Origin of the sequence: Enterobacter sp. Acro-832 (assembly GCF_011752745.1) — a bacterium.
Classification (GTDB): Bacteria; Pseudomonadota; Gammaproteobacteria; order Enterobacterales; family Enterobacteriaceae; genus Enterobacter; species Enterobacter quasiroggenkampii.
Genome location: NZ_VWWX01000001.1, coordinates 1 through 230,686 on the forward strand (window position 1 = coordinate 1; position 230,686 = coordinate 230,686).

The following is a 230,686-nucleotide window of genomic DNA, read 5'->3' on the forward strand; positions in this document are numbered from 1 at the left end:
GCTGCTGGTGTGCTTGGGCTTACCGACATGGATTGCCTGCCTCGACCTCTGCAACCATTGTCAGCTGGTGATATCGCGGATATTGCCCATGTGATAAGCATGCTGGAGCTGAAGTGATCTCTCCGCAGGACGGGGTGTCTACCGGTCCTTTTGAAACCTGGTGGGGGATCAATCGTCAGATGTTTGACACAAGTTCTTTAGGTCCGCTCTTCGCTAAAAGCGGACCATACTTTAAAACTTTATTAGTGACGTGACTCTTCCTCTCCTGAGAGCGTATCCGCATCAGGTGAATAATTCCGGTAAACGCATGCCAGTTTATGCCCGTCAGGATCGCGCAGATAGGCAACATAAAAATCGGGGCCGTAGGCGGTTCGTGTACCGGGCACGCCTTCATCCTTTCCTCCCGCAAGAAGGCCCGCTGCATGGAAGCGTCTGACAATTTCCGCGTTATCGGCTCTGAATGCGAACATTGTCCCGTTTCCCGCCGTCGCGGGTTGCTGGTCAAAAGGAGGACAAATGCAGAAGCTAAATTCGTCATCCGGATGATTTTCGTTTCCCCACATCGCCCAGCTATCAGTCCAGGCGGGCAGACGTGAATAGCCCAGCACGTTAAAAATAGCGTCATAAAAGTTCACGGCGCGCTGAAAGTCATTTGTCCCTATCGTGATATAAGCCAGCACCTTATAACATCCTCTATCCACGCAGCCACGGCGTAATCGTCAGACCGGTCAGCAAACCTTCCGGGCTGAGCAGGCGAGTGACGGTCTGCCCCCACGGTTCCGTGCGGTTGGCGACCAATAACCGATAGCCTTTTTCACTCAGAACACGGGTAGCGGAATCGAGATCCTGCACCTCGTATTCAATCCATCCTTGCGGTATCGGATGCTCCACGGGCCACTGCGCTTCACCAAAACAGGACGTTGCCGCCTGTGACAGCGGCCAGACGGCAAAATGCTTCACGCCCGGTAAGTGTCCCTCTTCAGTGAGCAGATAATCGGCATTGCCCTCCATCGGCTTCAGCGGCAGTCCGAGAGTCTGGATATAAAACGCGGTGCTGGACGCTGTATCCTGTGAAATGGGCCCGAACCCGGCGACGAACATGACATCAATTCCCGGTAACGTCTGCGACATATCCACTCCTTAATAGACTGAAATGATGGAATTTAGCGTAGAGCCGTCTTAAATACGACTCTCAATTATGGTATCGCATTCACCGCGCCTGCACGTTCACGGTGGGTCTGAAAGTGAACGCGATAACGATCAACAGCACGACTCCTGCACTCATCACCAGCCATGCGCTGGTGAGCGAGACCGAACTGTCGCGAACGATCCCTGCAACTAGCGGCATGAGCGCGGCGATCATATATCCTCCTCCCTGAACTTTAGACAGTAACTTCCCGGCCTGCGCGGGCGTTCGCGCATGATCGAACGTGACGATAAGCGACAGCGGGAAGAGGGCGCCGATACCGATGCCAAGAAGCAAGGTTGATAAGACCGGCGTGGTACCTGGAGAGAAGACCAGACACAGTAATCCCGCCAGCAGCAGTAACAGTACAGTTATCAGCGGAACACGGCGGTCGGGGAATTTACCGATCAGCGCGGAGACGGCAAACCCGGCGGCCACCTCGGTTAAGGTCAGCCAGGCCAGCATATAGCCGCTGCTGCGTGCGGACCATCCTGCCTGAATATAGAGCGGGGGCAGCCAGGCTAAGACCAGCGTGTAGGCACCCGTCCCCACGCCAAAAAAGAGCAGAAGGAGTCCAGTCCGGGAGGTAGAAAGCGTAACGGGTTCATGTGCTGTTTGTTCCCCTTGAGGCTGTTTAACCAGGGGTAACCACAGCATCAGCGCCAGCAGCGCGAGCACACCTGCCATAGCCAGCGCGGGCTTGAGCGAGAGCCATGAAAACAGCGGCTCGGCGCTGGCGGCGGCGACTGCCGCACCGGCCATAATGCCCGTGCTGAATAGCGACATGATCGTGCTGGCCGTTTGCGTATACGCCTTTTTTATCAGGGCAGGCATTAACGCCTGGATCGTGCCGATGCTGGCCCCGCCCAGTAACGCGGTGCCCATCAAACCCGTCAGCGAGGTGCTAAAACCGCGTAATGAACAGGCTACCAGCAGGATGAACAGCCCGAGCATAATTCCCCTGACGGCACCGATCCTGGCTAAAAGCCAGGGGCCACACAGGGCAGCCAGTCCCATCATCGCCACCGGCAGGGTAGTCAGCAGGCTGAATTGCGTCGCGGTCAGGCCCGCTTCGCGCTGCAGCACGGAGAAAAGAGGGCCGACCGAGGCCAGAATGGGGCGCAGGTTCAGCCCGACGATAAAAGCGATAACGGCGAAGAGTAACGGTGATGTACGTTTCAACATGGCATCCTTTTCGGTTGTGAATGGCCCAGGCAAATTGCCGCGAGCATTTATCTTAACGTTAAGATAAAATCTGTTTTTGTGTAAGATGTACCGCACAACTCGATAAATTCCCACGCTATCCGGGGTGAAGATGAAAGACCATGTAGACTTCGTTGTCGGCCAGTGGAGCAGCGCCATGCCTGAGCTGGACGCCTCGTCGATGAAAATTTTTGGCCGAATGCTCAGGCTGATGAAGCACCTGGGAAAAGAACGCGCGCAGGCCATGGCGCCGTTTGGCTTTCGCGAGGGCGAGTTTGATGTCCTCGCCACGCTGCGTCGCGCCGGGGAGCCGTACTGCCTTTCGCCCACGCAGCTGTATACATCCCTGTTGATCACCTCAGGGGCGATGACGAACCGGCTCAACCATCTTGAACAACAAGGCCTTATCAGGCGGATTGCCGATCCTGATGACAAGCGCAGCTCGCTTGTCAGCCTGACGCCGCACGGGCAGGCTCGTATCGAACAGGCGCTGCTCGTGCACACGGAAACGCAAAATGCGCTGCTGAGAAACCTCTCTGAGGCGCAGCGCGCGCAGCTTGAGTCTCTGCTCAGGATACTGCTGCTGACGTTTCCGGCTGAGGAATGGGGTGAAACGTCACCGAGTGCCGATAATACAAAAACTGCATGATTACACCTGACAAAAAGGGAACGTATGTCTTTACCGCCACTGTATGCGCTGCGCGCGTTCGAAGTTGCCGCACGGCTGAACTCCTTCAGCAAAGCGGCTGAAGTCCTGAATATCACGCCGGGGGCAGTCAGCAGACATGTCCAGACGCTTGAAATGTGGTTCGACTGCGAGCTGTTTAAACGCCAGGGTCCGAAAGTAGAGGTCAGCGATGCCGGGCGTATTCTGGCCGGGCAGCTTAGCGAAAGTTTCTCGACTATTGAGTGGGCCTGTCGCGCATTCAAAAGCGAAAACCACCTTCTGCGCCTCAAAGCGCCCAGCTCGCTGACGATGCGATGGCTTCTGGATGTGCTTAAATCCTTCCGCGAGAACCACGCGAAGCCGAAAATCGAAATTGCCAGCGTCTGGATGGACTTCGACACGGTTGATTTCAGCCGGGAACCTTATGATTGTGCGATCCTCCTCGGTAACGGTTATTTCGGCGAGTCAACGGAGAGTCGGCTGCTGTTCAGCGAATGGCTTATTCCGGTTTGTACGCCGTCTTTACTGGAGTCTGCCCGGCATCAGCTTCCAGAATGCGATCTTATTCATCCGTCACCGGACAGACGGGACTGGAAGCGCTGGCTGAAAAGGACGAGCCTATTCCCCGGCCTCGACATGAGCGGTGGGATCGTGTTCGACACCCTGGAGCAGGCAAGCCTTGCGGCCATGCACGGACACGGCGTGGCGATGGCCGATCTCCGGCTCACGCTCGACGCGTTGAAAAGCGGCCTGCTCGCGCTGCCCTTCAGGGAGGCGATAGCAACAGGAGAAGGTTACTACCTTGTCTGGCCCAAAAATTCGCTCAGAGGACAGAGTATTGAACGGTTGCTGACCTGGCTTAACCTTAATGCGCCAGTGGTGCCCTCTTTGGATATTGTCTGTCTTGATTTCAATGAAAAGCGGATTTAATAAATAGCGGAATATTAACAGGGAGATATTCCGCATAGTGAATGTATTTATGCGTAGGGAATATTTGCCATCTTTTTATATCTTTCCGGCAGGGCGCTGTTCAGATTGAGCAATTTATCCAGTATATAAAGCGCAGGCGTTCCCTTTGCGCGTTCAGCTTCGATCAGCGCAGAACGTAACAGATTGGTAGCCGATGTCATTTCATGGAAGTACTTCTCAGATTCAGGCGTCTGAACTTCACCTGACCCCACGTAACGCACCCTGGGCCAGTCCGCGAAGTCCAGAACCGGAAGGATCCCGTTGTCTTTGGGTAAATGCGCAGAGAGTAACTCTTCGGCGTTACGCGGATTGCTCTGGGCAAAAGAGAGCAGGTGCAGTCGATGAATAAAGGGTGAAAGCACCTCAGTGCTATCGTCTTCTGACGAAAGTAACGTTATTAACGTATGTATATTTTCACCCGCGATGTTTTTTTCAGGTGAGATCATTTTCATTAGATGAAATAAAACATCGAGTGTCATACGTACTCCATAGACATGCAGGTGTATTTATTATTTGAGTTTCGCTCTCTGTTCCAGGTCAGGAAGAGATTGGGAATGAAGGGATGGTATTTCAATGCGATCAGGTTTGAAAAACGAGAAATAGTGGGAATCAATGTGAGTTTTACTCAACGTCAAATGTTGAACAACCACACTATACTTACGCCCTGAAACCGAACGCGTGGCATGAGGATGGTATGACCGCCGAGAATTTATCCAGAATGGGAGCTGCAAAAGTCCGCCAGGTGATGGATCAACATGGCAATACGTTGATAGAAAAATACCCTGTTAGCGATGTTGAATATGGCTTTTATGAGCGTGCTGCGGACCGGCTACGTCGCGTTGTTGAATCCCCGAGACTGTTGCACGCCGATCCGCATCGACGCTACCTGAGGATCGAATATGTTCCTCATAAGCTCTTTCAGGGTGAGATTTCCGGGGATGAGATATTGAGACGCCTTGTCCGCCTTCATGATTATCCTGCCGATCCTGCATGGATTTATCACACCCATACCTGGTCTGAGTCAGCGCTTGAAAAATCCTTGTCTCTTTTGGAATTACCCATGCGTGCTGAGCAGCAGATGCGATGTTTTCAACAAGCGGGCAGCGTTTTGTTTAGTCAGGAATGTTTAATTTCTGGTGATACCAATGCGGGTAACTGGGGCAGAAGAGAAAACGGCGATGTGATCCTTTTCGACTGGGAAAGATTCGGTACTGGCAGTCCGGCTATCGACCTTGCTCCGCTGGTTCAGGGGATGGGCTCAAAACAAAGCATTTTACAACTTGCCGAGCGCTACTGTTTTTTTGCCACGCATTCTGATGCATATCAACTAGCCAGGGAAATCACTATCGCCAAAGCATGGATTGTCACAGAAGTGGTGTTATTACTGCACGAAAGGAAAAAGCCTGATTTGAATCTATACCTTAACTGGTACAGAAAACACCTCCCTGATTGGCTTGAAGAGTCCGTCTCATCTCTTTAATGCCTTATATCAGCCTTCGGGGCGATAACGCAGGCAGCGATTTGTTTCACAAATCCCATCGCTCCTCGACCGTTCAGGATGGTATAACGTCTTGCGGCAATCGGGTTGCCGTAGACAGCCCACATTCCTAAAGGTGTATATGAAACAAATTACTTTCAGTGACCTGCAGCAGCAAAGCGAGCAGGCCGCAAATTCTCCTCGCTTACGCGCCCATCGTAATTTACACCCTGAACTGAGCGACCCGGTGCAGCGCCTGGCCATTGCAATGGAGCCCGGTACCTATGTTCGCCCCCATCGCCATCCTCACACCTTTGAACTGCTGACGGCGCTGAGCGGTCGCTTTCTGGTGCTGAATTTTGACGACAGCGGCAACGTGACCCGGCGTGTGGTGTTAGGTGAAGAGTGTAAAGTGCTGGAGATGGATGCCGGAACCTGGCATGCCGTGCTGTCGCTGGATAAAGGTGGCGTCATTTTTGAGGTTAAACACGGGGGGTATCAGCCCGTGCCCGAGCATGATACCGCCCCATGGTCACCGGCAGAAAACGAGCCCGGCACCGAGAAGCTGATGCAATGGTACGCTCAGGCACAGGTGGGTGACGGTGGTTTTACCCTGTAATTATTCTCTTATGTGCCCGGCGCGCGGAAAGGCGAGCCGGGTAAAGAGATAAGATCTCGCCGATTCAACTTACGCGAGCCGATTTTATTGAAGGTTCCCGATCTCGCTCAGGAATTCTTCTATCTGATCGGGCGTTGCCGTGTCTGCCTGGTAAAGGATATCGAGCTTAACGTTCTTCAACCCGCAGAAGCCAAATACCCCTTCAATTATCTGCGTCTGAATCGCCGTCGAATAGCCGTGTTTATCAAATCCGGTGAGATCGCTACCGCCAGTGGCAATCAGGCGAACGGGAACATCCCGTAAATTGCCCACAATCCGGCCGTCGTCGGCCACCTTATACGCCCAGTTCAGGGTCAATACGCGGTCGAACCAGCCTTTCAACAGCGCGGGAACCGACCACCAGTACACCGGGAAGACAAACACCAGCATATCCGCACGCTCGACGCGCTGCTGCTCGCGCAGAATATCGTCGGGGAGGGCGCTCGGATCCCCGTGATACAAGTCAAGATCGGCGCGAGACATGGCCGGATTAAACCCTTCAGCATGCAGATCGGCGAACTCAACCTGCATACCTTCCTCGCGTAATTTTCCGGCAATGCGGGCGGCCAGTGAATGGGACAAGGACGTGTCGACAGGGTGAGCCGTCACGATCAGCGCGTTACTCATGGCATTTGTAGCAGACATAGCAACCTCAAAATGGGGGAGAAGAGATGCCTATGTTACTATTGGTAACTTAAGTGTCAATCCACCCCCGGCGATCATTTTGTGCTATTCGCGTAGGTCGCAAGCACGCCGGTCATGGCGCCGCTGAGCGTATCTTCCGCCACATTCCGGGCGAGCACGCCGTTGCCGGCCGCGGTGCTGAGCGCCTCCGCCGCCCCAATGATGGCCGTCAGTACCGCTTCCCCCTGAACGCCTTTTAAGACGATAAAAGGCGAAAGCGCGGTGCGCAGGCAGTCGGCACATTCGGCCACGCATGCTTCCCGGAACGTCTGCAGCGCGCGAGAACCGGACAGCGCCGCGGCGATTGGCCCGGTTTCAGGCCCGGCGGCAATGGCACAGTCGATATAGGCCGCGCTGAAAAAGCGGATCGTCTTCTCCAGCGTTTTGCTGTCAACCGCCAGCGTCTCGCGGAATTTCGCCAGTTGCCGATCGCTATAGTCCTGATACAGCGCCATCAGCAGCCCTTCGCGATCGCCAAAGTGGTCGTAGGGGATGGGCTTGGTCACATTGGCCCGTTCTGCCAGATAGCCAAGGGTCAACGCCTCGGTGCCTTGCTGACGCACGATTCCACGCGCAACCTCCAGCAGCTGCACGCGGCGGTCCTCTTTTCTTAAGCGCTTAACAACCATGCTTTCCTCAGATTAGTTATCTACCAATGGTAGTTTACACGTTTTCCGTGCCGTGCTGAACGCGTTGTTCAACCGGGCGGATCCGAAACCAGATCGCATACATCGCGGGCAGGAAGACGAGGGTAATGATCGTCCCGCCCAGCGTACCGCCGATCAGCGTCCAGGCCAGCGTGCCCCAGAACACCGAATGCGTCAGGGGAATGAACGCCAGCACGGCCGCCATGGCGGTGAGTAAGACCGGTCGCGCTCGCTGGACCGTCGCCTCGACCACCGCCTGGAACGGATCGAGGCCGTCCTTCTGGTTATGATCGATTTGACCGATCAGAATCAGCGTATTGCGCATCAGAATGCCGGAGAGGGCGATCAAACCGACCAGCGCGTTGATGCCAAACGGCTGATTAAATATCAGCAGGGTCGGCACGACGCCAATCAGCCCCAGCGGCGCGGTTAAGAACACCATGACCATCGCGGAGAGTGAGCGCACCTGCAAAATGATGATCAGCAGCGTCAGGGCAATCATGATCGGGAACAGCGGTAACATGGCCTGCGTGGCTTTACCCGATTCCTCAATCGAACCCGCCATGTCGATACGGTAGCCGGCCGGTAGCGCATCGGCGATCGGCTTGAGCTGCTTCATGATGGCGACCGACACGTCCGGCGGCTGAAGATTGTCGGCGATATCACCCCGTACGGTAATCGTGGGGGTGCGATCGCGGCGGCGCAGGATCGGGTCTTCCATGCCGATCTCAATCCTGCCGATTTGAGACAGCGGCACGCGCTGTCCCGCATTGCCGACCAGGGTAAAGCCTTCGATTTTTGCCGGGTCAAGGCGGATATCACCCGCCGCGCGGGCAACGACGTCTACCGATCGAATATCTTCCCGCACGGAGGTGACAGGCACGCCTGATAACAGGAACTGAAGCTGCTCGGCAACGGCGCTGGAGGTTAAGCCGGTCGCCTGCAGGCGGTTCTGATCGAGAGTGAAATGCAATACCGGAACGCGTGACCCCCAGTCAGTGTTGACGGTTCGCATCATCGGGCTTGCCTGAAGCACGGCTTTCACCCGCTCGGCGATGTCCTGTACCTGTTTGACGTCCGGCCCCGACACGCGCCAGGCAACCGGGAAGGGCGAGTAGGGGCCAAACACCAGTTGTGTTACCCGCACGCGGGCTTCAGGTGCAAGACCGCTGGCGACGGCCTCCCTGAGCCTGAACTTAAGCGCCTCACGTGACGTCTCGCTGTCCGTCAGGATCACGATTTTCGCAAAAGAGGGATCGGGCAGCTCGGGAGCCATTGCCAGATAGAAACGGGGCGAGCCCTGACCAATATAGGCCGTGACGATTTTGGCTTCCGGCTGCTGGCCCAGCCATGCTTCTATTTTTGCGGTTGCGGCGCTGGTTTGCGCAATCGAGGTGCCATAAGGCATCTGTACTTCAACCAGCACTTCCGGGCGATCGGAGGTCGGGAAGAACTGTTTTTTTACCAGCCCCATGCCAAGCACGGCCAGAATGAAAATGGCGACCACGGACCCGGCCACGCGCCATTTTCTGGCGATAACGCGGCCAAGCAGCTGGCGAAAACGGTTATAGCGAGGCGTGTTATAGATGGCGGCATGACCCCCTTCCACTTTGGGGATCGCCGGCAGGATCTTCACCCCAAGATACGGTGTGAACACCACCGCCACAAACCATGAGGCAATCAGGGCGAGGCCGACAATCCAGAACATATTGCTGGTGTATTCCCCGGCGGTCGACTGGGCAAAACCATTCGGCATAAAGCCAATGGCCGTCACCAGGGTACCGGCCAGCATCGGCGCGGCGGTGTGGCTCCAGGCGTAGGCCGAGGCTTTGATTCTGTCGTAACCTTCCTCCATCTTCACCACCATCATTTCGATGGCGATAATGGCATCGTCAACCAGCAGACCGAGGGCGAGGATCAGGGAGCCCAGCGTGACGCGGTCAAAGTTAATTCCCGCGGCTTCCATCACCACGAAAACGACCGCCAGCGTCAGCGGTACCGCCGCGGCAACCACCACCCCCACGCGCCAGCCCATGCTGACAAAACAGACCACCATGACCACAAGCAGGGCGACGAAGAATTTGATCATAAACTCATCGACCGAGGAGCGGATATTCACGGACTGGTCGGTGACTTTGGTCAGGGTCATGCCAAGCGGCAGGCTATCGTTGATTTTCGCCGTTTCCGCATCCAGCGCTTTACCCAGCGCCAGGCCGTTCCAGCCCTCACGCATGACAATGCCCAGCAGCAGGGCGGGTTCATGCTGATTGCGTATCAGCATCGTCGGGGGATCTTCGTAGCCTCGCTCAACCGTTGCCACATCCGACAGCGTGAGCGTTTTGCCCTTGGCGACTAAAGGCGTATCACGAATTTTCTGCAGTTCATCGAACGCGCCGTCCAGGCGGATAAAAATCTGCGCGCCCCGGGTTTCAATGGCACCCGCCGCGGCCAGGGCGTTCTGGCTATTGAGGGCATTGAAAATATCCTGCGGTGAGAGGCCCATCGTGGCCAGACGGTCATGGGAGAAGGCGATATATATCCGCTCGGCCTGTTCGCCGATAATGTTCACTTTCTTCACGCCGGGAACGTGCAGAAGCTGCTGTCGCAGGCCTTCGGCATCGCGTACCAGCTGCCGCTGCGGTTCGCCTTTTGCTTTCAGGGCAAAGAGGGCAAAGGTGACATCCGAGAATTCATCATTGATCATCGGGCCAATGACGCCCGCCGGAAGACGCAGGGATTCATCACCAAGCTTCTTACGCGCCTGATAGAACTCCTCCTGCACTTCAGAAGGCGGGGTTTTGTCCTGCAGTGACAAGGTGATATACGCCATGCCGGGGCGGGTGTAGGTTTCCGTACGGTCATACCATTTGAGCTCCTGCAGGCGCTTTTCCAGCGGTTCGGCCACCTGATCCTGGATCTCCTGCGCGGTTGCGCCCGGCCAGACGGCGATCGCCGTCATCTGCTTCACGGTGAAGGGCGGATCTTCCGCGCGCCCGAGCCCAAAAAAGGCGTAAATACCGGCAATCGTCACCAGAACGATCAGAAACAGCGTGACGGAACGCTCGCGGACGGCCAGCGCTGACAGATTGAAGCGGCTTCCGCTCATGGTGCATTCTCCGCCGGAGCGGCATGGCGCTGTTCTGCCAGCCTGACAACTTCACCTTCGTGCAGAAGATGGGCGCCTAACGCAACGATCTTCTCCCCAGGCTTCACGCCACCCGTGACCTGGACCGCATCTTCGCCCACGCTCAGCACCTTAACCGGCGTCCATGTGACCTTTGCTGGCTGGGCGGAAATGAGCCAGACGCCGGGCCCTTTACCCGCATCGTAGAGTGAGGCCAGCGGGACCTGCATCGCCTGACCTTCCGTTTTCGCGTCTTCAATGCTGAGCGTGACGGTCGCCCCCAGCGGCGCGTTCGCCAGCTGACCATCCAGCACGTAGCGGGCTTCATACGTGCGGGTTGTGGCATCCGCGGAGTCAGACAGCAGGCGCAACGTCGCGGTGACCGGGTGTTGTTCACTGCCATAAAGCGTGGCCTGTGCTTCGCTGCCCACGGCAGGGCGCAGCGTCTCCGGAAGCTGGACGAGCGCTTCGCGCTGTCCCGCTCTGGCAAGGCGGATGACGACCTGTCCGGCACTAACGACCTGACCGGGTTCGGCGAGCGTCTCCATCACCACGCCGTCTGAATCCGCCAGCAATACGGCATAGCCCGTGGCGTTTTGCGCCACGTTGGCCTGCGCGCGGGCAGCGCTGAGATCCGCCCGGGCCGTATCGGCCGCCGCTTTAATCTGATCGTACTCCGAGGCGGACACTGCGCCGGACGCCACCAGGCCGCGATAACGCGACTCATCGCTGGTGGCTTTTCTCGCCCGTGCCTGGGCAGCATCCACCGCGCGCTGCTGCGCCTGGGCCTGTAATTTCAGGTCAACAGGATCGAGACGCAGCAAAGGCTGTCCCTGTCTGACGGTCTGCCCGGTATCCACCAGGCGTTCGAGGATTTTTCCCTGAACCCTGAAGCCCAGGTCGCTTTGCGTTCTTGCCACCACCACGCCCGTGAAGGCGCGGGCGGCAGGGTTCGCCATCTCGACAGAGGCGGATCTGACAAGCGGTGGCTTAGTGCGCGGATCGTCACTCGCGGAATTATCGCCGCACGCCCCCAGGGCAAACGGCAGAAGACATACGGCAACGCGGGCTGAAGTGAGCCTGAGCATGGGAAACCTTATTGAAGTAACAGGACGGTATCCGCATTCTCTGACTAGTGACCAAAAATGTCAATGGTCACAAATTAGGGGGCCAGGCTTCTTAATATCAATGAGGAGAGAAGCACCGCGGCAGCGGGGGCCATTTCAAGGTTGTACTGCAGCTGAACGGGATTAATAAAAGGACACATCACCATGTGGATGGCCTGCGTGACCTCATCCAGCGGCGTTTTTCTTTCAAACTCTCCGGCCTGCCTGCCCTCAAGAACGATGCTCTCAATCAGCTTCATCAGGCTTTCAGCATACCGTTCAGTCGACGGCCACTGCTCGCGTGCGGCGACGGCGGCGATGTCGTAAAGCTTGCGATCGTGGAAAAACAGCTCGCTTCCTGCCTCGGTAAGCGCTTTGAAAAGCCGGCGTAATTTTTCGCTTGCTGACGGTGCACCCTCAAGGGCGGAAAGCACTGCCGCCATGATCAGCTCCAGGCGGTTAGCGCAGATCACCTCGCCGATAGCCTGCTTGGAATCGAAGAACTTATAAATGTAGGACTTTGAAAAACCGATCGATTTCGCCAGCTCGGCGACGGTGGTTTTTTCATAGCCGTAGTGACCGAAGTGCTCAAAAGCCGCTTCGACGATTTGCTCTCTGACAGAATGGTCAAGTGGACCACGTATTGATGGGGCGTTCATAGTTTTAGTCATTATGTAAGCTTAGCGTGACAGGCGACGATTAACAACGAGTGACCATTTCGTACTTTGGTTACCGTCATTGATCATGAGCCCTTCAGATGGGACGATCAACCCGGTGGGGTAAGTGTATCACTGTTTTTCACGCACGAAGGCATCTATCTGCCGACGATAAGCGAGGGTTTCAGCGCAGTTCCCTTGCGCTGAACAAAGACGTTTTTTGCTTAAGCCGAGAGTGGACGCAATATGATAAGAATGTCCAGGGAAACCGTGTTTTGATCGGCGGGTGAGAGGAGGCCGCAGAACCGATGCGGCCTTATATTTCAGGCAGCCAGTTCAGGCATCTGTTCCTTTACGAAATCCAATACCTTCCTCGCGTCCAGAGAGGCATAGGGAAGACTCTCAACGATGGCGAGTGAACGCGTATTACCCACCGTTTCTTTTATCTCATCGAGTTTGTACTGAATGTGCGGTGCGATGAGAAACCCATCGAACGCGGGAGCGACGCTGGCGAAGTTATCCAGCCCTACAGCGCTAATCATCAGCGGATAGCCTTCGCGTTCTGCCAGAGACTGCATCTTTTTGGCGAGCGAGTTTGCGGTATTACCAAACAAACAACATATCAGAAGCTTTTTCATGTTTTGTTCCTCCTGAAAACCGCTCTCAGGGTAGTCCTGAGGGTGTCACCGAAATGGGCGCTGTCTCTTATTTTGGCGACAAATTAATGTTCTTTTAGCCAGTCGAGAAAAAACTGGCTGAACGCCGTAACCTGAAGCGGCTGCAGCCTGCGCTGCGGATAAACAAACTGCAGCCCGACATCTTTGCGATCGTATCGGCTAAAGCCGGTGAAGCTGTCGGCAAACAGCACCGTGAGTCTTCCGGCCTCAACGTCGTCTTTGACGTCCCACCACGATTTCCCCGCGATGCCGGCCCCGCTGAGCGCCCACTGACGAAGCACTGCGCCGTCGTCGCACACCATGGCGGGCTCGACGCGTACAATGTTTTCCTCTCCCTCTTTTTCAAAACGCCATTCGTTCATCACCACGCCCTGAGACTCTAGCGCCAGGCACCGGTGTCCGGCTAAATCTGCAAACGTGGCGGGGATGCCGTGGTCGTTAAGATACTCCCCGGAGGCAACCAGCACCCGATGGTTCGGGCGGATGTTTCTGACGACAAGGCTGCTGTCCGGCAGGTTACCGAAACGCACGCTCATATCCAGCCGGTTAGCGACCAGATCCTCAACGTGTTCTTTTAGCGAGATGTAAAATTTGACGGCAGGATGGTGACGAGAAAATTCAATGACGGCGGGGCTGAGATACTGTCTGCCAAAGTCCGAGGGAGAGGAAAGGCGAATGTTGCCGCTGAGCACGCCCTCTTTTTGCGTCAGCAGCGACTCGGCGTGATGCACCTCTTCCAGCACGCGCAGCGCGGCGTGGTAAAACTCTTCGCCTGCGCGGGTCAGGGTGAGGGATCGCGTGGAGCGATGAAACAGCCGCGTCTGGTAACGCTCCTCAATCGCCTTCAGCCTGGCCGTCATGGTGGCAGGGGAAAGCGACAGGCGTCGTCCGGCGGCGGAAAGACTTCCGGCCCTGGCGACTTCCACCAGTAAGGCCATGTCTTCGAGTTTACCCATTATTCATTTTTTCCGAAAAGTGCATCTATTTTTAGCGTAATTATCAAAATCAGATGCCGACTGTAAAGTGATTTCATCCAAACCATAAGGGATGAAAACATGAAACCTACCTCACTCTTTGAACGTTACAGGCTGGGTCAGCAAGAGCTGAAAAATCGTATCGTCATGGCACCGATGACCCGCGCGCGCTCCCTTCAGCCGGGCAACATTCCCTCCGCGCTGATGGCCGAGTATTACCGGCAGCGGGCCACCGCCGGATTAATCATCACCGAAGCCACGCAGATCTCGCCTCAGGGCCAGGGATACTCCTGGACGCCCGGTATCCATTCGCAGGAGCAGGTTTCAGGATGGCAGCTCACGACGGGCGCCGTGCATCAGGCGGGCGGGGTGATTTTTTCGCAGCTCTGGCACGTTGGGCGAATGTCGCACGCCAGCTTTCACCCGGACGGTAAGCCTGTCGCCCCGTCTGCCCTTGAGCCAGACGCGCAGGTGTGGGTGGTGAATGAGCGTGGAGAAGGCCAGATGGTTGACTGCCCGCAGCCGAGAACGCTCTCACGCAAGGACATTCAGAACATCGTCGCGGACTACCGCCAGGCCGCTTTAAATGCCGTTCAGGCCGGGTTTGATGGCGTGGAGATCCACGGCGGAAATGGCTATCTGATCGACCAGTTCCTGCGCCAAACCTCCAACAAACGCACGGATGAGTACGGCGGCTCGCTGGCGAACCGGATCCGTTTTGCTCAGGAGGTGTTAAGCGTAATTGCCGAAGCCATAGGTCACGAACGTACGGGCATCCGTCTTTCGCCATTTATTACCCAGCGCGGGATGAACGACCCGCAGGTCTCTGAAGCCATACTCGCGCTTGCGGCCTGGTGCGAACAAAAGGGGATTGCGTTCATCCACCTGGCGGAAGCCGACTGGGACGACGCGCCGCAGATTCCTGAGCATTTCCGTCAATCGCTTCGCGAGACCTTCAGCGGAACCCTGATCGTCGCGGGTAACTATGACCTTGCCAAAGCCGAAGAAATTCTGGTGGCGGGCTATGCCGATTTGATTGCCTTCGGACGACCGTTTATTGCCAACCCGGATTTGCCTCACCGGCTGGCGCACCGCTTGCCGCTGGCCCAGGTGCGCGACCCCGCCACGCTGTTTGGCGGCACCGCCACGGGCTATACCGATTACTCAACGTACACCCAGCAGGAGGAAACATGATGACCCGTAAAACCTTAATTATCGGCGGCGCTTCCGGCATCGGTTTCGCCGTGGGCACCCTGCTTGCCGGGCGCGGTGAGGAGATTATTCTTGCTGGGCGCGACAGCGCGAAACTGGACGCGGCACGGCAACGACTGAGCGCTCATGCCGCGTCTGTTAGCACCCTCGTGCTCGATATCAGCCGTGAGGAAGAGCTTGTTGCGCTCAGTGAAACGCTGGGCGAGGTCAATAATATTGTCGTCACGGCGGGTTCACAGGCGCCGGGCGGGCTGCTTTCCGGACTGGATCTCCGTGCGGCAAGACAGGCCTTTGATACAAAATTCTGGGGAAGTCTGAATGTCGCCCGCTATCTCAGCGGGAACATCGCTCCCCGCGGTACGCTGACCTTTACCAGCGGCTTTGTCGCGCGCCGCACCGTGGCGGGCGCCATCGTAAAAACAACGATGAATGCCGCCATTGAGGCCGCGATAAAAGTGCTGGCGAAGGAGCTTTCCCCGCTGCGCGTCAACGTCGTGAGTCCGGGGCTGACCGACACGGAAGCGTATGCGGGGATGGACGCCGCCGCGCGGGAAAAAATGCTCGCCGGCGCGGCGGATACCCTGCCAGCCAAAGCCTGGGGAAGGGCGGAGGACATCGCGCAAGGATATCTCTTCGCCATGGACAATCCCTTTGTCACGGGGTCGGTCATTGATATTGAGGGCGGGGCGTTAATTAACTGAATCCCCGCCGGTTTGAACCGCAGGAAATCGTCTGCGGGTAACGTAATACTCTGTTGAGAGACATCATGAAATATACGACGTGTTTTCGTCCAGCTGTGGCGATGCTTATTCTTGCCGGTCTGTCCGGCACCACATTTTCGGCGCAGCTGGAATGGCTTCAGCCGAAACAGCTTATTGTTGATAAGAGCTTACCCCAGGCGAAATTAAGGGCGAATGAAGCCGTTGCCAGAGAATATGCAACGTTCTGGAATACGGGAGAAGAATCCCTGGCGCGTGATGCGCTGGCGGTGAATTTCATCGATAAAACGCCCCCGGAAGGTCGTAAGCAAGGGCCTGAAGGCGCTATTTTAGCCTCCCGGGCGTTTCGTGCCGCCGTGCCGGACTTACGCTGTGACGTTGAGCAGATGATTATTTCAGGCACTCGCGTGGTTTCGCATTTGCATTTTTACGGCACATTCACCGGGACATTTGGCACGCTGAAAGGAAAAGGGCAGAAAATAGATTTCATCGCTACGGATATTTATGAAGTCCGCGACGGTAAAATTGCGGCAAACTGGCATATTGAGGACAACCTGACGCTGATGAAACAGCTGGGCGCACTCTAAACCCATCACTCCGGGGCGCCCCGGAGTGATGTAAAAATTCTATAAGCCCAGATCGCTCAGCGACGGGTGATCGTCCGGGCGTCTGCCCAGCGGCCAGTGGAACAGTCGCTCGGATTCTTTTATCGGCATATCGTTTACGCAGGCAAAGCGGCGCTTCATCAAGCCGTCCGGGTCGAATTCCCAGTTTTCGTTGCCGTACGAGCGGAACCAGTTGCCTGAATCATCATGCCATTCATAGGCATAGCGGACCGCGATGCGGTTTTCCGTAAAGGCCCACAGCTCTTTAATCAGACGATAGTCCAGCTCTTTTTTCCATTTCCGCTCCAGAAACGCCCGGGCCTCTTCACGGTTGGTGGCGAACTCTGCGCGGTTGCGCCATTGGGTATCCAGCGTATAGGCCAGCGCGACTTTCGCCGGGTCGCGACTGTTCCAGCCATCTTCTGCCAGCCTGACTTTTTCGATGGCGCTTTCACGGGTGAAGGGCGGTAAAGGAGGACGTGTGTTCATGGCGGTTACCTCAGTGTGATTTTATGTAGACAGATCTGTCTACCTGGGGTAATCTATGCCTGAAAAATAACGCTGTCAACACCCTTTTTGAGGCTGTCGAAAAAATGAAAACTGAACACGCAGGCAACGAAACAAAAATTAGCGTCCGGGATAAAATATTACTGACGGCGCACGATCTGTTTTATTCCACGGGCTTCAGGGCGACGGGGGTGGATACGCTGATTAAAGAGGCGAAAGTGACGAAGGTGACGTTTTATCGCCATTTTCAGAGCAAAAGTTTACTTATTCTCGCCTATTTGCACTATCGGCATGAAATATGGATTAACTGGTTTGAATCCACGCTGCGCCGACATCTCGATGACGGCGAAATACCTGCTGATGCGATTTCTGCAACGCTCTGTGAATGGTTTATTTCGCCGGAGTTCCACGGCTGTGCGTTTATTAATGCCAGCGCCGAAGCCAAATCCGAAGATATTGAAAGCGAAATAAAAGCGATATGCCGCGATCATAAAATCGAAACAAAGAATATTATTGCGTCGCTGACGACCATCGCGGATGAGCGCGTCGTCAATGAAATCATGCTGCTCATTGACGGCGCCATTATTCATGCGCAGATGGGCATGGAGACGGATGAGGTCATCACGTCGTTGAAGAGGGCACTAGAAGCAGCGTTTTTAGGGGGCAAATAATGTTTACACCTGAGACGACTGACAAACGCCAGCAACACAACAACACTAAGCGTTGAATAACCTTCACACCGGAATGAGCAAATGGCCTATAACCGTACTTTCGCTCTCGATATAAGCTGGAAAACGCTGCTGAAAGACGCGGGGCTTGAGCCAGAACGCATCCTCCGCAGGGCAGGATTACCTGACGATCTCTTTTTACAAAAAGCGCGGGGACTCGATACGAATGAATACATTCGCTTCTGGAATGCGCTGGAGGCTGAAACGAACGATCCTGCCTTTCCCGTCCCGCTCATTGAGTTGATCTCTGCGGATGTGTTTGATCCGCCCCTTTTTGCCGCACTGTGTAGCAGCAATATGATGCAGGCTGTCCAGCGTCTGGCCAGATATAAACAGCTTATTGCTCCCATGGTTCTGGAGACAACAGTCGACCAAAACGGCAACCTTACCGTCTCACCGCGCTGGCTTTTTGCGACAATTATTCCGCCGTTTCTCCAGGTGGCAGAGTTGGGCTTCCTGCTCAAGCTTCTGCGGCTGGGAACGCGCGAACCGGTTAACCCCTTACGGATCTGCGTTTCTGCGCTACCGTCATCGGTTCAGAACAGCCACTTTTCGCGTTTCTTTGGTGCTGACGTGCAATACGGAGAACAGCCCGCCATCAGCTTTTCCGCAGCCGATGCGCTTCGACCCTTTTTAACGGTCAATGAGGGAATGTGGCAGGTATTTGAACCGGAACTGCAGCGTCGTCTCGGTCAGTTAAATGAACGGGCTTCAACCGCCGAGCGCGTACGAGCGGTACTCCTGGAGCTAATTCCCGGTAACGAAGCGACTATTGAAAAAGCGGCTGAGCGTCTGGGAATGAGCAAACGCACGCTGCAGCGAAGGCTTGAGCAGGAAGGGGAAAACTTTCGCAACCTTGTCAACGCGTGTCGTGAACACCTGGCCCGTCATTATCTTCGTAATACGCGTCTTTCCGGGTATGAGATCGCGTTTTTGCTGGGTTTCGAAGATCCTAACTCCTTCTATCGCGCATTTATGACCTGGACGGGCCAGACTCCTGAAGCGGCCAGGACAGCCATGCGTCTTGAGTAAACACGTGCGTATTTATCGCTCTGATGGCGCAGTTTGCGAGTCAAATGGCGCGATACGCTAGTTAACATGAGATCGAAGGAGAGCAAACTAGCCACAGTCTACTCACCGAGGTATCTATGTTTACTCAGGACAAAAAAACTGCGCTGGTCACCGGTGCATCGTCAGGTATGGGCAAAGCCATCGCCCGTCGTCTTATTCAGGATGGCTATCAGGTTTACGCTGCTGCCCGTAGCGTTGAGAAAATGCACGATCTCGCCCAGCTTGGCGCGTACCCTCTGCGGATGGATATCTCACGTGATGAAGACATTGTGGTTGCCGTGAATACCATCATGTCGCAGACAGGTGGGGTTGACGTACTGGTCAACAACGCGGGTTTTGGGCTCTATGGACCGGTAGAAGAGATTGGTATTGATGAAGCTCGCTATCAGTTTGAGGTTAACGTGTTTGGTGCGGCCCGCCTTACGCAACTGCTGATCCCGGCCATGCGCGCCAGACGCAGCGGTTACATTATTAATATCACCTCTATGGGGGGTAAGATTTACACCCTTCTGGGAGCCTGGTATCACGCAACGAAACATGCGCTTGAGGGATGGTCTGACTGTCTGCGTCTTGAAGTGGCTGAATTTGGCATTAAGGTTGTGATTGTTGAACCGGGTTTAATCGAGACAGGCTTTGGTGATGTGGTCAGTGGCAATATAGTTAAACGTTCAGCAAATGGCCCTTACGCTCGCCTCGTGGAGAAAGTGGCTAAATCGGTCAAAAATGCATACGGGAATGGCAGAGGCAGCGACCCGAAGGTGATTGCGGACGTGGTTGCCCGCGCCGTTAAAAGCCCTCATCCGCGTACACGTTATGCAGCCGGCAAGTATGCAAAGATGCTCATCCGCATGCGTCTCTGGTTGGGAGACCGTCTGTTCGATCGCGTTATCCTTGGCCAGACGCTATGACCCAAGCGCCGAGGATGAAAAAATCCTCGGTGTCAGTATGTGCCCTTACACAAGGCTGTAAACCCCCCTCCCCAGTAACCGGTTACCGGGGAAGTCTGTTCTTTCCAGCCTGATGCGATCAGTTCCTTCGCAATAAACCGATTGATCATTCCGTGCCCCATGAGCAAGACGGGGCCGTCAGAGTCCTTCGCGACATTCACCAGGATTTCTGCCGCCTTAACGGCACGTTCTTTTGCGACGCTCACGCACTCTGACTCGCCAGACAGGCCGCAGAGCCAAAGAACGCGAAACAGCGCTGCCCAGTTAAAAGGCGATAGCCGTAACCCCGGAATACGGAACACCGGCAGCTCTGCTTCCCGAAAAACCTCATCAATTAAGCCCGGTTCACACCCCAGCGTTTTCAACGATGAAAGGGCTCGCGGGAGAGGGCTGCTGAGAAACGTCAGTGCGCGGTACGCGAGGATTTGAGCCATCTCCGAAGGTCTGTCGCTGCCCGTTGAAGAGCGGTTATAGCTGTCGATCCATCCCGCCATTTCCCTGTACGACACCTTTCCCGCGCCCCTGTATTCGGGTTCGCCGTGGCGCATCAAAATAATTTCCATATGTTTTTTATCACCCATCATCCCTTCTTCAGGGGCAGATTAGCGCGATCGAAAGCGGTCTTTCACCCACCCGTTTTAGTGTGTCTGAGCCTGGAGCGTACGTAGCAGACTGATCAATCTGTAAAATATTTTCACGCGCGCGTATTCTGTGGAAAAGCGCTGAGCATAACCATTTAGAGTAAAGGTAACGGAAATGAGAACACAGAAACGATGCCTCGGCTGCGTGGCTATTGTGGTTGATGACTACGATCGTGCCATTGAATACTACACCGACAAGCTGGGGTTTACCCTCGTAGAAGATACGCCTCAACCCGGTAAACGCTGGGTAGTCGTCTCGCCCAACCCGGAAAGCGACTGCAATATTTTGCTGGCTCGTGCGTCTAACGAGAGGCAGGAAGGTTTTATCGGTAATCAATGCGGTGGCCGAGTTTTCCTGTTCCTTCAGACGGATGATTTTTGGCGCGATTACCATGCCATGAAAGCAAAAGGCGTTCATTTTTGTGAAGAACCTCGTGAGGAAGAGTACGGTATGGTGGTGGTGTTTGAAGATATTTACGGCAACCGCTGGGACCTCTATCAACATGCCCAACGCGGGTGATGACCAGGGATATCTTCCATGACTCTTCGAATTCGACAGGCCAGCGGGGCCGATTCTGCGCTCTTAAGCGAACTTGGATACCGCATATACCCCGCCCATTTTCAGCATCTGTGGGTATCAGACGCCGAGATGAAGGCCTTTCTGGACGGCGAGTATGCCGTTTCTGTACTTGAACAGAGCCTGAAAGATAACGCTGTTTCCTGGTATGTTGCAGAGACCGATCGGCCAGTGGGGTTTATGAAAGTGACCTGGGACGCCATGCTTCCCGAAACGGACAAGAGGGGCGTTCTCCTCAACAAGCTCTACCTCGATCCTGCCGAGACCGGCAAGAACTATGGTCAGGACCTGTTCAATAAAATTATCGACATGGCCCGGAGCAGGGGAAAGGACTATCTCTGGCTGGAAGTGCTTGAGCAGAACGCAGGAGCGTACCGGTTCTACAAGAAGCAGGGCATGCTCTGCATTAAGAACGTCCTTTTTGAAACAGCCTCACAGCAGAGCATACTCAGAATTATGGGGATGTCTCTTTAGGGCCAGGGCTCTCGTCCCGCTGTGCCAGCGACAGCGCGCTGGCGCTGGCGGGATCGAACAGCGAGATGCTCTCAATCTGATTGAGTAAAATCACCTTACGGAATGACATGGCGCTGCGGGGTTCTGAGTCGAGCGTAATGTCATGCTCGGCGTACCACCGGCTGTAATTATTCTCGATGCGCAGGTTCATCGTCTTCTCGTCCCGGTACCCGCTCAACATCGGGATCAGCACGATATTGGCCGTTTTTTCATATTCCAGCGTCGCGGTGTGGATCATACCCACGTATATCCGCCTCGAGCGGAGCGTGACCTGCGCCAGCTCGCCTTGCTCCATACACTGATAGAGCAGTTGCTCGATCCCGCTCGCCTGCGCAAGCCGTTTGTAGAGCTTTTTCCGGCTCTCGCCGTCCAGCCTGGCGCTGCCTGCCCAGTTAGACCGGTAGAGACAAAACAGGATGGCAAACGCCAGCATCACCACCACCGGCGCCTGAATGCCTAAAAAACTCCAGTTCATAAAGTCGATTTGCCAGTCGGTGTATTTCGGTGAGGCAAAGTGAAAAGCGTTGTTGGCGGCGGAAAGGCTAAGCAACAGCAGCCAGAGCAGCCCCGTGGCAATCACCCCTTGCAGAACGAAAATACAGCCGTAAAGCGCAACGAGAAAATAGACATCCCAGCCGAAGGAACGCTTGATTTTAAAGCGGGTCGACAGGTCGCGACTGGTGTACCAGTACCCGCAGACCATCAGCACCATAAATATCGCCGTTCCCATATCAGGCCCTCTTCAGCGCGTTAACGTGACGCAGAAAGTCCTGCCGCACCTCATTGCTCTTGTAGTTCACCGAGGCGTTCCCGTCCTGGTCGATGATGATGCGGTCGCCATCTTCCACGGCTTCAATAATTTCCTGCTGGCTCATCACCTGCAGTAAGGATTCCGGGCTTGAGAATAGGGAGAGAAAGAAACGTTTCATGTCAGGCATCCTTATGAATAAAAAGGATAAGCCTGGAAGATGACCGCTGAATTTGCCTTAAGGATAACCTGAAAGTGAGTGAAAGCCGGGTGGCGGCTATGCCTTACCCGGCCTACAAAACCTTCAAATGAATGATCTTTCAACTAATTGATATTTATGAATAATAAAAAATAAACTTGCACAAACTTGGACAAATAACGTTAATTGTGTAAGTTTTAATTATGCGATTACGCCACGTTGTTTACAGCCAGGATGTGACCCATGAGCACTTTGCCCTCTGTCGTGAGTCGGTTTGTCGAGTACTACGCCGCACTGGATAGCCAGCCGCCGTCCGCGCTGGCTGGGCTTTATGATTCGAATGCCACGCTTATCGATCCCTTCGGTGAGCACAACGGTATCTTTGCGCTTCAGCGCTATTTCACCCATCTGCTGGCCAACGTCGAGAACTGCCGTTTTTCTATCGATCCGCCGCTCTGCAGCGGGAACCGGTTTGTTGTCACCTGGGTGATGCACTGGTCGCATCCGCGCATTGCCGGAGGCGAACCGCTCGATCTGCCGGGGTGCTCGGTGGTGGAGACGGAAAACGATCTCATCACGCGCCAGCGGGACTACTACGATGCGGGAGAGATGATCTACGAACATCTTCCTCTGCTGGGCTGGGCGGTTCGCGGCGTGAAGCGGAGGGTGAAATCATGAAGACGGTGTTGATTACCGGCGCAAGCTCGGGGATTGGCGCCGGGCTGGCGAAATCCTTCTCTGCTGACGGCTACCATGTGATTGCCTGCGGGCGCGATCCGGCGCGTCTGGAAGCGCTGCATCAGACCTGCCCCAATCTCACCGTGCGCCTGTTCGATATGACGGACAGGGATGCCTGTCGCCAGGCGCTGACCGGCAGCTACGCCGACCTGATCATTCTCTGCGCGGGTACCTGCGAATACCTCGACGGTGGCGTGGTGGATGCGGCGCTGGTGGAGCGGGTCATGAACACCAATTTCCTTGGGCCGGTGAACTGCCTTGAGGCGCTACAATCGCAGCTGGTTGCCGGTAACCGTGTGGTGCTGGTGAGTTCGATGGCGCACTGGCTTCCCTTCCCGCGTGCAGAGGCCTACGGCGCGTCCAAAGCGGCGCTGAGCTGGTTTGCCGAGAGCCTGCGCCTGGACTGGGAGCCAAAAGGGATTGCCGTCACGGTTGTCTCTCCGGGCTTTGTCGATACGCCCCTGACGCAAAAAAACGATTTTGCCATGCCGGGCAGGGTGACCGTCGACGAGGCGGTGAAGGCGATCCGTATCGGACTGGCGGCCGGGAAAATGCACATCGCGTTTCCGTCCGGGTTTGGCTTCATTTTGCGGCTGCTCTCCGGGCTGCCTGCGTTTCTTCAGCGCACGCTGCTGCGCAGGATGGTGCGTTCATGAACATTGCGATTATCGGCAGCGGCATTGCCGGGCTGACCTGTGCCTGGCGGCTGGCCGGACACCATCAGGTGACTCTGTTTGAAGCGGGATCCACGCCGGGCGGCCATACCGCAACGGTTGACGTGACGACGCCACAGGGTACATACGCGATCGATACCGGGTTTATCGTCTACAACGACCGTACCTACCCGCGCTTTATGGGCCTGCTCAGCGAGCTGGGCATCAGCGGGCAAAAAACGCAGATGAGCTTTTCGGTGCACGACCCCGCGACGGGGTTTGAGTACAACGGCCACACGCTGACGTCGCTGTTTGCCCAGCGTCGAAACCTGGTGAATCCGGCATTCTGGCGGCTGCTGGGCGAGATCGTACGCTTTAACTGCCTGGCAAAACAGGCGCTGGACGGGGAAGTGGATCCGAACGCCACGCTGCAGACGTTTCTGGACCAGCACGGCTTTACGCCGTTTTTTGCGCGCCACTATATTCTGCCGATGGGGGCCGCCATCTGGTCATCGTCGCTGCAGGAGATGACGCGCTTCCCGCTGCCGCTCTTTTTACGTTTCTTCCAAAACCACGGTCTGCTTGATATCACTCATCGCCCGCAGTGGTACGTGGTGCCGGGCGGCTCGCGGGAGTATATCCGCGCGATGCTGGACAAATTGGGCGATCGGCTGACGCTGCATCTCAATACGCCGGTTCAGCAGGTGAGCCGCCACGAGCGCGGGGTCACGCTCCAGCTCGAAAACGGCAGCCATACCTTCGATCAGGTGATATTTGCCTGCCACTCCGCTCAGGCGCTGGCCATGCTTGACGACCCGACCACCGCAGAGCGCGAGGTGCTGGGCGATATCGGCTGGCAGCGCAACGAGGTTGTGTTGCACAGCGACTCGCGCTGGCTGCCGGTGCGGCCGCGCGCCTGGGCCAGCTGGAACTACCGCCTGAGCGAGCATGCGCAGGCCAGCGCCTGTGTCACCTACAACATGAATATCCTGCAGGGGCTGCCTGCGGGCAGCCCGCTGTTCTGCGTCACCCTGAACCCGGACGCGGCGGTTGATGAGCGCTTCGTTCTGCAACGCTTCGTTTATGAGCATCCGCTGTTTAACCCGCAAAGCTGGCGGGCGCAGGCGCGGCGCGGCGAGATCAACGGCCGCCGGCGGAGCTGGTTCTGCGGAGCCTACTGGTACAACGGTTTTCATGAGGACGGGGTGCGCAGCGCGCTGGACGTGGTCAATGCGATAGCGGCCGGGGAGGGGAACTGAGATGAACAGCTGCCTTTACCACGGCGTATTACGCCACCGCCGCCTGCAGCCGAAAACCCATGAATTTCGCTACAGCGTCTTTATGGCCTGGCTGGATCTCGATGAGCTGCCGCTGCTCGCGTCCGTCGGTGTGCGGCGCAATCGCTTTGCTGCCGCCTCTTTCCATGACGCGGACTATCCGCTCGGCACGCCGCTTAAAGAGAACGTGCTGAGCAGGCTGGAGAGCCTGACCGGGGAACGTCCGGACGGGCGGGTCATGCTCCTGACGCAGCTGCGCTATTTCGGCTTTCATTTCAATCCGGTCAACTTTTACTACTGCTATGACGGGAGGGGAATCCTGCGCTGGCTGCTGGCGGAGGTCCGCAACACGCCGTGGAACGAACGTCATTATTACGCGGTCGACGGGCAACATGCCCAGCCTACGGAAAAAGCGTTTCACGTTTCTCCCTTCAATCCGATGGACATGACCTACCACTGGCGCTTTAACGAGCCGGATAACACGTTGCATATGCACATTGAAAATCATCAGGAGGCGAAGGTGTTCGACGCCACGCTGGCGCTGCGCCGGGAGCCTATGACGCGCCCCGCGCTGCGTTCGCTGCTCCTGCGCATCCCGCTTATGACCCTGAAAACCGTTTTCGCCATTTACTGGCAGGCGCTGCGCCTGTGGCTCAAGCGCGTGCCGCTGTATAACCATCCCGTCAGCAGGAGTGAACGCTCATGACCGATCCCGTCTTTGCGTTAGAACCCGATATCCCGCGCAACGTGCGCCTTGCGCGCTGGCTGCTTTTTCGTCTGTTAAGCGGTATCCGCGGTGGCTCGCTCACGCTGCGAGAGGGGGCGCAGACCTTTCATTTTGGTGAGTCAGCCTCCGCGCTGCATGCCGACGTACAGATCCTGACGCCCGGCGTCTACTGGCGCGTCTTAACGGGCGGGAGCCTTGCCGCGGCAGAAGCCTGGATGGACGGCGAATGGGAAACTACGCACCTTACGCCGCTACTGGAACTTCTGGCGCTCAACGGCGAGGTGCTTGGCCGTCTGGAAAACGGGTTCCGTCTGTTCGGCAGGCCGCTGGAGCGGCTACGCCACTGGACGCGACGAAACTCCCGCGCGCAGGCGCGTGAAAATATTGCCGCCCATTACGATCTGGGTAACACCTTCTATGCCCATTTTCTGGATAAGGAGCTGCTCTATTCCAGCGCCTTGTTTACAGAGGACGAGCAGGATCTCACGGCGGCCCAGCAGGCCAAAATGGCGCGTCTGTGCGAACAGCTGGCGCTGAAACCGGGCGATCATCTGCTGGAAATTGGCACTGGCTGGGGAGCGATGGCGGAATACGCGGCCCGTCATTATGGCTGTCGGGTGACCACCACCACGCTATCGCAGGAGCAATACGTCTGGGCGACCGAACGAATTGCCCGCGCCGGACTGCAGGAGCGGGTCGAGGTGCTGCTCTGCGACTATCGCGACCTCACCGGGCAGTATGACAAGCTGGTCTCGATAGAGATGATTGAAGCTGTCGGGCAGCGCTATCTGCCCACGTTCTTCCGTACCTGCCAGGCGCGGCTGCGCCCGGGAGGACGCATGGCGATTCAGGCCATCACCATTCAGGACCAGCGCTATCGCGACTACAGCAAAAGCGTCGATTTTATCCAGCGCTACATTTTCCCCGGCGGTTTTCTGCCGAGCATCACCGCGATGAACGATCTGATGACGCGCCACACCGATTTCGTGGTGCGCAATCTGTTCGACATGGGGCCGGACTACGCCCGCACGCTGGCGCACTGGCGACAGCGCTTTGTCCACGCCTGGCAGGAGATTGAAAAGCTCGGCTTTGATGAGCGGTTTCGCCGCATGTGGCTGTACTACTTTGGCTACTGCGAAGCCGGGTTTAACGCCCGCACCATCAGCGTGGTGCAGCTGACCGCCGAGCGCGTATGAAACGATATCTTCAGGTCTTTCTGCTGGCTGTCGCGTTCGATCTTTACTGGACGCTGGTGGTGCTCTTTCGCGAAAAGGGCCTGATTATCTGGCTCGCGCTGGCGCTCCTGGCGTGCCTGCTCTTGCCGTCTGTATACCGTTTTTACGCCATCGGGCTGGCCGCGGCGGGCAGTTTGCTGGATACGCTCTGGGCGCTGACGGGACTGATAGCCTTCACGGGCGAGTCTCTGATGCCGCTATGGATGGTGGCATTGTGGCTGATGTTCGCCACCGTCTGGACGCAGCTTACGCGCACCACCACGTTGCCCGGCTGGCTGCTGACCCTGCTGGCCGCCGTGGGTGGCCCGGTGGCGTATCTGATTGGCGAGCGGCTGGATGCCATCACATTTCTGGAGCCGACTTTTATCGTCGTCAGCTGGATGGCGCCGGGTTGGCTGGTGTTGATGCTGTTTTTCCACCTGCTGATGGGGAGACAAAAATGAGAGCTGCGATTTTGCTGCTTTGGCTGATCGCCATGCCTGCGGCCCAGGCCGCCGACTGGCTGGCGTGGCGTAAGGTGGGTGATGCCACGCTCACCTGGGGGCCGTTCACCGTCTACACCTCCCAGCTGCGTACGCCGGACGGGCGTTACGGTCGGGAGAACCAGGATCAGGCGCTGATAATTACCTATGCGCGCGACATCGATCGCGATGAGCTGGTCGAGGCGACCCGCGACCAGTGGCAGGCGCAGGGGATCCTGGCGCAGGAACCGCAAAGCGAAGCCTGGCTGCGGATGCTCCGGTCGCTGTGGCCGGATGTTCGACCGGGCTCACAGCTGGCGTTTGTCCTTGATGACCAGCAGGGGCAGTTCTGGTACCGCGATCCGACCCTTCAGAAAACCTTTATTCCCCTGGGACCACGCCAGTCAGAAGCGTTCAGTACCCGCTTTCTGGCCATCTGGCTGGCTCCCCGTACGCAATATCCTGAGCTGCGTCAGCAGTTAATCGGAGGCCAAAAATGAAACGTTTCCTGATGATGGTGCTGGCATTAACGATGCTGCTGGCGGGCTGTAGCACAGAGGTGACCGAGTACCGCCACCAGCAGCCGCGGCTGGATATCTTCCACTTCTTCCAGGGCAAAACCGAAGCGTGGGGGATGGTGCAGGATCGCAGCGGCAAGCAGATCCGACGTTTTCACGTTGAGATTGCCGGGGACGTTATCGGCGATACGCTGACCCTGAACGAGCACTTCGTTTACGACGACGGCGAGAAGCAGCAGCGGATCTGGCATATCCGGCGCCTGGGGAACGATAGCTACGAGGGCACGGCGGGGGATATCGAAGGGGTAGCGACGGGGCAGGCCGCAGGCAACGCGTTCAACTGGCATTACAGCATGAACGTGAAGGCCAACGGCAGCACCTGGCTACTGAACTTTGACGACTGGATGTACCTGCAGGATGAGAACCATCTGTTTAATAAAACCGAGATGAAGAAACTGGGCGTCACCGTCGCCACGGTGACGCTGTTCTTTACCCGTAAAGAGTGATGATACGAGCAGTGAACAATCCCCTCGCCCCTATGGGGAGAGGGTTAGGGTGAGGGGAACATACGGCTAAGGTGGTATTTCCGTTCACTTTATGTTCCTTGCTACTCTGTAACGACATGACCGGTGAACGTGCCAGGGTGGCTCAGTCGCCACCACCCTGGCGACCCGGGCTCCCGGCGGTAAATCGCCGCTTCGCGGTACCCTCAGCTTATTCCTTCAGGCTATCGGGTCGGGCATGAGCCTGCATCCCTGCAGGCCACGCCCTCTCGGCGCATCCCTGCGCCTCGCCCCGGCCTTACGGAAACGCTTCGGCGATTTACAGCCGGACCAGGGCATGGCTGCAAGTAATTGCTTCACTTTAAAAAAACTTAATCGCTTTCGGTAAAAATTTTCTGGGGAGCCCTCAGTCCGAAAGATGCGATCTCATGTCCTGTCGGTGCGGGTTTTACTACCCGAGTAAATAAAGACAAGCGCAATCCCCAGGCAGACTACCGCCCCCAGACGACTCGTTGAAAACGAAATGGCGGGATTACCCAGCCAGCCAAAGTGATCAATCAACATGCTCATGGCGAGCTGGCCAAAGATGACCGCCACCGTGGCGACGGCGGTGCCGATACGCTGCACCGCCACGACCATAATCACAATATAAGGCACGCCAAACATTGCCCCGAGAAGCTGCCATTTCGGCACGTCCAGCAGGCTGACGGCCTGCTTAGGCTCAAAGAAGAAAATCAGCAGGGCGGTCACCAGCGCGCCGACGGAGAAGGTCAGAAACGCACTTTTAAATACCCCCACGCTGCTGCCGAGCTGGCCGTTAATGGCGGCCTGAATGCTTAGCGTTGCGCCGCCGCAGACGGCCAGAAGAATCATAATCAGTGTCATACGTTACCCCTGCGCGACCAGAACCAGTGCCGCAATAATGAACCCCAGTGCAATAATGCGCTTTGCGTTTATCTTCCTGTGCGGCGAACCCAGCAGACCATAATGATCAATGATCAGGCTTTTAAAGACCTGGCCGGCCAGAATGCCAATCATGGTCATGGCGATGCCGATGGTGGGTGTCGCCACGGTCAGGATGACCACGTATACCGGACCGAGCACGCCGCCGAGCAGCTGCCAGCCAGGCTGTGCGAAAAACGACGGGCTGTTGCGCGGGCTGAAAAACAGCATAAGCAGAAACGTTAGCGCGGCGCCGACGCCAAAAATGCTGAACGTCGCCCATAAATCCCCGACCTTTCCCCCCAGAGGTCCCAGCAGGCCCGCCTCGACGGAGAGGCCCATCCCGCCAGCAATCACCAGTAAAATCAAAACAAACTGCATTCTTCTTCCTCCGTTTTCAGGCGAAGAAGATTACGTGGGTTGTTCAATGAGAAAAATGCCATAATGCAGTAAACACCTTTGCGAGAAATGCATTAATGGTTGACGCCAGCAACATCAACATCCGCGCGCTGCTGATCTTTATCGACGTGTATGAAGCGCAGAACTTCTCCGTCGTGGCGCGGCGGCAGGGGATATCGGCCTCGCAGATATCGCGCGTGATCCACCAGCTTGAGGATGCGCTCGGGCAGCAGCTTTTCTATCGCAATACGCGGGCCGTCATTCCCACGGAAAGCGGTCATCTGTTTATTCGCTACGCCCGGTCAATGGCGGAAAACCTGGAAGAGGCGCGCCGGGAGCTGGACGCGCGGGCGGTGGAACCGTCCGGTGCGATCCGCATTAACGGACCGGTGTTTTTCGGCCAGAAGCATATAGCCCCAGGACTTCCCGGCCTGTCGGAACGCTATCCTCGCCTGAGCGTAGAGCTGACGCTGACCGATGATTTCATTGACCCCCACCGGGATGCGGCAGACCTTATCTTCCGCATTGGCGTACTGACGGACTCCTCGTTTCGGGCGCGGGTGTTCGGGCAGCAGGTGTATCATCTGGCCGCGTCGCCAGATTACGTGCGTAGACACGGTGCGCCTGAAGGGCCGGACGATCTGAATCGGCATCACTGTCTTGTCTATCGCGGATCGTCAGGGCCTAACCGCTGGCTGTTGCGCAGAGCGGGCGAGGCGTGGGTACACTATCCCGTGACGCCATTGATGACCTCGAATAATGCGGAAGCGCTGCTGGCTGCGGCGCGGGGCGGGATGGGGATTGTGCTGTTCCCGGACTGGCTGGTGAGCGAGCCGCTTCAGCGCGGTGAGCTGATTCCGCTCCTGCCCACGCTGGAGTGTGCCATCAATACGGAACAGCAGGCGATCGCGGCGATCTACCCTGATGCCCGACATCCGCCCCTGAACGTCAGGGCGGTGATTGATTATTACGTCGAGCGTTTTGGTACGCCGCTTTACTGGCAAAGGTAAGGGGATTACGCGCCAAGCTCTTTGCGGATAATCTCTGCGCCAGCGCTGAGTGCTCTCAGCTTGCCGTTAGCCACCTGACGGGAGAGGGGAGCCATGCCGCAGTTGGTCGACGGATACAGCTTGTCGGCATCGACAAACTGCAGCGCTTTACGCAGCGTATCGGCCACTTCCTCCGGCGTTTCAACCGTGTTGGTTGCTACGTCAATCGCGCCAACCATCACTTTTTTGCCGCGGATCAGCTCAAGCAGATCCATCGGCACGCGAGAGTTGTGGCACTCCAGGGAGATGATGTCGATGTTAGAGGTCTGCAGCTTAGGGAAGGCCTCTTCGTACTGGCGCCACTCGGATCCGAGCGTCTTTTTCCAGTCGGTATTGGCCTTGATGCCGTAGCCGTAGCAGATGTGGACCGCGGTCTCGCACTTCAGCCCTTCAATGGCGCGCTCCAGCGCGGCGATGCCCCAGTCGTTGACCTCATCAAAAAAGACGTTAAACGCCGGTTCATCGAACTGGATAATATCCACGCCTGCGGCCTCTAACTCTCGCGCTTCCTGGTTGAGGATTTTGGCGAATTCCCAGGCCAGCTTTTCGCGGCTTTTATAGTGCGCATCGTACAGGGTGTCGATCATGGTCATTGGCCCCGGCAGAGCCCATTTGATAGGCTTGTCCGTGAGCTGGCGCAGGTACTTTGCATCGTCGACGAAGACCGGTTTCTGGCGCGCGACGGCGGAGACCACGGTCGGCACGCTCGCGTCATAGCGGTTACGAATGCGCACCGTCTGGCGGTTCTCAAAATCGACGCCGCTCAGGTGTTCAATAAAGGTGGTGACGAAATGCTGGCGGGTCTGTTCCCCGTCGCTGACGATATCGATTCCCGCACGGATCTGCTCATCCAGAGACAGGCGCAGCGCATCCTGCTTGCCTGCCAGCAGTTCCTGATCCTGCAATTTCCAGGGTGACCATAGCGTTTCAGGTTGCGCAAGCCAGGTCGGCTTTGGCAGGCTGCCAGCCGTTGAAGTCGGGAGCAATGTTTTCATAATAAAAGACCTTTTTTGATGTATTAAAGCGTGTAGTTATCAGACCACTGCTCAAGAATTTGTTTGTAAGGCTTAATGAAGTACTCTTCGGTAAATCGACCCTGTTCAATCGCCAGACGGCTTCGCTCTTCCCGGTCATACACAATTTTGGTTAAGGAGTGATCCTGCTGGTTCAGATCCGGTTGGTAGCACAGTCCGGCCGCCGAGTTGGCGTTATAAATTTCCGGGCGATAGATCTTCTGGAACGTCTCCATCGTGCTGATGGTGGCGATCAGTTCGAGATCGGTGTAGTCGCTCAGTAAATCCCCGGTAAAGAAGAACGCGAACGGCGCCACGCTGTGTTCCGGCATGAAGTAGCGCACGTTCAGGCCCATCTTCGCGAAGTACTGCTCCGTAAGCGATTCGCCATCCGGCCGGTACTCAACGCCCAGCACGGGGTGCTGGTTACCGGTGCGGCGATAGGTGTCTTTGCTGGAGACGCTCAGGCAAATCACCGGTCCTTTTGTGAAGTTCTCTTTGTATTCCGGTGAACTCACAAAATGGCGGAAGATATTGCCGTGCAGTTCGCCAAACTTTTCCGGAATGCTGAAGTGCTGCTGGTTCTTGTTGTGCTCCAGCAGCAGGACGCTGAAATCATAATCCCGCACGTAAGACGAGAAGTTATTCCCGACGATGCCAGGGATACGCTGGTTGTTTTTCTTGTCGACAATGGTGGTTTGCAGTATCTCAATGGCCGGGAACGGTTTTTCCGCGCCAATATTCAAATCGACAGAGATGATCTCAAGCTCAACCGCATAGCGATCTGCGTTTGGGTTATCCCAGCGTGCTAAAGCGTTAAAGCGGTTGTTGATCATCACCAGGGTATTGCGCAGGTTCTCCTGACGCTTTTCCCCGCGCGCCAGGTTGGCGAAGTTGGTGGTCGTACGCGTATTTTCTGACGGGTTGTAATTCTCATCGAAGCAACTGCGCTTAAGGGTATATGTGAAAGCTTTGCTCATTGTGGTTATGCATCCTAAGTTCATGTTGCTAAGAAGTTACCAATGCATAATTTATGCCTGAGCCCGTGGCGCAGGGGAAGTGACTTAATTTCAATGCAACATGAGGGAAGTTCATGAACGGACTGCGATGGTTATCTGCTTCGTGATTGTTCGGGCGGCGCTGGGAAGAAATAGGCTGGTTGCAATTACAACCAGCAATGGATGTTGCGGATTTCAGTTCATTATATCAATCAGCGAGGACAACAATTCGCTGAAGTTAACATGTGATTCAATGGCAAATTCGGTCGATGCCTTATCACGGATCTCGAAACAGTCATCTTTGAAGTTGTAGGCAAACACGGACATAGCATCTTCACCAATGAGTACCTTGTCAGTAAGGTTTGGATCAACATAGATGTCGTTGTCACGTATTTCAACGTTTCGAATGTAGATATTCGACCATACGGGTTCACCGTTTTTCGCCTGCGCCAGGCTGTACAGCGTCAAACCGTTATACTCGAGTCCATCCATGATTTCGAACATACCAGAGTAGTCCAGCCGGTTAATCATCAGGCGTTGGATATCCTCGTAAACTGTTCTCCTCTGAGCATCCCATTCAGCAGGGGCGGCGTTGCGCATCAAATCTGCTATTACGTCTGGATCTACTGGGTTGGCTACGGGGAAATTATTGTCAACCAGCAATGTTTTAAGGATATTTGGGGTGAAATAACTCTTCAACTGAGCGGGAAGCAAAGCAGGCATTGCTATTGTTCTTCCTTCTTCGTCGCAAAACTCGACAAGATAGGCCAGCGTCGGGGTATTGAAAACCATAACAATCGTACCAATAGTCCCTTTTACCAGCCCTTCATTCGGTAAATCCTCTCCTAAAACCACAACGTCTAATTCGGCTCTTTTCATTTGTACTTTCTCATTTAACGAATAGGGTTGTCAGGCGAGGAACTAACGCGTCTGTTTCATACATCCAGCCAGTACGCACGATCGCTGTTTCACCGTTGACGCCTAAAATGGGCATTTCGACAGCTATTGTTTGACCGTAACTATTTGCCTGCAAAACTTTTGCTGGGGCCAATAATACGCCGTCCTGAATTCTTGCGGCTAAAACATCTGCATTAGTTGGGTTGTATCCCAGCGCTGACTCAAACACTCGGGCTTTGTGTCCTCCAGTAGGATGTGTTGAATCTAAAGCATAAGCCGCGAGTTTTTTCGGGTCGACAATCGCGTGTTCAGCATTCACTAGTGTGCCGCTCTGAGAGGTGAAACCTTTTACATATGGGCTCTCAAGTGCTGGTATTTTACTGAGCCCCGATATTTCATCTATTTCGCTTAAAGGATTTAACCTGCCCATTGTTAATCCTGCTGCAACGGAGGCGCTCGCAATGATTAACCCTTTGTTGTTCATGACTTGCTCATAACCTGCTGGAGCATCTCCGCCAAGCTGCAGCGCGGTTTCATGAAACCCTGTAATATTGCCGTTATAAATACCACCCGCGGCGAGCAGACGACCCACAGCTTTACTGTTCAGCGTTTTCTCCGACGGTGCAGTGGTTGGCGCGTAATAATCATAATGCATCCGTTGAGTAGGAGCGGGCTTCCTGCCTTGCCGATCGGCAATAACGTGCCGGTAGGCACTCAGGATTTCGTCCTTATACCATGCATGCCACGATGAGGAAGTAGGGGTGAAAATTAGCTCGCCGTTATTGTCGATATAAAACGGGTTCCGGTCACTGCTCCAGCGCCTGGAGGTATCCACACCAACAAGCCAACCAATTTTCAGCTCGTGTTTTACTTCGTCATAAATGGGATCTGCGCCGCTGCGATACCTGCGTTCATACGGTCTTTGATGTGGGGATACGCTATATTTTTTCTTGGGGAGACCAAAAGTAAGACTGTGACCGTTCGCTTCATAAGAGAGATCGTAATAAATACATGCCTCTCTCAGCGAGCCCGCAGGCGTCAGAATATATTGAAAATCTTCAGGGTCTAATCGCCGTGTTAATTCATGTGATCTGTAGAGTCGAAACATCTGAAATCCTTATCCTTTATTTTTTTTGTGGATTCTCCGCCTCGACAGTTTAAAAATCAACCGATGAACACAGTGAATATTTAACAATTCAGTGCTGATCATGAATAGAGGCAGACAAAAAATGTAAATTACAGTCTCCTGAAATGCGCTATGAATATGCCAACGCCTGTAGTGGGTACAGATATAAACCTCACATCATATTTATGAACAGCTCATTTTTTTAAGAAAATGACCTGGTGATTTTTAACCACTATTCACGCATTACCATTCGTAGAAGTTGCATGAAGAATGAACCAGACTCCGGCAGCAAAACGCCATGCCTACTTCTCTGGCACACGCTCCGCAATTCCCGCTATAATCCCCAAAATTTCCAACCGGTTTAGAAACAATCATGACAAAACTCACCTTACAAGAGCAGATGCTGAAAGCGGGCCTCGTCAGCAGCAAGAAAGCGGCGAAAGTGCAGCGTACGGCAAAGAAATCACGCGTTCAGGCGCGTGAGGCTCGGGAAGCGGTAGAAGAGAACAAGAAGGCGCAGATCGAGCGTGATAAGCTGCTGAGCGAGCAGCAGAAGCAGGCCGTACTGGCGAAAGAGTTTAAGGCGCAGGTGAAGCAGCTGATTGAGATGAACCGCATCACCGTGGCGAAAGGCAACATCACCTTTAACTTCACCGACGGCAATGTGATCAAGAAAATCGAGGTGGACAAACAAACCCAGGCTCAGTTGATCAACGGCCGTCTGGCGATTGCGCGCCTGGTGCTCAATGCTAACGGTGACTGCGACTACGCGATCATTCCGGCAGTGGTGGCCGATAAAATTGCCCAGCGCGATGCCGACAGCATCGTGTTAAATAGCGCGCTCAGCCAGGAAGAGCAGGACGAAGACGATCCATACGCGGACTTCAAAATCCCTGACGATTTGATGTGGTAAACCGCGTTCAGAACGGGGCGGCGTGACGGGCGTTAACCGGCTCGCCGCTCACGGGATGAATAAAATTCAGCTCGCAGGCATGCAGCATCAGCCTGGGCGTTTCCTCAGCACCCGGCACGTCAAGACCGCCATACAGATCGCAGCCCAGAATCGGGTGTCCCAGCTGCTGGCAGTGAATACGCAGCTGATGGGTTCGCCCGGTCTCCGGGATCAGTTTCACCCGCGTTAACGGTAATTCCGCCCCCTGATAAAACCGTTCCACAACCTGGTAGCGGGAGCGGGCGGGTTTACCGGTGATGGCGCAAATCGACATCAGCGGGAACAGCGCCGGGTCTTTGGCAATCGGCGCATCAATAACCCCTTCATCATTTTCCACGTGGCCGCAAAGCAGGGCGCAGTAGGCTTTCTCCACGCTGCGCTGGCTAAACTGCTGGCACAGTGCCGCGTTGATGGCCTTATTGCGCGCAACCACCATCAGCCCGGACGTACCAAAATCCAGACGGTGCACCAGCGTGCAGCCCGGGAACGTCTGAACCAGACGATAATGGACGGAATCAAGGTTTTGCGGATTTTTGCCCGAGAGGCTGAGCAGGCCGGAAGGCTTATCGATCAGCAGCAGATGTTCATCCTGCCAGAGGATCTGAATGTCATCGTGACACGGTGGGGCAATAAAAGAATCAATGATCGCAGACATCAGGCCGCCCGGCTGGAGAGTGGGAGCGGATGATAACGAAATGCGGGGGAAAAGAAAAACCCTCCCACCGGGCGGTGAGAGGGTGAAGTCTTACGCTGCAACCAGGCTGTCGATGGCGGCTTTCGCGTCGGTCTGCGCTTTGGTCGCCACTTCAGGACCGTAAGCGATACCTTCCGCGAACACGAAGTTCACGTCATTGATGCCGATGAAGCCCAGGAACAGGCTCAGGTACGGCGCAACCAGGTCGGTTGGGGTGTCTTTATGGATACCGCCACGGCTGGTCAGTACGATCGCACGCTTGCCTTTCACCAGACCTTCCGGGCCGTTCTCGGTGTAACGGAAGGTTACGCCAGCGCGCGCCACCAGGTCGAAGTAGTTCTTCAACTGGGTTGGAATGTTGAAGTTGTACATTGGGGCGTTGATGACGATAACGTCATGCGCCTGCAGCTCAGCAATCAGCTCGTCGGACAGGGCCAGGGCTTCCTGCTGGCGTGGAGACAGCGGTGCATCGCTTGGGCGCAGCGCGCCAACCAGCTCGCCATCCAGCACAGGAATTGGGTTTGCAGCCAGGTCACGCACGGTGATTTCGTCAGCAGAATGCTGTTCACGCCACTGTTCAACGAAGTAATCAGACAGCTGACCAGACTGAGAGTACCCTGCCAGAATGCTGGATTTCAAAACTAATACTTTGCTCATGGGTGATTCCTGTTGTTGCATTTGATTGAAGGGGGTTGCCCCGTTGCTTGTTGACACTCTATTCACAATCCTGCCACAGAGATAGCGCAATATATCGAAGCCTATGTTCGAATTTTTTGAATAAGGCGCGAAAGGCGTCAGTGTGGTACTCTATAGCAATCATTAAAAAGAGAGTTTATCAGGGCGTGTACTGCCCTTTAACGCTATGACAGAACAACAAAAATTCACCTTCCCGATGCTCCTGCAACAGCTCGATTCTCTGACGCTGCGCGACAAACAGCGCTTCGTCCGCCGTCTGCACGGTGTCAAGAAGGTTAAAAATCCTGATGCACAACAGGCCATTTACCAGGAGATGGCGAAAGAGATTGAACAGGCAGCAGGGAAGGTTGTGCTGCGCGAAGCTGCGCGCCCGGCGATTACCTACCCGGAAAACCTGCCCGTCAGCCAGAAGAAACAGGACATTCTTGAGGCCGTCCGCGACCACCAGGTGGTGATTGTCGCGGGTGAAACCGGTTCGGGGAAAACCACCCAGCTGCCGAAAATCTGTATGGAGCTGGGCCGCGGGATCAAAGGCCTGATTGGCCACACCCAGCCGCGTCGTCTGGCGGCGCGCACCGTTGCCAACCGTATTGCCGAAGAGCTGCAGACGGAGCCGGGCGGCTGCATCGGCTACAAGGTCCGTTTCAGCGATCACGTTAGCGACAACACCATGGTCAAACTAATGACCGACGGTATTCTGCTGGCGGAAATCCAGCAGGATCGCCTGCTGATGCAGTATGACACCATCATCATTGACGAAGCGCACGAGCGCAGCCTGAACATCGACTTCCTGCTCGGCTACCTGAAAGAGCTGCTGCCGCGTCGCCCGGATCTGAAAGTGATCATCACCTCCGCGACCATCGATCCGGAGCGCTTCTCGAAGCACTTCAACAATGCGCCGATTATCGAGGTGTCAGGTCGCACGTATCCCGTGGAAGTGCGCTATCGCCCGATTGTGGAAGAGGCGGATGATACCGAGCGCGACCAGCTGCAGGCCATTTTTGATGCCGTTGACGAGCTGGGTAACGAAAGCGCGGGCGACATTCTGATCTTCATGAGCGGCGAACGCGAAATCCGCGATACCGCCGATGCGCTCAGCAAGCGCGACCTGCGCCACACCGAGATCCTGCCGCTGTACGCCCGCCTGTCCAATAGCGAACAGAACCGCGTCTTCCAGCCGCACAGCGGACGCCGCATCGTCCTGGCAACCAACGTGGCGGAAACCTCGCTCACCGTGCCGGGCATTAAATACGTGATCGATCCGGGTACGGCGCGCATCAGCCGCTACAGCTACCGTACCAAGGTTCAGCGGCTGCCGATTGAGCCCGTTTCGCAGGCGTCTGCTAACCAGCGTAAGGGCCGCTGTGGCCGCGTGTCGGAAGGGATCTGTATTCGTCTCTATTCCGAAGACGATTTCCTGTCGCGTCCGGAATTTACCGACCCGGAAATTCTGCGCACCAACCTGGCGTCCGTTATCCTGCAGATGACCGCCCTGGGGCTGGGCGACATCGCGGCGTTTCCGTTCGTCGAGGCGCCGGACAAACGCAACATCCAGGACGGCGTGCGTCTGCTGGAAGAGCTCGGGGCGATCACCACCGACGAGCAGGCGACGGTCTACAAACTGACGCCGCTGGGTCGCCAGCTCAGCCAGCTGCCGGTCGACCCGCGTCTGGCACGCATGGTGCTGGAAGCGCAAAAGCACGGCTGCGTGCGCGAGGCGATGATCATTACCTCGGCGCTCTCCATTCAGGATCCGCGTGAGCGTCCGATGGACAAACAGCAGGCGTCGGACGAAAAGCACCGCCGCTTCCACGACAAAGAGTCCGATTTCCTCGCCTTTGTGAACCTGTGGAACTACCTCGGCGAGCAGCAGAAGGCGCTCTCCTCGAATCAGTTCCGCCGTCAGTGCCGCGTAGATTTCCTCAACTACCTGCGCGTGCGCGAGTGGCAGGATATCTACACCCAGCTTCGCCAGGTGGTGAAAGAGCTGGGCATTCCGGTCAACAGCGAACCGGCGGAGTACCGCGAAATCCATATCGCGCTGCTGACCGGCCTGCTGTCCCACATCGGCATGAAGGACGCGGAGAAGCAGGAATATACCGGCGCACGTAATGCGCGTTTCTCTATCTTCCCCGGTTCCGGCCTGTTCAAGAAGCCGCCAAAGTGGACCATGGTCGCGGAGCTGGTGGAAACCAGCCGCCTGTGGGGACGCATTGCCGCGCGTATCGATCCGGAATGGGTGGAGCCGGTGGCGCAGCATCTGCTTAAGCGCTCGTACAGTGAACCGCACTGGGAGCGCGCGCAGGGCGCGGTGATGGCGACCGAAAAAGTGACCGTTTACGGCCTGCCGGTCGTCGCCGCGCGTAAGGTCAACTACAGTCAGATCGATCCGGCCTTGTGCCGCGAGCTGTTTATCCGCCACGCGCTGGTGGAGGGCGACTGGCAGACGCGGCACGCCTTCTTCCGTGAAAACCTGAAGCTGCGTGCTGAAGTGGAAGAGCTGGAGCATAAATCGCGCCGCCGCGACATTCTGGTGGATGATGAAGCGCTGTTCGAGTTTTATGACCAGCGCATCAGCCACGACGTCATCTCCGCTCGCCATTTCGACAGCTGGTGGAAGAAGGCCAGCAAAGAGACGCCGGACCTGCTCAACTTTGAAAAGAGTATGCTGATTAAAGAGGGCGCGGAGTCGGTCAGCAAGCTCGACTACCCGAACTTCTGGCATCAGGGCAACCTCAAGCTGCGTCTGACCTATCAGTTTGAGCCGGGGGCAGACGCGGACGGCGTGACCGTCCACATTCCGCTGCCGCTGTTAAACCAGGTGGATGAGAGCGGGTTCGAGTGGCAAATCCCCGGCCTGCGCCGCGAGCTGGTGATTGCGCTGATCAAATCCCTGCCGAAACCGGTGCGCCGCAACTTTGTGCCTGCGCCAAACTACGCGGAAGCGTTTTTGGGCCGCGTCACGCCGCTGGAGCTGCCGCTACTGGACGCGCTGGAGCGTGAGTTCCGCCGTATGACCGGAACGACCATCGACCGCGACGACTGGAACTGGGATCAGGTGCCCGATCACCTGAAAATCAGCTTCCGCGTGGTGGACGATAAAAATAAAAAGCTGCTGGAAGGGCGTTCCCTGAGCGAGCTGAAAGAGGCGCTGAAAGGCAAAGTCCAGGAGACGCTGTCTGCGGTGGCCGACGACGGCATCGAGCAGAGCGGGCTGCATATCTGGAGCTTTGGCCAGCTTCCGGAAAGCTACGAGCAGAAGCGCGGCAACTATAAGGTGAAAGCCTGGCCTGCGCTGGTGGACGAGCGCGACAGCGTGGCGATCAAACTGTTTGATAACCCGCAGGAACAGCAGCAGATGATGTGGCGCGGGCTGCGTCGCCTGCTGCTGCTCAACATCCCGTCGCCGATCAAATATCTGCACGAGAAGCTGCCGAACAAGGCCAAGCTGGGGCTCTACTTTAACCCGTACGGCAAAGTGCTGGATCTGATTGACGACTGCATCTCCTGCGGCGTGGACAAACTGATCCACGAGGCGGGCGGCCCGGTCTGGACGGAAGAGGGCTTTGCTCAGCTGCATGAAAAGGTGCGCGCGGAGCTGAACGACACCGTGGTGGAGATTGCCAAACAGGTCGAGCAGATCCTCACCACCGTGTTCAATATCAACAAGCGTCTGAAAGGGCGCGTGGATATGACCATGGCGCTGGGGCTGTCGGACGTGAAGGCGCAGATGGCGGGGCTGGTTTACCGCGGCTTTGTTACCGGCAACGGCTTCAACCGTCTTGGCGATACGCTGCGCTATCTGCAGGCGATTGAAAAACGGCTGGAGAAGATGGCTATCGACCCGCACCGCGACCGCGCGCAGATGCTGAAAGTGGAGAGCGTGCAGCAGGCGTGGCAGCAATGGCTGAACAAGCTGCCGCCAGCGCGCCGCGACGATGAAGACGTGCAGGCGATCCGCTGGATGATCGAGGAGCTGCGCGTCAGCTTCTTTGCCCAGCAGCTCGGTACGCCGTATCCGATTTCGGATAAGCGTATTCTGCAAGCGATGGAGCAGATTTCCGGTTAAACCCTTGCCCGGTGGCGCTGCGCTTACCGGGCCTACGGGAGAACGGGTAGGCCGGGTAAGGCGTAGCCGCCACCCGGCTGGTTATCGTTCTACAATCGCCAGCGTAAACCCATCCCAACCCTTAATCCCCACCGTTTGCAGCGCGGTGGCGGTTAAGCGCGGGTTATCCCTCATCATCTCAATAAAACGCCGCACGCCCAGCACGCGCGCATCGTCGCTTTCCCCGTTGATTACCTCGCCGTCACGCACCACGTTATCGCCGATAATTACCGTGCCGGGGCGGGAGTAGTGCAGCGCCCATTCCAGATAGCCGGGATTGTTTGGCTTATCGGCATCAATAAAGATCAGGTCGAACGGCGGAACCTCACCGAAATTCTCCAGCGAGCTCAGGGCCGGGCCTTCAATTAATTCAATACGTTCGTCTAGCCCCGCGAGGTGAATATTCTGGCGGGCAACCCCGGCATGCGTCGGATCGGCCTCAAGCGTAATCAGCTTACCGTCCGGCGGCAGCGCACGCGCCATCCAGATTGAGCTGTAGGCACCCAGCGTCCCAATCTCAAGAATGCGTCTTGCCTGCGTCATGCGCACGAACAGCGCCAGCAGCTGCCCCTGATTGGCCGCGACATCGTGTTCGGGTAGCCCGGCGCGCTTGTTGTTTTCCAGCACCTGATTCAATACGTCATCGTCAGGAATCAGCGACGAGATCATGAAATTATCAACTGCAGACCACTGTTGTTGCATAGATTGTCTCCTGAGGGGGAATCGCCGGGTGGCGGCTGCGCCTTACCCGGCCTACGTGACGAAATCCAGGCCCGTTAAGCGCCTTCAGACATTGACCCAGCCGCCGCCCAGCGCTTTATACAAATCAATCTGCGCCAGCAGCAGGTTATTTTTCACCTGCACGACGCTGGTCTGGACCGAGAACAGCGTGCGCTGCGCGTCCAGCACGTCAAGATAGGAGGAATAACCGTTGCGATAGCGATTCTGCGCAATGCGCAACGTCTCCTGGGCCACATCCTGCTGGGCAAGCAGCTCCGTCAGCTGTTCCTGATAGCGACTTATCGCATCAAGGCTGTTGTTCACTTCGGCAAACGCGTTACGCACGGTTTTTTCATAGGCGTACAGCGCCTGGTTTCGCTGGGACTGGGAAATATCCACCTGCGCATTCAGCGCCTGGCGGTTCAGCAGCGGGGCGAGAATACTGCCTCCGACGCTCCAGAGCTGAAGCGGGTTGTCCAGCAGGCCGGAGAGGGTGCGATCCTGAACCGATCCGCTGGCGGTCAGGTTGATCGACGGCAGCAGGCTGGCGCGCGACGCCGCGAGCGAGGCGTCAGCCGCCACCAGCTGGCGTTCGGCCTGGACGATATCCGGGCGGCGGTTCAGGAGCGCAGAAGGCAGCTGCGACGGCAGCGTCAGCGGCGTCAGTGCCGCAAAGCTTGCGCTGCGCGCCACGTCGCCGGGGTTGCTTCCCAGCAGCAGGCTCAGGGCATTCTCCTGCTGTGCAATCTGGTGCTGCAGCACGGGCACCTGCGCCCGTGTTGAGCGAAGCTCGGAATCCGACTGCATCAGCTCCAGACGCGAGCTGTAGCCCGTCTCAAACTGACGTTTCGCGAGGTTAAATGCCTCCTCGCGCGATTTCAGCGTGGATTCGGTCACCCGCAGCTGCTCGTCAAGCGAGAGCAGGGTGACATACCCGGATGCCACAGACGAGGCGACGGTCAAATCCGCGGCCGCGGCCGCGGCTTTTTGCGCCGCCAGCGAGGCTTCGGCAGCGCGCGAGGTGCTGCGGTTGACGCCCCAGATATCCACGTCATAGCTCGCCGTCAGGCTCCCTCTGTACAGCGTGCCGTAAACCGGCAGCCCGGTCGCGGCGGATTGTGAACGGGCGCGCGTCCCCGTTACGCCTACGTCGAGGGAGGGAAACAGGCTGCCGTCGGCCGCATAGACCCGCGCCTGATACTCGTTTATCCGTTCGCGGGCGATCAGCACGTCGCTGTTATGCTGTAGCGCCTGGTCCACATAGCGGTTGAGATGGTTGTCATGGAAATTACGCCACCAGAGCTGCTCCGTCGGGCTGGCAGGGCCGGAGACGGTGCGCCACTGGGTGGGGATGTGCAGCGTCGGCTGCGCCGGTTTGACGTCAACGGACTGGCATCCGGCCAGCATGACCGCCGCCACCAGCGCGGCTATCGGGCGAAGGATCATTACTTCGCCTCCCGTGTATCAATGGTCACCTGTACCGACATACCCGGACGCAGCAGCGCGGAATCTTCTGGCTTACCGAGTACCTCAATGCGCACCGGAATACGCTGGGCTATTTTGACAAAGTTGCCGGTGGCGTTGTCCGGCGTGATGGCGCTGAACTCCACGCCGGTTGCCGGGGAGATGCTCTCCACGCGGCCCTGATACGCTTTGTTGTTCAGGGCATCAACGGTGAACTTCACCGGCTGACCGACGCGCAGCTCCGCGAGCTGGGTCTCTTTAATGTTGGCGATGACCCAGTGCTGCGGCGGCACCAGGGTGGTGAGGTGCGTCCCGGCGGTCACATATGCCCCGAGGCGCACGGCGATCTGGCCGAGCTGACCGTCACGCGGTGCCACAATGCGGGTGTTTTGCAGGTCAATCTGTGCCAGCTCCAGCGCCGCTTTGGCGTTTTCAACATCCGCCTCCAGCGCACCGCGATTGACAATCACCGTCTGCAGATCCTGACGCGACATCTCAAGCGCGGCTTTCGCCTGGTCGATATCGGCGCTGCCCTGAGCGGCACTGGCCAGCGCCGCGTCGCGCTCGCGAATGGAAAGCGAGCCGTCAGACGTCAGCTCTTTCACCCGCTTTAAATCCGCCTGGCTTTTCAGGCTCTGGGCGCGGGCATTTTTCAGCGCAGCGTCATTTTTGGCGATCGTTGCTTCGGCGCTTTTACGCTGCTGCAGGTTGTTATTCAGGGCGGCAATTTTCATCGCCAGCTGCGCCTCGGCCTGGTGCACCCGCTGACGGTAGATACGGTCATCAATCTGCAGCAGCAGGTCGCCTTTTTTGACCTGCTCAAAGTCCTGAACCTTCACCTCGGTGATATAGCCGTTCACCTGCGGGCTGATAAACGTCGTCTGGCCGCGCACGTAGGCGTTATCGGTAAACTGCGCGTGACGGGTGAACGGCGGCAGCTGCCACGCATAAAGGATTACCAGCACGCCGACGATACCGATGGCGGCGGCGGTGAAAACGGAAACAATGCGCACATTTTTGCGGGTGTTGGCCTGCTCTTTGGCGGCATCCTGCTGACTCATAAACTCTCCAGAAGTATTTCAATTATTTGTTGCCGGTGGCGTTCTTCAGCGCCAGACGGGCAGTGATGCGCAGGCGCAGCAAGCGCCATAAAATCCAGACCAGCGTGGCGGCAGCGATGCTCGCCGTCAGCAGATAAGTATCGTTATAAGCCAGAATATTCGCCTCCAGCGCGGTCACCGTTTGCAGCTGCGTTATCGCCTGGGTGCCCAGCAGCGCGCTGTCACCAATCAGGCTTTTGTACATTTGGGTATAAAGCTGAATTCGCTCGTTGACCAGCGGGTTGAGCGTGGTGAGCTGGTCCGCCAGCAGGCTGGAGTGGTACTTCTCGCGCCAGGTCTGGAAGGTGCCGAGGATCGCGGAGCCCAGCAGGCCACCGAGGTTCTGGCTCATGCCAAACATCACCGAGAAGCTGACCAGGTTACGCGGGTCGGCGATCACCCCGCCAATGGCGGCCAGCATAGCGGGCGCCAGGAAGAAGGCGCTGCCGAAGCCCAGCAGGAACTGGCTTACCATCAACTGATCCGGACGGGTCAGGTTGTTGGACTGGCTGTCCAGGAGCGAGGCAACAATCATCAGCGCCAGGGAGGTAATGATTGGCCACGCCAGTTTCGTCGGCTTGATGGTGAGACAGCTGGTGACAATCCCGCAGACGATCCCGGCGAAAATAGACCATGCCAGATGCGTCATCTGCTCGTTCTGTAAGCCCACATACTGCAGCCAGCCGATGACGCCGGTGTTTTGCTCGGCCAGCACGATTCGGATCAGCAGCATAATTAGCCCCAGGCGGACGATGCTGCCGCTCGACAGCCAGCGGGTGTTCAGCAGCGGGTTGCTGCGGTTATGTTCAAAGACGATGGCTGCGACAATCAGCACCAGCGATAGGGCCAGCGACCAGCCGATCCACGGCGCTTCGAACCACCAGTCCAGACGGCCTAAAGAGAGCACGGCGCAGAGGAGGGCCATCCCGGGGGCCATTAAAAAGAAGGTGATAAAGTCTTTTTTCTCGAAGACCTTGCGCCGGTCGCCCGGCGGCAGTTTTAAGGCTATCACGCAGGCCAGGGAGATCAGCGCCAGCCCCAGCTCGAAGAAATAGAGCCCGCGCCACTCGTCCAGCTGCAGCAGCTCGGTCGAAAACAGGCGGGCCAGCGGGATGGCGAGCGACGATCCGGTGATGCCGATGGTCAGCGCCTTCAGGCGGTGCTTCGCAGGCCAGGCCTGGATTTGATAGTAAATCCCCAGTGAGCTGAGCGCGGCGGCCACCATGCCGTGCGCGGCGCGAACCATCAGCGCCGAGCTGAGATCGTTTACGAAAAGATGGAAGAAGGTGACCAGCACGTACAGCACCAGAAAACCTTCCGTAAAGGCGCGCAAACCGTACTGCTGGCGGAATTTCACCAGCAGCAGGTTGATGGAGATGTTGGTCATCACATAGACCGCGGGCAGCCAGGCGATTTCGGTGGACCAGGCCCCGAAAGTCCCCTGCAAATTTTGCAGGTTGGCGGTCACCACCGCATTCCCCAGCGCCCCCGTCAGGCAGACCAGCAGACCCACGACGCCGTAGGCAATGCGTTTTGGCGTGCTGTGTTCGGGCGTGGAGGGCGAACCCAACAGGGCGGGTTTCTCATGTGGCTGCCACTCGCGAGGAGCATAAGGGTCGCGTTCGGGCAGGCGCATAACGTCGTTTACCTTAGAAATGATTGAATAATTAGCGGGCTAGCGATTCTACGTCTGCCGCAAATGATAATTCAAGTGAATATGATTTACGCATGTTAATCAAATGGTGAAGGGAAATTTAAGGAAAAAGAGCGGCCCGCAGGACGGGCCGGGAAGGGTCAGAGACGTTCGGGCTGCGCCTGGATGAGAGTGGCGCGCTTAACGCGGCTGGCGCAGAAAATCGCGATTAAAGAAATGGTCACCGTGACGGCAAGATACCAGGCCACCGGCACCCAGTCGCCGTCGTATTTTGCCAGCAGTCCGGTCGCAATCAGCGGCGCGGTACCGCCTGCCAGCGCGGCACCCAATTGATAGCCGAGCGTAATGCCGGTGTAGCGCACGTTTGCACTAAAGATTTCAGAGCACAGCGTGCCGAGTACCGCGGTGACAGGGGCCCACAACACGCCAAAGGCGATGACCGTCGCGAGCACGATACCCCATGTGGTGCCGGTATTGAGCAGCATAAACCACGGTACGATAAACAGGCCCAGCACGAAGACGCTGATCGCGTACATGCGCTGACGGCCTACCTTATCGGAGAGCAGCCCCATTAGCGGGATCATAATGGTCGCCACCAGCGCACCCAGCGTCACGGCTTCCAGCGCCTGCGATTTCTGGTACGTCAGCGTGCTGGTGGCATAGCTCACCACGAAGGTCGAGAAGATGTAGAAGGGGGCGGTTTCAACCACCTTCAGACCGGCGGCAATCAGCACTTCGCGCCAGTGATGCTTCAGCGTATCGCGCAGCGGGGCCTTAGCCACCTGACCGGACGCTTTGACTCGCTGAAAATCGGGCGTTTCATCAATATCTTTGCGGATCCACAGGCCGAGCAACACCAGAACCGAGCTCAGCAGGAACGGGATGCGCCAGCCCCAGGAGAGGAAATCCGCCTCGCTGAACAGGGTCATCAGCGAAACGATAAAAGTTGCCATCAGCATACCGATGGTGACGCCCGCCTGCGGAATACTGCCGAAGAAGCCTTTACGTTTTTCTGGCGCATATTCATAGGCCAGCAGTAGCGCGCCGCCCCATTCACCGCCAATGCCCATCCCCTGAATGATACGCATCAGGATCAGCAGAGCGGGCGCCCACAGGCCAATCATCTCATACGTGGGCAGCAGGCCAATCATGACGGTTGCACCTCCCATCAAAGAGAGGGTCAGCACGAGGGTTTTTTTACGTCCGATGCGGTCGCCAATGTGAGCGAAAAGTACCCCGCCAATGGGGCGAATAAAGAAGGTTAATGAGAAAGAGAGATAAGAGAGGATGAGTCCAATCACCGGATCGACCATCGGGAAAAAGATCTTATTGAAGACCAGCGCGGCCGCCGTACCGTAGAGAAAATAGTCAAACCATTCAATGGCACTCCCGGTAAGGCTGGCGATTAACACCTTTTTATTTTTTCGTAATACCGTCGTCGTACTTTCATGTTCTGTCATGACCTGAAACCCCGCCACGTTGATGATGAGAGAGGTGTCACCTGGCGCGCTTCAGGTGCAACCTGTGATGATGAAAAAGGTTGTGAAATTGTTAAGCAACTTAGGGTTGGATGTTGCGTTTAGCAAGCGCAGGGGGGATAAAACTGGTCAGATCACGGTGAAATAAGTAGCGTTGGGTGCTTTTTCATGACGCCTGTACAATACAATGTTTTGTAAGGCTGGAAATCAAAAGCATAATAAGCAGGTGCAACCCGATGATTTTTGGATGTTTCTGGTTATTTCAGAAAAATGATAAATTCGGTGCTTCAACAACGTGAGGAGTTCACCATGGTTCAGCCCCATTTTCCCGTTCTGGCGAATGCCACGCTGGCGGCCATCAATACTGTCGGTGAATGGCTGGCGCAGGATGACCTGAGCGCGACGCGTCCGCTCCCGGAAGTCGATGCGGTGATTCTGGCAGGAAACGCGGTGATCCCAACCATTGACGCGGCCTGCCGGATGGCCTCTCAGCAAGACGTGCCGCTTCTGATTAGCGGCGGCATCGGGCATTCGACTAGCTTTTTATATACCGCGATTGGCAATCATCCGTGTTACCACACCGTACCGGTCACGGGGCGGCCTGAAGCGAGCATTCTTGCCGACATTGCGCGGGCGTTCTGGCAGATCCCCGAGGCGCAGCTGTGGGTTGAGGATCGCTCCACCAACTGCGGTGAAAACGCGCGCTTTAGCTGGAACATGCTGAAACAGCATCATCGAACGACCGGGCGGGTGCTGGTGGTGCAGGATCCGACGATGCAGCGCCGCACGATGGCGACATTTGCCCGCGTTTGTCGGGATGAGCCCATTTCGCCGCAGTGGGTCAGCCATCCGGGGTTTACGCCGACGCTGCAAAACGGTAACGAGGGCGTGGAATTCAGCGAGGGCAACACCGGCCTGTGGCCCGTTGACCGTTACCTTTCACTGGTTATGGGGGAGCTGCCGCGCCTGTATGATAACGCCAACGGCTATGGCCCGGCCGGGCGGGATTTTATCGCCCACGTTGCCTTTCCGGAGGCGGTGACTGCCGCGTGGAAACAGCTACAGCAGGATCCTGTCCTGAAGGGTGCACGTAATATAATTTAGGCACGGAAAAATCCCCTCGCCCCTTTGGGGAGAGGGTTAGGGGGAGGGGTGGGTGGGAAAAATCACAGCGCCGCAAACTTATCCAGCGTCCGCACCAGCTGCGTCACAAACCCATACTCGTTGTCATACCAGGCAACGGCTTTCACCAGTTGAAGGTCTCCCGCTTCTGACACCTCCGTCTGCGTGGCGTCAAACACTGAACCATAATGTGAACCAATCACATCTGACGACACGATCTCTTCATCGGTATACCCGAACGATTTATTGCCCTGCGTCGCCTTTTTCAGCGCGGCGTTGATCTCCTCAACGGTCACTTTCTTGCCCAGAATGGCCACCAGTTCGGTAACGGAGCCCGTTTTAACCGGCACGCGCTGCGCGTGGCCTTTCAGTTTGCCGCTGAGCGCAGGGATCACCAGACCAATGGCTTTGGCGGCGCCGGTGGTATGCGGAATGATATTCTCTGCCGCCGCCCGCGAGGCGCGAAGATCTTTCCCGCGCGGGCCATCCACCAGCGCCTGGGTACCGGTATAGGCGTGAATGGTGGTCATGGTGCCCACCTTAATTTCAAACGCGTCGTTCAGGGCTTTCGCCAGCGGGGCGAGGCAATTGGTGGTGCAGGAGGCGACGGAGATGATGGTGTCACCGGCGTCAATGGTGTCGTCGTTCACGCTGTAGACGATGGTTTTCATGTCACCCGCAGGCGCAGAGATCAGCACCTTCTTCGCGCCCGCGTCCAGGTGCGCCCGTGATTTTTCTTCAGACGTATAAAAACCGGTGCACTCCACGACGATATCCACACCTGCGGTTTTCCACGGAATATGCTTTGCCTCTTTTTCGGCATAGACCGCTATGGTTTTACCGTCAACAATCAGCGCATCCTCGGTGAAATCCACGCTCCACGGGAAGCCACCGTAGTTGGAATCATGCCTGAGCAGGTAGGCCAGCACTTTGGGGGAGGTGAGGTCGTTGATGGCGACGACGGTATTACTATCCTGGGTTTCAAGAAGGCGACGCAGAACAAGACGTCCGATGCGTCCAAAGCCGTTAATGCCAATTTTACTCATGGTGTTCTCCTGTAAACGTGTCGATGCGACAGTTTGAACTCATCCAGGCTTAGACCATCACGGGCAGGGCGGCAATTGAAGATGCTTCATGCGGGGGGAAGTATTTGAAAAACCATACAGAAAAGTTAATGAATTTTTAAGGAAAGGGGATTATGTTGGCGCGGTAACTGTTTTTAATCGAGAAATCACATGCGCACTAAATATACAAGCCTGCAAATCGGCATCCACTGGCTGGTGTTTCTGTTAATCATCGTCGCTTACTGCGCGATGGAGTTCAGAGGTTTCTTCCCGCGCACCGCGCGTCCGGCGATCAATATGATCCACGTCTCATGCGGGATCGGTATTCTGGTGCTGATGGTGACGCGTCTGCTGGTTCGCCTGAAGTTCCGCGCGCCGCCGATTCAACCGAAGCCAAAAGCGATGGTGACGGGGATGTCTCATCTGGGGCATCTGGTAGTGTATCTGCTGTTTATTGCGCTGCCGCTGATTGGCATTGTGATGATGTATAACCGGGGCAGCGACTGGTTTGCCTTTGGCCTGGCGATGCCGCATGCGGCGGAGTCCAATTTTGACCTGGTGGATACGCTGAAGGCGTGGCACGAGACGCTGGCAAACCTGGGGTATTTTGTGATTGGCCTGCACGCGGCGGCGGCGCTGATGCATCACTATTTCTGGAAAGATAATACTCTTCTGCGCATGATGCCGAAAAAGCGTTCGTAGTCTTCTCGCCCGGCGGCGCTTCGCTTGCACGGGCCTACAAACGGCTCTGAATCGTAGGCCGGGTAAGCGCAGCGCCACCCGGCTTGTTTTTAACCCAACAGAGCACGCTCTTCGGCACTTAACGCCAGCGCCTGGGTTGACCCTGTCTCCGAGGACTTCACCGCCGCTTCCAGCACGGCCATGACTGCCAGTGCCTCAACCGGGTGGACCGGATTGGTGATTTTCCCAAGCAGCGCGTCACGCACATTGATGTAATACTGGCGCTGATCGCCTTTCGGAGTAGGGATCGTCTGCGATGCGCCGTCAGCGCCAAAGAACACCATACTGTCGATGTCTTCGCCCCAGGTTTCACTGCCCGGGATCACCCCGGAGAGCAGCTGTGCTTCCTGCTGATCGATTCTGGCCTTCACCACGCTGCCCTTGTCCCCGTGGACGGCAAAGCGCGCCGTTCCGCCTGCCACCAGCATGCTGGCGTGCAGAATCACCTTATGCTCCGGATAGTTTAAGACCACGTGCGCCCAGTCGTTGATTTCTGCGCCGTCGCGCAGCGTCGCGATATTCCCCTGAACCGACTGCGGCAGACCAAAGAGCTGTAGCGTCTGGTCGATAAGATGAGGCCCCAGGTCAAACCACAGGCCGCTCCCGGGGACATTCTGCTCACGCCAGCGCACGCGCACTTCCGGGCGGAAGCGGTCGATATGCGACTCCAGGTGCTTAACCTTGCCGAGCGTGCCTTGCTCAATGACCTGCTTAATGCCGAGGAAATCGCTGTCCCAGCGGCGGTTGTGGAAGACAGAAAGCAGTAGCTGCTTTTCCTCCGCCAGCGCAATCAGGTCGCGGGCTTCCTGCATGTCGAGGGTGAAAGGCTTATCCACGACCACGTGTTTGCCTGCGTTCAGGGCCAGCGTCGCCAGCGGGGCGTGCGTGGCGTTGGGGGAGGCAATCACCACCAGGTCAACATCAGGATGCTGAATAGCATCTTCCGGTGTTGCCACTACCTGTACGTCCGGCAGATCGCGTTTCACCTTCTCTTCATCACGAGAAGAGACCACGGCCAGCTTAAGCCCGTCCACAGACTGGATTAACGGGGCATGGAAAGTTTTGCCCACAAATCCATACCCGATCAGCGCAATGTTAATTGTTCGAACTGTACTCATGAACTTCTCCACGTTAATTCGCGCACACCGTGACCTGCAATGCGCCAGGGTCCCCAAGCTCAGGCCAGGGACGATCTAAAAAGAGTTGTTGAATGTTAGATAACCCGGAAACCAGATACGGCTCGCAGCGGTTGACTTTCAGGTGGTCGGCAACAATCCAGTGCGCATGGCTTGCGTCAAGCATCGCGCGTTTAACCTCGGCATCCGCTTCTTTACCGGCGCTCAAACCGAGTTCAGCATGAATGGCGCACGCCCCGAGGATGGCGATATCTGCCCGATAGCGGGACAGCAAGGACAAGGTGGCGCTTCCGGCAAACAGGCGCTGCTTATGGTCCCATTTCCCGCCGAGCAGGATCAGCTCAACGTCTTCCCGGTCGCTAAAGTGCTGGGCGATATCTAGCGACGTGGTAATGACGGTGAGCGGCCCGCGAAGAAAGGAGGCGACAGCCATCACCGTGCTGCCCGCATCCAGAAACAGGGTAGAACCCGCAGGAACCTGCTGTGCGACCTGTTTTCCCAGGCGTTGTTTGGTTTCCGGCAGCAGCGTATTGCGGCCCTGGCGATTCATGGCGGAAAGATTCAGCGCGATGGCCCCGCCGTGGTTCTTCTGCGCCAGCCCCTGGTTTTCCAGGTCGGTCAGATCCCGACGGATGGTATCGGCTGAAACCTGCAGCTTTTCTGCCAGCTCGGTGATGCTGGCCTGGCCTTGCTCGCTCAGGATATCCAGAACGTGGCGTTGTCGTGCGGTTTTGTGCATCGGTCTGCGTTCCTGCAAAATGTCGCAATAGTTTGCATAATACAGCATTTTAACGCAGAGAAAAGGGCAACGTCGTTTTGATGTCGTGGAGAGGCGTGATGATTCAGATGCGTGATTATTAAAATTTTATTAAGCAGGTATAGGTAAGCCGTTTTGAATGTTAACCACAATGTTATTGTTATGTTTTATTTAACGATTTGGGTTATGTAACCACTGCATTCCTATTGTCTGGGTTTTTATTCTGAAAAATATTGTTAGTGTGGCTTTTGATTGCTTTAATTAGTTTATTAATGGCATTAAATTCTAATTTGTCTGGTTTAGCTACTTAAATTGACACTTCTTTGAAAATCTTTGTGTCTGACCCGCCCGGAAATTAACGCAAAAATGTGCAGGTGACGAATTAAGAATTTTCCTTAAATAACAGTCGGTTTATATGTTTCATCTGAAAGGTCATTTTAAGAGTTTTGTCCAGAAACCCCATCTTTTTTCTTAATTGTAACACCACATTAACATTGGGGGTGTAGTGGCTTATAACGCATTTTGTTATGCTGCTAACCACTTTAGGAAATAAGTAAATTCTTAATTTAAATAAGACGCAGGCAGATCTCATCTCCAGAGGAAATGGGTATGGGGAGTTTTACCTAAAATTCGGCAAGGATGCGAAATAAGATATTTGTCTAATTATCTATACCTCTTTTTGGGTAATTGCTTCAGTGTCACTCAGAGTCAGGGAGATAAAAATGACGATATTGCGAAAGCCTATGTTACGTCGATTTACAGCAGCACTGGCATTCATTTCATTAGCCATAAATACGGCGTACGCCAATAGTAGTCAGGTGGGTATTGCCCCGGTTGCCACGACAACCTTAAAAGAAAGTATTCTTTTTGCTATCGATCGCGATCCGTCGATTAGTCAGCAGGCCGCGCAACTCGGTATTGGTCAGGCGCAAATAGATGAAGCGCGCAGCGGCTGGATGCCGCAAATATCGCTGAACGGCAGCACGGGCCATAGCCAGACCACCGATTCCAGCGGGTCGCTGAAGAATTCAGCCGCGTGGGGGCTGAGCCTGACGCAGCTGATATATGACTTTGGCAAGACCAATAACAGCATCAGCCAGTCTTCCGCCCAGCGCGATAGCTACCGCTACCAGCTGATGAGCACGCTCTCTGACGTGGCGGAAAAAACGGCGCTGAGCTATGTCGAGGTCAAACGCTATGCCGATCTGCTGCAGGCGGCAAAGGAGAACGTTCAGGCGCTAAAAAATGTTGAGCAGCTGGCAAAGCTGCGCGCCGACGCGGGCGTGAGCTCGACCTCCGATGAGCTCCAGACCCGCACGCGTATTGCCGGCATGGAGGCGACGGTCGCGCAGTATCACGCCGCCTTAAACAGCGCCCGCGCAAGGCTCGCGGTATTAACCGGAATGCAGGCCGATAACTTTTCGCCTGTACCCGCAAATCTCGCTGTTGAGCCTGATTCGCTCAACCGCATTGATTATTCGCTGATACCGGCGGTCATGGCCGCACAAAACATGGAGCGCTCAGCCCAGTATGGCGTGGAAACGGCGAAGTCCCAGCACTGGCCGACCCTAAGCCTGAAGGGCGGACGTACCCGTTACGAGTCGGACAACCGTTCGTACTGGGACGACCAGATCCAGCTCAACATTGACGCACCGCTTTATCAGGGCGGCGCGGTCTCTGCACGCGTGCGGCAGGCTGAAGGAGCACGGGCGATGGCTTCCTCTCAGGTCGATCAGGCGCGTTTCGATGTCCTGCAAAAAGCCTCCGTCGCGCAGGCGGACTGGACCGGTGCACGGGGAAGAATGGAGGCCGGGAAACAGCAGCTGGAAAATGCCCTGCGCGCCCGTGATGTCTATAAAAATGAGTACACCCTGAGCAAGCGGAGCATTAACGATCTGCTCAGCGTTGAGCAGGATGTCTGGCAGGCCACCTCGGCGAAAATAATCGCTGAGTATGATGGCTGGAGTTCGGCAATTAATTATGCTTCCGCGGTTGATAATTTAATGCCGCTTATTGGAATAGAGAAAAACGCTGCCGCAAAACTACCCGATTTGAGTTAAAAAAAGACGCGTATTGTCGCGAAAAATAAGTCTGAAAATAATGGGTGTTTTTTCCCAGGGATAGCTACATCCGTCTGGTGGACATATCCACAGGAATCCGTACACCTGCAAGGAGAGAAATATGAGTAACATAAAGGTTGTTGATGTCATCATTCGCAAAACGGCGGAGAAAACGAAATTAACCGGCGAAGGGAATTTGTCGGTCTCTATTTCATCCCCGAGCGTGATTGAAATCCAGGGTTCTGCTCAGGATGTGGCGCGTTATGTCCGTCAGGGGAAAGACCTCCTCATTTATATGAAAGATGGCAGCGTGATTCGCTGCAATAACTATTTTGTTGAAGATCCTGAAACGCATACTCAGTCAGAGCTGGTATTCAACGATCGTCAGGAACTGACGCATATTTCTTTTGCCGATGCCGGGGAAGCATCAGGCGTGGCGGTGACCGAGTTAACCGCGCAGGCCACACCGATTAGCAGCATTCAACCTTTCCTGGAGCAGGAAAGCGTCTTAAGCGATGCGCCGTGGGGCTGGATTGCGGGAGCTGCATTAGGCGGCGGTGCCATCGGGGCGCTGCTGGCAAACGGCGGCGACGGCGATACTAAAACAAAAGTTATTGATAATACGAAAGAGGTGGAAAGCGCCACACCAACCTTCCTGCTGTCGGATAAAGCGGGCGACAAGCAGGGCGTGCTGACAGCAAACGCGATCACGGACGACAACACGCCAACCTTTAGCGGCACCGGTCAGCCGGGCGCGACGATCCAGATCAAAGACAGCAGCGGCAGCACCATCGCCAGCGCCATGGTGAGTAAAGAGGGCACCTGGACGGTAAAATTACCGACCCAGACGGACGGGGAACACACCTGGTCGGTGGTGCAGATCGACGGCAGTAAGACTACCGATGCGGGCAATATCACCGTAACGGTCTCGACCGCCGAGGCCGCCATTACGCTGGCCACCACGGCGGGCGATAATGTGCTTAACGCCAGCGAGCAATCCGCAGGCTTTACGCTCTCCGGCGCCAGCAAGAATCTGGCGCAGGGCACCGAACTTACCGTGACGCTAAACGGTAAAACCTACGGGGCCGTGGTGGGCGCTGACGGGAAGTGGAGCGTTAACGTACCCGCGGCCGACGCGCAGGCGCTGGGCGATGGCACCTGGACGGTCAACGTCAGCGGCAAAGACGCGGCGGGTAACACCGTGAGCGGCAGCCAGACAATCGGCGTGGATACCGTCGCGCCAACCCTCTCTGTCGATACCCTCGCGCAGGACAACATCATTAATGCCGCCGAGCACAGCCAGCCGCTGACGCTGACCGGCAAAACGAATGCGGAAGCCGGTCAGATCGTCACGGTCACGCTGAACGGTAAAAATTACAACGCCACGGTGGGCAGCGACGGCACCTGGTCCGTCACGCTTGCGGCGGGCGATGTGCAGGCGCTCAGCGAGGGCAATCACACCCTGACGGTGAACGTCAGCGACAAAGCGGGCAACGGCTCGTCTGTCACCGCCGATTTTGCGGTGGATACCACCGCGCCGGTCGTCACCATCGATACCGTGGCGGGCGACGATATTCTCAATACCAGCGAGCAGGGTCAGGCGCAGATTATCTCCGGGCAGGCAAACGGCGCCGCCGCGGGGGATGTGGTCACCGTGACCGTTGGTGGCCAGTCCTTCACCGGCGTGGTGCTGGCGGACGGCAGCTGGAGCGTAGGCGTTCCGGCGTCCGTGCTGGGCGCGCTGGGGGAAGGTAACCATACGATTTCAGTTTCCGTGACCGACGCGGCAGGTAACACCGGCAGCGCCACACACGGCATTACGCTGAGCGGCAACCCGCCAGAATTTACGATTGATACCATCAGCCAGGACAACGTGTTGAATGCTCAGGAGGCAATGCAACCGCTGAGCCTGACCGGCACCAGCAACCTGCCTGACGGCAGCGCCATCACCGTGACGTTGAACAACGTCAGCTATCAGGCCACCGTTGAAAACGGCATCTGGGCGGTCCAGGTGCCTGTTTCCGACGTCCTGAATCTGGCGAACACCCTTTACACCGTCAGCGTCAGCGGTACTGACAGCGTGGGTAACAGCGGCTCTGCCGCGGCGACGCTGCTGGTGGATACCGTGCTGCCGCAGGTGATCATCAACACCTTTGCGGGGGACAACCTGGTCAATAATGCCGAAGCGGGTGTGGATCAAACGCTCAGCGGTCGCGTCACCGGCGCGGCGGCGGGCGATACCATTTCTGTCACCGTGGGCGGCAAGAGCTACACCGCCACGGTGGGCAGTGATCTGACCTGGAGCGTAAAAATCCCGTCAGCGGATCTTCAGGCGTTCGGCGACGGCGATTTAACCTTCACCGCGTCGGTGACCAATTCGCACGGCAATACAGGCACCGGCGAGCGCAATATCAACATCAACGCGCAGCTGCCGGGTCTGCGCGTGAACACCATTTCCGGCGATGACGTGGTCAACGCCATTGAGCAGCAGCAGGATCTGACCGTCACCGGCTCCAGCACCCATCTGGCTGCCGGCACGCAGATTACCGTCACCATCAATAACGTTGAGTACGTTACCGCGGTGAACGCCAGCGGCCACTGGCAGATCGGCGTCCCGACCGCGGACCTGCAGGCCTGGACCGCGGGAGAGGTGACGGTAAGCGTCAGCGCTGAAGATGCCTGGGGCAATACCGTTGCGGCTGAACACCCGATTGAACTCGATCTGAACGCCGTGGCGGTCACCATTGATACCGTCTCCGGCGATGACCTGCTGAATGCGGCAGAAAAAGGCGCCGATTTAACCCTTTCCGGCCAGACGCAGGGCGTGGAGGCGGGGCAGACCGTGGTGGTGAAATTCGCCGACCAGACCTTTACCGCACAGGTGCAGCAGGACGGCTCCTGGAGCCTGACCGTGCCTGCCAGCGCCATGGAAACCCTGATCGACGGGCGCGCGCAGGTGAGCGTCAGCGTCACGAACGTCAATGGCAACAGTGCCGACGCGTCGCGCGTGGTCACGGTGGATACGCTGCCGCCAGCGATTACGCTCGATAATCTGACCGCCGACAACATCATCAACGCGGCTGAGGCGCAGCAGGATTTAGCCTTGAGCGGCACCAGCAGTGCGGAAGCAGGCCAGACGGTCACCGTGACGCTGAACGGTAAAACGTATCAGACCACGGTCCAGACGGACGGTACCTGGCAGCTGATCGTTCCGGCGGCTGATGTCGGCGCCCTCAATGATGGCATCGTGACCGTGACGGCCACCGTGAGCGACGTGGCGGGCAACAGCAGCAGCGCCGACCGCGTGGGTCTGGTGGACGCGACCGTGCCGCAGGTGACCATTAACGACTTTGTCACCGACACTAACACCGTTAACCAGCTCGCCCATTCACAGGCGCAGATCCTGAGCGGCTCCGTCGCCGGTGCGGCAGCGGGCGACCTTGTGACCATTACCATTAACAGCGTCGATTACACCACCGTGGTGGATGCAGCGGGCAACTGGAGCCTTGGCCTGCCGGCGTCTGTCGTACAGGGGCTGACGGACGGCACCTGGACCATCGACGTCTCCGTGACCGACAGGTCCGGTAATACCGGAAGCACTTCGCTGGATGTGGTGGTGAATACCGTGACGCCTGTCATCGGTATCAACACGCTGGCGGCAGACGACGTGATTAACGCGGCTGAGAAAGGCGAAGCTCTGCAGATTTCCGGCACCAGCAACCAGCCGGAAGGCACGACCATTACGGTGACCCTGAACGGCATACACTATACAGCCACCGCTGATGCCAGCGGCAACTGGAGCCTGACCGTTCCAGCGGCAAACGTCTCGGCGCTGGGCGAGGCGAATTACACCGTGACGGCGAGCGTCACCGATAGCGTAGGCAACAGCGCCTCAACCTCGCACGATGTGCTGGTGGACAGCTCGCTGCCGGTGGTAACGATCAACACGCTGGCGGGCGACAATATCGTTAACGCGGCGGAAGTGGCGGCGGGGCAAACCCTGTCCGGTAAGGTGACGAACGCGGCGGCAGGTGACACTGTCACGATTATCCTCGGCGGTCAGACATACACGGCTACCGTGCAGGACGATCTCACCTGGAGCCTGCCGTTAACGGAGAGTCAGTTCACCGCGCTCGGCAACGGCGATCTCACCGTATCGGCCAGCGTGACCAACGGGCACGGCAATACCGGCTCTTCTTCTCTCGACTTCACCATCGACGCCCAGCTTCCGGGGCTGCGTATTGATACGGTCGCAGGCGACGACGTGATTAACGTGATTGAACACGCGCAGAACCTGATTGTGTCCGGCACCAGCACCGATCTGGCGGCGGGCAGCGCCGTGACCGTGACCATCAACGGCAAAGCGTATTCCGCAACGGTACTGGCGGACGGTACCTGGCAGGCGGCGGTACCGGCGGCGGACGTGTCCCAGTGGGCGGATGGCTCGCTGGATATCAAGGCAAGCGCGCAGGATGCCTCCGGCAACCCGGTAACCATCGGGACCGTCGTGGACGTCGATCTCGCGCCGGTCGCCATCACCATCAGCAGCGTGACCGACGACAACGTGCTTAACGCGGCGGAAAAAGGCCAGGATCTGGTGCTGTCCGGTACGACATCCAACGTTGAAGCGGGCCAGACCGTCACCATCACCTTCGCAGGGAAAACGTATACCACGACGGTGGATGGCAACGGCGACTGGACCTGGACCGTTCCGGCTGCCGATCTGAGCGGCCTGAAAGAGGGAGACGCCAGCGCGCAGGTCAGCGTCACCAACGTGAACGGCAACACGGCCTCTTCGGCGCAGGCATTCAGCGTCGACACCACCGCGCCGACGGTGACCATTAACACCATTAGCGGCGATAACATGCTGAATGCGGCTGAGGCGGCGCAGGATCTGACCCTGAGCGGGACGTCTACGGCCGAAGCAGGCCAGACGGTCACCGTGACCTTCAACGGCAATCAGTACACCGCGCAGGTGCAGGCGGACGGCAGCTGGACGCTCGACGTGCCTGCGGCGGATCTGGCAGGCATTACCGACGGCAGCGCGGCGGTCACGGCGACCGTGTCCGATAAAGCTGGTAACCCGGCCAGCGCGGGATCCTCGATGCTGGTGGACACCACCGTGCCGCAGATCACCTTCAACATCGTTGCCGGCGACGACATCGTGAATATTGCCGAGCACGGCCAGGCGCTGATCGTCTCCGGTAAGGTGACGGGCGCGCAGGCGGGCGACGTGATTACCGTGACCCTGAACGGTAAAGACTACACCGCCATGCTGGACGCGTCCGGCAGCTGGAGCGTGGGTGTTCCGGCGGCGGACGTGGGCGCGCTGGCCAATGGTGACCAGACGATCTCCGCGACCCTCACCGACAAAGCCGGTAACAGCGCCACTGCGACGCACGAATTTGACGTCTCCCTGACCGCACCGGTCATTGCCATCAATACCCTGGCGGTTGACGACGTGATCAACGCGACCGAGAAAGGCCAGGATCTGCAGGTATCCGGCACCAGTAACCAGCCGGACGGAACGACCATTACGGTGACCCTGAACGGAATCAGCTATACGGCCACCACCGACGCGAGCGGGAACTGGAGCGTGACCGTTCCGGCGGCAAACGTCTCGGCACTGGGCGAAGCGAGCTACGTCGTGACGGCGAGCGTGACTGACGCCGCGGGCAACAGCGCGAGCACCGGCCACAGCGTGCTGGTCGACAGCGCGCTGCCGCAGGTCACCATCAACCCGGTCGCCACGGACGATGTCATTAACGCAGCGGAAGTGGCTGCCGGACAGACCCTGAGCGGGAAAGTGAGCGGTGCGGCGAGCGGTGACACTGTCACCATTTCCATCGGCGGCAATATCTATACTGCGACGGTTCAGGACGATCTGAGCTGGTCGGTCAACGTGCCGTCCTCGGTCTTAACCGCCATCGGTAACGGCGATCTGACGGTGTCAGCCAGCGTCACCAACGGCCACGGCAACACCGGCACCGGCGAGCGCGACATCAGCATCGACGCAAACCTGCCGGGCCTGCGCGTCGATACCGTGGCAGGCGACGATGTGATCAATAGCATTGAGCACGCTCAAAACCTGGTTATTACCGGCTCCAGCGACGGACTGGCGAGCGGCTCCGCGCTGACGGTCACCGTCAACGGCAAAACCTACGCGGCCACCGTACTGGCGGACGGCACCTGGACGGCGGCCATTCCGGCGGCAGACGTCAGCGCGCTCGGCGCGGGCACGGTTACCGTGACCGTGGAGGGGCAAAGCGCGGCGGGGAATCCGGTGACCATCAGCCATGACGTGAAGGTGGATCTGGCGGCAGTCGCCATCAGCATTAACCCGATTGCCTCTGACGACGTGATTAACGCGGCAGAGAAAGGCGCGGACCTGGTGCTGTCCGGCTCCACCACCAACGTGGAAGAAAACCAGACCGTTACCATCACCTTCGGCGGCAAGTCGTACACCGCGACGGTCGATGCCGACGGCAACTGGACGGCTACCGTACCGTCTGCCGACGTGGGCAGCCTGAAGGACGGCGACGCCAGCGTGCAGGTGAGCGTGACCAACGTGAACGGCAACAGCGCGTCGGCGGGCCGTGAGTACAGCGTGGACGCGACCGCGCCGACGGTGTCTATTGAAATCATCAGCGACAACAACATCATCAATGCGGCCGAAGCGCAGCAGGATCTGGTGATTAACGGCGTCACCAACGCCGAAGCGGGCCAGACCGTCACCGTGACTCTGAACGGTATGGACTATACCACCACCGTGCAGGCTAACGGCAGCTGGAGCGTGACCGTGCCGTCCGCGGATCTGAGCGGTATTACCGACGGGAACTATACCATCAGCGCCGCCGTATCGGACAAAGCGGGCAACCCGGCCTCCGCGGATCGCGACGTGCTGGTGGATACCACCGTTCCACAGTTGACCATTCACACCGTGTCCGACGACGACGTGATCAACAGCGCCGAGCATGCGCAGGCCCTGATTGTCACCGGTTCCGTGACGGGCGCGGCGGCGGGCGACGTGGTCACGGTCACCCTCAACGGCAAATCGTACACCGCAACCCTGGACGCCTCCGGCAACTGGAGCGTGGGCGTGCCGGCGGCGGACGTCACCGCGCTGACCGCCGGGGATTACACCATTACCGCGGCGCTGACCGATAAAGCGGGCAACAGCAACAGCGCCACGCACGGCGTGGCGGTGAACCTGACCGCGCCGGGGCTGACCATTGACACCGTTTCCGGTGACGATGTTATCAACAATACAGAGAAAACCCAGGACCTGACCCTCTCCGGTACGGCTTCCGGCCTGGCGGCAGGCGCGGTGGTGACCGTGGTGCTGAACGGCAAAGCGTACAGTGCGCAGGTGGACGATAACGGAAAATGGACCACCACCGTTCCGGCGAGCGAAGTCGGTCAGTTGGGCGAGGCGCTTTACACCGTCACCGCCTCGGCGACGGACAGCGTCGGTAACAGCACCAGCGCGTCGCACACCGTAAACGTGGAGTCCGTTCTGCCTGGCGTGATCGTCAACACCATTGCGGGCGACGACGTCATTAACGCGGCGGAGCTGGCAGCCGGCCAGACCATCAGCGGTAAGGTGGTGAATGCCGAAGCGGGCAATACCGTGACCGTGACGATTGGCGGTAATATCTACACCGCAACGGTGCAGAGCGATCTCACCTGGTCCGTTAATGTGCCGTCGGACGTGCTGACTGCGCTGGGTAACGGCGATTTAACGGTGTCGGCCAGCGTGACCAACGGCGTCGGCAACAGCGGATCCGCTGAGCGCGATATCACTATCGACGCTAACCTGCCGGGCCTGCGCGTGGATACCGTGGCGGGTGACGACGTGATCAACAGCATCGAACACGGGCAGAACCTGATTATCACCGGCACCAGCGACGGGCTGGCGGCGGGCGCGGCGCTGACCGTGACCGTCAACGGCAAAACCTATCCGGCGACCGTGCTGGCGGACGGCACCTGGCGCGCGGCGATCCCGGCTGCGGACGTGGGTGCGCTGAATGCAGGCACGGTCACCGTGACCGTTGCCGGCCAGAGCAGCGCCGGTAATCCGGTCTCCATCAGCCACGATGTGACGGTGGATCTGGCGACCGTTGCCATCAGCATCGATGCGATTGCCGCCGACGACGTGATTAACGCTGCCGAGAAGGGCGCGGATCTGGTGCTCTCCGGGGCGACCTCGAACGTTGAGGAAAACCAGACGGTTACCATCACCTTCGGCGGCAAGAGCTACACCGCGACCGTAGGCGCCGACGGCAAATGGACGACCACGGTGCCAGCCGCCGACCTGGCGGGTCTGAAAGACGGCGACGCCAGCGTGCAGGTGAGCGTAACCAACGTGAACGGCAACAGCGCCTCGGCGGGCCGCGAGTACAGCGTGGATGCGACCGCGCCGAGCGTGACCATTAACACCCTTGCGACGGACGACATTCTTAATGCCGCCGAAGCGAAGAGCGATCTGACCGTGTCCGGTACCAGTACCGCCGAAGCGGGCCAGACGGTCACCGTATTGTTGAACGGCAAAGACTACACCACAACCGTCAGCGCGGATGGCAGCTGGACGCTGAACGTTCCGGCGGCCGATGTTGCGGCCCTGACGGACGGCAGCGTGACCGTGACCGCAAGCGTCAGCGACAAGGCGGGTAACCCGGCGTCCGTGGACCACAACCTGACGGTGGATGTGACCGTTCCTGCGGTCACTATCAACACCATCGCGGGTGACGATGTGATTAACGTGGCTGAACACAGTCAGGCACACGTTATCAGCGGCACCGCCACCGGCGCGGCAGCGGGCGATAAGGTGACCGTCACCATCGGCGGCCAGACGTACACCACCGTGCTGGACGCGGCGGGGAACTGGAGCGTGGGCGTACCGGCCAGCGTCATTTCCGGCCTCAGCGACGGCACCGTGACCGTGACTGCGTCCGTCACCGACGCGGCGGGCAACACCGGCACCGGCAGCCATAACGTGACCGTCGATACCGGTCTGCCTTCGGTCAGCTTCAACGCCATCAGCGACGATAACGTGCTGAATGCGGTGGAAAAAGGTCAGGACCTGAGCGTCAGCGGCACCAGCGCCAACCTGGCGGAAGGCACCGTGGTGACCGTGACCCTGAACGGCAAAAACTACACGGCGACGACCGCGGCAGACGGCACCTGGAGCCTGACGGTTCCGGCGGCGGATCTGGCCGGTCTGGGTCAGGCCAACTACACCCTGAACGCGACCGCCACCAACGGGGTGGGCAACAGCGTGAGCAACACCGCGAACCTGCTGGTAGACACCGCGCTGCCAACGGTCACCATCAACACCGTGGCGGGCGATAACGTCATTAATGCGGCGGAAGTGGCCGCAGGCCAGACCCTGAGCGGCACCGTGGCGAATGCCGAAGCGGGCAACACCGTGACCGTGACCATTGGTGGCAACAGCTACACCGCAACGGTGCAGAACGACCTGTCCTGGTCCGTGAACGTGCCGTCTGACGTGCTGACCGCGCTGGGCAACGGCAGCCTGAGCGTGACGGCGACCGTTACCAACGGCCACGGCAACACCGGAACCGGCGAGCGCGCGATCGCGATCGACGCTAACCTGCCGGGGCTGCGCGTCGATACCGTCGCGGGTGATGACGTGATCAACAGCATCGAGCACGCGCAGAACCTGATCGTCAGCGGATCCAGCGACGGGCTGGCACCGGGCACGGCGCTGACCGTCACCATCAACGGCAAAGACTATGCGGCCACGGTGCTGGCGGACGGCAGCTGGAGCGCGGCTGTGCCGTCTACCGACGTGAGCGCGTGGCCGGAAGGCACCGTCAAAATCAGCGTCACCGGCGACAGCGCTGCGGGCAATCCGATTACCATCAGCCACGATGTGACGGTAGATCTGGCGACCGTTGCCATCAGCATCAATGCGATTGCCACCGACGACGTGATTAACGCGGCGGAGAAGGGCGCGGATCTGGTGCTGTCCGGTGCGACCATCAACGTGGAAGCCGGGCAGACCGTGACCATCAGCCTGAACGGCAAAATCTATAGTGCGACAGTGGACGACAGCGGCAACTGGACCTGTACCGTACCGTCTGCGGATCTGGCTGGCCTGAAGGACGGCGATGCCAGCGTGCAGGTGAGCGTCACCAACGTGAACGGCAACAGCGCCTCGGCGGGCCGCGAGTACAGCGTGGATGCGACCGCGCCGAGCGTGACCATCAACACCCTGGCGACGGACGACATTCTTAATGCCGCCGAAGCGAAGAGCGAACTGACCGTGTCCGGCAGCAGCTCTGCCGAAGCGGGCCAGACGGTGACCGTGTCGCTGAACAGCAAAGACTACACCACCACCGTCAGCGCGGACGGCAGCTGGACGCTGAACGTTCCGGCGGCCGATGTTGCGGCCCTGACGGACGGCAGTGTGACCGTGACCGCAAGCGTCAGCGACAAGGCGGGTAACCCGGCGTCCGTTGATCACAACCTGACGGTGGACGTCACCGTTCCGGCGGTGACCATCAATACCGTGGCGGGCGACGATGTCATTAACCTCGCAGAACACAGCCAGGCGCACATCATCAGCGGCACCGCCACCGGCGCGGCCGCGGGTGATAAGGTCACCGTCACCATCGGCGGCCAGACGTACACCACCGTGCTGGACGCGGCGGGGAACTGGAGCGTGGGCGTACCGGCGAGCGTGATTTCCGGCCTCAGCGACGGCACTGTGACCGTGACTGCGTCCGTCACCGACGCGGCGGGCAACACCGGCACCGGTACGCATAGCGTGACCGTCGATACCGGTCTGCCATCGGTCAGCTTCAACGCCATCAGCGACGATAACGTGCTGAACGCGGTGGAGAAAGGTCAGGATCTGAGCGTGAGCGGCACCAGTGCCAACCTGGCGGAAGGCACCGTGGTGACCGTGACCCTGAACGGCAAAAACTACACGGCGACGACCGCGGCAGACGGAAGCTGGAGCCTGACGGTCCCGGCGGCGGATCTGGCGAGCCTGGGCGAAGCCAACTACACCCTGAGCGCGGCCGCCACCAACGGCGTGGGCAACAGCGTGAGCAACACCGCGAACCTGCTGGTAGACACCGCGCTGCCGGGCGTCACCATCAACACCGTGGCGGGCGATAACGTCATTAACGCGGCGGAAGTGGCCGCGGGCCAGACCCTCAGCGGCAAGGTAACGAACGCGGAAGCGGGCAATACCGTCACCGTGACCATTGGCGGTAACACCTACACCGCGACGGTGCAGAGCGATCTGACCTGGTCCGTGAACGTGCCGGAGTCCGTCCTGACGGCGCTGGGCAATGGCGATTTGACCGTGTCAGCAACCGTCACCAACGGCCATGGCAACACCGGGACCGGCGAGCGCGACATCGCGATCGACGCTAACCTGCCGGGCCTGCGCGTTGATACCGTGGCGGGCGACGATGTGATCAACAGCATCGAACATACTCAAAACCTGATCGTCTCCGGCACCAGCGACGGGCTGGCGGCAGGCACAACGCTCACCGTGACCGTCAATGGCAAAACTTATGCGGCCTCCGTGCTGGCAGACGGTTCCTGGAGCGCGGCGATCCCGGCGGCAGACGTCGCGGCCTTCGCAGCAGGTACGGTCACCGTGACCGTTGCAGGCCAGAGCGCGGCGGGCAACCCGGTGACCATCAGCCATGACGTGACCGTCGATCTGGCGGCGGTGGCTATCAGCATCGATGCGATTGCCACCGACGACGTGATTAACGTGGCGGAGAAAGGTGCGGATCTGGTGCTCTCCGGCAGCACCTCGAACGTGGAGGAAAACCAGACCGTTACGGTTACCTTCGGCGGCAAGACGTACACCGCGAAGGTGGATGCTGACGGTAACTGGACGGCCACCGTGCCGTCCGCGGATCTCGCGGGCCTGAAAGACGGTGACGTCAGCGTGCAGGTGAGCGTCACCAACGCGCACGGCAACAGCGCCACGGCGGGCCGGGAGTACAGCGTGGACGCGACGGCGCCAACCGTGACCATTGATACGGTCGCAGGCGATAACGTGATTAACGGCAGCGAAGCGGCTGCGGGCGTTGCTATCTCCGGCACCACCACGGCGGAAGCCGGGCAGACGGTCACCGTGATGCTGGGCGGTAAGAGCTATACCGCGCAGGTGCAGCAGGGCGGCGTCTGGAGCGTGAACGTTCCGGGCAGCGATCTGGCCGCACTGGCGGATAGCGGCTACACCGTGCAGGTGAGCGTGAGCGACGCGGCGGGGAACCCGGGCAGCGCGGGTAAGACGATTACGCTTGATACCACGCCGCCGACCGTCAGCTTTAACGTGGTGGCGGGCGATGACGTGATTAACAGCGTGGAGCACGGCCAGGCGCAGATCGTCAGCGGGTCGGCAACCGGCGCGAACGTCGGGGATAAAGTGGTTATCACCCTCGGTTCGCACCAGTACACCACTACCGTTGACGCCAGCGGCAACTGGAGCGTGGGCGTTCCGGCCAGCGTGATTTCCGCGCTGACCGACGGCACCGTGACCCTCAGCGCGACCATTACCGACAGCGCGGGTAACAGCAGCACCCAGACCCATGACGTGGTGGTCAACACCGCCTCCGTGGCGCTGACGGTGAACACCGTTAGCGGTGACGACGTCATCAACGCGGCTGAAGCCGGTTCGTCACTGGTGATTAACGGCTCCAGCGCGCAGTTCGCCAGCGGGACCCAGGTCACCGTGACCCTGAACGGCAAGAGCTATACGGCCACGATTCAGAGCGACGGCACCTGGACGACCACCGTACCGGCCGCAGACGTGGGCGCCCTGGCCGATGGTGCACGCTATCAGGTGTCCGTATCGGCACAGGACAGCGCGGGCAACAGCGCGTCGGCAACGCACGGCATCAGCGTGGATACCACTGCGCCGGTGGTGAGCATTGGGACGCTGTCGGTTGACGACATGCTGAACGCCGCGGAAGCGCAGCAGCCGCTGACCGTGCACGGTTCTTCCAGTGCGGAGGCGGGTCAGACCGTTACCGTGACGCTGGGCGGCAAAACCTACACTGCGCTTGTCGGCAGCGACGGCACCTGGACGCTCGACGTGCCGGCAGCCGACCTGGCCGCCCTGAACCAGGGCGCGCTGACGGTCACTGCCTCGGTCAACGATAAAGCGGGTAATAACGGCCAGACCACGCACACCTTAACAGTGGATACCGTTGCGCCAACCGTAACCATCAGCACTGTGGCCGATGACGATATCGTCAACAACGCGGAGCAGCTGGCGGGCCAGACTATCCGCGGCACCACCACAGCGGAACAGGGCCAGACGGTGACCGTCTCCTTCAACGGGCACAGCTATCAGGCGACCGTCGGGGCAGACGGATCGTGGTCGGTCTTCGTGCCGGGCCGTGATTTCCTCGGCCTGAGCGACGGGGAGTACACCATCACCGCGTCGGTAAGCGACAAGGCGGGCAACCCGGGCAGCGCAACGCACGACGTGACGCTGAACGGCGATGTTCCAACCATCACCATTAACACCTTTGCGCAGGACGACATCGTCAACGCCGCCGAGCACGGCACGCCGCTGGTCATCAGCGGCACCACCGACGCGCCGGCAGGCCAGACGGTGACCATCACGCTGAACGGTAAAACCTATGCGGCTACCGTCCAGAATGACGGTACCTGGAGCTACACGGTGGGAAGCGCTGACGTGGCCGCGCTGGCAGACGGCGGCTCGTACGTGATTAACGCGCAGGTCAGCAATACCATCGGCAACAGCGCCAGCGATAACCATACCGTCACGGTCGATCTGACCGCGCCGTCGATGGGGATCGCTATTGATTCGCTGCAAAACGACACCGGCCTGAGCGCAACGGATTTCATCACCAACGACAGCCAGGTCGTCGTCAACGGCTCGCTGACCGCGCAGCTCGGCAATAACGAGAAGGCGCAGATCAGCCTCGACGGCGGCGTCACCTGGATTGACCTGACCGTGACCGGCACCACCTGGCGCTACGCCGATGGCCGCACCCTGACGGACGGGACGTATCAGTACCAGGTCCGCGTGATTGATAACGCGGGCAACGTGGGGGCCACGGACAGCCAGGACGTGGTGATTGACCTGACGAAGCCTGCGGCAACCACCATTACCGTGGATTCCATTACGCAGGATACCGGCCTGTCCGGCAGCGACTTTATCACCAGCGACAACCAGATCAGCCTGAAAGGGACGCTGGGCGCGGCGCTGGGCAGCGGCGACCACGCGCAGATCAGCCTTGACGGCGGCGTCACCTGGACCGACGTCAGCGTCAGCGGTCTGAGCTGGACGTATGTTGATGGCCGCACGCTGGCCGACGGGGATTACAACTACCAGCTGCGCGTGATTGACGATGCGGGCAACATCAGCGCCACCGCCTCTCAGGTGGTGACCATTGATACCGTTGCGCCGGACGCCAGCAAAACGATCGCCATCGACAGCATCAGCGACGATACTGGCCTGAGCAGCAGCGACTTTATCACTCGCGACACGTCCCTGACGTTGCACGGCTCGCTCGGCGCGACGCTGGCCGACGGCGAATACGCCCAGATCAGCATCGACGGCGGCGTCACCTGGCTGAACGTGATCGTCACCGGCAACAGCTGGTACTACGTCGATAGCCGCACGCTGGGTAACCAGACCTATGACTACTACGTCCGCGTGGTGGATGCCGCCGGTAACGTGGGGGCCAGCGCCCATCAGCAGGTGACCGTGGATACGGTCGCCCCGGATGCGGCGATTACGGTGACCGTGGATAACATTACCGTGGATACCGGCTTCGATAATAACGACTTCCTGACCAGTTCGACCTCGTACACGCTGCACGGAACGCTCGGCGCAGAACTCGGCGCGGGTGAATTCGTGCAGGTGAGCATGGACGGCGGCACGACCTGGGTATACGCCACCGTAAGCGGGACGCAGTGGAGCTACAGCGACACGCGTACCCTGACCGACGGCAGCCATAACTACCAGGTGCGGGTCGTTGACCAGGCGGGTAACGTCGGGGCCACCACCTCGCAGGCGGTGACAGTGGATACGCAGGCGCCGCAGTACGGCGTCACCATCGACAGCATCAGCGAAGATACCGGCCAGTCCGGCAGTGATTTCATCACCATGGACACCACGCTGACCATCAACGGTTCGCTGGGCAGCGCGCTGGCCAGCGACGAGCGCGTACAGATCAGCCTCGACGGCGGGAATACCTGGCTTGATACCACGGTCACCAACCAGCGCTGGAGCTACACCGATACTCGCGATCTGCCTGACGGGGACTACACCTACCAGGTGCGGATTATCGACCAGGCGGGCAACGTGGGTTCCACCGCGTCTCAGGTCGTCACGGTAGACACCACGCCGCCGACCACGGTTGGCACGGTTGTGAGCTACACCGACGGCGAAGGCGAGCGTCAGGGCACCTTTGGCAGCGCGGTGGCAACGGACGATAACTCGCCGCTGATCAACGGGACGCTTAACCGTGCCCCGGACGACGGCGAGATCGTGCAGCTTTACCGTGACGGGGTTCTGCTCGGCCAGGTGACCATGAACGGTAGCGCAAGCTGGTCCTTCCAGGACAACGGCCTGAGCGACGGGAATCACACCTACATCGTGCGCGTCACCGACAGGGCCGGAAACTACACGGAATCCGACGGCTTCGTGCTGAACGTTGATACCAGCATCCCGACCACCACGGCGGCGATTACCGCGCAGACCACGTCTGATACCACGCCGATCGTCACCGGTACCGTCTCCGCTGACCTGGTGAACGGTGAATATCTGGTGGTGACGGTGAACGGCAAAACCTACACCTCCCAGACGGGCGGTGCGGTGGTGGTCGACCCGGATCACAACACCTGGTATCTGCAGATCCCGGACGGCGATGTGCTGAGCGTGGCGAGCTACAGCGTGACCGCGCAGGTGAAGAGCAGCGCGGGTAACGGCAATACCACGGGTACGGCGACCGGTAGCCTGGTGATTGATACCACCTCGGTGAACACCGACTGGGCAACCACGGCGGGGAACAGCAACAACTCCACCATGACACTCGGCATGAACAGCAGCGGTCTGTGGAATATCATCGCTAACGGCCAGTCTTACTCCAGCAGCGATAGCTCGACCTATGCCGGCAATACGCTGACTAACACCCGTAACTACTACGTGGTGAGCCAGACCGCCGCCGACTTTGACCGTAACGGCACGCAGGACATTTTCGCCACGGAGACCACCTACTCAGGATCCACGCAGGTGATGTGGACCTACGATGGCAGCACCTATAACGCCAGTCAGCTGGCAATGGGGACCACCATCTGGTACGGCGGCGTGATTGCGTACGATAAAACAGGTGATGGGTATCTGGATCTGGCGTACGGTGACTCCGGCGCGGACTCCATTACCTATCTGATCAACAACAACGGGGTACTCTCGCCTGACGGCACCTACGGCGGCGCGGGGTTCTGGGGACAGTTCACCACCATGCGTGAAATCTCCGGCGTCGATATTAACAATGACGGCACCGTGGATGTGGTTCAGCACACCAACCGCAGCGGCGCGTACTCGTTAACCGTGATCAACAACAACGGCAACGGGACGTTATCCATCGGTCAGAACCTGACGAACGTGTTTGTGGCAAACGCCTCGAATACCACCACGGCGGCGTCCATGACGTGGGCAGACTTCAACGGCGATGGCTACATGGATCTGTACCTGGGCAGCAGCTACAACAACAACGGCGGGGTGATCTACTACAACGACGGCACCGGGAAGCTCTCGGCCACCAAGAGCGCGGTCGAGGCCTCTAACGCCTCGGCGGGCTATCTGTCGGTGGCGGTGGACTGGAACGGTGACGGGCAGATGGACATCGTCAAGCTCAGCACCTACGGCGGCTCGCAGACGGCGACCCTGTTCACCAACAACGGCTACGGTTCCACCTGGACCGCCAGCCAGCTGGCTTCAGGCATTGCTTACGCCACCGGCGTGGCGGCAGTGGACTACAACTGGGACGGCGCGCAGGATCTGCTGGTCTCTCAGCAGAACGGCAAGGTGGTGCTGGTGCAAAACAGCAAAACCATTGCTGACGGCACCGCGATGCATCTGCACATTGTCGACAGCGAGGGCATCAACGCCTACTACGGCAATACGGTCAACCTGTACAACGCCGCGGGTGTGCTGGTGGCCTCGCAGATCATCAATGCCCAGTCCGGTATCGGGTCGAACGATACGTCCGCGCTGGTGAGCTTCTACGGGCTGGATCCGAATGAAACCTATTCGGCCGAGATCCTGAAGATCACCAACGGCGTGTCGGATAACGTCACCTGGAGCGGCCTGGAGGCGGGCAACGGCAAGGAGGGCTACGTCCTGACGGCCGAAGCGGCCACCGGCGGCCACAGCGGAACCATTACCGGAACCGGGTATAACGACACCTTTATCGCCGAAAATGGCACTTATACCTACAACGGTTCCGGCGGCTGGACTACCCATTCCGACCATGACACCTGGAGCAACACCGGTGGAATGGACGTGGTGGATTACCGCAATGCGACCTCCGGCGTGACCGTGGATCTGCGCCTCTCAACCGCGCAGGACACCGGCTTCGGCACCACGCGTCTGCTGAACATTGAAGGGATTAACGGCTCGGATTACGACGACGTCATCACCGGCAACAGCGGTGATAACCGGTTCGAAGGCCGCGGCGGAAACGACACCTTCAACATCGGCAGCGGCGGTCACGATACGCTGCTCTACAAGCTGATCAACGCCTCGGACGCCACGGGCGGTAACGGTCACGACGTGGTGAACGGCTTTACGGTCGGCACCTGGGAAGGGACGGCGGACACGGATCGTATTGACCTGCGCGATCTGCTTTCCGGCAGCGGCTATACCGGCACGGGCTCGGCGAGCTATGTGAACGGCGTGGCCACGCTGGACAGCAGCGCGGGCAATATCAGCGATTACATCCGCGTGGTGCAGAACGGCAGCAATACCGAGATCCAGGTTGACCTGGACGGTACCGGCGGTCAGTTCTCGCCAACCACCCTGGTGACGCTGAACGGCGTGCAGACGGATCTGGCGACGCTGCTGGCGAACCATCAACTGTTAATTGCGTAAAACAACGCCGCGGGGAGCGATCCCCGCGGCCTTTTGGCGTTTCTTTACACGAATTGCGTTAACCCGGAGATTATGAAGACACATCCACAGTACGAACCCTGGCTGCAGGGCATGCTCATCATCGCGAAGCACTACCGGCTGGACTTTTCGGTGGAGCACGTTCGGGTCACGATTAACCATGAAAGCCAGTCGCCGCGCCAGCTGGTGCTGGAGGAGATGGCGCGCCAGCTTGGGCTGGGGATGCGTGTGGTGGCGGCGGAAGCGGTCTCCCTCGATCCGTGGCGTCTGCCGCTGCTGGCAGAATTCACCGGCGGGCAGATTGCGGTGATCAACCGCATGGACAACGAAGGCAACGTCAGCCTGCAGTTCAGCGGCGACGGCGGCCTGGAGACGACGCTGACGCGCGAGGCGCTCGGGTCGCGATTAAAGGGCCTGATGGTGCTGCGCCCGCTCGAGTCCACGCCGGATGCCCGCGTGGATGACTACATCAAACCGTATGAGAAAAACTGGTTCTGGCAGCTGGCGCTGAAGGACTGGCGACGCTACAGCGACATTATGCTGGTGGCGCTGGTCGCCAACGTGCTGGCGCTTTCCGGCATGGTCTTCTCCATGCAGGTCTACGACAGGGTGGTACCGTCGCAGTCAGAAGCCACGCTGTGGGTGCTGTTTGGCGGCGTGATGATTGCCATCGTGTTCGAATTCATCATGCGCATGCTGCGCGTACACATTTCTGACGTGGTGGGGAAGCGCGCCGATCTGCGTATCTCTGAACGCGTCTTTGCCCACGCGCTGCGGATTAAAAACGGCGCACGCTCGAAATCAACCGGATCGTTTATCGCGCAGATCCGCGAGCTGGAGTCGGTGCGCGAGCTAATCACCTCGACGACCATTGCGGCCCTCTCCGATCTGCCGTTCTTCCTGCTGTTCGTCTTCATTCTGTGGATGATTGGCGGTCCGCTGGTGCTGGTGGTCCTGCTCGCCGTGCCGCTGTTGCTTATTCCGGGCCTGCTGGTGCAGCGCCCGCTGGGGAAACTCTCCAGCGAAGGGATGCGTGAATCCGCCATTCGTAACGCCACGCTGGTGGAAGCGGTGCAGGGCATTGAAGACATCAAGCTGATGCGCGCCGAGCAGCGTTTCCAGAATCAGTGGAATAACACCAACGACGTCGCCGCCAGCGTCGGCATGAAGCAGCGCTGGCTGACGGGCCTGCTGCTTACCTGGACCCAGGAGGTGCAGTCCATTGTTTACGCGGTGGTGCTGCTGGTGGGCTGCTATCTGGTCATCAGCGGTGACATGACCACCGGTGCGCTGGTGGGTACCTCGATTCTGGCGTCGCGGACCATTGCGCCGCTGTCGCAGATCTCAGGCGTGCTCTCACGCTGGCAGTCGGCAAAAGTGGCCCGTAAGGGGCTGGACGACCTGATGCAGCGGCCGATTGACGATCCGCAGCACGGCAAGAAGGTGCACAAAGCCCACCTGCGCGGCGACTATGCGCTTGAGGACGTGGGGTTTTATTACGACGAGGAAGAGAAACTCACCGTGCTCAACATCAGCAAGCTGCAGATCCGCGCCGGAGAGCGTGTGGCGGTGCTCGGGCGCAATGGCTCCGGCAAAAGCACGCTGTTACAGCTTCTGGCGGGCATGCAGGAGCCGCAGCAGGGCAGCATTCTGCTGGACGATATTGCCCTTAATCATCTTGATCCGGCCGACGTGCGTCGCGACATGCAGCTGCTGAGCCAGCAGGCCCGTCTGTTCTTTGGCTCCGTGCGGGACAACATCCTGATGGGTAACCCGCTGGCGACCGACGATGAGATTCACCAGGCGCTGGTCAACAGTGGCGCGCTGGAGTTTGTGCGCAAACAGAAAATGGGGCTGAACACTATCATCAACGAGGGCGGAACGGGCCTCTCGGGCGGACAGCGTCAGGCGCTGCTGCTGGCGCGCGCCCTGATCACCTCGCCGACGATTCTGCTGCTGGACGAGCCAACGGCCTGGCTGGACGAAATGAGCGAGAAGCAGTTTATTCAGCATCTTCACACATGGCTGGGTAAGCGCCGGACGCTGGTGGTGGCGACGCATCGCCTGCCGATCCTTGACCTGGTTGACCGCATCATCGTGCTGGAAAACGGCAAGGTGGTGATGGACGGCCCGCGTGACGCCATCCTGCGCCAGCACGGTATGGCGCCGCAAAAGACAGCACAGCGCACCGTGACCATGAAACCGGCGGCGGTTGCAGAGGAGGGCGCGGCATGAATGATTTCTCCCGTTTTAATAGCCGACTGAAGGAGCCTCGCCTTCCGCGCTCTACCCTGGTGGCATGGTCCCTGTTCGCCCTGCTGGTGGTGTTTATCGCCTGGGCGAGCCTGTTCCATCTTGATGAGGTGACGACAGGCAGCGGCAAGGTGATACCGTCTTCGCATGAGCAGGTCATCCAGTCCCTGGAAGGCGGCATTATCCATAGCCTGATGGTGCGCGAAGGCGACATCGTCGAGCGCGGCCAGCAGCTCGCGCAGCTTGATCGGACAAAAACCGAGTCGAGCGTGCTGGAGAGCGAGTCGCGTCTGAATGCGGCGCTGGCCACGGCGGCACGCCTGAAGGCCGAAGTTAACGACACGGAGCTGACGTTTCCCGAGGAGCTGGAGGACGACGTTGAGCTGGTTAAGCAGGAAACGGCGCTCTATCAGTCCCGTCGCGAGAGCCTTGAAAAAGGGCTGGCGGGTTTACGTCAGGGTGCCGAGCTGGTGCAGCGTGAGCTGTCGTTGACCCGTCCGCTGGTGACCCAGGGGGCGGCCAGCAAGGTGGAGGTGCTGCGTCTTGAGCGTCAAAAAAATGAGCTTGAGAATAAAATCACCGAGATGAAAAACCAGTATTACGTCCGCGCCCGCGAAGAGCTGGCGAAAGCCAATGCGGAGATCGAAGCCCAGCGTTCGGTGATGAAGGGGCGGGAAGACTCCCTGACCCGACTGACCTTCAATGCGCCGGTTCGCGGGATCGTGAAGGATATTGACGTCACGACCGTGGGCGGCGTCATCCCGCCGAACGGCAAGCTGATGAGTCTGGTTCCGCTTGACGATCAGATGGTGGTAGAAGCGAAAATTTCGCCGCGCGATGTGGCGTTTATCCATCCCGGCCAGAAGGCGCTGGTGAAAGTGACGGCCTATGACTACTCCATTTACGGTGGGCTGGAAGGGGAAGTGACCATGATTTCGCCGGACACCCTGCAGGATGAGGTGAAAAGAGATGTTTATTACTATCGCGTCTATATTCGTACCGACAGTAACCATCTGACTAATAAGCAGGGTCAGGAATTTCCGGTCTTTCCGGGCATGATTGCCACCGTTGATATTAAAACCGGCAGCAAAACTATTCTGGATTATCTGTTGAAACCGCTGAACAAGGCAAAAGAGGCGCTGCGGGAAAGATAAGTGAAAGGCGTTCGGGATACCGAACGCCTGGTGGATTATACGGTTGACGTCACGTTGTGAACGTGGCGTCGCTCTTTAGGAACAACGTTGATGTAATGCGTAACATACGCAAAATATAACCCGGCATAATTTTCGACGAGTTCGATAAACGCCGGATAGACCGATAGCCGACCATCACCCCGATCTTTCAGATAGCCTGCCTCCTGAGCCGATTTGATAATCCGGTTGACGTGGATACGCGATACAAAAAATTCTTTTGCGAGCGTGCTGGCTGAATAGTCGATGACGGCACCATGGGCAGATTTATTTTTCATGGCCTGCAGGTAAAGATAAAGCATAATCATACGTCCGCCATCTTTATCGATAAATAATCCCACTTCAGGCAACACCTTTCTGAACGTTAATCCCCGAAAAAGATATTCTGCCGCGCGGCGGAAGAAGTTATTTCTCAAAATATCATTATCCAGCAGGTTCACGTTAATATTGAATGTTGGGTAAAGAATGCTGACGGGCAAAAAAGCGCCGGACATATATCGCTTAAGTTCATTCAGGCCTTTTTCGGTTGGCGCGATTCTCGTTTTGCGTCTGTCTTCCGTACAGCGCCAGGTCCTGATGCGCCCGGTGGTTCTGAGTATCGTAATGATCGCAATAACGCTGTTGGGGCTGGCTATCTTATAGCGAGAACATAACTCTTTAATTTCTGAGACTGACTCGGCCTGATTTCCAAAAATAAAACAACACATGGAGAGGATAATGTTGAACCGTGATTCCTGCAGCATTGTCTTGTAGAACAAAGGTTGTTTTTTGTAGATGGTGTCATTAATTGTGTAGTGCTCTAATATTGCCTCACCGAATCGTGGATTGTTTTTTATAACATCCCTTCGATGTAGCAAGGCCCTGGATGAGATATGATTATCCATAGCATTTTTCTCGTATTTGAATGAGCCGATAGATGAAGTATCCAGTCTTCTTTTTCGGAATTTTCATTATACCCTGAGAATAAAACATTTGCCGTGGTTATTTGAAAAGAAAAGTATATTTAAACGCGGGTGATTAACGCAAAGATGTTCCGGTGAATTAGACTGATAACAGTTTCTTAACCCTGGGTGCTACTGTAAAATTATACTTCGCAACAGATGCAATAAATTTTACGCATACTCAAATGGAAATGGCGCTTTGGTGCCCAGGAGCAGGTTATGACCCACAAAATTTCTCTCAGAAATGGGGCGTGCGATGAACATAAGTTTGTCATCTCAGCCTGCGGTTTCACATTCCAGGGATATTGTTCGATCCTTAATAAATACGGAATCCATGCTTCCCGGATCCACTTTAACGGAGATGAGGCATCTCAACAGGATATTGAAAATATCCTTAAAAATCAGGATGCCCATATCGTGGTGTTTCTCGGGAAAGGCGTGGTCAACCTCCTGGAAAGCCTGAAGCGACTGGCCTCGGTACTCAATGCACTCCCCGTTATTCGGCATGTCACCCTGTATGGTGATATTCCTGATGGCTGGCTGTACCGCACGCTGGGCAGTCTTTTAAATAACCGCTATCAACTATCATTGATTCGCGTAGCCAGCGTTTCTGATGTAATAGCCTGTTTTCATACCCATTACAAAAGTTTTAAGGATCGCTCTCGCGCATTACGCGAACGCTACATGGATATTTCCTCGCAAGAAAATCTCAAGTGGTTAACACGAAGGGAAATTGACGTATTATTAAGTTTCTACCGCGGCATGTCCGTAAAAGAAATGTGCGATAGAATGGGGTTGTCGAATAAAACGGTGTATACCCACCGTAAGGAAGGTGTGCTTAAATTACACTTAATTAAGCGTTGGCTACACGATCCGCATAATTTTAAAGCAGAAATGCCTGCTAAACACCCACGTCAAAAAACGGGGCTCACGGAGAAGGAAACCGACATTTTTAATGCCCTACGTAATCGCGAAATATTTCCGGCATATCAGATTATTACCGATCGTGATAAAAAAGGTGTTGGGTTTGAAATACTGATTCGCTGGAATAAAAACGGTAAAATTGTCAAGCCTGCCAGTTTTTTAACGGATATTACCAATCATGAGATATGGCTGCAAATAACGGCCTTGGTCATCCATGCTGCCGTTTCAGGTATTAATAAGTATAACGGGAAATATTATTTTTCTGTGAATATCCCGCCTCGTCTGGCTTCCGGAAATGCCTTGCCTGATATGGCACGAAAGGCCATCGATATGCTGCTTAAACCGCAGTGGGCGGAAAAGCTGGTCTTTGAATTTGCAGAGGATATCGACGTGACGAAGGATAAAAGGATCCCTGAAACCATGCGGCATTTACGCAAAACGGGGTGTCGTTTATTTCTGGATGACTGCTTTTCTAACCATCAAACCATGTTCCCGGTGCGCCAGGTCCATTTCGATGGACTCAAGCTGGATCGGGACATCGTCGATCACTTTGTGGCAAATGACAATGACTACAATTTGATAAAAGCGATTCAGATTTATAGCGACATGACCGGCACTGACTGTATTGCAGAAGGGGTTGATAGCGAAGAAAAGTTCGAGAAACTCGTCGCGCTGGGCGTTAAAAACTTTCAGGGATATTATCTTTCACGTGCCGTGAAAGAGGATGAGTTAGACCGCATGGTACGGTTATTTAGCTGATGACAAAAATAAAGCCCCGAAGGGCTCTGATTTATTTTCGACCCAGCAACAGGCCGAGAACAATACCGACAGCACCCGCGGCGATGAGGCCGGTGAGGGGATTATTTCTGACCGCTTCTGTGACGTCGGAAACGGCATCGCTGGCCTGAGCGGCGTATTTTTTCGCGGCACCTTTAACCTGATGTTTTGGTGAATCGACGAATTCACCAAACTGCTGCTGCGCTGAACCTGCAAGTTCATCAAATTTATTTTTTGCCTTGTCTTCAGCAAACTGGGTGTTTTTATCAGTACCGATATCAGACATTTTTGCCTCCTTTTGTTGATAGTTAAAGGATAGCCGCTCTTTGCGGATGTGGGAGACGCAAGGCTAAATTCAGCACCTGACAGGGCGGTTTTCGGATATATCTCTATACCGGGAACCTGTTATTTCTCATTGTCATCCTGACCGTAATACAGTTTCCCGATGCGGATCAGCGGGCGACCCTGAGACTTACGGTGCAGGTTACTGTCTCTAAGCGAATAAACGCACCCGCAATATTCCTGCTGGTAAAATTGCTCCCGCTTGCTGATCTCAATCATGCGTGAGGAGCCGCCCTGTTTGCGCCAGTTATAGTCCCAGTAAACCATACCCGGATAGCGTGCGGCCGCACGCTGGCCGCAGTCGTTTATCTGCTGCATGTTCTTCCAGCGGGAGATCCCCAGCGAGCTGCTGATAACGCTGAATCCATTTTCTGCCGCATAGAGCGCCGTGCGCTCGAAACGCATATCGAAGCACATGGTGCAGCGGACGCCGCGCTCGGGTTCCCATTCCATGCCTTTCGCACGCTCAAACCAGTTATCGGTGTCGTAATCGGCATCAACAAACGGCACGCCGTGCTTTTCCGCAAACCGAATATTCTCCTCCTTACGAATGAGGTATTCCTTTTGCGGATGGATATTGGGGTTATAGAAGAAAATGGTGTACTCAATGCCCGACGCCTGAATAGCCTCCATCACTTCACCGGAGCAGGGGGCGCAGCAGGAGTGCAGCAGCAGTTTGTCAGCGCCGTTGGGCAGGGTGAGTTGAGGGCGGATAAAAGGGGCTGTCGTCATGGCGTTCTGCACTATGTTTATGAAATTTATGGAAGGGTAGCATAAATTCAGAAACTGTTGAGACGGGATCGACGCAGGAAAGCGCGATCCCGTGGGGTGGGATCTTCTCGGGTAGCGCGTGCCGCTATTCGGCAAAGTTCAGCAGCGCTTCACCATCCAGACGGTAGCGTACCCACTCGGGCTGCGGCAGCGCGCCAATGCTCAGGTAAAAGTCGATGGCGGGCTGGTTCCAGTCCAGCACACTCCATTCAAGACGACCGCACTGTCGTTTTACCGCCAGCTGCGCGATATGTTTCAGCAGTGCTTTTCCCGCCCCCAGGCCGCGATAAGCTGGGGAAACATACAGGTCTTCCATATAAATCCCGTTGCGTCCGAGCCAGGTAGAATAGCTGGTGAAGAACACGGCATAGCCGGCGATCTTGCCTTCACACTCCGCGATCAATGCCTCTGTTTTAGTACCTGCGCCAAAGAGCGTTTCCCGGATCTCCTCCGGTGTGGTAACCACTTCTTCCGGGGCTTTTTCATACACCGCCAGCTCGTAAATCATGGCGTAAATGGCCGCCGCATCTTCGGGACGGGCCTGACGAAGGGTGATGCTCATTGTTTTTCCTGCTTTTTAGCGTGTGTCCTGGTTGATGGCATTAAGCATACGGCGTATTGTCCGAAGAATTAAGTGCAATGAAATCAACATATGATGAATATTATGCATCCGATACTGAGACGGCTTGATTTGAACCTGCTGCCCGTTTTCGACGCGATATACCGCCACCGTTCCGTTCGGCTGGCCGCTGACGAGCTGGCGATGAGCACATCCGCGCTCAGCCATGCGCTGTCGCGTCTGCGTGCCACCCTGAATGACCCGCTGTTCTTCCGCGAAGGGCATCGCATGTCCCCCAGCGTGTATGCTTCTCAGCTCGCGCCTTCGATTGCTTCTGCACTGTCGTTCCTGAATCATGAGCTGACCCCGCAGCCGGAGTTTGATGCAGCCAGCAGTACGGAGAGCTTGCAGATTGCGATAACGGACTTTACCGCGCTTTGCATTTTTCCGGCTCTGATGCACAGGCTGCAGCTTACAGCCCCGGGTTTACGCTTTGAATTGCGCTATCTGCCGCACAGCCCGGCGCTGACGGAACTGCTGGCGGGCGAGGTGGATCTGGCGCTGGGCTTCAGCACGCCGGAGGATATCCGTCATCCGGAACTGGAAGAGATCGGCTGGTTTGAAGATGAGTATGTGGTCATCAGCAACGCAAGCCGGACCCGGCTGACGCTGGAGGATTATCTCGCGGCCCGGCACCTGGTGGTTACGCCGTGGAATGAGAAGCAGGGCGTTCTGGACGTGCGGCTTGAACAATTGGGCTTTACCCGACAAATCGCGATCAAAACGCCGTCGATGCTCAGCGCACCGTTTATCGTAGCGGAAAGTGACCTGCTGATGGCGATCCCCCGCTATGCCGCGGAGAAGCTGATTAAGACAGCGGATCTCAGGATTTTTGCGCTACCGTTTCCGATACGCACGTTTGAAGTGAAAATTTACTCGCATAAACGCAGCGGCCAGCGGGGCGCGACCCGCTGGTTGAAGGAGGAACTGCAGACGCTGGCGCAGGCTGTCAGGGGACGGTAGGCCGGGTAAGCGCAGTGCCACCCGGCAGAAAGGGAGGTCTGTAACGGATCGTCAATTTAACGGCAGGTAGATATCCGTTTGCAGCGCGTGTTCCGGCACCTCGTGAATAAAGTTGAGGTAGTGGAAAAATGCCGGGGCATCGCGCAGCGTTTCGCCGCTGGCCGGTAGCCAGTCGCGAAACATCGACCACACCATGGCGGAAATGGTATCCAGCGAACCGGTGTGGCGCCCGACGGCGTAGCGTCCGCCGTCAATTTCACCACTGGAAACGCCAAATTCATTCTCTGGTATCGGTTCCCGGATACTGCCGCAGATATCGAAACGAAAGGCGTCTGCTGGCGTAGTTGCCGGGTCATCCCAGGCAATGCCAAACGTGCTGCTTTCGTGTACTGGCGATAAGCCCGTGGTTTTACGCCAGGCAATAAACTTCGCCGCGCTGTCATTAACCCGATCCGGACTGCCACGGTGCTGCAGCATTGCCACTTGGGTCTGTGGGAAATCGACAATCTTAATTTCCATCGTTTTTTGCTCCTGAAAGGTCATTTTCGGTACGCGTTGATGCCATTTCAGCCAGTCCGGCTGTTGCCGAAACTGACGGGGGCTTTTTCCAAACGCGTTTCTGAAGGCGCGACTGAACGATTCCGGGCTCTGGAAACCGGCATCGAGCGCAATATCAATCACCTTATCCTGAGGATTAAACGCCAGTCGCCAGGAAGCATGACGCAGGCGTAGCCACTGGATATAGCGATACAGAGGCTGACCGCTAAATGCCAGAAACTGCCGGTGAAAATGATAAGGCGAACAGCAGGCTATCGCGCTGAGCTTCTCCAGCGTGAGTGGCTCATCGAGATGGTGGGCAATATAGTCGCACACCATCGTGAAGCGCTCGCGGTAGGTCGTTTTGATTGCATCGTTCATTGCATCCTCCTGATGACCCACTTTGCCTCATTGAATGGTCATAATCCTGACCGATCTTGCTAATTATGGTGAAGTTATACTGGCCGCATATCGTTGTGCCGCAGCAATCGCCCTCTCGTCAAAAATATACTGTTCGAAATGATGGCTCGCATCGGTGACGCGATATATTTTCCATTTACCGTCTTCATTGCGCAGATACACTTTTAGATGCAGTTTCCGCTCATTACCCACACCCAACTGAACGTTAACAACTTTCCCGGACACCGAGTTTATCGCGTTGCTTACGCTTAGGTCAGGGATCCACTCCGCCGCATAGTCTTGCGTATAGGTAAAATAATCAGAACCGATAATTTCTTGTTCATAGAAAGAGGAAATTTTTTGCAGTCGGGAGAGCGTGTCTTGCGCAATATAGTCACGCATTTTTGGTGAATCGAGATTATCTTCTTTGCTGTCTGTAACGAAAGCAGTGAGGTAAAACGTGTAAAAGTCATGAGTACGTTTTTCCGGCGCATCCATTTGTGTTGAACATCCCGTAAGAAAGGTAGTGGCGTCATAAATTGCCATGTGACCCGCAGGATTACCGCCATCATAGGGCTGAATAACAACCACATCGCCTTCCTTTAATGATGGCAATTCACCATCTTACTTTCATAAGTTGATGAATTTTAACTTTTCATATCGTCGCTGGTTGCAGCTGGCCAACGTCCTGCAGCTGCGACCGGCGAGGCTGAAATTCAACGTCAAATTCAAAAAAAATGATGAAACATTTCACCGCCGCAGTGTAAGGGGCGCTACGTCCGGATGTGCTGGTCGTCATTTTCTCCTGTGATGCATTTCCCCTTCGTATCAGCTTCCGGTAATCGTTCCCCGTCATAAGCTGTCCAGCAAGGGTATATGAACGCTGCGCGTTTTGTTGTGGCGCTATATTACAGGTAAATCCTCGAACTCCCCCGATCTCGCGTCGGTGAAGGTACTTACCACTTTGGCCCCTTGCAATAGCTTACCGTTCTCATTTTTGGGTAGGTTTTAGTATAATTTTGGCTGGAGATATAAAATTTTGCGAGGGCGTCGTTAGCCTCCTCATTATGCAAAAAATTTCTTTCCTTTGTTTTGCAAAAATTAAGAAACTCTTTGGGCGTGCATAACCCAACAGCACAGAACGTTCCTGTCATTATATTAAATGTGTTGTTTTCTTTAAATGCTTCATGCAACATGTTTAGCTGTAACTTGCCGTTATCACTCCATGTCCATGGATGCACAACCCAAGAATTTAAATATATAAAAGCAAGATCTTGAGTTTGCTGTTGCATTTTTGCTGGGATTTCTTTATTTGTGCATGCATATTCCGCCACATCATAAGTTTCATTTATTATTTTAGCAGAAAAAGTACGAGATTTACTTATAAGAGATTTTTGTTCTTGTCCGGACAGTTTAATATTATTTGAGTCAACGTACACAGGCGAACTGGTATCTTCTTCTTCACTTAGTCCCATTCCAAATGGACAGAACTCGTTTTGATCTAATGAATAGCATCCATGCAAAAAAAATGTAATTATGAGCAATATAAATGATTTAATTTTTGAGCTAACGGTGTTGCGCCTCATTTAAGTTCCTTCTTTGTCAATAAAATAAATTCTATACATCGCGGCCGTCTGGGCGTTGAGGTGATTCTGCTCACTTAAAATGATAATGTGTTAGCTCGAAAATCCTCTATAAATTATAATAACCGCAACCAGGCAAATAAACGCTGATAGTGATATTTTCACAGGTCTGGTTCCAAATTTGAAAATCATTAAACTTAAATAAATAAAAGCTAGGGCGGGTAGTCCCCATATTATACAGATAACCATTAATTCAAATCCCCAACCAAAATATGGGGTATAACCAAAAAATTGACTCATAAATCCCCTTTTATATCAAAGCGGTCACAACAAAAACAGTTCTCTTGGGTTGATGTTGGTTATTTATTAATGACCGCCACTATAGAAAGAGAAAGGCAAAACAAAATAAATGAACAGGACCACTCCAACGACAACAAGGCATAACGCTCTAAAAAAAGAGCCACCGCCACCCTTTTTAAGTAATCCAACAACAGTGATAACTAATATGACTAAAACAATACAAACTGGTAACAAAATCATCCCCATGATGATAACTCCCTGAATAATAGCACTGTGCTTATGCAATATATCATTTGCACGAAATGACTGTAACCCAGAACTTAATCCAACGAAAGACTGGGAATGAAAGCAATTACAGCGGCTTTTCCGCCATCTGGACGTTCAGATTATTCTGTCCAAAAGAACCCCTTCGGCTCCTGCCCATTTCGGGCAGTCGTCGAGCCGCACTCCGCTAACCCGCTGCCAGCACCGGCTAAGCTACGCCGAACCCCTGCTGGTTTCGGGCTACTCGCTAGCGTCTAAGGTAGGAAACCCCGCCACGCCCTGCGCCGGACTCGCCCAAATAGCTGGCTATTTGCCCCGCCCCCAAAGGGATAGCTTCGCTATCCTCTTCGAAAGACATTTCACCGCCGCCGCGTAAGGGGCGCTACGTCCGGATGTGCTGGCCGTCATTTTCTCCTGTGATGCCTTTCCCCTCCGTATCAGCTTCCGGTAATCGTTCCCCGTCACAACCTGGCCAGCAAGGGTATATGAACGCTGCGCGCCCTTGCTGGGCAGGTTGTGGCAGGGAGGCCGAACCGTCAGGCGACACGAAGACGAAATTCACACTGACGGAGAAAGAACCCATGACTATGACCCATCACACCCAGACTAGCACCCCTAACGCCGCACCGGCGACCAGCTTATCCCCGCTGGAGCAGTCAGGCTCAACAAAAACGAAATTTCCAGAAGTCAAAACCGTTAAGACAGCGATCGCAAAACTGATTTACGATATCGAAAATAACCGCTGCCATCGCCTGGCATATCGTGATGCTGTAGAGGGGCTTTGTCAGGATGTAGCAAACCAGATCACTCGCTGCATACATTCACACGATACAGGGATGACGTTACGCGATCTGGGTGAACTGGCTTAGGTAACGCTGGAAACCATCATTGTTACTGAATCAGAAGAGGGGCAGACACGCCAGAACTACGGTGGTCATTCTGCGAGTGACGTGATAAAGATTCTCAAAAGATTGCACCGGCAGGGTATAAAAGCCGCTTAACATGAACTGTCCAACGTTCTGGGGTCAGTCCAGAGACGGGGCTTTTTCAGTAACAGGAGCCTATTCTCAAAAATTCCAGGGGGAGTCTAATCAATACAGAACAACTTTACTAGGTATAAGCTCAAGCCTATCCCGACATAAAGAGATACCTTACCGCTGTCATGTTTGAATTTTGCGATACCTGCAATTAAGCAAACCGGAGTAATTAATATAATAATTGCGTGCAGGAACAGAAACATTCCCATGCCACTAAAATCAACACTTGATAACATTCAGCTCACCATATCCATCTGATTTTTAAGGTTATTATATTCATGGATCAAGCCATGTCCAGCTAATTAAGGTTGCCTGACTTCTTTTCAGATTCGTTCCACAGCCTGTTAAATTCCCCCTGGTACGTTGCGGCCAGCTCCGGAACCTCCTTAATCAGCAGAACGTTTTTGGCGTTGCGGCTTACGGCGGTGGCCGTGTAGTTAAATGATCCGGTTTGCACTGTGTTGCCATCCACAACCATAAATTTATTGTGCATGATGTCGTACCGGCCATTAAGACGCACCGGCACGCCCTGGTTTGCAAGGAACGTAACGGCGGTGTATTTGCCGTTGTTACTCTTTTCATCAGCCACAACCCGCACTGCCACCCCGCGATTTTTGGCGGCGACGAGCGCCGCCGCCACCGGCTTACTGGTGAAACTGTAAGCCGCAACATCAATGTTGAGCCTGGCGCTGTTAATGGTGCTCAAAACGAGCTGTAACGCGTTCTGAGACGCAGAAAATGTTTCACCTTGCCCTAAAACTCGAAAACCTGCTCGTTCAAGGTTACTGCCATAGTCTTTTGCGTTGGGTGTATTGCCAATATCCACGCCACCTGCACGTATTGCCTTACGCGTAAATTCTCCACAGCGTCTTTGCGATGAAGTGCCGGCATTCTGGCGTGCGTGCAGGGCTGCTGCGTGTTTGTTCCATGCCATGTGTTAACTCCTGCTGTGTATGAAATCGTCACTAAACAACGGGAGCTTCAATTCGGTTAGGCAAATAATGTTATTTAAAAATAATATATTTCAGTATTTTATACCTTTTTAATGTTTCATTTGCCTGGTTGATGATATGCAGTAGATACGCTGCTGTTGCAACGGAAACAGAAGGTTTACATCACCAGGAAACTGAAATACCATACCCCCCTATAGTATCAGGAGGGCGTATGCCGCATTCACCCGAAGATAAAAAACGTATTCTTACCCGCGTCCGCCGCATTCGGGGCCAGGTTGATGCCCTTGAACGCGCGCTGGAGTCGGGCGACCCCTGCCTGGCCATCCTGCAGCAAATTGCCGCCGTGCGCGGGGCTGCCAATGGCCTGATGGGCGAAATGGTTGAAATTCACCTCAAAGATGAGCTGGTTGCGGGGGACACCACGCCGGATCAGCGAGCCGTACGCATGGCGGAAGTCGGCCATTTACTGCGCTCTTATCTAAAATAAATCCACATACCTGACAAAAAAGGGAAGGCATATGAAATCTCGCGCTGCAGTTGCATTTGGCCCCGGCCAGCCGCTCAAAATCGTTGAAATTGACGTGGCACCGCCGAAGAAAGGCGAAGTGCTGATCAAAATCACCCATACCGGCGTCTGCCATACCGATGCGTTTACGCTCTCGGGCGATGACCCGGAAGGCGTCTTCCCGGCGGTGCTCGGTCATGAAGGCGGCGGGATTGTGGTGGAAGTGGGCGAGGGCGTGACCAGCCTGAAGCCGGGCGATCACGTGATCCCGCTGTACACCGCGGAATGCGGCGAATGCAAGTTCTGTAAATCCGGCAAAACTAACCTCTGCCAGGCGGTGCGCGCCACCCAGGGGAAAGGGCTGATGCCGGACGGGACGACCCGTTTCTCTTACAACGGCGAGCCGGTTTATCACTACATGGGCACCAGTACCTTCAGCGAATACACCGTTTGCGCGGAGATCTCGCTGGCGAAGGTGAACCCGCAGGCGCCGCTGGACAAAGTCTGCCTGCTGGGCTGCGGCGTGACCACCGGTATTGGCGCGGTGCATAACACGGCAAAAGTCAAAGAGGGCGATACCGTGGCGGTGTTCGGTCTCGGCGGCATTGGTCTGGCGGTGATTCAGGGCGCGGTGCAGGCGAAGGCCGGTCGTATCATCGCGGTCGACACTAACCCGGAGAAATTCAGGCTGGCGGGTGAAATGGGCGCGACCGATTTCGTGAACCCGAAAGATCACGAGAAGCCGATTCAGGACGTTATCGTTGAGATGACCGACGGCGGCGTGGACTTCAGCTTTGAGTGTATCGGCAACGTGAACGTGATGCGTTCCGCACTGGAGTGCTGCCACAAAGGCTGGGGCGAGAGCATCATCATTGGCGTGGCCGGTGCGGGCCAGGAAATTAAAACCCGTCCATTCCAGTTGGTCACCGGGCGCGTATGGCGCGGTTCCGCGTTTGGCGGCGTGAAGGGGCGTACCCAGCTTCCGGGTATGGTTGAAGATGCCATGGTCGGCAAGATTCAGCTCGATCCGTTCATTACCCATCGCTTACCGCTGGAGCAGATCAACGAGGCGTTTGATCTGATGCACGAAGGAAAATCCATCCGTACCGTTATCCATTTCGGCGACAAGTAACTCTTCTGCCAGCGGTTTTTCGCCGCTGGCGTTTCTTTAATAATCTTCTCTAAAGTGTGACCAGTGCGGCGTTTTTAGCCGTAATCTAAATCTCTGCCGTGCCGATGACTATTTAACAGGCGTGTTTTTACGCATCTTACCTACAAGAGAGTCGACGGTCATGGACAACACTACTTCGATGCTGGCGCAGCGCAAGCTGAGCTTCTTGCATCACATCAGGCTGGTTCCGCTGTTTTCCTCCATTCTCGGTGGCATTATTCTTCTGTTTGCCTTGAGCTCGGGTCTTGCGGGTTATTTCCTGCTGCAGGCCGATAACGATCAGCAGGATGTCACAGCTGAAATTCAGGTGCGTATGGGGCTGTCGAACAGCTCAAACCATCTGCGAACCGCGCGTATCAATCTGATCCACGCCGGTGCGGCAAGCCGTATCGCGGAGATGGACGCCATGAAGCAGAACATCAGCGAGGCGGAAACACGCATTAAGCAGTCCCAGGAGAGCTTTACCGCCTACATGAATCGTGCCGTGCGCACCGCCGAGGGCGCAGCGCTGGACGCGGATCTCAAGGCGCGTTACGACGCCTATATCGCTGGCATGCAGCCGATGGTCAAATTCGCCAAAAACGGCATGTTCGAAGCGATCATCAATCACGAAAACGAAACGGCGCGTCCGCTGGATGACGCTTATAACGCCGTACTGCTGAAGGCGATTAAGATCCGTACCGACCGTGCCAATGCGCTGACGGCGCAGGCGCACAGCCGCACGCAGTTGGGCCTGATGTTTATGGTGGGCGCGTTTGCGCTGGCGCTGGTGCTGACGGCGATGACCTTTGTCGTGCTGCGCCGCACGGTAATCAATCCGCTGCAGCGAGCAGCGAAACGTATCGAGAATATCGCTAAGGGCGACCTGACGATGCCGGACGACGTGGCGGGGCGCAGCGAAATTGGTCGCCTGACGCGCGATCTGCAAACCATGCAGCACTCGCTTGAAAAAACGGTCGGCACCGTGCGTCAGGGGGCGGAGGAAATCTACCGTGGCACCAGCGAAATTTCTGCCGGTAACACCGATCTCTCTTCCCGCACCGAGCAGCAGGCTGCCGCCATCGAGCAAACCGCCGCGAGCATGGAACAGCTGACCGCGACGGTGAAGCAGAACGCCGATAACGCCCATCATGCCAGCAAGCTGGCGGAAGATGCTTCCGGCAAAGCCACCCGCGGCGGCCAGATGGTCTCCGGCGTGGTGAAAACCATGGGCAATATCTCCAGCAGCTCGAAGAAGATCTCTGAAATCACCGCCGTGATTAACAGCATTGCCTTCCAGACCAATATCCTGGCGCTTAACGCGGCGGTAGAAGCGGCCCGTGCGGGTGAACAAGGGCGCGGATTTGCCGTGGTGGCAAGTGAAGTGCGCACTCTGGCAAGCCGCAGTGCGAATGCCGCAAAAGAGATCGAAAGCCTGATCAACGAATCGGTATCGCTGATCGACCAGGGCTCCGGCGAGGTTGTGGCCGCCGGTAACACCATGAATGAGATTGTCGACGCGGTGAAACGCGTTACCGACATCATGCTGGAGATCGCCGCAGCGTCCGATGAGCAGAGCCGCGGTATTGTGCAGGTGAGCCAGGCGATTTCTGAAATGGATAAAGTGACCCAGCAGAACGCCTCGCTGGTGGAAGAAGCCTCCGCGGCGGCGGCGTCTCTGGAAGAACAGGGCGCGCGTCTGACCGAGGCGGTTGGCGCGTTTCGGTTGAACAGCGCAAAGCAGGGCCGCGTGATGACGGCTGCACCGGTGGCGCAGAACGTACCATTGCGCCCGGCGGCGACGGTTTCCGGGGATAACTGGGAGACGTTCTGAGCGGCGTGTTGCGTCGGCTGGCGCTTCGCTTACCCGACCTACAAAAACTGACCTACAAAAAAGGGACCTTTCGGTCCCTTTTTCACATCTTATTTCTTATCAGGTAATGCGTACGCGATAACGTAATCACCGCGGTCCGGCGACTGACGGGCGCCACCGGCGTTAATGATGATGTACTGCTTACCGGTTTTCGGCGACACGTAGGTCATCGGGCCGGACTGGCTGCCAACCGGCAGGCGATCTTTCCAGATCTCTTTCCCGGTGGCGGTATCAAACGCGCGCAGGTAGAAATCCTGGGTACCGGCAAAGAACAGCAGACCGGACTGGGTAGAGAGCGACGCGCCCAGGGTCGGCATACCGATTGGGATTGGCATGTGCATGCGAATGCCCAGCGGGCCGGTATCTTCCACCGTGCCGACAGGAACCTGCCACACCAGCTTGCCGGTTTTCAGGTCAACGGCTGACATGGTGCCAAACGGCGGCTTCTGGCACGGAATGCCCAGCGGTGACAGGAAGCGTTCACGCATCGCGCCGAACGGCGTGCCGTCCATTGGAACAATCCCCATCTCGATGCCGCTGGCATTTTTCGCCACGTTCGCGCGCGGCACCATATAGTTCGCCAGACCCAGACGCATATCGTTGACGAACATCAGGCTGTTGTTCGGGTCAACGGAGACGCTGCCCCAGTTCATCCCGCCGAGTGAGCCAGGGAACTGCAGGGAACGGTCGAGACCAGGCGGGGTGAAGACGCCCTGATGACGCATCTCTTTAAACTGAATGCGGCACAGCAGCAGGTCAACAGGTGTGGCGCCCCACATGTCGGACTCGGTCAGCGTCTGGTTGCCAATCATCGGCATGCCAACGGAGTACGGCTGGGTTGGGGAGTAGCGTTCACCTTCAACGTTACCCGCCGGGACAGGGCGTTCCTCTACCTTCGCCACCGGCTTGCCGGTTTCGCGGTTAAGCATGAAGATCATGCCCTGCTTGCTGGTCTGCACCAGCACCGGCGTGGTGCCGCCCTTACCGTCAGGCAGGTCGTACAGCAGCGGCTGGGAAGGCAGATCGAAGTCCCAGAGATCGTGGTGGGTGGTCTGGAAATGCCAGCGGACCTGACCGGTGGCCGCGTCGACGGCGACGATGGAGGAACTGTACTTATCGTCCAGCGCGGTACGCTCGCCCGCCCAGAAGTCTGGCGTGGCGTTGCCGGTTGGCAGGTAGATCAGGTTCAGTTTGGCGTCGTAAGACATCGCAGACCAGACGTTCGGCGTACCGCGGGTGTAGGTCTGGCCTTCCGGCGGCAGGCCGGTCAGGTTCGGATTACCCGGATCCCACGCCCAGGCCAGTTTACCGGTGTGAACGTCGTAGGCGCGCACCACGCCCGGCGGTTCACCGGTAGAGTAGTTATCCGCGACGCGACCGCCAACGACGACAACATTCCCGGCAACCAGCGGCGTGGAGGTTTGCTGATAATATCCGGGCTTAATCTCACCCATGCCGACGCTCAGATCCACGATGCCATGGTCGCCAAAGTCGTCGCAGACCTTGCCGTTATCCGCGTTGATGGCAATCAGACGGGCATCGGTGGTGGGCAGGAACAGGCGGCGAGGGCATGCCGCTGGCGATGTTCCGGTCTGTGACGCTGTCACGTTTGCATGATCTTCAAAGTAGCCCAGACCGCGGCAGCGTTGCCAGTTCGGCGCGGTCGCTTTCGAATCATAACGCCATTTTTCTTTACCGGAATCCACGTCCAGCGCCAGCACTTTACTGTACGGCGTACAGACATACAGCGTGTCGCCAATCTGCAGAGGGGTGTTCTGATCTTCCGCACCCGAGCCGTTGCTCTGCGGAATATCGCCGGTGTGCGCAACCCACGCGACTTTCAGCGAGCTGACGTTTTGCTTGTTAATCTGGTCCAGCGCGGCGAAACGGTCGCCGTGGGTGGTGTTGCCCCAGTGTTCCCAGTTCTTTTGCTGCTCGCCGGGTGCAACGGGTTTCACCGGAACGGGCTCGTTCGCTGCCACGAGGGTTTGCGGCTTAAACATCCAGCCCAGGCTGACCAGCATGGCCACCGCTAGTAGCGCCGCGACGCCAAAAGCGGGGGCTTTGTTCGGTGCAGTGTGGTTTGCTGCGCGCAGGAAGGGCCAGACGATGGCGCACAGGAACGCCAGCACGGCAAAGGTAAACAGGCGGGAGAAGAGCGGCCAGAAATCCCAGCCTGCATCGCTTACCGCCCAGAACAGCGAGGCAATAAACGCGATGCCGTAAAGCAGGATCCCGCTGGTGCGGTTGAGGAAAATCAGGATCGCGGCAATCACCATTACCACGCCCATTATCAGGAAGTAACTACTTCCGCCTACGGTGGCGAGCTTTAAGCCCAACCCGCCGACGGCCAGACCGATGAGCATCATCAGTCCGGCAAGAAGCCACTGCAGAATACGAGGTATCCCGCGCGGCGCGCTGCCAAATGCCATTTCTGTCTCCTTAGATCCCCCGCCGTGTCGGGTATGTACCAGTTGGGTAATAAATGCGGTGGGATTGATGGTTAATGCCGGTGAATTCGTTTCTGTCAAATAATTAGCGAACCATTTGGTGAATTCGCCGCTATGATAAAACTGTTAAATTGTTTTACGCAATTGTTAATGATTTATTCCGCATTATTTGATTAACGCGCAGGACAGCCCCCTCGCCCCTGAGGGGAGAGGGTTAGGGGGAGGGGCGAAAAGGTTTTAAACCGGCATTGATTTGCGGATGGCGCTCAGTAGCGTCTGCGCACCCGTGGAAAGCGGAGTATCTACCCGGGTCAAAATACCAATAGGTTCACCGGCGCCGGGGGCCGTTACCGGGAGAGCGGTCAGCGTGCCCTGGCGCAAATCATCTTTTACTGCGCCGGAGGGAACGAACCAGACGTAGTCATAGTCGAGCGTGAGCTGGCGTGAAAGCGAGGCCGACAGCGTTTCGATGCACCCTGATGGCAGCGTACACCCCTGCATTTGCAGCAAGGTTTCGGCGGTCTGACGTGGGACGGTCCCTTTTGGACACACCACCACCGGCCACTCCATCACGCGGCTTAACGTCACCGTGTCCTGCAGCAGAGGGTGATCGGGACGAACCACCAGCTTCAGGGATTCCAGGAACAGCAGTTCGTAATTGAGACCCCCCATCAGTTCAGGATCGGACATGCGGCCGATACCGATATCCAGTTCGCCCGATTTCAGTCCCGCGAGCAGCATGGTGTTATTCATGGTGGCAACCTGGATCGTAGTATGCCGTTGCTGCTTGTGGAACTGACCAATCACCGGCGGAAGAATGCCCAGCGCGGCGGTAGGCAGGGCCCCGACGCGGACGACCTCGCTGCTGTGCTCTTCTTTTCGATGCAGGGACTGGCCTGCGGTATTGAGCGCATCCAGCACCTTAACGGCGTGCGTAAGGAACTGTTCGCCCACGATGGTAAGCTGCGCACCCAGCCGACCGCGGTCAAAAAGACGGGCGCCGGTCAGCTGTTCCAGCTCGTTGAGGGTTTTCGAGAGCGCAGGCTGGCTCAGGTTAAGAGTTTCAGCCGCACGCCCCAGCGTTCCCTGTTGAGCGACGGCCACAAATGTATGCAAATGGCGCAAGCGTATGCGCTGACTGAACAGACCATTTTTTTCCATAGGCGATGTTAAAAACAGAGCGATGCGGGTGACAAGTTAAGTTGTTTAATTTTGATAACCTGATAGCAAAATATTTTTAACATTTGATCTGTTTGAGTTACAACATGTTTTTCGGCAGGGGAATAGGAGCGAACATCCTTGTTCATTTATTGCTCATTGCTGAGGGGAAAGGGTTATGCGGTTAGATGACCCCGTCACCGCCGTCAGAACACCACACCTGGCCGGACGTAAATGAACATTCATCCGAGGCCAGCGTGACGTACAGCGGGGCAATCTCGACGGGCTGACCCGGACGTCCCAGCGGCGTATCTCCGCCAAACTCCTTCACTTTTTCCATCGGCTGGCCGCCGCTGGACTGCAGCACCGTCCAGTAGGGACCGGGAGCGACCGCGTTGACGCGAATGCCTTTCGGACCCAGCTGCTTGGCTAAGGATTTGGTAAATACCGCCAGACAGGCTTTCGTCTGAGCGTAGTCCAGTAGCACCGGGCTGGGCTTCACCGCCTGGACGGAGGAGGTATTAATGATCACGGACGAGGCTTTCAGGTGGCGCAGAGCCGCCTTCGTGATCCAGAAAGGCGCGTACACGTTAGTTTTAAACGTCGCGTCAAAATCTTCGGTGGTCAGCTCTTCAAGCGATTCACGGAACTGCTGGCGACCGGCGTTGTTGATCAGAATATCCAGCCCGCCCAGCTTCGAGACGGCTTCTTCGACCAGATTCTGGCAGAAGGTTTCGTCCCGGACGTCCCCCGGCAGCGCGACGGCGTTCCGCCCTTCGGCTTTGATCAGGTCGATAACCTCAGCGGCGTCTTTTTCCTCTTCAGGCAGGTAGTTAATGGCCACGTCCGCGCCTTCACGGGCATAGGCGATGGCTACAGCGCGACCGATACCCGAGTCACCGCCGGTGATCAGCGCTTTTTTGCCCGCCAGGCGGCCATGCCCTTTATAGCTGGTTTCCCCGTGGTCGGGTACGGGTTGCATTTCGGATGCCAGTCCCGGTGGCGTTTGTGGCTGTTCCGGGAACGGGGGCTGCGGGTAAGCGTTCGTACGTTGTTTAGTATCACTCATAGCTGACTCCTTAAGCCAAGGGGTGAGATTTGATGGATAACTGCAGCGTTAACGCTTCGCTGAATTATTTCTGCAAACGATCAACACGGACGACGGCAGGGGATGATTTTTTATCAAGCGAACCGTTGATACTGATCATCTGGTCGGGTTTTACCGTTCTGCCGTCGAAGACTGCCTGGGGAATAATAACGTCGATTTTTCCGGTTTTATCCTGAAATACAAACTTATCGCCGCTACCGTCAATAAGATTACCGCGTAATGAAATGGTCGCACCGTCGTGCAGTTGTTTTGCCTGATCGATGGTCATAATACGCGCATCATCGGTTCCGCGATATCCGCTATCCAGCGCATGGGGTGGCGGCGGAGCTTCACCTTTTTGTAACCCGCCGTTATTATCTGCGAAGGCGGCCGGAACCAGAAATATCATAAAAGCGGAAATAAGTGATAATTTCATCGGATATCCTTCATTTTGGGTGTCTTGACTTATTAAGTATTGTTGCTATTTCTTTATGTGGCAAATGTGATAAGTCCTAAAAACATTCGCGTGAAAAATCAAACTTATCGGATAATAAGCGAAACGGTGACGATGACCATGAAGCGTGAAAATGAAAAGTTGCCCGGGATAGATGAGAGTTATCGCTTGCTGACGTTTGAATACGCGTTTCGTCAGGTGGGTTTTATTGTTCTGCTGGCTATTATCATCGCCGCTATCGCCGGTCTGTTTTCAAGCGGGTGGGTCAGCGATACGGTTAAAACCAATTCCGCTAAATCACTGACCATAAGCTATGAACGGTTTGGCCGCCGGGAGACGGAGACGCGAATGGCGCTGGCGTTCCCGGTGCGAACAGAGGGAAAGTATGTTCTCAGCATGGCCAGCGAGAGCAGCGATGTTTACGAGCCTGGCAGCGTCTGGCCGCAGCCGGACAGCATGTTCAGCCGTGGCAAGACCCTCTATTTTGTCTATAACAACCTGAAAAAGTCAGACCGCTTCGCGGTGTTACTTTTCACCACGCCTTCGAGAGCCGGTAAATGGAACACGACCGTTCGTGTAAACAACGAACCGGAGATAACCCTCTGGCAATTTATTTACCCCTAGGAGGCTGATATGGATATGGTCTTTCGTGCGCTGGCGATTTATCTGTTCCTCGTGGTGGTATTTAAAGTGGCCGGGCGGCGTGCGCTGCTGCAGATGACCAGCTTCGATCTCATTCTGCTCCTGATAATTAGTGAAGCTACGCAGCAGGCGCTTCTCGGACAAGATTTTTCCGTCACCGGTGCGATGATTACGATTACCACTCTGGTGGTAGTGGATATTATTTTTGGCCTTATGAAGAAGTATTTTTCCCCGGTGGAGAATATTCTGGACGGCACTCCCGTGATTCTGGTGGAAAACGGCGTACCCCTGGCGGATAAACTCAAAAAGGTCGATGTCTCTTGCGATGATATTCTGGTGTCAGCGCGTCAAAATAATGGTATTACCGAAATAAGCCAAATTAAATATGCCATACTTGAGCGCAATGGACATATTTCAATCATTCCTTTTGAGAAATAAGAGGCGAAAAGATGAGCAATCTTTTTCACGACAACAATTATACCGTGGGTGAACTGACGAAAAAACTGGCGAGCAAACTAACCGATCTCGGGCTTCGCTTAACCACGGCGGAATCCTGTACCGGCGGAAAGCTATCGGTAGCACTTTGCGCCGAAGAGAACACGGCCGATTTTTATGATGTTGGCCTGGTCGTATTCAGCGACGAAGCCAAAGCGCGGATCCTCGGTGTTCGTCCTGAGACGCTCGCGCGCTATACCGCCGTCAGTGAGCAGACGGTGACCGAGATGGCCGCCAGCATCCGCGACATCGCCCAGGCGGATATCAGTATCGCCATCAGCGGCTATGCTGGCCCGGAAGGGGGCGACGATGGCACGGCGGCGGGGACGGTCTGCTTTGCGTGGAACATCCAGGGCGAGACGCAAACCCGCACCGTGCTTTTCTCCGGCGACTGTCAGGACGTGGTGGAAAAAGCGGTGCATTTTTCGCTGGCCGAGCTGGTGACAGCATTGTCGGACGGGCATAACGGTTGATTTCGCGTGGAGGTTCTATGGCTGTCATAGTAATTACCGGTGGGACGGCGGGCGTGGGAAAAGCCACGGCGCTGCACTTTGCAAAAGCAGGTTACGATGTCGGCCTCATCGCCCGCGATGAGGCAAGCCTGCACTCCACCCAGGAAGAGTTGCGCCGCTTCGGCGTGAATGCACACGCCGTGCAGGCTGACGTCGCCGACAGTCAGGCGGTGGTGGACGCGGCTAACGACATTGAGTATCGCCTCGGCGCGATTGATGTCTGGGTCAACAACGCCATGGGGGCCGTGCTGGCACCGTTTCGCACCCTTACGCCGGACGAGTTTCGACGCGTGACTGAGGTGACGTACCTCGGCTACGTGAACGGTACCCGCGCGGCGCTCGAGCTTATGGTTCCGCGCGACAGGGGCGTGATTATCCAGGTAGGGTCCGCGCTGGCCTACCGTTCCATTCCCCTGCAGTCCGCCTACTGTGGGGCCAAAGCGGCGATCCGCGGGTTTACCGACGCGGTACGTACCGAGCTGATGCATGAGAACAGCCGGGTTCAGCTTTCGATGGTGCAGATGCCGGGGCTTAACACGCCGCAGTTTGAATGGGCAAGGAACAAGTTCGCGTGGGCGATGCGGCCGGTACCGCCGGTTTTCGAGCCTGAAGTCGCCGCCAGCGCCATCTTCAGGGTGGCGCAAAAGCCGGTGCGTGAGCTGTGGGTAGGCAGCAGCACCATCCAGTCGATTGTCGGGCAGTTCCTCTTCCCGAGTTTTCTGGACCGGCTGATGGTGAAGAAAGCCTGGGAAGGTCAGATGACGGACGATCTGAACGCGCCGGACCGCCGGGACTATCTCGACCAGCCGGTTAACGACCTGCACAAGATCCATGGCCGTTTCACTGACGAAGCGAAAACCCGCGCGACGTCCGTGACCTCCGGTATGCCGGGCAAAGTGGCGTTAGGGGGGCTGGCGTTGGCGGGGATTGTATTAACGCGTTTGCTCACCCGCCGGAAACCGTAATCAGCGCAGCGCGCTGCGGTGCGTCCAGAACCAGCGATAGCCGTAGCCGCCAAGGCTGAGCTCGACGGTTTTACCGCAAACCAGCGCGTCATCGTAGCGTTTGTCCGCAAGACAGGCGGTCCAGGTGGCGTTGCGGATCCCTTTGACGGTGAACCGTACCGGCTGGTCGCTGAAGTTAACAAAGGTCAGGATGCTGCGTTCTTCGGTCTCGTAATAGATCCCCAGCACCGCGTCACTATCGATCGTGAGGAGCCGAAAGGGCGCAACGGCGATTTCGGGGAACTCCGAGCGGGTATTGGCGATATCAATGATCCGGTGCAGAAGCGAGTTGCGGTGGAGCAGCGAATCGGCGACGTTGATTTTCTGATAGCGATAAGGGCCGCGGTCGATAATCGGCGCGATAAATTTTTCCGGGTCGGCTGCCGAAAAACCGCCGCCTTGCGATCCCGCCCACTGCATCGGCGTGCGGACGGCGTAGCGCTCCTCCAGATCGAGGTCATCCCCCATGCCGATCTCATCGCCATAACGCATCACCGGAACGCCAGGCAGGGAAAAGAGTACCGCGTGGCAGAACGCCAGCCGCTTCAGATCGCCGTTGAGCATCGGGGCCAGGCGACGGCGGATCCCGCGCTGGTAGACGTTCATCTCGTCGTCAGGGGCGAAGGTATCGAGGACAAACTGTTTGTCTTTCTGGCTGATGCCCTCCAGATCCAGTTCGTCGTGATTGCGCAGCCAGTTGGCAAAACAGCATGAATCGGGCGGAACGATCATCTTCTTCACCGCGTTGCGCAGCGGGCGGGCGCTTTTTCGGGCCAGGCTGACGTAAAAATACTTGTTGAGCCAGAAATTGAGCACCAGATTCAGGCGGTCATTATTGCCAAAGTAGTCCTGATAGGCCTCCACCTCGACGTCCACTTCACCCAGCAGGATCGCCTCCGGATTATGCTCCTCAATAAGACGGCGCATATGCTCGAGGATCCACAGACCCTTTTTTTCATCACCATTTCCCGCCTGCGTGGTCAGGTGGGAGGCGGCATCCAGGCGGAACCCCGATACGCCCAGCTTGAGCCAGAAGAGGATGATGTTCTCAATCTCTTTCAGCACCGCGGGTGAGGTCAGGTTCAGGTCCGGTTCGTGGCGATAGAACATGTGCCGGTAGTATTGTCCCGCCTCGTCGTCCCAGCTCCAGATGCTCTCCTCCACGCCGGGAAACATCGGGGGCGTATCGTCGTCGTCAGTGTCTGACCAGAGGTAGTAATCCCGGTAGGGTGACGCCGGGTTACGGCGGGCCTGCTGGAACCAGGGGTGCGCGTCGGAGGTGTGCTGGATCAGCAGCTCAATAATGACCTGCATGCCCAGCTCGCGGGCCTGTTCGATAAGGGCAATGATATCGGCCAGCTTTCCGAAGCGGGGGTCCACCTGGAGATGGTCGCTGACGTCATAGCCTTCATCGAGAAAGGGTGTTAGGTAAAACGGGGTGATCCAGATAACCGTCGCCCCCATCCGGCGAATGTAGCGCAGCTTGGCCGCTATCCCGGCGATGTCCCCGCAGCCATCGCCGTTCAAATCATAAAAGAGTGCGGTATCTATCTGGTAAATAATGGCCCGTGTATGCCAGTCCGTCATAGCGTTCCTCAGTGATAGCCTTCAGTATCCGAGACCTTGCCCCGGAAAACGTAGTAGCTCCAGGCGGTGTACACCAGGATCACCGGAATAATCAGTAACGTCCCAACCAGCATAAACAGCTGGCTGGCAGGCGGGGCTGCGGCCTCCCACAGGGTGATGCGTGGCGGAATAATGTTTGGCCAGAGGCTGATGCCCAGCCCGCTAAACCCGAGGAAAATCAGCCCCAGCGTCAGCAGGAAAGGGCGCGCGTGGCTGGCCGGGTTGCGGGTCAGGCGCCAGATCAGCACGCTGAAGATGCCGACCAGCAGAGGAACCGGCAGGAACCAGAAGAAGTTGGGCAGGGTAAACCAGCGGTCGGCGACGTACTGCCAGCCGAGCGGCGTCCAGACGCTGACTACCGCGATAACCACCATCAGGGCCAGCAGCACGTGGCGGGTCAGCTCGCGCATGCGTTGTTGCAGCGCGCCTTCGCTTTTCATAATGAGCCAGGTGGTGCCCAGCAGCGTGTAGGCGACGACCAGTCCGATGCCGCAGAAGAGGTTAAAGGGGGTGAGCCAGTCCAGCGCCGAGCCGACAAAGCGTCGGCCCTCCACGTCAAAGCCGTTGATCACCGCCCCCACCACCACGCCCTGGCTAAAGGTGGCGAGCAGGGAGCCGCCGGCAAAGGAGTAGTCCCAGAACCGACGGTGTGAGGGGGTGGCTTTGAAGCGGAACTCAAAGGCGACGCCGCGAAAAATAAGGCCGATCAGCATTGCGGTGAGGGGGATCGTCAGCGCATCAATAATCACCGCGTAGGCCAGCGGAAACGCGCCGAACAGCCCCGCACCGCCGAGCACCAGCCAGGTCTCGTTGCCGTCCCAGACAGGCGCTACGCTGTTGACCATCACATCGCGCTCTTTCGCATCGCCCACGAAGTTAAACAGCAGGCCAATGCCCAGATCGAAGCCATCCATAATGATGTACATCAGCGTGGCAAACACGATAATGGCAAACCAAATCACTGAGATATCGACGCCCATCAGATTCTCTCCTCTTCCGGAACAGACTCAGCGGCAGACAGCGGACGGGCAGGTGTGCCCGAGGTGTTTGACGTCAGCGTATCGACGGGCTGAGGTCCTTTCTTAATCAGCCGGATGAGATAAACATAGCCCACGCCAAACACGGATGAGTAGACAACGAAGAACGCCAGCAGGCTGATGCTCATCTGTAGGGTACTGTGCAGCGATACCGCGTCGATGGTGCGCAGGTAGCCATAGACGACCCACGGCTGACGCCCCACTTCGGTGGTCACCCATCCGGCGAGCAGCGCCAGCAGCCCGGCCGGCCCCATGCAGAGGGCAAACCACTGGAACGGACGCGACTGGTAAAGTCGATGGCGATAGCGTAGCCAGAGGCTGACCAGACCAAGGGTAATCATCAGCAGTCCCATCCCGACCATCACGCGGAACGACCAGAAAACGATGGTCGAGTTTGGCCGATCCTCTTTCGGGAAGTCTTTCAGCGCCGGGACCTGCTTGTCCAGACTGTGCGTAAGAATCAGGCTGCCGAGCGCGGGGATCTCCAGGCCGTATTTGGTGCGCTCTTCCTCCATATCCGGCAGACCAAACAGCAGCAGCGGGGTGGCCTCACCGGGGGGATTTTCCCAGTGGCCCTCAATGGCGGCAATTTTTGCCGGCTGATGTTCAAGCGTGTTCAGGCCGTGCATATCGCCCACCACCGCCTGAATGGGCGCGACCAGCAGCGCCATCCACATCGCCATCGAAAACATGGTGCGAACGGCGGGCGTATCGTTACCGCGCAGCAGATGCCATGCCCCCGATGCCCCGACAAACAGCGCGCTGCTCAGAAACGCGGCGATAGCCATATGAATAAGACGGTAAGGGAAGGAGGGGTTAAAGACGATGGCCAGCCAGTCCTGCGGGATCACCTGGCCGTTCTCGATAGTAAAACCCTGTGGCGTGTGCATCCAGCTGTTGGAGGCGAGGATCCAGAAGGTCGACATCAGCGTGCCGAGCGCCACCATGCAGGTCGAAAAGAAGTGCAGCCCGGGGCCGACTTTGTTCCAGCCGAACATCATGACGCCAAGGAATCCGGCCTCCAGGAAGAAGGCGGTTAATACCTCGTAGGTCAGAAGCGGGCCGGTAATGCTGCCCGCGAACTGAGAGAACCCGCTCCAGTTGGTGCCAAACTGATACGCCATCACCAGCCCGGAAACGACGCCCATGCCGAAGTTAACGGCAAATATCTTTAGCCAGAAGTGGTATAACGATCGCCAGACGTCGTTTTTGGTGCGCAGCCACATGCCCTCCAGCACCACCAGGTAGCTGGCGAGACCGATGGTGATCGCTGGAAACAGGATGTGGAACGAGACGGTAAAAGCGAACTGAATTCTGGCCAGATGAAACGCATCGAGTTCGAACATGGTCCGTACCTCTGAGACGATGGGGCACGCGAATTGCCGGGCAGTTCAGGCCTGCCCGGCAAACCGATTACGGTTTAGTCTTACCGGCACCCAGCTCGGCACCGGTCAGCGGGTCGGAATGTGGATCGGATTTCGTGCGGGCAGACATCGCCTTGACCAGGGTTGCCTGCTCGGTTGTGAGCGTGACGCTGGCACTGCCATCGCCGCCATCCACCGCAGGCTGGGGGGACTCAACGTAATCGAAGTGTTTATCGCTGTTCCAGCTTCCGCGAACCTCTCCACCTTCAGACATATTGTAGTACTTGTTGGTGAATTCCTCGATTGGCGGCAGTTTTCCCGGCGGGAAATTATTACGGATGGACTGCAGCGCCTTCTCAAAGGAGAGCTGATGCGCCGCCTCACGCGTCATCAGAAACGCCAGGGCATCTTTAACGCCGGGATCGTCAGTCACGTTGATCAGCCGTTCATAGATGATTTTGGCTCTGGCCTCGGCCGCCACGTTTGAGCGCAGGTCCGCCGTCGGCTCGCCAATGGTGTCGACGTAGGCCGCCGTCCAGGGCACGCCCGCCGAGTTGGTGAGCGGGGTACCGCCGCCGTAGAGCAGGGAGGTGATGTGGCTGTCATTGCCGTTTTCGGTCATGGAGCGATACAGCTCGGCCTCATTTTCCACCCCTTCCGCCAGCGCGCCCTTGGCACCTTTATTCAGCATACCGACCAGGGTACCGATGATTTCGAGGTGGCTTAATTCCTCGGTCGCGATATCCATCAGCATATCCTTGCGGCCCGGATCGTCATCGCTCAACCCTTGCGTAAAGTAGCGGCAGGCGGCGGCCAGTTCACCCTGCGGTCCGCCAAATTGTTCCAGTAAAAGGTTGGCCAGGCCGGGATTCGGTTCGGCGACGCGAACCGTGTATTGCAGCTGTTTGACGTGTCGAAACATAGGCACTCTCCTGTGGGTTATTTTTTCGCTTCGACACCCGATGCGTCTGAGCGCAGCAGGAACTGTTCCGTCGTTTGCGGGATATGGCGAATCAGCCAGTCGGCCATTTCGCGCTCTTCTGCGAGGATCGTCTCAATAGCGGGTACCGAAGCGGTGTCCCCGGCTTTTTTGGCCGCTGCCAGCAGGGAGGTATAGCAGGCGATTTCAAACTGTTCGAAGACATAGCCGCTGATCGAGCCCTTCACGATTTCGTCTGAAGGGAACATGCCGCCGATGGATTGCCCCAGCGCCGCCATTTTGCTCATCGAGTCTTTTAAGACCGAACGAGAAATATCATTACGGTCGAGGATTTCCTCCAGCAATGTGATTTGCCGTTTTGTCTCATTAATATGCTGTTCAATTCTGGCGCGAACATCAGGATAATTATCGATACGGCTGGCCATGGATTCCAGCATAGATTCGGCTTGCTTTTCCATCGCATGGGCATCGCGTAGCCAGTCATGGTAGTGTTCTACGTGATTCATCATTGTATCCTCATTAGGGGTTCGCTTATTTGGTCTCACTTTCAGCAGCCTGATCGGCACGTGCGGCACTGTAGCCAGATAAATGGCCGACAATATTGGCATAGATACTGATGATAATGACCCATAGCACGCTGTTCTTCCACCATATTACGGAAGGGATAGCGAGTATGAACCATATTATAGCTGCCGTTAAATGGCACCGTTTAATTGTCCTGGGACTGATGCTCATTTTATTTAACCTGTGTTATTGCGTTATTTCTGCGCTTTTTGGTTAATATTTCCAACGGCCAGGTCGGTGAGTTTAAGGTCGGTCTCTTTTTCTTCTTCCAGCGTTTCGGCAAGAAGTTTAACGGCTTTTTTATAGCCCAGTTGTTCTGCTAATGTGGCAAGGGTACCGTAGCTGGCTATTTCGTAATGCTCAACTTTTTGTGCAGCGGCAATTAACGCGGCATCTCGGACTTCATTTTTTTCCGTGCTTTCGATGACTTCGTTGGCTTCTTCAATTAAGCCTTCCATCGCCACGCACTTCATGCGTTTGATCTTAATACCGTCTTCCTGCTCGACGATCTGGTCGATACGTTCAATCTGACCTTGCGTCTCCTCCAGGTGTGCGGTAAAGGCGGCGCTCAGCTTCTCGCTGGAGGCGGCGCGGGCAAGTTTACTTAACGCTCGGGTAAGCTGCTTTTCTGCGCTGTAGGTATCCGACAGAAGATGAATAAATACATCCTCAACACTTTTCATATTCATAATAATTACGCTCCGGTAAAATAATGAAAGGGTACTGCGAGCTTTTCAGCCCGCAGCATGCTCTCTGGTTTTATTAAAAGAGTACTAAATAAGATCAGGAGTTATCAGACTTACGGCCTCCGCCGTGACTGTTCTGTCCCCCTTTCTTACCCGCTTCAGATGCGCGTTGCGGATCGTTTTTAAAATTACCACCGCTGTGCTGGCCACCTTTACGTCCAGCTTCTGATGCTTTTTCACGGTCTTCAGCGAAATTACCGGAACCACCACGATGCTCTGCCATATTAAACCTCATAGTCATATATTGGTTATGTCAGTACGATACGAAAATATTCCGTATCACTCGTCGTTCGAGTAATAACTCTAGTCGCTGTGCGTCATCCGTCAAATGCGTTTTGCTATTTGCGGCTGCGTTATTTTTTAAATATTTGTAAATTTACGCTTCGCTTGAAATGGAAATATGGATAGGCAGGAAGGACTTGTAAACAACCATTAAGATTAATCCTAACTTAGAGCTAAAAATTTGAAAGGTGAGGATAAAAATAATGGCGTACTCAAATTTGTTGATTTGTAGTCAGGGAAAATAAAAAATACTCCTTTATAGCTAGAAAGCGAAACCCTAAATAATTATAAGGAAAATCCTGGATAAATGCGTTCAGGTCGAAAGGGCGGTTTCGTTAAGGCTCGTTCAGGGGCTAGTAGCATACGGTTTGACCACTGTCGTCTTAAGATCACAAATCAGAAATTCTTCCCCCCGGAAGGAACGGGTTTCTCTACACTCCAGGTAATATTCACTGGAGGCATGACATCATGGCGAACACCATCACGGCTGATGACATTCGGGAACACTTTTCGCAGGCTATGTCGGCGATGTACCAGCAGGAAGTTCCGCAGTATGGCACCTTGCTCGAACTGGTTGCGGACGTAAACCTGGCGGTGCTGGAAAATAACCCACTATTACATGAACAACTGGCAAACGCCGATGAGCTTGCGCGCCTGAACGTGGAGCGTCACGGGGCGATCCGCGTTGGCACAGCACATGAACTTTCAACCCTGCGTCGTATGTTTGCCATTATGGGGATGTACCCGGTCAGCTATTACGATCTCTCCCAGGCGGGGGTGCCGGTCCACTCAACGGCGTTTCGCCCGATCGATGATGCGGCGCTGTGCCGTAATCCGTTTCGTATCTTTACGTCGCTGCTGCGCCTTGAGCTGATTGACAACGTCGCGCTGCGCGAACGGGCGGCGGAAATCCTCTCTCACCGAAACATCTTTACCCCGCGCTGCCTGGCGCTGCTCGATCTGTATGAATCTGAGGGGCAGTTTACTGACGAACAGGCGCACGAGTTTGTGCAGGAAGCGCTGGAAACCTTCCGCTGGCACCGTCATGCGACGGTCGATCAGGAAACCTATCAGGCGCTGCATAACGAGCATCGCCTGATTGCCGATGTGGTCTGCTTCCCGGGCTGCCATATTAACCACCTCACGCCGCGCACGCTGGATATTGACCGGGTGCAGGAGCTGATGCCGAAGTACGGTATCGAGCCGAAAATTTTGATTGAAGGGCCGCCGCGTCGCGAGGTGCCCGTCCTGCTGCGTCAAACCAGCTTTAAAGCCCTGGAAGAGCCGGTGCTGTTTGCCGGGGAACATAAGGGCACCCACACTGCGCGCTTCGGTGAGATTGAGCAGCGCGGCGTGGCACTGACCCCGAAAGGGCGTGAACTGTACGATAGCCTGCTTTCCCAGGCCGGTACCGGCAAAGATAACCTGACGCATCAGCTGCATCTGCGGGAGATCTTTAGCGCCTTCCCGGACAGTGAACTGCTAATGCGCCGTCAGGATCTGGCGTATTTCCGCTACCGTCTGACGCCTGCGGGTGAAGCGCATCGCCATGCGTTCCGGCCGGGCGATGATCCGCAGCCGCTAATAGAGCGCGGATGGGTGGTCGCTCAGCCGATCACCTACGAAGATTTCCTCCCGGTTAGCGCCGCCGGGATATTCCAGTCCAATCTCGGGAATGAAACCCAGGCCCGTAGCCACGGCAACGCCAGCCGCGATGCGTTTGAAGACGCTCTGGGCTGCCCGGTGTATGACGAGTTCACGCTCTACCAGGAGGCTGAAACCCGCAGCAAACAGCGTTGCGGTTTGCTCTGAAATCGTTACTCTGCTGGGGTGTGATGGAAAAAATAAGGTCGTTATGCAAAATCCTTCCGCCCCTGTGGTTGAAACGCGCCAGGGCGCACTGTCTGGTTTAACCGATGAAAATGTCCACGTCTGGTGCGGCATGCCCTACGCCGCACCGCCCGTGGGCGAGTGGCGCTGGCGCTCCCCGCGGCCCCCTGAGCCGTGGGATGGCGTTCGCCAGGCTACTACCTTTTCGGCCTCAAGCTGGCAAAGCAGCGAATATTGTCAGGAGCTGGGCGGGGGCGATCCCGGTCAGTTCTCGGAAGACTGTCTTTATCTGAACGTCTGGTCCCCCAAAGAGCGCGCCGGGGCGCTTCCGGTTATGGTCTGGCTGCACGGGGGCGGGTTTACGATTGGCGCAGGCGGCCTGCCGCCTTATAACGGCAAATCGCTGGCCACACGCGGGGTGGTTGTGGTCACGATTAACTATCGTCTCGGCCATCTCGGCTTTTTCGCCCATCCCGCGCTGGAAGGCGAGGAAGATCGCGTGGTGCATAATTTTGCCCTGCTGGATCAGATCGCGGCCCTCGAATGGGTTAGGGACAATATCGCCGCATTTGGTGGCGACCCCGCTAACGTGACCCTGTTTGGCGAATCCGCCGGTGCGCGCAGCGTGCTCTCTCTGCTGGCATCGCCCCTGGCGGCTGGCTTGTTCCACAAGGCGATTGTGCAAAGCGGGTATACCTTGCCGGACACGCCGCGTGAACAGGCGCTGCAAAAAGGGGAGGCGCTGGCCGCCCATTTTGGCCTGGAGAAGGCGACTGCTGAGCAGCTGCGCGCCATTCCGCCGGACGCGTTCTGGCCGTTAACCGCGCCGCTGAACGTCGCCCCGGCGCCCATCGTCGGGGACTGCGTTCTACCCGAAGCGATGCTGGACGTCTTTTTCGCTGCCCGCCAGCATCCCGTACCGGTGATGATTGGGTCGAACAGCGATGAGGCCAGCGTGATGGCGGTGTTTGGCATCGATCTCGCCGGGCAAATCCAGAAGCTCCGCCGGGAGCGACGCTTCGGGCTGGGGCTGATTAAGCTGCTCTATCCGGGCGTCAAAGGTGATGAGGAGTTGGGCAGGCAGGTGTGCCGCGACATGGCGTTCACCACGATGGGCTACGTCGTGATGCAGGCGCAGCAGCGCGTCGGCGGACTGTGCTGGCGTTACTGGTTTGACTATGTTGCGGAAGCGGAACATGCCACCTATATCAACGGCGCCTGGCACGGCAATGAAGTGCCCTACGTCTTCGATACCCTCGGCCAGGTGGAGCCTTCACGCCAGTATGTCAACGAACGGGATTTACAGTTTGCTGCGCAGGTCGCCGATTACTGGGTGAGCTTTGCGCGAGACGCAGGGCCTCGTGAGATCCTGCCAGGGCCGACGCACTGGCCCGCATGCCGAAAAGGGCGGGACGTTTTGTTACGCATTGGCGTGAATAAACATGCAGGTTTCCGGCTTGAAAACCGCTTTATGCGCGCCCGCATGAGCCTCTTCAAGCGGGTGATGAAGCACCACGTCAGCCTCGATTAAGCAAACAGGCGCGAAACGCCGCCAGTCCATTTTCCTCCCCTGGCGTTTCGCGCAGTACCAGCCGGTAGCTCGCGCCGGTTTTTATGCTGGTTTCATAAGGCCGCATCAGTCTTCCCGCGCGGACATCTTCGGCCACCAGCGTTTCGTCGGCAATGGCCACACCCAGCCCCTGAATGGCGGCCGTGATGGCGAGATCCATCGTGTCGAAGTGTTGATTTTTGTGCATGGCAAAGCCCGGACCTTCCTGTTTCGTCAGCCACAGCGACCAGTCTGTCTTATCCCTTGTGGGGTGCAGGAACGTCAGCGATCCCATCGCTGCACCCGCCCGCACCGGGCTTATCACCGGGGTGAGCGCCTCTTCGAACAGCAGGTCGCCTGCGCTCATGTGTGTGCCGAACACGATGGCCGCGTCGTAAGATTCGGTTTTGAAATTGACGTTGTGATCGGTGGTGGTGGTCAGGGCAATCTGCAGATCCGGCTGCTCACGCTCCACCTCCAGCAGGCGCGGCACCAGCCAGCGCATGGCACAGGTGGGTGCCTTGAGCCGGATCACGGTCTGCTGGCTGCGGGCCTGGTCGGCCACGGTCAGCAAGTGTTCGAAAGCAGACTGCAGTTCCGGGAGCAGGGCGCTGCCCTGCGAAGAGAGGCGCAGGCCGCGCGCGTGGCGTTCAAAAAGCGGAAAGCCAAACCACGCTTCGAGGGAGGCTATCTTGCGGCTCACGGCCCCCTGCGTCAGGCAAAGTTCTGCGGCAGCATGGGTCAGATTCAGGTGACGCGCGGTGACTAAAAATGCGTCGATGGCATTAAGCGGGAGCGAACGGCGCGACATGGAAACACCTCAGCTATGCATTTTTCTCATGGCTATTATGACAACAATTCGATTGTCCCGACAACAGAGATGTTGTTTGAATAGTTATGCAATGTCCATGAGAAGGGAAAGAGGATGACTTTACGAACGCCAGTGCAAACGCGCTCTAAACTGCCCGATGTGGGCACCACCATTTTTACCGTTATCGGCCAGCTCTCGGCGCAGCATAACGCGATTAACCTTTCTCAGGGCGCACCGAATTTTTCCTGCGACCCGAAGCTTGTTGCGGGCGTTACCCGCGCAATGGAGGCGGGGCATAACCAGTATGCGTCGATGACCGGTCTGCAGCCGCTCAAAGAGCGTATTGCCGATAAAATTGCCACCCTATACGGCACGCGGTATGACCCGGCCAGCGAGGTGCTGGTGACCGCCAGCGCCAGCGAAGGGCTCTATTCGGCAATCAGCGGGCTGGTGCACCCGGGTGATGAGGTGATCTACTTTGAGCCGTCATTTGACAGCTACGCGCCGATTGTCCGTCTGCAGGGGGCAACGCCGATTGCCATCAAGCTCACCGTGCCGGATTTTGCCGTCAACTGGGACGAAGTCCGGGCTGCCATCACCCCGCGCACGCGCATGATCATCATCAATACGCCGCACAACCCGAGCGGCCAGGTTTTTTCAGCCAACGACCTGCAGCAGCTGGCGGCGCTGACGCGCAATACCGACATCATTATTTTGTCTGACGAAGTGTATGAACACGTGGTGTTTGACGGTGAGCCGCACCACGGGATGGCCACGCACCCGCAGCTGGCGGAGCGTAGCGTGATTATTTCTTCTTTCGGAAAAACCTATCACGTCACCGGCTGGCGCGTGGGTTACTGTGTTGCACCGGCGGTGCTGATGGACGAGATTTGTAAAGTCCATCAATTTTTAATGTTTTCTGCCGATACGCCAATGCAGCACGCGTTTGCTGAACATATGGTCGACCCGCAAACCTGGCTGTCGCTGTCGGCGTTTTACCAGCGCAAGCGCGATCTGCTGCAGAGTCTGCTGGCCGATTCGCCGTTCACGCTGCTGCCCAGCGCCGGATCGTTCTTCATGCTGGCGGACTACAGCCAATTCAGCAACGAGCGCGACAGCGAGCTGGTGAAACGGCTGATCGTTGAGTACGGTGTAGCTACCATTCCGCTGTCGGCGTTTTATGCGGACGGTACGGATAATAAATTGATTCGTCTCTCTTTTGCGAAAGATGAGGCGACGTTACGGGCAGGTGCCCAAGCCCTGTGTCGGGTTAAACCACGCTGAGATAGGCTCTGAGGAGTTTGAGATGAAAATACGCGCGCTAGTTGTCGGCATGGGATTGCTGTGTACCTTTTCCTCCTTCGCGGCGTCCGAGCTGCGTTACGGTCTGGAAGCCGAATATCCGCCGTTTGAAAGCCGCAATGCGGCAGGCGAACTGGAAGGGTTTGACGTTGAGCTGGGGAATGCCATCTGCAAAGCGGCAGCGCTGAAGTGCAGTTGGGTGGAAACCTCGTTTGATGCGCTGATCCCGGGCCTGGTGGCGAAGAAATTCGACGCCATCAACTCGGCGATGAATATCACCGAGCAGCGCCGCAAGAGCATTGATTTTACCCAGCCGATTTACCGTATTCCGTCGCAGTTGGTGGGCAAGGCCGGCACGGCGGTTGAGGCGACGCCTGAAGGGCTGAAGGGGAAAACCATCGGCGTGCTGCAGGGATCCATTCAGGAAACCTATGCCAAAGAGCACTGGGAAAAGCAGGGTGTCACCGTGGTGTCGTATAAAGATCAGAATATGGCCTGGGGCGATCTGCTGAATGGCCGTATCGACGCCTCGCTGGTCATGTCCGCGGCCGGGCAGGCAGGTTTCCTCAGCAAGCCGCAGGGGAAAGGGTTTGGCTTCATCGGCAAGCCGGTGTCTGACGACACTATCCTCGGCAGTGGGATCGGCTTTGGTTTGCGTAAAGGTGACGAGGCCACCAAAAAGCAGCTTGATGCCGCAATTGATAAAGTACGTGCCGACGGCACGATCGCCAAACTCGCTGATAAGTACTTCCCGGGTATCGATGTCAGCGTAAAATAACCGCCTCATTCGCCCCGTCAGCTGATGTCCTGACGGGGCATTTTTATACACATTTTCCAGGCTTTCTTTACACCACTTTCGGGCCGTTCTGGTCGACAGAAAATATTTCTCACTTTGTTCAGATAATCACCGGCCAACAATTGGATTCTTAACCATTTTTGTTTAGGCTGTGCGTTCTTTCTTGCCGTCATTTCGCCGAGCGCGAAACACATTCACACGACCATAAGGACGTTTTTCCAGGCATGAATCGCAGACGTTTTCTAAAAGGCTCGCTGGCAGTGGCAGCCCTGAGCGGCACATCCGGCCTTGCTTCCCTGTTTTCCAAAGCGGCATACGCTGCTGACTCTGACATTGCTGACGGCCAGAGTCGTCGTTTTGACTTCTCCGTCCTGCAATCCATGGCGCATGACCTGGCGAAAACCCCGTGGGGTGGCGCGCCGCGCCCGCTGCCGGAGACGCTGGCCACGATGACGCCGCAGGCGTACAACGCCATCCGCTACGATGAAAAGCAGTCACTGTGGAACAACATTGAAGGGCGTCAGCTGGACGTGCAGTTCTTCCATATGGGAATGGGGTTCCGCCGTCGCGTGCGGATGTTCTCGCTGGACCAGTCCACCTCTATGGCGCGCGAGATCCACTTCCGTCCGGAGCTGTTCAGCTACGGTGAAACGGGGGTGGATACCAAACAGCTGGAAGGGCAAAGCGATCTCGGCTTTGCGGGCTTCCGCGCGTTTAAGGCGCCGGAGCTGGCGCGTCGCGATATCGTCTCTTTCCTGGGCGCGAGCTATTTCCGCGCGGTGGATGACACTTACCAGTACGGCCTTTCCGCCCGCGGCCTGGCGGTAGATACCTTTACCGACACGCCGGAAGAGTTCCCGGACTTTACCTCCTTCTGGTTTGAGACCGTCAAGCCCGGCGACACGACCTTTACCGTCTATACGCTGCTCGACAGCCCGAGCATCACGGGTGCCTATAAATTCGTGATCCACTGCGAGAAGAGTCAGGTGATCATGGAGGTGGAAAACCATCTCTTCGCGCGTAAGGACATCAAGCAGCTCGGCATCGCGCCGATGACCAGCATGTTCAGCTGCGGTAATAACGAACGCCGCATGTGTGACACTATTCACCCGCAAATCCATGACTCCGACCGCCTGGCGATGTGGCGCGGCAACGGGGAGTGGATCTGTCGTCCGCTGAACAACCCGCAGAAGCTGCAGTTCAATGCCTATATGGACAAAAACCCGAAAGGGTTCGGTCTGCTGCAGCTCGATCGCGATTTCTCGCACTATCAGGACGTGATGGGATGGTACAACAAGCGTCCAAGCCTGTGGGTGGAACCGCGTAACGACTGGGGTAAAGGCGCGGTTGGCCTGATGGAGATCCCGACCACCGGTGAAACGCTGGATAACGTGGTCTGCTTCTGGCAGCCGGAAAAAGCCGTCAAAGCGGGCGACGAGCTGGACTTCAAATATCGCCTCTACTGGAGCGCGATGCCGCCGGTGCGCTCCCCGCTGGCCAACGTCTACGCCACCCGCACCGGCATGGGCGGCTTCCCGGAAGGCTGGGCACCGGGCGAAAACTACCCGAAAGTGTGGGCCCGTCGCTTTGCCATCGACTTCGTCGGCGGCGACCTGAAGGCTGCTGCGCCAAAAGGCATCGAGCCGGTGATTACGCTCTCCAGCGGTGAAGCGAAGCAGGTAGAGATCCTCTACGTTGAGCCGTTTGACGGCTATCGCATTCTGTTTGACTGGTACCCGACGTCAGATTCGACGGAACCGGTGGATATGCGCCTGTTCCTGCGCTGCCAGGGCGATGCCATCAGCGAAACCTGGCTGTACCAGTATTTCCCGCCAGCGCCGGATAAACGTCAGTATGTTGACGACCGGGTAATGCGTTAACTTTTGTGGGATTGTGCCGGGTGGCGGCTTCGCCTTACCCGGCCTACGTTTCAGTACTGTAGGCCCGGTAAGCGCAGCGCCACCGGGCGATGACGAGGCACCATGACATCTGAAATCATCCCCGTTTCACAACACATCGAACTACGTTCCGTCGAAGAGCGCTACACCGCCGACCTGCACAATCTCGTCGTCAAAAACAGAGCCTTTCTGCAAACCGCCTTTGACTGGGCGCAGCACGTGGGCAGCGAAGAGGATACCCGCCGCAACGTGCAGAGTAACCAGATGCTGCACCAGCGCGGCTACGCCAAAATGTTTCTGATCTTCATGGATGATGCGCTGGTTGGCGTGCTGTCGTTCAACACGATTGAACCGACCAACAAAGCCGGCTACATCGGCTACTGGTTGGATGAAGCCCACCAGGGTCAGGGCATTCTCTCTCAGTCACTGCAGGCGTTTATGCGCTACTACGCTGAACGCGGTGAGATCCGTCGTTTTGTGATCAAGTGTCGGGTGGCGAATCAGCACAGCAACAGCGTTGCCGTGCGCAATGGTTTTACGCTGGAAGGGTGCCTGCGGGAAGCGGAATACCTGAATGGCCGCTTTGACGATGTCAATATCTACGGCCGGATCTATACCCTATAACGCGCCCAGCAGCGGCGTGCGGGTGATGCGCTGGTCGCCGTTAATCACTTTTTCGCCGCGCAGGTGAATGCTCTCGCCGGCAAACGCTTCAATGACCGCATCGTCGGTGATTTCAACACGGTGTTCGATAAGCACATCTCCGCTGATGCGCGCGCGCCCCTGGATCACCACTTTATCATCCAGCATGATCGGCCCGCCGCGCAGCCAGGCCTGCCCGCCAATCAGGACGTGATGCTTGATGACGCAGTTGCCTTCGACCACGGCATTCTCCGCAATCTGCGAGCTGTAGCGCACCGTGGGGATGGCATCGTCGTCAAACCCGGCTATCACGCGGGCGTTACCATAAACTTTTGCGCAGTCGCACACCCAGACGTTGTTCAGTTCGTTACCCTCCAGGATCGCGCTGTCGAAGACTTCGGCCCGGTGTTCAACAAAGGCAAAATTGACCATCGCCTTGCCGTAGATTTGTGCCTGGTGCAGAATCCGCGACTGGCTCACCGTCGCCTTGTCGTAGATTTGCAGGATCTGTTCATGGTCCGGCGTCAGCCCTTTGGCGGCAATGACCACGCTGTGATGCAGCACGCGCGCGTCGCCGTAGATATGACACTCGCCCCGTACGCAGGATTGCTGAATGGTGACGTTGTCACTTATTCGCGCCCCGTGGCTGACCTCCGCGCCGTCCAGCCAGCAGCTGTCGCCGATATGCGCGTCATGGCTAATGAAGCATGGAAGGGTAAGACGCGCGTTGCCGGAGACGACTGCCCCCGCGAACACCACGCTGTTTTCATCGTAGATCCAGCAGTCGCCGTCCTGCGCGAGGGCGCGCTCATCGTCAATCCAGCCGCCTCTCGTGCCGACTGTCACGTCGTTAAAGTCCGCCGTGGCGATAATCTGCCGCAGCGCGGTGGCGTGGGTGGTTTCGCCGTTTTTCCATTGCCAGAGGCGGGTCTCGTCGCTAAGGCGATATTTGTTCATCTTCATGTCTCTGATAAGCGTCTTCACTAAACGTAGCAAAGTTTTCGCTTTTCGAGCGGCTGGCAACCAGACGGCAAACGCCTTAAAATGGCATGTAAAATGCACTTTCACTTTATGCGAACGCAGGAAAAATAATGACGGTCGATGAGAATTACTTCACAGAGAAATATGGCTTAACCCGTACCCATTCAGAGGTGCTGTACAGCGCGGAGATTGTGAAACCCGGTAAAACGCTGGATCTGGGCTGCGGCAACGGCCGAAACAGCCTGTACCTTGCGGCCAACGGGTACGATGTGACCGCGTGGGACAAGAACCCGATGAGCATCGACAATATCGAGCGCATCAAGGCGGAAGAAGGGATCGCTAATCTGCATACCGCGATTAAGGATCTGAACAACCTGAGCTTTGACGGCCAGTACGATTTTATTCTCTCTACCGTGGTGATGATGTTCCTGGAGGCAAAAACCATCCCGGGCCTTATCGCCAATATGCAGCGCTGCACGACGCCGGGCGGTTACAATCTGATCGTTGCCGCCATGGATACGGCAGACTACCCCTGCACGGTCGGCTTCCCGTTTGCCTTCAGGAGCGGTGAGCTGAGCAACTACTACGAAGGCTGGGAGTTGCTCAAATACAACGAGGACGTTGGCGAACTGCACCGCACTGATGAAAACGGCAACCGCATCAAGCTGCGCTTTGCCACGATGCTGGCACGCAAGCCCGCTTAACGGGCGGCCAGCAGGCAGATCTGCAGGGCCGTCTTATAAGACGCCTCAAACGACGACAGCGGCAGGAATTCAAACTTCGAGTGGAAGTTATGCGCCCCGGTGAAGAAGTTCGGCGTGAGTAGCCCTTTAGCCGAGAGCGCCGCGCCGTCGGTGCCGCCGCGCATTGGCGTCGGTTTCGGCGTGATGCCGAGCGATTCCATCGCCTCGAACATCAGATCGATTGCGCGCCGGTCTTCGCCAATCGCATTGCTGATATTGCTGTAGGTATCTTCAATGCGATAGTCCACGCTGGCCGTCGGATATTGGGCGGCAATCAGCGCGGCCACGTCGGCAATCTGCTGCTTGCGCGCGGCAAAGCTCTCCTTATCAAAGTCGCGTATATTGGCCTTAAGAACGGCCTCGTTCTGTCCGGCCTGAATGCCGTTAAACCAGATATAGCCTTCACGTCCCTCGGTGCACTCTGGCGTTTGCTGGCGGTCAAAATGGCTGATGTAATCAGTCGCCATCAGCAGGGGATTCACCAGCACGCCTTTGGCGGACATCGGATGCGCCGTCACGCCGGTAAAACGGATTTCCGCGGCTGCCGCATTAAAGTTCTCGTAGACAATCTCACCCAGCTCGCAGCAGTCAATGGTCCAGGCAAAATCGACGTCGAAGCGCTTAAGATCCAGCGCCTTGGCACCGTTCAGGCCGATCTCTTCGTCAGGCACAAACGCCACGACGATATCCCCATGCTGATGTTCCGCCGTCAGGTTTTCCAGCACCGTCATGACCACCGTGACCGCCGATTTATTATCGGCGCCCAATACGCTGGTTCCGTCGCTGAAAATAATCTCCTCGTTCGGATAAGCCAGAATTTCGGGATGCTCGTTTACCCGTAGCCAGATGTCTTTCTCTTTATTCAGACAGAGATCTTCACCGCTAAACGTTAATATTTGTGGATGAATATCCGGTGAAAGTCCCACGTCGACGGTATCAATATGGGTAATAAAGCCGATGCGCGGCGCACCGGGCACGTTGCCTTTTTTAACCGCCGTCACCGTGGCGAATTCATCAATCACAATGTCGTCTAACCCCAGTTGTGCCAGCTCCTGCGCCAGCTCGCGCGCCATGTCATGCTGGCCCGGCGTTGAGGGCAGGGTTTTGACTCTGGGATCGCTCTGGCTGGTGATCGCGAGATAGCGGAAAAAACGGTGCGTTAATTGTCTGGAAAGCGGCGAGCCCATAGTGATTTATTCCTTATTTATTTTTCAGGTGTTTGCCACATCACTTTAATGTTATTTATGAAATGGCAAAAGAATTAATTAGCCGTCGAATTAAAAAGACAGGAATAAATGATGACAAGCAAACTCACAACTTTCACATTGGCGCTCGCGGCACTCACGGTCAGTTCCGCTGTCGCTGCGAAAACGCTGGTGTATTGCTCCGAAGGATCGCCGGAAAACTTTAACCCTCAGCTTTACACCTCAGGAACCAGCGTCGACGCCAGCGCCGTGCCGGTCTATAACCGTCTGGTCGATTTCAAACCCGGCACCACGGAGCTGGTGCCGAGCCTGGCGGAGCGCTGGGAGGTGAGCGACGACGGCAAGGTTTACACTTTCCATCTGCGTAAGGGCGTGAAATTCCAGAGCAATAAATCCTTCACGCCGACCCGTGACTTTAACGCCGACGACGTGATCTTCTCGTTTATGCGGCAAAAAGACGTGAATCATCCCTACCACAACGTCTCTAACGGCAGCTATTCCAACTTCGAAAGCCTGGAGTTCGGCAGCCTGATTACCGCCATTGATAAAGTCGATGACCACACCGTGCGCTTCACCCTGGCGCACCCGGAAGCGCCGTTTGTCGCCGATCTGGCCTGGTATTTTGCCTCGATCCTTTCAGCGGAGTATGCCGACGCGATGCTGAAAGCGGGCACGCCGGAGAAGGTGGATATGGAGCCCATCGGCACCGGGCCGTTTAAGCTGGCGCAGTATCAGAAGGATTCCCGGATCCTGTTCACGGCGTTTGCCGACTACTGGCAGGGGAAATCGAAGCTGGACAGGCTGGTGTTTAGCATCACCCCGGATGCCTCCGTGCGTTTTGCCAAAATAGAGAAGAACGAATGTCAGGTGATGCCGTTCCCGAACCCGGCCGATTTGCCGCGCATGAAGGCCAACAAAGATATCAACCTGATGAGCAAAGCCGGACTGAATACCGGCTTCCTGGCGTTCAACACGCAGAAGCCGCCGCTGGATAACGTGAAGGTCCGTCAGGCGCTGGCGATGGCCATCAACAAACCGGCCATTATTGATGCGGTTTTCCACGGTACCGGCACCGTGGCGAAGAATCTGCTGCCGCCGGGCGTCTGGAGTGCCGACAGCGAGCTTAAGGATTACGACTACGATCCTGAAAAAGCCAAAGCGCTGCTGAAAGAGGCCGGCTTTGCCAGCGGCGTCAGCATCGATTTATGGGCGATGCCGGTTCAGCGTCCCTATAACCCGAATGCGAAACGCATGGCGGAGATGATTCAGGCGGACTGGGCGAAAGTCGGCGTACAGACCAAAATCATTACCTACGAATGGGGCGAGTATCTGAAACGCGTGAAGGGCGGAGAGCATCAGGCCGCGCTGATGGGCTGGACGACGGCCACCGGCGATCCGGATAACTTCTTCGGCCCGCTCTTTACCTGCACCTCGGCGAACGGCGGGTCAAACTCGGCGAAATGGTGCTACAAACCCTTCGATAACCTCATTGCCGAGGCGAAATCGATAACCGATCATGATAAACGCGTGGCGTTGTATAAAGAGGCGCAGCAGATGATGCATGACCAGATGCCTGCGGTGATGATTGCGCATTCAACGATTTTCGAACCGGTACGCAAGGAGGTGAAGGGCTATGAAATCGACCCGTTTGGCAAACATCTGTTCTGGCAAGTGGATATAAATCAGTAATTTTTCACTGCCCGGCTTGTGTCCGGGCAATCTTTTTGCAATTTGTGCTCACCGCATCATTTTTTGTCACAACAAACCCGCCCGTCTTTTGCTATAACTTCAAATGCATACTTGCAGATAACATGGAAAACTATCATGCGTACTCAAACTTTTTTTAAAGTTGCAGTGCTTACTGGTCTGTTGGCGTTGGCGGGCTGTTCTTCAAAAGTCGCCGCTCCAGAACAATACTCCGGCTTTTTAAAAGACTACTCAGGCTTGCAGCAGACAACGTCTGCGACGGGTAAACCAACGCTGCGTTGGGTTGATCCTTCTTATAATGAGGCTAACTACGACAGTATTCTCTGGACACCGATTACCTATTACCCAACGCCAAAACCGACCACGCAAATTGGTCAAAAAACGCTTGATGAGTTGTTGAATTACACCAATAACAAAATGAAAACGGCGATTGGTACGCGTAAGCCGGTTGTGACCACGCCGGGTAAACATAGCCTGATTTTCCGCGGCGCGATTACCGGGGTGAGTTCGCAGAAAGAGGGGCTGCAGTTCTATGAAGTGGTGCCTGTTGCGCTGGTGGTTGCCGGTACGCAGATGGCGACCGGACACCGCACCATGGATACGCATCTCTTCTTTGAAGGCGAGCTGATCGATGCGGCCACCAACAAACCGGTCATGAAGGTGGTACGTAAAGGCGAAGGTAAAGAGCTGAATAACGAAAGCACGCCAATGACCTTTGCGACGCTGAAGCAGGTTGTTGATGATATGGCGACGGATGCCACCATGTTTGATGTGAAAAAGACCGCAAAATAAAATAAAACGGCCTGCGTAATGCAGGCCTTTTTATTTACGCCATCCGTAAGCGTCTGAACCAGGTTTCCGGTTTGGTAAACATCACCATATTTCCTCCCAGGATCAGCACTAATCCCACGATACCGTTGACATGCCAGACGTAGCCTTCATAGACCGTGGAGATGGAGAGCGCCACCAGCGGAAAGAGCAGCGTGCTGTAGGCCGCTTTGCCTGGGCCAATACGTCCCACCAGCGTGAAGTAGGCACCAAAAGCAATCACCGAGCCAAACAGGGCCAGATACACCAGCCCGCCGAGATAGTTCACCGTCCATTCCGGCACAAAGCTATCGCCTCTGAACAGCGCAATGCAGCCCATCACCAGCGTGCCATAGAGCATCGCCCAGGCGTTGGTGGTCATGGTTTCCAGGCCTCTGCGCTGATGGCGCATGCTGATCATATTGCCCAGCGAGAAGCCGTAGGTTCCGAGCGCGGAAAGCCCAATGCCGGTCAGGAGTGACGCGCTCCAGCCGCTGGCCAGCAGATCGTCCCAGAAGAGGGTGACAATCCCAACCAGCCCCAGTGCCGCCGCCGTCCAGAAACGCGCGGGCGGGCGCTGTCCGAAGAAAATAAAGCTGTTAATGGCGTTATAGAGCACCGCCATGGAGAAGATCACCGACTCCAGTCCGGTATTGATATGTGCCGCTGCCGTGTAAAAACACCAGAAGTTAAAGCAGAAAACACAGCATCCCTGAAGCAGGCAAAAAAGATGATCCCGAAGCGCCAGCGTGCGCAGGCGACGCAGGGCGAGTAACACCACCATCATGGTGAGGCTGGCGACGGCGAAGCGCCAGAAAATCGACACCGGCGCCGCGACGGGGCCTTGCTGCAGGAAAATCGCAATCCAGGTGGTTCCCCAGATAATGACCACGAGTCCATATAATAATGCGTTCATAGTTGTCTCTTCTCAAACCGCGGAAGCCCGCAGTATGGCGCTGAACTGCGTATCGGGCTTTCACCTGCTTGCGGGTGACTTGCAAAATCTTGCGCTTTTTTCTTCCCTGGGGTCTGGCAACGGGGGACAACTCTTTTTAGACTGATATTCCGATCATTCATGCGCTAACGGTTATGTCTCACGCTTACGATACCTTTGAAACGCTTTGCCAACAGAATGCAGTCCTGCGGGAAACCATCTCGCTGAATTCGGGTATTCAGCTGGCAGCGTGGTACAACAAGCACGACACGATAACCGTTAAAAGTAACCATCATACCCTCAGCCTGTACGTGGCGGACGGCTACGAAAGCTATCAAAAAACGCCGGGCGGCTGGAAGAACGGTGGGGGGCCGGACCGTTTCTGCCTGATGCCCAAAGAGAGCGAATCGACGTGGGATATCCGTGATGACCTGTCGTTTGTGCATCTCTACTGCACCGATGAACACCTGCGCGACGTGGGGGAGAAAATCTGGGACAAGCGACCGCTTTCGCTGACTCTGGACGAGCGTATTTTTGGCAGCGATCCGAAGATCACCACGCTGTATCGCCAGTTTTTACTGGGCTGTGACTGGCAGCAGCACGCCAATCAGCTGGCCCTGAGCACGGCCTCCACGCTGCTGCTGACCCATCTGCTGCAAAACTACTCAAACGTGCAGTGGAAGCTGCCGGTTGTCACGGGAGGGTTGTCGCCGTTTGTGCTGCGCAACGTCCTCGCCTTTATCGAAGAGAATCTCGGGCAGCCCCTGACGCTGGCCGAACTGGCGGCGCAGGCTGCCCTCAGCGAATACCATTTTGCCCGCATGTTCCGCCAGTCGACGGGGCTGGCGCCGCATCAGTATGTGATGCAGAGGCGAATGGATAAAGCGAAAGCCCTTGTCCAGCATACGACGACGCCGCTGACGGAGATCGCGCTTGCCTGCGGGTTTAACTCCGCCAGCCACTTCAGCAACCGCTTTCGCAGCGCGACGGGCATGACGCCTTCGCAGCTACGCGCGGCGAGCGCGTGAAAACAGGGCGTAGCATACCCCGCCCAGCACCAGCCCCCAGAATGCCGAACCGATGCCCAGGATTGTCACGCCGCTTGCGGTCATCAGAAATGTGACGATAGCCGCGTCGCGCTCCGCTTCGTGACTCAGCGCCTGATATAAACTCCCGCTGATGGTGCCCAGCAGGGCCAGACCGGCCAGCGTCTGGATCCAGCTGAGCGGCAGCGCGGCCATCAGTCCGGTAATGGAGCCACCGAAAATTCCCGCCAGAAGATAAAACCCTCCCGCAGCGATGGCCGCCAGCCAGCGTTTACCCGCATCCGGGTGTGCATCCGGGCTTTGGCAAATGGCGGCGGTAATGGCCGCAATGCAGATTGAAAAGACGCCAAACGGAGAAAACAGCAGCGCCATTCCCCCCGTAACGATAATGAGCGGTGAGACCGCCAGCGGGTAACCGGAGGCTTTCATCGTGGCGAACCCCGGCGCGTTTTGTGAGGCCATGGTGACCAGGAAGAAGGGCAAGCCAATACTCACCAGGCTGGTGAAGGTGAAGGCGGGCGCAATAAATTCGGGCATCACCAGTGAAAGCGTGAGCTTATCCGTGACAACGTCACCACCGACCCATGCCACCATACCGCCTACCAGCAGCGTGACCACGATGGCATAGCGCGGCGACAGCGCTTTCGCGATCAGCCACGCCGCAATCATGCTGCCGCACAGCAGAAAGTGCCCCTCCAGATGCGCAAACGCGTGCAGGCCAAACTGCAGCAATACCCCGGCCAGCATGGCGGCAGCAAGTGAATGGGGGATCAACTTCATCAGACGGGCGAAAAGCCCGGTAACGCCGCAGAGCAAAATAAGCGCATTCGCAAAGATGAACACGCCAATGGTTTCCGCCAGCGTGACGCCGTGCAGGCTGGTGGCGAGCAGCGCCGCGCCGGGCGTCGACCAGGCGGTCAGTACGGGCGCTTTGTACCACCAGGAGAGCGCCAGCGTGCTGACGCCCATCCCAATCCCCAGCGCGGTCATCCAGCCCGCAATCTGCTGCGCGCTGGCGCCTGCCGCGGCGGCGGCCTGCCAGATGATGGCTGCCGAGCTGGCGTAACCGACCAGCACGGCGACAAATCCAGCCAGTGCGACTGGAATAAGATGAGAGGAAGGGCGCATGAAAACTCCGTTGTGCGTTATAACGTCCGCAGTAAGGTAGCACTGTGCGCTATAGCGTACAAGTGGTATGCTGAATGTCACCAGGAGGGAACATGGACATCACACGACATCTTGCAACCACATTGAAAACGCTGCGCCAGGCACGCGGCTGGAGTTTGTCGAAGCTCGCGGACGAGACCGGCGTGTCAAAGGCAATGCTCGGGCAAATCGAGCGAAATGAATCCAGCCCCACGGTGTCGACGCTGTGGAAAATTGCCACAGGACTGAACGTGCCGTTTTCCGCCTTCATCACGCCTGAGGCGGACCGACAGGCGGTGTTTGACCCGCAGCAGCAGGCGATGGTCGTCAAGCCGCTCTTTCCGTGGGACGAGGCGCTCCGGTTTGATTATTTCTCCATTACCCTGGCCCCCGGTGCCCTGAGTGAATCCACGCCGCATGAGGCAGGGGTGATTGAACATGTGGTGGTGGTCAGCGGCGAGCTGGAGATGAAGCTCGAGGGCAAGTGGCAGACGATTTCTGCCGATTCGGGCGTCCGCTTCGCCGGCGATAAACCGCATGCCTACCGCAACAGCAGTGACCGGACGGTGCATTTTCACTCCCTGATTCATTATCCCCGCTGAGGCTACGCAAAACTGTTTCGCTGACGCAGACTTCTGACTACAATAGCCGCCATTTTGACCATAACGGATAACGACGAAGTATGCGCCTGCAATCCCATCATCTTGAACTTTTAAGCCCGGCCCGTGACGCCGCCATTGCCCGTGAAGCGATCCTTCATGGCGCAGATGCCGTCTACATTGGTGGTCCTGGCTTCGGTGCCCGCCATAACGCCAGCAACAGCCTGAGCGATATCGCTGAACTGGTGCCGTTCGCCCACCGTTTCGGGGCGAAAGTGTTCGTGACCCTGAATACCATTCTTCATGATGATGAGCTGGAGCCTGCGCAACGTCTGATTACCGATCTCTATCAGGCCGGGGTGGATGCCCTGATTGTTCAGGATATGGGCGTGCTGGAGCTGGATATTCCGCCCATTGAACTGCACGCCAGTACCCAGTGTGATATCCGCACGGTTGAGAAGGCGAAGTTTCTCTCTGACGTCGGCTTTTCGCAGATCGTCCTGGCCCGCGAGCTGAACCTGAATCAAATCCGCGATATTCACCAGGCGACAGACGCGACGATTGAATTCTTTATCCACGGCGCGCTGTGCGTCGCCTATTCCGGTCAGTGCAACATTTCCCACGCGCAAACGGGGCGCAGCGCCAACCGCGGCGACTGTTCACAGGCCTGCCGTCTGCCGTATACCCTGAAAGACGATCAGGGCCGCGTCGTGGCATTTGAAAAACACCTGCTCTCGATGAAGGATAACGATCAGACCGCCAACCTGGGCGCGCTGATCGACGCGGGCGTGCGTTCCTTCAAGATTGAAGGGCGCTATAAAGATATGAGCTACGTGAAGAACATCACCGCGCACTATCGCCAGATGCTGGATGCCATTATCGAGGATCGCGGTGACCTGGCGCGCGCGTCGGCCGGTCGTACCGAGCATTTCTTTATTCCGTCGACGGACAAAACGTTCCACCGCGGCAGCACGGACTATTTTGTGAATGCCCGTAAAGGGGATATCGGCGCGTTTGACTCACCGAAGTTTATCGGCTTGCCGGTTGGCGAAGTGCTGAAAGTGGCGAAAGATCACCTTGATGTTGCGGTGACGGAGCCGCTAGCGAACGGCGATGGCCTTAACGTGATGATTAAGCGTGAAGTGGTGGGCTTCCGCGCCAACACGGTCGAAAAAACCGGCGAGAACCGCTACCGCGTGTGGCCGAATGAAATGCCGGCCGATCTCTACAAGGCGCGACCGAACGCGGCGCTTAACCGTAACCTCGATCATAACTGGCAGCAGGCGCTGCTGAAAACCTCCAGCGAACGTCGTATTGCGGTGGACATTGAACTGGGCGGCTGGGAAGAGCAGTTGATTCTGACCATGACCTGTGAAGACGGCATCAGCGTAACGCATACGCTTGATGGCCTGTTCGAGGTGGCAAACAACGCGGAGAAAGCGCTCAACAGCCTGAAGGATGGCGTCGCGAAGCTGGGTCAGACGATTTACTACGCCCGCAACGTTGAGGTCAACCTGCCGGATGCCCTGTTTGTGCCGAACAGTTTGCTCAACCAGTTCCGCCGTGAAACCGCCGAGATGCTGGATGACGCGCGCCTGGCGAACTACCCGCGCGCTAGCCGTAAAGCGGAAGCCGTTCCTGCGCCCGTCTACCCGGATACGCATTTATCCTTCCTGGCCAACGTCTATAACCATAAAGCACGTGAATTCTATCATCGCCACGGCGTGCAGCTGATCGACGCGGCCTATGAAGCGCATGAGGAGAAGGGCGATGTGCCGGTGATGATCACCAAGCACTGCCTCCGTTTCGCGTTTAACCTGTGCCCTAAGCAGGCGAAAGGCAACATCAAGAGCTGGAAGGCTACCCCTATGCAGCTCGTAAACGGTGACGAAGTGCTGACTCTTAAATTTGACTGCCGTCCTTGCGAAATGCATGTGATTGGCAAGATGAAAAACCACATCTTCAAAATGCCGCAGCCCGGCAGTATTGTGGCGTCCGTCAGTCCGGACGATCTGATGAAAACGCTGCCAAAACGCAAGGGCAGCTAATTATCGAAGGTGCGTGTCCGGTTTGCGCGATTTCTGCCACAGGTGGTGTTCGCGCAAACCTTCCGCCGACTCCTCCGCCGCACTTCGCAATTCATCGCTGTCGGCTTCATGACGCAGCTGATGCTCCACATTCTTTACCCACAAATATTCATGTCCTTTGTGCCCGGCCATAAGCTGGCCTGAAAAAAGGGCACAGATCAGCATCACGAGAGATAAACCTTTTTTAACCATGAAGTCACCGCCGAATAACATTGCGGCTTGATCATGCCGATTATTTATTATGGTTATTATTCAAAACTTCAAATTAGCGCAAAGGAAATGTCAAAGAGTATGATTTCGGGCGCGCTGCATGTCATGAGAGAGCTTTACCCATGCGGGTTAAAAAAGGCTGTTTAACCTTCGTTAAGACAACGGGTGTTAGCTTGTATGGGATCCGCAGCCCGGTCATGTCGTGTCGGGACGTAGAGACCAAAATACAAATCTATCCATGCAAGCATTTACCGCCATTTTTGGCGGTTTTTTTTTGCGCAGTGTTTACCGTGGTTTTACGGCATCAGTCGGTAGTGCGACTGCACCAGACCCGAAGGGAAGCTGCGGCTGGAGACCAGCGTCAAGTCGATATCCCTGGGCAGGGCGCCAAACAGTGATTTACCCGAGCCGAGCAGGACAGGAACGGTCGTGATCACCATATCGGCGACCAGTCCTTCCCGCAGAAACGACTGTATCACCTGCCCACCATCAAGATAGACGCGATGGACGTTCTGCATCGCCAGATCGTCGAGTACCTCCTTTGGCGTGCGGCCGGAAAACTGTACTTTTCCCCTCAGTACGTCGGGCACCGGCGTGTCGGCCAGCCGTCGGGAGAGGACCAGCACGGGCCGGTCATAGGGCCAGGTGTCAAAAGTCAGCACCTTCTCATAGCTCCCCCGGCCCATCACGATCCACTCTTTGTCCGCGATGAACGCCGCATAGCCATGATCCTCAGTCGGGTCATCGCGCTGCAGCAGCCACTCGATATCGTCATTGTGTTTGGCGATGTAGCCATCAAGACTGGTTGCGATAAAAACGTGTGTGGTGACCATCAGGTGCTCCGTATTAACCATAAAACTAACGCCTCAGCGGGCTGTACCAGAATGAGAAAATTGTTTACGGTACTGGGCCGGGGAAATCGCGAACTGCTGGCGGAAATGATGACGCAGCGTCGATGCCTGACCAAACCCGGTCTGTTCCGCGATGCTGTCGATGCTTAAACGGCTGCTTTCCAGATAATCTTTCGCCCGCAGCAGGCGCTCATTGAGTAACCAGCGGGCAGGCGTCGTTCCCGTTGCCGCTTCGAAGCGACGAAGAAACGTGCGCTGACTCATACCGACGCGGCGCGCCAGCGAGTCGACGCTGTGCGGCTCGGTAAGATGCGTGTGCAGAAAATCAAACAGCTGACCAAGGCGCTGGCTTTCGCGCAGCTGCGCCACCGGGCGACTCAGCTGTTGCGGCTGAGAGCCATCCCGGTGAGGGGGAATGACCAGCCGACGCGCCACGCTGTTGGCGGTTTCCATCCCATAATCTCTTCGTACAACGTGAAGGCAGAGATCGATTCCCGCCGCGCTGCCTGCGGAAGTCAGTATATCGCCTTCGTCCTGGTAGAGCACATCCTCGACCACGTCGATGTCAGGGAAGCGGGTTTTTAGCGTCTCAATGTAGCGCCAGTGCGTCGTGGCTTTACGTCCGTTCAGCAGCCCCGAGGCGGCCAGCACAAATACGCCCGAGCAGATGGAGAGCAGCTGACAGCCTCGCGCACTGGCCTGACGTAATGCGTTGCGGAGCGCGTCCGGAACCGGCGAGTCCAGCCCACGCCAGCCCGGCACCACGATCAGATCGGCAGACTCAAGCAGGGAGAGATCGCCATCGGTAATGATACGGATCCCGCCTGTCGCCCGAAGCTCACCGCTGTCAACGCTTGCCACGGCAAAACGATACCAGTCGTCGCCCAACTCGGGGCGCGGCAGGCCGAAGATTTCCACCGCCACCCCAAACTCAAAGGTACACAGACCGTCATACGCCAGCACCACCACCTTAGGGCGGGCAATCTGTCTTAACGTTGTCATCTTTTTGCTGTTTTCTGGCATAAGCGAGCGCATTCACGGGCTGAATTTGTGGATAGAGTAGTGTTAACACAAACGCCAAAGATGAGGAAGGATCATGAGCTATGTTACTGAATTTCCAGCTGCCGAGCCGCAGGAAGCCGTTACCCATTTCCTGCGCCGCCTGAGCGTCGAAACCGACTGCGCCGATGTGCATCATGCCATCACGCATAATGAGCAGGACTTTGTTTTACTGCACGTTGTGGGAAGCCCGGAGCAGTTTGCCCGTCGCCATGTGCCGGGCGCTCTGCATATGCCGTGGAGCCAGATGACCGCTGAGCGCATGGCCCAATGGCCTGAAGGAACGCTGTTCGTCGTCTACTGCGCAGGGCCGCACTGTAACGGCGCGGACAGAGCCGCGCTGAAGCTGGCGCGTCTCGGTCTGCCGGTCAAAATCATGCTCGGTGGGATCACCGGCTGGGAAGATGAACGCTACGCGTTTGCCAGCGAGGCGTCCGTGGCCGCGCTGTGAAGATGAATTTTTTTCAACACCCGTGAAATTTTCTCGTTTGCCGGCACCGGTGAGGTATGACATTGTTTTTGGACATTTAGACATCCAGAAGTCTAAAACTTCAAATGATGAATTATCACTGCGGGCAATTATTGCCGGCAGACTGAGGAGATTTCCATGCAACGACACCACGCCCCGTTCCGCGCCGATGTAGTCGGCAGTTTTTTACGCCCGGATGCCATCAAGCAGGCTCGCCTGAAATTTGCCAGCGGTGAGATTGATGCCGGGCAGCTTCGCGCGGTGGAGGACGAGGCCATTCGCCACGTCGTCGAGCAGCAGTGTGCGTGCGGCCTGCATGTGGTGACCGACGGTGAGTTTCGTCGTGCCTGGTGGCACTTCGACTTCTTCGACGGACTGCAGGGCGTTGAGCGTTACGATTCGCAGCAGGGCATCCAGTTTAACGGCGTGCAAACCAAAGCCCACGGCGTGCGCGTCACCGGCAAGCTGGGCTTTGGCGAGCATCCGATGCTGGAAGACTTTCGCTATCTGAAAAGCATCAGCGGGAACGCCCAGCCGAAAATGACCATTCCCAGCCCGAGCGTGCTGCATTTCCGCGGCGGTCGCAAAGACATTGACGCGACCGTCTACCCGGACCTGAACGTCTATTTTGATGACCTGGCGACCACCTGGCGCGACGCCATTCGGGCCTTCTACGATGCGGGCTGCCGTTATCTGCAGCTGGATGACACCGTCTGGGCCTATCTCTGTTCGGACGATCAGCGCCGTCAGATCCGCGAGCGCGGCGACGACGCCGATGAGCTGGCGCGCATCTATGCCCGCGTGCTGAACAAGGCGCTGGAGGGCAAGCCGGACGACCTGACCATCGGGCTGCACGTCTGTCGCGGCAATTTCCGATCCACCTGGATTTCCGAAGGCGGCTACGAGCCGGTAGCGGAAGTGCTGTTCGGAACCGTCAACGTTGACGCCTTCTTCCTCGAATATGATAACGACCGCAGCGGGGATTTTGCGCCATTGCGCTTTGTCCGCCCGGGCAAGCAACAGGTGGTGCTGGGTCTTATTACCACGAAAAACGGCGAGCTGGAGAACCCGGAGGGGATTAAAGCCCGTCTGGAAGAGGCGGCGAAATACGTGGCGAAAGAGCAAATTTGCCTTAGCCCGCAGTGCGGCTTTGCCTCTACCGAAGAGGGCAATAGTCTGAGCGAAACCCAGCAGTGGGACAAAGTCCGTCTGGTCACGCAGATCGCCAGCGAAGTCTGGTAAAACCTTCCTCCTCAGCGCTGCATTATAAAAGTGCAGCGCTGTGCCATTGTGAGACGTTCTCTTTACATCCGGCGTTCCCCTCCCAGAAATAGCGCTATCTCCATTCTGGCATTCTTTTTGCTCCTGCTTCGCTGACACATTTATTTCCGCGTCCACGCCGTAACGGACGTTTTCGCACAGCGTTCTTTTTCAGGAGTGAAAATATGCACCGTCGTACTTTACTAAAAGCCTTCGCGTTGTCTGCGTCCGTCGTGGCGATGGGGATGAGTTTTGGCGCGCAGGCGGCCGATACCATCAAAGTGGGGATAATGCATTCTCTTTCCGGCACGATGGCTATCTCCGAGACCCCGCTGAAAGATGTCGCCCTGATGACCATCGACGAGATCAACGCCAAAGGCGGCGTGCTGGGCAAGAAACTGGAGCCGGTGGTGGTGGACCCGGCCTCAAACTGGCCGCTGTTTGCCGAGAAGGCCCGTCAGCTGCTGAGCCAGGATAAAGTGGCAGTGGTATTCGGCTGCTGGACCTCGGTTTCGCGCAAATCCGTACTGCCGGTTTTCGAGGAGCTGAACGGCCTGCTGTTCTATCCGGTGCAGTATGAGGGCGAGGAAATGTCGCCAAACGTCTTCTATACCGGCGCGGCGCCGAACCAGCAGGCGATCCCGGCGGTGGAATACCTGATGAGCGAAGACGGCGGCGCGGCGAAACGCTTCTTCCTGCTGGGAACCGATTACGTCTATCCGCGTACCACCAACAAGATCCTGCGCGCGTTCTTGCATTCGAAAGGGGTGGAGGATAAGGACATCGAAGAGGTGTATACCCCGTTTGGTCACAGCGACTACCAGACCATCGTCGCCAACATCAAAAAATTCTCTGCGGGCGGCAAAACCGCCGTGGTGTCGACCATCAACGGCGACTCCAACGTACCGTTCTACAAAGAGCTGGCTAACCAGGGGCTGAAAGCGACCGACGTGCCGGTGGTGGCCTTCTCTGTCGGTGAAGAAGAACTACGCGGGATCGACACCAAACCGCTGGTGGGTAACCTGGCGGCGTGGAACTACTTTGAGTCCGTCGATAATCCGACTAACCAGGCGTTCGTGGCGGATTACAAAGCCTATGCGAAGGCGCACAAGCTGCCGAACGCCGACACCGTGGTGACCAACGACCCGATGGAAGCGACTTACGTGGGGATTCATATGTGGGCGCAGGCGGTGGAAAAAGCAGGCACTACCGATGTGGACAAAGTGCGTGCGGCGATGGCCGGTCAGTCCTTTAAGGCGCCGTCAGGCTTTACGCTCACCATGGATGCCACCAACCATCATCTGCATAAGCCGGTCATGATCGGTGAAATCGAAGGCAACGGTCAGTTTAACGTGGTGTGGCAGACCGAACAGCCGGTTCGCGCCCAGCCGTGGAGTCCGTTCATCGCCGGGAATGACAAAAAGCCCGACCAGCCGATGAAAACCGCCAGCAACTAAGCCATCACCGCAGGGAGAAACGTCATGAACGCCATGCGCCTGTTCATCGCTCTTGTATGGCTTTCCGGACTGCTGCCAGGGATGGTGCAGGCATCGGATGCCGATCGTTTTGTTGCCGCCAGCCGCAGCCAGCAGGCGAATTTGTTGACGCAGTGGGCCGCCGCGCCGGATGCGTCAAGACTGCCGCTCCTTGAGGCGCTGCAAAAAGAAAACCTCTACGTCGATACGCAAAAGCACGCCTTTGCACAACGCAATGGCAGCGTCATCCCGCTGGGGGAAAGTCAGACGGCAGAGGGCCCAACCAAAGCCGTTCGTCTGACGAACCGGCTGCGCGTGCTGGCTGCGACCGCCATCGCCACGCATCAGCTGGTGAGTGACAGTGTCACTGAAAGGCGGGCGGCGGCGCGTCAGCTGCAGCGCGATGCCCGGCCCGACATGCTCGCGTTTCTGGAAAAGCGAGTGAGCGATGAAACGGATGCCGTGGCGCGTCAGGCGCTGCTGCTGGCGGTCGCGAATCTTCAGCTGGCAAGCCCGCAGGCCGAGGTGCGCCGCAAGGCCGTGGCGTTGTTAGGCCAGTCCGACGATCCGGACGTACAGTCCAGACTCACCCCGTTTACCCAGCCACAGACGGAGCCGGATAGCGGCGTTCGCGCGGCCGCAGAAGAGAGTCTTAGCCAGATCCAGCACCGACTGATGTGGGGCGATCTGCTGGGCCAGGCGTTTATGGGGCTGTCCCTCGGATCGGTACTGCTGCTGGCCGCGCTGGGGCTGGCTATCACCTACGGCCTGCTGGGCGTGATTAACATGGCCCACGGCGAGATGCTGATGCTGGGGGCATATGCCACCTGGATGGTGCAGCAGGCGTTGGCCGGGCTTGCGCCCCAGTGGCTGGCGCTCTATCCCGTTATCGCCTTGCCGGTCGCATTCTGCCTGACGGCGGGCATTGGAATGGTGCTGGAGCGCACGGTGATCCGTCATCTGTACGGTCGTCCGCTGGAGACGCTACTGGCGACGTGGGGCATCAGCCTGATGCTTATCCAGCTGGTGCGCATGACCTTTGGCGCCCAGAACCTCGAGGTGGCGAACCCGGCATGGCTCTCAGGCGGGGTGCAGGTTTTTGCCAACCTGACGCTGCCGTGGAACCGCATTGTGGTACTGGGCTTCGTGCTGCTGGTGCTGTTCTTCACCTGGCTCATTCTGAATAAAACCCGTCTGGGGCTCAACGTGCGGGCGGTGACGCAAAACCGCAGCATGGCCGCCTGCTGCGGGGTACCGACAGGGCGCGTCGATATGCTGGCGTTCGGGCTTGGCTCCGGGATTGCGGGGTTAGGCGGCGTGGCGTTATCGCAGCTCGGTAACGTCGGGCCGGAGCTGGGACAGGGCTATATCATCGACTCCTTCCTTGTGGTGGTGCTTGGAGGCGTAGGCCAGCTGGCAGGCAGCGTGGCCGCGGCATTTGGTCTGGGGATCTTTAATAAAATCCTTGAACCGCAGATGGGGGCGGTGCTGGGCAAAATCGTGATTCTGGTGGCGATCGTGCTGTTTATTCAGAAACGTCCCCAGGGACTGTTTGCGCTGAAAGGGAGGGTAATTGACTGATGAGCCAGCCGCTGACCTTAACGCTGGCGCGCAAAGCGCCACGCACAACGCAACTTGCAGGCAGCCTGCTGGTGGTGTGTCTGCTGATATTGCCGTTTTTCGCCTTACTGCCTGCGACGCATCCGCTGGCCTTGTCGACCTGGATGCTGACGCTGATTGGCAAGATCCTCTGCTATGCCATCGTTGCGGTGGCGCTGGATCTGGTGTGGGGCTATGCCGGTATGCTGTCGCTTGGGCACGGGATCTTCTTCGCGCTGGGCGGCTACGCGATGGGCATGTACCTGATGCGCCAGGCTGCAGGTGACGGTCTGCCTGCGTTTATGTCGTTTCTCTCCTGGAGCGAACTGCCGTGGTTCTGGTGGGGCACCCAGCATTTTGCCTGGGCGCTGGTGCTGATTGTGCTGGTGCCGGGGCTGCTGGCGCTGGTATTTGGCTGGTTTGCCTTCCGCTCGAAGATCAAAGGGGTCTATTTCTCGATTATGACCCAGGCGCTGACCTATGCCGGGATGCTGCTGTTCTTTCGCAACGAAACCGGCTTTGGCGGCAATAACGGCTTTACCGGCTTCACCACGCTGCTCGGGTTTTCAGTAACGGAAACGACGACCCGTATCGCGCTGTTTCTGGCCACCGTGCTGTTGCTGCTCCTGGCCCTGGGCACAGGGTTTGCGCTGGCGAAGAGCAAGTTTGGCCGCATTCTGACCGCCGTTCGCGACGCCGAAAACCGGCTGACGTTTTGCGGCTACGATCCGCGCGGGTTCAAGCTGCTGGTGTGGACGCTCTCTGCCGTACTGTGCGGTCTGGCGGGGGCGCTCTATGTGCCGCAGGTCGGCATTATCAACCCGGGGGAAATGTCGCCGACAAACTCGATAGAGGCCGCCATCTGGGTGGCGCTGGGTGGGCGCGGCACGCTGGTGGGGCCGGTGATTGGCGCGGCGCTGGTGAACGGGGCGAAAAGTTTCTTCACCGTTGCGATGCCGGAGTACTGGCAGCTGTTTCTGGGGCTGATTTTTATCGCCGTTACGCTGTTTTTACCGCGCGGCGTCTACGGACTGTTTCGTAAGGGAGAAAAATAATGCAGCCAGCCGAAGGGTTATTCACCCGCCAGCTACCCGGCGATCGTTACCGCGAGCAGACCGACCCGGTCCTGCAGCTTGTGGCGATTAACGTCAATTTTGATGGCTTTCAGGCCCTGACCGATCTCTCGCTGAATATCGGCGTGGGCGAGCTGCGCTGCGTGATCGGTCCCAACGGGGCCGGTAAAACCACGCTGATGGACGTTATCACCGGCAAAACGCGGCCAAAGAGCGGCAGGGCGATTTACGACCAGTCCATCGACCTGACCGCGCTGGAGCCAGCGGCCATTGCGCGCCAGGGCATCGGGCGTAAATTCCAGAAACCCACGGTCTTTGAGGCGCTGACGGTGTGGGAAAACCTGGAGATCGCGATGAAAACCGATAAGTCCGTCTGGGCGAGCCTGCGGGCAAAACTCAACGGCGAGCAGCGCGATCGGATCGACGAGATGCTGGTTTTACTGCGGCTGACCGGCGAGCGCGACCGCCGCGCCGGGCTGCTTTCCCACGGACAAAAGCAGTTTCTGGAGATCGGCATGTTGCTGGTGCAGGACCCGCATCTGCTGCTGCTGGATGAACCCGCCGCCGGAATGACCGACGCGGAAACGGAATACACCGCAGAGCTGTTCAAAACGCTGGCGGGCAAACACTCCCTGATGGTGGTGGAGCACGATATGGGCTTTGTTGAAACCATCGCCGACCATGTGACCGTGCTGCATCAGGGGCGGGTGCTGGCGGAAGGGTCGCTTCGCGAAGTTCAGGCCAACGAGCAGGTGATTGAGGTCTATCTGGGACGTTAAGGAGAGGGAATGTTACAGGTCAACGAACTGAATCAGTATTACGGCGGCAGCCATATCCTGCGCGGCGTGAGCTTTGAGGCCGTCACCGGGGAAGTCACCTGTCTGCTGGGGCGCAACGGCGTGGGGAAAACCACGCTGCTAAAGTGTCTGATGGGGCTGATCCCGGCGAAAACCGGGGAGGTCATCTGGCAGGGAAAAACGATCACCCACAGTAAACCGCACCAACGGGTGCAGTCTGGTGTGGCGTATGTCCCGCAGGGACGGGAGATTTTCCCGCGCCTGACCGTGGAGGAGAACCTCCAGATGGGACTGTCGCGATTTTCTGCCCGCGAGGCGAAGCAGGTGCCGGAGGAGATCTGGCAGCTGTTCCCGGTGCTCAAAGAGATGAAGCATCGTCGCGGGGGCGATCTCTCCGGCGGGCAACAGCAGCAGCTGGCGATTGGGCGCGCGCTGGCGAGCCGTCCGCAGCTGCTGATCCTGGATGAACCGACCGAAGGCATACAGCCTTCCGTTATTAAAGAGATCGGCCACGTGATCCGCACCCTGGTAAACAGAGGTGACATGGCGATCCTGCTGGTGGAGCAGTTTTACGACTTTGCCGCCGAGCTGGCCGACAGCTATCTGCTGATGTCCCGCGGCACCATTATTCAGCGCGGGCGGGGCGAAAACATGGAGCAGGAGGGCGTGCGCGGCCTGGTTGCGATTTGAAATGTTATAATATAACATCGTCATTCTTATAAAACGGAATGAGGGCGTTACTTTGGCTGCACATATTGGAAAATTTGCCATGACTCTGGGGGCGCTGCTGGTCAGCGGCCAGCTGTTTGCTCACTCGCACGGCCATCAGATGACCGAAGCGGAACAGAAGGCGGCGAACGGCGTGTTTGAGGATAAAGACGTGAAGGACAGAGCGCTGTCTGACTGGGACGGCACCTGGCAGTCGGTCTATCCGTTCCTGCTCGATGGTTCGCTGGATCCGGTCTTTAGACAGAAAGCCCAGAAAGACAAAAGCAAATCCTTTGATGAGGTGAAAGCCTACTACCGCACGGGATATGCGACGGATGTGGATGCCATCGGCATCGAAAATAACGTGATGGAATTCCATCAGGGCAAAGCGGTCAGCCGGTGTCAGTATGATTACAGCGGCTACAAAATTCTGACCTACGCGTCAGGTAAGAAAGGCGTTCGCTATCTGTTTGAGTGTAAGGATGCCGCTAGCAAGGCGCCGAAATTCGTGCAGTTCAGCGACCATACCATCGGACCGAAGGCCTCGTCTCACTTCCATATCTTCATGGGCAACACTTCTCAGGAGGCGCTGCTGAAAGAGATGGACAACTGGCCGACCTATTACCCGAACGAGATGTATAAAGAGCAGGTGGTGGAGGAGATGTTGCACCACTAGTTTTTTGCTTTTGCCGGGGGGCGGCTTCGCCTTACCCGGCCTACGATTAGGGTTTTGTAGGTCGGGTAAGCGCAGCGCCACCCGACACGCTATCTTCACTTTTCACGCTCATCCCGCGCAAAATCATCAGCCAGGCCATGGCGATGGCGACCATCATGATCACAAACAAGGACCAATGCGGCAGGTTGGTCAGGATGATACCGGTGATCATCGGGTTTGCCGCCGCGCCGAGCCAGCCCAGCGCCTGCGCGGAGAAATAGCTCGCCTTCATTCCCGGTGGCGCAATGTTGTCGATCAGCATGTATTCACCCGGCGCATAGATAATCTCACCCAGCGTGAAAATGGCGGCAGCGATGCCCCAGTAAACCAGGTTTTCCCCGGAGAGCATAAAGCCGCCCAGTCCCACGATAAAAAACAGGGTGGCAAGGGTCATCAGCGGGCGGATATTTCTGGCTGAGATTTTGCGGCCCAGCGCATATTGCAGCGTCACCACCACGGCAGCGTTGACCGGGAGCACCACGGCGACCACCTTTTCGGCGAAATCACTGTCCGCATGCGCGGCCAGAACGTATTGCGAAATACAGCTCGCGAACGACCCACCCACGTAAGACGCCAGCAGGCCAGAGAGCGTGTACCAGAACAGCGCGCGGTCTTTCAGCAAGACCGACGGCTGCCAGGGCATCTTCTCCTCTGCGGTATCTAACGCCACGCTTTTTTGCACAAAGAAATGGATAAAGCCCAGCGGCAGGGCGGCACAGAAGGCTGCCAGCCAGAACGGCAGCTGCAGGCTGTACATCACCAGCAGGGTGCCAATCGGCGGGCCGACCGTCCAGCCAATGTTCAGGAAGCTGTAGTTCAGCGAGAAGACCCGCGCCTTCTGGCTGGAGGTCAGTACGTCGGAGAACCAGGCTTTCAGCACCGTCGAAAAGACGGAGTAAGCGCAGTTGATCAGCGCAAAGAACAGCACCACCAGCGTGACGTTATTGACCAGCGGGATCGCCACAAAGCCGGCGATAAACGCCACAATCGCGATCAGCATGTAGCGTTTTTTATCAAACTTATCGGCCAGAATGCCAAATCCCAGGCTGAATACCACGCCAATGGTCAGCGCCACGGTCAGGGCATAACCAATATTCTCGACGCTCATGCTGTAGACGCGCGTGAGATAGATGGTCATGAACGGCAGCGTTGCCCCTCTACCGATGGTTAACAACAATGACGATGCCAGCAGCGCTGCGGTTGAGCGCCTGAGAGATGGTTTCATATTCCTGCCCGACAGTTGCTTATGCTTTTATTAGATGTGTGTTAACAGGATTACCATGACATAAGGGGCTTGTATAGCACCTGATTTATCCCTAAGTGCTTCAGCTGCCTGCCAGAAATAATGATCTTCTCGTGATGTACTTTTTTCTGTTACCTTGAAGTGTTAACAAATTATTAATAATTCAGGGGCGGGATATGACGCGGAAAGACGGGCTGCTGGCATTGCTGGTGGTCGTAGTATGGGGGCTCAATTTTGTGGTCATTAAGCTGGGGCTGCACAACATGCCGCCGCTGATGCTGGCCGGTTTACGCTTTATGCTGGTCGCTTTCCCGGCCATCTTCTTTGTGGCGCGTCCAAAGATCCCCTTTAAACTGCTGTTGGGCTACGGTCTGACCATTAGCTTTGGCCAGTTCGCGTTTCTCTTTTGCGCCATCAAGTTCGGTATGCCGGCGGGTCTTGCCTCGCTGGTGTTACAGGCGCAGGCGTTCTTTACCATTATTCTCGGGGCGTTCGTGTTTGGCGAGCGTCTGCAGGGCAAACAGCTGGCGGGGATCACCCTGGCGGTGTTCGGCGTGCTGGTGCTGATCGAGGCCAGCCTGAATGGTCAGCATGTGGCGCTGCTCGGGTTTATGTTGACGCTGGCGGCAGGGCTGAGCTGGGCCTGCGGGAATATCTTCAACAAGCTGATTATGCAGCACGAGGCGCGCCCGGCGGTGATGTCGCTGGTGGTGTGGAGCGCACTGATCCCGGTTATTCCGTTTCTGCTGGCGTCGAGTATTCTGGACGGTCCGGCGGTGATGCTGAACAGTCTGGTCGACATCGATATGACCACGATCCTGTCTCTCGTCTATCTGGCCTTTGTCGCCACCATTGTGGGCTACGGGATCTGGGGATCGCTGCTGGGGCGGTATGAGACCTGGCGCGTCGCGCCGTTATCTCTGCTGGTGCCGGTGGTAGGACTTGCCAGTGCGGCGATTTTGCTGGATGAAACGCTAAGCGCGCTGCAGCTGTTGGGTGCCGTGCTGATCATGGCCGGGCTGTACATTAACGTGTTTGGTCTGCGGGTTCGTCGGACGACGCGGGTAAGCGAAAAGGCATAAAAAAAGCCCCGCATCGGCGGGGCAAAAACGAATCAGAAGCCGTGCTGATTATAATAAGGCACGCCTAATTCGTCGGATTTGTCGCTACCAGCACCCATGTGGTTGAAATCATAAGGCGACTGGTCATGTGCTGACGGCAAAATCATCGTATCAGGATTATTTTGCTGCGTTGCACGAGGGGTTTGCTCCGCGAAGGTCTGGCTGGAGAACAGCACCAGCAAGGCGAGGGCGGCGGAGGCGATAACTTTCATGATTTCCTCGGTTACGTCTGTTACAGGCGATGATTAACTACAGTGTTTTAACGGATACAGGTATCGGGATTCGCCCGGCACGCTGGTGATTCGGTACTTATGAGGCGGCACGTCAAAATAGTTCTTGAACGTACGCGTCAGGGTTTGCTGTGATTCAAATCCGTAACGCTCCGCCAGATAAAGGATCGGCTCATTGCTTTCTTTCAGTTTCTGGGCAATTTCCGTCAGCTTGCGGCTGCGAATATATTGACCTAATGAATGACCAGTCTCTTTTTTGAACATCCGTTGCAGGTGCCATTTGGAGTAACCCGAACGCTCTGACACTTTTTCAAGGGAGAGCGGCGATTCCAGGTTATCCTCGATCCAGTCCAAAATGCTATGAATGGTGATAGCGTCAGTATTGCGTCTGGACATCGTCATACCTCTTTTTTTCTGTTTACGGCAGGATTTTCTTCAGCAGAAGCTCAAGGGTTGCCACTTCATCTGCCGTTAAGTTTTTTGTTAGTTCCTGATGCAGTGTTTGTCCTACTAATTGATGACATTGCTCGCACATGGCCGCGCCATCGCTGGTTAGCTTCACCAGTACGCCGCGTTTGTCATTCGGGTTAGGGCTTCGTTCTATCCATCCTTTGCAGACGAGACGATCGAGCATGCGGGTTAACGCACCCAGATCGACAGAGAGCACCTTTTTCAGCTCAACCGGCGTGATACACACTTCGCAGCGAATGGAACACAGCACTTTGAACTGTGTTGCGGTGATATCCAGCGGTGACAGGTAGTCATTGAGCAGGCGATCTTTTTTCTGATTGACCATATGAATAAGACGACCCAGCGGAACAACGTCGTTAAAGATATCACTGGTGCTTTTCACAATGGTTGCCCTGGCAAGTAGTTAGTCACGGCAGATATTATTGCTCAGGCAAGTATAAGTCAACTGAATGAATCAGCCGATGCCACGAAATGCTAAAACGTTTCATGAACTTTTTTTGAGGTCTTTCAAATCATAGAGATAACTGACAGTTATCTTTTCTGAAGGAAAATAATCGTTACGTTGCCCCCATGGCTGAATGTCACACTTTACCCCTATAATTGCTGTGTTAAATATGGATAAGGACGACAACGCACTATGTTGGATTTAATTAAAGCAATCAGCCTTGGGCTGGTGGTCTTGCTGCCGTTGGCTAACCCGTTAACGACGGTGGCGCTTTTCCTCGGGCTGGCAGGGAACATGAACAGCGCCGAGCGCAACCATCAGTCGATGATGGCCTCGGTGTATGTGTTTGCCATCATGATGGTGGCTTACTACGCCGGACAGGTGGTGATGAATACCTTCGGGATTTCCATCCCTGGTCTGCGTATCGCCGGGGGGCTGATTGTGGCCTTTATTGGTTTCCGCATGTTGTTCCCGGCGCAAAAAGCGCATGAGTCGCCGGAAGCGACCAGCAAATCGGAAGAGCTGGAAACCGAACCGAGTGCGAATATCGCCTTTGTGCCGATTGCCATGCCGAGCACGGCGGGGCCGGGAACTATTGCGATGATCATCAGCTCCGCGTCAACGGTGCGTGACAGCGCAACTTTTCCGGACTGGGTACTGACGGTTGCGCCACCGCTGATTTTTGCGATTATCGGTCTTATCGTGTGGGTGTCGCTGCGCAGCTCCGGCGCCATTATGCGCTGGGTAGGTAAGGGCGGTATCGAGGCAATTTCCCGTCTGATGGGCTTCTTACTGGTCTGTATGGGCGTGCAGTTTATTATCAACGGCGTGCTGGAGATTATTAAGACCTATCATTGATGTCTTGCCCGGCGGCGCTTCGCTTGCACGGGCCTACGGGTTTTGTAGGCCGGGTAAGCGCAGCGCCACCCGGCACCAACAACCCTCACCCGTGCTGCCCCTGTTCCTCCAGCGCCACCGGCCACTTACGGAAGATGAGTACCGACCAGATCAGCGCCACCAGGGCCGGAATAGCCCCCAGATAGCCAATGGCCGACATCGACACGTGCAGTATGACCTGATTTCCCACCAGCGCGCCCGCGCCAATGCCCAGATTGAAAATCCCCGAGAACAGCGACATGGCGACGTCCGTCGCATCCGGCGCCAGGGCCAGCACCTTCACCTGCATGCCCAGGCCAATAATCATGATCGCCACGCCCCAGAACAGGCTGAGGACCGCCAGATGGCTTTCACTGCCCGCGGCGGGCATCAGCAACAGCAGACAGCCCAGCAGCAGGCCGATGGCGCTGCTCACCAGCAAGGAGGCGTGCCGGTTACCCAGCTTGCCAAACAGCACGCTGCCGATAATGCCCGCGCCGCCGAGGATCAGCAGTAAGACGGTGGCAAAGTTGGCGCTAAAGCCCGCCACCACCTGTACAAACGGTTCAATATAGCTGTATGCCGTATAGTGGGCCGTCACGACGATGGCGGTCAGCAGGTAGATGCTCAGCAGTGCAGGGCGACGCATCAGCAGCGGCAGGCTTTTCAGCGAGCCGGAATGTTCGCTCGGCAGCGCGGGCAGCAGTTTAATCAGGCATACCAGCGTCGCCAGTGCGCCCATACCGATGGCGAAGAAGGTCGTGCGCCAGCCGAAGTATTGCCCCACGATGCGGCCAATTGGCAGACCCAGCACCATCGCCAGTGCGGTACCGGTAGCAATCAGGCTCAGCGCCTGGGCGCGTTTACCTGCCGGCGCCAGGCGAATCGCCAGCGACGCGGTAATCGACCAGAACACCGCATGGGCAAAGGCGATGCCGATTCGGCTCATGACCAGCACCGTAAAATTCCACGCCATAAACGACAGCACATGGCTCGCAATGAACAAGACAAACAGACCGATCAGCAGCTTGCGCCGCTCCATCTGGCTGGTCAGCAGCATAAACGGCAAAGACATCAGCGCCACCACCCAGGCGTAGATGGTCAACATAATGCCCACCTGCGCTGTTTCCATCTGGAAACTGTCAGCGATGTCCGACAACAGCCCAACCGGCACAAATTCTGTGGTATTAAAAATAAACGCGGCAACTGCCAGCGTGACCACGCGTAGCCACGCGACCCTGCGGGAAACTGTGTTCGTTGTCATAGGGATGTCTGAGATTCGTTGCTGAAAAGAAGAGGAGACGATCTTAAAACGTCGAACGGCGAAAACTCAACCATTATGTGACGCAGATCTCAATATTTACCTTATGAAAGCGGTAGCCGGGGACGCTGTTTTCATTGAATATAAAAGAACAACACAATAAAAACAGGCGGTAAGACAATGCAGGAGATTGATTTTTATCTGGTCGATGCGTTCAGCGATACCACGTTTGGCGGTAATCCGGCCGCCGTGTGCCCGCTGAAAGCATGGTTACCCGATGAGATCTTGCTGAAGATGGCGCAGCAGCATCATCAGTCGGAAACGGCGTTTTTCGTCTGCAGCAAAGGGGGCATTGAGCTACGCTGGTTTACCACGCTTAGCGAAGTCAATCTCTGCGGTCACGCTACGCTGGCGGCGGCGCACGTACTGTTTACCGAGCTGGATTACCCGGACGCGCGGATCCACTTTGATACCGCCTCTGGCCGCCTGACGGTCACCCGGGAGGGGGACTGGATGACGCTGGACTTCCCTGCATGTCCAACCCATGAAGAGACGCCCCCGCCGGAAATGCTTTCGGCGCTGGGTATCAGCCGCTACGTTGAAGCCCGTAAAGGGCGCGCCTGGGTCATCGTTCTGGAAAATCGCCAACAGGTCGAGGCCCTCGCCCCGGACTTTTCGGCGATGACGCCGGGCGAGCATAAGGTGAGCGTGACGGCGCGCGGTGAGGGGGAATACGATTTTGTCAGCCGCTTTTTCTCCCCCGGCGTTTCCGTTCCGGAAGATCCGGTCACCGGCTCCGCGCACACCATGCTAATTCCCTGGTGGAGCGAAAAATTGGGGAAAACAGCCATGCTTGCCCGTCAGGTTTCCGCGCGCGGCGGCGACGTGCGCTGTGAGCTGAAAGGCTCGCGGGTGCTGATGAGCGGGCAGGCCACACTTTATCTGAAAGGCACAGTTTTTCTGCGCTAAATACCCATAACAAGAGAGGAAGAGACAATGCAGGAAATTGATTTTTATCTGGTGGATGCCTTCAGCGACAAAACCTTTGGCGGCAACGCGGCAGCGGTCTGTCCTCTGGAAGAGTGGCTGCCGGACGAGACGCTGCTCAAAATGGCGCAGCAGCATAACCAGTCTGAGACCGCCTTTTTCGTCCGTACCGACGGTGGGTTTGAGCTGCGCTGGTTTACCACGCTGGATGAAATTAACCTGTGCGGCCATGCCACGCTTGCCGCATCGCACGTTATTTTCGAATACCTTGACTATCCGCACACTGAAATCACCTTCACCACGCGCTTCGTGGGCGAGCTGACGGTTAAACGCAGCGGCGACTGGCTGACGCTGAACTTCCCCGCGTGGTCAACGGAGGTGGTCGAGAACCCACCTGCGCTGTTGTTTAGCGGCCTGGGCATCACAGAGGCAAAAGAGGTGCGCGTTGGACGTGATTACCTGGTGGTGCTGGAGAGCCAGCAGCAGGTAGAAGCGTTAACGCCGGATATTGGGGCAATGCTTCCGCTGGATAAAATGATCTGCGTGACGGCGCCGGGTGATAAATATGACTTCGTCAGCCGCTTTTTCTGCCCGGGCGAAGGGGTGCCCGAAGATCCGGTTACCGGATCTGCCCACAGCATGCTGATCCCTTACTGGAGCGAAAAGCTGGGTAAAAAGTCACTCAATGCCCGCCAGGTGTCACACCGTGGCGGGGATCTGCGCTGCGAATTGAAGGGCGACCGCGTACTGATCGGCGGTCAGGCCACCCTGTATCTGAAAGGGCGTGTTTTCCTGCGCTAGCCGAGTGAGGCGCCGCCGCATATCACCATCTCCTGACCGGTGATAGCGGCGGCTTCATTGCTAAGTAAGAAATTCACCAGTCCCGCCACCTCCTCTGGGGCGATCAGACGTCCGATTGGCGGACACTTCGGCGGCGAGGTTTCTCTCCCCGGTGCGCTGAGCATCGGCGTTTGGGTAGCCCCTGGCGCGACCACGTTAGCGGTGATCCCGCGCGGGGCCAGCTCCGCCGCCCAGCTTCTGACCATCCCTACCATTGCTGCTTTGGTGGAAACGTACTGCGATCGTCCTGCTGCACCGCGAGAGGTTCTGCTGCCAATCGCCACAAACCGTCCACCTGCGGCCATTGTGGGCGCAAAATGGTTAAACAACGCCTCACAGGCCCGGACGTGGAGTTGCCACAGTGAGGTGCTCACATCGCTTTCGAGCTGGCCCAGGGGCGCAGCGGCCATCATCCCTGCAGCATGGATCACCGCCTGGGGCGTCGCGATGGTTTGCAGGGCGCTGCACAGCGCAGCAGGATCGCTGATATCCACGCGCAGGCTCGTGAAGCCAGGGGCATTCAGCATCACGGCCCGGCGGCTGAGCCCGGTGACCTGCCAGCCTTCCGCCAGTAAACGCTTGACGATGGCCTCACCAATTCCGGAGCTGGCCCCGGTGACGACGGCGTGACGCATGTCAGACCTCCAGCATCGCTCGGGGAATTTTAAATACCGCTTTGCGAACGGTCAGCGGCGCCTCTGCGGCGCACAGCGCCTGGTGGGGTTCTCCCGGACAAAAGACCGCAAAGTCTCCTGCGGCAAGACGGATCCTCACGCTGTGTTCAGCAGGTGAAGTAATAAAGAGATCCGGTTTACGCTCTTCGTCCTCCGGCTTGCCAGTGGGGCGAGCGCCAGCATAAATATGTTCTTCTCCTGCCAGTACAACCTGAATATCGGCCCACTGGCGATGATACTCCGTATGCCGATCTGCACGTGGCTGCGTCTGCGCCGGACCAATCTGGCAAAACCAGGTTGCATTTTCCGGCTGCCAGCGCCCGTCATCGCGTTCGCTGAGCGCCTGCAGCGTGCAGTCCGGACGGGATAGCAGGGCGTACAACGCCGACGGAAGCCCTGCCAGCGGCAGGGCGTTGAGATGACCGATAATCATATGGACTCCTTAACCCATTCCGGGGTCACCCGCACATATTTGATGGCCTGGCGGAAGTAGGTGTACGCGATATGAAGCGCGCCATCGGGCCCCTGTTTGATGCTGGGATAGGAGAATTCGCGGTTCAGCTTTTCCAGAGAGTTGTTGGTCATGCAGTAACCATCCCCCTCGTCCAGATGACGCTGCCACGGCCAGGTTTTTCCGCCGTCAGGCGAAATGGCGACGGTCATCGGCGCCCGCGGTGCGCCCCAGAAGGCCGCCCGACCGTGGGTAACAACCGGCTCCTTGCGGTCATCACCATCGTCAATTTCATCGTATAACGAGGCGCGACGTTCCCGCGCCCCGGCGGCGCTCATGGGGTTAAAGACCAGCGCGAGTTCACCGCCCGCAAGCGTGGTCACCTGGATAGAGGAGTTATTATTAGGGAGCTCCGTAGGCTCCGGTACGGACCAGCTTTCGCCGTTATCCGTTGACTGGCTGTAATAGATATTGTCTGCCCAGCGGCTGCGGAACAGGGCGACCAGTGTGCCGTTGAGCAGGCGGGTAATATTCATATGTACGCAGCCGAGGCTTTCCGGAACCTCAACATCGCGCCACGTTTTGCCGCCGTCACCGGATATTTTTACCGCGCTGATATCGTCGTTTCCGACCCATTTCTCACCTGGTTGGGTACGGCAATAAAACACCGGGAGCAGCCAATTACCGTTATCCACCACGACAATCGGCTGACGGATAAACGTGCCCGGTTTATCGAGCAGGGTAGCGATCTCCCCCCAGGTTTTCCCCAGATCCCGGGACTGGCGATAGCGAACGATAGCCGTATCCTGATTACCTGAGATCTGCGCGGTCCACAGCAGCCACAGGACGTTGTCCGGGGCCAGGAACAGAACCGGGTTCTGTTCGGAACGCGTGGCATCGTCCGACAGTTTTACCGCATCACTCCACTGCTGGCTGCCCGGTGCCAGGCGTGATCCCCACACGGAGATATCGGCAATGCCTTCCTGAGTGCCGCCAAACCAGACGCACATCAGCGAGCCATCCGGCAGCGGCAGCAGATTCGCCGCGTGGTTTTGTGGGCAAGAGGAGGGCAGCATGGCGGTTTGCACGTGCGCATCCTGTTGTGGTCGAACAATCCCGTCGCGGGTTACGGTTACAGACATATCAGACTCCATTATTTTGAGCGGGGGTTGGCGCTTTACCCTGCGCTTTTCCCGGAATGAGGCGGTCGATCGCCATGATGACGGCAGGGGTCAGCAAGGCAATGTACATATTGTTGATGCCGAAAGGATCGCCCAGCAGATACCAGACGGAGGTGACGACGCAGGCGCCAATCAGGCCCGCATTGGCACCGCGGGTGCTGCGGAAGAACGGCGCGTAAAACGCAATAACGGCCACCACGGAAATCGACAGGCGAATGGCGCGGGTAAAGAACGAGAGCTTCAGGACTTCAGGTACCAGCAGAACAAAAATCAGCGGCAGGAAACCAATCAGCAGGGAGATCCAGCGGGTGGCCTTAAACTCTTGATCGGGCGTTGGGTTGCGCATCGGCACGTAAAAGTCTTTTACCACCAGAGAGGCGATAGCCAGCGCCACGGTACTGACGCTGACGAAAATAGACGCCACCAGAGAGGTGGTGACCAGGCCGGCCAGCCACGGGTTCATGTCCTGCAGGAAAATCGGCATTGCATACAGGCTGTTAATTTCCGGGTGCAGGTATTTTGCCGCCACCCCAATCACCGCAATGGCCAGCGCAATCGGCAGGCAGAAGAAGAAGGCGACCCAGGTAGAGCGTTTGGCCGATTTCACGTCTTTGGTGGAGGAGATTGCCTGGATTACAAACTGGGTACAGAAGATAGAGCCAATGGTGCCGATGAGCCAGGCGAAAATGGTCGACGCACCGATGTTACCGTCCCAGGTCCAGTAGAAGGCCGGCATGTTTTCAATCATTGGCGTAAAGCCGCCGGTTTTGGAGAGCGCAAAGCCCATGATAGCGAGGATACCAAAGTATTTCAGCGCGCTGTGCAGTACGGTCACCCAGGCTACCCCCTTCATGCCGCCAAAGGCGAAGTAGAAGGTACTGACGATGGCCGTAATGAAGGCGGCAACGGGCAGGTTGACTTTCAGTACGGTGGAAATAGCCGCTGCGCCGCTGACGTAATTCCCCACGTTAACCAGCAGCAGGGCGTAAATCATGATGACAGAGATAATGTTTTTGGTGCTGTTACCGTATTTTTCAGCAATCGCACCAGAGATAGTGATTTTCCCGGTGTTGTAGATGCGTTTTACCAGCAACAGGCCAAAGAGCGGGAAGCCAATCGCGGCCCCGATGACCGACCATGACGCGGCAAAGCCGTCTTCAAACGCCGCCTGTGCGGTGCCGATGGTGGATTTAGCGCCGATATACTCGGACATCAGCAGGATCCCGACAATAAACGCCGGCATCGCGCGGGAGCCTTCCATAAAATCGCCGGAATTTTTACTGCGGATCCGGAAGGTCAGCCAGGTGGTGAAAAGGATGTAAGCAATAACAATGCCAACAATGATCAGGGTATCTTCAGCGGTAAAATTATTCATCTTTGCCTCTCTTCAGGGCGAGTGAATCCTGGGCACCTCAGGTACCCGGTATTCTTATTGACGAAACCAACGCCGTTTAGTTAAGTGACGTTGTCACTATTCGGCGTATCTGTTGGCACTGCTGCTCGCTAAATGCCACGGCATATCGACTCTCACCGACGTCTTCCCCCATGATCTGCAGTGCTTTTTTGACTGCGGCAGGGGAAAACGCCACGTTGTACAGCTCGGTGCGCAGTTGGGTGACGCTCTCCTGCGCAAGGCGGGAACCGTCAATATCCCCCGCGTTAAAGCGTGACCAGATAGCGTTGATGGCCGTCGGCGCCACGTTTGCCAGCCCGGAAATGCAGGCCGAACATCCGTCGACGAAGCCCTGGTGGATAAGCGAATCTGGGCCGTTGAGCACGTCGAATCCATCCATGTCCCTCACCGCATTAAGGAATCCACGCAGGCTTTCATAGCTCCCGGCACTGTCTTTAATACCGACGATGTTGGGATGTTCGGCCAGCGCGCGTGCGGTAGCGGGTTCAATGGTATTGCCGGTACGCGCTGGAATGTTGTACAGAAATACCGGTACGGCTAGCGCGTCGGCGATAGCGGTGTAGTGCGCGACCAGTTCAGACTGTTTCAGCGGAACGAAGTAAGGGGTAATGACGGAAACGGCATCGACGCCCAGCGAGGCGATCTGTTTCCCCAGACGGATGGTTTCGCGGGTCGAAATTTCCCCAATGTGCGCCACGACCGGTGCGCGCCCGGCCACCGTTTCCACGCAGGTGCGGGTGACGGCGATTTTTTCTTCTTCGTTAAGCACGAAGAACTCGCCGTTTGTGCCGCCGCAGAAGATGCCGTTGCCAGCACTGAGTTGACGATCGATCTGTCGTTTCAGGCCCGACAGGTTCAGCGCGCCTTCCGTGTCAAAGGGGGTTACAACGGCCGTTAGCACGCCCCTGATGTTGTTACGCATTACACACTCCTTGGCTATTAATGTTGGGGAAACAGTGTCCGGTAAATCGCCTGCACCTCGTCGTGATTAACCTGACAGGGTGCATTGTTCATGAGCCGCTTAACGTTAAGAGCTGCATCACTGAGGGAGGCGATATCTTCACGCGGTACGCCCAGTGTCTCGAGGTTATCCGGCAGGTTGAGTCTGCGAACCAGCGCGGCAAAGTATTCCACCAGCGCGTGGGATTTTTCTTCGTCTGACAGCGACGTATCCGCGCCGGGCACCAAATCCCAGACTTGCGCAAATTTCGTCACGCAGTGGGGACGAACCACGCGCATGCAGGGCGCCAGCAGAATCGCGTTGGCCACCCCGTGAGGCAGGTGATATTTGCCGCCGAGCGGGTAGGACAGGGCGTGAACCAGGTGCGTGCCAGCATGTGCAATGGCGACCCCGCCGTAGTAAGACGCCCACAGCATCTCCAGCTTCGCCAGCAGATTGCCCGGTTCGGCGCAGGCCGTTTCAATGTTGTTGAGCAGCTTAGACAGGCCCATCAGCGCGGCGTTATCGCTAACCGGATTAGCGACCGTTGAGGTGAAACACTCAATCAGATGGCACAGGGCATCAATCCCGGTGGATGAGGCAATGTGTGCGGGCATGCTGGTCGTCAGCTCCGGCAGCAGGGCGACGTAATCGGGCAGGAGGACGGGGGAGATGATGCCCACTTTCGTGCTTTGCTCCGGTATGGCCAGAATGGCATTCGGCGTCGCTTCCGATCCGGTTCCTGCAGTGGCCGGGATCAGCAGTGACGCGATGCGTGCCACCGGTTTTATGCCCGCGAGCAGGTTGTCCAGCCCCGGAGAAAGCGGGTGACAAAGTACTGAAAGCAGTTTGGCTACATCCAGTACGCTACCGCCGCCGAGCCCGACGACCAGCCCAAACGTTCCCTTTAACGTCGAGAGCAGTTGGTTAACGTCGTGATGGGTGGGCTCAGGCGGGACATTGTCGATAATCGTGACGCCGCGCTGGTCCTCTTCGAGGATCGCGCGGATCTGCTTTGCTGCCTCCAGACGCGCAATATTGCCGTCCGTCACCAGCAGGATCTGCGTTTTATCAGTAAGTAATGGCCTGATGGCGGCGATGGCATTCGCCCCGCTAATCAGGGTGCTGTTGATCGTAACCACGCTTTTCTCCTGTCTCTGTATCCATGATTGATTTCGCTCAAGCAAGACGCTTCATGGTCATCGTGTGGCTAAATTTATAATTTATTCGCAAACTGATTAACTTGATCTTGCTCACATATAATCAATCATGATTGAATATAATCATTAACGGGAAAGGCTAACCCGAAGTGGGGATGAAAGTGAGCAATGTGAACAGAGAGGTCGTGGTCGTCGCCGATGACTTTACCGGCGCAAATGATGCCGGTGTCAGCCTGGCGCTGTGCGGCAAAAAAGTCAGCGTGGCGTTTCATACACCGTTTAACCAGGCGAGCGATGTGCTGATCGTTAACACCGATTCCCGGGCGCTGAAGGCATCGGAGGCGGCCGAAAGGGTGGCCGCACTCGGGGCTGAAATCGCGGATGCCCGCTGGCTCATTAAAAAGATGGATTCCACGCTGCGTGGCAATGCGGGAGCCGAATCTCAGGTTCTTAAGGTATTAAGCGGCAGGCGGCAGGTGATCGTGGCGCCGGCATACCCGTCAGCAGGGCGGATCACGCGGTACGGCAGGTGTCTGGTAAACGGCGTTCCGGTGAATGAAACCGAATTTGCCAGCGATCCCAAAACGCCCGTCCCGTCTGCCGCTATTGCTGACCTGTTTACCGGGGTGAGCGCTAAAAGCGTGACCGTGAAAACGCTCACTGCCGAACTTGCCCGAGGAACGGAATGGCTCATCGTGGATGCGCACACCGATGAGGAGATGGACGCCATTATTGATGCCGCGTTGGCCTGCTCACAGACGCCGCTGCTGGTGGGCTCTGCCGGACTATGCGATGCGCTGGCCCGTCATCTGGCTCCGGTCCGGCGTAAACAACTGCTGGCCGTCGTCGGCTCGATGAGTGAGATCGCGCAACGACAGATTGCGCTGGCGGTAAGCCAGGCGGACGTCTCGTCGGTACTCATTGATGTGAATGACGCGCTGCGCGGCGACACGGCCGGGTATCTCGAACAGATTGCGCAGGCGCTTCAGTCTGGCCATCACTGCATTGTGCATACCTGTGCGGGCCACGAGGCCCGGCATCAGGTCGAGCAACTCTGCCAGCAGTATCGCGTCACCCGCGCAGGCCTGGGCGAAAAAATTTGTACGTTTTTAGGCGAACTGACCCGACAGGTGCTTGCGGCGCAGACGCCTGACGCGCTGTACGTCTCCGGTGGCGACGTGGCGATGGCTGTCGCGAGGGCACTGGATGCTCGGGGGTTTGAGATTACCGGGTGCGTCGCACAGTGCGTGCCAGTCGGAAAATTTCTGGGTTGTGGCTGGCAGCAGCCGGTAATGACCAAAGCAGGGGGCTTCGGAAACGAAGAGACGCTGCTTGAGGTGTTGCATTTTATCGAGGAGAGACTGCGTGACTAAAATTATTGCTGTAACCATGGGTGACCCGGCTGGCATTGGCCCGGAAATCATCATCAAATCCCTCACCGAGGGTGAGTTGTCAGGGGCGCCTGTGGTGGTTGTGGGCTGCGCCAGAACGCTGCAGAGGGTGCTTGAGAAAGGAATCACCGGGCAGGCGGATATCCGCACTATCGACACGGTCAGCGGCGCGCGCTTTGCCGCTGGCGTGATTAACGTGCTTGATGAACCGCTGGCCGATCCTGATGCACTGAAGCCGGGTATCGTTCAGGCTGAGGCCGGGGATCTGGCTTATCGCTGCGTGAAGCGTGCTACCGAACTGGCGATGGCGGGTGAGGTGAAGGCGATTGCAACGGCTCCCCTGAATAAAGAGGCGCTGCACCTGGCCGGTCATCTCTATCCGGGTCATACCGAGCTGCTGGCGCATCTGACCGACAGCAAAGATTACGCCATGGTGCTGTATACGGACAAACTGAAGGTGATTCACATCACGACCCACATTGCGTTGCGCAAATTCCTTGATACGCTCAATCAGGATCGGGTAAAAACCGTGATTGGGATTGCGGATAGATTCCTGAAACGCGTCGGCTTTCAACAACCGCGCATTGCGGTTGCCGGCGTTAACCCGCATGCGGGTGAAAACGGCCTGTTTGGCGATGAAGAGATCAAGATTGTCGGCCCGGCTGTCGACGCGATGAAAGCGCAGGGGTTAAACGTCACCGGACCGTGTCCACCGGATACGGTATTTATGCAATGCCACGAAGGAATGTATGACATGGTCGTTGCGATGTATCACGATCAGGGGCATATTCCGCTAAAATTACTCGGCTTTTATGACGGGGTGAATATCACCGCTGGCTTGCCGTTTATCCGTACCTCTGCGGACCACGGTACCGCATTCGATATTGCCTGGACCGGCAAAGCGAAGTCTGAGAGCATGACGGTGTCTATCCAGTTGGCTATGCAAATTACACGGGAATGATATGAAGGGATATAACCGGTTAGAGCAGATAATGGATTACCTGAAAGGGCACAATCTGGTGACGGTGGATCAGCTGGTGGCAATTACCGATGCCTCTCCGGCGACGATCCGCAGGGATTTGATAAAGCTCGATCAGGAAGGTGTCATTAGCCGTACCCATGGCGGCGTTACCCTTAACCGGTTTATTCCTTCCCAGCCCACAACGCATGAAAAAATGCAGCGCAGTCTGGCAGAAAAACACGCCATCGCCAGCGCGGCGGCAAGCTTTGTTAAAGCGGGCGACGCCATTGTGCTCGATGCTGGCACCACGATGATTGAACTCGCTCGCCAACTTACGCATCTGCCGCTTCGCGTCATCACCAGCGACTTGCACATCGCGCTGTTTCTCTCGGAATTCCGTCAGATTGAAGTGACGATAATTGGCGGGCGTATTGATGATTCAAGTCAGTCCTGCATCGGTGAGCACGGGCGTCGCTTGCTGCAGAACGTGTGGCCAGACGTGGCTTTCGTTAGCTGTAACGGATGGGATATCACCCGCGGCATTACCTCACCAACGGAAGAGAAGGCTGCCTTAAAGCGGGATCTGATTGCCAATGCAAAACGTCGCGTGCTGCTGGCGGACAGTTCCAAGTACGGAGCCTGGTCATTATTTAACGTGGCGCATCTTAATACCCTGACGGATATCGTCACGGACAGCAGGCTGGACGAAGCGACACAGGCCGGGTTGAGGGCGTTAGATGTCCAGTTGACGCTGGCGTCATGACATAAGTTAATACTATGAAGCACCCTGGCAGGCCTGCGCTATGTTGAAATTTAGCCTCATAAAAAAAGCAAGGAGCCTGCCATGTATTCCATTACCTCTGAATCTGCACGTCACCCGGACATTCTTAGCCTGATCGCGGCGCTTGACCGCTATCAGAGCGAACTCTATCCCGCTGAAAGTAATCATCTGCTCGATCTGGCTGCGCTGCCGGAAGCCTCGCTGATCCTGATGATCATTCGCGACCAGCAGCTTCAGGCCGTTGGCTGTGGCGCTATCGTGCTCAACGGCGACGGTACGGGTGAGATGAAGCGGGTCTATATTGACCCGGCCCATCGTGGCCAGCACCTGGGAGAGACGCTGCTGGCCGCCCTGGAAGATGAAGCTCTGAGCCGTCATTGCCATACGGTACGGCTGGAGACGGGCATCAAGCAGCATGCCGCGGTGCGTCTTTATGAACAGTGCGGATACGATTTGCGCCCGGCGTTTGCCCCGTACGTTGACGATCCGCTCAGCCTGTTTATGGAGAAGGCGCTGGTTGAAGACGTTCGTTTAGCAGCGCTATAAAGGCCTCCAGCTGGCGGGTCATCGCCCCGCGTCGCCACACCAGCCAGGTGGTGAGCCAGCGCCAGTTTTCTGCCAGCGGCCAGGCTTCCACCTGATGATGCCCAGGCATACTCTCCAGCATCGAGCGCGGCATCAGCGCGATGCCCGCGCCCGCAATAACGCAGGCGAGCATGCCGTGATAGGACTCCATCTCATGAATGCGGCCGGGCGCGGCGCGGTCAGCGTGAAACCAGCTCTCCAGGTGTCGGCGATACGAGCAGTTGGCGCGAAAGGCATACACGTCGCTGCCGCTGACCTGCGCGGCGCGCGTCACCTCCACATGCCCGGCAGGCGTGACCAGCATCATCTCTTCCCGGTAGACCGGCATTCCTTCCAGCTCCGGGTGCGACAGCGGCCCGTCGACGAAGGCGGCGCTGAGTGTTCCCTCCAGTACGCCATCAATCATCGTCCCGGATGGCCCGGTCGAAAGGGCAAACTGAATGCGCGGATAGCGCTGGTTAAACTGTGCCAGCGTTTCCGGAATGCGCACGGCGGCGGTACTTTCCAGTGCGCCGAGGGCAAATAACCCCTGCGGCTCATCCCCCGCGACAACCATGCGCGCTTCATCCACCAGCGCGAGGATCTGCTTGCTGTAGCGCAGGAAGTTATGGCCAGCCGGGGATAAACGCAAACGCTGGTTCTCACGAATAAACAGCTCAACACCCAGATCGGCTTCCAGCTGACGAATGCGGGTCGTCAGGTTAGACGGCACGCGATGCACCTTTTGCGCCGCCTGGGTGATACTGCCCGTCAGCGCGACGGCGTTAAACATCTCAAGCTGGGTTAAATCCATAATGTTCTCGTTTCGTGAATAAGGTGGTTAGTATTATTCATTTTTAAGAAATAGCAGAGTGGGCCACAATTAATCAACCGAAAAACGTGGAGAACACCATGACTTATTCCTCTGCTACACATGCCTTCTCTGTCAACCCGGCCACGGGTGAAACCCTCGCCGCGTATCCATGGGCGACGCCGGAACAGGTTGAACGCGCGATTTCTCAGTCCGACGCGGGCTATCGCCAGTGGCGTCGCGAAAGCGTCTCCCACCGGGCGCAAAAGCTGCGCGATCTTGGTGCCGCGCTGCGTTGTCGCGCTGAAGAGATGGCGCAGACGATCTCCCGTGAAATGGGCAAACCTATTCAGCAGGCGCGGGCGGAAGTGGCGAAATCCGCTGGCCTGTGCGACTGGTACGCCGAGCACGGCCCGGCGATGCTGCGTGCGGAACCCACGCAGGTGGAAAACCAGAACGCGGTTATTGAATACCGTCCGCTGGGGCCGATCCTCGCGGTAATGCCGTGGAACTTCCCGCTCTGGCAGGTGCTGCGCGGCGCGGTACCGATTCTGCTGGCAGGGAACAGCTATCTGCTCAAACACGCGCCCAACGTGCTCGGCTCGGCGGATCTTATCGCGCAGATTTTTGCGGATGCGGGTTTCCCTGAAGGCGTGTTCGGCTGGGTGAATGCCACCAACGACGGCGTCAGCCAGGCGATTAACGATCGTCGTATTGCGGCGGTGACCGTCACCGGCAGCGTGCGTGCCGGGGCCGCCATTGGTGCTCAGGCGGGGGCCGCGCTGAAGAAATGCGTTCTTGAACTGGGCGGCTCAGACCCGTTCATCGTTCTCAACGATGCCGACCTGGATCTTGCCGTGAAGGCGGCGGTAGCAGGCCGCTACCAGAATACCGGACAGGTGTGCGCGGCGGCAAAACGCTTCATTGTGGAAGAAGGTATTGCGGGCACCTTTACCCAACGCTTTGTCGATGCGGTTGCGGCCCTGAAGCTGGGTGCGCCGGACCAGGAAGAAAACTATCTGGGCCCGATGGCGCGTTTCGATCTGCGCGATGAACTGCATCAGCAGGTACAGGCGACGCTGGCAGAAGGGGCAACGCTGCTGCTGGGCGGTGAGAAAATCAGCGGCGAGGGGAATTATTATGCGCCAACCGTGCTGGCGAATGTCACCCCGTCGATGACGGCGTTCCGTCAGGAGCTGTTTGGGCCGGTCGCGGCCATTACGGTTGCGAAAGACGCGGAGCACGCCCTGATGCTGGCCAACGACAGCGATTTTGGTCTGTCAGCCACGGTCTTTACCGCCAGTGATGCGCTGGCAGAGACCTTCTCCCGCGAGCTGGAGTGCGGTGGGGTGTTTATCAACGGCTTTAGCGCCAGCGATGCGCGCGTAGCCTTTGGCGGTGTGAAGAAAAGCGGCTTTGGCCGCGAGCTTTCCCACTTTGGCTTGCACGAGTTCTGTAATGCGCAGACGGTGTGGAAGGATCGCGTGTAATCCTTAATTTCGGCCCTCATCGCGAGGGCCGTTGTCACTATTCTGCAATGGTTCTGTCATTTTCATTTCGTAGACTCGCTCGCGTCTAACGCATTGTAAATGAAGCTAATTATGAACCTAACGCAAATTTTTCGCCGTATTGCGCAGCGTCTCACCCCCCGTCACTTTGGCCTGCTGACGGGTATCTTTTGCATCATTGGCCTTTTCTCCGCGCTGCAGCTCTCCTCGTCACTTCTGCTTAATGCCTCCCTGAACGAAGCCCAGCGCAACGAGCAGCACAACCTGTTGGCCTGGCAGCAGCAGAGCAAGCTGGATTTGGCTCGCGTCTCTCTGCTGGCCGCAAGCGATCTCCTTAACCGCTCCGGCGTCTGGTTTATGCAGGATAAAGAGACCGGCTCAGACGGAAGCTGGCATAGCCTGATGGATGACGCGCAAAAGGCGCTGACGGTTTCGCAGCAGGCATGGAAGGCCTGGCTGGCACTGAATCCGCCGAAAGACGACGCGCTGGTGAACAGCTATCAACTTTTCTACGGTGCGATCAAAGAGCAGGCGGAAGGTCTGGTCAAAACCAACACCATTGACGCTTTTTTTGCCGTCCCGGCGCAGGCGTTTCAGACGGATTTTAACGACAACTATGCGCGCTATCAGCAGGCAAGCGAGAAGCAGGCGATGCAGGGGCGTCAGAGCCTCATGGCGCAGCTCTCCGACCTGCAAACGTTATTCCTGTTTGCCCCGGTGCTGTTAGTCGCCATCGCCGCTGTCGTCTGGTTCGGTATGTCCCGATGGGTGATTACACCGCTGCGTCGGCTCATCGCGCATATCAACCGGCTGGCAGCAGGGGATCTCTCCGGCACGCCGCCGAACGTTATGCGCTTCAATCGCGAGATTGGGCAGCTTAGCGACAGTATTGCCACGATGCAGCTTGGCCTGCAGCAGCTGGTGACGCAGGTCAGCTATGCCACGGCGACCATGGTGGAGAACATTGATGCCCTGGCACAGGGTAACCAGAAGCTGTATCAGCAGTCGGCACGCCAGGCGAAAGAGCTTGAGGATGTGACGGCGCATATTGCGGCGCTCGAAAGCCACGTTGAAGGCAATACCGGGTATGCCAGACTCGCCAGCGCCCGGGCCGATGAAGCGCGCCAGGCAGCCGTGGGGGGAGACCAGATGATGTCGACCGTAAACGCGTCCATGCAGGCGATCGTCGAGCGATCGTCAGAGATGCGCGGGATCGTGGCGATGATCGACAGCGTGGCGTTTCAGACGAACATCCTGGCGCTGAATGCCGCCATTGAGGCGGCCCATGCCGGAAATCAGGGGCGCGGATTTGCCGTCGTTGCCCGGGAGGTTGGGCTGCTGGCCAGAAAGAGCAGCCACTCAACGCAGACCATTCAGGAGCTGATCAACCGCTCGGTGCAGGGGATTGAAGACGGTTCTCGTGCCGTCACCCTGATGGAAGAGAATCTGCAGCAGGTCACCGGTCTGGTGGGCAATTTAAGCAGTTTGCTTAATGAGATCTCCACCGCCACGCTCAGCCAGGGAGACAGTATTCACCAGATGACGCGTCAGCTTCAGGCGCTGAACCAGGTCTCCCGTCAGACGGATTTGCTGGTCTCTGACGCCTCGGATGCTTCTGAACGTCTGCAAAAGCAATCCGATCTTTTATTGCAGGCCGTTTCGCGTTTTCGTCTTAGCGCCTGACGCAATACATAAGCCTCTGTTATACTCGCAGCCCGTTTTAGCCTGAGGGCAAGGAGCAAAGTGTGGCTGCGGTCATCCATAATGAGATGTTGGACGAGATTCTGGCGCAGGTTCGTCCGTTAATTGGAAAGGGGAAGGTTGCCGACTATATTCCGGCCCTTGCCTCGGTCAGCGGGAATAAGCTGGGCATTGCTATCTGTACCATCGACGGACAGCGATACCAGGCAGGGGATGCAACAGAACGTTTTTCCATTCAGTCCATTTCGAAAGTGCTCAGTCTGGTTGCGGCGATGCGCCAGTATGAAGAAGACGAGATCTGGCAGCGGGTGGGCAAAGATCCGTCCGGCCAGCCTTTTAACTCGCTGCTTCAACTCGAGATAGAACAGGGTAAACCGCGAAATCCCTTTATTAACGCCGGTGCGCTGGTGGTCTGCGATATGCTGCAAAGCCGCCTCAGTGCGCCGCGTCAGCGTATGCTGGAGATCGTGCGCCAGCTTTCGGGCGTCGACGACATTGCCTACGATCCGGTGGTGGCCCGCTCGGAATTCGAACACTCCGCCCGCAACGCGGCCATCGCGTGGCTGATGAAATCCTTCGGCAATTTCCATAACGACGTGGCGACCGTCCTGCAAAACTACTTCCATTACTGCGCTCTGAAGATGAGCTGCGTTGAGCTGGCTCAGACGTTCCTGTTCCTGGCGCATCAGGGGCACGCGCCGCATCTCGATCAGGAGGTGGTTTCACCTCTGCAGGCACGCCAGGTTAACGCGCTGATGGCGACCAGCGGGATGTATCAAAACGCCGGCGAGTTTGCCTGGCGCGTTGGTCTCCCGGCTAAATCGGGCGTCGGTGGCGGAGTCGTGGCTATTGTGCCGCATGAAATGGCGATTGCGGTCTGGAGCCCGGAGCTGGATGAAACCGGAAATTCGCTTGCCGGTGTGGCGGTTCTGGAGAAACTGACCCAGCGTATGGGACGTTCAGTCTACTGATGTCTGACCTGGATCCTCTTTTTTCCCGTCTGGCGCGATCGACGTTTCGCTCGCGCTTTCGCTTAGGCGATAAGGAACGGCAGTACTGCTGGGACAAAGGACCGGATACCATTGACCAGCATGCCGCGGATTTTGTCGAAAAGCGTCTTGCCCCTGCACAACCTGCAAACGACGGGAAACAGACGCCCATGCGCGGTCACCCGGTGTTTATCGCCCAGCATGCTACCGCCACCTGTTGTCGGGGCTGCCTGGCAAAATGGCATAATATCCCACACGGTGTTCAGCTCACCGCGCAGCAGCAGCAGTATATCGTCAGCGTTATTCACCACTGGTTGGTACTGCAGATGAACGCCTAAATTTGACGAGTTATGATCCCGCTGTATTTGTGTTATAGATGCATCTTAAGTGAGCTCCGATCATGCTGACGACCGCAATAATTGCCATAAGCTTTCATATGGAATGATATTTAATGCGTTCTGCTCTTACCGCTTTCAGACCGTTCCAGCCTGACACGCCGCTGCGAAATGCATCGACGATCTTTATCCTCACCACCTTGTTCTATTTTGTGGGCGCGGAATTACGTCTCGTGGAGGCCTTGTCGCTGTTCTGGCCACTCAATGGCGTGATGGCAGGGATCTTTGCCCGATATGTTTTCCTGAATCGCCTGCATTACTATGCGGTATCCTATGTCGCGATGCTGTTGTACGACGCGGTCACGACCAGCTGGGGGATGGCCTCCGTGGTAATCAACCTGTCTAACATGGTCTTTATCGTCGTTGTGGCCGTGCTGGTTCAGCGTGATAAGCGGCTGATGAAGAAAACCCCCGATCCGCTTAACGCATTACGCCTGTTCAACTACTGTCTGATCGCCGCGCTGCTATGCGCGTTGCTCGGCGCGGTAGGTTCGGTCGGGATTGACAGTCATACGTTCTGGCCGTTGTTCGCCGACTGGTTTAGCGAGCAGTTCTCAACCGGCGTGCTTGTTGTGCCGTGTATGCTCACGCTGGGCATGCCCGTGCGCGAATTCAGGTTGCGTCTGGAGCAACTGTTACCGGTTATTGCGCTAATTGTCTCGGTGGTCGCGTCGGTGGTGATTGGCGGAGCAGGGAGCCTCTCTTTTCCTCTGCCTGCACTTATCTGGTGTGCCGTACGCTACCCATTGCCTGTGACCTGCTTGCTGACGTTTATGACGGGCGCCATTGAAATTATTCTGGTCGCCAACTCGGTGATTAATATTGCCGTGGCGACGCCGTTTACCACCCCAATGATGTTTTCTGCCCGGCTGGGTATTGCCACGATGGCGATCTGTCCGGTGATGGTCTCCGTCAGCATGGCTGCCATTAATTCCCTGATCCGTCAGGTTTCCCTGCGGGCGGATTATGACTTCTTAACGCATGTTTACTCGCGTTCCGGGCTTTATGAGGCGTTAAAACACGAAGAGACGCACCGGCACTCACGTTTTCTGACCGTCATGCTGCTGGATATCGATTACTTCAAAAGCATTAATGATAACTATGGTCACGAGTGTGGTGACCGCGTGCTGGCGTCATTTGCCAGACAGGTTCAACAGGTTGTCGGCGAAGACGGCATGGTTGCGCGAATGGGCGGGGAAGAGTTCGCGGTGGTGGTAAACTCTGGTAATGCGCAAAACGGTTATGAACTGGCGGAGCGTATCAGAACCACTGTCGCCAGCCATCCTTTTACGTGGCGCCACCAGACGCTCTATCTGACGGTCAGTATTGGCCTCGGAAGCGGAAAGTCTGAGTCATGGCAGTTGACCGAGGTCTTCAACACGTTGATGACCGAAGCGGACGATCATCTTTATCGTTCAAAAAAAGCGGGTCGAAATCGTACCAGTGCCCGGATGTCGGACGAGCAGGTTGCCGCGACCTCCGGGAGTGAAATATAGCTGCGTTAATCGTCATAAGGCATTGACGTGAATAGCAAGCGGCTTAACAGGATGTTCGAACACTGACAATGTCTCTGTTTAAGCTACGCTTTTAGTAACGCTTTACGTCAGGAGACATTATGAAAGCACCTGCAACCCCTGAAAATGAAACAGACAGACTGAACTCGCTGCGCGAATCCGGTTTGCTTGAGATAGACAGCTCCCCGGCGTTTGACCGGTTAACACGTCTGGCAAAGCGCTTCTTCCAGGTGCCGCTGGCGATGGTCAATCTGATTGATGAGCATTCACTTATTGTGAAGTCGGCCGACGGGCAGGCACCCAATTCCGTACCGCGTAACATTTCGTTTTGTGGCCATACGATCCTCACCGAAGCACCGCTGGTGGTGGGGGATATGCTGCAGGACGATCGTTTTGCGGATAATCCGCTGGTGGCCGGTGAACCTCGCGTGCGTTTTTACGCGGGCTTCCCGCTGCGCCTGCGTGACGGCGCGAGCGTGGGCTCGCTCTGCCTGATTGACTACGCGCCCAGGGAGTTTTCAGCGGCCGATCTCGCCGTGCTGGGGGATCTTGGCGCGCTGGCAGAAGATGAGTTTGCCGCTATCAGCGCGGCGACAACGGATGAATTAACGGGTTTATTCAACCGTCGGGGCTTTAATCAGCTGGTGCGGTTCACGCTTTCTGTTGCCCGGCGCCGGGCTGAGCCGCTCACGCTCGGCTGGCTGGATTTGGATCGCTTTAAGGAGATTAACGATCGCTACGGGCATGAAGAGGGCGATAAGGCGCTGAAAGTCATGGCGCAACTGATGCGTGCTTCTTTCCGTGAAGCGGATCTGCTGGTGCGTTTTGGCGGGGACGAGTTCGCCGTGCTGTTTGCGGATACCGACGAGCAGGGCGCCTGGATAGCCATGCAGTATCTCGCTGAGCAGGTGGAACACTATAACGCCCGCAAGCTGCATCTCTGGTCGCTTCAGTTCTCATGGGGGCTTAGCGAATTCGATCATAACGGCAACGACCTGCAGCAGTGGTTAAAAGATGCCGATGAAAAGATGTACGCCATGAAACAGCAGCGCCAGCGCGCCCGGTGACATAACAAAAGCCTATGTCCGATCCGCTTGCGTTAATAAGTTGTTAAATACAAAGTGAGTGTATTCAACGTAAGGAAAAACAATGAATACCTCACTGCAAATCAAAAATCTCACCCGGGAAGAGATCCTCACCCATCTTGATGCGCTGGCCGGGATCCTCGAAAACTGCGTAAACGGCGGGGCATCCGTCAGCTTTATGCTTCCTTATGGCCTGGATAAGGCCCGTATTTTCTGGCGCGGTATTGCCGAAAGCGTCGCGCGTGGCGAGCGACTGGTGCTTGCCTGCGTCGATGCGCAGGACGGCGTCATCGGAACGGTGCAGCTGATCACAGATCAGCCGGAAAACCAGCCGCATCGCGCCGATGTGGCGAAGCTGCTGGTCCACGAGAAAGCGCGCCGGAAAGGGGCCGCGATGGCATTGATGGAAGCGCTGGAAGCTGAGGCCAGAGCCAGAGAGATTTCGGTGCTGGTGCTCGATACCTCCACCGGCAGCGGGGCCGAGACCTTCTACCAGCGTGCTGGCTGGCAAAAGGTTGGTGAGATCCCGCGCTATGCCCTGATGCCGGACGGTGCCATGACATCCACGTCCGTGTTTTATAAGTTCTTATAATTTTTCTGCACAACTACGCGACGTATTGATCAAAACAGGGTTTCTGGTCGTTAAGTTTTGATAAGTTATCGTACCAATCTTATCAGGCTGTATGACTAATCATAAAAGGAACCTCTTGTGAACACGCTCAACCGTCGCGATTTTCCCGGTGCTTTGTATCCCGAACGCATCATTCAGTTTGGTGAAGGCAATTTCCTGCGCGCGTTTGTCGACTGGCAAATTGACCTGTTAAACGAACATACCGATCTTAACGCCGGCGTGGTTATCGTCCGTCCGATTCAGAGCGACTTCCCGCCGTCACTGAATACGCAGGACGGTCTCTATACCACGCTCATTCGCGGTCTGAATGAGAAGGGAGAGGCGGTGAGCACAAGCCGGCTTATCCGCTCCGTTAACCGGGAAATCGACGTCTACGGCCAGTATGATGCGTTCCTGAAGCTGGCACACAATCCGGATATGCGCTTTGTTTTCTCGAATACCACCGAAGCGGGTATCAGCTACCACGAGGGTGACCGGTTCGACGATGCCCCTGCGGTGAGCTATCCGGCGAAGCTGACACGTCTGCTGTTTGAGCGCTTTAGCCACTTCAACGGTGCGGCTGACAAGGGCTGGATCATCATTCCCTGCGAGTTGATTGACTACAACGGTGACGCACTGCGTGAACTCGTCTTGCGCTATGCGCAGGAGTGGGCGCTGCCCGCCGCCTTTATTCAGTGGCTCAATGACGCCAACAGCTTCTGCTCGACGCTGGTTGACCGTATCGTGACGGGGTATCCACGTGACGAAGCGGCTGCGCTTGAAGCTGAGCTGGGTTATCACGATGGGTTCCTGGACACGGCCGAACACTTCTATCTGTTTGTTATTCAGGGACCTGCATCCCTTGCCCGCGAACTTCGTCTGGATAAGTACCCGCTAAATGTACGGATTGTCGACGACATCAGGCCCTACAAAGAACGCAAGGTTGCCATTCTGAACGGGGCGCATACGGCGCTGGTGCCGGTCGCCTTCCAGGCCGGGCTGGATACGGTAGGCGAGGCGATGAATGATGCGGAGATCTGCGCGTTCGTCGAAAAAGCAATTTATCAGGAGATCATTCCGGTCCTCGATTTGCCGCGTAACGAGCTGGAATCTTTCGCCAGTGCGGTGACTGGGCGTTTTCGTAACCCTTACATCAGACACCAGCTGCTTTCCATTGCGCTTAACGGTATGACCAAATACCGTACCCGCATCCTGCCGCAGCTGCTGGCAGGGCATAAGGCAACGGAGCAATTACCGGCACGTCTGACGTTTGCCTTAGCCGCGTTGATCGCGTTCTACCGCGCGGAGCGTAACGGGGAGAGCTATCCGGTGCAGGATGATGCGTGCTGGCTGGAATGCTATCAGCAGCTCTGGGCGCAGCACCGCGATCGGCAGTTGAGCACCCGTGAGCTGGTGCAGTCGGTGCTCAGCGCACGCGAACACTGGGAGCAGGACTTGACGCAGGTAAGCGGTCTTGTCGACCAGGTCACGCTGGACCTTGATGCCATTCTGCTGAAGGGCATGCGCGCTGCGGTTAAACCGCTTTGCTGATGTTCATGCCCGGTTTAAGCCGGGCAAAGTTGATTCTAAAAATTACCTAAATGCATTCAAGATTGACTAATGCGTTGCTGGATCATGAAAAACTCAGTTACATCAATTTGATGTTTGTTAAAACTTCAGTACTCATTATGTTTGTTGACTAGCCTGCATAGAAGATGTTGCGTATTACGGCGGAAGAGGCTAATGTCAATATTGACATACACAGGCGAATTTTAGAACGCGTTATACAGGAATCTTTGTATGCTGTGGACGTTACTAGCTAGTTCGATGTCATGTTTAATTTATGATATGATAATGAAGCAAAACCATAATTATGATTGGTTATATTTATATAAGTTTTGGTCAAGACAATAAATATAATTTACTTACATGAAGGTTGAATATGGATTTAAATATCACTTCAAAATCTAACCCTTTCGGTGATACAACAGCAGAAAATGATAAGGTAATGCTCAGTAGTGCATTCATTGAAACTGCTGATTTCAGAACGCTGATTGAAACAGATGATCGTACTGTTGTCGTCGGTAGACGTGGAACAGGAAAAAGCGCTTTATTCATCCAATTAAATGAGCACTGGAAAAAAGACAAAAAAATATTAATACTTAGCTTTTCGCCAGATGACACTCAAATTATTGGTTTTCGATCAATGTTGAAACCCTTTACTGGTTCATTCAATTTGTCAAGAGCGGCTACAAGATTGCTTTGGAAATATGCAATGCTAATGGAAATCGCGTCGTATATTTCTTCGCATTATAAATTAGCATCTCAAATTACAACTGAAGTTTTATTGAACGAGCATTTAAAAAAATGGAACTCAGTTCATGGTGATATTTTAAGGAAGTGTAGGCTCGTTGCAAAAGAGTATCTCGATGAAACTAATCCTGAAGAATCCATTGGAGACCTTCAGTTTAATCTAAACATTTCCGAGGTTGAAAATAAAATAACATCTCTCTTGGAGAGATCTGACAGAAAGGTTGTGATATTAATGGATAAGCTCGATGAGGCCTATGAGCCTGATAACATCGGGATAGGAATAATAGCAGGTCTTGCATATGCATCTATAGAACTTAATCAAAAATCAAAATACATCAGACCAATTATTTTTCTAAGAGACAATATATTCAGGGCGTTATCAAAAGAGGATCCTGATTATTCTCGGAATATAGAAGGACAGGTAATAAGATTGCATTGGGATTGGGCGCAATTACTCATGTTATCAGCTAAGAGAATGAAAGTTGCTTTTAATCTTGATATTGAAAAAGATCAACGAGTTTGGGATAGATGTACAGCTGATGATCTTAAAGGTAGAGGCGGATTTAAGCGATGCTTGCAGTTCACGCTTTATCGTCCGAGGGATTTGCTATCACTGTTGAATGAGGCTTTCTTTGCAGCCTTTAGAGAAAATAGAGATACAATCATCAATGCTGATCTTGAATATGCGGCCAGATCTATTTCTATGGCTAGACTTGAAGATCTGTGGAAAGAATATCAAAAAATATTCCCTTCGATACAAATCATAACAAGTTCATTCCGTAACATTGAACCAGAACTTACAGTCTACACTTGCTTGAGAAAAATTGAGGCTTGCTTCCAAATTATTGAAGAGAATGGCGATCCTAAAATAACATCCGAAATTAAGCTATTAAAGGCTAGCGGAATACTCCAAAGCTTGTATAGCGTAGGTTTTATAGGAATTCGTGATAAAAATACTTCAGCCTACTCTTTTTGTCATGATGGCAGAACTCCGGATAAAGGTTTTGAAAATGATGAAAAACTATTAATACATCCGTGCTATTGGCTTGGTCTTAATCTTAATCGTAATGCATTGGCTCCTGAGGAAGCTGAAGAAATCAATGATGAATACGATATAAACATTGTATCTGACACTCCCGCTATTAGAAATAAAAATATCGGACAAATAACTTCGCACTTAGATCAAATCCCGAGTGGTAACGACGGTGCAAATGAATTCGAGCAATGGTGTTTAGATGCACTAAGAATTGTTTTCGCATCTCATCTTACTGATATAAAGCCTCATCCAAATGGTAATGCCGTACAAAGAAGAGATATCATAGGTACCAATGGTGGTAAGTCTGATTTTTGGAAACGAGTACTTGAAGATTATAAGGTGAGGCAAGTGGTGTTTGATGCTAAAAACTTTGAAGAATTAGGACCATCTGAGTATAGACAGATGCAATCATATCTTACAGGACCATATGGTAAGTTAGGTTTCATAGTAAATAGAGAAGAAAGTGAAGTATTGAAGTCAGGAAAAGATTTGGATTGGACGAAAGAAATGTACCAATCTCACAATGTGTTAATAATAAAGTTGCCGGCGAAGTATATCTCAAAACTGTTACAAAAATTAAGAAATCCTGAAAAACATGATGCTATCGATAGTCAAATGGGAAAACTGTTAACTTTATATGAAACTTCATACATGGCGATAAAGAGTACTCAAAAGAAAAGACGAAAATAATATCGTCATGGTTTAGAAGGGGCGTTAAAGTCCCTATAAATCAAATAATTACAGCATCATACATTGTCAATATATTAATTAACATTTTTTAGTTACAACATACTACCATGCATTGTTTTTAAAAAGCACATGCAGCACTGTGCGGATGTCGCTAATCAGGGGAGAAAATGCAATGTCCCGTTAACAAGCTTGCAACGGTGACGGGGATCTCGTTTAATAGCCTCGCTCTTTTCTTTCCTGAAACTCACTATGATCGTTCGTCCTAAACAGCACTGGCTACAACTGATTTTTGTCTGGCACGGTTCGGTACTGCCTAAGATCTATACCCGATTGCTGCTCAATTTCCTGCTTTCTATTGCCGTTATTCTGATGTTGCCGTGGTATACCTCGCTGGGCATCAAATTTACCGTGGCGCCATTCAGCATTCTCGGCGTGGCGATCGCTATCTTTTTGGGTTTCCGAAACAACGCCTGTTATTCACGCTACGTTGAGGCTCGTCTGCTCTGGGGGCAGTTGATGATAGCGGCACGCTCGCTGTTTCGCGAGGTAAAAAACACCTTGCCTGACGATAAGCACCTTGGCGAATTCGTGCGACTGCAGATTGCTTTTGCCAACTGCCTGCGGATGACCCTGCGCCGGGAGCTGAACGCAGAGCAACTCTCTCGCTATCTTTCTCCGGATGATTTACGTCAGGTGATGAAGGCCAGTGCGCCCGCGAACCGTATTTTACTGATCATGGGGGAGTGGCTGGCCGTGAGGCGACGTAACGGGCAACTCTCAGACATCCTGTTTCACAGCCTGAATAACCGTCTGAATGATATGTCCATCGTCCTGTCCGGCTGCGAGCGCATTGCGACCACGCCGGTACCGTTTGCCTACACGCTGATTTTGCACCGTACGGTCTATCTGTTCTGCATCATGCTGCCGTTTGCGCTGGTTGTGGATCTGCATTACATGACGCCCTTTGTCTCGGCGCTGATTTCATACACCTTTATCTCGCTGGACACCCTGGCGGAAGAGCTGGAAGAGCCGTTTGGCACAGAAGATAACGACCTGCCGCTGGACGCCATCTGCAACATGATGGAACGCGATCTGCTGCAGATGAACGACGAAGAGAATATTCCGGAAAGGCTGGTGCCGGATAAGCACTATCAGCTGACCTGACGGGCGTTCCACTCGTCGCGGGTGATCTCCCACAGCTCGGAGTCCAGCATCCCGCTGACGTAGGCTTTCTTCTCCGTCCTGATAAGCCGCATGCCGCTACTGTCTGAAATACGACGGGATCGGCTGTTAGCAGCGGCCTTCGGGGCCCGCAAAACGGATTTGTTTAGCGTGTTGAACCAGTAATCCGTCGCGGCAATGCTGGCTTCGCGCATAAATCCCTGACCCTGGAACTCCGGCGCGAGCCAGAACCCGCGGTTGTTATCCTCGACGTCGTACAGGCAAATAATGCCCATCAATTCATCCGGCACCTCACGTCGCCGGATGCTCCAGAACCAGGCAATCCCTTTCGCCATATCCGGCAGCGCCACCTTGTTGACATAGTTTTCCGCGCCGTTATCCGGATAGGGCCAGGGCACGGAAGAGACCATATAGCGGACAATCTCCCAGCGCGGATACAGCGTTTGTATCTGGACGGCATCTTCCGCTACCAGCGGTTTCAGCAGTAAACGTTCTGTCGTGAGCGTCGGTATCGTCATGCGCGGATCTCCCTATTTAGGCGTTATGCTTTTGTTTGCGTTCTGGTATTTTCATCTCTATCACATTCTGTTGAGACGTGCTGTGGTCATTCACTACCAAAGATGGGTTGCATCTCTAATGGCGAAATTTTAATGGAATTTTTGTCTCTTTTAGTTGGACGCGTATTCCAGAATCTCTTGCAGCATGGCAGAGAGATAGAGGAAGCTGTTACCCGTGGGGATACCCGACCCACTCCCGAGCTGGAACGGTATTTTTCGCGCCCCCTCAGCGAGCTTCCGCGTCAAAATCCTTATCCGGTAGCTATGCTGTTACCTCTGTTTTTAGTGGCGTTTGCGTTAAACCTTTTGCCTTTTCTCAGCACGTTGCAAGGTTTGTCACCTTTACATCATGCATTGAGCTTTTTCTTACCATCATTGACGATGGCAGGCGCGCTCATTGTGACAAGCGTACTACTGGCTCGTGGTAAGACCTCGGGATTGTCGGGCTTTATGGCGTTGTTCATCATCCTGCTGATAACGACCCTCGTTCAGGTTCTACATATCCTGCTTTCTCATGATGGAAGCCTCTGGCCACTCGTCATTGCATCTTTCGCGCTGTTACTTTGTCGGGTGGTGATGAACAGCAGCGGCTTTGTGCTATTTACGCTCTATTGTCGTACTCAGCGTCTCGCCAGATCGGCACGGGAAATGCGGCTAAAAAGCCGTTAAAGGGGGAGCTTATGACATTACGAAAAGCCAGGCCACAGGAAGCCGAAACACTCTGGAATATTCGTAACCAGGCGATTCGTCACGGCTGTAAAACCAGTTACGACGCAGAGGTCATTGCGCGTTGGACGCCTGATCTGATGCCCGAACGCTATCGGCAGATGGTCATTGAATACCCTTTTTACGTGGTTGAAGATGAAAAGGGCGATGTTGCGGCAAGCGGCTATCTCGATCTGGATACCCATTGCCTGGAGGCGATTTTCACCTTGCCCGCAGCCTTCGGTAAAGGCATGGCGACCCGGATTATTGAGGCACTCAAACACGAGGCCCGCAGCCGGGGGATAACCCGCCTGACGCTCGATGCGACGCCTAACGCCCAGTCGTTTTATCAGAAGCTTGGGTTTGTTACGCTGAGAGAACATAATCATCATTCGCGTATGGCGGGGGCTGATTTACGCTGTTTTGAAATGGCAATTGACCTGTAATGTGAGGAAAACATGGCAGTTACGGTAAGACCTTTACGCGCAGAGGATTATTCCCAATGGCGACCGCTGTGGGATGGTTACACCCATTTTTATGATTGCTTCCTCGAGGAATCCGTCACCGCAGCGACGTGGGAAAGGGCGCTCTCAGCGCATTCATCGATGTTCTGCCGGGTCGTGGAGAAGGACGAAAAGGTCATCGGTTTCGCAATGTGTGTTCTGCATGAAGGCACCTGGTCAACCGCGCCCAGCTGCTACCTGGAAGATCTGTTTGTTGATGCTGCCGAACGCGGGGCGGGAGCCGGTAAGGCGCTCATTGACGCTCTGATTGACGAAGGCAAGCGCGAAGGGTGGTCGAAACTGTACTGGGTCACCCGGGAAAACAACCCGGCGCGTAAACTCTATGACAAATATGGTGAAGCTGACGATTACGTCCGCTATCGTCTCTCCCTCTAAAACTTCAGCGCCTGTGTTTGTATCACACTGTATCAGCGTCCCGGATACATACACAGGCTTGCAATAAACCCGCTTTCGCACATATCCGCTATACATTGAGGTGTTGTGATATCCCCGTGAATTGTACTCAACCGGAGATACCAACATGTTCAGCAAACTTGCTTACTCAACCCTCGCACTGACCGTTTCGCTTGGCACCGTGATGTCCTGTCAGGCCGAAGTCACTGGCACAAACGTCGCCGCAGCCTTTGATCATCCTCAGCAAATTAACGCCGGCGATCTGAATGTCGGTTATGTCGACATTGGCCCGAAAGACGGTCAGCCGGTTATTTTACTGCATGGCTGGCCCTACGATATTCACAGCTATGCCGAGGTTGCACCCGCACTGGCGGCAAAAGGGTACCGGGTCATTGTGCCGTCTCTGCGCGGCTACGGTACCACGCGTTTCCTGTCAGCAAACACACCGCGCAACGGCCAGCCCTCGGCGATGGCGAAAGATATCGTTAATCTGATGGATGCACTGAATATCAGGCAGGCGGTATTTGCAGGATATGACTGGGGCGCCCGGACGGCGGATATCGTCGCGGCGCTGTGGCCTGAGCGCGTAAAATCACTGGTGTCGGTGAGCGGGTATCTCATCAGCAGCCAGCAGATTGGCAAACAGCCGCTGCCGCCAAAAGCAGAGCAGCAGTGGTGGTATCAGTTCTATTTCGCCACCGCACGCGGTGCTGAAGGCTATGCAAAAAACACGCATGACTTTGCGCGCTTAATCTGGTCGCAGGCCTCGCCTGACTGGAAATTTAGCGATGCGGTCTTTAACGCCAGTGCCAAATCCCTCGATAATCCGGACCACGTCGCGGTGACGCTCAGTAATTATCGCTGGCGTTTAGGGCTGGAAAAAGGCGAGCGTAAATACGACCGCTACGAGCAAAAACTGGCCACGCTGCCGAATATCACCGTCCCAACGATCACCATCGAAGGCGGCAACAACGGCGCGCCGCATCCGGCACCGCAGGCCTATGCAGCTAAATTTACCGGCAAATATGAGCACCGCACCTTCGGCGCAACCGTGGGGCATAACCCGCCTCAGGAAGATCCACAGGATTTCGTCAAGGCAGTTATCGACGCGGATAAGCTGTGAAATGTGCTATTTTCAGTACGTTACCCTTCGGTCTGGAGAGTTCGGTGGAACATATTGACCACATCCTTGTCGTCGATGACGACAGGGATATTCGTGAACTGATTGTCGATTATCTCGGTAAGTCTGGCTATCGCGCGACGGGCGCGGCCAACGGCAAAGAGATGCGTAGCGTACTGGATAAACAGCATATCGACCTGGTGGTGCTGGACGTCATGATGCCTGGCGATGACGGTCTCACGCTATGCCGGCAGTTACGCAGCGGCAAACATAAAGATCTGCCCATCCTGATGCTGACGGCGCGCAATGAGGAGACGGACAGGATCCTGGGTCTGGAGATGGGGGCGGATGACTACGTGGTGAAGCCGTTTGTCGCCCGTGAGCTTCTGGCACGCATCAAAGCGATTTTACGGCGTTTTCGCACGATGCCGCCCAATCTACAGGTGACAGAAGCAGGACGGCTGGTGATGTTCGGTGAATGGCAGCTCGATACCGTTGCTCGTCACTTAATCGACCCGGAAGGGGTGATTGTGGCACTCAGTGGGGCGGAGTATCGTCTGCTGCGCGTTTTCCTGGACCATCCGCAACGCGTGCTGACCCGTGACCAATTGCTCAATTTGACGCAGGGACGTGACGCCGAACTGTTTGAACGTTCTGTCGATCTGCTGGTAAGCCGGGTGCGCCAGCGTCTCAATGAAGATGCCCGCACGCCCGCCTATATCAAAACCGTGCGCAGCGAAGGTTACGTCTTTACGATGCCGGTGACCATCAAAGAGGTTAACGAATGACGTTCTGGCCACGCTCTCTGCTGGCCCGTTTGCTGATCGTCGTACTGTCCGGTTTGCTTCTGGCTAACGCCCTGAGCCTGACGCTGGTCATGACTGAACGCATGCACAGCGCGCGCACGGTGATGCTCGGTAATCTGGAAAACGATGTCGCAACCAGCGTCGCCATTTTAGACCGCTTACCGGCCAGCGAACGCGCCGCCTGGCTGCCTCGGCTTGAACGAGGTAACTATCGTTATATTCTGGGCACAGGAGAACCCGGCGCAGCGCCGACGGATAAGCGTTCGCAAGATGCTATCCGAACCTTAAAAGCGACGCTTGCCGCGCATTACCCGCTTAGCTTTACCGCGGTTCCCGGCGCCATTTCGCATATTCAGGCCCATCTTACGTTACGCGATGGCGCGCCGCTGACCATTGACCTGATCCCGCGCATGCCGCCCGTCGCCAGCTGGCTCCCGATCGTTCTCGTCCTGCAGCTGCTGGTTCTGGCCGTCTGCGCCTGGGTCGCCGTGCGGCAGGTGGTACGGCCTTTTTCACACTTTACCCGCGCGGTGGATGCGCTGGATCCGGCGGCCAGCACGCCAATGACGGAAAAAGGGCCGCTTGAGGTGCAGCGGGCTGCGCATGCCTTCAACGCCATGCAGGCGCGCATTCAGTCTTATCTCCGGGAACGCGCGCAAATCCTGGCCTCGATTTCCCACGATCTCCAGACGCCCATTACGCGCATGAAGCTGCGCGTCGAAATGGCCGGGGAGCCGGAACTACGCGACAAGCTCCTCAATGATCTTGATAGCATGTCTCGTCTGGTGCGGGAGGGTATCGCGTATGCCCGGTCATCAGAATCACTGGAAGAGACGTCGCTGAAGCTGGAGCTGAACGCCTGGGTCAACAGCATCGCCAGCGACTATCAGGACATTGGTAAAAACGTGCAGTTTCAGGCAAACAATGTTCGTTTGCCGATCGTCACGCGTCCACAGGCGCTTCGTAGAGTGATGACTAACCTGCTGGATAATGCGCTGAAATTCGGCGGCGGTGCCGTTATTGCCATTGATATTTCGTCTGCCGAAGAGGTGGTGATTCACATTGTGGACGACGGGCCGGGAATACCCGAAGCCGAACTGGAGGCGGTTCTGCAGCCGTTTTATCGGGTTGAAACCTCGCGTAATCGCGATACCGGCGGGACAGGACTCGGCCTGGCGATTGCCGCGCAGTTGACCGCACAGCTGGAAGGAAAACTCAGGCTGGCGAACCGCGCCGGAGGCGGACTGGATGTCGCCATTACGCTACCGCGTCGTTCGTAAAATTGTACGGCTTTGTATCTCCTGGCCTGGGTGATACAGAGCCAGACAAAAACCGCGCGTTTAAACATATCCTGAACACATCAGGACGATGAAATAGCCTCACTGCAGTGTCGCAGGACGTGTAATGTGAGGTCATTATGTTTCTGTTAATCGCTTTTCTGGGTGGGATGATAAGCCTGCTCAGCCCATGTACGCTCCCGGTTATTCCACTCCTGTTTGCCGGTTTTCAGGGGCAACGACGACATATTCTGGCCCTGCTCGCAGGGATGGTCGTGATGTTCACCCTGGTGGCGATGGTCGTCACCGTCGCCAGCGAGTGGATAACAGAGGCGACCATTGTCGGGCGCTGGATCGCGCTCGTCATTCTGGCCTCCGCCGCGCTGGCCTTAATTTTCCCGTCTTTCGCCCAGCGTATTGCCGGTCCGGCCGTCAGCGCGGGAAATGTCCTCAACACCCGAAGCGGGCAAACGCGCGGAATGGCATCGGCATTTCTGGCCGGGCTTGCGGTAGGACTGCTCTGGTCTCCTTGCGCGGGCCCCATCCTGGGAGTGATCTTCAGCATTAACATTGCGGGGCATTCCGCCATTACTACCGGCGCACTGCTGGCCGCCTATGGCAGCGGATGCGCGCTGATGCTTGGATTACTCGTCACTGGAGGCCGCACGCTAATGACCCCGCTGAGAGCAAAATCGGCACTCATGGCGAAGCTGCGTCAGGGGGCGGGAGTGGCGATGTTAGCGGCAGTCGTCCTGAATGCGACGGGGATGACCTCGTTGCTGAAAGGCGCTAACGGCGTCGCAGACCGTCTTGAGACCGCGCTCTTAAACCTGGCAAAACCCACAACCGCGACGGTGAAGCTCCAGCCGGTGGCAATCGCTGAGCCCAGCAGCCAACTGCCTCCGCTAAGTGGTGGAACAGGATGGATTAACGGTGACCCTGTCACGTCTGAATCATTGCGAGGGAAGGTTGTTCTGATTGATTTCTGGACCTGGGACTGCATTAATTGTCAGCATACGCTCCCATATGTGCGGGAGTGGGCTACAAAGTATCAATCGCAGGGTCTGGTGGTGATTGGGGTTCACACCCCGGAATACCCCTGGGAAAAACCGCTTTCGTCGGTTAAAAATGCGGTGAAAAAGTGGCAACTGCCGTATCGGGTCGTGACGGATAACAACTATCAAATCTGGAATGCGTTCGGCAACCAGTACTGGCCAGCGCATTACTACTTTGATGCCAAAGGGCAGCTGCGCTATACCGCCTTTGGCGAGGGGGATTATGCGCAGCAGGAAAAGGTTATCCAGCAGTTGCTCAAAGAAGCCCGCCTGTAATCGGATCAGGGCTGGCGTTGAGCCACGATAAACAACCGAGGAAAAGCCAGCAGTATCTGCCCGTTTTCCTGAAGCGGATACTGCTCTTCCAGCAGTTCATGGTAGCGTTTCAGGAAACGTTTCTGTTCGCTCTCATTCAGTTCCTGGAGCCAGGGCCGCAGGCCGGTGGCGCTTACCCAGTCAATAATGGCCTGATGAGAGCTCATTTTGTGATAATAGGTTGTCCGCCAGATATCCACCTCACAGCCAGCCTCCGACAGAATATCGTAATAAGCATGTACGCCCGGCAGAGGTTCGCGGCCCCGGTCTGGGTAGTCTTGCTCCAGCGCCACTTCACGCATCGCCACATGAGTGGGTTCCAGCCAGTTGTCGGGCATCTGGATCGCCAGCACGCCATTTAACTTAAGCAGGGAGACAAGATGCGGCAGGAGATCGTAATGGTCCGGAACCCATTGCAGCGACGCGTTGGCATAAATCAGGCTCAGCGGCTGACCAGGCTTGTACTGCCGGATATCGGCCTCAACAAAGTGGCAGTCAGGTAAGGCGGCGCGTGCTTCCTCGAGCATAGCAGGGGAGTTATCGACCCCGGTGATGTGCGCAGAAGGCCAGCGATGCTTCAACAGCGCCGTGCTGTTGCCCGGACCGCAGCCCAGATCGGCGATAGTCGCAGCCTCATCCAGAGGAATTCTGGCGAGCAATTCGGCGGCTGGACGCGTTCTTTCTGCGCCAAATTGCAGGTAAAGAGAAGGGTTCCAGTCGGCCATCATCAATTCTCCGTCTTACATGATTCAGCAAGAATAGCACAGGCAGATGTCTGTTAAGCGGTACCGACGAGGGTTTTGGGCAGATGAAATCAGCAGAGCCAGTAAAACGAAGGGAAGGTAGAAAAAATAAGCAAACGGAAATATTACCCCTTAAAAGATTAAGGGGCAATGTTTTTATTGTAATTATTTTGTGATTATTGTTTTTTAATATTTTATCGGCAAAGTGCTTCTTATGCTCTGTACCCGAAACTTTAAATATTAGATAATCATCGATGGGTATATCCCTGGTGTTTCGTAGGTCTTTGACCTCCTGACCGCTTAGTTTTGCGAGAACTTCGTGGTCAGGTACTTTTTAAGTATAGGGAATATGCGGCACAATGAAAGCTGTCCTTAAAGACAGGTGATAATAGTTTCAGGTGTTATTATCAGGAACAAGAGCATGAATTCTGTCATTGAATTTTTTTTACACGACTACGATGATTTACCACCAGCATTAGCACACGAACTCTACCGACTCAGAAGAAAAACTTTTCGGGACCGACTCGACTGGAAAGTGGAATGCATCGAAGGTATGGAAAAGGATCAGTTTGATTCCCATAACACGACATACTTGCTGGGGATGTATGATGGACAGCTGTTATGCGGCGCGCGATTTATTAACGCAACGCAGCCGACAATGATAAGCGAAATCTTTCACAACTATTTCGATAACCCCATTGTTTTTCCAGCAGATGTTCCCTGCTGTGAAGTGAGTCGCTTATTTTTAGATAAAGAAACACGAGACTCTGCAAGTCTGCAGGGCGTGCCCGCCAGTAAAGCATTGTTTCTTGCAATGAATATTTATTGCATAAAGAAAAAATATCACGGGATGTACGCAGTAGCCAGTCGTGGTATGTATGCCATATTTCGCCATGCAAACTGGAAAGTTGAAGTAATTCAGCGCGGTGTCTCTGAAAAAGGGGAGGTTATTTATTATATTTATATGCCTGCCAGCCCCAGCATTATTGAAGACATTATTAGCAAAGATAAATCCAGTCACTGGCTTCGCGAAATGCTCGAGCATTTACGCCATTTATAACCAGTGGCTGAGGCTCAGTCCTCCAGTAACCGGAGTTCCGTTCCAAGTTTTATTGCGTGTCTGGCATTATTTACACCGAGTTTTTTCATTATATTGCCCATGTGAAATTTAACGGTGCGCTCAGCAATAGACAAAATAACCGCAATTTCTGCGTACGTTTTCCCGGCGCTGACCCATTTAAGGATTTGGCGCTCGCGTGGCGATAAGAAAACATTCTTTTTCTGCTGATGCTGACTATAAAGATTGAGTGTCTTCTGATGTAACTGAACAAGGAAGCGTAGAAATTGCGGTCGATATTTCTCTATGTCAATGCCAGAATGCTTAGGACTGATGACGGATAAGACCACAAGATTATTCAGATAGTCATGCAAAGGAAACGTCTGTCCCTGGTAAATATCATACTGGACACTTTCGTCGAAAATGCGTGTCAGGTTGTAACCATCCGACAGGACGACATCACTTTCCCAGAAAAAATCGTCAACACAGCGCAAAGCCCGAATAATGACAGGGTCAATGAACTGATATTTTCTTTCAAGATAGATATTAAACCACTCGGGACTATTATTGAGTATCCTCATCTGCGAAGGATCTTTCTTGTTCATAATAGCGTAGGCAAAGACGATCCCTTTGAAATCCTCAAAAAACGCGTCCAGCTCACTCTGAATTTGCGTGTTGATCGTTATGTCGTTGTAATATGTATCCTTCACGTGAGTTGCTGCCTCCTGTTCGAGTGGAGGACCAAGTATAATATGCTTCGTTATCTGTAGCGAGTCGCATTTTAATCCAGACAACCGATAAGACAGGCTGCCTCAGCAGGCAGCCTCGTGAACGTTTGGCATTTTTGAATGATAAATGCAGGTGACTCAGGGAATAGTTGATGATTTTATCGAATTTCGAAATCGTTCACTAAATATAGTAGGCTGCAAAATTTAGGAGGTTTTCCGCTTTTCATCCGGGTAGCGCACAAGCGTACCGATTTCATGCGCCTTCAAATCAGGATGTAAACCAGTAGGTTACAGAATACCTTTCAGGGCAACATGATAAAGCAGCATGATGGTCTTACCGTCGACTATCTTGCCCGTTTCAATGCTGCGTAAAGCCTCTTCAAGCGTCATTTCCAGCACGTCGATATCTTCCCCCTCGGCCTTGATCCCACCGCCTGCGCCGGTTCTGTCATCTGGCTGGTACTCGGCAAGATAAAAATAGAGTTTTTCCGTGACGGAGCCTGGGCTCATGTAGGCTTCAAAGATTTTCTGCACGCGCGAAACGTGAAATCCGGTCTCTTCTTCCGCTTCTGCTTTTATGCGGCTTTCGGGATCCATGTTGTCCAGCAATCCCGCGGCAGCTTCAATTAAATCGTCCTGGTGGCCGTTGATAAAGACAGGGAAGCGGAACTGACGCGTCAGGATCACCGTCTTTTTCTCACGGTTATAGAGAAGAATCGTCGCGCCGTTGCCACGGTCATAGACTTCCCGATGCTGCCGTTGCCATTCACCATCACGTCGCTGGAGGTCAAAGGTATATTTTTTAAGGATGTACCAGTTGTCTGAGAGAGTTTCACTGTCGATGATGCGCACATCTGCACGTTTTGATTGCACGATTGTTCCTCCTTACGTAGAGTAATGATCATAAACAGCAATATCATGCATGTTCAAGATAAAACATGCAACATCAGGAATTCATGATGCTCACCAGTCAGCGAAAACAATTGATCCTTGAAAAGCTGGGTGCCGAAGGCCAGGTCCAGTCAAAAGCGCTCAGCATTCTCTTTGACGTCTCTGAAGATACCATCCGGCGCGATCTGCGCGAGCTGGCGGCAGAAGGGCGTTTGCAGCGTGTTCATGGCGGCGCGCTGCCGTCATCTTCCGCTATAGCTCCGTTTGCAGAACGGCAATCCGTGAAGATGGATGCGAAAAAACGGGTGGCCCGGAAAGGAGCACAGCTGATTTCATCAGGCCAGGTGGTGATTGTCGACGGTGGCACGACTACCTCGGAGCTGATTACATTTTTCCCTCCTGACTTACGCATCACCGTGGTGACGCACAGCCCAAGTATTGCTCTGGGGCTCGTTGATCATCCTTCCATTGAGGTGATTTTAATCGGCGGACGCTTGTATAAACACTCGATTGTTGCGGTCGGTGCTGCGGCCATCGAAGGCATAGAGAATATACATGCAGACCTGTTCTTTATGGGAGTGACCGGTATTCATCCCGATGCGGGGCTGACAACCGGTGATTTCGAAGAGGCATGCATCAAACGTGCATTTTCCGGCAGAGCCGCGGAAACGGTCGTTCTGGCGTCTCCGGAAAAGATCAACACCGCGTCGTCGTTTGTGATTGGCGATGTATCTTTAGTGAATACCATCGTTGTTGAAGACGGTACGGATAAGGAGTGGATCCGCGCGGTATCGGAAAAGGGGGTTTCCGTCGTGCTGACCTCAGATCGTGACCGCCTCTGACAGCCAGCCTTTAACGTCAGGCTGGCTGGCGTCCTGGCTTACGCTTCCGGAATGTTCTCAAGCGCGGTATACACGCTGAGACCATATTTTCTGGCTACCTCAATGTCCATATCGGCACCTTTAGACGCACCGGCAATACGATAAATCGCATCGCATTTTGCGATGAGCCGGTGAGCAACGGGGTACAGCATCGCTTCGCTGATTTCATCACCCACCGTTTTTGAGCCAGCGGCTTTTGCCAGCGGCAACGCAAGCCATTCACCAATGACCGGGATATGGCCACGCTGGTAAACGGCTAATGCTGCGTTTTCGAGACGCGCCAGATTCTCATCAATTCGCGCCTGAACACCATCGGTTCCGCTGCGATAGGGACCGGCAATTAAAATCAACTGTTGTGTCATTAATACCTCTGTCAGCGTTATTGCATGAAACTGCACATTTACAGAGGATACCTTACGCCATTGCCGGCCTGAAATACAATAATTCGTGCAATATCGTGCACAAAGTCGCATGAGCATTTTGACAAAGGGGTTGTGCTACGGGCTCTCCGGTGCATGGCACACGGCCTCGATGTTATGACCATCAGGTGAGATGACAAAAGCGGCATAATAATTTTCACCGTACGGTCGTAATCCCGGCCCGCCGTTATCACGTCCGCCAACGCGCAGCGCGGCGTGGTAAAAATCATCAACCTGCTGACGTGTAGTAGCCACAAACGCCAGATGCAGAGGCGCAGGTTTATCATTTGTCTGGAAAAGGCAAAGTGAAACGTCGCCAGCGCTCATTTCAACACCGTAATCTGGCGCGCCTTCATCAATGAGTTCCACACCAAGCGGGCGAAGCGCCTCGAGGAAGAAGGTTTTGCTTTTTTCATAATCACTGACGCCGAATTTAACATGGTCAAACATTATCGACTCCTCAAAAGAGATAGAGAAATGAAGAGTATAGAAGGTGAGAGGAGTCGAATATGATCAAGGGCGTGCCTATGTGACAGATGTCTCGCTACAGAGCAGACCGTTTCCGTCCAACAAATGTCCAGCGCAGGTAGTCGTAGAGCCAGTTAAACAGCATCGTGTACGGCAGGAAAAACAGTACAAGACCGATCTCAACAAAGAAAGCCTCCGTCACCGTTAAATTCAGCATCACCATTGCCACAGGAATTAACGTGATGATAAGGCCAACTTCAAAACAGGCCGCATGGAGCGCGCGGACCAGAAATGTTCTTTCAAATCGGTATTTTTTCTGAAGAGAGTCAAAGAGTTTGTTAAACACAAAATTCCAGGCCGTGGCGGTTAGCGCGGATATCACGGACAGCGAGCCTGACTGGAGTACCGACACGTTCATCAGCCAGGCAAGCGACAGCGCGATAATAACGTTGGCCGTCACTTCAAAAATGACCGCGTGGAAAATCCTTTCTTTGACACTTTTATCTAATTCAATTTCCATAAGTTTACGGCAGCAGTGGTCAAAGGCTGAAGTATATCAAACGTCTTTCAACCATGTGTAAACGTAGAGGTTGGTTTGTGAGGAGGAAAGGGGGCTTAAATTCACAAAACCATTCCTTTCCGTATTTTACGCTATAAAAAAGAATCCTGTTTAGTGACATCATCAACTTTACTGAACATTTCAGCAAAAAGCCCGTCATCTTTTTTTGCCCAGAATGTGTCTAAATCATCGCCTCCCCAAATATCATGGGTATGACACACGAACTCAAGCAAACCTGATTGATGAAAATTAAAATCTATAAATTTCTCAACACTTCTGTCGACAATGCTTTGGTAAAAAAGCACCACCTTACACTTCCTGTTGTCTATATTGTATAATGATAAAAGTTCGTTAAGGTGAGCTCGTAATGATGGAAGATTTGAGTTGTCAGTTATTCTATGATGATATAAAAAAATCAAATCCTTTGTACCCCGTAATTTTATTTGCCGGGCAATTCGTCGCTTAAATGCTCTATTGTCCTCTCTAATGTTGAGTGGGTCATGATGTGTAAATTCGAACCCGAGCATGTGACGAGGGCTGTACTTGTCATTGCATTTTTTATAATACGTGGAGCGAATAACGGAATGGACGCCATCCGCACATTCTACAAGGCATTCTTTTTTAAGAAGATTCTTGTAAGAATCATGTTCCATTTGAAGAACATACTCAATATTGGAACGTCCAGAGGAAAAAACCGTACTAAAAGATTTTCTGTTGTGCCTACGTAAGATATCGTCAGGAAGACAGTTTTCACCCATAGATACCCAAAGCGTATCAGCTTTGAGATTGTCTTTGTGCTTCCATTTTTTATACACGTTATTAATAGTGCGTTTAAAAGAACGCAAATTGTTTTTTATATATTGTTTCATGTTCATTGCATTATTACCTTTAACTCTCTCGGTCGGCGGCCCTGCATCAACGCGACACATGCTTAAGACATAATACCTGTTCGCATAGAACGCGACCATTTATAAATATCACTCCATGTGAAAAACATAATTCATAATGAAATGAGTAATCAGGTTGTAGTGAAAGAGTTAACAGAGGAATACATATTTATAAATATAATTTATTTCTCCATTGAGAAATATAAACTCCATGTATTTTTTTCGCAAACGTATTCGCTGTGTCTATCTTAGAGATGCCATTCAGTATGATATCTTTAACCAGCGAGTCCTCAGGTCTCAGATGGGTGTGTTCCACGCGCGACTTGGCCTGGCGGGTTTCCACGCGGAGGTATGATATTAAGGCGGAGAATGGATCTGGGGACTTGGGTGTAAATCATTGATGACTGCAGCTATCAAGATGCTTCAACAGGGTCGTCGGTAATGGGATTGATGGTTTTTTGGCTGACATTTTCTGCGGAGGAGACACAACCAGGATTGACTATCAGACACCTGATGGTTTCCTTGCCAGGGGGCAGACAGTGCATTTCCTCCAGTTTTCCCACGCCAGCGACCGAGCGGTTGCACAGACTGTCCAGGACATGAATTGCGGACAATGGCATCATGAACAATTTTGAGGCGGCTGATCTGGGCGTCAGGGGGAAATAGCGAGTTGTTAGCCGTTCGAGCAAACGACCACAAACCGGCATGAGTATTTAGCTTCCATAACCATAGTGCGCATAATGTATATTATGTTAAATCTCGTTTGATGGACATCTAGTTCAAATACTTCCACAGTCTTCCCGCAATCATGTACTTACATCATCCCTGCTTTTTCTCTTGTTGTGCATCATGTTTACTCGTTGATCACCTTTGAAGCTTCACAATTAATCTAGACACTTCTACTTCATCTGTCGCCAGACTCTTTTCACTCCGTACCGTTGCCCGCTGTCCCACAGATCCAGTTTGTACATTTCAAGCCAACATTCATCCAGTGGCCCGCAATTTTGATAACGCAGTCATTTTCCTGCCGGTACATGTGTCTGCCTGTCGATGCAGAAATTGCAGGTAATATGACTATCGTCCACGAAACTCACGACGATAGCGTGAAGGAGAAGTATTAAGCTGCTTTTGAAAGTGGCGCCGCAAAGAGGTTGTGGACGGAAAACCTACCCGCTCAGCAATATCTTCCACAGGTCGGTCGGTTTTTTCGAGAAATCGTTGGGCAACAAGAATCCGCTGGCCCAACAGCCACTGCGAGAAATTCTCCCCCGTCGATTGCTGAAATCGCTGGGTAAAGCTGCGGCGACTCATGAGGGCTTTCTCCGCCACGCAGTTCAGCGTGATTGCTAACTGTAAATTCTCCGTTGCCCAGGCCAATGCGTCGGTAAAATAATCTCCTCGACGCGTATTCTGAACCGGCAACTCCACAAATTGCCGTTGTCCACCCTGACGATGAGGTGGTACAACCAACAAACGCGCCACGCGGTTGGCTACATCCGCTCCCCATGCCTGCCGTACCAGATGCAGGCAGCAGTCAATACTGGCTGCCGTTCCCGCTGATGTGACAACATCGCCATCATCAATGGGTCCGTGGTCATGATTTCAGCAAAAACATCCGCCACGCCTGCCAATGCTGCTCGTTGCAACGTATTGTGATCCACTACTCCCCCTTTACCATCATCCAGGTCGCGCGTTCCTGTTGCATCTTCCGGAATAATCACACTATAGCCCAGCGGAACAGCATCACGTGCAGTCGACGAAATACACATATGCGTCATCAGACCAGCCACGACGATCTTTTTAATCCCTTTTTTCTTTAACTGAGTGTGGTGGCCTGACTGGAAAATGTGCTCATCATGCTGACCAAAAGTGCGGTATGGAAAATCGTTTTCATAGCAAGAACTCCCTCTGTGTAGTGTTCAGGAAGAATTATTTCTTATCCGCGCAAAAGGCAGGAGTCACTGGGAGAACGAAAAACGGTACTTTTAGGCCAACAATGCGGACCGTAAGAAAATGCTTATGAGAGGTACATTTTTATAAAACGACCTTCCTTCTTTTTATTCAGGCAGTTCCCCCCTGCCTGATGTTGTCTTCAACTATTTGTGCGTCACTATCGGTGTGCATGATGGTGCACTCAACGCGGGCGCGGCTCCCAGGATGCCCGGCATCATTTGTGACTGGCAGTCAAAAATACGCCCCTTTTCCGTGGTGGCCCGATAGGTCAGTTTTTGGCTACCTAACATATCGGGCTGACTGCCATTAACATTCGTGACTGTAATTTCGTCAGATGAGCCTAGTCCCAGCATTTTAGCGGTTTCAGCCTGTAACAAAGGGATGGCTTGATCGGTTTTCAAGGTTGAACACCCTGAAAGCGTTAACGCGATAGCTAAAACAATAATTGCCTTATTCATAAGCTTCCTAATATAAATTAAAAGTACTTGTTAAGAGATTATGCTTAATATTCACTCGGAGAATTCATTTTGTCGCGACATAAAAATTAGTGTTTTAGATACCCCTCCCGTTATAGTAGTTTTGAAATAGATACCATCACGAGCCAGATATTTACTGATATGTCATTGTAAATGTGGCACTCGCATTTGCTTTCCCTGCGGTGATATCTGCAGCTGTCTGAATATATTGCGCCTGTAAAGGCACCGAAAATGCCCCTTCCGCGTTGGTCGTCCCGATACGTTTCATCTGGCCAAACTGTACTGGGACTCCCTGAGACAATATCTGAAGACCAATCCCGCTTGCTGTCTGTCCTCCGGCATTATCGAGCTTCAGTATTCCATTCGCGCTGTTTTCAGCTCCTGCCGAGCCGGGATCGATTGTGACATTGACGTTAGTCGATGCATCACAATCAAGGTCAATCTTGAAATCCGTTTTACCCGCTACACCGCTGTTTTTACGAAAATCTGTCGCGCTGGCGGGGTTCATGTTGACCTGAATGTTGCTATTAACGACTGAACACGCCACGGTGGTAATTTTCGAGGAGGTTAAATTCGTGGTGAATACGCGTCCCTCACCATTAGTAAAACCTCTGATCATAATCTCACCTGGTTTTATCACGCCACTGGCGGTTTTTCCGATTTTCACCAGTTCAATTAAATTATAGCCGTTGCTGGCATTGCCCCAAGAAGTAGAAGCGCACCATCTGATGGTGGTAGCAGCCAGGACACACCATGCACCGGTAGTTCTAGGCATCTTGTTGGTATTGATAGCCTTAACTCTGATGGCGATGCCCGGCACGCCGGTTTCAAACAACTCCTGCCCATTGAAGGTCACCCGACTGAACTCGCTACCGACGTCTATCGAGGCCAGATATCCACCCGTACGGGGGCAGTCCGCAATATTTCCCCGGCTGAGATAACGCTGGAAGAGATTAATTGTTCCCAGCACGGTTCCTACTGGGGCATCTCGCTGAACAATAATGTCGCCGAAGCTGACGGTCTCAGAACCCTCGGCATTAGATCCAACAAAACGACAATTCACAAGTGCAAAACTGTTAAAGCTCAACAGTGTGAGTACCGACGCCAGGGCTAACTTTAAAATGTTTTTATTTACTCGATTCATTTTCACTATTCCGTTCGTTTATCTACACACTGCGGCTATGTCAATCAGTGATTTTTTAATATCAGGCAATTCAAATTTAGCCGCACATTGTCTGGATAATTCATTACCCCACTTGACGTACAGCGTATTTATATTCGTTAAACCACTCAGATAGACTTGCCCCTGATCGCCAACAATTGCGGCCTCGTCACTTTCAGACCCGTAGCTTACCGTGGCACCAAACGGAACAAACTTACCGTCAGGTCTTTTGAGCGTCACCAGCGCACGCTGGCCCACTTTGGCACTGAAGGTTGCTCTTACCACAGCGCCGCGCGTTGGAACGACGTTGCGACTTGTTACCTCCACATCCACATCATCCGGCATACTTTCCGTACTTAACGCCAGCTCGTTATTCCTGAATGGACTCACAAACGGAACGAGCGCATATCCGCGGGAATCCGTTTTTACACCCTGCTGGTTATTTACCCTCAGGCCTGTGGCGCCGGGGACTTTAATCAGTGCAAGCGTTTCTCCCCCACTCTGGCCAGCTGTTATTCCGTCTTCATGGATGAGAAGAGTGCCTTGTGCCCCATAATTTAATATTTTCCCCTGAGCGCTGTAGCTATAAGCTCCATTCAACTCACCATAGGTGCCCTTGTAGTTAGCCCGGCTGTAACCGGTATTTCCCTGCCCTTTACTGCCGTAACCTTCTGCTACGGACCAGCTGAGGCTATCGCCTTCCAGGGCAGTACCGCTTAACGATACGTTCTGATTCGTCCCGCCAGTACGGTTATTACTGAAGCTATAGCCCGCATACGTTGTTTTAGAAAAGAGACTCAATGGCATACTCAGCGTAAAGGCGAAGATCCGGTCAGAAGTCTGCTGCCTGGAATTATTCACATCCTTATTCAGTGAGTAATTCAGGCTGTAGCCAACACCCTTGAAACTATTCGAATAACCCACACTCCATGAGTCGGTTTTTCTGTTATTTCCCCAGTAATCCTGACGCACTATTGATGCGGATAAATAACCTGCGCTATTACCGAGGTTCTGCGTTAACGTCAGCTCCGCCCTGTTACGTCTGCGTTCCTGATAGTAAAAATCATTACTATCATTTCGCAATTCAAAGGCGTCATTGAGTGTATAAAAATCAGATGTCGAATAACGATAACCTGCAATAGCGATATTTGTACCGGTGGTTGCCATGCTCTTGCTATATCTGGCACGAACAGACTGACCTTTTGATACCTTCCCAGCATTTCTTGAATTTGCAGAATGAGTAATATCCGTAGAAAACGCGCCTAAATTACCCAGGTTTTTTCCAACGCCCAAAGATGACGAACGGTAATTACTGGCGACCTGTACTCCACCATAAAGTGTGAAACCTGCAGGCAGACCATAGATTAAGGTGCTCTGCCAAACTGGAGCATCTTCAGCGCTATTTTCATAGCTACGATAGTGACCTACGCTAAAGGCATACCTCAAATTACCCGCTCGTTGGAGAATAGGCAGAGAAGCAAAAGGAACAATCTGGTACTGTTCACTCCCGTCACTTTCTTTTATCGTTACGCTTAAATCCCCGCTTCCACCAGTTGGATAGAGGTCTTTAATCTCAAACGGCCCGGCTGGCATAAACGCCTGATAAATGACAAAACCGTTTTGCCGGATTGTCACTTCAGCATTGTCGCCTCGTGCTATGCCTCGAACGACAGGAGCATATCCGCGAAGGCTTTCAGGGAGCATTTCGTCATCAGAAGCCAGCTGTACGCCTCTGATCGATACGCTATCAAAAATCTCGCCAGGCGTACTGCTATCGCCCAGCGTCAGCTGCCCTTTTACTGACGAAATGCCCCTCTGCGCGTAGGTATAGGCACTGTCCCAACGACCCGCACCGTGGGTATCCCGTACATAGTTTGAATAGTTACGCAGACGCCATGCCCCAAGGTTCACTCCAGGACGAAGGCTTAAATATTGTGAAGCGCCACCATCTTCATTTTCGGTATAGGTGTGGCTCGATGTCACACTGTAATTGATAATTGCCGCGGTAAGCCCGTCGTCCCATTTATCAGGGGCCACATAACCACGAACCGCGCTGACAAGGGATGCCTGCGGTACGCTGATCTTTAAGGCCTGTGCCTTGAAATCAAGTGCAGCCGTCGCTTCTGGAATCTCTCTCAGGTCGACACAGCTACTCTGAGCGGTTTCCAGATTGCTAAAGGAGTCAGTACGTACACCGTATCGTTTCAACATTTCAACTGTCAGGCATGGGGACAGTTCCGTTTTACCGTTTAGTCTGATTTGTTTAAAAGCAATTGATGACGTATCAACATAACTGTCGTTTACGAAAATATCGACATAGTACTCACCCTCTGCCTGACTACCGCTTTCAAATTGGGTTAAGTCAGGGGTGTCTCCGTTATCACTTACGCGCTCAAGCAAAGCTGGGTTAAAATAATCAGAACCGTACGCACCGGACATAAAAGGTGTCAAGACCAGCATAAGAGCAACACGCCCATAATTGAGCTTAAATTTTTGTGGTGGCATACTTTTCATCATTATTTTAAGACCTGTTATTTAGTAGCTGGCACTGAAAACCTGTCCGGGCACGCCGAAATCGTTAAAAACTTTCCATTCGATTTTTCCACCTGCGGATACTGGCCCGAGGGGGAATGTTTTACTGGATTTAGGGGCAACATATGTCACGTTGTTAAGTTGGACACCGTTCAACGCTACTGAAGCAAAATTCATGTAAAAAGCACTGTCGTTATTCACAGTCAGGCTGTTGCCTGATTTTTGCCATTTAAGCTGGGAGGCGAAATCTTCCGGGCTACTCTTATTCAGCTTTTCCGGTCTATAAATCAATTTGATCCGCGTCTTAACGGCTAACTGCAGCTGATTTTCTCCATCCGATGGGGTTGTTGAAGGTATCGCTTTTACATTTAACCAAAAAAGCATCTCTCTGTCGGACTGCAGCGGTGAGCCACGAAATAAAATACGCAATGAATTGTTTTGATGTGCATCCAGACGAAATAATGGTGGAGTGACTGCAAATGTTTTATCTGGCGTACCTGTCTCTGTCTCCGTCCAGGACTGAACCAGAAACGCTTTATCATCTGGATTACGTAACTGTATTGAGGCTTCTTTCTCTTTTTCGTTATAAATAATACGCGTTCCGCCAATCTGGACGCCCGCAAGTGCTTCCAGAGATGAAAATGCTACTGCAGCCAGTAGCAATGACAGGGTTAATTTTTTCATGATGTTCTCGTGATTAAGATAATGAGGATACTGCTGCACATTGATGTTGCGCAGCAGTACCCGAATAATCAGTTGTAGACTACGGTGAAGTTGGCCGTGGAGTTTGCATCGCCAGGAGTGACTGTACTGGCTGTAGAGATATATGCCGCACTGAAGTTAAGCGTCGCGTTTCCTGAATTAATCGCAACAGGTTTCGAATCGGTAAAGAGTGGCAGAACGGATCCATCTGCATCGCGCAACTGAATACCCACGCCCGTTGCTTTTGTTGGTGTATCAGTAAGTGCCAGAACCGACGGATTACCGCCGTCAGGCGTTCCGTCAAATTTCACCGAAATATTACTGTGCGTAGTCGGGCAACTGCTCAGCACAACGCTAAAACCGGTAGCAGCTGAAGTGGTACCTGGTGCAGTAAATGAATTACTACCGATGGTGCCCAGCGTTACAGTCTGTGTTTTTGAGGCAGTTGATATATCACAGGTATCATCGGTGATATTACCGTTGAAGTTAATCGTACCATCAGTTGCGTGAGATGATGCTACGAACAGTGAGCTAACAATTGCGAAGGCCAGGATGTTGGTTTTCATATTTTTTTCCAGATAAAAGTTTAACTGCCACATAGCGATATATCTCTTAAGAGATACCTTCTTTTTTATCCCTGCATGCCATCATTAATACGGCAATACTCAGAATAATTATCCCGCGATTCATTCTCGGGATGACACTTATAGTGCCAGCAGTACTAATCTGGATCATTCAGATGGAGGCGGTAAACCTGTAGTCTACGACCTCCTGTTTTGTAGTCCTTTTCCTCAACAAAAACGAAAAAGTAGGACAGTACGCCAGCATCCGGTAAGTTATGTAGAATTTTGACTACACAATTCGACGTGCAATCTGATTTCATTCTTTTATTTCTAACTCTATTCTGTGATTTTTGGAGTTCAGAAATGATCAGCGTCTATACCAACGATCTTGTTTTTTACAACGGAATAACACAGCTTTTGAAACCTGTCGTAACAGACATACAACGTTCACCTGCAAACTGTACTGACGTCTCTTCTTCTGAGATAAAAATATCTCTTTTCATTGTCGATATGCATGGTTTAACCTTCACACTGGAGGAGATGCTCCAGGCGCTGGAGAATATAAAAGAACATCACCCTTCTGCCAAAGTATTGCTGATTGCTACACGAATTAATAAGGTGACGTATAATACGTTATGTAAGTTTAACAAGGAAATTTCAGTTGTGTCGGCGAGAAGTTTTTTTGAATATTGCATGCTTAAATTTTCACAAACCCATAAGACAACCCCATCAAACATCATAGGTAATGAACGTGCAGCATTGACAAAAAGAGAAATACAGGTATTGAAATATATTGCGACAGGAAATCCTCTTAAAAGGATCAGTAGTGCAACAAACCTTAATGAAAAAACCATCAGCTACTATAAGTGTTCAATCATGAGAAAATATGGATGCAATAACATGCTAGAGTTTAAAAAGGTCATGGAAGAACTCGGTTATTATTCATTCTAGTAAAAGGGGGCCTGGCCCCCTACCTTACTTATGGTTTTCTAACCAATGTTCAATGCAGCTGTTAAGTTGTTTAACTTCTCTTTCTACACTCTGCCATGTCATTGTTAATTGATGGAGGTTCGGCGTAACATCCAAACATAGCGTTTCTAAACTTCTGCAGTGCTTCTCGGCACTGCGAGCGCCGATAATTTGTGCTGCGCCTGAAATTCTGTGGATACACTTAGCGAGCTCAGGCCAGTCCTCTAGCTGGTATAAATCCTCCGCTAAAAGGAGATCCTCCTGGTTACTTTTAAGAGTCACAGACAAGAGTTCTGATAACATTCCGTTATCATTATGAGTCAAAACAGATAAATCACTTAAGCTGAGTAAATCACTTAACTGAACTGAACAATCAGATTCACTCCCTAACCGGTCGGCGACAGTATTTAAAATCGCCTGGAGTTGAGGAAGCTGAAGCGGCTTAAAGAGACAATCATCCATTCCGGCATGTAGACACTTATTGCGCTCTTCCGGCCAGGCATTAGCCGTGAGCCCAAGAATAGTAACATGCCTGGTCTGATGCTGACGGATATGTTTCGTTAGTGCTAAACCGTCCATACCCGGCATACTACAATCGGTGATAATCGCATCAAATTCCTGAGCTTGCCATAGTTCCCAAGCCTCATTGCCCTCTTTTGCCTCAGTAACCTGATGGCCAAGATGTAAAAGCTGATGTTTTAACAGCATTCTGTTCGCTGGGTGATCGTCGACTGCAAGAATACGCAATGTCCTGTGAGGAGCATTATTCTCTGGTTCAATTTGGGTATCTGGCTCTCTGCGTTCCATATGACTATCAGCAGGGATCTCGAAAGTAACCGTTGTGCCTTTGCCCAGCTCACTTTTCATCCTGATATCGCCCCCCATCATTCTTACAAGCTGCAAGCAGATTGCCAGCCCAAGACCTGATCCACTTTGCGTTCGTCCTGCGCGGGCCTGGACCCAGGGGTCAAAAATATCTGCCTGCTCTTCCTTAGAAATCCCTTTTCCGGTATCGCTTACGCTGACGCTCAATATGATATTTCCGTCGTTTCTGCTGTAATTGATGTCCAGATCCACCTCAACATGGCCCTGCTCAGTGAATTTTATGGCGTTGCTGACCAGGTTGGATAAAACCTGCCTGAAGCGTAATGGGTCGAGAAAAACTTCATATGGCATAACACCGGGCAACATGCTTTTGAGCTGGAGGTTTTTTTGTCTGGCAAGTCCCTCAAAGACGCGAACAATTGGAGGTAGCAAGTCGCTTGTTCTGACCCATTCAGGTGCCAGCTCCAGCCGACCGGACTCAATACGAGCCATATCCAGAATATCACCAATAAGACCCATAAGGTTTTTCGCTGATTCCCATGCGACTCTGATTGTGTCCTCTTTATCCGCTTCTGTTTGGGTTGTTTTTACAGCTAACTCGAGGAGACCAATAATCGCACTGACCGGGGTCCGAATTTCATGGCTCATCGTGGCCAGGAATGTGCTTTTTGCACGGTTCGCCTGTTCAGCTCTCTCACGCGCGTCTTTCAGCGCGCCATTCAGCTCTTCCTGTTCGGTCATATCCATCCACGTACATATAAAGCCGCCCGGGAGACCCAACCCATCAGTAAATGTCACCGCGTAATGGAGGACACTTCTGTTTTTCTCACCGTCAAAGACTTGCTCATAGCCGATGTAAGGATGCATGGTATCACCCGATTCAGTTATGTTTTGCGTGACGTTGAGCCACAGTGCATGCATTGGATGCTGCTCTTCGTACAATCCTTTTTGTAATAGCGCGTGACTGGAGCCAGAGAAAAACGCCTCGAAAGAGGGATTGCACAAGCGCAGGTTGCCATCAAGATCGGTAACATAGACAGGGAGTGGCAACGTATTGATAAGTGTTTCATTAAATCGTAACTGATCCTGTAGCCCTGTTTGCGCTTTTTTCCTGGCGGAAATCTCCTTGCGCATATAATAGACCCACAAAAGTGAGGTTAATACAATGATCCCCGCGACGCCTGACACGAGCCAGAATTGCGTCCGGTAGAGCTCCCATGTGTTCAGTCGAACATCTGGACGAATCTGCCATTTTTTAATTATGTCGCTGATGTCAGAAGGAGAAATACTCTCAAGGGCTTTATTCAGTATCCTGAGCAGCTCAGGCTGATTACGCGCAACCGCAAAGCTGATTTCACCATCCGGAGCATCAATGCTTTCCGCTATCTTTAACTTACCCTGAAAATAACGGTTAATCATATAGCTTGCGCCATATAGGGTATGAACGGCAACGTCAGCGTTACCTTCAACAACGTTTTGCATCGCGACACTCGCATTCGGTGTCTCTATCAACTGAGTAGCTGGATGTTCTGCCGTAAATTTTTCCGCAAGTGGGTTATCTTTTACAAGGGCGACACGAAGATCGGTTTTTTCCTCGAGGTTTTCGGTCTCCCCCTCCCGCGTGACAGTAACGAAAGGAGATTTAAAATAAGGGCGGGTAAAAAAGAATGCATCATTGCGTTTATCGCTATGGCTCAACGCGCCGATGAATAACGCTTCACCCTGATCTAATTGCTGCTGCATCGCCTTCAATGATTTTGCAGGCACAGGGATAAACTCGATACCGGTGCGTTGACTAATCAACTTCAAAATATCAGCAGTAACGCCATAAAAATTGCCGTTAGCATCCGTCATTGTAAAAGGCGCATAAAACGCGTTTACTGAAACTTTTACCGCGCGATGACGATCGATCCATTTGCGTTCCCGCTCATTAAAAATAACGGAGTTACCCAGACTCCATATATCCGAGCCCTCACTCCATTGCTGCATAATGACTTTTGACTGTGCCAGAGGAATTGCATTGAGGCCTTCGTTCAGCGTTCTTAACAGAATCTCATCTTCACGCCTTACAACAAAGCGGCTTCCTGTATCTCGTTCAGGATATACCCCCTGAAATTCCAGGTAATTGGTGAAGTTTCGATCGAGTAAGTATGACGTTGTTACCAGATTACCGATGAAAAAATCATTTTTATTAAATGCAACTGATGCAAGTGCCTGCTCATCAGTATCAAAATGCATAATCCTGACGCCAGGGAAATTTTCATTAATCCATTCGTCATCCACATACCATTTTGCAATCGCCAGTCTCATGCCGGGTTGATAGGTGAAGTTTTTCCCTGAAGAGATCTTCTGGTGAACTAAGACGGGATGATCGGGGATAAAACGCTCGGTATAGCTGAGTTCACCGCTAAAAGGTGGGGTTTTACCGGAGGAGTCCACCATCAGATCAACATAGCGATTACGGAGCGCATTTAAGGCACTTTCACGGCTTGGGAAGTCCTTTACTTCAACTTTCACACCAAGATAGCTCGAGACCAGCATCAGATAGTCTGCGGTCATACCTTCAAACTTACCGTCCTGAGTAAACATATCCAGAGGCGGAATCTCGGGTCGCCATACTGCCACCGTAAGCACTCTTTTTTTACCAAGCCAACGCCAGTCTTCATCACTGAGATTAAACGCACGAGGATCGTAGGTTTCTCTGCTTAGCATTTGAAGCGGCTGAACGGTATCCGTTCCAGCAGCATTCGCGCCAAAAGAAGCAATTAAGGCAATTGCTAAAAAGATAAAAGGTTTCACTATTTAGTCCAGATTATGTCGGCGAGCGAAATCAATAAGTTCAAGGGTCGTATTCAGCTCAAGCTTAGAAAGAATTCGGGTTTTATAGGTGCTTACCGTTTTATTGCTAATATGCATTTTTTCAGCAATCTCTATAACTTTGTCACCACGTGCGATGTTTTGAAGAACCTGTAGCTCTCGATTAGAGAGTGATTTGATAATCGCGACTTCAGCAGTCGGAAGCCTGGTTTGTCCGGAGTCCTTACGATTCAGAGGGAAATAACCATAACCTCGAAGCACGGCCCGAACGGCATCACCAAGCTCCTCCAAATTATTTTTTTTACCAATAAAACCATCTGCTCCCGTACTCATGCAACGACTAAGGTAATGTTCATCATCGCGGGCAGTAAGAACGAGGATACCCCCGCTGTAATCGTTCGCCCTGAGTTTTCCGATGAGCTCAATACCGCCCAATCCCGGCATATCGAGATCAACAACAATCATATCGGGTTTTAACTCTCTGATTAGCCGCAGAGCTTCATATCCCTCCCCGGCTTCTGCAACGATGTTATACCCGTCTTTTTCCAAAAGCATGCGAACAGCCAGACGTGCTACTGGATGATCGTCAATAATTAAAATGTTAGCCATAGCCGTCCCGAAGTCAGATCGCGAAGTTTGGTAAAATGATATTAACCAATTGTAGTTTAAGCACAATCAGACTGGCTGTACTATTTTCAAAAAATGTAGTCCATGGACTACAAGTCGCCTGACTACATCCTACAGGTAGCAATCCGATGCCATAAGGAAAAGTAGGCGTTTACGTATCGCTGGGACAAGCGTGACGCATATCATAAGTGGGAGACAACAGATGTGAGCGTACTTTCAGCCTAAATGTGTCGACATGATACGCAGTTGACGGAGGTAAAAACTGCATTTTCGGTCGAATGGTTTAACTTTACCTGCCCTGTATGTCGTCTTTTTCATACAAAGCATGTTATGGGGTCTCATATCCTTATAAAGTTTGATTTGGCAAACTGTTTCTGGACACTTTAAAATAGAAGTCGAGACTATGATTAATGAAACTGGCCAAATTATTTTCTTAAATATTATCATTATATCAGCTATATATTTGTTGCTAACTGCCATAAAATTGTTACGAAGCAGGCATTTATATAAAAGCTCCATAAAGCATGAAATACTTAAAGGAATAAGAAATGGAGAGTTTTATGTTCATTATCAACCCGTATTTGAGACAAATTCTGGATCTTGCTGCGGAGCAGAGGCCTTAATACGGTGGCGCCGTGTTGACGGCAAGTCCGTACCTCCTTCGATTTTCATTCCTGAAGCAGAGAAAGAAGGTATTATCATACAGTTGACTCAGCATCTTTTCAGTCTCATTGCAGATGATCTTAAAGAATGGGAAATATCAGCACCCTTTCATTTAGGAGTGAACATTTCTGGTGCGCACTTGATTGATGAAAAATTCACTACTGATATTATTAATTTTTTCGAGACACTTGATGATTCATTTAAGTTGGTTCTTGAAATTACTGAACACAGTGCAGTACAGAAAACAGAATTAGTATATCAAAGGCTGAATGCACTTCGTCATAAGGGATGCTATGTGGCTATAGATGATTTTGGAACGGGATACAGTTCGCTGGGACTGCTTCAAACCCTACCGGTCGACTATCTCAAAATTGATAAAATGTTTATAGATTGCGTCAGATTAGAAAATATGGACACTGATATTTTGGAATGCATTATTAGTCTCTGCAAAAAACTGGGCATTGACGCTATTGCCGAAGGCGTTAGCGATGACTACCAAGCTGATTGGCTTAAAAGTCAGCAGGTCAATTATACTCAAGGCTTTTATTATTCCAGACCTAAAAATGCATTGAATTTTATTGAATGGTATTATGATTTTAATAAAAGCATTAATTCCGGTCGGTAATGCAATCGAAATAATGCTTTGAGAACATAAAATTTGTAGATAACAAAACGTCAGTTTATTGATGCACATCAATAATTCGAGTTCATCCTACGGGCGGTTTTATACAAACCCGGAAACCATAGAAAAGTGCTGCAGCATTGTCTTGTGAGTTCAACGGTACACCGCAACGCTTTACATTGGTTGAACTCTCTGCAGCTATCGCAACATGCACATAAATTAAAACGACCAAATAGCACTAAAACAGCCTCAAAAGCTGTTGTTTGGGGTTGGTTCATGAAGTTAATTTGTGACGTAAACATTTTTACTGACAAAAAAACCATAAACATCAATCAATTATACGCACTATTGTCTATGAACTTGATTTTAGAACAATATAAGTTAAATTGACTTCATAGGTCTATTCTCCATGGTGCTGTCATGCAGCAGCAGAAATCAGGACATTGGTGTCCTCCCTTCTCGATAAAATCCACCGTCGATAACAAACCATTTGTGAGAAAAACTCACAGCACCATTCGATAGCACATGCTGGTCCCCTTCATACCAGTGCAATAACCTGTCGCATACAGAATTGCTGGTAATAAAAGAAGGAACACCGAATGAAGTATGTGAATCTGGGTCGTAGCGGTTTGAAAGTCTCCCGTCTTTGTCTCGGTTGTATGAGCTATGGTGACCCCGAACGTTTGCCTCAACCCTGGTCCCTGGATGAAAAAGCGTCACGTCCGCTCATTCGTCATGCGCTTGAAGCTGGCATTAATTTTTTTGATACCGCAAATATCTACTCGGGCGGAAGTTCTGAAGAGATAACAGGAAAAGCGCTGAGAGAAATGGCCAGACGCGACGAGATCGTTGTGGCGACAAAGACCTTCTTTCCATGGCGCAACTCACCCAATACCGGGTTTCTTTCCCGCAAGGCCATTTTTCAGTCTATTGACGATAGCCTGATGCGCTTAGGTATGGATTATGTGGATCTCTTTCAAATTCACCGCTTTGACCACTCCACGCCTGTTGAAGAGACCATGGAGGCTCTGCATGACCTCGTTAAATCAGGAAAAGTACGTTACATCGGCGCATCATCTATGGAAGCCTGGCGCTTTGCAAAAATGCAGCATACTGCAGAGCGTAAAGGCTGGTCCCGATTTATTACGATGCAACCGCAATACAACCTGCTTTACCGGGAAGAAGAGCGCGAGATGCTGCCCCTGTGTGAAGACCAGGGCGTTGTTGTGATCCCCTGGAGTCCGATGGCACGCGGCAGGCTCACGCGCGACTGGAGTGTCACGTCCCGACGAACGCAAAACGATGCCTTTGCGTTAAAAATGTATGAGAACGCAGCCCTGCTGGATAAGCCCGTTGTTGATGTTGTTGCAAGAATTGCTGAAAAGCACGATGTGCCAAGAGCCCATGTTGCAATTGCCTGGTTGCTATCAAAAACGGTCATCACAGCACCGATCATCGGCGCGACGAAACCAGAACATCTTTCCACGGCTATCAGCGCGCTGGACTTTTCACTTAGCGATGCAGAAATCACGGAACTCGAGGCACACTATCTGCCGCACCCCGTCGACGGGATCATCCCCCCACTTCCGGATACGCCACCTTCACTCACGCCGCCTTCAGCAATACAGGACTGTTAATGCCCTACCCTGGCCCGGCGTTGCCGGGTCCCCCAGTAAAGGTTTAACTTTTATCAAACTGACTCTCGGTTAACGGGTCTGCGCGACCACCCTACATACGGTAATTACCAGGCATAAGCCTGGGGCGCTTCTCCCCCGGGTCCGGGCCAGATTTCGTCGAGACAGCTCATGGTGTCGTCTGATAGCGTGATTGTCGTTGCGTGAACCGCCTGCTTGAGTTGTTCGACCGTACGAGGCCCGATAAGTGGAGCAGTAACGACAGGATTCTGCAGGAGCCACGCAAGCGCAACATCGGAAGGGGTTTCGCCGAGGTCCTCACATAATCCTTCGTAGGCTTCCAACTGAGGACGGTGTTGTTCAATTAGACGGGCAAACGCGGGCCTTGCACGGCGCCCGCTTGCCATCTTTTTCAATGCGCCGCCAAGCAACCCTCCGGCAAGTGGACTCCAGGGGATCAATCCCATGCCAAAATGGCGGCATGCGGGAATGACCTCCAGCTCAACAGTTCGGGCAGTTAGATTGTAGAGACTTTGCTCAGCAACCAGGCCAAGGAAATGACGGGCCGTAGCAACTGACTGCGCAGTCGCAATGTCCCAGCCCGCGAAATTGCTGCTACCGATATAAAGCACTTTTCCCTGCTGAACAAGGAGTTCCATGGCCTGCCAGATCTCTTCCCATGGCGTATGGCGATCGATGTGATGCATCTGATAGACGTCAATATGGTCGGTCTTAAGCCGTCGCAAACTGTCCTCGCAGGCCTTGCGAATATGATACGCAGAAAGCCGGCGATCGTTCGGACCTGGTCCCATAGGCTGATAGACTTTCGTCGCCAGAACGATACGGTCTCGCCGGCCACCCTGCTGGAGCCAGCGTCCAATAATCTCTTCGGACAGCCCCGAGCCTTGCTGGATATCGGGTGATTGTTCAGTGCCATACACGTCTGCTGTATCAATGAAATTTATACCCGCCTCAAGCGCTTCATCCAGAATGCGGGCGCTGGTTTTCTCGTCGGTGACGTCACCAAAATTCATGGTTCCGAGACAAAGGCGGCTGACTTTCAGGCCGGTGCGGCCAAGATGCGTATAGTTCATACACGGCTCCGTTAGGTGAATGTTCCGCCCTGACCGACGGCCAGAGCGCATAATTTTCAAGAATAACGAAGCACAACGTGTCCAGTGAGAGGACATGAGTGGATGGACTTGTGAAATAAATTCAGCAATGGATTAGCCCTAATCGGTCTATGGTGTATATCATTTCCGTATCAACGCATTCAGGCCTTAACGCACAAGGAAAATTATTCTGTATGCAAATAAGCAGAGCGGATGTCGCCGATCTCATTTATTTCATGGCTATTGCACGTCATCGCAGTTTCAGCCGTGCGGCGATTGAATTAGGTGTCAGTGCATCAGCGCTTAGTCATGCCCTGAAGGGACTGGAAACCCGGCTCGGGGTTCGCCTGCTTAATCGCACGACCAAGAGCGTTACCCCTACGGCTGCAGGTGAAGAACTGGTTCAGTCTGTCCTTCAGCCTTTCGACAAGATAGAAGGCGCGCTTGAATCGCTTAACCGGTATCGTAATACCCCTACCGGACGTATCCGCATCAATGCTGCCGTTGAAGCGGCCAATCTTTTGCTTGCGCCAGTTATGCCCGCGTTTATGGATCGCTATCCCGATATTGAAATCGATATTGTGGCCAGCAACCGTATGGTTGACGTCACTGATGCGGGCTTCGATGCCGGTATCCGCTATGGTGGCACCGTTCCGGAAGACATGGTTGCCCGGCGTTTATCTGCCGATATTCGCTGGGTTATCGCAGCATCCCCCGACTACCTTGAACGCTACGGAACGCCTGAACATCCTGATGATTTATTACACCATCGCTGTATAAGCAATCGTCTCGGCGACGATCGGATTTATCGCTGGGAACTTGAGCGAGATGGTGAAACGTACCAAATTAGTGTGCCTGGCTCAATGACCGTCAATCAAGCTGAAACGGGCCTTGTGGCCGTACTGGGCGGGGCCGGTCTGATGTATTTTCCGGAGCCTCTTGTTGCACCCTATGTGAAGGATGGTCGGCTCCGCCTGGTGCTGACGGAATGGTCCCCGCTGGAGGAAGGTTTTTATATCTATTATTCAAGCCGCCGGCAACTGCCGACCGGGCTTCGCCTTCTGATAGAGTTCATCCAGGAGGCCAGGCCGCTGGGGTTGTGAAATAGCGTCGCCGTACTGAACGATGGGTCATCGTCTCATTTTTACCTAACTGAACGCTGAGTATTCAAATGTTTAAAGTTTTAACCCGTCGCCTGCAACACTGTAACGAGGTGGCTACCAGCATAAGCAATACCTCCCCGACACAGCTGCAACAGCTAAAGACTCAGTTGGCTGAAGAAATGGGCAAACCTGTGGGTCTACACACCATGGGTATTCCGGCGGCAATCAGTACTCTCGGGGTAATTGTCAGCTTCGCGATTCCTCAGCTGTGGTTGGGCTATGGTGTACTCGCCGCACTCGGCCAGCCAGCCGAACGCGTATTCGTGTGGGTTGTGCTGATCGCCCTCCTGTTCGCAAGCGTCAACGGCGTGACGATGTTTATGATTGGCAAAGGCAGCATGCGCGCCGTGCGGTTACATCTTACGCTGGCGGTGATGAGTCTGGTATTAACGGCAGCCTATCTGCTGGCCGCGCTGAGCGGTAGCGCTGCTCCGGGCGTCAGTCTGACCGCTGCGATGGTGAGTACTGTCATGCTGGGGCTTAGCGGCAGCTGCATCTTCTCTACCGCTTTCTATAAGATGCTGCTATTTACTCTGCATAACAGAGCCTGGCGCAAACTGATCAGCAAGGCGCGCTAAGCATTCATCACGTAAAAACCCGCCGCTACCGGCGGGTTTTTTTATGGTTTTTTATGTCTGCGCAACCAAATTAACTTATACGCCGCAGGAATAATAAACAGCGATAGTAGCGGTGCCGTAATCATCCCGCCGATCATGGGCGCCGCTATCCGGCTCATGACTTCTGACCCTGCGCCGGTCCCCCAGAGAATGGGCAGCAGACCCGCGATGATCACCGCGACGGTCATTGCCTTTGGCCGCACGCGCAGCACGGCACCATGATAAAGCGCCTCATCAAGCCCCTGTTCGGTGAACGTTTCCTGGCGGGACAACGCCGGATGTGCTTCAACGGCATGACGCAAATACATCAGCATGACCACCCCAAATTCTGCCGCCACCCCGGCCAGGGCGATAAACCCGGTGCCGGTTGCAACTGACATATGAAAACCCTGCCAGTAGAGGAACCATATCCCGCCGACCAGCGCGAACGGCAGGCTCATCAGGATCAGCAACGCTTCGTCCACGCGACGGAACGCCAGATAGAGCAGAATGAAAATGATCATCACCGTCATCGGCACCATCAGCTTCAGTTTCTTGTTGGCGTGTTCAAGCAGTTCAAACTGTCCGGAGAATGACACGCTGGTACCCGGCCTCAGCTTTACGTTCTGACCGATGGCCGTTTTAATGTCGTTCACTACGGACACCATATCCCTGCCACGGGCATCGATATAAATCCAGCTCGCAGGTCGGGCATTCTCCGTTTTTAGCATCGTGGGGCCGGAAACCACGTTGATATCCGCCACATCACCCAGCGTGATCTGCTGTTTCATCGGCGTCAGGATCGGCATCTGCCTCAACGCGTTCGGGCTGTTCCGGTAGTCCTGAGGATAACGAATATTAATCGGGTAGCGGGCCACGCCTTCCACCGTTTCCCCCACCGTCGCGCCGCCGATGGCCGAGGAGACGAACAGCTGCACGTCGCCCACCGTCATTCCATAGCGGGAGGCTTTCTCCCGGTTGATATCGACATCAATGTAGCGCCCGCCTTCCAGACGTTCAGCGAGGGCAGACACCACGCCTGGCACCGTTTTGGCGACGGCCTCTATGCGCTGCGCCGTGGCGTCGATATCAGCCAGAACGGTACCTGACACCTTGATACCAATGGGGCTTTTAATCCCGGTTGAAAGCATATCGATGCGGTTGCGGATGGGCGGAACCCAGAGATTCGCCAGGCCAGGCAAACGAACGGTCTTATCGAGCTCGTCAACGATCTTGTCAATCGTCATGCCGGGTCGCCACTGATCCTCTGGCTTAAGCTGAATGGTGGTTTCGACCATTTCGAGCGGCGCGGAATCCGTTGCCGTTTCGGCTTTACCGGTTTTACCGAACACCGATGCCACCTCAGGCACGGTTTTGATGAGTTTGTCCGTGGTCTGCAGGAGCGCCGCCGCTTCTGCCGGAGACACGCCTGGTAATGTCGAGGGCATATACAGCAGATCGCCTTCGTTGATCTTCGGTAAAAACTCGCCACCCACCTGGCTCAGGGGCCAGATCACCGTGAAGATGGATAATGCCGCAACCAGCAGGGTTGTTTTAGGCCAGTGGAGCACCCGAATCAGAAGCGGATGATAGGCGTTAATCAACAGTCTGTTCAGCGGGTTACGGGTCTCGGCAGGGATGTTACCCCGGATCCAGAATCCCATCAGAATGGGGATCACGATGATGGCCAGCGCGGCCGCCCCCGCCATCGCATACGTTTTCGTGAAGGCCAGCGGACCAAACAGCCGCCCTTCCTGACCCTCGAGGGTAAAGATGGGAATGAACGACAAGGTGATGATCAGCAGGCTGATAAACAGGGCTGGCCCCACTTCAACGGAGGCACTGGTGATCACCTGCCAGCGGGTGGCGTTGTCAATCTGTTCCCCCGGATGCTGGTGATCCCACTCTTCCAGCCGTTTATGCGCATTTTCAATCATCACGATGGCGGCATCCACCATTGCGCCGACGGCAATGGCAATACCTCCGAGCGACATAATATTGGCGTTCAGCCCCTGGAAATGCATGACGATGAAGGCAATACACAGGCCAAGCGGCAGAGAAATAATCGCCACCAGCGCTGAGCGAATGTGCCAGAGGAACAGCGCGCAGACGATGGCCACCACAATAAACTCTTCAAGAAGCTTGCCGCTCAGGTTATCAATGGCCCGGTCGATGAGCTGGCTGCGATCGTAGGTGGTCACAATCTCAACGCCTTCCGGCAGGCTGGCCTTCAGCGTCTCCAGCTTATCTTTCACCGCCGTGATGACCTCGCGCGCATTTTTACCCGAACGCAGGATCACCACGCCGCCCGCCACTTCACCCTGCCCGTTCAGCTCGGCAATACCGCGGCGCATTTCCGGCCCTGTTTGTACGCGGGCAACGTCACGCAGATAGATCGGTACGCCGTTCTCGCCGGTTTTCAGGACAATGTGATTGAAATCATCGATGGTCTGCAGATAGCCGCTGGCCCGAACCATATATTCCGCTTCCGCGATTTCTACGGACGATCCCCCTGCTTCCTGGTTAGACGACTCAAGGGCCTGCTTAACCTCCGGCAGGCTGACGCCATACTGTGCCAGCTTTAACGGGTCAACCTGAATCTGATACTGCTTCACCACGCCGCCGACGGAGGCCACCTCGGCCACGTTCGGGATCGTTTTCAGCTCAAACTTCAGGAACCAGTCCTGCAATGAGCGCAGCTCGGCGAGATCGTGTTTTCCGCTGCGATCCACCAGCGCATATTCAAATATCCAGCCCACGCCGGTGGCATCCGGGCCGATCTCGGAACTCACGCCATCAGGGAGTTTGCCCTGAACCTGGTTCAGGTACTCCAGCACGCGCGAACGGGCCCAGTACAAATCGGTGCCATCTTCAAAAATGACATAGACATACGAATCACCAAACTGCGAAAAGCCGCGCACGGTCTTCGCGCCGGGAACCGACAGCATGGTGGTGGTGAGTGGATAGGTCACCTGGTTTTCAACAATCTGCGGGGCCTGGCCGGGATAGCTGGTTTTGATAATCACCTGAACGTCAGACAGATCGGGCAACGCATCGACCGGCGTATTGATGATGGTCCATGTTCCCCAGACGCTGAGAAACAGCGCCCCCATCATAACCAGGAAACGATTAGCCACTGACCGCCGGATAATCCATTCAATCATCATCGTCTCCTTAATGGCCAGAATGGGCGTCGTCAGGGGTTTCAGCGTGGCGCATGCGCTCCAGCGCACCGGTAATATTGGCCTCCGAGTCAATCAGGAACAGACCGCTGACGACGACTGACTCCCCCTCTTCCAGCCCGCTACCAATGCCGGACTGCTGCTGAGATTCATGCAGAACGTGGATCCTTTTCGGTACAAAATTCCCGTTAGCGTCAACGGTAATAACGCGCTGCTCTTTGCCGGTATCGATAACGGCCTGAGACGGAATCAGCAGCATTTCCTGACTTTGGGTATTTAGCTTCAGGTAGGCATTCATGCCCGGTTTCAGCAGCTCATCCTTGTTGGAGACCTGCAGGCGCACCTGCAGCGTACGGGTGGTTTGATCCACGCTCGGCAGAAGACTCCACTTTTCAACCGGGAAGGATTTATCCGGCCAGGCCGGTACCGAAACAGCAAACTGCGAGGTATCTTTCAGCAGATACGCAATCGATTCTGGGACCGCCGCCCCGATCCAGACCGGATCCATTCCCTGAATTTGCGCCACGACCTTATCTTTCGAAATATTCATCCCGGTGCGCAGGTCAAATCCCGTAATCACCCCGTCGATGGGCGCCCTGATGGTAAACCGGGTCTGGATAGTGCGGGTCGCACGCAGCCGCTGAATATCCTCATCCGGCATACCCGCCAGCCTAAGCCGTTCCAGAACTCCTTTAATCTGCGTGGGCGTTCCACCGGTGCCGGAGAGCAGCAGGAACTCGCTCTGCGCTTCGACCCAGTCCGGAATGGTAATATCAATCAGCGGCGTGCCTTTCTTCACCTTATCGCCGATCGTCAGCGGGTAGACTTTCTCAACGAACCCATCCGCACGCGCCTGCACAATGACAAACTGATAGTCGTTATAGCTGACGTTGGCCGGGATCGTCTGGGCATAATTCAGCGTTCCGCGCGTCACTTTTTGCGTTTTTAATCCTAAATTCTGGACCTGCGTCGGATCGATACGGATACCGCCACCGCTTTTATCGTCATTTTCGTCCGCATATTTCGGGACCAGATCCATATCCATAAACGGTGATTTACCGGGCTTGTCGAATTTCACGTCAGGCTTCATCGGGTCATACCAGAAAAGGACCTTTCTTTCCGCAACGCTATTTGCTGTTTTTTCAGATGAATAAAGTGTCTGCCATGCCGTCACGGATATCAGCCCTCCGGCAATAAGGCTGCTGACTATCATGGCAGCGTATTTTATTTTTAATGAGGCCATGCCGTTTCTCGCTATTTAATGCTCTTTAGTAAAGAGATATTGCCCTGCTGAACAAATGAAAAATCAACGTGACTGCCGACCTTTAAGGCGTTGATGTTCTCATCGGCCTCAATAAAGGTGAAACGCATGGTCATCGCGGGCCAGCCAATCGCCGGGATGGCCTCATGAGAAATCGTGACTTTTTTATTCGTGAGATCAATGTCTTTCACGATACCGGTCCCCGTAATAACCTGCTCAGCGGCCCCTTCACGGGCGGCGCTCATCGCCTCGTGCTGATGAACCTCAGCCTGAAGGCCGGCAGAAAACGTCACGGCGATTGCACCGAATACCACGGCTTTAAGTGAATTACGCATTTTAGTTTCCTCTTTAAGTACAGTTATTCGACCCAACCGCCGCCCAAGGCGGTGAAGAGTGTTATTTCATTAACCTGTCGGGCATAAATAAGGTCGAGAAGGGTCTGGCGGGTGGAGAAAAGAGAACGTTCCGCGTCCAGCACGTTGATATAACTGACCGCACCACTGGCATATAATCCTCTGGCACGCTGGAGCGTGATCTGGAGCGAATCAAGATAACGACGCTGAGCGTCAATTTGCTGGTTAATGCTGTCCCGCAGCGCGAGCGCATCGGCGACCTGTTTGAAGGCGGCCTGTATTTTTTGTTCGTAATTCACAACCGACTGCTGCTGACGAATTTCAGCCAGCTTCAGGTTGGCCTTATTCCTGCCCGCATTAAAAATGGGAATATCGATTTTAGGGATAAAATTCCACATCCCGCTGCCCGCGGTGAACAGGCTGGATAATTCCGTGCTGCCTGTGGAAAGCCCGCTGGTCAGGGAAATCGACGGGAAAAAGGCGGCACGCGCGGCGCCGATATTCGCATCGGCCGCGTTAAGCTGATACTCCGCCTCCATAATATCCGGGCGCTGCAACAGTATTTCTGAAGAAAGATGAGGCGGGAGTTTTACCGGCGCAATATCGCTGGCGTTCATTCCACTGTCGCCCGGCAGCGCACGGTACGTCCCGAGGAGCAGCTGCAGGGCATGATTGGCCTGCGCCAGCTCCCCCTCACGTTTGGCAATCTCTGCCTGCGTGCTTTCGATCTGTCCCCGGGCCTGCTCCAGCGCGAGTACGTTCGTGCTGCCCGTCACCAGCTGTTGCTCAACGAATGCATAAGACTGCCGGTAATTTTCCAGCGTTTCCCGCGCGATACGCAGCTGTTTATACGCCAACTGCTGGTTGAAATAGCTCTGCGACACGTTAGAGACGAGCAGGATATGCACGGCGCGACGGGCCTCTTCCTGGGCATAATAGTTCTGTCGATCAGCCTCACTCATGTTCTTCAGCCTGCCGAAAAAGTCGAGTTCGTAACTGAGCGCAAGACCCGCGTCGTACTGCTGCGAAGTCGGTTTGTCACTTTTCAGTCCCCCGCGGTACGTTATACCCGCGGATCCGTTCAGCTGCGGATAACGGACCGCCTCCGTCACGTTGAACTGCGCCCGCGCCTCTTCAACCTTCAGGACGGCCATTTTTATATCGCGATTATTGTTCAGGGCTTCCGTAATCAACCCGGCTACCTGCGGGTCGACAAAAAAGGTGCGCCAGCCGGTGTCCTGATACCCCGCCACCGCGGGCGTCAGGCCGTTACGCGAAAGCGAAAACTGCTGGGGGACCGGTGACGCCGGGCGCTGATAGTCGGGAGCCAGCGAGACGCAGCCTGCCAGGATAAATACCGTACTGATGCTAAGTCGTTTTATCAGGAACATAACGGTTCAAATGAAGTCCAGAGTATTTTTAGGGCTACTCTACTGAACGCTTCCTGTTTGACGGGTGACGGGATAATGACAATGTTGTCATTTTTAACGTAAGTCATTGTGAACGGTGGCGGGCGCCATAGAATGTCATCAGCAGCCAGTCAGGGGAGCAAGATGAAAATACTGATCGTTGAAGACGAAATGAAAACCGGTGAGTACCTCAGCAAGGGACTCACTGAAGCGGGGTTTGTCGTGGACCACGCTGATAATGGCCTGAACGGCTACCATCTCGCCATGACCGCTGAATACGATCTGCTGATTCTCGACATCATGCTGCCCGATGTGAACGGCTGGGACATTGTCCGTATGCTCCGCTCTGCCGGCAAAGGGATGCCCATACTGCTTCTGACGGCTCTCGGTACGATTGAACACCGTGTTAAAGGGCTTGAGCTGGGCGCAGATGATTATTTGATTAAGCCGTTCGCCTTTGCCGAGCTGCTCGCCCGGGTAAGGACGCTGTTAAGACGCGGAAATACGGTGATCGCAGAAAGCCAGCTTCAGGTAGCAGACCTGACGGTTGACCTTGTGTCGAGAAAAGTCAGCCGGGCCGGTGGTCGGATTGTGCTCACCAGCAAGGAGTTCAGCCTGCTGGAGTTTTTCATGCGCCATCAGGGGGAAGTGCTGCCCCGCTCCCTGATTGCCTCCCAGGTATGGGACATGAACTTTGACAGCGACACGAACGCGATTGACGTGGCGGTAAAGCGGCTGCGCGCAAAGATCGATAACGACTTTGAACCGAAGCTGATCCAGACGGTGCGCGGCGTGGGCTATATGCTGGAGGTGCCGGATGCGCGTTAAGCCCCTCCGACGCCCGTTCTCTCTTGCGCTGCGGCTGACCTTTTTTATCAGCCTCTCCACCATACTGGCCTTCTTCGCCTTTACCTGGTTCATGCTGCACTCCGTTGAGAAGCACTTTGCCGAGCAGGATATCAGCGACCTTCAGCAGATCAGCACCGCGATGCACCGCATACTGCACTCACCGGCCGATCCCGACCAAAAGAAAATCAGTAAGATCAAAGAGTCGATCGCCAGTTACCGCAACGTGGCCGTCCTGCTTCTGGATCCACAGGGCAATACCCTGTTCAGCTCGACGCAAGGGGCGGCATTGCGCCCGGCAATGAAGACAGCGGACTTTAGCGAACACCGTCGTGCACAGGATGTGTTTCTCTGGACGGTAGAAGACCCGGCCAACCCCATGCGTGCCGGGTCCGACATGAAAATGGAAACGTACCGGATTATCGCCTCCTCAGGCACGGCGACGCTGCAGGGCAAAACCCAGGACTACGTCATGCTGATCGGGCTCTCCATTAATTTTCATCTCCACTATCTTGAGGCGCTGAAAAAAAACCTTCTGGCGATTGCCGCGGTTATCAGCCTGCTGATTATTCTTGTCATCCGCATCGCGGTGCGTCAGGGACATTTGCCCCTGCGTAACGTCAGCAACGCCATTAAAAACATCACCTCCGAAAACCTGGATGCACGACTGGAGCCGTCCCGCGTCCCCGTTGAGCTGGAGCAGTTGGTCATCTCCTTCAACCAGATGATCGAGAAGATTGAAGATGTCTTTACCCGTCAGGCTAATTTTTCCGCCGATATCGCGCACGAAATCAGAACCCCCATCACCAACCTGGTGACGCAAACCGAAATCGCGCTGAGTCAGAACCGTTCTCCGAAGGAGCTGGAGGATGTGTTGTACTCCAGCCTGGAAGAGTACAACCGGATGACCCGCATGGTCAGCGACATGCTGTTCCTGGCACAGGCCGATAATAATCAGCTCATCCCGGATCGGGTGATGTTTGATTTAAGCGCCGAGGTCATGAAGGTGTTTGATTTCTTCGAAGCCTGGGCGGAAGAACGCCACATCACGCTGACATTCAATGGGATGCCCTGCCTGATAGAAGGCGATCCGCAGATGTTCAGAAGGGCCATCAATAATTTGTTATCTAACGCCCTGCGCTATACGCCAGCGGGCAAAACGGTGACGGTCTCACTGCGAAAACAGGATAACGACGTTGAGCTGGTGACAGAAAACCCCGGCACGCCGATCCCGCCGGCGCATCTGCCGAAGCTGTTTGACCGTTTTTATCGCGTCGATCCGTCCAGGCAGCGTAAAGGCGAAGGCAGCGGCATTGGGCTTGCCATCGTGAAGTCCATCGTCACCGCACACCACGGAAAAGTCCGCGTGGAATCGGATGCGGTGTCAACGCGCTTCATCCTCACCGTGCCGGGGAAAGTGCTCTGAACGTCAGCAAACCGCGCGGCACACTTCAAGGACCTTTTCCCTGAGCCAGCGATGCGCCGGGTCCCGTTCCATGCGCGGATGCCACATCTGGGATACCGTAATAGTGCGGGTCTTAAAGGGCAGTTCAAAGACGTGCACGCGCTCGGTCATCGCCTGATTGAGCAGGTATAACGCTGGCACCATGGCAATCAGGTCGGAGGCCAGCGCCACGGATAACGCCGTCGGAAAACCGGGCACCACGCTGGCGACCTTGCGCTTCATCCCGCGCTCCGCCAGCGCCTCATCAACAAACCCGTGCAGCGATCCGTCCGGCGAGGCCACCACATGCCCCCAGGCGACATAGTCACTCAGGCTGACCTCCGGCTGCTCTGACAGCGGATGCCCCTTGCGCACCGTGCCAACAAACCGATCCTGGAAAAGCCTTTGCAGCCGTATTTCAGGCCCCATGTTGCCCTGCACGCCAATCTCCAGATCGACAAGTCCCTCCCGCAAGTAGCGCGACGTTTTTTCAGGTTTCGGTGAGAAGCGGATGCACACCCCGGGCGCAACGCTCGCCACCGCAGCAATAAGCAGAGGCCCAAACGCCACCACAAAACCGTCGTTGGCCCGGATGGTGAACAGCCGTTCGAGGCCTTCCACCTTCAGCGCGTCGGTGGAGGGCTGCAGCACCGCCCTCGCCTCGTGCACGGCGCTTCTGGCGCGGTCCCGGGTGGCTTCGGCCCAGGGCGTCAGCACCATGTGACGACCGGCCCGTACCATGATCGGATCGCCGGTCACCTCCCGCAGCCGGCTCAGGGTGCGGCTCATGGCGGAGGTGCTCAGGTTCAAACGTCGCGCCGCGCCCGCTACGCTGGCTTCTGCCAGCAAAACGTCGAGCGCAACCAGAAGGTTAAAATCAGGATCGGACACGGTAGCTCCTCAGATATGGCGTTACGTGCAATGATTAAGTGCAAATGCTGCGTCTTCCGCCCTGTATACCGCATGATTATAGTTTCGTCATCACGATTCTTTTTCGGAGTAACGACGATGACGCTCTTTTCAAACCAGCCCGGCGATGAAGGTTTACCCGGACAGGAACGCGCCAGGGTGATGGCCGCCGTTATGACCACTACGCTGATGGGCGTTTTTGACGGTACCATGATCAACATCGCGCTCCCCTCCATGGCAAGCGCGATGCAGGTCCCCGCGAACGTTGCGGTCTGGTTCGCTAACGGTTATCTGCTGTCAGCGGCGATGACGTTGGCCATCTTCGCGGCGCTGGCGGCCCGAGTGGGCTATCGCCCAATCTTTCTGGCCGGGCTTGCCACCTTTACGCTCACCTCGCTGGGCTGCGCGCTGGCAACAACGCCGGAAATGTTAACCGGGATGCGAATTCTGCAGGGCATCGGCGGCGCGGCGACCCTGAGCATTGCCCCGGCGATCCTGCGGTCCGTTTTTCCGGGGCGACTGCTGGGCCGTATCCTGGGACTGCACGCCCTGCTTATCGCCTCCAGCACGGCGATAGCCCCGGTACTCGGCGGAACAATACTGGACGCCCTGAGCTGGCAATGGCTGTTCGCCATTAACCTTATTCCGGGCAGCATCGCCCTGCTGCTGGCATGGCGGGCCTTGCCGCGGGAATCGGCCGTTGACCGCACTCCCTTTGACGCGCCGGGCGCCGTGCTCTCCGCCGTCCTGTTAGGTTCGGCGATCATGATGGCCGACAGCCTTCAGCACGTGACGGAGCACATTAACCGGCAGGCCGTCTGCTGGGGCGTTCTCGCGCTGGTCAGCGCCTTCGCCTTTACCTGGCGTATCCGGCGCGCGCAACATCCTTTATTGCCGCCGGTGATGTTCAAAAACGGGCGCTTCACCCTCGCCGCGCTGACCTCGCTGGCCTCGTTTGTGAGCCAGGGGATCACGTTTGTCGCGCTGCCGTTCCTGTTTCAGAGCGTGTATGGCTACAGCCCGGTGGTGTCGGCGCTGCTGTTTACCCCGTGGCCGATTGGCATCGTGCTGATCGCGCCGCACGCGGGTCGCTGGGCGGATACGATCTCCGCGCCGCTGATCTCGACCCTCGGGCTTATCGTCTTTGTCGGTGGGTTGGTCCTGCTGGCCACGTTGCCGGAGAATCCTTCCGTGTGGAATATCTGTCTGCGCAGTCTGGTATGCGGGATGGGATTTGGTTGCTTCCAGAGCCCCAATAACCGGGAAATGCTCGCTAACGTCGCGCGGGAATATGCCAGCTATGCTTCCGGCGTGTTGTCGATTGTGAGGACATTCGGCCAGTGTCTCGGCGCCGCCGTGGTGGGGGTTCTGCTGGGAGCAGCGGCAGGATGGGACCATCAACATGCTATCCAGGTTGCACTGTGGCTAGCCGTCATCGCCTCGACGGGTTCGGTGATATTTAGCCTGAGCAGGCTGCGCCCTGCCCGGCCTACAGGCAAGCGTTGCACAATGTAGGCCGGGTAAGCGCAGCGCCACCCGGCAAGAAAGACGGCGCGTTTGTTTACTCCAGCGCCAGTAGCGCAAAGCTCGCCAGCCAGTGCCCGCCGCTATAGTGGCTGCCGACCACATGCCCGACACTTGCGGCAAGATGTTTCGTCACCGCCTCGCGCAATGCCGGTTGCGCCGGGTGGCTGGCAGGAAGCGCTTTCGCAATGTGCTTCATACACCACGCGCGGCTGAGGTTTAATCCGTCCAGATGAGCAATTTTCGGGTCGGTACGATCGCTCACTTCCGCCGGGTTCATCAGTGCCGTAACGGCGCCCACCTCCGGCAGAAACGCGTCAAACCAGGCCGGGAAGTCTTCAGACACCTTGCTTATCAGCAGCGCCTCCGTCAGCGCGCCGGAAATATACTCGTCTCCGCCGGGCTCATAATGAGCCGGATAGCGCGTGTCGGCGAGATAAAACCGCTCCGCCGCTGCCACAATCGCCTGTTCAAGCGCCTTGTCTCCGACTGCGCGACCGTAATCGAGCGCCAGCGCGAGGGCAAACGCGGTGTTGTAGTGCGTCCCGACGCGGATCGGATAGGTGAGCTTACCGAGGTAATCCACCAGCCGGTTGCGAATATCCTGGGTGAGCGGCGCCAGCGTCTGGTACCAGCCTGCGGCCTGCGGCAGCGACGACTGCTTCAGCTCCTGGGCCAGCGCCAGCAGCCAGCCGTAGCCATACGGTCGCTCAAACGAGGCGCGGAACGGCGCGGTAAAATAGGCCAACTCCTTCGCCACGTTCTCTTCGGTCATGTGCTCGTCAAAAAGCGCGACGATCGCGTCCCGGCACGGTAATTCTGGATAGAGGCGCACGCAGCGCAGCAGCAGCCAGTAACCGTGCACCGCCGAATGCCAGTCAAAACAGCCGTAGAAAATGGGATGCAGCTCGCGCGGCGGCAGAACGTCACCATCATCATTCAGCAGGTGCATAATGTGGTTCGGGTATTCCTGGCGCAAATAGGTCAAAGGCATGCGGGCAAACGCGTCGGCCTGATGTTGCGTTAATTCCATGACAACTCCTTAGCGAAACACGAGGAAATACATTAAGAACACGTTCACCACCAGCAGGGTTAACGCGGTCGGGATCTGGATCTTGATCACCTGATATTTGTCTTTCAGCTCCAGCAGCGCGGCGGGAACGATATTGAAGTTCGCGGCCATCGGCGTCATCAGCGTGCCGCAGTAGCCTGCATACATGCCAATCGCCAGCAGCGGCGCAGGGTTGCCGTGATGCACGTTGATCAAAAACGGCAAGGCGATACCGGCACTTAATACCGGGAAGGCCGCAAAGGCATTACCCATAATCATGGTAAACAGCGCCATACCCACGCAGTAAATCACCACCAGCATAAAGCGGCTATCCGGGTTCACAAACAGACTCACCACCTTCTGTACCGAGTCGCCCGTGTTGGCCACCACGAACACGCCGCCGAGCATGGCCAGCATCTGCGGCAGGATCACCGCCCAGCCGATGGTATCGACAAGACGACGGGACTGACGAACGGCATGCAGCGGCGTGCCTTTGGTCAGCCACCAGCCGGTGAGGATCGCCGCGACGCAGGCCACGCACAGCGCCGCCAGGGTGAGCTGCTTCTGATCGAGCAGAAACACGCCGCCGACCGAAACGCCCTTCAGGAATAACGTGCCCAGCACCGTCACCACCGGGATCATCAGCGCGGGCAGGAACAGCCAGTTTTTAAGCCGGTTTGACGACGCGACGCGCTCCTCCTCGGTCGACATTTTATAGTGCCCTTTCCCGACGAGGCCAAAGCCCGCCAGCAGCGCGATGGCGATAACCCCGCCGCCGATAATCCGGTACGCCAGCGATTTGCCGAGTTCCTGAACCATCAGATCGCCAAACAGGAAGATCCCGCCAAACAAGAACCAGAACAGCGCGGTGGTAAAGCGCTTCGGATTGGCGCGATCGCGCAGGGTCATCACAACCAGCAGCATCACGACAAAGCCAATCAGGTAGTACACGCGGTTAATGGTGATAAGCGTCATCATTGCGCGGCCTCCTGCGTACCCTGCTCTGCACGCCAGGCCATCACGTCGCGACGGATACTTGCATCGAGGCGCAGCAGGCGCGTCATATGAATAATCAATGCCGCAATCGCGGTGGGAATGGCCCACAGGCCGATATGCAGCGGTTCAATGCCCTGAATACCATTTTCTTTCAGGAACGCGTCGATCAGCAGCACCGCCCCGAAGGCAATAAAGATATCTTCCCCAAAGAAGACCGCGATGTTGTCGCACGCGGCGGCGTGGGCTTTGATTTTGTCGCGAATATGCTGCGGCAGCTCGCCATATTCGTTCAGCGCCGCCCCTTCGGCCATCGGCGCCAGCAGCGGGCGCACCGTCTGCGCGTGACCGCCCAGCGACATCAGACCCAGCGCGGCGGTGCCTTCCCGCGCGACAAAATAGAGCATCAGAATACGCGCTGAGGTGGCGCTGGCGATCTTCGCCACCCAGGCCTGGGCGCGCTCTTTAAGCCCGTAATATTCCAGCAGACCAATCACCGGCAGGATCAGGATGAAGGTGGCCAGCGATCGGCTATTGACGAACTTCTCGCCAAAGGTTTCCAGCAGCATGCCGAAATCCATCCCGACCAGCAGACCCGTCGCCAGCCCCGCTACCACGACCACCAGCAGCGGGTTGAAGCGCAGTGCAAAACCAATAACCACGATCGGTATCCCGATCAGCGGCAACAGCGTAGTACCGTCCATAACGTTTACCCTATCGAAAGTGAGCGTTGCGCGCCGACGGCTATTTTTTTAATTTGCGGCGAGCGATGTTGTGTTTTGTTGGCAGGCTTCGCAAAACCTGCGCTAAAAAGCTATATCTGAACCTCAAAAACATGTAAACAAATTATCAATAAAATGTTCTTATTTTATCGATGAGTTTACATTTCTGGTTAAGGAACGTTATGACCTCAGAAAAGAGTGCTTCACCCGATCGCGACGATATCAACGATGGCCGGATCGTCTCTTCCCGCCACCTGGTATCCGAGCGCTGCGCGGAGTTATCAGAGCTGGAATATGCGCTGATCATGACCAGCAACGCGTTCAACAAATGGATGGTGCGCTGCATGACGGCTGCCGGCGAGCCCGATATGGGCGCCTTTGACGTTTCGCTGCTGCATCACGTGAACCACCGCGACCGCAAGAAAAAGCTGGCCGATATCTGCTTCGTCCTCAACGTGGAAGATACCCACGTGGTGACCTATGCCCTGAAAAAGCTGGTCAAAGCAGGCTACGTGACGAGCGAGAAAGCGGGTAAAGAGCTTTTTTTCTCTACCACGGAGGAAGGGAAAGCGCTGTGCATGAAATACCGGGACGTGCGGGAAGCGTGTCTGATTGCGATCCACGCGGAAAGCGGCATTGCCGGGAAGTCGATTGGCGAGACCGCGCAGCTGTTACGCACGATCTCCTCCCTGTATGACACCGCCGCCCGGGCGGCGGCGTCACTGTAACTAAGGACGGCGGAACAGCGTAATGCTGCGCCCGGCCAGTGCGTACTCAACGGTTTCGGTGATCGCTGTCCCGGTGGCAGCGTCATCCGCCGTAGACAGCTCCAGCACCCATCCCCCTTCGCCAAATTGCGGGATCTGGAACGGCACGGTGCCTTCAAACGGGTTGAACAACATCAGCACGTCGTGCCAGATACCGTCCTCCTGCCGCAGATCCGGCCTGCTGATGGAGACCCCAAGCGTCGAGCCTTCATCCCACTGCTCGGCCTGCTGTGGACCGCCTCCGGCGTTGAACCAGCGGATCTCCAGCCCGTCGCGCCAGCTTTCACGGCGCAGCAGCGGCTGTTGCGCGCGAAGGGCAATGAGACGACGGGTAAACTCGCGCAGCGCAGCGTCGTTTTCGGACAGCCCCTTCCAGTCGATCCACGAGATCTCACTGTCCTGGCAGTACCCATTGTTATTCCCCTTCTGCGTACGGCCAAACTCGTCCCCCGCCAGCAGCATCGGCGTGCCGTGGGAGAACAGCAGCGTGGTCAGGAAATTACGTTTCTGCCGTTCGCGGGTAGCAATAATATCCGGGTTCTCGGTTGGCCCTTCCTCGCCGTAGTTGTACGAGCGGTTATCGTTATGCCCGTCGTTATTGTCCTCACCGTTGTCGGCGTTGTGCTTTTCGTTGTACGACACCAGGTCATTCAGCGTAAAGCCGTCGTGGGCGGTGATAAAGTTGACGCTGGCCCACGGGCGACGCCCACGCAGATCGTACAGATCGCCGGAGCCGAGAAGCCGCGCGGCAAAGTCCGTGGAGACGTTGTCCCCCTTCCAGTACTCGCGAACGGTGTCGCGGTATTTGTCGTTCCACTCCCCCCAGCCCGGCGGGAATCCGCCCACCTGATAGCCGCCGGGACCGATATCCCAGGGTTCACCAATCAGCTTCAGTCGGGATAAGACCGGATCCTGAGTCATGGCGTCAAAAAAACCGCCGCGCGGGTCAAACCCTTCGGGCTCGCGGCCCAGGATCGTCCCGAGGTCGAAACGAAAACCGTCAATGTGCATCGATTCCGCCCAGTAGCGCAGGGAATCCATCACCATCTGCAGCACGCGCGGATGCGAGGTGTTGACCGTGTTTCCCGTCCCGGTGTCGTTGATGTAGTACCGGTGCTGGTCCGGGAGCGTGCGGTAATAGCTGTAGTTATCAATCCCCTTAAACGAGAGCGTCGGGCCAAGCTCGTTCCCTTCCGCCGTGTGGTTGTACACCACGTCAAGAATGACCTCGATGCCCGCGTCATGATAGGCGCGTACCATATCGCGAAAGCCCTGGATCCCCGCCGGGCCGTAGTAGCGCGACGCCGGAGCAAAAAAGCCCAGCGTGTTATAGCCCCAGAAGTTCTTCAGGCCGCGGTCGAGCAGATGCTGGTCATCCGGGAACCAGTGAACCGGCAGCAGCTCCACCGAGGTAATGCCCAGGCTTTTGATATAGTCGACCGAGGCTTTATGCCCCATGCCTTCAAACGTGCCGCGTAGCTCGGGTGGTATGGCCGGGTTCATCTGGGTAAAGCCTTTCACGTGGCTCTCATAGACAACGGTATGCGGCCAGGGCACGTTCGGCCGGTTGTTGTCCTGCCAGTCAAAGGCGTTCGGGTCGATGACCCTGCCTTTCGGCGTAAACGGCGCGCTGTCCCGCGTGTCAAAGCTCAAATCCAGCTCGTCATGCCCCAGCTCATAGCCGAAATGGGCATCGTTCCAGTCGATGTCACCCACCAGTTCGCGGGCGTAGGGATCGATAAGCAGCTTATGCGGGTTAAAGCGATGACCGTTTTCCGGGTCGTAGGGGCCGTAGACGCGATAGCCATACAGTGTCCCCGGCTTCAGGTCAGGCACATAGCCGTGCCAGACCTCATGGGTATACTCGGGCAGCTCCAGCCGGGCGATTTCCGTTTTCCCGGACGGGTCAAACAGACAGAGCTCCACCCGTTCAGCGTGAGCGGAGAACAGCGCGAAGTTAACGCCCTTCCCGTCATAATTCGCCCCCAACTGCTGGCCATGACCGGCCCGAATTTCAAACGTTGTATCCTTTGCCATTTTCGTTCTCCACGATTATTCGCAGGTAAGCAGAACCAGTACACATCCCTTTTCTGGCGTTAACGCCAGCGTTTCTTGCAGCATGCGGCTTTCGCCGCTGAACAGATCCCGATAGCGCTTCCCGGCCAGTTCGTCGGGTAACGCGACCGTGGTATTGACCCACAACTGATGATTATCGGTGACGTCAAAAATCAGACGCGGCACGGCGACAATCAGCGCCTCGTCGTCCTTAACACGCGCATAGACAATCAGGTTCTCCTCGCGATCGCCGCTGACCTTAAGCGGCAGCCAGTCGCCGTAGCGGAAAAGCGCGTCGTAGTGCGGTCGAAGCCGCAGCAGCGTGGCGGTAACAAACTGCTTCACCCTGCCGTCCCGCCAGCATGCCGGGTTGTCAAACACCCCGGCATCCGCCGCGCTGAGGCTCTGCACCAGGGCCGGAAAGTCCGGCTCGCGTCGGTTATCCGGGTCGACAAGGCTGAAGTTAAGCGCCTCGCTGCCCTGATAGATATCCGGCACGCCGGGCGCCGTCAGCTTGATCACCGTCTGGCTGAGGCTGTTCATCAGCCCGGCGCGGATAAAGGGCTGCATCGCCTCGCTGAAATCGTGCAGGAACAGGCTATTGTCCGGCGAAAGCAGGTGCCGCGCGTAGCTCAACACCACGCTCTCATAGCTCTCGTTGCTGTCGATCCAGTCGGTGCGCTGTTTCGCCTCGCGCAGCGCTTTTTCGAGGAAGCCGATAAAACGTTCTTCCAGTGATGCCAGCCCGTCAGCGTCGTCCGGTGTCAGCGTGGCGGGCCAGACGCCCGCCAGCGCCTGGTAGATCATCCACGTATCGGCGGCGTTCGGCGCGGTACCGTCATTGAGAAAACGCACCTGGGTCTGGTTCATCTGCCGCCAGCGGGCCAGATTTTCCCCCCAGCGTTCCGGGGCTTCCGTCAGGGTGTAAAGGCGCGCCCGGGCATCTTCCCCGCGCTTGGTATCGTGCGTGGAGGTGCCCAGCAGCGCGTCGGGCTGACGGGCCAGACGAATGCGCATCTCCTGATGAAAGCGGGATAAGGAAAACGCGCGCGGGGTCGGGTCGGCACCGACTTCATTGAGCGCAAGCTCGAGGTTGTGGCGAAAGAAAAGCGTGTCTTCAACGGATTTCGCCATCAGCGGCCCGGTAAGCTGCTGGAAGCGGGTCCTGAACAGCGCGGCGCTCTCGCGGCAATCTTCCGGCAGGTCGCCGGTAAGAATGCGCACGATCAGGCTGAGCGCGGCTTCCGACGTCTCCACGCTGGCAACCACGCGGTTGAGCAGCGCCACGTCCGGCGGGGTTAATCCTTCCCGGGTGCCATAGGTGCGGTAGACCGGAAACGCAATAAGCAGTTCGCGCAGCGCGTGGCGGATTTCCTCGCGCGGCAGCGCAACCTCATTGCGGCGTGCCAGATCCTCAGCAAGGTTTAGCAGCGTAGTGAATTCACCCTCAAAATTACGATCGGTCATCAGGCCTTTGGCATCCCGCAGTTCCGCGTGGCGATCGACCGTGATGCCCAGCGTCTCGTCGTGGATTTTCTCCAGACGCCCCAGGCTATCGTCGTCGACCAGCACTTCCGCCAGCGAGGCGATAAACTCGTAGCCGGTGGTACCGGATACCGGCCAGTCAGCGGGGAGCTGTTCCCCTTTGGCGAGAATCTTTTCGACCGTAATGTAGCAGTCGGGCCCGGAGGCCTGCCGCAGGCGCTGCAGATAGCCCAGTGGATCCGCCAGGCCGTCGACATGGTCAATGCGCAGACCATCCACCACGCCCGCGTGGACCAGCTCAAGGATCAGCCGGTGCGTGTCGTCGAAGACCGCATCATCTTCAACCCGAACGCCGACCAGCCCGGTGATCTCAAAGAATCGCCGCCACGAGAGCTGCTTCGGCGCCTCCCGCCAGGACATCAGCCGCCAGCTTTGCGCGTTGTGCAGTTCTGCAATGCTCTTCTCCTCGCTGTATGTGTCGGGGTTGAGCGGATACTCGGCATCGTAGTAGACCAGCGCGGCCTTTTTCGTGACAGGGTCACGTTTTAGCGTGATAGCTCCCTTCTCCAGCTCCGCCTCAAAGGTGTCGCCAAGAAACGGGAGCGTTAGCGGTCGCGACCCGTCGATATCGAAGTAGCGGAAATAGCGGCTCTGCTGGCCATATTCAATCACATCCCGCCACCATGCGTTTTCCAGCGAGGTGGACATGTGATTGGGGACAATGTCCAGAATCAACCCCATACCGGCCTGCTTAAGCGCGGCGGTCATGCGGTCAAACCCGTCTCGCCCGCCGATGGCGGGGTCGATTTCATTCGGGTTGGTCACGTCATAGCCGTGGGTAGACCCCGTCGTGGCAGTGAACACGGGCGATGCGTAAAGGTGGCTGATGCCGAGGTCCTTCATATACGGCACCAGCGCCACAACGCGGTCGAAGGTCATGCCGTTACGGAACTGAATTCGGTACGTGGCGGAAGGGATCATAACGATGCTTCTCCATCAGCAAAGCGAACGACAATACCGTTCGGGGGTAAAACGTCAGTGACCTCCGGCGAGGCAAAACGCGTCTCCCCCGCCAGAGCGGGCAGCGCGACGGGCTTAATGCCGATATTAAGCGCCAGTGAGAGCGTCCCCGACGGGAAGCGCCAGCACACCGCCACCATGCCGGGCGCGGTCTTGAGCACATGGCCCTCAACGGCGCCGCCCGGATGCAGAAGCGGAACGATATAGCGATGGCGCAGCGTCAACAGATGGCGCGTATAGCGCAGCCACGTCTTGCCCTCGTCGGTGGCGACTTTATGCCAGTCGAGCTTTGAGCGGAAAAACGTGTTCACGTCGTTCGGGTCCGGGACGGTTTCATCGTGCCCGGCATGGCCAGTAAACTCTTTCGCGCGCCCTTCCCGCACTGCCTTTGCCAGTTCGCCGTGAAAGTCGGTGAAGAACAGGAACGGATGCGTTTCCCCAAACTCCTCGCCCATAAACAGCAGCGGGATATGCGGGGAGAGCAGCAGCGCGGCAAGCAGCACCCGCGTCTTGTCGGCACCCGCGAGGGAGATAAGCCGCTCGCCCTGGGCGCGATTGCCGGTCTGATCGTGGTTTTGAATAAAATCGACGAAGAACTGCGGCGGCTGCGTGCGGCACTCCACCCCGCGAGATTCTCCGGTTTGCAGAGACACCTCGCCCTGGTAGACAAACCCTTCCGCCAGCGCCCGGGCGAACTTTTTCTCCGGCTCAAAGGCAAAATCCTGGTAGTAGGCGTGCGTCTCACCGGTGGCAAATACGTGGGCGGCGTTGTGGAAGTCATCGTTCCACTCGCCGGTAAACAACGGCGCGTTGCCCTGTTCATCGCGCGGATGCAGGAAAATCACGTTGCGGCTGTCTTCCGTGGTCAGGTGAACGTGACGGTGCGGAATGGCCTCGCGAATTTTTGCGGCAATCTCCTCGAGAATATGCGTGTCCGAGCCGTCTTTAATCTGGTCGATGGCATCAAACCGCAGGCCGTCCAGCCGGTATTCCGTCAGCCAGTAGAGCGGCGCGTCGGTCATGTACTGTCTCACCGGCTCGCGCTCGTAGGCGATGCCGTTGCCCCACGGCGTCATCCGCTGTGCATCGAAAAACGCGGGCGACAGCAAAGGCAGATAGTTCCCCTCCGGGCCGAAGTGGTTGAGCACGATATCCAGCACCACGGAAAGCCCCAGCCCGTGCGCGGCGTCGATAAACGCGTGGAAATCCTCCGGCGTACCGTAGGTAGAGTGAGGGGCATACAGCAGCACGCCGTCGTACCCCCAGCCGCGGGAACCGCCAAACTGAGAGACGGGCATCACTTCAAGCTGGGTAATCCCGAGTTCTGCCAGATACGGCAGCTTGTCGATGGCCGCCCGGAAGGTGCCCTCCGGGGTAAAGGTGCCGATGTGCAGTTCGTAAATGATCGTCTCTTCCCACGGCCGCCCTGCCCAGTCGCGGTTGACCGGCTGGTAACGTCGGGGATCGATCACTACCGAGGGGCCGTTAACGTCGCCCTTTTGCGCCCGCGAGGCGGGATCGGGCACCGCCATGCCGTCCTGAAGAACAAACTGATATTCTGCACCGTGCGTGACGCCAGGGACGTCTGCCTGGAACCAGCCGTCGCCGGTTGCCGTCATCGGCACGTCGGTGGCGGCAAGACGTAGCGTAAGTTCTTTCTGTCCTTCTGCCCAGACGCGAAAACGTACAACGTCATCGGAAATAAACTCAGCACCCCACTGCTTTTGAAATGTCCTGAATTCCATTCATTGTCCTCGAATGACCCACATTTTACGCGGAACGAAGTACAAGCTTAGTTCAGGATTAAAAGTGCGTGAGCTCAGCGGATTTAACCGCTTCGTCTATTCTTTATGAAATAACTCACTATCGGGAATACTATGCAGATTCGAAAAGGATTAAATACGGACCTCGTCCGTCTTGAATGTTGTGACTTTTCTTTCACCATTAGCCACATTGCGCGAGAGCCCTTTATCCATTGTGATTTGCATATTGAAGCCGTCGCCGAGCCGTGGATAAAAACCTACGAACTTGACATTCAAACGCTTGAAAACCATTGCGTTAATCCGGACGCCATATTTCTTGTGGCGGAAACGGATGACGGTGAATTAGCCGGATTTATTACCGCGTCGATCGGCTGGAATAAGTTTATTTCAGTGGATTATATTGCCGTTGATCGCACCAGACGCAGAACCGGCGCCGCGCAAAAATTAATGGCCGCCGCCCACGTCTGGGCCCGCAGCGTAAACGCGCCGGGATTACGACTCGAAACGCAAAATGTGAACGTCTCTGCCTGCCTGTTTTACCGTCACTACGGATTTACCCTGGGCGGGTACGACCGTTATCTCTACAACGACTTGCCGGAAAAAGACGAGGTCGCCCTGTTCTGGTATTACATGCTGGTCTAGCGGAAACACATTGCCACATCGCGGTCATATTTCTGTCACTGAATTTCATTACGCTTTTGGGATTTTAACCAGGGTGTTGAGGAAAAAAGCGTGAATTCAATGGCTAAGGCATTACTGCTGGCATTACCTGTTATGAGTGCAGCGGCAACCGCGACGGCTGCCGGGCGCGACCTGTGTGAACCGAAAGCGTACGAAATGGCGCTGCGCTATCAGCAGAAATCGGCAGAGATTATGGCCCTTCAGCTGCAAACCTATCGGTTTGCCACCGAGCGTTTCAACGAGAAGTTAAAAGATCTGAAAACGCCCGAAAATTACGCCGTGGTGATGGACCTCGACGAAACGGTGCTGGATAACACCCCTCTGCTGGTGCGCGACGCGGAGCAGTGTCACGACTATACACAATGGGACACCTGGAGCGACTGGGAGAAGCAGGGAAAACCCGGCTTAATCCCGGGAGCAAAAGCGTTTCTTGACCATGTGAATCAGAGCAAGGTCCGGATCTACTATGTCTCGGATCGTATGCATGAAAATAAAGCCGACACGCTGAAGACGTTAAACGCTCTCGGCCTGCCGCAGGTGTCTGACGAAAGCGTGCTGCTGGATACGGTCAGCAAGGAAGAGCGCCGCCAGAGCATCCTCAAAAAGCAGCAGATCGTGATGCTGTTCGGCGACAGCCTGCCGGACTTCGCCGTGCAGTTTAAAAACAAAAAGCCGAGCGAGCAGCAGCGTGAGCTGGTTGAAGCCAGCGCCGAACACTTCGGCAACGACTGGATTGTGCTGCCTAATGCCGCTTATGGCGCCTGGTCCAAAGCCACGCTCGATAGCTGGAACGCACCGCTGAAAAAATAGGATCTTACGGGCCGGAAAAGGCATTGCCCGCCTTCCCGGCCCTTCGGTTGACTATCCATCCCGTTTATAGGTCCTATCATTTCTGGGCAGGTTCTTATAATTTTACGGAGCAGTAAGATGAGCACTTTCAAAGGAGACTCGTATGCTTACCGTGAAAAAACTTGCTCTTTCCACGCTGATTTCCAGTTCACTGCTTTTCTACCCTGCGATCCAGGCCTCGGCAGAGACGCCCCAGCACGTCGTTAAACAACCGGCGGGCGGATACAGCGTTCAGGTTGGGGACGTCCTGGTCACCTCGTTTACCGACGGGACCGTCGCGCAGGATCTGCACAAGCTGCTGCGCCGGACTACGCCGCAAAACATTGATGCACTGCTCGCGAAAAACGTCCAGACCAACCCGGCTGAGGTCTCCATCAACGCGTTCCTGATTGCGATACCCGGACATAAAATCCTGGTGGATACCGGCTCGGGACAGCTCTTTGGTCCTGATACTGGCGGACGTCTGGTTGAAAGCCTCGCCACGCAGGGGATAAAACCCGAGGACATCACTGAAGTCCTGCTGACTCACGCTCACTCCGATCATGCCGGTGGCCTGGTGAAAGATGGCAAGGTGGTGTTCAGCAACGCGCGCGTTTTCGTTGGCAAACCGGATATCGACTTTTTCTTTAACGACGACAATCAGAAGAAAACTGGCTACGGCAAGAACTACTTTGACGTCGCGCAGAAGACCTTAAAGCCCTATCTTGACGCGGGGAAAGTGGTGCCGTTTAGCGGTACATCGGAGATTCTCCCGGGTCTGACCGGCACGGTTCATCCCGGCCATACGCCGGGTTCAGCCTTCTACACGCTAACGAGTAAAGGCGAGAAGATCACCTTTGTCGGCGACATCATTCATGCCGCGGCGGTTCAGTTCCCGCAGCCTGCGGTGACCATCACCTACGATGAAGATCAGAACAAAGCGGCTAGCGTACGCGAGCATGCGTTCGCTGACTTTGTGAAAAACAAGGACCTGGTTGCCGCCCCGCACCTGCCTTTCCCGGGCATCGGCTATGTGACGAAAGGCGAGAAAGGCGGTTATGCCTGGGTCCCTGTCACCTATACCAACCGGGACGCCAGCGGCGCGAAATAGAGCAATGACGCGGATATCTGACATGGACATAGCCCTGCTCCTGACGCTGGACGCCCTGCTTCAGGACAGGAACATCACCCATGCGGCCGCTCGGCTGGGCATCAGCCAGCCCGCGCTCTCTGCCCGTCTCGCACGTCTGCGCTCGCTGTTTGGCGAACCGCTGTTCATTCCCTCCCCGCATGGACGCGGGGTATTACCCACGCCGCGAGCGGAAGCGCTCAGGCCGCAGGTGGCGAGCGTACTGCGCGGCATCAGCGCGATGTTTGCCCCCACGGCATTTGATGCGCAAACCAGCAGCCGGACCTTTGTTATCGCGCTGCATGAGAACCCGGCGCTGATGCTTGGCACCGGGCTGCTTAACCAGGTGGGAACCGACGCACCCGGCATCCGCCTGCGCTTCGCCCTGCCGGAGATGACTGACCTGCCGCAGCAGCTGGAAAACGGGGATGTGGACATCTACATCGGCGTGAGCGCGGGCGCCCATGACGGCTGGGTGAGGCGCAAACTCCTCGACGACGCGTTTGCCACCGCCCAGCGTAAAGGCCATCCGCGCGGAACAGGTCCGTTAGATCTGGAAAGCTACTGCGCGCTTTCCCATCTGGTGGTGTCGTCAGTGGGAGATCCGTTTACCGGCTTTGTCGACCAAACTCTTGCCGGGCTGGGCTATCAGCGACACGTCGCCATGTCCACCCAGAGCTACGCCATGGCGCCGCCGCTGGTTGCCGGTACCGACCTGGTCTGTACCCTGCCGGAACGGATGCTGCGACGGTTCGCCAGCACGCTGGATATTTTTCCACCGCCGCTGCCGCTCCAGCCGATTATCATCAACATGTACTGGCACCCGAAAAACAGCCAGGATCCGGCGAATGCCTGGCTGCGCGAGCAGCTGCTGCGGGCCGCCGGACGTCAGGTTTGAGCGAGGGTAACCAGAAACTTTTTAAGCACTTCTGAGCGTATAATCCGGTGGCAAACCAGGGTGAGTTCGCTCTCCCGCAGCCGGTCGAGGATGTCCACGTAGACGACATTCTCGACGCTCACCGCCTTTGCCGACGCGGGCAGCAGCGCCAGCCCAAACCCCGCAGAAACCAGGCTGATGACCGTGGGCACGTCAGTCGCGTTTTGCACCACGTCCGGCTGAAAGCCCGCCCCGCTGCAGGCGTCATAGAAATACTGCTCCAGCCCCATTCCCTCCGGGTCGCGCAGGGAGATCCATTTTTCGTCTTTCACCGACGAAAGCGTCAGCGCGGCGGACCCGGCCAGCGGATGCTGACGATACAGCGCCAGCACCGTTTTCTCCGAGGCGAACGGGCGGCTTTGCAGATCGTCCGGCAGCGACGGCAGCGGCGCGCGGATGATGGCCACATCCAGTTGGTTGCTCTGCACGGCGGCGTAGAGCGTCTGCACGTTTCCCGTCATCAGCGACATCGTAATGGCCGGCCAGCGGCTATGCATCTGGCGCAGCGCGGCGGGCAGCCTGCCGTCGAACATCGCGCTCGACACGCACCCGAGGTTTAACACGCCCTGCTCGCCCCTTGCCGTCTGTCTGGCGTCCAGCACTGCCTGCTCGGTTAACGAGATGGCAAGCCTGGCTTTTACCAGGAACGCTTCGCCCGCAGGCGTCAGGGTTAAGCGGCGGTTCGCCCGGCTGAAAAGCGTGACGCCTAAACGTTCTTCCAGCGCCTTTATCTGCTGGCTCAGCGCCGGTTGCGCCATGTTCAGACGCTCGGCGGCCCGGTGCATATGGAGCTCTTCGGCCACGACGATGAAGTGGCGCATCTGACGAAACTGCACGAGACGACTTCCTGAATTGATATTAATTTACTTATCAATTTAACAGTAATGATGCAATTGATGCTATTGGTCATTGCCATAAAAATGGAGGTATTCAACCGAGGGAGGAAAATATGGAACACAAGATTAACGATCTCCGCAGCGCCATCGCCTTACTGCAGCGCCACGAAGGGCAATACATTGAAACCGATCATCCGGTCGATCCCAATGCGGAGCTGGCGGGCGTCTATCGCCATATCGGCGCGGGTGGCACGGTCAAACGTCCAACCCGTACAGGCCCGGCCATGATGTTCAACAGCATTAAGGGCTATCCGCACTCCCGCATCCTGGTGGGCATGCACGCCAGCCGCGAGCGCGCGGCGCTCCTTCTGGGCTGCGAGCCCTCTGAACTGGCAAAACACGTCGGCCAGGCGGTGAAAAAGCCGGTTGCGCCGGTTGTCGTTCCGGCCTCGCAGGCCCCCTGTCAGGAGCAGGTCTTCTACGCTGACGATCCTGACTTCGACCTTCGCAAGCTGCTTCCGGCCCCAACCAACACGCCGATTGATGCGGGTCCGTTCTTCTGTCTGGGGCTGGTGCTGGCAAGCGATCCGGAAGACAGTTCGCTGACGGATGTCACCATTCACCGCCTCTGCGTGCAGGAGCGCGACGAGCTTTCCATGTTCCTTGCCGCCGGGCGCCACATCGAAGTGTTCCGCAAAAAGGCGGAAGATGCCGGAAAACCGTTGCCGGTGACGATCAACATGGGTCTCGATCCCGCCATCTATATCGGCGCGTGCTTTGAGGCCCCAACCACGCCGTTTGGTTACAACGAGCTGGGCGTCGCCGGGGCGCTGCGCCAGCAGCCGGTTGAGCTGGTGCAGGGCGTGGCGATCAAAGAGAAAGCTATCGCGCGGGCGGAGATCATCATCGAAGGTGAACTGCTTCCGGGCGTGCGCGTGAGAGAGGATCAGCACACCAACACCGGCCACGCGATGCCGGAGTTCCCGGGCTACTGCGGCGAGGCGAATCCCTCCCTGCCGGTGATCAAAGTGAAAGCCGTGACCATGCGAAACCACGCCATCCTGCAGACGCTGGTGGGACCGGGGGAAGAACATACCACGCTGGCCGGATTGCCGACCGAGGCCAGCATCCGTAATGCGGTTGAAGAGGCAATTCCCGGATTCCTGCAAAACGTCTATGCCCATACTGCGGGCGGCGGTAAGTTCCTCGGGATACTGCAGGTGAAAAAACGCCAGCCGTCAGACGAAGGGCGTCAGGGCCAGGCGGCGCTTATCGCCCTGGCCACCTATTCGGAGCTGAAGAACATTATTCTGGTCGACGAAGACGTGGATATTTTCGACAGCGACGACATTCTGTGGGCGATGACGACGCGCATGCAGGGCGATGTCAGCATCACCAATATTCCGGGGATCCGCGGCCACCAGCTCGATCCGTCCCAGTCGCCGGATTACAGCACCTCGATTCGCGGCAACGGCATTTCCTGCAAGACGATCTTCGACTGTACGGTGCCGTGGGCGTTGAAGGACCGCTTCGAGCGCGCACCGTTTATGGAGGTGGATCCACGTCCATGGGCGCCGGAGCTGTTTGCTGACAACACGAAATAAAATCACGCGCGTATGGCCCGCCGGTCATACGCTGATTTTCTTCTCAAGCGTGGCGATATTTTCACCCGCCACGCGTTCCACAGTGAAACGATCGACGCTCAGCAAAATGAGCATCAGCCCCCTGCCGCTCTCCAGCAGCGGCGACATTTCGCAGAAGCGGTCTCGCCTGGCGGCCTCAAGCCGCTCCTGCGGGAACGCGTCACCCGCGTCGTTAAAAACAACGCAGACGTCATTGCCACGGACATCGAACTGGACGCGAAAGACGTGCGAGTTATCCTCGTGAAGCGCGTAGCGGATGATGTTCGTCGCCACTTCACAGGCGGCGAGATCGAAGGCGAAACGCCACTCATCATCGACGGGAAGCGCGCTCAACCTGTCGCCAAGCCAGCCGGACAGCGGCGTCAGGGACGCGATCGCCGCCGGAAACTCCGCCTGCTCCGGCCTCTGCATCTACTGCCCCAGCTGCGCAAGCGCGCTATGTTTATCCGGATAGATGCGGAAGATGCGATCCATTCGGGTCAGGGTGAACATGTTCATGATCCCGGGGTTCAGGGCGCACAGCGCCATTTCGCCTTTTCCGTTCATCAGCTTGAACAACGACACCAGCATCCCCAGCCCGCTGCTGTCGATAAAATCCACTTTGCTAAAGTCGACGATTAAGGCTTTACGATCGCTGCCAATTTCCTCCGTCACGGACGCTTTAAACGTCGCGGCAACGGAGGCATCCAGCCGCCGGACCGCAGGCGTGAGAATGTTGGCATGCGGTAGTCGCTCGGTGTTAATAATCATTCTGTTCTCCCTGACGTTCAATCACGAGCAGTGACACGTCGTCGGTTAAGGCGATCGGTTCATCACGATTTGCATTGCGCCAGCCAGTCAGGTGGTCACCAAACCGCGGCAGGAGCTGGTCAACCGGGAGCCGGGCATGCTCATGAAGCCAGCGTTCGAGACGCTGCGGGCCAAACTGCTCGCCGCTAACGTTCTCGCACTCCGTAATACCATCACTGAATAAGCATAAGCGATCCCCCGGATTGAGGGTAAACGCGACGTCCTCCCAGTTCAGGTCTGGGATCAGCCCGACCGGCGGGCCGCCATCGCCCACGGACGTGACGGCGCTGTCTGCGTTCACAATGACGGGAGTAGGATGCCCTGCCTGGCACAACAATCCCTGCCCGCTTTCTGGATCGATCACGCCGTAAATGAGCGTGAAATAACTGGTGATGTCGCTCTCTTCACTGCAAAAGCGGCTGTTCAACATCCTGACAACCTCCGCGGGTGACTGAATGCCGCCCTCATCGGTAAACAGGAAGCGGTCCACCACCCGGCCATGTAAAAACTGGCGAGCCACCGCGAGGGACATCATCGCGGCCCCCACGCCGTGACCCGAGACATCAACGCAATAGAATCCCAGATGGGAATCCAGCGGAAAGATATTGAACACATCGCCCGAGACCCAGGCTGACGGTAAGAAAAGCCAGTCGGAGAAGTAGTCGCCGTAGCGTAAGCGGTGTGAAGGCAACACCGAGTGCTGAACACGTGCCGCCAGTTCAAGATCTTTTTCAATCTGATGCAAGGCTTCACTCAGGCGCTTGTTGTGCGCCGCGAGGGTCGCCTCCAGCGTCAAAATACGGACCCCGGCGTGAAGCCGCGCCCGGAGTTCAGCCTGTTCAACGGGCTTACTCAAAAAATCATCCGCCCCGGCATCAAACCCCTGCGTCACGTCCCCGGCATTCTCACGGGCCGTCAACAGGATGATATACACATAGCGGCCAAACTGACGGTTGCGGATGGTCTGACACAGCGTCAGCCCGTCCATTTCCGGCATTTCCCAGTCGCTTATCACCATGCTGACCGGCTGGCTGGACAAGATTTCCAGCGCGGCAACACCATTTTCCGCCTCGCTCACGAGATACCCCCACTGGGTGAGCATCCGGGAGAGTAACCGACGATAAATCAGCGAATCTTCAACGATTAACACGTGCAGCGCCGACATGTATCCCTCCTATAGCGGTAAGAACCAGATGAGGCTCACGGTCCCTTCCCTGAATTTTGCGTTACCGTTGCCGTGCCCCGGATAGCGCGTCCCCGCATAGTTAGCATACTGAACAGAGAACGATCCCGGCGTATAGCCCGCGTAGCCGAAGCTGTAGCTGTAATCGCCGTTCCAGGGCTGCTGCTGGCTGCTGTCCGGGAACCAGAATGCCGTCGCACGAACGAAGAAATGTTGTTTAAAGGTGTAGCCGCAGCCGCCGAGCATGACGTTTTTATTTTTACGGATGTCATCGCTGCTGAGGTCGTAGTAGCGCGGCACCCAGCTGTACCCGACCTGGCAAATGATGGAATCCCCTTTATTAATCAGGAGCGTGTTTTCAACCGGTTTCGGTAGTGAAAACTTGTAGGCCAGCGTGAAGGCGCCCTGTTCGAAATAGGTATGTCTCCGGCTGCCTGACGTCCAGAAGTGGTTTTCACCGTAGTTACCGTAAACCAGGCTGAACGTATTGGCGTGCCAGTCGTCATAGCCGAAGCTGTAGCGAAAATCGGCGGTATAGCGGGTGGTATCTCTGACCGGCAACCGGGAGGTAATGTTGGCAAACCAGAAGCTGTACGGGGAATACTGCAGACTAAGGTTGAGCGTCTGGTTTATTTTTTTCTCCTGCGCGGCGCTGTCAGAGCTATTAGGCACGCTCACCAGCTGCTCTTTCAGCCCTGAACTGAAGCTCAGAGCCCCTGAAAATTTCTTGTCATTTCCCGAGAACAAACGCCCCCACCGGCTGGTAAAAACGCCTGCCTGAACGGGTTCACCGTTCTTATCGCGCAGGGTTTCTTTATCACTATTTTGTGCCGCCTCTGCGGCGGGGATCGCGGCGAGCAGCACGCCCGCCAGAAGCCATTTTTCGCGCATAACCGCCATCCTTAGTTAGGTATCCAGCGTGCGCCGACGTCGTATTTTGCCATCAGCCACAAAATACCCAGTGCCGCCGCATGCACTAACGTGTTCTCTATCCAGGCGTGACGCCATAAATCGAAGGTAATGAACTGGCTCACCAGCAGCACCACGTACACATGCAAAATAAAGGTATAGAGCGAGTGCTGGCCTAGCGGGATCAGGAACCATCCCAGCAGGCGGTTGAGCGGCGTCCAGCAATACGTCAGCACCAGGTAGACGGTAACCATCAGAGCGATATCGTTTAGCACCCTCACCGGGCCCAGTCCGTTCTTCGCCGCCCAGGTGTGATAAAACGTATTGAAGCTGTCAGGCGGGATGACGTGCATAAGTAGCGCGGGCGGCATAAACGGGTTGGTATGGTTCTGGGCGACAAATCCCAGCACCAGCGACACCATGACCAGCGCCACTACCACCCCTTTCCCCGGAGGCGTCCGGGCGAAAGAGAGCAGTTCGGCTTTATACCAGCCGCTGGCCATCCCCAGCACAAAGATGAACTGCCAGGCGAGCAGTGGAAAGGCAAATTCGAACTCCGATGGCGTCAGCCGAAGCGGCCACCATTGCCACAGGCTGTACACCAGCAGCGACAGCCCCAGCAGCCACCAGACTTTCCCTTTCTGCAACATCCCTAAAAAAAGGGGGCTAAAGAGCAGCAAAAAGATATACAGCCCAAGAATCTGCGTCTGATGGGGGCCGATCTGCAAATAGAGAATAATGTTGAACCAGGTCTCTTTAATTTGCGGCGTAACAGGATAAAGCGACCAACTTTGACCCGAAAAACGGTCGGTAAAATGGGTGACCTCGAACACATTAATATGTGGGATATAGGCCAGCAGAATAAATGACACTATGATAATGATATTTACGCGATATATTTTCCACGCCCTGAGATAAAGCCCCCAGGAAACTGTGAGTAAAACCACTTTTTGCAGACGCGCGCGATTCAGCATTCCCAGCATAAACCCCGAGAGAATGACAAAGCCTTCTGCACCGGTTGTTAGCCCAAAACGCTCCCAGGAGAATATATTAAATACCGACATGACCTCCGTATGCGCCACGACCATCATGACGAGGGCTATGCCGCGCATAAAGTCAATTCTCAGGTCCCGTGCACCTGCTACGGCATAACGCCATGCTGTTGATTTAGCGTCATCTTCTTGCGCTACCGACGGCGCAACATGGCTCATAGGGTGTCCTTTGCCTGGAAACGAAAATTAAGATCTAAATAAAGTAGATAGCCTAAAGGAATAGTAACCGCAATATATCGACGGCCGATGAAACATCATTAAGCAGAATTTAAGCTGAATTAACCACCGCTAAATATTAATAAAAACGTGGCTGGACACTTTTATTCGGCGTTCTACACTTATCTTAAATCTTGTTTAATCGCTATTTTCTTTCGCTTTTGGGCAACTGTCTGCGCAGCAGAATGGGTCTGCATTTTCACGGAATCAGGAACGCCGGAACTATGGATTTTTATTTTTCCCGTTTTGAACATCGTCGTCCTCCGGAGCCGTTAACAACACCGCGTTGGGTAATGATGACCTGGCAGGTGTTAGCGGTCGCGGCGCTTATTCTGGGTGCCAATTATATTTACTGGCGCTGGACCGCCTCCCTGAATACTGACGCACTATGGTATGCCATTCCGCTGGTCCTCGCCGAAACCCTGGCGTGGATTGGCACCGTGCTGTTTACCATCAATTTGTGGAAAGAACAGGATCCTCCTCAGAGTCCGCCGCCCGGCGAAATTAACGAATGTCTGTCGCCTGAGGAGGCCGTAGAACCTCGTCCTGTAAAAGTGGATTTGTTCATTGCCACCTACTCGGAAGATACCGAGCTGGTCAGGCTATCCATTCGCGATGCCCTGAAGATGGCGTACCCGTTCCCGATTGACTACCGCATCCACGTGCTTGATGACGGCCGCCGCCCGGAGATGAAAGCCGTCTGTGAAGAGGAAGGCGTTAACTATATCACTCGCCAGACCAACATCGGCTTTAAGGCCGGCAACCTGCGCAACGGCCTTGAGCAAACCGACGGCGATTTTATTGTTATCTGCGACGCCGATACCCGAGTATTTCCCACCCTGCTCAGCCATACGCTGGGTTATTTTCGCGATCCGGACGTGGCCTGGGTACAGACGCCGCAGTGGTTCTTCGATCTTCCGGAAGGAGAGAACCTTTCGCGCTGGGGCCAGCGAAAAGCCGGAAAAGTGGGCTACGGTCTGGGCTGGCTGATTCAAAAGTGTGTTGGCCCGGTCACGATAGGCCGCGACCCGTTTTTTAATGATCCGCGCATGTTCTATGACGTGATCCTGAGGCGGCGCAACTGGGCGAATGCGGCTTTCTGCTGCGGCGCGGCGTCCATTCATCGTCGTGAGGCAGTCATGCAGGCCGCGCTGAGAAGCTATGTCTGGTCCGTCGAAGAGGAGATCCATCGACATACGCGCGACATCCGCGATGACGAAACCCGGGACGCGCTGCAGAATGCAATGCGTCCGCACGTGGCGTTTGACACCGAGCTTACCCCCTACAAATTCCACGTCTCGGAAGATATTTACACCTCGGTGCTGCTGCACGGTGACGCCGCACGACGCTGGCGCTCGGTTATGCATCCGCGGGTGGAGTCGAAGATGCTCTCTCCGCAGGATATGCTCACCTGGATGATCCAGCGCTTTAAGTACGCCGCCGGTTCGCTGGATATTTTGTTTCATGACAACATCTTCAGCCGTCGCCGCTTCAGGCTTTCCCTCCCCCAGACGCTGATGTATGCCACCACCTTCTGGTCGTACATGGCCTGCGTGTGGAACACGGTGTTTTTGATTTCGCCCATTATCTATCTGTTCACCGGCATTCCGCCGGTGTCCGCCTGGTCGACGCCGTTCTATCTGCATTTTCTCCCGTTTTTTATTTTCTCTGAACTGGCCTTTATGTTTGGCACCTGGGGGATCTCGGCCTGGGACGGCAGGGCCTCTTACCTCTCCTTCTTTTCCATGAACCTGCGCGCGCTCAATACGGTGCTGCGGGGCGAGCAGATTAAATTTCACGTCACGCCAAAAGAGCGGCAGACGGGCCGTTTTCTCTACCTGGTGAAGCCGCAGATTGCCATCGTGGTGCTGACCCTCGCAGGGCTTATCTGGGGCGGTATCCAGGTGGCGCGTGGACAGGTGGACGACCCCTCCGGCTACGTCATCAATATTTTCTGGGGAGGGGTGAACATCGCCGCCATGCTGCCGCTGATTTTCGCGGCCATGTGGACGCCCGCTGAAGAGGACGAGGTCACCCAATGAGGATACGTGATGCCCTGCTGCCCGCGCGCAGCTACCTCACCATTTTGCTCGGCTTCCTGCTCGGCTTT

The 230,686-nt window shown here is 55.6% G+C and carries 206 protein-coding genes and 4 pseudogenes (1 of these 210 cut by a window edge); 103 read left to right on the forward strand and 107 right to left on the reverse strand.

Annotated features, from left to right (window positions below; genetic code table 11):
• Positions 1-117, forward strand: a pseudogene (locus F3J31_RS23325) (dihydrodipicolinate synthase family protein); the annotation flags it as partial.
• A 125-nt stretch (positions 118-242) separates the two neighbouring features.
• Here the strand turns inward: F3J31_RS23325 and F3J31_RS00010 are convergent.
• The 3 genes from F3J31_RS00010 to F3J31_RS00020 form a co-directional block, all read right to left on the reverse strand.
• On the reverse strand, positions 243-680 hold the full coding sequence (locus tag F3J31_RS00010; RefSeq protein ID WP_167210429.1) for a VOC family protein: 438 nt from the start codon (positions 678-680) through the stop codon (positions 243-245).
• 13 nt (positions 681-693) lie between these two features.
• Entirely contained in the window at positions 694-1,131 is a 438-nt protein-coding gene (locus F3J31_RS00015; protein WP_167210433.1) for a VOC family protein, read from the reverse strand.
• 79 nt (positions 1,132-1,210) lie between these two features.
• A complete protein-coding gene (locus F3J31_RS00020; RefSeq protein ID WP_167210438.1) occupies positions 1,211-2,371 on the reverse strand; it encodes an MFS transporter in 1,161 nt (386 codons plus the stop codon).
• A gap of 130 nt (positions 2,372-2,501) precedes the next feature.
• Between F3J31_RS00020 and F3J31_RS00025 the strand changes: the two genes are divergently transcribed.
• Positions 2,502-3,038 (forward strand): MarR family transcriptional regulator, encoded by a 537-nt coding sequence (locus F3J31_RS00025; RefSeq protein ID WP_167210440.1) that lies wholly within the window; start codon positions 2,502-2,504, stop codon positions 3,036-3,038.
• A 24-nt stretch (positions 3,039-3,062) separates the two neighbouring features.
• The gene (locus tag F3J31_RS00030) at positions 3,063-3,986 is read left to right on the forward strand and encodes a LysR substrate-binding domain-containing protein (RefSeq protein ID WP_167210443.1); all 924 of its coding nucleotides are present in this window, start codon (positions 3,063-3,065) and stop codon (positions 3,984-3,986) included.
• Positions 3,987-4,033: 47 nt separating this feature from the next.
• Here the strand turns inward: F3J31_RS00030 and F3J31_RS00035 are convergent, their stop codons facing one another.
• Positions 4,034-4,504, reverse strand: coding sequence for a hypothetical protein (locus F3J31_RS00035; RefSeq protein ID WP_167210446.1), 471 nt, complete (start codon positions 4,502-4,504; stop codon positions 4,034-4,036).
• A gap of 215 nt (positions 4,505-4,719) precedes the next feature.
• Here F3J31_RS00035 and F3J31_RS00040 point away from each other — a divergent pair, with 215 nt between their 5' ends.
• Together F3J31_RS00040 and F3J31_RS00045 are read left to right on the forward strand one after the other, a co-directional pair.
• The gene (locus F3J31_RS00040) at positions 4,720-5,505 is read left to right on the forward strand and encodes a phosphotransferase (RefSeq protein WP_167210448.1); all 786 of its coding nucleotides are present in this window, start codon (positions 4,720-4,722) and stop codon (positions 5,503-5,505) included.
• A gap of 139 nt (positions 5,506-5,644) precedes the next feature.
• Positions 5,645-6,121 (forward strand): WbuC family cupin fold metalloprotein, encoded by a 477-nt coding sequence (locus F3J31_RS00045; protein ID WP_069719289.1) that lies wholly within the window; start codon positions 5,645-5,647, stop codon positions 6,119-6,121.
• An 84-nt stretch (positions 6,122-6,205) separates the two neighbouring features.
• On the opposite strand, the gene F3J31_RS00050 is transcribed toward F3J31_RS00045, so the two are convergent.
• From F3J31_RS00050 to F3J31_RS00080, 7 genes are all read right to left on the reverse strand, one after another.
• Entirely contained in the window at positions 6,206-6,805 is a 600-nt protein-coding gene (locus tag F3J31_RS00050; RefSeq protein WP_167210451.1) for an NAD(P)H-dependent oxidoreductase, read from the reverse strand.
• A 74-nt stretch (positions 6,806-6,879) separates the two neighbouring features.
• A complete protein-coding gene (locus tag F3J31_RS00055) occupies positions 6,880-7,473 on the reverse strand; it encodes a TetR/AcrR family transcriptional regulator (RefSeq protein ID WP_045910453.1) in 594 nt (197 codons plus the stop codon).
• A 34-nt stretch (positions 7,474-7,507) separates the two neighbouring features.
• The gene (locus F3J31_RS00060; RefSeq protein WP_167210455.1) at positions 7,508-10,597 is read right to left on the reverse strand and encodes an efflux RND transporter permease subunit; all 3,090 of its coding nucleotides are present in this window, start codon (positions 10,595-10,597) and stop codon (positions 7,508-7,510) included.
• Positions 10,594-11,703 (reverse strand): efflux RND transporter periplasmic adaptor subunit, encoded by a 1,110-nt coding sequence (locus F3J31_RS00065; RefSeq protein ID WP_167210458.1) that lies wholly within the window; start codon positions 11,701-11,703, stop codon positions 10,594-10,596. The genes F3J31_RS00060 and F3J31_RS00065 overlap by 4 nt, the downstream gene beginning before the upstream one ends.
• A gap of 74 nt (positions 11,704-11,777) precedes the next feature.
• Entirely contained in the window at positions 11,778-12,392 is a 615-nt protein-coding gene (locus F3J31_RS00070) for a TetR/AcrR family transcriptional regulator (protein WP_167210461.1), read from the reverse strand.
• A 308-nt stretch (positions 12,393-12,700) separates the two neighbouring features.
• Positions 12,701-13,015, reverse strand: a complete 315-nt coding sequence (locus F3J31_RS00075) for a PTS cellobiose transporter subunit IIB (protein WP_045910457.1) — start codon at positions 13,013-13,015, stop codon at positions 12,701-12,703.
• A gap of 83 nt (positions 13,016-13,098) precedes the next feature.
• Positions 13,099-14,010 (reverse strand): LysR family transcriptional regulator, encoded by a 912-nt coding sequence (locus F3J31_RS00080; RefSeq protein ID WP_167210464.1) that lies wholly within the window; start codon positions 14,008-14,010, stop codon positions 13,099-13,101.
• Positions 14,011-14,109: 99 nt separating this feature from the next.
• On the opposite strand from F3J31_RS00080, the gene F3J31_RS00085 reads away from it, so the two are divergent.
• The 3 genes from F3J31_RS00085 (at position 14,110) to F3J31_RS00095 (ending at position 16,546) form a co-directional block, all read left to right on the forward strand.
• Complete coding sequence (locus F3J31_RS00085) at positions 14,110-15,222, forward strand: alkene reductase (protein ID WP_167210467.1); 1,113 nt, start codon at positions 14,110-14,112, stop codon at positions 15,220-15,222.
• The gene (locus tag F3J31_RS00090) at positions 15,219-15,941 is read left to right on the forward strand and encodes an SDR family oxidoreductase (protein WP_205246174.1); all 723 of its coding nucleotides are present in this window, start codon (positions 15,219-15,221) and stop codon (positions 15,939-15,941) included. Before F3J31_RS00085 ends, F3J31_RS00090 begins: the two co-directional genes overlap by 4 nt.
• Positions 15,942-16,006: 65 nt before the next feature.
• Positions 16,007-16,546, forward strand: coding sequence for an ester cyclase (locus F3J31_RS00095; RefSeq protein ID WP_167210469.1), 540 nt, complete (start codon positions 16,007-16,009; stop codon positions 16,544-16,546).
• Positions 16,547-16,585: 39 nt separating this feature from the next.
• On the opposite strand, the gene F3J31_RS00100 is transcribed toward F3J31_RS00095, so the two are convergent.
• A complete protein-coding gene (locus F3J31_RS00100; RefSeq protein ID WP_167210472.1) occupies positions 16,586-17,053 on the reverse strand; it encodes a nuclear transport factor 2 family protein in 468 nt (155 codons plus the stop codon).
• 104 nt (positions 17,054-17,157) lie between these two features.
• Between F3J31_RS00100 and F3J31_RS00105 the strand changes: the two genes are divergently transcribed.
• The 3 genes from F3J31_RS00105 to F3J31_RS00115 all read left to right on the forward strand — a co-directional run bounded on the left by F3J31_RS00105 (position 17,158) and on the right by F3J31_RS00115 (position 19,778).
• On the forward strand, positions 17,158-17,742 hold the full coding sequence (locus tag F3J31_RS00105) for a TetR/AcrR family transcriptional regulator (protein ID WP_167210475.1): 585 nt from the start codon (positions 17,158-17,160) through the stop codon (positions 17,740-17,742).
• 81 nt (positions 17,743-17,823) lie between these two features.
• Complete coding sequence (locus F3J31_RS00110; RefSeq protein WP_008502337.1) at positions 17,824-18,831, forward strand: AraC family transcriptional regulator; 1,008 nt, start codon at positions 17,824-17,826, stop codon at positions 18,829-18,831.
• 116 nt (positions 18,832-18,947) lie between these two features.
• Positions 18,948-19,778, forward strand: coding sequence for an oxidoreductase (locus F3J31_RS00115; protein ID WP_047748967.1), 831 nt, complete (start codon positions 18,948-18,950; stop codon positions 19,776-19,778).
• A gap of 32 nt (positions 19,779-19,810) precedes the next feature.
• Here F3J31_RS00115 and F3J31_RS00120 read toward each other — a convergent pair whose 3' ends face one another.
• The gene (locus tag F3J31_RS00120) at positions 19,811-20,401 is read right to left on the reverse strand and encodes a histidine phosphatase family protein (protein WP_240152736.1); all 591 of its coding nucleotides are present in this window, start codon (positions 20,399-20,401) and stop codon (positions 19,811-19,813) included.
• Positions 20,402-20,573: 172 nt separating this feature from the next.
• On the opposite strand from F3J31_RS00120, the gene F3J31_RS00125 reads away from it, so the two are divergent.
• Positions 20,574-20,978, forward strand: a complete 405-nt coding sequence (locus tag F3J31_RS00125) for a VOC family protein (protein WP_028015889.1) — start codon at positions 20,574-20,576, stop codon at positions 20,976-20,978.
• An 18-nt stretch (positions 20,979-20,996) separates the two neighbouring features.
• A complete protein-coding gene (locus F3J31_RS00130; RefSeq protein ID WP_167210478.1) occupies positions 20,997-21,509 on the forward strand; it encodes a GNAT family N-acetyltransferase in 513 nt (170 codons plus the stop codon).
• Here F3J31_RS00130 and F3J31_RS00135 read toward each other — a convergent pair.
• Positions 21,490-22,278, reverse strand: coding sequence for a hypothetical protein (locus F3J31_RS00135; RefSeq protein WP_045910465.1), 789 nt, complete (start codon positions 22,276-22,278; stop codon positions 21,490-21,492). The two genes, F3J31_RS00130 and F3J31_RS00135, sit on opposite strands and share 20 nt — an antisense overlap.
• A gap of 1 nt (position 22,279) precedes the next feature.
• Positions 22,280-22,477, reverse strand: a complete 198-nt coding sequence (locus tag F3J31_RS00140) for a hypothetical protein (RefSeq protein ID WP_008502331.1) — start codon at positions 22,475-22,477, stop codon at positions 22,280-22,282.
• A gap of 261 nt (positions 22,478-22,738) precedes the next feature.
• On the opposite strand from F3J31_RS00140, the gene F3J31_RS00145 reads away from it, so the two are divergent.
• The 8 genes from F3J31_RS00145 to F3J31_RS00180 are packed head-to-tail and all read left to right on the forward strand — an operon-like array spanning position 22,739 to position 28,610.
• Entirely contained in the window at positions 22,739-23,173 is a 435-nt protein-coding gene (locus F3J31_RS00145; protein WP_167210481.1) for a nuclear transport factor 2 family protein, read from the forward strand.
• Complete coding sequence (locus F3J31_RS00150; protein WP_167210484.1) at positions 23,170-23,889, forward strand: SDR family NAD(P)-dependent oxidoreductase; 720 nt, start codon at positions 23,170-23,172, stop codon at positions 23,887-23,889. Before F3J31_RS00145 ends, F3J31_RS00150 begins: the two co-directional genes overlap by 4 nt.
• Positions 23,886-25,145, forward strand: coding sequence for an FAD-dependent oxidoreductase (locus tag F3J31_RS00155; protein WP_167210487.1), 1,260 nt, complete (start codon positions 23,886-23,888; stop codon positions 25,143-25,145). The genes F3J31_RS00150 and F3J31_RS00155 overlap by 4 nt, the downstream gene beginning before the upstream one ends.
• Before the next feature lies 1 nt (position 25,146).
• Entirely contained in the window at positions 25,147-25,869 is a 723-nt protein-coding gene (locus F3J31_RS00160) for a DUF1365 domain-containing protein (protein ID WP_167210490.1), read from the forward strand.
• A complete protein-coding gene (locus F3J31_RS00165; protein ID WP_167210493.1) occupies positions 25,866-27,086 on the forward strand; it encodes a cyclopropane-fatty-acyl-phospholipid synthase family protein in 1,221 nt (406 codons plus the stop codon). Before F3J31_RS00160 ends, F3J31_RS00165 begins: the two co-directional genes overlap by 4 nt.
• The gene (locus F3J31_RS00170; RefSeq protein WP_048989720.1) at positions 27,083-27,568 is read left to right on the forward strand and encodes a DUF2878 domain-containing protein; all 486 of its coding nucleotides are present in this window, start codon (positions 27,083-27,085) and stop codon (positions 27,566-27,568) included. The genes F3J31_RS00165 and F3J31_RS00170 overlap by 4 nt, the downstream gene beginning before the upstream one ends.
• Positions 27,565-28,086, forward strand: a complete 522-nt coding sequence (locus tag F3J31_RS00175; protein ID WP_048030580.1) for a hypothetical protein — start codon at positions 27,565-27,567, stop codon at positions 28,084-28,086. Before F3J31_RS00170 ends, F3J31_RS00175 begins: the two co-directional genes overlap by 4 nt.
• Positions 28,083-28,610 (forward strand): DUF3833 domain-containing protein, encoded by a 528-nt coding sequence (locus tag F3J31_RS00180; RefSeq protein WP_167210496.1) that lies wholly within the window; start codon positions 28,083-28,085, stop codon positions 28,608-28,610. Before F3J31_RS00175 ends, F3J31_RS00180 begins: the two co-directional genes overlap by 4 nt.
• Before the next feature lie 423 nt (positions 28,611-29,033).
• Here F3J31_RS00180 and F3J31_RS00185 read toward each other — a convergent pair whose 3' ends face one another.
• Positions 29,034-29,492, reverse strand: a complete 459-nt coding sequence (locus F3J31_RS00185) for a DMT family transporter (protein WP_167210499.1) — start codon at positions 29,490-29,492, stop codon at positions 29,034-29,036.
• Positions 29,493-29,495: 3 nt separating this feature from the next.
• Positions 29,496-29,930 carry a DMT family transporter gene (locus tag F3J31_RS00190; protein WP_045910475.1) on the reverse strand — a complete coding sequence of 145 codons (435 nt, stop codon included), beginning with the start codon at positions 29,928-29,930 and terminating at the stop codon, positions 29,496-29,498.
• Positions 29,931-30,025: 95 nt separating this feature from the next.
• Between F3J31_RS00190 and F3J31_RS00195 the strand changes: the two genes are divergently transcribed.
• The gene (locus tag F3J31_RS00195) at positions 30,026-30,958 is read left to right on the forward strand and encodes a LysR family transcriptional regulator (RefSeq protein WP_167210502.1); all 933 of its coding nucleotides are present in this window, start codon (positions 30,026-30,028) and stop codon (positions 30,956-30,958) included.
• A gap of 5 nt (positions 30,959-30,963) precedes the next feature.
• Here F3J31_RS00195 and F3J31_RS00200 read toward each other — a convergent pair whose 3' ends face one another.
• From F3J31_RS00200 to F3J31_RS00215, 4 genes are all read right to left on the reverse strand, one after another.
• Entirely contained in the window at positions 30,964-31,992 is a 1,029-nt protein-coding gene (locus F3J31_RS00200; RefSeq protein WP_048030571.1) for a methionine synthase, read from the reverse strand.
• A 23-nt stretch (positions 31,993-32,015) separates the two neighbouring features.
• Entirely contained in the window at positions 32,016-32,990 is a 975-nt protein-coding gene (locus F3J31_RS00205; protein ID WP_167210505.1) for a DUF1852 domain-containing protein, read from the reverse strand.
• A gap of 213 nt (positions 32,991-33,203) precedes the next feature.
• Complete coding sequence (locus F3J31_RS00210; RefSeq protein WP_069719271.1) at positions 33,204-33,887, reverse strand: YrhA family protein; 684 nt, start codon at positions 33,885-33,887, stop codon at positions 33,204-33,206.
• A 10-nt stretch (positions 33,888-33,897) separates the two neighbouring features.
• Complete coding sequence (locus tag F3J31_RS00215) at positions 33,898-35,013, reverse strand: DUF6883 domain-containing protein (protein WP_167210508.1); 1,116 nt, start codon at positions 35,011-35,013, stop codon at positions 33,898-33,900.
• Between the two features lie 391 nt (positions 35,014-35,404).
• Between F3J31_RS00215 and F3J31_RS00220 the strand changes: the two genes are divergently transcribed.
• Positions 35,405-35,944 (forward strand): DUF2058 domain-containing protein, encoded by a 540-nt coding sequence (locus F3J31_RS00220; protein WP_167210511.1) that lies wholly within the window; start codon positions 35,405-35,407, stop codon positions 35,942-35,944.
• A 7-nt stretch (positions 35,945-35,951) separates the two neighbouring features.
• On the opposite strand, the gene F3J31_RS00225 is transcribed toward F3J31_RS00220, so the two are convergent.
• Positions 35,952-36,638 carry an RluA family pseudouridine synthase gene (locus F3J31_RS00225; RefSeq protein WP_167210514.1) on the reverse strand — a complete coding sequence of 229 codons (687 nt, stop codon included), beginning with the start codon at positions 36,636-36,638 and terminating at the stop codon, positions 35,952-35,954.
• Positions 36,639-36,728: 90 nt separating this feature from the next.
• Positions 36,729-37,334: an FMN-dependent NADH-azoreductase gene (gene azoR, locus F3J31_RS00230; protein WP_167210517.1), complete on the reverse strand. Its 606-nt coding sequence runs from the start codon at positions 37,332-37,334 to the stop codon at positions 36,729-36,731.
• Between the two features lie 205 nt (positions 37,335-37,539).
• On the opposite strand from azoR, the gene hrpA reads away from it, so the two are divergent.
• Complete coding sequence (gene hrpA, locus F3J31_RS00235) at positions 37,540-41,442, forward strand: ATP-dependent RNA helicase HrpA (protein WP_167210520.1); 3,903 nt, start codon at positions 37,540-37,542, stop codon at positions 41,440-41,442.
• An 81-nt stretch (positions 41,443-41,523) separates the two neighbouring features.
• Here the strand turns inward: hrpA and F3J31_RS00240 are convergent, their stop codons facing one another.
• The 5 genes from F3J31_RS00240 to F3J31_RS00260 form a co-directional block, all read right to left on the reverse strand.
• A complete protein-coding gene (locus F3J31_RS00240; RefSeq protein ID WP_167210523.1) occupies positions 41,524-42,183 on the reverse strand; it encodes an O-methyltransferase in 660 nt (219 codons plus the stop codon).
• Positions 42,184-42,267: 84 nt separating this feature from the next.
• Entirely contained in the window at positions 42,268-43,647 is a 1,380-nt protein-coding gene (locus F3J31_RS00245) for an efflux transporter outer membrane subunit (protein WP_167210526.1), read from the reverse strand.
• Positions 43,647-44,726, reverse strand: coding sequence for an HlyD family secretion protein (locus F3J31_RS00250; RefSeq protein WP_047746356.1), 1,080 nt, complete (start codon positions 44,724-44,726; stop codon positions 43,647-43,649). The genes F3J31_RS00245 and F3J31_RS00250 overlap by 1 nt, the downstream gene beginning before the upstream one ends.
• Positions 44,727-44,748: 22 nt before the next feature.
• Positions 44,749-46,401, reverse strand: a complete 1,653-nt coding sequence (locus F3J31_RS00255) for an MFS transporter (protein WP_045910485.1) — start codon at positions 46,399-46,401, stop codon at positions 44,749-44,751.
• A 158-nt stretch (positions 46,402-46,559) separates the two neighbouring features.
• The gene (locus F3J31_RS00260) at positions 46,560-47,879 is read right to left on the reverse strand and encodes an MFS transporter (RefSeq protein ID WP_046092563.1); all 1,320 of its coding nucleotides are present in this window, start codon (positions 47,877-47,879) and stop codon (positions 46,560-46,562) included.
• A gap of 327 nt (positions 47,880-48,206) precedes the next feature.
• Between F3J31_RS00260 and F3J31_RS00265 the strand changes: the two genes are divergently transcribed.
• Positions 48,207-49,001 carry a YdcF family protein gene (locus F3J31_RS00265; protein ID WP_167210529.1) on the forward strand — a complete coding sequence of 265 codons (795 nt, stop codon included), beginning with the start codon at positions 48,207-48,209 and terminating at the stop codon, positions 48,999-49,001.
• Between the two features lie 62 nt (positions 49,002-49,063).
• Here F3J31_RS00265 and gap read toward each other — a convergent pair whose 3' ends face one another.
• Positions 49,064-50,065: a type I glyceraldehyde-3-phosphate dehydrogenase gene (gap, locus tag F3J31_RS00270; RefSeq protein ID WP_024908382.1), complete on the reverse strand. Its 1,002-nt coding sequence runs from the start codon at positions 50,063-50,065 to the stop codon at positions 49,064-49,066.
• A 189-nt stretch (positions 50,066-50,254) separates the two neighbouring features.
• Here gap and cybB point away from each other — a divergent pair, with 189 nt between their 5' ends.
• On the forward strand, positions 50,255-50,785 hold the full coding sequence (gene cybB, locus F3J31_RS00275) for a cytochrome b561 (RefSeq protein WP_045910487.1): 531 nt from the start codon (positions 50,255-50,257) through the stop codon (positions 50,783-50,785).
• Positions 50,786-50,874: 89 nt separating this feature from the next.
• On the opposite strand, the gene F3J31_RS00280 is transcribed toward cybB, so the two are convergent.
• Both F3J31_RS00280 and F3J31_RS00285 read right to left on the reverse strand, forming a co-directional pair.
• On the reverse strand, positions 50,875-51,942 hold the full coding sequence (locus F3J31_RS00280; protein WP_167210532.1) for an oxidoreductase: 1,068 nt from the start codon (positions 51,940-51,942) through the stop codon (positions 50,875-50,877).
• A gap of 13 nt (positions 51,943-51,955) precedes the next feature.
• Entirely contained in the window at positions 51,956-52,699 is a 744-nt protein-coding gene (locus F3J31_RS00285; RefSeq protein ID WP_023618764.1) for a DeoR/GlpR family DNA-binding transcription regulator, read from the reverse strand.
• A gap of 740 nt (positions 52,700-53,439) precedes the next feature.
• Between F3J31_RS00285 and F3J31_RS00290 the strand changes: the two genes are divergently transcribed.
• The 4 genes from F3J31_RS00290 (at position 53,440) to F3J31_RS00305 (ending at position 76,329) form a co-directional block, all read left to right on the forward strand.
• On the forward strand, positions 53,440-54,777 hold the full coding sequence (locus F3J31_RS00290) for a TolC family outer membrane protein (protein ID WP_126288856.1): 1,338 nt from the start codon (positions 53,440-53,442) through the stop codon (positions 54,775-54,777).
• 121 nt (positions 54,778-54,898) lie between these two features.
• Positions 54,899-72,904 (forward strand): Ig-like domain-containing protein, encoded by an 18,006-nt coding sequence (locus tag F3J31_RS00295; protein ID WP_167210535.1) that lies wholly within the window; start codon positions 54,899-54,901, stop codon positions 72,902-72,904.
• A 72-nt stretch (positions 72,905-72,976) separates the two neighbouring features.
• A complete protein-coding gene (locus tag F3J31_RS00300) occupies positions 72,977-75,157 on the forward strand; it encodes a type I secretion system permease/ATPase (protein WP_167210538.1) in 2,181 nt (726 codons plus the stop codon).
• Positions 75,154-76,329 (forward strand): HlyD family type I secretion periplasmic adaptor subunit, encoded by a 1,176-nt coding sequence (locus F3J31_RS00305; RefSeq protein WP_167210540.1) that lies wholly within the window; start codon positions 75,154-75,156, stop codon positions 76,327-76,329. Before F3J31_RS00300 ends, F3J31_RS00305 begins: the two co-directional genes overlap by 4 nt.
• Positions 76,330-76,364: 35 nt before the next feature.
• On the opposite strand, the gene F3J31_RS00310 is transcribed toward F3J31_RS00305, so the two are convergent.
• Positions 76,365-77,249, reverse strand: a complete 885-nt coding sequence (locus F3J31_RS00310) for a hypothetical protein (RefSeq protein ID WP_045910493.1) — start codon at positions 77,247-77,249, stop codon at positions 76,365-76,367.
• Positions 77,250-77,525: 276 nt separating this feature from the next.
• On the opposite strand from F3J31_RS00310, the gene F3J31_RS00315 reads away from it, so the two are divergent.
• Positions 77,526-78,989, forward strand: a complete 1,464-nt coding sequence (locus F3J31_RS00315; protein ID WP_048030546.1) for an EAL domain-containing protein — start codon at positions 77,526-77,528, stop codon at positions 78,987-78,989.
• Between the two features lie 31 nt (positions 78,990-79,020).
• Here F3J31_RS00315 and F3J31_RS00320 read toward each other — a convergent pair whose 3' ends face one another.
• From F3J31_RS00320 to F3J31_RS00330, 3 genes are all read right to left on the reverse strand, one after another.
• Positions 79,021-79,293, reverse strand: a complete 273-nt coding sequence (locus F3J31_RS00320) for a CsbD family protein (protein ID WP_045910495.1) — start codon at positions 79,291-79,293, stop codon at positions 79,021-79,023.
• A gap of 119 nt (positions 79,294-79,412) precedes the next feature.
• Positions 79,413-80,081, reverse strand: a complete 669-nt coding sequence (locus F3J31_RS00325; RefSeq protein ID WP_063621585.1) for an epoxyqueuosine reductase QueH — start codon at positions 80,079-80,081, stop codon at positions 79,413-79,415.
• A 124-nt stretch (positions 80,082-80,205) separates the two neighbouring features.
• Positions 80,206-80,682: a GNAT family N-acetyltransferase gene (locus F3J31_RS00330; RefSeq protein ID WP_167210543.1), complete on the reverse strand. Its 477-nt coding sequence runs from the start codon at positions 80,680-80,682 to the stop codon at positions 80,206-80,208.
• Between the two features lie 90 nt (positions 80,683-80,772).
• Between F3J31_RS00330 and F3J31_RS00335 the strand changes: the two genes are divergently transcribed.
• Entirely contained in the window at positions 80,773-81,702 is a 930-nt protein-coding gene (locus tag F3J31_RS00335) for a LysR family transcriptional regulator (RefSeq protein ID WP_045910498.1), read from the forward strand.
• Positions 81,703-81,753: 51 nt separating this feature from the next.
• Here F3J31_RS00335 and F3J31_RS00340 read toward each other — a convergent pair whose 3' ends face one another.
• From F3J31_RS00340 to F3J31_RS00350, 4 genes and pseudogenes are all read right to left on the reverse strand, one after another.
• On the reverse strand, positions 81,754-82,620 hold the full coding sequence (locus tag F3J31_RS00340) for an AraC family transcriptional regulator (RefSeq protein WP_167210546.1): 867 nt from the start codon (positions 82,618-82,620) through the stop codon (positions 81,754-81,756).
• A 63-nt stretch (positions 82,621-82,683) separates the two neighbouring features.
• A complete protein-coding gene (locus F3J31_RS00345) occupies positions 82,684-83,136 on the reverse strand; it encodes a YbjP/YqhG family protein (protein WP_345790444.1) in 453 nt (150 codons plus the stop codon).
• Between the two features lie 15 nt (positions 83,137-83,151).
• Positions 83,152-83,256, reverse strand: a pseudogene (locus F3J31_RS23520) (hypothetical protein); the annotation flags it as partial.
• A gap of 338 nt (positions 83,257-83,594) precedes the next feature.
• A complete protein-coding gene (locus F3J31_RS00350; protein ID WP_111966702.1) occupies positions 83,595-84,224 on the reverse strand; it encodes a hypothetical protein in 630 nt (209 codons plus the stop codon).
• Positions 84,225-85,366: 1,142 nt separating this feature from the next.
• On the opposite strand from F3J31_RS00350, the gene F3J31_RS00355 reads away from it, so the two are divergent.
• Positions 85,367-85,654: a hypothetical protein gene (locus F3J31_RS00355; RefSeq protein WP_240152752.1), complete on the forward strand. Its 288-nt coding sequence runs from the start codon at positions 85,367-85,369 to the stop codon at positions 85,652-85,654.
• Positions 85,655-86,120: 466 nt separating this feature from the next.
• Here the strand turns inward: F3J31_RS00355 and F3J31_RS00360 are convergent, their stop codons facing one another.
• Complete coding sequence (locus tag F3J31_RS00360) at positions 86,121-86,756, reverse strand: phospholipase D family protein (RefSeq protein ID WP_205246175.1); 636 nt, start codon at positions 86,754-86,756, stop codon at positions 86,121-86,123.
• Positions 86,757-86,986: 230 nt separating this feature from the next.
• Here F3J31_RS00360 and F3J31_RS00365 point away from each other — a divergent pair, with 230 nt between their 5' ends.
• From F3J31_RS00365 to F3J31_RS00375, 3 genes are all read left to right on the forward strand, one after another.
• Positions 86,987-87,262, forward strand: coding sequence for a metal/formaldehyde-sensitive transcriptional repressor (locus F3J31_RS00365; RefSeq protein WP_008502288.1), 276 nt, complete (start codon positions 86,987-86,989; stop codon positions 87,260-87,262).
• Between the two features lie 31 nt (positions 87,263-87,293).
• A complete protein-coding gene (locus tag F3J31_RS00370) occupies positions 87,294-88,412 on the forward strand; it encodes an S-(hydroxymethyl)glutathione dehydrogenase/class III alcohol dehydrogenase (protein WP_021242543.1) in 1,119 nt (372 codons plus the stop codon).
• Positions 88,413-88,572: 160 nt separating this feature from the next.
• Positions 88,573-90,264 (forward strand): methyl-accepting chemotaxis protein, encoded by a 1,692-nt coding sequence (locus F3J31_RS00375; protein WP_167210549.1) that lies wholly within the window; start codon positions 88,573-88,575, stop codon positions 90,262-90,264.
• 89 nt (positions 90,265-90,353) lie between these two features.
• Here the strand turns inward: F3J31_RS00375 and F3J31_RS00380 are convergent, their stop codons facing one another.
• The 4 genes from F3J31_RS00380 to F3J31_RS00395 all read right to left on the reverse strand — a co-directional run bounded on the left by F3J31_RS00380 (position 90,354) and on the right by F3J31_RS00395 (position 95,434).
• Positions 90,354-92,735 (reverse strand): glucose/quinate/shikimate family membrane-bound PQQ-dependent dehydrogenase, encoded by a 2,382-nt coding sequence (locus F3J31_RS00380; protein WP_048030532.1) that lies wholly within the window; start codon positions 92,733-92,735, stop codon positions 90,354-90,356.
• A gap of 255 nt (positions 92,736-92,990) precedes the next feature.
• Positions 92,991-93,914 carry a LysR substrate-binding domain-containing protein gene (locus F3J31_RS00385; RefSeq protein ID WP_045910501.1) on the reverse strand — a complete coding sequence of 308 codons (924 nt, stop codon included), beginning with the start codon at positions 93,912-93,914 and terminating at the stop codon, positions 92,991-92,993.
• A 181-nt stretch (positions 93,915-94,095) separates the two neighbouring features.
• Positions 94,096-94,980 carry an SDR family oxidoreductase gene (locus F3J31_RS00390; protein ID WP_045910502.1) on the reverse strand — a complete coding sequence of 295 codons (885 nt, stop codon included), beginning with the start codon at positions 94,978-94,980 and terminating at the stop codon, positions 94,096-94,098.
• Positions 94,981-95,044: 64 nt separating this feature from the next.
• A complete protein-coding gene (locus tag F3J31_RS00395; RefSeq protein WP_045910503.1) occupies positions 95,045-95,434 on the reverse strand; it encodes a YdeI family stress tolerance OB fold protein in 390 nt (129 codons plus the stop codon).
• A 138-nt stretch (positions 95,435-95,572) separates the two neighbouring features.
• On the opposite strand from F3J31_RS00395, the gene F3J31_RS00400 reads away from it, so the two are divergent.
• From F3J31_RS00400 to F3J31_RS00415, 4 genes are read left to right on the forward strand one after another with little or no spacing between them, the layout of a single operon-like run.
• Positions 95,573-96,076 carry a hypothetical protein gene (locus F3J31_RS00400; protein WP_045910626.1) on the forward strand — a complete coding sequence of 168 codons (504 nt, stop codon included), beginning with the start codon at positions 95,573-95,575 and terminating at the stop codon, positions 96,074-96,076.
• A 9-nt stretch (positions 96,077-96,085) separates the two neighbouring features.
• On the forward strand, positions 96,086-96,532 hold the full coding sequence (locus F3J31_RS00405; RefSeq protein ID WP_008502280.1) for a YetF domain-containing protein: 447 nt from the start codon (positions 96,086-96,088) through the stop codon (positions 96,530-96,532).
• An 11-nt stretch (positions 96,533-96,543) separates the two neighbouring features.
• A complete protein-coding gene (locus tag F3J31_RS00410; protein ID WP_045910504.1) occupies positions 96,544-97,062 on the forward strand; it encodes a 2-oxo-tetronate isomerase in 519 nt (172 codons plus the stop codon).
• Between the two features lie 17 nt (positions 97,063-97,079).
• Positions 97,080-98,066 (forward strand): SDR family oxidoreductase, encoded by a 987-nt coding sequence (locus F3J31_RS00415; protein ID WP_167210552.1) that lies wholly within the window; start codon positions 97,080-97,082, stop codon positions 98,064-98,066.
• On the opposite strand, the gene F3J31_RS00420 is transcribed toward F3J31_RS00415, so the two are convergent.
• From F3J31_RS00420 to F3J31_RS00455, 8 genes are all read right to left on the reverse strand, one after another.
• Positions 98,067-99,692: an alpha-amylase family protein gene (locus tag F3J31_RS00420; protein WP_167210554.1), complete on the reverse strand. Its 1,626-nt coding sequence runs from the start codon at positions 99,690-99,692 to the stop codon at positions 98,067-98,069.
• Between the two features lie 8 nt (positions 99,693-99,700).
• Positions 99,701-100,711 (reverse strand): cytochrome d ubiquinol oxidase subunit II, encoded by a 1,011-nt coding sequence (cydB, locus tag F3J31_RS00425; RefSeq protein ID WP_167210557.1) that lies wholly within the window; start codon positions 100,709-100,711, stop codon positions 99,701-99,703.
• Complete coding sequence (locus F3J31_RS00430) at positions 100,711-102,114, reverse strand: cytochrome ubiquinol oxidase subunit I (RefSeq protein ID WP_048223144.1); 1,404 nt, start codon at positions 102,112-102,114, stop codon at positions 100,711-100,713. The genes cydB and F3J31_RS00430 overlap by 1 nt, the downstream gene beginning before the upstream one ends.
• Before the next feature lie 67 nt (positions 102,115-102,181).
• Positions 102,182-103,054, reverse strand: a complete 873-nt coding sequence (locus F3J31_RS00435) for a manganese catalase family protein (protein ID WP_008502274.1) — start codon at positions 103,052-103,054, stop codon at positions 102,182-102,184.
• A gap of 17 nt (positions 103,055-103,071) precedes the next feature.
• Positions 103,072-103,578, reverse strand: coding sequence for a ferritin-like domain-containing protein (locus tag F3J31_RS00440; protein WP_014831871.1), 507 nt, complete (start codon positions 103,576-103,578; stop codon positions 103,072-103,074).
• A gap of 25 nt (positions 103,579-103,603) precedes the next feature.
• Positions 103,604-103,807 (reverse strand): hypothetical protein, encoded by a 204-nt coding sequence (locus tag F3J31_RS00445; RefSeq protein ID WP_013096662.1) that lies wholly within the window; start codon positions 103,805-103,807, stop codon positions 103,604-103,606.
• A gap of 23 nt (positions 103,808-103,830) precedes the next feature.
• Complete coding sequence (locus F3J31_RS00450) at positions 103,831-104,325, reverse strand: ferritin-like domain-containing protein (RefSeq protein WP_023311678.1); 495 nt, start codon at positions 104,323-104,325, stop codon at positions 103,831-103,833.
• 94 nt (positions 104,326-104,419) lie between these two features.
• A complete protein-coding gene (locus F3J31_RS00455; RefSeq protein ID WP_004150795.1) occupies positions 104,420-104,605 on the reverse strand; it encodes a general stress protein in 186 nt (61 codons plus the stop codon).
• 527 nt (positions 104,606-105,132) lie between these two features.
• Here F3J31_RS00455 and F3J31_RS00460 point away from each other — a divergent pair.
• Together F3J31_RS00460 and F3J31_RS00465 are read left to right on the forward strand one after the other, a co-directional pair.
• Complete coding sequence (locus F3J31_RS00460) at positions 105,133-106,476, forward strand: VOC family protein (protein WP_045910509.1); 1,344 nt, start codon at positions 105,133-105,135, stop codon at positions 106,474-106,476.
• Between the two features lie 43 nt (positions 106,477-106,519).
• Entirely contained in the window at positions 106,520-108,025 is a 1,506-nt protein-coding gene (locus F3J31_RS00465) for a carboxylesterase/lipase family protein (protein ID WP_167210559.1), read from the forward strand.
• Here F3J31_RS00465 and F3J31_RS00470 read toward each other — a convergent pair.
• On the reverse strand, positions 108,012-108,854 hold the full coding sequence (locus tag F3J31_RS00470; RefSeq protein ID WP_167210562.1) for a LysR family transcriptional regulator: 843 nt from the start codon (positions 108,852-108,854) through the stop codon (positions 108,012-108,014). The genes F3J31_RS00465 and F3J31_RS00470 overlap by 14 nt on opposite strands.
• A 114-nt stretch (positions 108,855-108,968) precedes the next feature.
• Here F3J31_RS00470 and F3J31_RS00475 point away from each other — a divergent pair, with 114 nt between their 5' ends.
• The 4 genes from F3J31_RS00475 to rimL all read left to right on the forward strand — a co-directional run bounded on the left by F3J31_RS00475 (position 108,969) and on the right by rimL (position 113,474).
• Positions 108,969-110,138: a pyridoxal phosphate-dependent aminotransferase gene (locus F3J31_RS00475; protein ID WP_104948593.1), complete on the forward strand. Its 1,170-nt coding sequence runs from the start codon at positions 108,969-108,971 to the stop codon at positions 110,136-110,138.
• Positions 110,139-110,160: 22 nt separating this feature from the next.
• Positions 110,161-110,934: a transporter substrate-binding domain-containing protein gene (locus F3J31_RS00480; protein WP_048030514.1), complete on the forward strand. Its 774-nt coding sequence runs from the start codon at positions 110,161-110,163 to the stop codon at positions 110,932-110,934.
• A gap of 242 nt (positions 110,935-111,176) precedes the next feature.
• Positions 111,177-112,832 carry a glucan biosynthesis protein gene (locus tag F3J31_RS00485; protein ID WP_045910514.1) on the forward strand — a complete coding sequence of 552 codons (1,656 nt, stop codon included), beginning with the start codon at positions 111,177-111,179 and terminating at the stop codon, positions 112,830-112,832.
• A gap of 102 nt (positions 112,833-112,934) precedes the next feature.
• Positions 112,935-113,474 carry a 50S ribosomal protein L7/L12-serine acetyltransferase gene (rimL, locus tag F3J31_RS00490; protein WP_167210565.1) on the forward strand — a complete coding sequence of 180 codons (540 nt, stop codon included), beginning with the start codon at positions 112,935-112,937 and terminating at the stop codon, positions 113,472-113,474.
• Here rimL and ydcK read toward each other — a convergent pair.
• Positions 113,469-114,449: a YdcK family protein gene (gene ydcK, locus F3J31_RS00495; RefSeq protein WP_167210569.1), complete on the reverse strand. Its 981-nt coding sequence runs from the start codon at positions 114,447-114,449 to the stop codon at positions 113,469-113,471. The genes rimL and ydcK overlap by 6 nt on opposite strands.
• 134 nt (positions 114,450-114,583) lie before the next feature.
• Between ydcK and tehB the strand changes: the two genes are divergently transcribed.
• The gene (gene tehB, locus F3J31_RS00500) at positions 114,584-115,177 is read left to right on the forward strand and encodes a tellurite resistance methyltransferase TehB (RefSeq protein WP_048030510.1); all 594 of its coding nucleotides are present in this window, start codon (positions 114,584-114,586) and stop codon (positions 115,175-115,177) included.
• Here the strand turns inward: tehB and pepT are convergent.
• Complete coding sequence (pepT, locus tag F3J31_RS00505; protein WP_167210572.1) at positions 115,174-116,403, reverse strand: peptidase T; 1,230 nt, start codon at positions 116,401-116,403, stop codon at positions 115,174-115,176. The genes tehB and pepT overlap by 4 nt on opposite strands.
• Before the next feature lie 111 nt (positions 116,404-116,514).
• Between pepT and F3J31_RS00510 the strand changes: the two genes are divergently transcribed.
• Both F3J31_RS00510 and F3J31_RS00515 read left to right on the forward strand, forming a co-directional pair.
• Complete coding sequence (locus F3J31_RS00510) at positions 116,515-118,110, forward strand: ABC transporter substrate-binding protein (RefSeq protein ID WP_167212003.1); 1,596 nt, start codon at positions 116,515-116,517, stop codon at positions 118,108-118,110.
• A gap of 135 nt (positions 118,111-118,245) precedes the next feature.
• Positions 118,246-118,920, forward strand: coding sequence for a DUF3313 domain-containing protein (locus tag F3J31_RS00515; RefSeq protein ID WP_045910520.1), 675 nt, complete (start codon positions 118,246-118,248; stop codon positions 118,918-118,920).
• Positions 118,921-118,954: 34 nt separating this feature from the next.
• Here F3J31_RS00515 and F3J31_RS00520 read toward each other — a convergent pair whose 3' ends face one another.
• Positions 118,955-119,851 (reverse strand): EamA family transporter, encoded by an 897-nt coding sequence (locus F3J31_RS00520; protein ID WP_167210575.1) that lies wholly within the window; start codon positions 119,849-119,851, stop codon positions 118,955-118,957.
• Positions 119,852-120,024: 173 nt separating this feature from the next.
• Between F3J31_RS00520 and F3J31_RS00525 the strand changes: the two genes are divergently transcribed.
• Positions 120,025-120,897, forward strand: a complete 873-nt coding sequence (locus F3J31_RS00525) for a helix-turn-helix transcriptional regulator (protein WP_167210578.1) — start codon at positions 120,025-120,027, stop codon at positions 120,895-120,897.
• Here F3J31_RS00525 and F3J31_RS00530 read toward each other — a convergent pair.
• Positions 120,877-122,043, reverse strand: coding sequence for a benzoate/H(+) symporter BenE family transporter (locus tag F3J31_RS00530; protein WP_126533892.1), 1,167 nt, complete (start codon positions 122,041-122,043; stop codon positions 120,877-120,879). The genes F3J31_RS00525 and F3J31_RS00530 overlap by 21 nt on opposite strands.
• A 92-nt stretch (positions 122,044-122,135) precedes the next feature.
• Here F3J31_RS00530 and F3J31_RS00535 point away from each other — a divergent pair, with 92 nt between their 5' ends.
• Both F3J31_RS00535 and F3J31_RS00540 read left to right on the forward strand, forming a co-directional pair.
• Positions 122,136-122,663: an XRE family transcriptional regulator gene (locus F3J31_RS00535; protein WP_048030503.1), complete on the forward strand. Its 528-nt coding sequence runs from the start codon at positions 122,136-122,138 to the stop codon at positions 122,661-122,663.
• Between the two features lie 80 nt (positions 122,664-122,743).
• Positions 122,744-124,708 carry a U32 family peptidase gene (locus F3J31_RS00540; RefSeq protein ID WP_023618976.1) on the forward strand — a complete coding sequence of 655 codons (1,965 nt, stop codon included), beginning with the start codon at positions 122,744-122,746 and terminating at the stop codon, positions 124,706-124,708.
• Here the strand turns inward: F3J31_RS00540 and F3J31_RS00545 are convergent, their stop codons facing one another.
• The 3 genes from F3J31_RS00545 to ftrA form a co-directional block, all read right to left on the reverse strand.
• Positions 124,709-124,939: a DUF2554 family protein gene (locus F3J31_RS00545; protein WP_167210581.1), complete on the reverse strand. Its 231-nt coding sequence runs from the start codon at positions 124,937-124,939 to the stop codon at positions 124,709-124,711. It abuts the gene before it with no gap.
• 314 nt (positions 124,940-125,253) lie between these two features.
• Complete coding sequence (locus F3J31_RS00550) at positions 125,254-125,790, reverse strand: dihydrofolate reductase family protein (RefSeq protein WP_167210584.1); 537 nt, start codon at positions 125,788-125,790, stop codon at positions 125,254-125,256.
• 33 nt (positions 125,791-125,823) lie between these two features.
• Complete coding sequence (gene ftrA / locus F3J31_RS00555) at positions 125,824-126,831, reverse strand: transcriptional regulator FtrA (RefSeq protein ID WP_167210587.1); 1,008 nt, start codon at positions 126,829-126,831, stop codon at positions 125,824-125,826.
• 73 nt (positions 126,832-126,904) lie between these two features.
• Here ftrA and F3J31_RS00560 point away from each other — a divergent pair, with 73 nt between their 5' ends.
• The 8 genes from F3J31_RS00560 (at position 126,905) to zinT (ending at position 134,924) form a co-directional block, all read left to right on the forward strand.
• On the forward strand, positions 126,905-127,318 hold the full coding sequence (locus F3J31_RS00560; RefSeq protein WP_008502248.1) for a rhodanese-like domain-containing protein: 414 nt from the start codon (positions 126,905-126,907) through the stop codon (positions 127,316-127,318).
• Positions 127,319-127,474: 156 nt separating this feature from the next.
• Complete coding sequence (locus F3J31_RS00565; RefSeq protein ID WP_069719246.1) at positions 127,475-128,578, forward strand: cobalamin-independent methionine synthase II family protein; 1,104 nt, start codon at positions 127,475-127,477, stop codon at positions 128,576-128,578.
• Positions 128,579-128,781: 203 nt separating this feature from the next.
• Positions 128,782-130,053 carry an urea ABC transporter substrate-binding protein gene (gene urtA / locus F3J31_RS00570; RefSeq protein WP_023618714.1) on the forward strand — a complete coding sequence of 424 codons (1,272 nt, stop codon included), beginning with the start codon at positions 128,782-128,784 and terminating at the stop codon, positions 130,051-130,053.
• Between the two features lie 24 nt (positions 130,054-130,077).
• Positions 130,078-131,652: an urea ABC transporter permease subunit UrtB gene (gene urtB, locus F3J31_RS00575; RefSeq protein ID WP_167210591.1), complete on the forward strand. Its 1,575-nt coding sequence runs from the start codon at positions 130,078-130,080 to the stop codon at positions 131,650-131,652.
• Positions 131,652-132,725 carry an urea ABC transporter permease subunit UrtC gene (urtC, locus tag F3J31_RS00580; RefSeq protein WP_045910528.1) on the forward strand — a complete coding sequence of 358 codons (1,074 nt, stop codon included), beginning with the start codon at positions 131,652-131,654 and terminating at the stop codon, positions 132,723-132,725. The genes urtB and urtC overlap by 1 nt, the downstream gene beginning before the upstream one ends.
• Positions 132,725-133,522 (forward strand): urea ABC transporter ATP-binding protein UrtD, encoded by a 798-nt coding sequence (urtD, locus tag F3J31_RS00585; RefSeq protein WP_167210593.1) that lies wholly within the window; start codon positions 132,725-132,727, stop codon positions 133,520-133,522. The genes urtC and urtD overlap by 1 nt, the downstream gene beginning before the upstream one ends.
• A gap of 9 nt (positions 133,523-133,531) precedes the next feature.
• Positions 133,532-134,230 (forward strand): urea ABC transporter ATP-binding subunit UrtE, encoded by a 699-nt coding sequence (gene urtE / locus F3J31_RS00590; RefSeq protein WP_167210597.1) that lies wholly within the window; start codon positions 133,532-133,534, stop codon positions 134,228-134,230.
• Between the two features lie 52 nt (positions 134,231-134,282).
• Positions 134,283-134,924, forward strand: a complete 642-nt coding sequence (zinT, locus tag F3J31_RS00595; protein WP_048030493.1) for a metal-binding protein ZinT — start codon at positions 134,283-134,285, stop codon at positions 134,922-134,924.
• Positions 134,925-134,970: 46 nt separating this feature from the next.
• On the opposite strand, the gene ydeE is transcribed toward zinT, so the two are convergent.
• Positions 134,971-136,188, reverse strand: coding sequence for an efflux MFS transporter YdeE (ydeE, locus tag F3J31_RS00600; protein WP_167210600.1), 1,218 nt, complete (start codon positions 136,186-136,188; stop codon positions 134,971-134,973).
• Positions 136,189-136,382: 194 nt separating this feature from the next.
• On the opposite strand from ydeE, the gene eamA reads away from it, so the two are divergent.
• Positions 136,383-137,288, forward strand: a complete 906-nt coding sequence (eamA, locus tag F3J31_RS00605; RefSeq protein WP_021242508.1) for an O-acetylserine/cysteine exporter — start codon at positions 136,383-136,385, stop codon at positions 137,286-137,288.
• A 32-nt stretch (positions 137,289-137,320) separates the two neighbouring features.
• Here eamA and marB read toward each other — a convergent pair whose 3' ends face one another.
• From marB to marR, 3 genes are read right to left on the reverse strand one after another with little or no spacing between them, the layout of a single operon-like run.
• Complete coding sequence (gene marB / locus F3J31_RS00610; RefSeq protein WP_008502238.1) at positions 137,321-137,539, reverse strand: multiple antibiotic resistance protein MarB; 219 nt, start codon at positions 137,537-137,539, stop codon at positions 137,321-137,323.
• Positions 137,540-137,572: 33 nt separating this feature from the next.
• Complete coding sequence (gene marA, locus F3J31_RS00615) at positions 137,573-137,953, reverse strand: MDR efflux pump AcrAB transcriptional activator MarA (protein ID WP_008502237.1); 381 nt, start codon at positions 137,951-137,953, stop codon at positions 137,573-137,575.
• A gap of 22 nt (positions 137,954-137,975) precedes the next feature.
• Positions 137,976-138,410, reverse strand: a complete 435-nt coding sequence (gene marR / locus F3J31_RS00620) for a multiple antibiotic resistance transcriptional regulator MarR (protein ID WP_008502236.1) — start codon at positions 138,408-138,410, stop codon at positions 137,976-137,978.
• A 255-nt stretch (positions 138,411-138,665) separates the two neighbouring features.
• On the opposite strand from marR, the gene F3J31_RS00625 reads away from it, so the two are divergent.
• On the forward strand, positions 138,666-139,331 hold the full coding sequence (locus F3J31_RS00625; RefSeq protein ID WP_032651801.1) for a MarC family NAAT transporter: 666 nt from the start codon (positions 138,666-138,668) through the stop codon (positions 139,329-139,331).
• 85 nt (positions 139,332-139,416) lie between these two features.
• Here the strand turns inward: F3J31_RS00625 and F3J31_RS00630 are convergent, their stop codons facing one another.
• Positions 139,417-140,613 carry a sugar transporter gene (locus F3J31_RS00630; protein ID WP_167210603.1) on the reverse strand — a complete coding sequence of 399 codons (1,197 nt, stop codon included), beginning with the start codon at positions 140,611-140,613 and terminating at the stop codon, positions 139,417-139,419.
• A gap of 177 nt (positions 140,614-140,790) precedes the next feature.
• Here F3J31_RS00630 and F3J31_RS00635 point away from each other — a divergent pair, with 177 nt between their 5' ends.
• Both F3J31_RS00635 and F3J31_RS00640 read left to right on the forward strand, forming a co-directional pair.
• The gene (locus F3J31_RS00635; protein WP_167210605.1) at positions 140,791-141,579 is read left to right on the forward strand and encodes a PhzF family phenazine biosynthesis protein; all 789 of its coding nucleotides are present in this window, start codon (positions 140,791-140,793) and stop codon (positions 141,577-141,579) included.
• Positions 141,580-141,606: 27 nt separating this feature from the next.
• Positions 141,607-142,398 (forward strand): PhzF family phenazine biosynthesis protein, encoded by a 792-nt coding sequence (locus F3J31_RS00640; RefSeq protein WP_167210608.1) that lies wholly within the window; start codon positions 141,607-141,609, stop codon positions 142,396-142,398.
• Here the strand turns inward: F3J31_RS00640 and F3J31_RS00645 are convergent.
• From F3J31_RS00645 to F3J31_RS00670, 6 genes are all read right to left on the reverse strand, one after another.
• Complete coding sequence (locus F3J31_RS00645) at positions 142,395-143,072, reverse strand: SDR family oxidoreductase (protein ID WP_167210611.1); 678 nt, start codon at positions 143,070-143,072, stop codon at positions 142,395-142,397. The two genes, F3J31_RS00640 and F3J31_RS00645, sit on opposite strands and share 4 nt — an antisense overlap.
• A 1-nt stretch (position 143,073) precedes the next feature.
• Entirely contained in the window at positions 143,074-143,544 is a 471-nt protein-coding gene (locus F3J31_RS00650) for a YhcH/YjgK/YiaL family protein (RefSeq protein WP_167210614.1), read from the reverse strand.
• On the reverse strand, positions 143,541-144,704 hold the full coding sequence (locus F3J31_RS00655) for an exo-alpha-sialidase (protein WP_167210617.1): 1,164 nt from the start codon (positions 144,702-144,704) through the stop codon (positions 143,541-143,543). The genes F3J31_RS00650 and F3J31_RS00655 overlap by 4 nt, the downstream gene beginning before the upstream one ends.
• 1 nt (position 144,705) lies before the next feature.
• Positions 144,706-146,118: a sodium:solute symporter family protein gene (locus F3J31_RS00660; protein WP_032640176.1), complete on the reverse strand. Its 1,413-nt coding sequence runs from the start codon at positions 146,116-146,118 to the stop codon at positions 144,706-144,708.
• Between the two features lie 76 nt (positions 146,119-146,194).
• The gene (locus tag F3J31_RS00665) at positions 146,195-147,079 is read right to left on the reverse strand and encodes a dihydrodipicolinate synthase family protein (protein ID WP_167210620.1); all 885 of its coding nucleotides are present in this window, start codon (positions 147,077-147,079) and stop codon (positions 146,195-146,197) included.
• Between the two features lie 17 nt (positions 147,080-147,096).
• The gene (locus F3J31_RS00670) at positions 147,097-148,239 is read right to left on the reverse strand and encodes an iron-containing alcohol dehydrogenase (protein ID WP_104948567.1); all 1,143 of its coding nucleotides are present in this window, start codon (positions 148,237-148,239) and stop codon (positions 147,097-147,099) included.
• 173 nt (positions 148,240-148,412) lie between these two features.
• On the opposite strand from F3J31_RS00670, the gene F3J31_RS00675 reads away from it, so the two are divergent.
• From F3J31_RS00675 to F3J31_RS00690, 4 genes are all read left to right on the forward strand, one after another.
• Positions 148,413-149,630 carry a four-carbon acid sugar kinase family protein gene (locus F3J31_RS00675; RefSeq protein WP_167210624.1) on the forward strand — a complete coding sequence of 406 codons (1,218 nt, stop codon included), beginning with the start codon at positions 148,413-148,415 and terminating at the stop codon, positions 149,628-149,630.
• Positions 149,623-150,609 carry a D-threonate 4-phosphate dehydrogenase gene (locus F3J31_RS00680; protein WP_063621615.1) on the forward strand — a complete coding sequence of 329 codons (987 nt, stop codon included), beginning with the start codon at positions 149,623-149,625 and terminating at the stop codon, positions 150,607-150,609. The genes F3J31_RS00675 and F3J31_RS00680 overlap by 8 nt, the downstream gene beginning before the upstream one ends.
• Position 150,610: 1 nt before the next feature.
• A complete protein-coding gene (locus F3J31_RS00685) occupies positions 150,611-151,372 on the forward strand; it encodes a DeoR/GlpR family DNA-binding transcription regulator (protein ID WP_023311787.1) in 762 nt (253 codons plus the stop codon).
• Positions 151,373-151,453: 81 nt separating this feature from the next.
• Positions 151,454-151,936 carry a GNAT family N-acetyltransferase gene (locus F3J31_RS00690; RefSeq protein WP_024908460.1) on the forward strand — a complete coding sequence of 161 codons (483 nt, stop codon included), beginning with the start codon at positions 151,454-151,456 and terminating at the stop codon, positions 151,934-151,936.
• On the opposite strand, the gene F3J31_RS00695 is transcribed toward F3J31_RS00690, so the two are convergent.
• A complete protein-coding gene (locus tag F3J31_RS00695) occupies positions 151,890-152,768 on the reverse strand; it encodes a LysR family transcriptional regulator (protein ID WP_032674777.1) in 879 nt (292 codons plus the stop codon). The genes F3J31_RS00690 and F3J31_RS00695 overlap by 47 nt on opposite strands.
• Positions 152,769-152,866: 98 nt before the next feature.
• On the opposite strand from F3J31_RS00695, the gene sad reads away from it, so the two are divergent.
• From sad to F3J31_RS00745, 10 genes are all read left to right on the forward strand, one after another.
• Entirely contained in the window at positions 152,867-154,255 is a 1,389-nt protein-coding gene (sad, locus tag F3J31_RS00700) for a succinate-semialdehyde dehydrogenase (protein ID WP_167210627.1), read from the forward strand.
• A gap of 111 nt (positions 154,256-154,366) precedes the next feature.
• Positions 154,367-155,956 carry a methyl-accepting chemotaxis protein gene (locus F3J31_RS00705; RefSeq protein ID WP_167210630.1) on the forward strand — a complete coding sequence of 530 codons (1,590 nt, stop codon included), beginning with the start codon at positions 154,367-154,369 and terminating at the stop codon, positions 155,954-155,956.
• A 62-nt stretch (positions 155,957-156,018) separates the two neighbouring features.
• Positions 156,019-156,945, forward strand: coding sequence for a glutaminase B (gene glsB, locus F3J31_RS00710; RefSeq protein WP_045910537.1), 927 nt, complete (start codon positions 156,019-156,021; stop codon positions 156,943-156,945).
• Positions 156,945-157,301, forward strand: a complete 357-nt coding sequence (locus F3J31_RS00715; RefSeq protein ID WP_021242499.1) for a DUF4186 domain-containing protein — start codon at positions 156,945-156,947, stop codon at positions 157,299-157,301. The genes glsB and F3J31_RS00715 overlap by 1 nt, the downstream gene beginning before the upstream one ends.
• Before the next feature lie 113 nt (positions 157,302-157,414).
• The gene (locus F3J31_RS00720; RefSeq protein ID WP_167210633.1) at positions 157,415-158,854 is read left to right on the forward strand and encodes a GGDEF domain-containing protein; all 1,440 of its coding nucleotides are present in this window, start codon (positions 157,415-157,417) and stop codon (positions 158,852-158,854) included.
• A gap of 119 nt (positions 158,855-158,973) precedes the next feature.
• Positions 158,974-159,939, forward strand: coding sequence for a sensor domain-containing diguanylate cyclase (locus tag F3J31_RS00725; protein ID WP_167210636.1), 966 nt, complete (start codon positions 158,974-158,976; stop codon positions 159,937-159,939).
• Between the two features lie 82 nt (positions 159,940-160,021).
• Positions 160,022-160,549 (forward strand): GNAT family N-acetyltransferase, encoded by a 528-nt coding sequence (locus F3J31_RS00730; RefSeq protein WP_048030473.1) that lies wholly within the window; start codon positions 160,022-160,024, stop codon positions 160,547-160,549.
• A gap of 117 nt (positions 160,550-160,666) precedes the next feature.
• A complete protein-coding gene (locus tag F3J31_RS00735) occupies positions 160,667-162,118 on the forward strand; it encodes a tagaturonate reductase (RefSeq protein WP_167210639.1) in 1,452 nt (483 codons plus the stop codon).
• 391 nt (positions 162,119-162,509) lie between these two features.
• The gene (locus F3J31_RS00740) at positions 162,510-164,606 is read left to right on the forward strand and encodes an ATP-binding protein (RefSeq protein ID WP_167210642.1); all 2,097 of its coding nucleotides are present in this window, start codon (positions 162,510-162,512) and stop codon (positions 164,604-164,606) included.
• Between the two features lie 249 nt (positions 164,607-164,855).
• Positions 164,856-165,770, forward strand: coding sequence for a bestrophin family protein (locus tag F3J31_RS00745; RefSeq protein WP_167210645.1), 915 nt, complete (start codon positions 164,856-164,858; stop codon positions 165,768-165,770).
• On the opposite strand, the gene F3J31_RS00750 is transcribed toward F3J31_RS00745, so the two are convergent.
• Positions 165,758-166,306: a GNAT family N-acetyltransferase gene (locus F3J31_RS00750; protein ID WP_167210648.1), complete on the reverse strand. Its 549-nt coding sequence runs from the start codon at positions 166,304-166,306 to the stop codon at positions 165,758-165,760. The genes F3J31_RS00745 and F3J31_RS00750 overlap by 13 nt on opposite strands.
• A 132-nt stretch (positions 166,307-166,438) precedes the next feature.
• Here F3J31_RS00750 and F3J31_RS00755 point away from each other — a divergent pair, with 132 nt between their 5' ends.
• The 7 genes from F3J31_RS00755 to F3J31_RS00785 all read left to right on the forward strand — a co-directional run bounded on the left by F3J31_RS00755 (position 166,439) and on the right by F3J31_RS00785 (position 172,501).
• On the forward strand, positions 166,439-167,014 hold the full coding sequence (locus tag F3J31_RS00755; RefSeq protein WP_167210651.1) for a hypothetical protein: 576 nt from the start codon (positions 166,439-166,441) through the stop codon (positions 167,012-167,014).
• Between the two features lie 11 nt (positions 167,015-167,025).
• Complete coding sequence (locus F3J31_RS00760; protein ID WP_045910546.1) at positions 167,026-167,496, forward strand: GNAT family N-acetyltransferase; 471 nt, start codon at positions 167,026-167,028, stop codon at positions 167,494-167,496.
• 12 nt (positions 167,497-167,508) lie between these two features.
• Positions 167,509-167,949 (forward strand): GNAT family N-acetyltransferase, encoded by a 441-nt coding sequence (locus tag F3J31_RS00765; protein ID WP_167210654.1) that lies wholly within the window; start codon positions 167,509-167,511, stop codon positions 167,947-167,949.
• A 145-nt stretch (positions 167,950-168,094) separates the two neighbouring features.
• The gene (locus F3J31_RS00770) at positions 168,095-169,090 is read left to right on the forward strand and encodes an alpha/beta hydrolase (protein ID WP_063621625.1); all 996 of its coding nucleotides are present in this window, start codon (positions 168,095-168,097) and stop codon (positions 169,088-169,090) included.
• A 44-nt stretch (positions 169,091-169,134) separates the two neighbouring features.
• The gene (locus F3J31_RS00775) at positions 169,135-169,875 is read left to right on the forward strand and encodes a response regulator (protein WP_032647230.1); all 741 of its coding nucleotides are present in this window, start codon (positions 169,135-169,137) and stop codon (positions 169,873-169,875) included.
• The gene (locus tag F3J31_RS00780; protein ID WP_167210657.1) at positions 169,872-171,173 is read left to right on the forward strand and encodes an ATP-binding protein; all 1,302 of its coding nucleotides are present in this window, start codon (positions 169,872-169,874) and stop codon (positions 171,171-171,173) included. The genes F3J31_RS00775 and F3J31_RS00780 overlap by 4 nt, the downstream gene beginning before the upstream one ends.
• Before the next feature lie 137 nt (positions 171,174-171,310).
• The gene (locus F3J31_RS00785; protein WP_167210660.1) at positions 171,311-172,501 is read left to right on the forward strand and encodes a cytochrome c biogenesis protein/redoxin; all 1,191 of its coding nucleotides are present in this window, start codon (positions 171,311-171,313) and stop codon (positions 172,499-172,501) included.
• A 5-nt stretch (positions 172,502-172,506) separates the two neighbouring features.
• Here the strand turns inward: F3J31_RS00785 and tam are convergent, their stop codons facing one another.
• Positions 172,507-173,265, reverse strand: a complete 759-nt coding sequence (gene tam, locus F3J31_RS00790; protein ID WP_167212006.1) for a trans-aconitate 2-methyltransferase — start codon at positions 173,263-173,265, stop codon at positions 172,507-172,509.
• Positions 173,266-173,704: 439 nt separating this feature from the next.
• On the opposite strand from tam, the gene F3J31_RS00795 reads away from it, so the two are divergent.
• Positions 173,705-174,343 carry an acyl-homoserine-lactone synthase gene (locus F3J31_RS00795; protein WP_111966664.1) on the forward strand — a complete coding sequence of 213 codons (639 nt, stop codon included), beginning with the start codon at positions 173,705-173,707 and terminating at the stop codon, positions 174,341-174,343.
• Between the two features lie 14 nt (positions 174,344-174,357).
• Here the strand turns inward: F3J31_RS00795 and F3J31_RS00800 are convergent, their stop codons facing one another.
• Positions 174,358-175,050 carry a LuxR family transcriptional regulator gene (locus F3J31_RS00800; RefSeq protein ID WP_048030459.1) on the reverse strand — a complete coding sequence of 231 codons (693 nt, stop codon included), beginning with the start codon at positions 175,048-175,050 and terminating at the stop codon, positions 174,358-174,360.
• A 306-nt stretch (positions 175,051-175,356) separates the two neighbouring features.
• Positions 175,357-175,941: an NUDIX domain-containing protein gene (locus F3J31_RS00805; protein ID WP_045910554.1), complete on the reverse strand. Its 585-nt coding sequence runs from the start codon at positions 175,939-175,941 to the stop codon at positions 175,357-175,359.
• A gap of 86 nt (positions 175,942-176,027) precedes the next feature.
• On the opposite strand from F3J31_RS00805, the gene F3J31_RS00810 reads away from it, so the two are divergent.
• Complete coding sequence (locus F3J31_RS00810; protein WP_167212009.1) at positions 176,028-176,801, forward strand: DeoR/GlpR family DNA-binding transcription regulator; 774 nt, start codon at positions 176,028-176,030, stop codon at positions 176,799-176,801.
• Between the two features lie 38 nt (positions 176,802-176,839).
• Here the strand turns inward: F3J31_RS00810 and F3J31_RS00815 are convergent, their stop codons facing one another.
• The 11 genes and pseudogenes from F3J31_RS00815 to F3J31_RS00865 all read right to left on the reverse strand — a co-directional run bounded on the left by F3J31_RS00815 (position 176,840) and on the right by F3J31_RS00865 (position 186,564).
• Positions 176,840-177,202: a DUF4406 domain-containing protein gene (locus tag F3J31_RS00815; RefSeq protein ID WP_048223225.1), complete on the reverse strand. Its 363-nt coding sequence runs from the start codon at positions 177,200-177,202 to the stop codon at positions 176,840-176,842.
• Positions 177,203-177,337: 135 nt separating this feature from the next.
• Positions 177,338-177,709 carry a VOC family protein gene (locus F3J31_RS00820; RefSeq protein ID WP_167210664.1) on the reverse strand — a complete coding sequence of 124 codons (372 nt, stop codon included), beginning with the start codon at positions 177,707-177,709 and terminating at the stop codon, positions 177,338-177,340.
• A 94-nt stretch (positions 177,710-177,803) separates the two neighbouring features.
• Positions 177,804-178,247, reverse strand: coding sequence for a PACE efflux transporter (locus tag F3J31_RS00825; RefSeq protein WP_063621632.1), 444 nt, complete (start codon positions 178,245-178,247; stop codon positions 177,804-177,806).
• A gap of 131 nt (positions 178,248-178,378) precedes the next feature.
• The gene (locus F3J31_RS00830) at positions 178,379-179,161 is read right to left on the reverse strand and encodes a DUF1796 family putative cysteine peptidase (protein ID WP_167210667.1); all 783 of its coding nucleotides are present in this window, start codon (positions 179,159-179,161) and stop codon (positions 178,379-178,381) included.
• A 1,086-nt stretch (positions 179,162-180,247) separates the two neighbouring features.
• Positions 180,248-180,757: pseudogene (locus F3J31_RS00835) on the reverse strand (helix-turn-helix domain-containing protein); the annotation flags it as partial.
• Positions 180,751-181,002: pseudogene (locus F3J31_RS00840) on the reverse strand (isochorismatase family protein); the annotation flags it as partial. The pseudogenes F3J31_RS00840 and F3J31_RS00835, both read right to left, overlap by 7 nt.
• A 267-nt stretch (positions 181,003-181,269) precedes the next feature.
• Positions 181,270-181,584 carry a hypothetical protein gene (locus F3J31_RS00845; RefSeq protein WP_165556748.1) on the reverse strand — a complete coding sequence of 105 codons (315 nt, stop codon included), beginning with the start codon at positions 181,582-181,584 and terminating at the stop codon, positions 181,270-181,272.
• Between the two features lie 151 nt (positions 181,585-181,735).
• Entirely contained in the window at positions 181,736-182,746 is a 1,011-nt protein-coding gene (locus F3J31_RS00850) for a fimbrial protein (RefSeq protein WP_167210669.1), read from the reverse strand.
• Between the two features lie 18 nt (positions 182,747-182,764).
• Positions 182,765-185,281: a fimbria/pilus outer membrane usher protein gene (locus F3J31_RS00855; protein WP_167210672.1), complete on the reverse strand. Its 2,517-nt coding sequence runs from the start codon at positions 185,279-185,281 to the stop codon at positions 182,765-182,767.
• Positions 185,282-185,299: 18 nt separating this feature from the next.
• A complete protein-coding gene (locus F3J31_RS00860; RefSeq protein ID WP_167210675.1) occupies positions 185,300-185,980 on the reverse strand; it encodes a molecular chaperone in 681 nt (226 codons plus the stop codon).
• Between the two features lie 68 nt (positions 185,981-186,048).
• Positions 186,049-186,564: a fimbrial protein gene (locus F3J31_RS00865; protein ID WP_167210678.1), complete on the reverse strand. Its 516-nt coding sequence runs from the start codon at positions 186,562-186,564 to the stop codon at positions 186,049-186,051.
• Between the two features lie 360 nt (positions 186,565-186,924).
• Here F3J31_RS00865 and F3J31_RS00870 point away from each other — a divergent pair, with 360 nt between their 5' ends.
• Positions 186,925-187,512: a LuxR C-terminal-related transcriptional regulator gene (locus tag F3J31_RS00870; RefSeq protein WP_167210681.1), complete on the forward strand. Its 588-nt coding sequence runs from the start codon at positions 186,925-186,927 to the stop codon at positions 187,510-187,512.
• 24 nt (positions 187,513-187,536) lie between these two features.
• Here F3J31_RS00870 and F3J31_RS00875 read toward each other — a convergent pair whose 3' ends face one another.
• Positions 187,537-191,154, reverse strand: coding sequence for a transporter substrate-binding domain-containing protein (locus F3J31_RS00875; RefSeq protein ID WP_167210684.1), 3,618 nt, complete (start codon positions 191,152-191,154; stop codon positions 187,537-187,539).
• Positions 191,155-191,157: 3 nt separating this feature from the next.
• The gene (locus F3J31_RS00880) at positions 191,158-191,781 is read right to left on the reverse strand and encodes a response regulator transcription factor (protein WP_165556741.1); all 624 of its coding nucleotides are present in this window, start codon (positions 191,779-191,781) and stop codon (positions 191,158-191,160) included.
• A gap of 421 nt (positions 191,782-192,202) precedes the next feature.
• Between F3J31_RS00880 and F3J31_RS00885 the strand changes: the two genes are divergently transcribed.
• On the forward strand, positions 192,203-193,087 hold the full coding sequence (locus F3J31_RS00885) for an EAL domain-containing protein (RefSeq protein WP_167210687.1): 885 nt from the start codon (positions 192,203-192,205) through the stop codon (positions 193,085-193,087).
• A gap of 596 nt (positions 193,088-193,683) precedes the next feature.
• On the forward strand, positions 193,684-194,721 hold the full coding sequence (locus F3J31_RS00890; RefSeq protein WP_167210691.1) for an aldo/keto reductase: 1,038 nt from the start codon (positions 193,684-193,686) through the stop codon (positions 194,719-194,721).
• A gap of 104 nt (positions 194,722-194,825) precedes the next feature.
• Here the strand turns inward: F3J31_RS00890 and F3J31_RS00895 are convergent, their stop codons facing one another.
• The gene (locus tag F3J31_RS00895; protein ID WP_167210694.1) at positions 194,826-195,812 is read right to left on the reverse strand and encodes an aldo/keto reductase; all 987 of its coding nucleotides are present in this window, start codon (positions 195,810-195,812) and stop codon (positions 194,826-194,828) included.
• Positions 195,813-196,024: 212 nt separating this feature from the next.
• Here F3J31_RS00895 and F3J31_RS00900 point away from each other — a divergent pair, with 212 nt between their 5' ends.
• The gene (locus F3J31_RS00900; RefSeq protein ID WP_167210696.1) at positions 196,025-196,933 is read left to right on the forward strand and encodes a LysR family transcriptional regulator; all 909 of its coding nucleotides are present in this window, start codon (positions 196,025-196,027) and stop codon (positions 196,931-196,933) included.
• Between the two features lie 68 nt (positions 196,934-197,001).
• Positions 197,002-197,571 (forward strand): hypothetical protein, encoded by a 570-nt coding sequence (locus tag F3J31_RS00905; RefSeq protein WP_167210699.1) that lies wholly within the window; start codon positions 197,002-197,004, stop codon positions 197,569-197,571.
• A 41-nt stretch (positions 197,572-197,612) separates the two neighbouring features.
• Here the strand turns inward: F3J31_RS00905 and silA are convergent, their stop codons facing one another.
• From silA to F3J31_RS00925, 4 genes are read right to left on the reverse strand one after another with little or no spacing between them, the layout of a single operon-like run.
• Positions 197,613-200,753, reverse strand: a complete 3,141-nt coding sequence (gene silA / locus F3J31_RS00910; RefSeq protein WP_167212010.1) for a Cu(+)/Ag(+) efflux RND transporter permease subunit SilA — start codon at positions 200,751-200,753, stop codon at positions 197,613-197,615.
• A 10-nt stretch (positions 200,754-200,763) separates the two neighbouring features.
• The gene (locus F3J31_RS00915) at positions 200,764-202,014 is read right to left on the reverse strand and encodes an efflux RND transporter periplasmic adaptor subunit (protein ID WP_167210702.1); all 1,251 of its coding nucleotides are present in this window, start codon (positions 202,012-202,014) and stop codon (positions 200,764-200,766) included.
• A gap of 11 nt (positions 202,015-202,025) precedes the next feature.
• Complete coding sequence (cusF, locus tag F3J31_RS00920) at positions 202,026-202,367, reverse strand: cation efflux system protein CusF (RefSeq protein ID WP_063621647.1); 342 nt, start codon at positions 202,365-202,367, stop codon at positions 202,026-202,028.
• A 23-nt stretch (positions 202,368-202,390) separates the two neighbouring features.
• The gene (locus F3J31_RS00925; RefSeq protein WP_167210704.1) at positions 202,391-203,776 is read right to left on the reverse strand and encodes an efflux transporter outer membrane subunit; all 1,386 of its coding nucleotides are present in this window, start codon (positions 203,774-203,776) and stop codon (positions 202,391-202,393) included.
• Between the two features lie 162 nt (positions 203,777-203,938).
• Here F3J31_RS00925 and F3J31_RS00930 point away from each other — a divergent pair, with 162 nt between their 5' ends.
• Together F3J31_RS00930 and F3J31_RS00935 are read left to right on the forward strand one after the other, a co-directional pair.
• Positions 203,939-204,622 carry a copper/silver response regulator transcription factor gene (locus tag F3J31_RS00930; protein ID WP_167210707.1) on the forward strand — a complete coding sequence of 228 codons (684 nt, stop codon included), beginning with the start codon at positions 203,939-203,941 and terminating at the stop codon, positions 204,620-204,622.
• The gene (locus F3J31_RS00935) at positions 204,612-206,066 is read left to right on the forward strand and encodes a Cu(+)/Ag(+) sensor histidine kinase (protein WP_167210710.1); all 1,455 of its coding nucleotides are present in this window, start codon (positions 204,612-204,614) and stop codon (positions 206,064-206,066) included. Before F3J31_RS00930 ends, F3J31_RS00935 begins: the two co-directional genes overlap by 11 nt.
• Positions 206,067-206,069: 3 nt before the next feature.
• Here F3J31_RS00935 and F3J31_RS00940 read toward each other — a convergent pair whose 3' ends face one another.
• The gene (locus F3J31_RS00940; RefSeq protein ID WP_167210718.1) at positions 206,070-206,975 is read right to left on the reverse strand and encodes a LysR family transcriptional regulator; all 906 of its coding nucleotides are present in this window, start codon (positions 206,973-206,975) and stop codon (positions 206,070-206,072) included.
• Between the two features lie 117 nt (positions 206,976-207,092).
• Between F3J31_RS00940 and F3J31_RS00945 the strand changes: the two genes are divergently transcribed.
• Positions 207,093-208,508: an MFS transporter gene (locus F3J31_RS00945; RefSeq protein ID WP_167210720.1), complete on the forward strand. Its 1,416-nt coding sequence runs from the start codon at positions 207,093-207,095 to the stop codon at positions 208,506-208,508.
• Positions 208,509-208,554: 46 nt separating this feature from the next.
• Here the strand turns inward: F3J31_RS00945 and F3J31_RS00950 are convergent, their stop codons facing one another.
• The 3 genes from F3J31_RS00950 to F3J31_RS00960 are packed head-to-tail and all read right to left on the reverse strand — an operon-like array spanning position 208,555 to position 211,265.
• Positions 208,555-209,550, reverse strand: a complete 996-nt coding sequence (locus F3J31_RS00950) for a DUF2891 domain-containing protein (protein ID WP_167210723.1) — start codon at positions 209,548-209,550, stop codon at positions 208,555-208,557.
• A 9-nt stretch (positions 209,551-209,559) separates the two neighbouring features.
• Positions 209,560-210,546 carry a DUF979 domain-containing protein gene (locus tag F3J31_RS00955; RefSeq protein WP_024908532.1) on the reverse strand — a complete coding sequence of 329 codons (987 nt, stop codon included), beginning with the start codon at positions 210,544-210,546 and terminating at the stop codon, positions 209,560-209,562.
• Positions 210,543-211,265, reverse strand: coding sequence for a DUF969 domain-containing protein (locus tag F3J31_RS00960; RefSeq protein WP_008501655.1), 723 nt, complete (start codon positions 211,263-211,265; stop codon positions 210,543-210,545). Before F3J31_RS00960 ends, F3J31_RS00955 begins: the two co-directional genes overlap by 4 nt.
• 200 nt (positions 211,266-211,465) lie before the next feature.
• Between F3J31_RS00960 and F3J31_RS00965 the strand changes: the two genes are divergently transcribed.
• Positions 211,466-212,011: a winged helix DNA-binding protein gene (locus tag F3J31_RS00965; RefSeq protein ID WP_024908533.1), complete on the forward strand. Its 546-nt coding sequence runs from the start codon at positions 211,466-211,468 to the stop codon at positions 212,009-212,011.
• On the opposite strand, the gene glgX is transcribed toward F3J31_RS00965, so the two are convergent.
• From glgX to treZ, 3 genes are read right to left on the reverse strand one after another with little or no spacing between them, the layout of a single operon-like run.
• Complete coding sequence (glgX, locus tag F3J31_RS00970; protein WP_167210726.1) at positions 212,012-214,087, reverse strand: glycogen debranching protein GlgX; 2,076 nt, start codon at positions 214,085-214,087, stop codon at positions 212,012-212,014. It abuts the gene before it with no gap.
• Positions 214,088-214,102: 15 nt separating this feature from the next.
• The gene (gene treY, locus F3J31_RS00975) at positions 214,103-216,571 is read right to left on the reverse strand and encodes a malto-oligosyltrehalose synthase (RefSeq protein WP_167210731.1); all 2,469 of its coding nucleotides are present in this window, start codon (positions 216,569-216,571) and stop codon (positions 214,103-214,105) included.
• Positions 216,568-218,355, reverse strand: coding sequence for a malto-oligosyltrehalose trehalohydrolase (gene treZ / locus F3J31_RS00980; protein ID WP_167210734.1), 1,788 nt, complete (start codon positions 218,353-218,355; stop codon positions 216,568-216,570). The genes treY and treZ overlap by 4 nt, the downstream gene beginning before the upstream one ends.
• Before the next feature lie 132 nt (positions 218,356-218,487).
• On the opposite strand from treZ, the gene F3J31_RS00985 reads away from it, so the two are divergent.
• From F3J31_RS00985 to F3J31_RS01000, 4 genes are all read left to right on the forward strand, one after another.
• On the forward strand, positions 218,488-219,015 hold the full coding sequence (locus F3J31_RS00985) for a GNAT family N-acetyltransferase (protein WP_167210737.1): 528 nt from the start codon (positions 218,488-218,490) through the stop codon (positions 219,013-219,015).
• A 90-nt stretch (positions 219,016-219,105) separates the two neighbouring features.
• A complete protein-coding gene (locus F3J31_RS00990) occupies positions 219,106-219,864 on the forward strand; it encodes a 5'-nucleotidase, lipoprotein e(P4) family (RefSeq protein WP_167210740.1) in 759 nt (252 codons plus the stop codon).
• A 142-nt stretch (positions 219,865-220,006) separates the two neighbouring features.
• Positions 220,007-220,993: an MBL fold metallo-hydrolase gene (locus F3J31_RS00995; RefSeq protein ID WP_045910586.1), complete on the forward strand. Its 987-nt coding sequence runs from the start codon at positions 220,007-220,009 to the stop codon at positions 220,991-220,993.
• A 4-nt stretch (positions 220,994-220,997) separates the two neighbouring features.
• Complete coding sequence (locus F3J31_RS01000; RefSeq protein WP_167210743.1) at positions 220,998-221,909, forward strand: LysR family transcriptional regulator; 912 nt, start codon at positions 220,998-221,000, stop codon at positions 221,907-221,909.
• On the opposite strand, the gene F3J31_RS01005 is transcribed toward F3J31_RS01000, so the two are convergent.
• Complete coding sequence (locus F3J31_RS01005) at positions 221,900-222,784, reverse strand: LysR substrate-binding domain-containing protein (protein WP_167210746.1); 885 nt, start codon at positions 222,782-222,784, stop codon at positions 221,900-221,902. The two genes, F3J31_RS01000 and F3J31_RS01005, sit on opposite strands and share 10 nt — an antisense overlap.
• Positions 222,785-222,897: 113 nt before the next feature.
• On the opposite strand from F3J31_RS01005, the gene F3J31_RS01010 reads away from it, so the two are divergent.
• On the forward strand, positions 222,898-224,388 hold the full coding sequence (locus tag F3J31_RS01010) for a UbiD family decarboxylase (RefSeq protein WP_167210749.1): 1,491 nt from the start codon (positions 222,898-222,900) through the stop codon (positions 224,386-224,388).
• A gap of 24 nt (positions 224,389-224,412) precedes the next feature.
• Here F3J31_RS01010 and F3J31_RS01015 read toward each other — a convergent pair whose 3' ends face one another.
• From F3J31_RS01015 to opgC, 5 genes are read right to left on the reverse strand one after another with little or no spacing between them, the layout of a single operon-like run.
• Complete coding sequence (locus F3J31_RS01015) at positions 224,413-224,838, reverse strand: ATP-binding protein (RefSeq protein ID WP_167210752.1); 426 nt, start codon at positions 224,836-224,838, stop codon at positions 224,413-224,415.
• Entirely contained in the window at positions 224,839-225,177 is a 339-nt protein-coding gene (locus F3J31_RS01020) for an STAS domain-containing protein (protein ID WP_048223277.1), read from the reverse strand.
• Complete coding sequence (locus F3J31_RS01025; protein ID WP_163341925.1) at positions 225,167-226,381, reverse strand: SpoIIE family protein phosphatase; 1,215 nt, start codon at positions 226,379-226,381, stop codon at positions 225,167-225,169. The genes F3J31_RS01020 and F3J31_RS01025 overlap by 11 nt, the downstream gene beginning before the upstream one ends.
• Before the next feature lie 9 nt (positions 226,382-226,390).
• Positions 226,391-227,290, reverse strand: coding sequence for a hypothetical protein (locus tag F3J31_RS01030; protein ID WP_045910591.1), 900 nt, complete (start codon positions 227,288-227,290; stop codon positions 226,391-226,393).
• A gap of 11 nt (positions 227,291-227,301) precedes the next feature.
• On the reverse strand, positions 227,302-228,519 hold the full coding sequence (opgC, locus tag F3J31_RS01035; RefSeq protein ID WP_167210755.1) for an OpgC domain-containing protein: 1,218 nt from the start codon (positions 228,517-228,519) through the stop codon (positions 227,302-227,304).
• A gap of 281 nt (positions 228,520-228,800) precedes the next feature.
• Here opgC and F3J31_RS01040 point away from each other — a divergent pair, with 281 nt between their 5' ends.
• A complete protein-coding gene (locus F3J31_RS01040) occupies positions 228,801-230,618 on the forward strand; it encodes a cellulose synthase catalytic subunit (RefSeq protein ID WP_045910593.1) in 1,818 nt (605 codons plus the stop codon).
• A protein-coding gene (locus F3J31_RS01045; protein WP_048029912.1) for a DUF3131 domain-containing protein crosses the window boundary here: on the forward strand, positions 230,615-230,686 show its start. 1,248 nt of this gene lie beyond the right edge of the window; the window shows 72 of its 1,320 coding nt (coding positions 1-72); its start codon is at positions 230,615-230,617; the stop codon falls past the right edge of the window. Before F3J31_RS01040 ends, F3J31_RS01045 begins: the two co-directional genes overlap by 4 nt.

What these genes read in the sequence shown, in the direction of transcription:
- F3J31_RS00015 (WP_167210433.1), bottom strand. Translation starts at nt 1,131, where the DNA reads ATGTCGCAGACGTTACCGGGAATTGATGTCATGTTCGTCGCCGGGTTC.
- F3J31_RS00020 (WP_167210438.1), bottom strand. Translation starts at nt 2,371, where the DNA reads ATGTTGAAACGTACATCACCGTTACTCTTCGCCGTTATCGCTTTTATC.
- F3J31_RS00025 (WP_167210440.1), top strand. Translation starts at nt 2,502, where the DNA reads ATGAAAGACCATGTAGACTTCGTTGTCGGCCAGTGGAGCAGCGCCATG.
- F3J31_RS00030 (WP_167210443.1), top strand. Translation starts at nt 3,063, where the DNA reads ATGTCTTTACCGCCACTGTATGCGCTGCGCGCGTTCGAAGTTGCCGCA.
- F3J31_RS00035 (WP_167210446.1), bottom strand. Translation starts at nt 4,504, where the DNA reads ATGACACTCGATGTTTTATTTCATCTAATGAAAATGATCTCACCTGAA.
- F3J31_RS00040 (WP_167210448.1), top strand. Translation starts at nt 4,720, where the DNA reads ATGACCGCCGAGAATTTATCCAGAATGGGAGCTGCAAAAGTCCGCCAG.
- F3J31_RS00045 (WP_069719289.1), top strand. Translation starts at nt 5,645, where the DNA reads ATGAAACAAATTACTTTCAGTGACCTGCAGCAGCAAAGCGAGCAGGCC.
- F3J31_RS00050 (WP_167210451.1), bottom strand. Translation starts at nt 6,805, where the DNA reads ATGTCTGCTACAAATGCCATGAGTAACGCGCTGATCGTGACGGCTCAC.
- F3J31_RS00055 (WP_045910453.1), bottom strand. Translation starts at nt 7,473, where the DNA reads ATGGTTGTTAAGCGCTTAAGAAAAGAGGACCGCCGCGTGCAGCTGCTG.
- F3J31_RS00060 (WP_167210455.1), bottom strand. Translation starts at nt 10,597, where the DNA reads ATGAGCGGAAGCCGCTTCAATCTGTCAGCGCTGGCCGTCCGCGAGCGT.
- F3J31_RS00065 (WP_167210458.1), bottom strand. Translation starts at nt 11,703, where the DNA reads ATGCTCAGGCTCACTTCAGCCCGCGTTGCCGTATGTCTTCTGCCGTTT.
- F3J31_RS00070 (WP_167210461.1), bottom strand. Translation starts at nt 12,392, where the DNA reads ATGACTAAAACTATGAACGCCCCATCAATACGTGGTCCACTTGACCAT.
- F3J31_RS00075 (WP_045910457.1), bottom strand. Translation starts at nt 13,015, where the DNA reads ATGAAAAAGCTTCTGATATGTTGTTTGTTTGGTAATACCGCAAACTCG.
- F3J31_RS00080 (WP_167210464.1), bottom strand. Translation starts at nt 14,010, where the DNA reads ATGGGTAAACTCGAAGACATGGCCTTACTGGTGGAAGTCGCCAGGGCC.
- F3J31_RS00085 (WP_167210467.1), top strand. Translation starts at nt 14,110, where the DNA reads ATGAAACCTACCTCACTCTTTGAACGTTACAGGCTGGGTCAGCAAGAG.
- F3J31_RS00090 (WP_205246174.1), top strand. Translation starts at nt 15,219, where the DNA reads ATGATGACCCGTAAAACCTTAATTATCGGCGGCGCTTCCGGCATCGGT.
- F3J31_RS00095 (WP_167210469.1), top strand. Translation starts at nt 16,007, where the DNA reads ATGAAATATACGACGTGTTTTCGTCCAGCTGTGGCGATGCTTATTCTT.
- F3J31_RS00100 (WP_167210472.1), bottom strand. Translation starts at nt 17,053, where the DNA reads ATGAACACACGTCCTCCTTTACCGCCCTTCACCCGTGAAAGCGCCATC.
- F3J31_RS00105 (WP_167210475.1), top strand. Translation starts at nt 17,158, where the DNA reads ATGAAAACTGAACACGCAGGCAACGAAACAAAAATTAGCGTCCGGGAT.
- F3J31_RS00110 (WP_008502337.1), top strand. Translation starts at nt 17,824, where the DNA reads ATGGCCTATAACCGTACTTTCGCTCTCGATATAAGCTGGAAAACGCTG.
- F3J31_RS00115 (WP_047748967.1), top strand. Translation starts at nt 18,948, where the DNA reads ATGTTTACTCAGGACAAAAAAACTGCGCTGGTCACCGGTGCATCGTCA.
- F3J31_RS00120 (WP_240152736.1), bottom strand. Translation starts at nt 20,401, where the DNA reads ATGATGGGTGATAAAAAACATATGGAAATTATTTTGATGCGCCACGGC.
- F3J31_RS00125 (WP_028015889.1), top strand. Translation starts at nt 20,574, where the DNA reads ATGAGAACACAGAAACGATGCCTCGGCTGCGTGGCTATTGTGGTTGAT.
- F3J31_RS00130 (WP_167210478.1), top strand. Translation starts at nt 20,997, where the DNA reads ATGACTCTTCGAATTCGACAGGCCAGCGGGGCCGATTCTGCGCTCTTA.
- F3J31_RS00135 (WP_045910465.1), bottom strand. Translation starts at nt 22,278, where the DNA reads ATGGGAACGGCGATATTTATGGTGCTGATGGTCTGCGGGTACTGGTAC.
- F3J31_RS00140 (WP_008502331.1), bottom strand. Translation starts at nt 22,477, where the DNA reads ATGAAACGTTTCTTTCTCTCCCTATTCTCAAGCCCGGAATCCTTACTG.
- F3J31_RS00145 (WP_167210481.1), top strand. Translation starts at nt 22,739, where the DNA reads ATGAGCACTTTGCCCTCTGTCGTGAGTCGGTTTGTCGAGTACTACGCC.
- F3J31_RS00150 (WP_167210484.1), top strand. Translation starts at nt 23,170, where the DNA reads ATGAAGACGGTGTTGATTACCGGCGCAAGCTCGGGGATTGGCGCCGGG.
- F3J31_RS00155 (WP_167210487.1), top strand. Translation starts at nt 23,886, where the DNA reads ATGAACATTGCGATTATCGGCAGCGGCATTGCCGGGCTGACCTGTGCC.
- F3J31_RS00160 (WP_167210490.1), top strand. Translation starts at nt 25,147, where the DNA reads ATGAACAGCTGCCTTTACCACGGCGTATTACGCCACCGCCGCCTGCAG.
- F3J31_RS00165 (WP_167210493.1), top strand. Translation starts at nt 25,866, where the DNA reads ATGACCGATCCCGTCTTTGCGTTAGAACCCGATATCCCGCGCAACGTG.
- F3J31_RS00170 (WP_048989720.1), top strand. Translation starts at nt 27,083, where the DNA reads ATGAAACGATATCTTCAGGTCTTTCTGCTGGCTGTCGCGTTCGATCTT.
- F3J31_RS00175 (WP_048030580.1), top strand. Translation starts at nt 27,565, where the DNA reads ATGAGAGCTGCGATTTTGCTGCTTTGGCTGATCGCCATGCCTGCGGCC.
- F3J31_RS00180 (WP_167210496.1), top strand. Translation starts at nt 28,083, where the DNA reads ATGAAACGTTTCCTGATGATGGTGCTGGCATTAACGATGCTGCTGGCG.
- F3J31_RS00185 (WP_167210499.1), bottom strand. Translation starts at nt 29,492, where the DNA reads ATGACACTGATTATGATTCTTCTGGCCGTCTGCGGCGGCGCAACGCTA.
- F3J31_RS00190 (WP_045910475.1), bottom strand. Translation starts at nt 29,930, where the DNA reads ATGCAGTTTGTTTTGATTTTACTGGTGATTGCTGGCGGGATGGGCCTC.
- F3J31_RS00195 (WP_167210502.1), top strand. Translation starts at nt 30,026, where the DNA reads ATGGTTGACGCCAGCAACATCAACATCCGCGCGCTGCTGATCTTTATC.
- F3J31_RS00200 (WP_048030571.1), bottom strand. Translation starts at nt 31,992, where the DNA reads ATGAAAACATTGCTCCCGACTTCAACGGCTGGCAGCCTGCCAAAGCCG.
- F3J31_RS00205 (WP_167210505.1), bottom strand. Translation starts at nt 32,990, where the DNA reads ATGAGCAAAGCTTTCACATATACCCTTAAGCGCAGTTGCTTCGATGAG.
- F3J31_RS00210 (WP_069719271.1), bottom strand. Translation starts at nt 33,887, where the DNA reads ATGAAAAGAGCCGAATTAGACGTTGTGGTTTTAGGAGAGGATTTACCG.
- F3J31_RS00215 (WP_167210508.1), bottom strand. Translation starts at nt 35,013, where the DNA reads ATGTTTCGACTCTACAGATCACATGAATTAACACGGCGATTAGACCCT.
- F3J31_RS00220 (WP_167210511.1), top strand. Translation starts at nt 35,405, where the DNA reads ATGACAAAACTCACCTTACAAGAGCAGATGCTGAAAGCGGGCCTCGTC.
- F3J31_RS00225 (WP_167210514.1), bottom strand. Translation starts at nt 36,638, where the DNA reads ATGTCTGCGATCATTGATTCTTTTATTGCCCCACCGTGTCACGATGAC.
- azoR (WP_167210517.1), bottom strand. Translation starts at nt 37,334, where the DNA reads ATGAGCAAAGTATTAGTTTTGAAATCCAGCATTCTGGCAGGGTACTCT.
- hrpA (WP_167210520.1), top strand. Translation starts at nt 37,540, where the DNA reads ATGACAGAACAACAAAAATTCACCTTCCCGATGCTCCTGCAACAGCTC.
- F3J31_RS00240 (WP_167210523.1), bottom strand. Translation starts at nt 42,183, where the DNA reads ATGCAACAACAGTGGTCTGCAGTTGATAATTTCATGATCTCGTCGCTG.
- F3J31_RS00245 (WP_167210526.1), bottom strand. Translation starts at nt 43,647, where the DNA reads ATGATCCTTCGCCCGATAGCCGCGCTGGTGGCGGCGGTCATGCTGGCC.
- F3J31_RS00250 (WP_047746356.1), bottom strand. Translation starts at nt 44,726, where the DNA reads ATGAGTCAGCAGGATGCCGCCAAAGAGCAGGCCAACACCCGCAAAAAT.
- F3J31_RS00255 (WP_045910485.1), bottom strand. Translation starts at nt 46,401, where the DNA reads ATGCGCCTGCCCGAACGCGACCCTTATGCTCCTCGCGAGTGGCAGCCA.
- F3J31_RS00260 (WP_046092563.1), bottom strand. Translation starts at nt 47,879, where the DNA reads ATGACAGAACATGAAAGTACGACGACGGTATTACGAAAAAATAAAAAG.
- F3J31_RS00265 (WP_167210529.1), top strand. Translation starts at nt 48,207, where the DNA reads ATGGTTCAGCCCCATTTTCCCGTTCTGGCGAATGCCACGCTGGCGGCC.
- gap (WP_024908382.1), bottom strand. Translation starts at nt 50,065, where the DNA reads ATGAGTAAAATTGGCATTAACGGCTTTGGACGCATCGGACGTCTTGTT.
- cybB (WP_045910487.1), top strand. Translation starts at nt 50,255, where the DNA reads ATGCGCACTAAATATACAAGCCTGCAAATCGGCATCCACTGGCTGGTG.
- F3J31_RS00280 (WP_167210532.1), bottom strand. Translation starts at nt 51,942, where the DNA reads ATGAGTACAGTTCGAACAATTAACATTGCGCTGATCGGGTATGGATTT.
- F3J31_RS00285 (WP_023618764.1), bottom strand. Translation starts at nt 52,699, where the DNA reads ATGCACAAAACCGCACGACAACGCCACGTTCTGGATATCCTGAGCGAG.
- F3J31_RS00290 (WP_126288856.1), top strand. Translation starts at nt 53,440, where the DNA reads ATGACGATATTGCGAAAGCCTATGTTACGTCGATTTACAGCAGCACTG.
- F3J31_RS00295 (WP_167210535.1), top strand. Translation starts at nt 54,899, where the DNA reads ATGAGTAACATAAAGGTTGTTGATGTCATCATTCGCAAAACGGCGGAG.
- F3J31_RS00300 (WP_167210538.1), top strand. Translation starts at nt 72,977, where the DNA reads ATGAAGACACATCCACAGTACGAACCCTGGCTGCAGGGCATGCTCATC.
- F3J31_RS00305 (WP_167210540.1), top strand. Translation starts at nt 75,154, where the DNA reads ATGAATGATTTCTCCCGTTTTAATAGCCGACTGAAGGAGCCTCGCCTT.
- F3J31_RS00310 (WP_045910493.1), bottom strand. Translation starts at nt 77,249, where the DNA reads ATGGATAATCATATCTCATCCAGGGCCTTGCTACATCGAAGGGATGTT.
- F3J31_RS00315 (WP_048030546.1), top strand. Translation starts at nt 77,526, where the DNA reads ATGACCCACAAAATTTCTCTCAGAAATGGGGCGTGCGATGAACATAAG.
- F3J31_RS00320 (WP_045910495.1), bottom strand. Translation starts at nt 79,293, where the DNA reads ATGTCTGATATCGGTACTGATAAAAACACCCAGTTTGCTGAAGACAAG.
- F3J31_RS00325 (WP_063621585.1), bottom strand. Translation starts at nt 80,081, where the DNA reads ATGACGACAGCCCCTTTTATCCGCCCTCAACTCACCCTGCCCAACGGC.
- F3J31_RS00330 (WP_167210543.1), bottom strand. Translation starts at nt 80,682, where the DNA reads ATGAGCATCACCCTTCGTCAGGCCCGTCCCGAAGATGCGGCGGCCATT.
- F3J31_RS00335 (WP_045910498.1), top strand. Translation starts at nt 80,773, where the DNA reads ATGATGAATATTATGCATCCGATACTGAGACGGCTTGATTTGAACCTG.
- F3J31_RS00340 (WP_167210546.1), bottom strand. Translation starts at nt 82,620, where the DNA reads ATGAACGATGCAATCAAAACGACCTACCGCGAGCGCTTCACGATGGTG.
- F3J31_RS00345 (WP_345790444.1), bottom strand. Translation starts at nt 83,136, where the DNA reads ATGGATGCGCCGGAAAAACGTACTCATGACTTTTACACGTTTTACCTC.
- F3J31_RS00350 (WP_111966702.1), bottom strand. Translation starts at nt 84,224, where the DNA reads ATGAGGCGCAACACCGTTAGCTCAAAAATTAAATCATTTATATTGCTC.
- F3J31_RS00355 (WP_240152752.1), top strand. Translation starts at nt 85,367, where the DNA reads ATGACTATGACCCATCACACCCAGACTAGCACCCCTAACGCCGCACCG.
- F3J31_RS00360 (WP_205246175.1), bottom strand. Translation starts at nt 86,756, where the DNA reads ATGGCATGGAACAAACACGCAGCAGCCCTGCACGCACGCCAGAATGCC.
- F3J31_RS00365 (WP_008502288.1), top strand. Translation starts at nt 86,987, where the DNA reads ATGCCGCATTCACCCGAAGATAAAAAACGTATTCTTACCCGCGTCCGC.
- F3J31_RS00370 (WP_021242543.1), top strand. Translation starts at nt 87,294, where the DNA reads ATGAAATCTCGCGCTGCAGTTGCATTTGGCCCCGGCCAGCCGCTCAAA.
- F3J31_RS00375 (WP_167210549.1), top strand. Translation starts at nt 88,573, where the DNA reads ATGGACAACACTACTTCGATGCTGGCGCAGCGCAAGCTGAGCTTCTTG.
- F3J31_RS00380 (WP_048030532.1), bottom strand. Translation starts at nt 92,735, where the DNA reads ATGGCATTTGGCAGCGCGCCGCGCGGGATACCTCGTATTCTGCAGTGG.
- F3J31_RS00385 (WP_045910501.1), bottom strand. Translation starts at nt 93,914, where the DNA reads ATGGAAAAAAATGGTCTGTTCAGTCAGCGCATACGCTTGCGCCATTTG.
- F3J31_RS00390 (WP_045910502.1), bottom strand. Translation starts at nt 94,980, where the DNA reads ATGAGTGATACTAAACAACGTACGAACGCTTACCCGCAGCCCCCGTTC.
- F3J31_RS00395 (WP_045910503.1), bottom strand. Translation starts at nt 95,434, where the DNA reads ATGAAATTATCACTTATTTCCGCTTTTATGATATTTCTGGTTCCGGCC.
- F3J31_RS00400 (WP_045910626.1), top strand. Translation starts at nt 95,573, where the DNA reads ATGAAGCGTGAAAATGAAAAGTTGCCCGGGATAGATGAGAGTTATCGC.
- F3J31_RS00405 (WP_008502280.1), top strand. Translation starts at nt 96,086, where the DNA reads ATGGATATGGTCTTTCGTGCGCTGGCGATTTATCTGTTCCTCGTGGTG.
- F3J31_RS00410 (WP_045910504.1), top strand. Translation starts at nt 96,544, where the DNA reads ATGAGCAATCTTTTTCACGACAACAATTATACCGTGGGTGAACTGACG.
- F3J31_RS00415 (WP_167210552.1), top strand. Translation starts at nt 97,080, where the DNA reads ATGGCTGTCATAGTAATTACCGGTGGGACGGCGGGCGTGGGAAAAGCC.
- F3J31_RS00420 (WP_167210554.1), bottom strand. Translation starts at nt 99,692, where the DNA reads ATGACGGACTGGCATACACGGGCCATTATTTACCAGATAGATACCGCA.
- cydB (WP_167210557.1), bottom strand. Translation starts at nt 100,711, where the DNA reads ATGGGCGTCGATATCTCAGTGATTTGGTTTGCCATTATCGTGTTTGCC.
- F3J31_RS00430 (WP_048223144.1), bottom strand. Translation starts at nt 102,114, where the DNA reads ATGTTCGAACTCGATGCGTTTCATCTGGCCAGAATTCAGTTCGCTTTT.
- F3J31_RS00435 (WP_008502274.1), bottom strand. Translation starts at nt 103,054, where the DNA reads ATGTTTCGACACGTCAAACAGCTGCAATACACGGTTCGCGTCGCCGAA.
- F3J31_RS00440 (WP_014831871.1), bottom strand. Translation starts at nt 103,578, where the DNA reads ATGAATCACGTAGAACACTACCATGACTGGCTACGCGATGCCCATGCG.
- F3J31_RS00445 (WP_013096662.1), bottom strand. Translation starts at nt 103,807, where the DNA reads ATGAGCATCAGTCCCAGGACAATTAAACGGTGCCATTTAACGGCAGCT.
- F3J31_RS00450 (WP_023311678.1), bottom strand. Translation starts at nt 104,325, where the DNA reads ATGAATATGAAAAGTGTTGAGGATGTATTTATTCATCTTCTGTCGGAT.
- F3J31_RS00455 (WP_004150795.1), bottom strand. Translation starts at nt 104,605, where the DNA reads ATGGCAGAGCATCGTGGTGGTTCCGGTAATTTCGCTGAAGACCGTGAA.
- F3J31_RS00460 (WP_045910509.1), top strand. Translation starts at nt 105,133, where the DNA reads ATGGCGAACACCATCACGGCTGATGACATTCGGGAACACTTTTCGCAG.
- F3J31_RS00465 (WP_167210559.1), top strand. Translation starts at nt 106,520, where the DNA reads ATGCAAAATCCTTCCGCCCCTGTGGTTGAAACGCGCCAGGGCGCACTG.
- F3J31_RS00470 (WP_167210562.1), bottom strand. Translation starts at nt 108,854, where the DNA reads ATGTCGCGCCGTTCGCTCCCGCTTAATGCCATCGACGCATTTTTAGTC.
- F3J31_RS00475 (WP_104948593.1), top strand. Translation starts at nt 108,969, where the DNA reads ATGACTTTACGAACGCCAGTGCAAACGCGCTCTAAACTGCCCGATGTG.
- F3J31_RS00480 (WP_048030514.1), top strand. Translation starts at nt 110,161, where the DNA reads ATGAAAATACGCGCGCTAGTTGTCGGCATGGGATTGCTGTGTACCTTT.
- F3J31_RS00485 (WP_045910514.1), top strand. Translation starts at nt 111,177, where the DNA reads ATGAATCGCAGACGTTTTCTAAAAGGCTCGCTGGCAGTGGCAGCCCTG.
- rimL (WP_167210565.1), top strand. Translation starts at nt 112,935, where the DNA reads ATGACATCTGAAATCATCCCCGTTTCACAACACATCGAACTACGTTCC.
- ydcK (WP_167210569.1), bottom strand. Translation starts at nt 114,449, where the DNA reads ATGAACAAATATCGCCTTAGCGACGAGACCCGCCTCTGGCAATGGAAA.
- tehB (WP_048030510.1), top strand. Translation starts at nt 114,584, where the DNA reads ATGACGGTCGATGAGAATTACTTCACAGAGAAATATGGCTTAACCCGT.
- pepT (WP_167210572.1), bottom strand. Translation starts at nt 116,403, where the DNA reads ATGGGCTCGCCGCTTTCCAGACAATTAACGCACCGTTTTTTCCGCTAT.
- F3J31_RS00510 (WP_167212003.1), top strand. Translation starts at nt 116,515, where the DNA reads ATGACAAGCAAACTCACAACTTTCACATTGGCGCTCGCGGCACTCACG.
- F3J31_RS00515 (WP_045910520.1), top strand. Translation starts at nt 118,246, where the DNA reads ATGCGTACTCAAACTTTTTTTAAAGTTGCAGTGCTTACTGGTCTGTTG.
- F3J31_RS00520 (WP_167210575.1), bottom strand. Translation starts at nt 119,851, where the DNA reads ATGAACGCATTATTATATGGACTCGTGGTCATTATCTGGGGAACCACC.
- F3J31_RS00525 (WP_167210578.1), top strand. Translation starts at nt 120,025, where the DNA reads ATGTCTCACGCTTACGATACCTTTGAAACGCTTTGCCAACAGAATGCA.
- F3J31_RS00530 (WP_126533892.1), bottom strand. Translation starts at nt 122,043, where the DNA reads ATGCGCCCTTCCTCTCATCTTATTCCAGTCGCACTGGCTGGATTTGTC.
- F3J31_RS00535 (WP_048030503.1), top strand. Translation starts at nt 122,136, where the DNA reads ATGGACATCACACGACATCTTGCAACCACATTGAAAACGCTGCGCCAG.
- F3J31_RS00540 (WP_023618976.1), top strand. Translation starts at nt 122,744, where the DNA reads ATGCGCCTGCAATCCCATCATCTTGAACTTTTAAGCCCGGCCCGTGAC.
- F3J31_RS00545 (WP_167210581.1), bottom strand. Translation starts at nt 124,939, where the DNA reads ATGGTTAAAAAAGGTTTATCTCTCGTGATGCTGATCTGTGCCCTTTTT.
- F3J31_RS00550 (WP_167210584.1), bottom strand. Translation starts at nt 125,790, where the DNA reads ATGGTCACCACACACGTTTTTATCGCAACCAGTCTTGATGGCTACATC.
- ftrA (WP_167210587.1), bottom strand. Translation starts at nt 126,831, where the DNA reads ATGCCAGAAAACAGCAAAAAGATGACAACGTTAAGACAGATTGCCCGC.
- F3J31_RS00560 (WP_008502248.1), top strand. Translation starts at nt 126,905, where the DNA reads ATGAGCTATGTTACTGAATTTCCAGCTGCCGAGCCGCAGGAAGCCGTT.
- F3J31_RS00565 (WP_069719246.1), top strand. Translation starts at nt 127,475, where the DNA reads ATGCAACGACACCACGCCCCGTTCCGCGCCGATGTAGTCGGCAGTTTT.
- urtA (WP_023618714.1), top strand. Translation starts at nt 128,782, where the DNA reads ATGCACCGTCGTACTTTACTAAAAGCCTTCGCGTTGTCTGCGTCCGTC.
- urtB (WP_167210591.1), top strand. Translation starts at nt 130,078, where the DNA reads ATGAACGCCATGCGCCTGTTCATCGCTCTTGTATGGCTTTCCGGACTG.
- urtC (WP_045910528.1), top strand. Translation starts at nt 131,652, where the DNA reads ATGAGCCAGCCGCTGACCTTAACGCTGGCGCGCAAAGCGCCACGCACA.
- urtD (WP_167210593.1), top strand. Translation starts at nt 132,725, where the DNA reads ATGCAGCCAGCCGAAGGGTTATTCACCCGCCAGCTACCCGGCGATCGT.
- urtE (WP_167210597.1), top strand. Translation starts at nt 133,532, where the DNA reads ATGTTACAGGTCAACGAACTGAATCAGTATTACGGCGGCAGCCATATC.
- ydeE (WP_167210600.1), bottom strand. Translation starts at nt 136,188, where the DNA reads ATGAAACCATCTCTCAGGCGCTCAACCGCAGCGCTGCTGGCATCGTCA.
- eamA (WP_021242508.1), top strand. Translation starts at nt 136,383, where the DNA reads ATGACGCGGAAAGACGGGCTGCTGGCATTGCTGGTGGTCGTAGTATGG.
- marB (WP_008502238.1), bottom strand. Translation starts at nt 137,539, where the DNA reads ATGAAAGTTATCGCCTCCGCCGCCCTCGCCTTGCTGGTGCTGTTCTCC.
- marA (WP_008502237.1), bottom strand. Translation starts at nt 137,953, where the DNA reads ATGTCCAGACGCAATACTGACGCTATCACCATTCATAGCATTTTGGAC.
- F3J31_RS00625 (WP_032651801.1), top strand. Translation starts at nt 138,666, where the DNA reads ATGTTGGATTTAATTAAAGCAATCAGCCTTGGGCTGGTGGTCTTGCTG.
- F3J31_RS00630 (WP_167210603.1), bottom strand. Translation starts at nt 140,613, where the DNA reads ATGACAACGAACACAGTTTCCCGCAGGGTCGCGTGGCTACGCGTGGTC.
- F3J31_RS00635 (WP_167210605.1), top strand. Translation starts at nt 140,791, where the DNA reads ATGCAGGAGATTGATTTTTATCTGGTCGATGCGTTCAGCGATACCACG.
- F3J31_RS00640 (WP_167210608.1), top strand. Translation starts at nt 141,607, where the DNA reads ATGCAGGAAATTGATTTTTATCTGGTGGATGCCTTCAGCGACAAAACC.
- F3J31_RS00645 (WP_167210611.1), bottom strand. Translation starts at nt 143,072, where the DNA reads ATGCGTCACGCCGTCGTCACCGGGGCCAGCTCCGGAATTGGTGAGGCC.
- F3J31_RS00650 (WP_167210614.1), bottom strand. Translation starts at nt 143,544, where the DNA reads ATGATTATCGGTCATCTCAACGCCCTGCCGCTGGCAGGGCTTCCGTCG.
- F3J31_RS00655 (WP_167210617.1), bottom strand. Translation starts at nt 144,704, where the DNA reads ATGTCTGTAACCGTAACCCGCGACGGGATTGTTCGACCACAACAGGAT.
- F3J31_RS00660 (WP_032640176.1), bottom strand. Translation starts at nt 146,118, where the DNA reads ATGAATAATTTTACCGCTGAAGATACCCTGATCATTGTTGGCATTGTT.
- F3J31_RS00665 (WP_167210620.1), bottom strand. Translation starts at nt 147,079, where the DNA reads ATGCGTAACAACATCAGGGGCGTGCTAACGGCCGTTGTAACCCCCTTT.
- F3J31_RS00675 (WP_167210624.1), top strand. Translation starts at nt 148,413, where the DNA reads ATGAAAGTGAGCAATGTGAACAGAGAGGTCGTGGTCGTCGCCGATGAC.
- F3J31_RS00685 (WP_023311787.1), top strand. Translation starts at nt 150,611, where the DNA reads ATGAAGGGATATAACCGGTTAGAGCAGATAATGGATTACCTGAAAGGG.
- F3J31_RS00690 (WP_024908460.1), top strand. Translation starts at nt 151,454, where the DNA reads ATGTATTCCATTACCTCTGAATCTGCACGTCACCCGGACATTCTTAGC.
- F3J31_RS00695 (WP_032674777.1), bottom strand. Translation starts at nt 152,768, where the DNA reads ATGGATTTAACCCAGCTTGAGATGTTTAACGCCGTCGCGCTGACGGGC.
- sad (WP_167210627.1), top strand. Translation starts at nt 152,867, where the DNA reads ATGACTTATTCCTCTGCTACACATGCCTTCTCTGTCAACCCGGCCACG.
- F3J31_RS00705 (WP_167210630.1), top strand. Translation starts at nt 154,367, where the DNA reads ATGAACCTAACGCAAATTTTTCGCCGTATTGCGCAGCGTCTCACCCCC.
- F3J31_RS00715 (WP_021242499.1), top strand. Translation starts at nt 156,945, where the DNA reads ATGTCTGACCTGGATCCTCTTTTTTCCCGTCTGGCGCGATCGACGTTT.
- F3J31_RS00720 (WP_167210633.1), top strand. Translation starts at nt 157,415, where the DNA reads ATGCGTTCTGCTCTTACCGCTTTCAGACCGTTCCAGCCTGACACGCCG.
- F3J31_RS00725 (WP_167210636.1), top strand. Translation starts at nt 158,974, where the DNA reads ATGAAAGCACCTGCAACCCCTGAAAATGAAACAGACAGACTGAACTCG.
- F3J31_RS00730 (WP_048030473.1), top strand. Translation starts at nt 160,022, where the DNA reads ATGAATACCTCACTGCAAATCAAAAATCTCACCCGGGAAGAGATCCTC.
- F3J31_RS00740 (WP_167210642.1), top strand. Translation starts at nt 162,510, where the DNA reads ATGGATTTAAATATCACTTCAAAATCTAACCCTTTCGGTGATACAACA.
- F3J31_RS00745 (WP_167210645.1), top strand. Translation starts at nt 164,856, where the DNA reads ATGATCGTTCGTCCTAAACAGCACTGGCTACAACTGATTTTTGTCTGG.
- F3J31_RS00750 (WP_167210648.1), bottom strand. Translation starts at nt 166,306, where the DNA reads ATGACGATACCGACGCTCACGACAGAACGTTTACTGCTGAAACCGCTG.
- F3J31_RS00755 (WP_167210651.1), top strand. Translation starts at nt 166,439, where the DNA reads ATGGAATTTTTGTCTCTTTTAGTTGGACGCGTATTCCAGAATCTCTTG.
- F3J31_RS00760 (WP_045910546.1), top strand. Translation starts at nt 167,026, where the DNA reads ATGACATTACGAAAAGCCAGGCCACAGGAAGCCGAAACACTCTGGAAT.
- F3J31_RS00765 (WP_167210654.1), top strand. Translation starts at nt 167,509, where the DNA reads ATGGCAGTTACGGTAAGACCTTTACGCGCAGAGGATTATTCCCAATGG.
- F3J31_RS00770 (WP_063621625.1), top strand. Translation starts at nt 168,095, where the DNA reads ATGTTCAGCAAACTTGCTTACTCAACCCTCGCACTGACCGTTTCGCTT.
- F3J31_RS00780 (WP_167210657.1), top strand. Translation starts at nt 169,872, where the DNA reads ATGACGTTCTGGCCACGCTCTCTGCTGGCCCGTTTGCTGATCGTCGTA.
- F3J31_RS00785 (WP_167210660.1), top strand. Translation starts at nt 171,311, where the DNA reads ATGTTTCTGTTAATCGCTTTTCTGGGTGGGATGATAAGCCTGCTCAGC.
- tam (WP_167212006.1), bottom strand. Translation starts at nt 173,265, where the DNA reads ATGGCCGACTGGAACCCTTCTCTTTACCTGCAATTTGGCGCAGAAAGA.
- F3J31_RS00795 (WP_111966664.1), top strand. Translation starts at nt 173,705, where the DNA reads ATGAATTCTGTCATTGAATTTTTTTTACACGACTACGATGATTTACCA.
- F3J31_RS00810 (WP_167212009.1), top strand. Translation starts at nt 176,028, where the DNA reads ATGCTCACCAGTCAGCGAAAACAATTGATCCTTGAAAAGCTGGGTGCC.
- F3J31_RS00815 (WP_048223225.1), bottom strand. Translation starts at nt 177,202, where the DNA reads ATGACACAACAGTTGATTTTAATTGCCGGTCCCTATCGCAGCGGAACC.
- F3J31_RS00820 (WP_167210664.1), bottom strand. Translation starts at nt 177,709, where the DNA reads ATGTTTGACCATGTTAAATTCGGCGTCAGTGATTATGAAAAAAGCAAA.
- F3J31_RS00825 (WP_063621632.1), bottom strand. Translation starts at nt 178,247, where the DNA reads ATGGAAATTGAATTAGATAAAAGTGTCAAAGAAAGGATTTTCCACGCG.
- F3J31_RS00830 (WP_167210667.1), bottom strand. Translation starts at nt 179,161, where the DNA reads ATGAACATGAAACAATATATAAAAAACAATTTGCGTTCTTTTAAACGC.
- F3J31_RS00845 (WP_165556748.1), bottom strand. Translation starts at nt 181,584, where the DNA reads ATGAATAAGGCAATTATTGTTTTAGCTATCGCGTTAACGCTTTCAGGG.
- F3J31_RS00850 (WP_167210669.1), bottom strand. Translation starts at nt 182,746, where the DNA reads ATGAATCGAGTAAATAAAAACATTTTAAAGTTAGCCCTGGCGTCGGTA.
- F3J31_RS00855 (WP_167210672.1), bottom strand. Translation starts at nt 185,281, where the DNA reads ATGATGAAAAGTATGCCACCACAAAAATTTAAGCTCAATTATGGGCGT.
- F3J31_RS00860 (WP_167210675.1), bottom strand. Translation starts at nt 185,980, where the DNA reads ATGAAAAAATTAACCCTGTCATTGCTACTGGCTGCAGTAGCATTTTCA.
- F3J31_RS00865 (WP_167210678.1), bottom strand. Translation starts at nt 186,564, where the DNA reads ATGAAAACCAACATCCTGGCCTTCGCAATTGTTAGCTCACTGTTCGTA.
- F3J31_RS00870 (WP_167210681.1), top strand. Translation starts at nt 186,925, where the DNA reads ATGATCAGCGTCTATACCAACGATCTTGTTTTTTACAACGGAATAACA.
- F3J31_RS00880 (WP_165556741.1), bottom strand. Translation starts at nt 191,781, where the DNA reads ATGGCTAACATTTTAATTATTGACGATCATCCAGTAGCACGTCTGGCT.
- F3J31_RS00885 (WP_167210687.1), top strand. Translation starts at nt 192,203, where the DNA reads ATGATTAATGAAACTGGCCAAATTATTTTCTTAAATATTATCATTATA.
- F3J31_RS00890 (WP_167210691.1), top strand. Translation starts at nt 193,684, where the DNA reads ATGAAGTATGTGAATCTGGGTCGTAGCGGTTTGAAAGTCTCCCGTCTT.
- F3J31_RS00895 (WP_167210694.1), bottom strand. Translation starts at nt 195,812, where the DNA reads ATGAACTATACGCATCTTGGCCGCACCGGCCTGAAAGTCAGCCGCCTT.
- F3J31_RS00900 (WP_167210696.1), top strand. Translation starts at nt 196,025, where the DNA reads ATGCAAATAAGCAGAGCGGATGTCGCCGATCTCATTTATTTCATGGCT.
- F3J31_RS00905 (WP_167210699.1), top strand. Translation starts at nt 197,002, where the DNA reads ATGTTTAAAGTTTTAACCCGTCGCCTGCAACACTGTAACGAGGTGGCT.
- silA (WP_167212010.1), bottom strand. Translation starts at nt 200,753, where the DNA reads ATGATTGAATGGATTATCCGGCGGTCAGTGGCTAATCGTTTCCTGGTT.
- F3J31_RS00915 (WP_167210702.1), bottom strand. Translation starts at nt 202,014, where the DNA reads ATGGCCTCATTAAAAATAAAATACGCTGCCATGATAGTCAGCAGCCTT.
- cusF (WP_063621647.1), bottom strand. Translation starts at nt 202,367, where the DNA reads ATGCGTAATTCACTTAAAGCCGTGGTATTCGGTGCAATCGCCGTGACG.
- F3J31_RS00925 (WP_167210704.1), bottom strand. Translation starts at nt 203,776, where the DNA reads ATGTTCCTGATAAAACGACTTAGCATCAGTACGGTATTTATCCTGGCA.
- F3J31_RS00930 (WP_167210707.1), top strand. Translation starts at nt 203,939, where the DNA reads ATGAAAATACTGATCGTTGAAGACGAAATGAAAACCGGTGAGTACCTC.
- F3J31_RS00935 (WP_167210710.1), top strand. Translation starts at nt 204,612, where the DNA reads ATGCGCGTTAAGCCCCTCCGACGCCCGTTCTCTCTTGCGCTGCGGCTG.
- F3J31_RS00945 (WP_167210720.1), top strand. Translation starts at nt 207,093, where the DNA reads ATGACGCTCTTTTCAAACCAGCCCGGCGATGAAGGTTTACCCGGACAG.
- F3J31_RS00950 (WP_167210723.1), bottom strand. Translation starts at nt 209,550, where the DNA reads ATGGAATTAACGCAACATCAGGCCGACGCGTTTGCCCGCATGCCTTTG.
- F3J31_RS00955 (WP_024908532.1), bottom strand. Translation starts at nt 210,546, where the DNA reads ATGATGACGCTTATCACCATTAACCGCGTGTACTACCTGATTGGCTTT.
- F3J31_RS00960 (WP_008501655.1), bottom strand. Translation starts at nt 211,265, where the DNA reads ATGGACGGTACTACGCTGTTGCCGCTGATCGGGATACCGATCGTGGTT.
- F3J31_RS00965 (WP_024908533.1), top strand. Translation starts at nt 211,466, where the DNA reads ATGACCTCAGAAAAGAGTGCTTCACCCGATCGCGACGATATCAACGAT.
- glgX (WP_167210726.1), bottom strand. Translation starts at nt 214,087, where the DNA reads ATGGCAAAGGATACAACGTTTGAAATTCGGGCCGGTCATGGCCAGCAG.
- treY (WP_167210731.1), bottom strand. Translation starts at nt 216,571, where the DNA reads ATGATCCCTTCCGCCACGTACCGAATTCAGTTCCGTAACGGCATGACC.
- treZ (WP_167210734.1), bottom strand. Translation starts at nt 218,355, where the DNA reads ATGGAATTCAGGACATTTCAAAAGCAGTGGGGTGCTGAGTTTATTTCC.
- F3J31_RS00985 (WP_167210737.1), top strand. Translation starts at nt 218,488, where the DNA reads ATGCAGATTCGAAAAGGATTAAATACGGACCTCGTCCGTCTTGAATGT.
- F3J31_RS00995 (WP_045910586.1), top strand. Translation starts at nt 220,007, where the DNA reads ATGCTTACCGTGAAAAAACTTGCTCTTTCCACGCTGATTTCCAGTTCA.
- F3J31_RS01000 (WP_167210743.1), top strand. Translation starts at nt 220,998, where the DNA reads ATGACGCGGATATCTGACATGGACATAGCCCTGCTCCTGACGCTGGAC.
- F3J31_RS01010 (WP_167210749.1), top strand. Translation starts at nt 222,898, where the DNA reads ATGGAACACAAGATTAACGATCTCCGCAGCGCCATCGCCTTACTGCAG.
- F3J31_RS01015 (WP_167210752.1), bottom strand. Translation starts at nt 224,838, where the DNA reads ATGCAGAGGCCGGAGCAGGCGGAGTTTCCGGCGGCGATCGCGTCCCTG.
- F3J31_RS01020 (WP_048223277.1), bottom strand. Translation starts at nt 225,177, where the DNA reads ATGATTATTAACACCGAGCGACTACCGCATGCCAACATTCTCACGCCT.
- F3J31_RS01025 (WP_163341925.1), bottom strand. Translation starts at nt 226,381, where the DNA reads ATGTCGGCGCTGCACGTGTTAATCGTTGAAGATTCGCTGATTTATCGT.
- F3J31_RS01030 (WP_045910591.1), bottom strand. Translation starts at nt 227,290, where the DNA reads ATGCGCGAAAAATGGCTTCTGGCGGGCGTGCTGCTCGCCGCGATCCCC.
- opgC (WP_167210755.1), bottom strand. Translation starts at nt 228,519, where the DNA reads ATGAGCCATGTTGCGCCGTCGGTAGCGCAAGAAGATGACGCTAAATCA.
- F3J31_RS01040 (WP_045910593.1), top strand. Translation starts at nt 228,801, where the DNA reads ATGGATTTTTATTTTTCCCGTTTTGAACATCGTCGTCCTCCGGAGCCG.